The organism is Candidatus Roizmanbacteria bacterium (assembly GCA_016700135.1).
Classification (GTDB): domain Bacteria; phylum Patescibacteriota; class Microgenomatia; order UBA1406; family GWC2-37-13; genus UBA1450.
This window is the reverse complement of record CP065004.1, coordinates 514257-744942: the sequence shown is the minus strand read 5'-3', so window position 1 is coordinate 744942 and position 230686 is coordinate 514257. Positions and strand designations below refer to the sequence as shown.

The 230686-nt window shown below is 42.2% G+C and carries 198 protein-coding genes, 8 tRNA genes and 2 pseudogenes (2 of these 208 only partly in view); 104 read left to right on the top strand and 104 right to left on the bottom strand.

Translation table 11 applies throughout. The annotated features are described in order from the left end of the window. The 3 genes from IPM65_03920 to IPM65_03910 all read right to left on the bottom strand — a co-directional run. Nucleotides 1-659: the 5' portion of a hypothetical protein gene (locus IPM65_03920; GenBank protein ID QQS43283.1), read on the bottom strand. Its footprint begins 1102 nt before the window's first position; only the first 659 of its 1761 coding nucleotides appear in the window; its start codon is at nucleotides 657-659; the stop codon falls past the left edge of the window. Between the two features lie 30 nt (nucleotides 660-689). Beyond that, nucleotides 690-3089 carry a hypothetical protein gene (locus IPM65_03915; protein QQS43282.1) on the bottom strand — a complete coding sequence of 800 codons (2400 nt, stop codon included), beginning with the start codon at nucleotides 3087-3089 and terminating at the stop codon, nucleotides 690-692. Between the two features lie 232 nt (nucleotides 3090-3321). Then, nucleotides 3322-4404 (bottom strand): hypothetical protein, encoded by a 1083-nt coding sequence (locus IPM65_03910; protein ID QQS43281.1) that lies wholly within the window; start codon nucleotides 4402-4404, stop codon nucleotides 3322-3324. A gap of 90 nt (nucleotides 4405-4494) precedes the next feature. On the opposite strand from IPM65_03910, the gene IPM65_03905 reads away from it, so the two are divergent. Continuing rightward, on the top strand, nucleotides 4495-4719 hold the full coding sequence (locus IPM65_03905) for a helix-turn-helix domain-containing protein (protein QQS43280.1): 225 nt from the start codon (nucleotides 4495-4497) through the stop codon (nucleotides 4717-4719). Nucleotides 4720-4721: 2 nt separating this feature from the next. Here IPM65_03905 and IPM65_03900 read toward each other — a convergent pair whose 3' ends face one another. The 3 genes from IPM65_03900 to IPM65_03890 are packed head-to-tail and all read right to left on the bottom strand — an operon-like array spanning nucleotide 4722 to nucleotide 13410. Then, entirely contained in the window at nucleotides 4722-8597 is a 3876-nt protein-coding gene (locus IPM65_03900; GenBank protein ID QQS43279.1) for a hypothetical protein, read from the bottom strand. A 13-nt stretch (nucleotides 8598-8610) separates the two neighbouring features. Further along, on the bottom strand, nucleotides 8611-8961 hold the full coding sequence (locus IPM65_03895; GenBank protein ID QQS43278.1) for a hypothetical protein: 351 nt from the start codon (nucleotides 8959-8961) through the stop codon (nucleotides 8611-8613). 3 nt (nucleotides 8962-8964) lie between these two features. Continuing rightward, complete coding sequence (locus IPM65_03890) at nucleotides 8965-13410, bottom strand: hypothetical protein (GenBank protein ID QQS43277.1); 4446 nt, start codon at nucleotides 13408-13410, stop codon at nucleotides 8965-8967. Nucleotides 13411-13465: 55 nt separating this feature from the next. Between IPM65_03890 and IPM65_03885 the strand changes: the two genes are divergently transcribed. After that, nucleotides 13466-14824, top strand: coding sequence for a hypothetical protein (locus IPM65_03885; GenBank protein ID QQS43276.1), 1359 nt, complete (start codon nucleotides 13466-13468; stop codon nucleotides 14822-14824). Between the two features lie 39 nt (nucleotides 14825-14863). Beyond that, a complete protein-coding gene (locus IPM65_03880) occupies nucleotides 14864-15709 on the top strand; it encodes a hypothetical protein (GenBank protein ID QQS43275.1) in 846 nt (281 codons plus the stop codon). Nucleotides 15710-15713: 4 nt separating this feature from the next. Here IPM65_03880 and IPM65_03875 read toward each other — a convergent pair whose 3' ends face one another. Then, entirely contained in the window at nucleotides 15714-16691 is a 978-nt protein-coding gene (locus tag IPM65_03875) for a DUF4931 domain-containing protein (GenBank protein QQS43274.1), read from the bottom strand. 60 nt (nucleotides 16692-16751) lie between these two features. Between IPM65_03875 and IPM65_03870 the strand changes: the two genes are divergently transcribed. From IPM65_03870 to IPM65_03835, 8 genes are all read left to right on the top strand, one after another. Next, nucleotides 16752-17318 (top strand): aminoacyl-tRNA hydrolase, encoded by a 567-nt coding sequence (locus IPM65_03870; GenBank protein ID QQS43273.1) that lies wholly within the window; start codon nucleotides 16752-16754, stop codon nucleotides 17316-17318. A 116-nt stretch (nucleotides 17319-17434) separates the two neighbouring features. Then, nucleotides 17435-18634: a glycosyltransferase family 4 protein gene (locus IPM65_03865; protein ID QQS43272.1), complete on the top strand. Its 1200-nt coding sequence runs from the start codon at nucleotides 17435-17437 to the stop codon at nucleotides 18632-18634. Between the two features lie 12 nt (nucleotides 18635-18646). After that, entirely contained in the window at nucleotides 18647-19816 is a 1170-nt protein-coding gene (locus IPM65_03860) for a YdcF family protein (protein ID QQS43271.1), read from the top strand. 24 nt (nucleotides 19817-19840) lie between these two features. Further along, the gene (locus tag IPM65_03855) at nucleotides 19841-20935 is read left to right on the top strand and encodes a glycosyltransferase family 4 protein (GenBank protein ID QQS44701.1); all 1095 of its coding nucleotides are present in this window, start codon (nucleotides 19841-19843) and stop codon (nucleotides 20933-20935) included. Nucleotides 20936-20938: 3 nt separating this feature from the next. Then, a complete protein-coding gene (locus IPM65_03850; protein ID QQS44700.1) occupies nucleotides 20939-21247 on the top strand; it encodes a hypothetical protein in 309 nt (102 codons plus the stop codon). A gap of 37 nt (nucleotides 21248-21284) precedes the next feature. After that, entirely contained in the window at nucleotides 21285-21611 is a 327-nt protein-coding gene (locus IPM65_03845; GenBank protein ID QQS44699.1) for a hypothetical protein, read from the top strand. A 1-nt stretch (nucleotide 21612) separates the two neighbouring features. Next, nucleotides 21613-22074 (top strand): hypothetical protein, encoded by a 462-nt coding sequence (locus IPM65_03840; GenBank protein ID QQS44698.1) that lies wholly within the window; start codon nucleotides 21613-21615, stop codon nucleotides 22072-22074. Next, nucleotides 22071-23177 carry a hypothetical protein gene (locus IPM65_03835; protein QQS44697.1) on the top strand — a complete coding sequence of 369 codons (1107 nt, stop codon included), beginning with the start codon at nucleotides 22071-22073 and terminating at the stop codon, nucleotides 23175-23177. The genes IPM65_03840 and IPM65_03835 overlap by 4 nt, the downstream gene beginning before the upstream one ends. On the opposite strand, the gene IPM65_03830 is transcribed toward IPM65_03835, so the two are convergent. Then, nucleotides 23174-24241: a hypothetical protein gene (locus IPM65_03830; protein ID QQS44696.1), complete on the bottom strand. Its 1068-nt coding sequence runs from the start codon at nucleotides 24239-24241 to the stop codon at nucleotides 23174-23176. The genes IPM65_03835 and IPM65_03830 overlap by 4 nt on opposite strands. Nucleotides 24242-24320: 79 nt before the next feature. Here IPM65_03830 and IPM65_03825 point away from each other — a divergent pair, with 79 nt between their 5' ends. Next, the gene (locus IPM65_03825; protein ID QQS44695.1) at nucleotides 24321-25205 is read left to right on the top strand and encodes a transaldolase; all 885 of its coding nucleotides are present in this window, start codon (nucleotides 24321-24323) and stop codon (nucleotides 25203-25205) included. Nucleotides 25206-25207: 2 nt separating this feature from the next. Here the strand turns inward: IPM65_03825 and IPM65_03820 are convergent, their stop codons facing one another. Next, nucleotides 25208-25777 (bottom strand): hypothetical protein, encoded by a 570-nt coding sequence (locus tag IPM65_03820; protein QQS44694.1) that lies wholly within the window; start codon nucleotides 25775-25777, stop codon nucleotides 25208-25210. 3 nt (nucleotides 25778-25780) lie between these two features. Continuing rightward, a complete protein-coding gene (locus tag IPM65_03815; GenBank protein QQS44693.1) occupies nucleotides 25781-27247 on the bottom strand; it encodes a hypothetical protein in 1467 nt (488 codons plus the stop codon). Nucleotides 27248-27328: 81 nt separating this feature from the next. On the opposite strand from IPM65_03815, the gene IPM65_03810 reads away from it, so the two are divergent. The 3 genes from IPM65_03810 (at nucleotide 27329) to IPM65_03800 (ending at nucleotide 31485) form a co-directional block, all read left to right on the top strand. Further along, on the top strand, nucleotides 27329-29299 hold the full coding sequence (locus tag IPM65_03810) for a hypothetical protein (GenBank protein ID QQS44692.1): 1971 nt from the start codon (nucleotides 27329-27331) through the stop codon (nucleotides 29297-29299). An 82-nt stretch (nucleotides 29300-29381) separates the two neighbouring features. Then, nucleotides 29382-30158: a hypothetical protein gene (locus IPM65_03805; protein ID QQS44691.1), complete on the top strand. Its 777-nt coding sequence runs from the start codon at nucleotides 29382-29384 to the stop codon at nucleotides 30156-30158. A gap of 142 nt (nucleotides 30159-30300) precedes the next feature. Further along, nucleotides 30301-31485, top strand: a complete 1185-nt coding sequence (locus IPM65_03800; protein QQS44690.1) for an aminotransferase class I/II-fold pyridoxal phosphate-dependent enzyme — start codon at nucleotides 30301-30303, stop codon at nucleotides 31483-31485. Here the strand turns inward: IPM65_03800 and IPM65_03795 are convergent. From IPM65_03795 to IPM65_03770, 6 genes are all read right to left on the bottom strand, one after another. After that, nucleotides 31482-31985, bottom strand: a complete 504-nt coding sequence (locus tag IPM65_03795; protein QQS44689.1) for a hypothetical protein — start codon at nucleotides 31983-31985, stop codon at nucleotides 31482-31484. The two genes, IPM65_03800 and IPM65_03795, sit on opposite strands and share 4 nt — an antisense overlap. Nucleotides 31986-32045: 60 nt before the next feature. Further along, on the bottom strand, nucleotides 32046-32855 hold the full coding sequence (locus IPM65_03790; GenBank protein QQS44688.1) for a hypothetical protein: 810 nt from the start codon (nucleotides 32853-32855) through the stop codon (nucleotides 32046-32048). A gap of 54 nt (nucleotides 32856-32909) precedes the next feature. After that, nucleotides 32910-33914, bottom strand: a complete 1005-nt coding sequence (locus IPM65_03785) for a hypothetical protein (GenBank protein QQS44687.1) — start codon at nucleotides 33912-33914, stop codon at nucleotides 32910-32912. A 101-nt stretch (nucleotides 33915-34015) separates the two neighbouring features. After that, nucleotides 34016-34086, bottom strand: a tRNA-Trp gene (locus IPM65_03780). 72 nt (nucleotides 34087-34158) lie between these two features. After that, nucleotides 34159-34232: transfer RNA gene (locus IPM65_03775), tRNA-Arg, on the bottom strand. Continuing rightward, on the bottom strand, nucleotides 34223-35356 hold the full coding sequence (locus IPM65_03770; protein ID QQS44686.1) for a transposase: 1134 nt from the start codon (nucleotides 35354-35356) through the stop codon (nucleotides 34223-34225). The genes IPM65_03775 and IPM65_03770 overlap by 10 nt, the downstream gene beginning before the upstream one ends. Before the next feature lie 74 nt (nucleotides 35357-35430). Between IPM65_03770 and IPM65_03765 the strand changes: the two genes are divergently transcribed. Further along, on the top strand, nucleotides 35431-36360 hold the full coding sequence (locus IPM65_03765; GenBank protein ID QQS44685.1) for a CDP-alcohol phosphatidyltransferase family protein: 930 nt from the start codon (nucleotides 35431-35433) through the stop codon (nucleotides 36358-36360). Nucleotides 36361-36362: 2 nt separating this feature from the next. Here IPM65_03765 and IPM65_03760 read toward each other — a convergent pair whose 3' ends face one another. From IPM65_03760 to IPM65_03740, 5 genes are all read right to left on the bottom strand, one after another. Then, nucleotides 36363-37097 (bottom strand): hypothetical protein, encoded by a 735-nt coding sequence (locus IPM65_03760; protein ID QQS44684.1) that lies wholly within the window; start codon nucleotides 37095-37097, stop codon nucleotides 36363-36365. A gap of 11 nt (nucleotides 37098-37108) precedes the next feature. Beyond that, entirely contained in the window at nucleotides 37109-38848 is a 1740-nt protein-coding gene (locus IPM65_03755; GenBank protein QQS44683.1) for a DUF2207 domain-containing protein, read from the bottom strand. Between the two features lie 67 nt (nucleotides 38849-38915). Continuing rightward, on the bottom strand, nucleotides 38916-39683 hold the full coding sequence (locus tag IPM65_03750; GenBank protein QQS44682.1) for a hypothetical protein: 768 nt from the start codon (nucleotides 39681-39683) through the stop codon (nucleotides 38916-38918). A gap of 53 nt (nucleotides 39684-39736) precedes the next feature. Beyond that, nucleotides 39737-40420, bottom strand: coding sequence for a hypothetical protein (locus IPM65_03745; GenBank protein QQS44681.1), 684 nt, complete (start codon nucleotides 40418-40420; stop codon nucleotides 39737-39739). A 295-nt stretch (nucleotides 40421-40715) separates the two neighbouring features. Then, a complete protein-coding gene (locus IPM65_03740) occupies nucleotides 40716-40916 on the bottom strand; it encodes a hypothetical protein (protein QQS44680.1) in 201 nt (66 codons plus the stop codon). A gap of 376 nt (nucleotides 40917-41292) precedes the next feature. Between IPM65_03740 and IPM65_03735 the strand changes: the two genes are divergently transcribed. From IPM65_03735 to IPM65_03725, 3 genes are all read left to right on the top strand, one after another. Then, nucleotides 41293-41379, top strand: a tRNA-Leu gene (locus tag IPM65_03735). A gap of 73 nt (nucleotides 41380-41452) precedes the next feature. Then, nucleotides 41453-41542 (top strand) — tRNA-Ser (locus IPM65_03730). Between the two features lie 31 nt (nucleotides 41543-41573). After that, the gene (locus IPM65_03725) at nucleotides 41574-42191 is read left to right on the top strand and encodes a GNAT family N-acetyltransferase (GenBank protein ID QQS44679.1); all 618 of its coding nucleotides are present in this window, start codon (nucleotides 41574-41576) and stop codon (nucleotides 42189-42191) included. Here the strand turns inward: IPM65_03725 and IPM65_03720 are convergent. The 3 genes from IPM65_03720 to IPM65_03710 form a co-directional block, all read right to left on the bottom strand. Continuing rightward, nucleotides 42133-42960 carry a hypothetical protein gene (locus tag IPM65_03720; protein ID QQS44678.1) on the bottom strand — a complete coding sequence of 276 codons (828 nt, stop codon included), beginning with the start codon at nucleotides 42958-42960 and terminating at the stop codon, nucleotides 42133-42135. The genes IPM65_03725 and IPM65_03720 overlap by 59 nt on opposite strands. Before the next feature lie 9 nt (nucleotides 42961-42969). Then, the gene (locus IPM65_03715; protein QQS44677.1) at nucleotides 42970-43644 is read right to left on the bottom strand and encodes a WecB/TagA/CpsF family glycosyltransferase; all 675 of its coding nucleotides are present in this window, start codon (nucleotides 43642-43644) and stop codon (nucleotides 42970-42972) included. Nucleotides 43645-43953: 309 nt separating this feature from the next. Then, a complete protein-coding gene (locus tag IPM65_03710; protein QQS44676.1) occupies nucleotides 43954-44973 on the bottom strand; it encodes a rod shape-determining protein in 1020 nt (339 codons plus the stop codon). 139 nt (nucleotides 44974-45112) lie between these two features. On the opposite strand from IPM65_03710, the gene IPM65_03705 reads away from it, so the two are divergent. Then, nucleotides 45113-46480, top strand: a complete 1368-nt coding sequence (locus IPM65_03705; GenBank protein QQS44675.1) for a PEGA domain-containing protein — start codon at nucleotides 45113-45115, stop codon at nucleotides 46478-46480. Between the two features lies 1 nt (nucleotide 46481). Here IPM65_03705 and IPM65_03700 read toward each other — a convergent pair whose 3' ends face one another. The 5 genes from IPM65_03700 to IPM65_03680 form a co-directional block, all read right to left on the bottom strand. Further along, nucleotides 46482-47198 (bottom strand): class E sortase, encoded by a 717-nt coding sequence (locus IPM65_03700; GenBank protein ID QQS44674.1) that lies wholly within the window; start codon nucleotides 47196-47198, stop codon nucleotides 46482-46484. A gap of 75 nt (nucleotides 47199-47273) precedes the next feature. Continuing rightward, nucleotides 47274-47347, bottom strand: a tRNA-Arg gene (locus IPM65_03695). Between the two features lie 70 nt (nucleotides 47348-47417). Further along, nucleotides 47418-48119 carry a CPBP family intramembrane metalloprotease gene (locus tag IPM65_03690; GenBank protein ID QQS44673.1) on the bottom strand — a complete coding sequence of 234 codons (702 nt, stop codon included), beginning with the start codon at nucleotides 48117-48119 and terminating at the stop codon, nucleotides 47418-47420. 1 nt (nucleotide 48120) lies between these two features. Further along, nucleotides 48121-48699, bottom strand: coding sequence for a nucleoside-diphosphate kinase (locus tag IPM65_03685; protein ID QQS44672.1), 579 nt, complete (start codon nucleotides 48697-48699; stop codon nucleotides 48121-48123). A 65-nt stretch (nucleotides 48700-48764) separates the two neighbouring features. Next, the gene (locus IPM65_03680) at nucleotides 48765-52823 is read right to left on the bottom strand and encodes a tail fiber domain-containing protein (GenBank protein QQS44671.1); all 4059 of its coding nucleotides are present in this window, start codon (nucleotides 52821-52823) and stop codon (nucleotides 48765-48767) included. 160 nt (nucleotides 52824-52983) lie between these two features. Here IPM65_03680 and IPM65_03675 point away from each other — a divergent pair, with 160 nt between their 5' ends. Next, complete coding sequence (locus IPM65_03675) at nucleotides 52984-53781, top strand: hypothetical protein (GenBank protein ID QQS44670.1); 798 nt, start codon at nucleotides 52984-52986, stop codon at nucleotides 53779-53781. Between the two features lie 59 nt (nucleotides 53782-53840). On the opposite strand, the gene IPM65_03670 is transcribed toward IPM65_03675, so the two are convergent. The 3 genes from IPM65_03670 to IPM65_03660 all read right to left on the bottom strand — a co-directional run bounded on the left by IPM65_03670 (nucleotide 53841) and on the right by IPM65_03660 (nucleotide 61791). After that, nucleotides 53841-54635 (bottom strand): prepilin peptidase, encoded by a 795-nt coding sequence (locus IPM65_03670; GenBank protein ID QQS44669.1) that lies wholly within the window; start codon nucleotides 54633-54635, stop codon nucleotides 53841-53843. Nucleotides 54636-54640: 5 nt separating this feature from the next. Next, nucleotides 54641-55915 (bottom strand): insulinase family protein, encoded by a 1275-nt coding sequence (locus IPM65_03665; protein QQS44668.1) that lies wholly within the window; start codon nucleotides 55913-55915, stop codon nucleotides 54641-54643. Nucleotides 55916-55983: 68 nt separating this feature from the next. Beyond that, nucleotides 55984-61791 carry a hypothetical protein gene (locus tag IPM65_03660; protein QQS44667.1) on the bottom strand — a complete coding sequence of 1936 codons (5808 nt, stop codon included), beginning with the start codon at nucleotides 61789-61791 and terminating at the stop codon, nucleotides 55984-55986. Nucleotides 61792-62007: 216 nt separating this feature from the next. Here IPM65_03660 and IPM65_03655 point away from each other — a divergent pair, with 216 nt between their 5' ends. After that, nucleotides 62008-63117 (top strand): transposase, encoded by a 1110-nt coding sequence (locus tag IPM65_03655; GenBank protein QQS44666.1) that lies wholly within the window; start codon nucleotides 62008-62010, stop codon nucleotides 63115-63117. Nucleotides 63118-63122: 5 nt separating this feature from the next. Beyond that, nucleotides 63123-63824, top strand: coding sequence for a hypothetical protein (locus tag IPM65_03650; protein QQS44665.1), 702 nt, complete (start codon nucleotides 63123-63125; stop codon nucleotides 63822-63824). Here the strand turns inward: IPM65_03650 and IPM65_03645 are convergent. Further along, on the bottom strand, nucleotides 63779-66616 hold the full coding sequence (locus tag IPM65_03645; GenBank protein ID QQS44664.1) for a hypothetical protein: 2838 nt from the start codon (nucleotides 66614-66616) through the stop codon (nucleotides 63779-63781). The genes IPM65_03650 and IPM65_03645 overlap by 46 nt on opposite strands. Before the next feature lie 294 nt (nucleotides 66617-66910). Between IPM65_03645 and IPM65_03640 the strand changes: the two genes are divergently transcribed. Together IPM65_03640 and IPM65_03635 are read left to right on the top strand one after the other, a co-directional pair. Next, entirely contained in the window at nucleotides 66911-67978 is a 1068-nt protein-coding gene (locus tag IPM65_03640; protein ID QQS44663.1) for a hypothetical protein, read from the top strand. Between the two features lie 4 nt (nucleotides 67979-67982). Next, nucleotides 67983-68597: a hypothetical protein gene (locus tag IPM65_03635; protein QQS44662.1), complete on the top strand. Its 615-nt coding sequence runs from the start codon at nucleotides 67983-67985 to the stop codon at nucleotides 68595-68597. Here the strand turns inward: IPM65_03635 and IPM65_03630 are convergent. Next, nucleotides 68589-69263 (bottom strand): IS1595 family transposase, encoded by a 675-nt coding sequence (locus IPM65_03630; GenBank protein QQS44661.1) that lies wholly within the window; start codon nucleotides 69261-69263, stop codon nucleotides 68589-68591. The two genes, IPM65_03635 and IPM65_03630, sit on opposite strands and share 9 nt — an antisense overlap. A gap of 571 nt (nucleotides 69264-69834) precedes the next feature. Here IPM65_03630 and IPM65_03625 point away from each other — a divergent pair. The 4 genes from IPM65_03625 (at nucleotide 69835) to IPM65_03610 (ending at nucleotide 72437) form a co-directional block, all read left to right on the top strand. Beyond that, complete coding sequence (locus IPM65_03625) at nucleotides 69835-70881, top strand: hypothetical protein (protein QQS44660.1); 1047 nt, start codon at nucleotides 69835-69837, stop codon at nucleotides 70879-70881. A gap of 28 nt (nucleotides 70882-70909) precedes the next feature. Beyond that, a complete protein-coding gene (locus IPM65_03620; GenBank protein QQS44659.1) occupies nucleotides 70910-71827 on the top strand; it encodes a DUF916 domain-containing protein in 918 nt (305 codons plus the stop codon). 2 nt (nucleotides 71828-71829) lie between these two features. Beyond that, on the top strand, nucleotides 71830-72273 hold the full coding sequence (locus IPM65_03615; protein ID QQS44658.1) for a cupredoxin domain-containing protein: 444 nt from the start codon (nucleotides 71830-71832) through the stop codon (nucleotides 72271-72273). 89 nt (nucleotides 72274-72362) lie between these two features. Then, a tRNA-Lys gene (locus tag IPM65_03610) sits at nucleotides 72363-72437 on the top strand. Between the two features lie 29 nt (nucleotides 72438-72466). Here IPM65_03610 and IPM65_03605 read toward each other — a convergent pair. Then, the gene (locus tag IPM65_03605; protein QQS44657.1) at nucleotides 72467-75097 is read right to left on the bottom strand and encodes a leucine--tRNA ligase; all 2631 of its coding nucleotides are present in this window, start codon (nucleotides 75095-75097) and stop codon (nucleotides 72467-72469) included. Nucleotides 75098-75640: 543 nt separating this feature from the next. Here IPM65_03605 and IPM65_03600 point away from each other — a divergent pair. Continuing rightward, a complete protein-coding gene (locus tag IPM65_03600; GenBank protein QQS44656.1) occupies nucleotides 75641-76648 on the top strand; it encodes a pantetheine-phosphate adenylyltransferase in 1008 nt (335 codons plus the stop codon). Nucleotides 76649-76814: 166 nt separating this feature from the next. Continuing rightward, nucleotides 76815-77894 carry a tyrosine--tRNA ligase gene (locus IPM65_03595; protein ID QQS44655.1) on the top strand — a complete coding sequence of 360 codons (1080 nt, stop codon included), beginning with the start codon at nucleotides 76815-76817 and terminating at the stop codon, nucleotides 77892-77894. Here IPM65_03595 and IPM65_03590 read toward each other — a convergent pair. The 3 genes from IPM65_03590 to IPM65_03580 are packed head-to-tail and all read right to left on the bottom strand — an operon-like array spanning nucleotide 77848 to nucleotide 79696. Then, nucleotides 77848-78177 (bottom strand): hypothetical protein, encoded by a 330-nt coding sequence (locus tag IPM65_03590; protein ID QQS44654.1) that lies wholly within the window; start codon nucleotides 78175-78177, stop codon nucleotides 77848-77850. The genes IPM65_03595 and IPM65_03590 overlap by 47 nt on opposite strands. Before the next feature lie 8 nt (nucleotides 78178-78185). After that, nucleotides 78186-78617 (bottom strand): hypothetical protein, encoded by a 432-nt coding sequence (locus IPM65_03585; protein QQS44653.1) that lies wholly within the window; start codon nucleotides 78615-78617, stop codon nucleotides 78186-78188. Continuing rightward, complete coding sequence (locus tag IPM65_03580) at nucleotides 78614-79696, bottom strand: transposase (GenBank protein ID QQS44652.1); 1083 nt, start codon at nucleotides 79694-79696, stop codon at nucleotides 78614-78616. Before IPM65_03580 ends, IPM65_03585 begins: the two co-directional genes overlap by 4 nt. A 97-nt stretch (nucleotides 79697-79793) precedes the next feature. Here IPM65_03580 and IPM65_03575 point away from each other — a divergent pair, with 97 nt between their 5' ends. Beyond that, the gene (locus IPM65_03575) at nucleotides 79794-81644 is read left to right on the top strand and encodes a transketolase (protein ID QQS44651.1); all 1851 of its coding nucleotides are present in this window, start codon (nucleotides 79794-79796) and stop codon (nucleotides 81642-81644) included. On the opposite strand, the gene IPM65_03570 is transcribed toward IPM65_03575, so the two are convergent. Then, nucleotides 81641-86002: a tail fiber domain-containing protein gene (locus IPM65_03570; GenBank protein QQS44650.1), complete on the bottom strand. Its 4362-nt coding sequence runs from the start codon at nucleotides 86000-86002 to the stop codon at nucleotides 81641-81643. The genes IPM65_03575 and IPM65_03570 overlap by 4 nt on opposite strands. A 63-nt stretch (nucleotides 86003-86065) precedes the next feature. Here IPM65_03570 and IPM65_03565 point away from each other — a divergent pair, with 63 nt between their 5' ends. The 8 genes from IPM65_03565 (at nucleotide 86066) to IPM65_03530 (ending at nucleotide 93003) form a co-directional block, all read left to right on the top strand. Further along, nucleotides 86066-86740, top strand: coding sequence for an IS1595 family transposase (locus IPM65_03565; protein ID QQS44649.1), 675 nt, complete (start codon nucleotides 86066-86068; stop codon nucleotides 86738-86740). A 193-nt stretch (nucleotides 86741-86933) separates the two neighbouring features. Continuing rightward, a complete protein-coding gene (locus IPM65_03560) occupies nucleotides 86934-87743 on the top strand; it encodes a hypothetical protein (GenBank protein QQS44648.1) in 810 nt (269 codons plus the stop codon). Nucleotides 87744-87770: 27 nt separating this feature from the next. Then, on the top strand, nucleotides 87771-88478 hold the full coding sequence (locus IPM65_03555) for a hypothetical protein (protein QQS44647.1): 708 nt from the start codon (nucleotides 87771-87773) through the stop codon (nucleotides 88476-88478). Nucleotides 88479-88480: 2 nt separating this feature from the next. After that, nucleotides 88481-88957 carry a hypothetical protein gene (locus tag IPM65_03550; GenBank protein ID QQS44646.1) on the top strand — a complete coding sequence of 159 codons (477 nt, stop codon included), beginning with the start codon at nucleotides 88481-88483 and terminating at the stop codon, nucleotides 88955-88957. A 1-nt stretch (nucleotide 88958) separates the two neighbouring features. After that, nucleotides 88959-90434 (top strand): hypothetical protein, encoded by a 1476-nt coding sequence (locus IPM65_03545; protein ID QQS44645.1) that lies wholly within the window; start codon nucleotides 88959-88961, stop codon nucleotides 90432-90434. Next, nucleotides 90413-91270 (top strand): F0F1 ATP synthase subunit gamma, encoded by an 858-nt coding sequence (locus IPM65_03540; GenBank protein ID QQS44644.1) that lies wholly within the window; start codon nucleotides 90413-90415, stop codon nucleotides 91268-91270. The genes IPM65_03545 and IPM65_03540 overlap by 22 nt, the downstream gene beginning before the upstream one ends. Before the next feature lies 1 nt (nucleotide 91271). Beyond that, nucleotides 91272-92684: a F0F1 ATP synthase subunit beta gene (locus tag IPM65_03535; GenBank protein QQS44643.1), complete on the top strand. Its 1413-nt coding sequence runs from the start codon at nucleotides 91272-91274 to the stop codon at nucleotides 92682-92684. Further along, on the top strand, nucleotides 92650-93003 hold the full coding sequence (locus IPM65_03530) for a F0F1 ATP synthase subunit epsilon (GenBank protein ID QQS44642.1): 354 nt from the start codon (nucleotides 92650-92652) through the stop codon (nucleotides 93001-93003). The genes IPM65_03535 and IPM65_03530 overlap by 35 nt, the downstream gene beginning before the upstream one ends. A 234-nt stretch (nucleotides 93004-93237) precedes the next feature. Here IPM65_03530 and IPM65_03525 read toward each other — a convergent pair whose 3' ends face one another. The 5 genes and pseudogenes from IPM65_03525 to IPM65_03505 form a co-directional block, all read right to left on the bottom strand. Beyond that, nucleotides 93238-93723 carry a type II toxin-antitoxin system RnlA family toxin gene (locus IPM65_03525; GenBank protein ID QQS44641.1) on the bottom strand — a complete coding sequence of 162 codons (486 nt, stop codon included), beginning with the start codon at nucleotides 93721-93723 and terminating at the stop codon, nucleotides 93238-93240. Nucleotides 93724-93769: 46 nt separating this feature from the next. Then, nucleotides 93770-95065, bottom strand: coding sequence for a Y-family DNA polymerase (locus IPM65_03520; protein QQS44640.1), 1296 nt, complete (start codon nucleotides 95063-95065; stop codon nucleotides 93770-93772). Nucleotides 95066-95103: 38 nt separating this feature from the next. Continuing rightward, a complete protein-coding gene (locus IPM65_03515; GenBank protein ID QQS44715.1) occupies nucleotides 95104-96306 on the bottom strand; it encodes an aminopeptidase in 1203 nt (400 codons plus the stop codon). Between the two features lie 72 nt (nucleotides 96307-96378). Beyond that, nucleotides 96379-96807 carry a translesion error-prone DNA polymerase V autoproteolytic subunit gene (gene umuD / locus IPM65_03510; GenBank protein ID QQS44639.1) on the bottom strand — a complete coding sequence of 143 codons (429 nt, stop codon included), beginning with the start codon at nucleotides 96805-96807 and terminating at the stop codon, nucleotides 96379-96381. A gap of 679 nt (nucleotides 96808-97486) precedes the next feature. Beyond that, a pseudogene (locus IPM65_03505) lies at nucleotides 97487-97696 on the bottom strand (hypothetical protein). Between the two features lie 631 nt (nucleotides 97697-98327). Here IPM65_03505 and IPM65_03500 point away from each other — a divergent pair. The 4 genes from IPM65_03500 to nusG are packed head-to-tail and all read left to right on the top strand — an operon-like array spanning nucleotide 98328 to nucleotide 102226. Next, nucleotides 98328-99806, top strand: coding sequence for a glycosyltransferase family 2 protein (locus IPM65_03500; GenBank protein ID QQS44638.1), 1479 nt, complete (start codon nucleotides 98328-98330; stop codon nucleotides 99804-99806). Between the two features lie 4 nt (nucleotides 99807-99810). After that, complete coding sequence (locus tag IPM65_03495; protein ID QQS44637.1) at nucleotides 99811-101298, top strand: hypothetical protein; 1488 nt, start codon at nucleotides 99811-99813, stop codon at nucleotides 101296-101298. A gap of 44 nt (nucleotides 101299-101342) precedes the next feature. Next, the gene (gene secE / locus IPM65_03490) at nucleotides 101343-101540 is read left to right on the top strand and encodes a preprotein translocase subunit SecE (protein QQS44636.1); all 198 of its coding nucleotides are present in this window, start codon (nucleotides 101343-101345) and stop codon (nucleotides 101538-101540) included. A gap of 44 nt (nucleotides 101541-101584) precedes the next feature. Then, the gene (gene nusG / locus IPM65_03485; GenBank protein QQS44635.1) at nucleotides 101585-102226 is read left to right on the top strand and encodes a transcription termination/antitermination factor NusG; all 642 of its coding nucleotides are present in this window, start codon (nucleotides 101585-101587) and stop codon (nucleotides 102224-102226) included. On the opposite strand, the gene IPM65_03480 is transcribed toward nusG, so the two are convergent. Beyond that, a complete protein-coding gene (locus IPM65_03480) occupies nucleotides 102223-103416 on the bottom strand; it encodes a hypothetical protein (protein QQS44634.1) in 1194 nt (397 codons plus the stop codon). The genes nusG and IPM65_03480 overlap by 4 nt on opposite strands. A gap of 176 nt (nucleotides 103417-103592) precedes the next feature. Here IPM65_03480 and IPM65_03475 point away from each other — a divergent pair, with 176 nt between their 5' ends. From IPM65_03475 to IPM65_03445, 7 genes are all read left to right on the top strand, one after another. Next, nucleotides 103593-104702, top strand: a complete 1110-nt coding sequence (locus tag IPM65_03475; GenBank protein ID QQS44633.1) for a transposase — start codon at nucleotides 103593-103595, stop codon at nucleotides 104700-104702. Nucleotides 104703-104891: 189 nt separating this feature from the next. Beyond that, nucleotides 104892-105314, top strand: a complete 423-nt coding sequence (rplK, locus tag IPM65_03470) for a 50S ribosomal protein L11 (GenBank protein ID QQS44632.1) — start codon at nucleotides 104892-104894, stop codon at nucleotides 105312-105314. A gap of 22 nt (nucleotides 105315-105336) precedes the next feature. After that, nucleotides 105337-106113 carry a 50S ribosomal protein L1 gene (locus IPM65_03465; GenBank protein ID QQS44631.1) on the top strand — a complete coding sequence of 259 codons (777 nt, stop codon included), beginning with the start codon at nucleotides 105337-105339 and terminating at the stop codon, nucleotides 106111-106113. A gap of 79 nt (nucleotides 106114-106192) precedes the next feature. Continuing rightward, the gene (locus IPM65_03460) at nucleotides 106193-106915 is read left to right on the top strand and encodes a hypothetical protein (GenBank protein ID QQS44630.1); all 723 of its coding nucleotides are present in this window, start codon (nucleotides 106193-106195) and stop codon (nucleotides 106913-106915) included. 1 nt (nucleotide 106916) lies between these two features. Continuing rightward, complete coding sequence (locus IPM65_03455; GenBank protein ID QQS44629.1) at nucleotides 106917-107930, top strand: hypothetical protein; 1014 nt, start codon at nucleotides 106917-106919, stop codon at nucleotides 107928-107930. Between the two features lie 31 nt (nucleotides 107931-107961). Then, entirely contained in the window at nucleotides 107962-108666 is a 705-nt protein-coding gene (locus IPM65_03450) for a helix-hairpin-helix domain-containing protein (GenBank protein ID QQS44628.1), read from the top strand. Beyond that, on the top strand, nucleotides 108667-109482 hold the full coding sequence (locus IPM65_03445; GenBank protein QQS44627.1) for a ComEC/Rec2 family competence protein: 816 nt from the start codon (nucleotides 108667-108669) through the stop codon (nucleotides 109480-109482). Here IPM65_03445 and IPM65_03440 read toward each other — a convergent pair whose 3' ends face one another. The 13 genes from IPM65_03440 to IPM65_03380 form a co-directional block, all read right to left on the bottom strand. Beyond that, nucleotides 109483-114795: a hypothetical protein gene (locus IPM65_03440; GenBank protein ID QQS44626.1), complete on the bottom strand. Its 5313-nt coding sequence runs from the start codon at nucleotides 114793-114795 to the stop codon at nucleotides 109483-109485. Between the two features lie 43 nt (nucleotides 114796-114838). After that, the gene (locus IPM65_03435; GenBank protein ID QQS44625.1) at nucleotides 114839-119182 is read right to left on the bottom strand and encodes a LamG domain-containing protein; all 4344 of its coding nucleotides are present in this window, start codon (nucleotides 119180-119182) and stop codon (nucleotides 114839-114841) included. A 14-nt stretch (nucleotides 119183-119196) separates the two neighbouring features. Beyond that, nucleotides 119197-120423: a tail fiber domain-containing protein gene (locus IPM65_03430; protein QQS44624.1), complete on the bottom strand. Its 1227-nt coding sequence runs from the start codon at nucleotides 120421-120423 to the stop codon at nucleotides 119197-119199. A gap of 133 nt (nucleotides 120424-120556) precedes the next feature. Then, nucleotides 120557-120802, bottom strand: coding sequence for a hypothetical protein (locus IPM65_03425; GenBank protein QQS44623.1), 246 nt, complete (start codon nucleotides 120800-120802; stop codon nucleotides 120557-120559). Between the two features lie 512 nt (nucleotides 120803-121314). Continuing rightward, on the bottom strand, nucleotides 121315-121515 hold the full coding sequence (locus IPM65_03420) for a hypothetical protein (protein QQS44622.1): 201 nt from the start codon (nucleotides 121513-121515) through the stop codon (nucleotides 121315-121317). A gap of 173 nt (nucleotides 121516-121688) precedes the next feature. Then, on the bottom strand, nucleotides 121689-122057 hold the full coding sequence (locus tag IPM65_03415; protein QQS44621.1) for a hypothetical protein: 369 nt from the start codon (nucleotides 122055-122057) through the stop codon (nucleotides 121689-121691). A gap of 880 nt (nucleotides 122058-122937) precedes the next feature. Continuing rightward, the gene (locus IPM65_03410) at nucleotides 122938-123240 is read right to left on the bottom strand and encodes a hypothetical protein (protein ID QQS44620.1); all 303 of its coding nucleotides are present in this window, start codon (nucleotides 123238-123240) and stop codon (nucleotides 122938-122940) included. Between the two features lie 191 nt (nucleotides 123241-123431). Beyond that, the gene (locus IPM65_03405) at nucleotides 123432-123788 is read right to left on the bottom strand and encodes a hypothetical protein (GenBank protein ID QQS44619.1); all 357 of its coding nucleotides are present in this window, start codon (nucleotides 123786-123788) and stop codon (nucleotides 123432-123434) included. A gap of 47 nt (nucleotides 123789-123835) precedes the next feature. Beyond that, the gene (locus tag IPM65_03400; GenBank protein QQS44618.1) at nucleotides 123836-124003 is read right to left on the bottom strand and encodes a hypothetical protein; all 168 of its coding nucleotides are present in this window, start codon (nucleotides 124001-124003) and stop codon (nucleotides 123836-123838) included. Nucleotides 124004-124173: 170 nt separating this feature from the next. Beyond that, nucleotides 124174-129966: a MerR family DNA-binding transcriptional regulator gene (locus IPM65_03395; GenBank protein QQS44617.1), complete on the bottom strand. Its 5793-nt coding sequence runs from the start codon at nucleotides 129964-129966 to the stop codon at nucleotides 124174-124176. Nucleotides 129967-130442: 476 nt separating this feature from the next. Continuing rightward, nucleotides 130443-131123 carry a hypothetical protein gene (locus IPM65_03390; GenBank protein ID QQS44616.1) on the bottom strand — a complete coding sequence of 227 codons (681 nt, stop codon included), beginning with the start codon at nucleotides 131121-131123 and terminating at the stop codon, nucleotides 130443-130445. A 164-nt stretch (nucleotides 131124-131287) separates the two neighbouring features. Next, complete coding sequence (locus IPM65_03385) at nucleotides 131288-133357, bottom strand: hypothetical protein (protein ID QQS44615.1); 2070 nt, start codon at nucleotides 133355-133357, stop codon at nucleotides 131288-131290. A gap of 176 nt (nucleotides 133358-133533) precedes the next feature. Further along, nucleotides 133534-135129 carry a hypothetical protein gene (locus IPM65_03380; GenBank protein ID QQS44614.1) on the bottom strand — a complete coding sequence of 532 codons (1596 nt, stop codon included), beginning with the start codon at nucleotides 135127-135129 and terminating at the stop codon, nucleotides 133534-133536. A gap of 795 nt (nucleotides 135130-135924) precedes the next feature. Between IPM65_03380 and IPM65_03375 the strand changes: the two genes are divergently transcribed. After that, entirely contained in the window at nucleotides 135925-136677 is a 753-nt protein-coding gene (locus IPM65_03375) for a hypothetical protein (protein ID QQS44613.1), read from the top strand. Here the strand turns inward: IPM65_03375 and IPM65_03370 are convergent. From IPM65_03370 to rho, 6 genes and pseudogenes are all read right to left on the bottom strand, one after another. Next, entirely contained in the window at nucleotides 136669-137169 is a 501-nt protein-coding gene (locus tag IPM65_03370; GenBank protein QQS44612.1) for a hypothetical protein, read from the bottom strand. The genes IPM65_03375 and IPM65_03370 overlap by 9 nt on opposite strands. 83 nt (nucleotides 137170-137252) lie before the next feature. Further along, nucleotides 137253-138320, bottom strand: coding sequence for a peptidoglycan DD-metalloendopeptidase family protein (locus tag IPM65_03365; GenBank protein ID QQS44611.1), 1068 nt, complete (start codon nucleotides 138318-138320; stop codon nucleotides 137253-137255). 42 nt (nucleotides 138321-138362) lie between these two features. Beyond that, nucleotides 138363-139631, bottom strand: a complete 1269-nt coding sequence (locus tag IPM65_03360) for a Glu/Leu/Phe/Val dehydrogenase (GenBank protein QQS44610.1) — start codon at nucleotides 139629-139631, stop codon at nucleotides 138363-138365. 45 nt (nucleotides 139632-139676) lie between these two features. Next, nucleotides 139677-140651: a thioredoxin-disulfide reductase gene (gene trxB, locus IPM65_03355; GenBank protein QQS44609.1), complete on the bottom strand. Its 975-nt coding sequence runs from the start codon at nucleotides 140649-140651 to the stop codon at nucleotides 139677-139679. 133 nt (nucleotides 140652-140784) lie between these two features. Continuing rightward, complete coding sequence (locus tag IPM65_03350) at nucleotides 140785-141015, bottom strand: metal-sensitive transcriptional regulator (GenBank protein ID QQS44608.1); 231 nt, start codon at nucleotides 141013-141015, stop codon at nucleotides 140785-140787. A 170-nt stretch (nucleotides 141016-141185) separates the two neighbouring features. Next, a pseudogene (gene rho, locus IPM65_03345) lies at nucleotides 141186-142420 on the bottom strand (transcription termination factor Rho). Between the two features lie 597 nt (nucleotides 142421-143017). Here rho and IPM65_03340 point away from each other — a divergent pair. The 6 genes from IPM65_03340 (at nucleotide 143018) to IPM65_03315 (ending at nucleotide 148720) form a co-directional block, all read left to right on the top strand. Next, entirely contained in the window at nucleotides 143018-143512 is a 495-nt protein-coding gene (locus IPM65_03340) for a hypothetical protein (protein QQS44607.1), read from the top strand. 4 nt (nucleotides 143513-143516) lie between these two features. Further along, a complete protein-coding gene (locus IPM65_03335; protein ID QQS44606.1) occupies nucleotides 143517-144476 on the top strand; it encodes a methionyl-tRNA formyltransferase in 960 nt (319 codons plus the stop codon). Nucleotides 144477-145523: 1047 nt separating this feature from the next. Continuing rightward, nucleotides 145524-145955, top strand: coding sequence for a dUTP diphosphatase (gene dut, locus IPM65_03330; GenBank protein QQS44605.1), 432 nt, complete (start codon nucleotides 145524-145526; stop codon nucleotides 145953-145955). Nucleotides 145956-146021: 66 nt separating this feature from the next. Continuing rightward, a complete protein-coding gene (gene thyA, locus IPM65_03325) occupies nucleotides 146022-146933 on the top strand; it encodes a thymidylate synthase (GenBank protein ID QQS44604.1) in 912 nt (303 codons plus the stop codon). Between the two features lie 373 nt (nucleotides 146934-147306). Beyond that, nucleotides 147307-148506 (top strand): glycosyltransferase family 4 protein, encoded by a 1200-nt coding sequence (locus IPM65_03320; protein QQS44603.1) that lies wholly within the window; start codon nucleotides 147307-147309, stop codon nucleotides 148504-148506. A gap of 4 nt (nucleotides 148507-148510) precedes the next feature. Continuing rightward, complete coding sequence (locus IPM65_03315; GenBank protein QQS44602.1) at nucleotides 148511-148720, top strand: hypothetical protein; 210 nt, start codon at nucleotides 148511-148513, stop codon at nucleotides 148718-148720. A gap of 187 nt (nucleotides 148721-148907) precedes the next feature. Here IPM65_03315 and IPM65_03310 read toward each other — a convergent pair whose 3' ends face one another. Further along, nucleotides 148908-149732 carry a TatD family hydrolase gene (locus IPM65_03310; protein ID QQS44601.1) on the bottom strand — a complete coding sequence of 275 codons (825 nt, stop codon included), beginning with the start codon at nucleotides 149730-149732 and terminating at the stop codon, nucleotides 148908-148910. A 113-nt stretch (nucleotides 149733-149845) separates the two neighbouring features. Between IPM65_03310 and IPM65_03305 the strand changes: the two genes are divergently transcribed. Next, the gene (locus IPM65_03305; protein QQS44600.1) at nucleotides 149846-150292 is read left to right on the top strand and encodes an RpiB/LacA/LacB family sugar-phosphate isomerase; all 447 of its coding nucleotides are present in this window, start codon (nucleotides 149846-149848) and stop codon (nucleotides 150290-150292) included. 3 nt (nucleotides 150293-150295) lie between these two features. Here the strand turns inward: IPM65_03305 and dprA are convergent, their stop codons facing one another. Continuing rightward, nucleotides 150296-151378: a DNA-protecting protein DprA gene (gene dprA / locus IPM65_03300; protein QQS44599.1), complete on the bottom strand. Its 1083-nt coding sequence runs from the start codon at nucleotides 151376-151378 to the stop codon at nucleotides 150296-150298. A 218-nt stretch (nucleotides 151379-151596) separates the two neighbouring features. Here dprA and IPM65_03295 point away from each other — a divergent pair, with 218 nt between their 5' ends. Next, the gene (locus IPM65_03295) at nucleotides 151597-153837 is read left to right on the top strand and encodes a PBP1A family penicillin-binding protein (GenBank protein QQS44598.1); all 2241 of its coding nucleotides are present in this window, start codon (nucleotides 151597-151599) and stop codon (nucleotides 153835-153837) included. Between the two features lie 6 nt (nucleotides 153838-153843). Here the strand turns inward: IPM65_03295 and IPM65_03290 are convergent, their stop codons facing one another. After that, the gene (locus IPM65_03290) at nucleotides 153844-155520 is read right to left on the bottom strand and encodes a cation:proton antiporter (GenBank protein QQS44597.1); all 1677 of its coding nucleotides are present in this window, start codon (nucleotides 155518-155520) and stop codon (nucleotides 153844-153846) included. Nucleotides 155521-155568: 48 nt separating this feature from the next. Next, nucleotides 155569-156228, bottom strand: a complete 660-nt coding sequence (locus IPM65_03285) for a hypothetical protein (protein QQS44596.1) — start codon at nucleotides 156226-156228, stop codon at nucleotides 155569-155571. Nucleotides 156229-156494: 266 nt separating this feature from the next. On the opposite strand from IPM65_03285, the gene IPM65_03280 reads away from it, so the two are divergent. Further along, complete coding sequence (locus tag IPM65_03280; GenBank protein ID QQS44595.1) at nucleotides 156495-157169, top strand: IS1595 family transposase; 675 nt, start codon at nucleotides 156495-156497, stop codon at nucleotides 157167-157169. On the opposite strand, the gene IPM65_03275 is transcribed toward IPM65_03280, so the two are convergent. Both IPM65_03275 and IPM65_03270 read right to left on the bottom strand, forming a co-directional pair. Next, a complete protein-coding gene (locus IPM65_03275) occupies nucleotides 157161-157682 on the bottom strand; it encodes a hypothetical protein (GenBank protein ID QQS44594.1) in 522 nt (173 codons plus the stop codon). The two genes, IPM65_03280 and IPM65_03275, sit on opposite strands and share 9 nt — an antisense overlap. 44 nt (nucleotides 157683-157726) lie before the next feature. Continuing rightward, nucleotides 157727-159295 (bottom strand): histidine phosphatase family protein, encoded by a 1569-nt coding sequence (locus IPM65_03270; protein QQS44593.1) that lies wholly within the window; start codon nucleotides 159293-159295, stop codon nucleotides 157727-157729. A 58-nt stretch (nucleotides 159296-159353) separates the two neighbouring features. On the opposite strand from IPM65_03270, the gene eno reads away from it, so the two are divergent. The 5 genes from eno to IPM65_03245 all read left to right on the top strand — a co-directional run bounded on the left by eno (nucleotide 159354) and on the right by IPM65_03245 (nucleotide 163759). Continuing rightward, a complete protein-coding gene (gene eno, locus IPM65_03265) occupies nucleotides 159354-160610 on the top strand; it encodes a phosphopyruvate hydratase (protein QQS44714.1) in 1257 nt (418 codons plus the stop codon). Between the two features lie 97 nt (nucleotides 160611-160707). Then, nucleotides 160708-161316, top strand: coding sequence for a hypothetical protein (locus IPM65_03260; protein ID QQS44592.1), 609 nt, complete (start codon nucleotides 160708-160710; stop codon nucleotides 161314-161316). A 2-nt stretch (nucleotides 161317-161318) separates the two neighbouring features. Further along, complete coding sequence (locus IPM65_03255; protein ID QQS44591.1) at nucleotides 161319-162827, top strand: fibronectin type III domain-containing protein; 1509 nt, start codon at nucleotides 161319-161321, stop codon at nucleotides 162825-162827. A 41-nt stretch (nucleotides 162828-162868) separates the two neighbouring features. Next, nucleotides 162869-163501, top strand: a complete 633-nt coding sequence (locus IPM65_03250) for a 2,3-diphosphoglycerate-dependent phosphoglycerate mutase (GenBank protein ID QQS44590.1) — start codon at nucleotides 162869-162871, stop codon at nucleotides 163499-163501. Between the two features lie 3 nt (nucleotides 163502-163504). Beyond that, entirely contained in the window at nucleotides 163505-163759 is a 255-nt protein-coding gene (locus IPM65_03245) for a hypothetical protein (GenBank protein ID QQS44589.1), read from the top strand. Nucleotides 163760-163797: 38 nt separating this feature from the next. Here IPM65_03245 and IPM65_03240 read toward each other — a convergent pair whose 3' ends face one another. After that, nucleotides 163798-165135 carry a M20/M25/M40 family metallo-hydrolase gene (locus IPM65_03240; GenBank protein QQS44588.1) on the bottom strand — a complete coding sequence of 446 codons (1338 nt, stop codon included), beginning with the start codon at nucleotides 165133-165135 and terminating at the stop codon, nucleotides 163798-163800. 56 nt (nucleotides 165136-165191) lie between these two features. On the opposite strand from IPM65_03240, the gene IPM65_03235 reads away from it, so the two are divergent. Further along, entirely contained in the window at nucleotides 165192-165866 is a 675-nt protein-coding gene (locus tag IPM65_03235; GenBank protein QQS44587.1) for a hypothetical protein, read from the top strand. Between the two features lie 78 nt (nucleotides 165867-165944). Here the strand turns inward: IPM65_03235 and tgt are convergent, their stop codons facing one another. Beyond that, the gene (tgt, locus tag IPM65_03230) at nucleotides 165945-167120 is read right to left on the bottom strand and encodes a tRNA guanosine(34) transglycosylase Tgt (protein ID QQS44586.1); all 1176 of its coding nucleotides are present in this window, start codon (nucleotides 167118-167120) and stop codon (nucleotides 165945-165947) included. A gap of 269 nt (nucleotides 167121-167389) precedes the next feature. On the opposite strand from tgt, the gene IPM65_03225 reads away from it, so the two are divergent. Both IPM65_03225 and IPM65_03220 read left to right on the top strand, forming a co-directional pair. Continuing rightward, a complete protein-coding gene (locus IPM65_03225; protein QQS44585.1) occupies nucleotides 167390-168406 on the top strand; it encodes a hypothetical protein in 1017 nt (338 codons plus the stop codon). Nucleotides 168407-168408: 2 nt separating this feature from the next. Beyond that, nucleotides 168409-170232 carry a hypothetical protein gene (locus tag IPM65_03220; GenBank protein ID QQS44584.1) on the top strand — a complete coding sequence of 608 codons (1824 nt, stop codon included), beginning with the start codon at nucleotides 168409-168411 and terminating at the stop codon, nucleotides 170230-170232. Between the two features lie 4 nt (nucleotides 170233-170236). On the opposite strand, the gene IPM65_03215 is transcribed toward IPM65_03220, so the two are convergent. The 6 genes from IPM65_03215 to ppcA all read right to left on the bottom strand — a co-directional run bounded on the left by IPM65_03215 (nucleotide 170237) and on the right by ppcA (nucleotide 177975). Further along, nucleotides 170237-170497, bottom strand: a complete 261-nt coding sequence (locus IPM65_03215) for a hypothetical protein (GenBank protein QQS44583.1) — start codon at nucleotides 170495-170497, stop codon at nucleotides 170237-170239. Nucleotides 170498-170534: 37 nt separating this feature from the next. After that, a complete protein-coding gene (locus tag IPM65_03210) occupies nucleotides 170535-172322 on the bottom strand; it encodes a hypothetical protein (protein QQS44582.1) in 1788 nt (595 codons plus the stop codon). A gap of 2 nt (nucleotides 172323-172324) precedes the next feature. After that, entirely contained in the window at nucleotides 172325-173518 is a 1194-nt protein-coding gene (locus tag IPM65_03205; protein ID QQS44581.1) for a hypothetical protein, read from the bottom strand. Between the two features lie 445 nt (nucleotides 173519-173963). Next, nucleotides 173964-175655, bottom strand: coding sequence for a hypothetical protein (locus IPM65_03200; protein QQS44580.1), 1692 nt, complete (start codon nucleotides 175653-175655; stop codon nucleotides 173964-173966). 32 nt (nucleotides 175656-175687) lie between these two features. Continuing rightward, a complete protein-coding gene (locus IPM65_03195) occupies nucleotides 175688-176245 on the bottom strand; it encodes a dCTP deaminase (GenBank protein QQS44579.1) in 558 nt (185 codons plus the stop codon). A gap of 209 nt (nucleotides 176246-176454) precedes the next feature. After that, entirely contained in the window at nucleotides 176455-177975 is a 1521-nt protein-coding gene (ppcA, locus tag IPM65_03190; GenBank protein QQS44578.1) for a phosphoenolpyruvate carboxylase, read from the bottom strand. 100 nt (nucleotides 177976-178075) lie between these two features. Here ppcA and IPM65_03185 point away from each other — a divergent pair, with 100 nt between their 5' ends. Further along, a complete protein-coding gene (locus tag IPM65_03185) occupies nucleotides 178076-179275 on the top strand; it encodes a pyridoxal phosphate-dependent aminotransferase (protein ID QQS44577.1) in 1200 nt (399 codons plus the stop codon). Here the strand turns inward: IPM65_03185 and IPM65_03180 are convergent. The 3 genes from IPM65_03180 to IPM65_03170 form a co-directional block, all read right to left on the bottom strand. Next, a complete protein-coding gene (locus IPM65_03180) occupies nucleotides 179269-179910 on the bottom strand; it encodes a thiamine diphosphokinase (GenBank protein QQS44576.1) in 642 nt (213 codons plus the stop codon). The two genes, IPM65_03185 and IPM65_03180, sit on opposite strands and share 7 nt — an antisense overlap. Before the next feature lie 71 nt (nucleotides 179911-179981). Continuing rightward, a complete protein-coding gene (locus tag IPM65_03175; GenBank protein QQS44575.1) occupies nucleotides 179982-180488 on the bottom strand; it encodes a DUF1269 domain-containing protein in 507 nt (168 codons plus the stop codon). A 163-nt stretch (nucleotides 180489-180651) separates the two neighbouring features. Beyond that, on the bottom strand, nucleotides 180652-181491 hold the full coding sequence (locus IPM65_03170; protein QQS44574.1) for a hypothetical protein: 840 nt from the start codon (nucleotides 181489-181491) through the stop codon (nucleotides 180652-180654). A gap of 66 nt (nucleotides 181492-181557) precedes the next feature. Here IPM65_03170 and IPM65_03165 point away from each other — a divergent pair, with 66 nt between their 5' ends. From IPM65_03165 to IPM65_03155, 3 genes are read left to right on the top strand one after another with little or no spacing between them, the layout of a single operon-like run. After that, nucleotides 181558-182034 carry a GNAT family N-acetyltransferase gene (locus tag IPM65_03165; protein QQS44573.1) on the top strand — a complete coding sequence of 159 codons (477 nt, stop codon included), beginning with the start codon at nucleotides 181558-181560 and terminating at the stop codon, nucleotides 182032-182034. A gap of 6 nt (nucleotides 182035-182040) precedes the next feature. After that, nucleotides 182041-183132 carry a HAMP domain-containing histidine kinase gene (locus IPM65_03160; GenBank protein ID QQS44572.1) on the top strand — a complete coding sequence of 364 codons (1092 nt, stop codon included), beginning with the start codon at nucleotides 182041-182043 and terminating at the stop codon, nucleotides 183130-183132. A 21-nt stretch (nucleotides 183133-183153) separates the two neighbouring features. After that, nucleotides 183154-184665, top strand: coding sequence for a DUF4173 domain-containing protein (locus IPM65_03155; protein ID QQS44571.1), 1512 nt, complete (start codon nucleotides 183154-183156; stop codon nucleotides 184663-184665). Between the two features lie 19 nt (nucleotides 184666-184684). Here the strand turns inward: IPM65_03155 and IPM65_03150 are convergent, their stop codons facing one another. After that, a complete protein-coding gene (locus IPM65_03150) occupies nucleotides 184685-185299 on the bottom strand; it encodes a hypothetical protein (protein QQS44570.1) in 615 nt (204 codons plus the stop codon). A 195-nt stretch (nucleotides 185300-185494) separates the two neighbouring features. On the opposite strand from IPM65_03150, the gene IPM65_03145 reads away from it, so the two are divergent. Together IPM65_03145 and IPM65_03140 are read left to right on the top strand one after the other, a co-directional pair. After that, a complete protein-coding gene (locus tag IPM65_03145) occupies nucleotides 185495-185740 on the top strand; it encodes a hypothetical protein (protein ID QQS44569.1) in 246 nt (81 codons plus the stop codon). A gap of 94 nt (nucleotides 185741-185834) precedes the next feature. Further along, a complete protein-coding gene (locus tag IPM65_03140; protein ID QQS44568.1) occupies nucleotides 185835-186233 on the top strand; it encodes a hypothetical protein in 399 nt (132 codons plus the stop codon). On the opposite strand, the gene IPM65_03135 is transcribed toward IPM65_03140, so the two are convergent. Continuing rightward, nucleotides 186193-186483, bottom strand: coding sequence for a helix-turn-helix transcriptional regulator (locus IPM65_03135; GenBank protein ID QQS44567.1), 291 nt, complete (start codon nucleotides 186481-186483; stop codon nucleotides 186193-186195). The two genes, IPM65_03140 and IPM65_03135, sit on opposite strands and share 41 nt — an antisense overlap. Nucleotides 186484-186607: 124 nt before the next feature. Between IPM65_03135 and IPM65_03130 the strand changes: the two genes are divergently transcribed. The 3 genes from IPM65_03130 to IPM65_03120 all read left to right on the top strand — a co-directional run bounded on the left by IPM65_03130 (nucleotide 186608) and on the right by IPM65_03120 (nucleotide 189174). Beyond that, nucleotides 186608-187165: a DUF4352 domain-containing protein gene (locus tag IPM65_03130; GenBank protein QQS44566.1), complete on the top strand. Its 558-nt coding sequence runs from the start codon at nucleotides 186608-186610 to the stop codon at nucleotides 187163-187165. 102 nt (nucleotides 187166-187267) lie between these two features. Continuing rightward, nucleotides 187268-187837 carry a hypothetical protein gene (locus IPM65_03125; GenBank protein ID QQS44565.1) on the top strand — a complete coding sequence of 190 codons (570 nt, stop codon included), beginning with the start codon at nucleotides 187268-187270 and terminating at the stop codon, nucleotides 187835-187837. 95 nt (nucleotides 187838-187932) lie between these two features. Next, a complete protein-coding gene (locus tag IPM65_03120) occupies nucleotides 187933-189174 on the top strand; it encodes a recombinase family protein (GenBank protein QQS44564.1) in 1242 nt (413 codons plus the stop codon). Between the two features lie 27 nt (nucleotides 189175-189201). On the opposite strand, the gene IPM65_03115 is transcribed toward IPM65_03120, so the two are convergent. Beyond that, a complete protein-coding gene (locus IPM65_03115) occupies nucleotides 189202-189876 on the bottom strand; it encodes an IS1595 family transposase (protein QQS44563.1) in 675 nt (224 codons plus the stop codon). 78 nt (nucleotides 189877-189954) lie between these two features. Between IPM65_03115 and IPM65_03110 the strand changes: the two genes are divergently transcribed. Next, entirely contained in the window at nucleotides 189955-190332 is a 378-nt protein-coding gene (locus IPM65_03110) for a hypothetical protein (protein QQS44562.1), read from the top strand. On the opposite strand, the gene IPM65_03105 is transcribed toward IPM65_03110, so the two are convergent. Further along, nucleotides 190314-190387, bottom strand: a tRNA-Pro gene (locus tag IPM65_03105). The genes IPM65_03110 and IPM65_03105 overlap by 19 nt on opposite strands. Nucleotides 190388-190391: 4 nt before the next feature. Continuing rightward, nucleotides 190392-190634 carry a hypothetical protein gene (locus IPM65_03100; protein QQS44561.1) on the bottom strand — a complete coding sequence of 81 codons (243 nt, stop codon included), beginning with the start codon at nucleotides 190632-190634 and terminating at the stop codon, nucleotides 190392-190394. Between the two features lie 92 nt (nucleotides 190635-190726). Here IPM65_03100 and IPM65_03095 point away from each other — a divergent pair, with 92 nt between their 5' ends. From IPM65_03095 to IPM65_03080, 4 genes are all read left to right on the top strand, one after another. Next, nucleotides 190727-191389, top strand: coding sequence for a PIG-L family deacetylase (locus tag IPM65_03095; GenBank protein ID QQS44560.1), 663 nt, complete (start codon nucleotides 190727-190729; stop codon nucleotides 191387-191389). Nucleotides 191390-191644: 255 nt separating this feature from the next. After that, nucleotides 191645-192574 carry a hypothetical protein gene (locus tag IPM65_03090; GenBank protein QQS44559.1) on the top strand — a complete coding sequence of 310 codons (930 nt, stop codon included), beginning with the start codon at nucleotides 191645-191647 and terminating at the stop codon, nucleotides 192572-192574. A 35-nt stretch (nucleotides 192575-192609) separates the two neighbouring features. Then, nucleotides 192610-192683: transfer RNA gene (locus tag IPM65_03085), tRNA-Ala, on the top strand. A gap of 47 nt (nucleotides 192684-192730) precedes the next feature. Next, complete coding sequence (locus IPM65_03080; GenBank protein ID QQS44558.1) at nucleotides 192731-193435, top strand: hypothetical protein; 705 nt, start codon at nucleotides 192731-192733, stop codon at nucleotides 193433-193435. A 478-nt stretch (nucleotides 193436-193913) separates the two neighbouring features. On the opposite strand, the gene IPM65_03075 is transcribed toward IPM65_03080, so the two are convergent. After that, entirely contained in the window at nucleotides 193914-194381 is a 468-nt protein-coding gene (locus tag IPM65_03075) for a hypothetical protein (GenBank protein QQS44557.1), read from the bottom strand. Between the two features lie 62 nt (nucleotides 194382-194443). Here IPM65_03075 and IPM65_03070 point away from each other — a divergent pair, with 62 nt between their 5' ends. Continuing rightward, a complete protein-coding gene (locus IPM65_03070) occupies nucleotides 194444-194836 on the top strand; it encodes an Hpt domain-containing protein (GenBank protein QQS44556.1) in 393 nt (130 codons plus the stop codon). A gap of 11 nt (nucleotides 194837-194847) precedes the next feature. Here IPM65_03070 and IPM65_03065 read toward each other — a convergent pair whose 3' ends face one another. Continuing rightward, nucleotides 194848-195522 (bottom strand): IS1595 family transposase, encoded by a 675-nt coding sequence (locus tag IPM65_03065; GenBank protein QQS44555.1) that lies wholly within the window; start codon nucleotides 195520-195522, stop codon nucleotides 194848-194850. Between the two features lie 63 nt (nucleotides 195523-195585). Between IPM65_03065 and IPM65_03060 the strand changes: the two genes are divergently transcribed. The 13 genes from IPM65_03060 (at nucleotide 195586) to IPM65_03000 (ending at nucleotide 207512) form a co-directional block, all read left to right on the top strand. Beyond that, a complete protein-coding gene (locus tag IPM65_03060) occupies nucleotides 195586-195951 on the top strand; it encodes a response regulator (GenBank protein ID QQS44554.1) in 366 nt (121 codons plus the stop codon). A gap of 6 nt (nucleotides 195952-195957) precedes the next feature. Continuing rightward, entirely contained in the window at nucleotides 195958-197634 is a 1677-nt protein-coding gene (locus IPM65_03055; protein QQS44553.1) for a type II/IV secretion system protein, read from the top strand. 4 nt (nucleotides 197635-197638) lie between these two features. Continuing rightward, nucleotides 197639-198691, top strand: a complete 1053-nt coding sequence (locus tag IPM65_03050; GenBank protein ID QQS44552.1) for a type II secretion system F family protein — start codon at nucleotides 197639-197641, stop codon at nucleotides 198689-198691. A gap of 2 nt (nucleotides 198692-198693) precedes the next feature. Continuing rightward, the gene (locus tag IPM65_03045) at nucleotides 198694-199167 is read left to right on the top strand and encodes a type II secretion system protein (GenBank protein ID QQS44551.1); all 474 of its coding nucleotides are present in this window, start codon (nucleotides 198694-198696) and stop codon (nucleotides 199165-199167) included. A 1-nt stretch (nucleotide 199168) separates the two neighbouring features. Further along, nucleotides 199169-201067 carry a prepilin-type N-terminal cleavage/methylation domain-containing protein gene (locus tag IPM65_03040; GenBank protein ID QQS44550.1) on the top strand — a complete coding sequence of 633 codons (1899 nt, stop codon included), beginning with the start codon at nucleotides 199169-199171 and terminating at the stop codon, nucleotides 201065-201067. Between the two features lies 1 nt (nucleotide 201068). Then, nucleotides 201069-201575, top strand: a complete 507-nt coding sequence (locus tag IPM65_03035) for a prepilin-type N-terminal cleavage/methylation domain-containing protein (GenBank protein QQS44549.1) — start codon at nucleotides 201069-201071, stop codon at nucleotides 201573-201575. Between the two features lie 3 nt (nucleotides 201576-201578). Then, nucleotides 201579-201971, top strand: coding sequence for a hypothetical protein (locus IPM65_03030; protein QQS44548.1), 393 nt, complete (start codon nucleotides 201579-201581; stop codon nucleotides 201969-201971). 4 nt (nucleotides 201972-201975) lie between these two features. Next, the gene (locus IPM65_03025; protein ID QQS44547.1) at nucleotides 201976-203061 is read left to right on the top strand and encodes a LytR C-terminal domain-containing protein; all 1086 of its coding nucleotides are present in this window, start codon (nucleotides 201976-201978) and stop codon (nucleotides 203059-203061) included. 93 nt (nucleotides 203062-203154) lie between these two features. Next, the gene (locus IPM65_03020) at nucleotides 203155-203271 is read left to right on the top strand and encodes a type II secretion system protein (GenBank protein ID QQS44546.1); all 117 of its coding nucleotides are present in this window, start codon (nucleotides 203155-203157) and stop codon (nucleotides 203269-203271) included. A 154-nt stretch (nucleotides 203272-203425) separates the two neighbouring features. Continuing rightward, nucleotides 203426-203866, top strand: a complete 441-nt coding sequence (locus tag IPM65_03015) for a type II secretion system protein (protein ID QQS44545.1) — start codon at nucleotides 203426-203428, stop codon at nucleotides 203864-203866. A 62-nt stretch (nucleotides 203867-203928) separates the two neighbouring features. Then, nucleotides 203929-204297, top strand: coding sequence for a response regulator (locus tag IPM65_03010; protein QQS44544.1), 369 nt, complete (start codon nucleotides 203929-203931; stop codon nucleotides 204295-204297). Nucleotides 204298-204358: 61 nt separating this feature from the next. Continuing rightward, entirely contained in the window at nucleotides 204359-206716 is a 2358-nt protein-coding gene (locus IPM65_03005) for a type IV secretion system DNA-binding domain-containing protein (protein QQS44543.1), read from the top strand. Nucleotides 206717-206786: 70 nt separating this feature from the next. Next, entirely contained in the window at nucleotides 206787-207512 is a 726-nt protein-coding gene (locus IPM65_03000) for a hypothetical protein (protein QQS44542.1), read from the top strand. Nucleotides 207513-207515: 3 nt separating this feature from the next. On the opposite strand, the gene IPM65_02995 is transcribed toward IPM65_03000, so the two are convergent. From IPM65_02995 to IPM65_02985, 3 genes are read right to left on the bottom strand one after another with little or no spacing between them, the layout of a single operon-like run. Then, the gene (locus tag IPM65_02995; protein ID QQS44541.1) at nucleotides 207516-208361 is read right to left on the bottom strand and encodes a hypothetical protein; all 846 of its coding nucleotides are present in this window, start codon (nucleotides 208359-208361) and stop codon (nucleotides 207516-207518) included. Nucleotide 208362: 1 nt separating this feature from the next. Then, nucleotides 208363-208773 (bottom strand): response regulator, encoded by a 411-nt coding sequence (locus IPM65_02990; protein ID QQS44540.1) that lies wholly within the window; start codon nucleotides 208771-208773, stop codon nucleotides 208363-208365. A 2-nt stretch (nucleotides 208774-208775) separates the two neighbouring features. After that, on the bottom strand, nucleotides 208776-210368 hold the full coding sequence (locus IPM65_02985) for a GAF domain-containing protein (GenBank protein QQS44539.1): 1593 nt from the start codon (nucleotides 210366-210368) through the stop codon (nucleotides 208776-208778). Between the two features lie 219 nt (nucleotides 210369-210587). Between IPM65_02985 and IPM65_02980 the strand changes: the two genes are divergently transcribed. Then, nucleotides 210588-211262 (top strand): IS1595 family transposase, encoded by a 675-nt coding sequence (locus IPM65_02980; GenBank protein QQS44538.1) that lies wholly within the window; start codon nucleotides 210588-210590, stop codon nucleotides 211260-211262. Here IPM65_02980 and IPM65_02975 read toward each other — a convergent pair. The 6 genes from IPM65_02975 to IPM65_02950 form a co-directional block, all read right to left on the bottom strand. Then, nucleotides 211259-211681, bottom strand: a complete 423-nt coding sequence (locus IPM65_02975) for a hypothetical protein (protein QQS44537.1) — start codon at nucleotides 211679-211681, stop codon at nucleotides 211259-211261. The two genes, IPM65_02980 and IPM65_02975, sit on opposite strands and share 4 nt — an antisense overlap. Before the next feature lie 12 nt (nucleotides 211682-211693). Next, nucleotides 211694-212749, bottom strand: a complete 1056-nt coding sequence (locus tag IPM65_02970; protein ID QQS44536.1) for a ThiF family adenylyltransferase — start codon at nucleotides 212747-212749, stop codon at nucleotides 211694-211696. Next, entirely contained in the window at nucleotides 212749-214248 is a 1500-nt protein-coding gene (locus IPM65_02965; protein ID QQS44535.1) for a phenylacetate--CoA ligase family protein, read from the bottom strand. Before IPM65_02965 ends, IPM65_02970 begins: the two co-directional genes overlap by 1 nt. 16 nt (nucleotides 214249-214264) lie before the next feature. Further along, on the bottom strand, nucleotides 214265-215113 hold the full coding sequence (locus IPM65_02960) for a hypothetical protein (protein QQS44534.1): 849 nt from the start codon (nucleotides 215111-215113) through the stop codon (nucleotides 214265-214267). Continuing rightward, nucleotides 215110-215289, bottom strand: a complete 180-nt coding sequence (locus IPM65_02955) for a hypothetical protein (GenBank protein ID QQS44533.1) — start codon at nucleotides 215287-215289, stop codon at nucleotides 215110-215112. The genes IPM65_02960 and IPM65_02955 overlap by 4 nt, the downstream gene beginning before the upstream one ends. 69 nt (nucleotides 215290-215358) lie before the next feature. Continuing rightward, entirely contained in the window at nucleotides 215359-217494 is a 2136-nt protein-coding gene (locus IPM65_02950) for a tetratricopeptide repeat protein (protein QQS44532.1), read from the bottom strand. Between the two features lie 188 nt (nucleotides 217495-217682). Between IPM65_02950 and IPM65_02945 the strand changes: the two genes are divergently transcribed. Next, complete coding sequence (locus IPM65_02945) at nucleotides 217683-218090, top strand: hypothetical protein (protein ID QQS44531.1); 408 nt, start codon at nucleotides 217683-217685, stop codon at nucleotides 218088-218090. A gap of 82 nt (nucleotides 218091-218172) precedes the next feature. Then, on the top strand, nucleotides 218173-218766 hold the full coding sequence (locus tag IPM65_02940; GenBank protein ID QQS44530.1) for a hypothetical protein: 594 nt from the start codon (nucleotides 218173-218175) through the stop codon (nucleotides 218764-218766). A 1-nt stretch (nucleotide 218767) separates the two neighbouring features. Here IPM65_02940 and IPM65_02935 read toward each other — a convergent pair whose 3' ends face one another. Then, on the bottom strand, nucleotides 218768-221023 hold the full coding sequence (locus tag IPM65_02935) for a hypothetical protein (protein ID QQS44529.1): 2256 nt from the start codon (nucleotides 221021-221023) through the stop codon (nucleotides 218768-218770). 86 nt (nucleotides 221024-221109) lie between these two features. Here IPM65_02935 and IPM65_02930 point away from each other — a divergent pair, with 86 nt between their 5' ends. The 4 genes from IPM65_02930 to IPM65_02915 all read left to right on the top strand — a co-directional run bounded on the left by IPM65_02930 (nucleotide 221110) and on the right by IPM65_02915 (nucleotide 224311). After that, nucleotides 221110-221946, top strand: a complete 837-nt coding sequence (locus IPM65_02930) for a hypothetical protein (protein QQS44528.1) — start codon at nucleotides 221110-221112, stop codon at nucleotides 221944-221946. Beyond that, nucleotides 221943-222749 carry an aminoglycoside phosphotransferase family protein gene (locus tag IPM65_02925; GenBank protein QQS44527.1) on the top strand — a complete coding sequence of 269 codons (807 nt, stop codon included), beginning with the start codon at nucleotides 221943-221945 and terminating at the stop codon, nucleotides 222747-222749. Before IPM65_02930 ends, IPM65_02925 begins: the two co-directional genes overlap by 4 nt. Next, entirely contained in the window at nucleotides 222746-223330 is a 585-nt protein-coding gene (locus IPM65_02920; GenBank protein QQS44526.1) for a hypothetical protein, read from the top strand. The genes IPM65_02925 and IPM65_02920 overlap by 4 nt, the downstream gene beginning before the upstream one ends. Nucleotides 223331-223558: 228 nt before the next feature. Continuing rightward, complete coding sequence (locus IPM65_02915) at nucleotides 223559-224311, top strand: succinylglutamate desuccinylase/aspartoacylase family protein (protein QQS44525.1); 753 nt, start codon at nucleotides 223559-223561, stop codon at nucleotides 224309-224311. Here the strand turns inward: IPM65_02915 and IPM65_02910 are convergent, their stop codons facing one another. From IPM65_02910 to IPM65_02885, 6 genes are all read right to left on the bottom strand, one after another. Beyond that, nucleotides 224312-224893: a hypothetical protein gene (locus tag IPM65_02910; protein QQS44524.1), complete on the bottom strand. Its 582-nt coding sequence runs from the start codon at nucleotides 224891-224893 to the stop codon at nucleotides 224312-224314. Nucleotides 224894-224901: 8 nt separating this feature from the next. Further along, complete coding sequence (locus tag IPM65_02905; protein ID QQS44523.1) at nucleotides 224902-225939, bottom strand: transposase; 1038 nt, start codon at nucleotides 225937-225939, stop codon at nucleotides 224902-224904. A 39-nt stretch (nucleotides 225940-225978) separates the two neighbouring features. Next, entirely contained in the window at nucleotides 225979-226653 is a 675-nt protein-coding gene (locus tag IPM65_02900; GenBank protein ID QQS44522.1) for an IS1595 family transposase, read from the bottom strand. A gap of 115 nt (nucleotides 226654-226768) precedes the next feature. Further along, entirely contained in the window at nucleotides 226769-227932 is a 1164-nt protein-coding gene (locus IPM65_02895; protein QQS44521.1) for a hypothetical protein, read from the bottom strand. A gap of 175 nt (nucleotides 227933-228107) precedes the next feature. Then, entirely contained in the window at nucleotides 228108-229787 is a 1680-nt protein-coding gene (locus tag IPM65_02890; GenBank protein ID QQS44520.1) for a hypothetical protein, read from the bottom strand. 96 nt (nucleotides 229788-229883) lie between these two features. Next, nucleotides 229884-230686, bottom strand: partial view of an ATP-binding protein gene (locus IPM65_02885; GenBank protein ID QQS44519.1) — the 3' portion only. It continues 973 nt past the right edge of the window; the window shows 803 of its 1776 coding nt (coding positions 974-1776); the start codon falls outside the window, past its right edge; the stop codon is at nucleotides 229884-229886.

Genomic DNA, 230686 nt, shown 5'->3' with positions numbered 1-230686 from the left:
GTCGGAGTGAGATCAGAGCCGGTACCTCGATAAATCGTCACCGATGCAAGAACCGGTTCGGTAGGATTTCCGAATTGTGCAGCCTCCCCCTGATTATTGGCACCCACAAACTGTGACTGTGTATTCAGACGGATATTCTGAATTACATTGTCAATACGTTCGCTATCTGCAGGGTCAACGGCTATTGCTTTAAATTTGAAGTTCAGAAGGCGGGAATTATTCGGTGTGGCAGGAATTTCAGTCGTTGCAACCAGTACAAGCTTTACCTGCTTGGTATTTTCATCAAGTTCTGATACTTCCTCAATAAGCACATCATACTGAAAATTTTCAGGCTGTATAAATCCTCCTGTCGTATCATACTCTTTACCGTACTGCAGATACTTGGAATCATACGTAAGTATCAACTCCATACCCGATACATCCTGATTTGCCACTTGGAATGCAACATTGAACTCTTCATGAGATTTGCCGGATAAGTCAATTGTTTCTTTAGTCGGAGTCATGCTGACTGAAACTGGATCAGTTGATGCAAAAAATTTGTAGATATAGGTGTTCACGTACCAGAAAAGGAAGATTGCAACAGCAAGCCCGACAAAGATCATCAGTGTTTTTCTGATAAAAAAGTTGCCTCGTAATGATTGTATGAATTCAGATTTCATTTATAGTTTGATTGTAATATATTTATAGCGTTACTGTGTACTTTGACGCAATGCATTAATTCTCCATATTGCAAAATCCAACAAACCAACCCCGTCTGTGCTGCTGTCGAAATTAGCTAATCGCTTACAGTTGCCGACCGCGGTCGGAGTATTGCCCTGGAGTTTGCTCAGATACTGATTTTTCCAACAAATATAATCTTCATTATTAATCACACCTTCAGCATCACAAGTCGCATTTCCGAGAGGAAAATTCGGACAATCGTCAACCGTCGGCTGCGGGGTTGCTGTGTTTGTCGGAGGAATTGAGGTAGCAGTCGGAGGTTGGACAGATGGTGTTGGAGTGGCCGCTGCAATCGTGCTTGTAGGTGTAGGAGGAATCGCCGTCGGCGTTGCAGAAGGACCCACATAGCTTGCTGTCAGTGACACACTCGGGACTCCTCTCACACTAAAATATATCGGAGAGTTTGTCACAGACGAGGTACCGAATGTGACCTGCCAAGTATAGCCTGCGACCGGTTTCAGCCTTACCCAGTACTCACTTGATAATCCGGAATCTACCGTCACAGTACGTGTCGTTCCCCTGTCTGTCCACGATCTACTTCCCGTCGGTGAGGCATCGTCATTCGGGTTTTTAATAGCTGTTTCCCATCCCCATCCTGAGGGCATCGTACCGGTCGTGTTCATTGTGATTTGAGTCGTTGGACGTGGCGTATGAGTAGGAGTCGGAGGCTTTGGTGTGGGGGTCTTCGTTGGTGTGGGTGGCTTGGGCGTAGGGGTCTTTGTCGGGGTTGGGGTATTTGTGGGCACTGTTTTTATCAAAGAAACGGACTGTAGTATTGCCTGTGCATTTACCGTTCCGGTTCCCCATGTGCAGAATTTTAGGCTAAGGGGTAAATTACTGTTGTTCAGATAACCTGCCCAGTCAATACTTGATTTTCCGCCCGTATTAATGGGAGGATTCAACATATTTTGAGTACTAGAGGTTTCAAACTGGAAAAACGAATTACCAGACGGGAAATTACTGCTCAAATTAGCCCTCAATCGATAAAAGCTACCGTCTGCTCTGCCATTTTGTACCCATTGAATCCAACAGGATCCATACTCCTGATTCGTAGATTGTGTTGCTATTCGCAAATCACCGTTGGTTTGAATAGTGCTGGTTGAAGTCTGATTTCTCGACCATTTGCACCATTGCCCGTAATCACATTGTCCGTCCGTACGCTGATTGTTCGTAAGCAGGTTGCCTGCAACCGAAGTATCGACAACATCAATTCGCGGCATCGGTGTCGGTGTATTTGTCGGAGCATTCATTGCCGCAAATGCTACATAATCACTTGGACCACAGCTAATCCATGAGCTCCCGCAGTTCACACTTCCGCCGTTCATTGTACAAATCGGATTTCCTGAACAACCGGCTCCTCCTACAACCTGATTTATCGCAAAAACATAGGTGCCCGGAGTTAAGCCTGAGTTATACGCGTTGACTGTCCAGTCTTTCGTTGTTGCAGTATCAGTCATCTCATAACGACACCACCCACCGGAGATGGATTTTGAACTGCCGGATATAGAGAATGAAGAGGGACAGCTGAATGACGATTCTAATGTTCTACAGCTGGCATCTGTACATTTAGCCAAATTAACACTACGACTCGGCCTGTTATCACCCCAACTTGATCGGAAACTGATATCTCCGTTTGCCGACTGTGACAGTATTGCCACCGAGGCTGGATTAAAAACCTGGACGGTTTTCGTTGTGTTCGGTCCCACGCATTGTCTTTGCTCTGGCGGATTTACGACACCTGACCCATTGACTCTCGGAACACCGGCTGCACGACACTCTACACGAGAATCATTCCACGCGCGACAGTTCATCTGATATGACCCTGCTGACGTCGGTTTCCAATCATAGGTCGTCGTACCTGAATAACCGGGAAGCCTGTTATAACTTCCCATTGCTGAAAAATTATTTACAAAGAGCTGCCCGGTCAAATCTCCATCCAGAGACTCAACATTTGCGGAATAGTTTCCGGTTTGGTTCGTAAGCAATGCGTTAGGTCCCGATACATTTGAGCAATTCGGTGCGCATCGTATTTTGGTCGGTCCTGAGACAGCACCGCTCCAACCTGCGTTATTGACCGCGTGTAACCAATATCCATATGAAGCGTCGGGATCAACATTCATCGTAAAGGATGTCCCTGTAACATTATCATTACAGACTCCACCATAACCTGCAGCTTGCTGACCGTTACAGGCAGGAAGTGACTGTCCGTCTCTTTGTACCCGCACAGCGTATTTTGACGCACGGGATACAGCTCCCCATGATATTGTGACCTGATTTCCAGTGTACGTACAGTTATAATCGACGCCTGTCGGAACACTCGGAGCTGTCTGTGTGCTTCCTCCCCCGTTTGAACCGCAGCAGTTTTTCACTTCTGAATAGGTACTTCCGTCATCACATGCGTAGTTAAACTGTTGCTGACAATTAGATCTACAACTATCCTGACCGGACACCCAACACGTTTTGGCCCAAACGTTATTCTGTACCCCAGCAAAATGAAAAAGAAAAAGTATGCTTAATACAGTCAAAACTAATGTAATTTTTCTATTGAAAAGAGAGATTCTCTCCATATATTCAGTGTATCAAAAATTATCAGAACACATATTATGTTTCATTTATAAACGAGATATACCAAATTGCATAATCCAGCAAGTTGGTTCCTCCGAAATTATCAAAATCGGTATATTGACAACCTCGCTCTGTGTCCATCACGGTACTAATATAGAATCCTTTCCAGCATTCAAAATCGTTTTTTTCAATGCTGCCGTTACAGTCTGCGTCACCTTCTCCCCGTCTTGCACACTCATCAGCACCGGTCGGTTCCGGCGTCACCGTTGTTTCGGTAACAGTCGGCGTATTGGGGATAAGGGTCGGTGAAGGAGTGTAGGTTGCTGTCGGAATGGGTGTACTGCTGGGAGTCGGTGTAACTGTTGGGGTAGGTGTGTAGCTCGGCGATGGAGAAGGTGTAACTGTCGGCGTTGAACTGGGAATAAGGGTCGGATCAGGTACTTCTCCGCATGAAAATGCCATAGGATTAATCGATTCAGACCAGACGTCTCCTAATGCACTGTGTGCCCAGAAACGATATGGCACCCCCGATTCTATCTCAAACTCAGCTTCCTGTTCGGTAACCGTCTGACATACATCCCCGTCATTGTCACAGTTGTCATTCCATGACGGACTGTATGCATCGAGTCTTACTTCATAGCGCCCAGGATCTGTACCGTCACTCGTCTGCCATCCTATGCGGACCTTTGCATTATTATCGAGACATTCATAGTGAAATCCCCGCGGAACAGGCAGATTACAAGTAAAATCCGGACCGTCGAGCGCCGCACTATGCCCGTCGGTATTTGCTGCATGTACCCACCAATTATAGGGAACCCCGGGGGTAATAGGAACTGTCACTTCTGCATCTGATGAGGTTCGACATATATCACCGTCATTGGTACTCGAACAAGACTCAGTCCATGAACGAGGCTCGGCATCAAGCCTGAACCAATACTCGCTTGCATTATATGTATCGAACCATTTGATGGTTGCGGTACCGTTTGTCAGGTCACATGCGTAATGGGGTCCCCGTGGAGTGGCCGGTGCAGCAGCCTGCACATTAGTTGAGGAAAAAATAAATAGAGATATTGTAATAGATACTCCGGCAATGAAGTAAATGACTCTCAGCGTGTTCATGTACATTTATCATACCACTTTAGGGCTCTGAAAGTAAATCAACTTTGTATTTGACATTGAGATAATTCCTGCGTATAATCCTCACGTACTATGTCAGATAAAACCAAAAACAAACCTTCTGTAACACTTGATAACTTACCGGATCTTTTGACTATAAAAGAGGTCTCCGAACTCTTGCGTGTCTCCCCTCTCACAATCAAGCGATGGGGAAAGAAAGGGAAGCTTCCTGCAATCCGCATCAACTCACGCGGTGACCGCAGATACAAAAAAGAAGTGATTCTCCGACTTCTGGGAGAACAGGAAATGGAAGAGTAACATTATTGCGCTGACCTTATTTCCATTCCGAGTACTGCCTGTTTCAGGATATCCCGAACTTCAGGAATTCCAAGGACATTTGCAAGCTCTGTCGGATGAAGTTCCTTATTTCTGAAGAAAGCTGCGAGTAAACCTTTATAAAAGCTGCTGTCACGCTTCGTCACACTGAAGAGACTTAAAGCGTTGTCATTCACGGCCTTTTTGTATTTGTGCATGTAGTGCATTGCATGAAAATCATCGCGAATGAAGTCTTCAAGTTTTTCAGCTAAAAGTCTTCTGGCCGGACTGTTTCTTTGGCAGATTGCTTTTGCAAATTCAAGGTTGCGGCTAGCCGATTTGAGAAGTACGCTTGAATCAGATTCGTAAGCCGGCATATCAGACATACGATCAAGTGAATTCGTCATAATCCTGTCAAATTGAGCCATCTGTTCTTTTGAAAAAGATCGGAATATCCCGGGTTTTTCCATATGCTTTAGTGTCTCCGTATCCTGTAAAAACTCCCGATACCAAGGCTCTGCATTGTTTTGCTCTCCTGCCTGAAGAATCTGTTTCATATCTTCCGTCACTTCTTGTGCTTGCGGTTCCTGTTTCGGTTGACGATTTCCCTGCTCGGCCATAGCCGCCATCCCAAGCGCTGCTTCTGCCAGCGGATTTCCGCCAGCCTCAGGTGTTTCGACAGTCTCACGGATCTTCGGTGCTGTTTCTTTCAGATAGTCATCATAGGCTTGCTCTATATCGGTCCTATTGTTGGTCTTAACATACAGCACAAATCGCTGAAGTTCCGGTCCGCGGAGTTCAATATTATTTTGTGCGATAAATTTGGATACTGCCTGTCCATAATCTGTTACCGGTTCGGCCGGCTTTTCCGGATGTGTTTCCTGATCAGCATCGGTCTCGACCTCTGCAGCATCTGCATCGCCTTCTTCATCTGCGTGTTCATTTTCTGCATCGGTTTCTTCCGATTCAGGCAAGTTGGCAGGTATTTCTTGACCCTCTTCCTCACCATCTTCATGATCGATAGCAGCATCCGCCGCCTGAAGCTGGGGTTCCTGATAATTCTCCTGGGCAGCCTGGAATTCCTGCTGATACTCTGCCTGCGCTTCCCTCAATGAAGCTTGCTGTACTTCGGGAGAAGGCAATGGGAATTGGGGTACTTCCTCTAGTTCTGATTTTCCTTTTTTCCCGATACGAGTACTTAGCTTGCGAATGACATTAAGACCCTTCTCTATTCTTGCTTGTATTCCGGTCTTTTCCTCCTTATGTTCCGGAGCAACTTTATCGACTTTCTTTTGACTGATATTCCACCTCTCTTCTTCAACATAATCAGATAACTTCTTTTTAACATGATCTATATTGTCGATCACGATTTTTTGCTGCCCATCCTCTTCAACAAAATGGTAATCGACGTGACCGTCTTTGTTTTTTAGTACCAACTTACCCATATCATCCCAGTAATAGTCATCCTGGGTCAACTCAAATGTTGCTAAAGCTTTCACAAACTCATCAGATTCCTGACTGAGTCCTTTTTCGAAAATCAACCTATTAAGAAAAAATTCATGATTTCTTAGTCCGATGAAAGAGAGCGCTCTTTCGACACGTCCTCCCCAATTGTGATGTTTATACCACGGATGCTGTATGGTTTGATTTATCTCTGCTTCAAGAAAGTCCTTACTAATCTTTTCGGGATCAAAAGCCTCTCCTTGTAGTTCCGTCCAGTTTTTGTCATATATATCCATTTCTGCCCATGTATCCCAGTTATGAGCAAGAGTTACTCCTGTTTGTAAATTCTTCAGCTCACGACGGGGGTCAGTTTCCAGCCATGCCTTATGTAGATATGGGATAGTTGTAGCATCTCCGCCTCTGGCGTAGTAAATTTGTCCTCCCATTTCGCCGTCTGCTCCGTTGTCCATATACGGACAAGGACCTCCTATTGAAGCCAACGTTGATCCCCGCAGTATTGTATTTCTACCGTGAGTTGCATGGTTATATTCAGTGTTCTGGAGTTCAAGATACGAGTGAAATCTTTTTGACAACAAGAGCTCCGGAACTCTTCTATACCCTTCCGGTGCCAGATCGATTTTTCCGACAGCACCGTCAATTCTCTTAGCCTTCCCGTCTGCGGCTTCCTGATCATTCTGTCTGAAAAAATCAATCACGTCTCTTATATAATGAGGCGACATTCTGACCAGATCAATATCATTTGTAAGAATCAAAGGATCTGCCTGGGTCGGATTGTCTCTTTCTTCAGCACGTCTTAAAGCAATATCATATAAAGGTTTAATAATCTGTCCCCACAATACTCTTTCTTCAAATTCCTCTTTCATGACCCGTATCGGCAACTCGGGGTGTTGAATCATGAATTGCTGTATAACTTCTTCAGTATCATAGACCTCAGGATTGCCCTTCTTTACCCTTTTTTCACTCCCTTCCCTGTAGCTCTTCCCCAGTTTTTTTTCCAGTTCTTCCCTTTTTGTGGCGGGATGATTGAGAAACAAAATAATCTCAAATTTCTTCGGATCAATTGCATCCTTATTTTTTTTAGGATCAATTTGATATAAATATTGTTCCAGTGCATGCTGGATGACCTGCCCTTCGGCGAGCGTGTATACGGGGATACAAACCACAGCTTCACATTCATCATTCATGGGCGTCTGCATTCCTTCCTGCTTCATATACGAATCAAGCAGTTGCAGATATTCGGGGTTTTGCCGATCAAAATACCCCGATATTTCAGCTTCAGGATCAAGAACTGCATGAGGATCTTCTTGCATCGTAGGAGATATCTGCTGCTGTTCCCAGGCTCTTTTTTCTTCTTCCGTAAAAAGCTGTGCTTTGGTTCTGAATGTTTTGTAGATACCGGTTTCAACTCCGTTTGCATGAGAGGGGTCCTTAGATTCGTTAGGGTTTGGATAACTTGCTGATGCTGCAAATATTGGGGCTAATTTCTCCCGCATTTCCTGCCGTGCTTGAGCTCCTTTTTGCAGTACCTCTTGATACTCTTCCTCTCCAGGACGACTCGGAGCGGGTGTCTGTTCCCCCCTCATCTCCCGAACAGCATCTTCAATTGACATGATCCTTCCGCTTTTCTTTGCTTTATCAAGAATATCCTGGACCATTTTGATCTGATTATCTGTTCCGAGCATTCCTCTCCCTTTGAAAGCTTTTTGGATGGCATCAGTTATTGGATCAACAGGATCAGTTTGCTCTTGTTTCGGTTCTTGTTTGGGTTCAGGAGTGTCCCCATGACCTGTAGCTTCCGGTTTTGCTCCATCATCCAATTTTTCCTCAGGATCTGCGGATCCTTTTGCTTTTTTATCCGGTGATTCAGTATCTCCCCCTGATGAAAGACTGGGTTTTGGTACATCGCCCGTGTTCGGTTGAGGACGAAGGTTATCATCTATTTTTTTTAATCGGTCCTGTTCTCGAATCACGGCTTCAGACGGTTCTTCAGGCGGTTCTGTTTTTTGTTTCGCTTCCGCTTCTTTCTTTCTTCTCTTTTCGTCTGCTTTTTCTTTCCTCATAAATTTTCGTCTTGCGGCCATAAATTCATCGGTATATTCCTGACGAGCTTTACGAAGTTTCTGAGGCTGCTGAGCATCTTTTTTCGCCTGTTGTTCATTTCGATACTTCTCGACTAGTTCACCATCCCGAAACTCAATTTCCGCTTGCGGGTCGCGTCCGTAGGGCTTTTCACGTCCGACATGTTCGGCCATTTGATTCTGCTGTCTGACATAACCGGGAGCAAGGATTTCGGAGTCATTAAAACTCTGAAGGTCCTCAGGAGCGGTCAGAGCTTTTAATCTCATCTTAAGTCTGTCCAGAGCTGGAATTTTCTCATGCTCTGAACGTGCTAGTATCCGATCTGATAACTCTGGCATATGATATATACAATTACTGTGGACTGCTTTGCATTAACTGCTCAAGCTTCTCCCGAACGGCAGCAAGTTCGACAGAATCAGCCGATTGATGAAGTTCCTGCGTTTTTGATTCTTCTGTACCTTTGACAGCAGTATCATAAAAATCCCCATTGAGCGGTATCTCACCTTGCTTTGCTTTCTCAAAATTTTTCAGGATATTCTCATCAACTTTGAGATCTTCAAACTCATAGTACGCTTCCCAGACAAGATTCTCAATTTCATACCTGAGATCCTGATCCATCGTATCCCATTTGGATAAAATATCCTGCTTGAGTTTGTCATCAAGCGGCAGTGTCTGAATTATTGTTTTGGTATTGAGTTTCATAAATTAGGAAATTGCTCTTACATGTGAAATATAATTTTCTCTCATACTGCGTACAGCATGGAAAATATCTGATTGGCTGAGAGTTTTGTTATTGACCTGGCGCTGAATTTCAGTTAAAACCCGGTCTATCGTGATCGGACCACCGGCACCGAGACCGAAATCAAGATGTCTGTTCAATTCAAGTGCGATGGCAGTCGGTTGAAATTGCGATACGTTGATGAGTTTCTGAAATACAACATCACGTCCTTCGGCAGCATTGTCTTGATAGCCTGTCATCATCTGCAAAATATCAAAATATCCTTTCGGCAAAGGTCCCAACGCTACGCCGTTTGCGCTCGGATTGATCTCTTTATCTGTATAGTTTCTGTTTCCAGCACGAACAGGAACAGTGAACTGAGCATCTGCAGCCGCTCCTATCAAATCAGGGATACGGGTAAACAGTGCTTCCTGTTTTTGAACCATATCTTTGACCGCTCCGATGAATGCCTCGGAACTTTGATATCGTTCTTCAATTTTTTCAATTTCACCTGCAATTTTCTGCTGTCTTTTACTATTAGCATCAATACTTTCCTGTAATGCCGTTTTTTGAGCACCGATGATATCCTTAAGAACTTTACGTGCATCACGGACTTCAACAGCCGTCATCGCAGCGGGTGCTGCCACTCCTGCCGCAACACGCCATGCGAGCGACGCGGCTGCCAGATCTGCATCATTCATCGACAACGCCTCTTCTAGTGAAAGATTTCCCAGAATCTCGACGGCATTGGGAGACGTTCGCCTCAAGGCAGTTTCGGCACGGCTCAACCGAGCTCCTGCAATTGCTTCCGTTAATTTTTTCTGATTGCCCTCCAGCTTATTCTCTTCCTTCGGCCATCCGAGTGGCGGAGTAATGGCTGCCGCAACCGATCTGTCATAGGCAGTATTGATGCGGGTCATTAACTCATCATAGTCAGTATCAATAAGATCGGTCATGGATAAGCCCACTGCAACAGCACCTCCCCGTCTCAATTGCCTGTCAAAAGTCCGGAAATCTCTGTAAGCTTTCATTGCCGATTCCCGGATTTCTAATGCATTTTTCACTGTCGGCGATGATTTTTCAACTGCAGCTTCAGCGGTTTTCAAATCCGTCACTGCCTGTTCGATATCTTCTTTGCTGTGTTGTGCTCGGACTTCAATTTTTCTCTGAAGTTCCGCTGATGTCTGAGCCCCCGTTGCTTTGCTCGCAACTTCTGCCCGCTTCATATCGAGTTTTGTAGCGGCTTCAATATATTCTTTATATGTGTTTTGAGTAATGTTTTTCAGGTATTCAGTAAGGTTAGGAAACTCCTGCAATGCATCACGATCTGCGGTGCGGGCCGTTATACGGGCATCGAGATCGGCACTGCTCACAACAGGAGCAGCTGGCGTAGACAATCTGGCTTTACGCTGTTCCAAAGCCCTATATGCCTTCTGGAATTCCGGATCAAGCTGAAGGAACGTCACATCAGTATCCGCAAAGTCTCCTCCTCTTCCTTTTGCAGCGGTGATATTCTGACCAAGCATTTGTTTTCTGAGAGCATGTCGGCGTTTAGCCTGCTGAATCGCTTCAGCAAACTCTGCTTCTGTATGACCGGCTGCAACTCCTCGTCCTGTCAAGGTAAGATAATATGCCCGCACGTCTTTCATATCTATTATTGCCAAATCCTCTTCACGAACCCCATCAGCCAAAAGATCTGCCATTGCACCGGCATGAGCAGTCATATCAGTGGAGCGATTTCTTGCTTCTGATTCTGCTTTTGCGGCCACAATCCATCTGATATGTTCGGGGTCATTATTTTGAGCAGGAGGCCATCCGACACTCGGATCTATTGCATACATCGCATTTATATCAGCCATAATTGTGTCAACATCTTTCGTATGCAAATTTGCCGGGTCAAGGTCGGTGCGAGGAGGTACAAGTCCTGATAAATATCGATGATACGTCTCGAACTGCTGCCAGCCTTTGTGATAAGAAGGCGCTCTCCGATCCAATGTGGAATTCGCAATCTTCTGATCGTCCTTGAAAGCAGCAACATCTGCTTCTTCACGACGCATGGCATCACGTTCAGTCTCAAGTTTTTGAATTTCATTTTCGATATTTGTCCTTTCAGATCCGGAACGAGTATTCTGACGTGTCAGTGCATCACCGGCTTCAGACTCAATCTCTCGCCAGGCCTGATAGCGGACATCATACTTCCTTCTGACCTCATTTTTGACTTTCCGTACCCTCTCACGATCCGCAGGCAGATTCGGATTGAGAGTTCCCGGAAGAGCATTATTAACCTCAGCAATAATCTGATCTACGGTCATATTCATCAAAGCATGGTTTTCCATTCCTGCTCCCGGAATCGCTGCTGCACCGCCTACGGCCGCAGCTCCCGTCGTAAACAGCACAAGATCTGGAGATGAAACAGCAACCCCTGCATCGATCTGTCTTGCACGTGCTTCTGCTATTGCCTGATATATTTCCTTGAGATGCGCGGCATTTTGATCTTTTGGCCAGCCTTCGGCTGCCAGCCGGCTGTGTGCCGTATTTATTTTGTCAAAGATCTGCTCAACTGTTGCAGTTGCAAGGAAATTTGCATCAAGATTCACAGGAGCAAGAGCGGCACCTCCTGCGGGTACAGGCGCAGCTGCAAGTCTTGCATCAATTGTGGTTAATACAGTAAATTGTCCTTCCTGTGCAGTATGAAGCCGGTCAATATTTTTACTTGTAGCTTCAAGATTTTCAACCGCCTTCTCAGCCTGCTGTAGTTCATCCCGCAAGGCTTCCAGCCGATCGTCTGCCAATATATCGCGTTCTCTGACCAGATTTTGAAGTTCAGCAACGGTCGTTACGCCGTATTCATTTCTCACCCGTTCCCGTGTCTTATCAAGATTCTCCAAAGCTGTGACATATAAACCTGACTGGTCTCTTTCTGTAGCAAGAGTTGTATTAGCATCGGTGATCATAGAATCGGCAGTCGTAAGATCTTCCGTCTGTTTTTGGATAATTCTTCCCTTTGACTCACCGGTTTGTACTGCCTCGGCCTGTGTTGTCAGCATTGATACGGTTTTCTGTGAAGCCTCCTGTTTCAGAAGCCGTTTCTCCAGTCTTCTGGTGATGATTTCCCTCCGTGCATCAATATCAATCATCATTTGTTCTTCAGGATTGGGATCATGCGCTGTCCTATTGATAAACTCTGCAATTTTTCTGCTTCTTACCTGCTGCATTTCTTCTCCCCAGACGGTAAGCTCTCCTCTGAAATTGCTTCTGGTTTGTCCGAATGTCAGATTCTCTGAGATCATGTTGATCTTCTCCGGAGGAATACCAAGTCCTTCATTGTAAAATTTGAAGCGGGTCCACATCTGCGATACCAGACTTGCCTGGATTTGCTCCATTGCAATAGAGTTGGGATTTGTGTTCTCATGTTGGACTGTACGGGTACCAGGAGGCATCCCGAGTCTGGTCACTCTCAGATCACTGATATTCAATCCGATAATGTCTTGCAAATATTGTTCTTCCGCAGGATACCTTCCTGATTTCAATCTCTGAAGAAGATCGGCATTGCGCCGGATATTGATCCCGACGCCTTCTTTAAAAAGAGATCTATTCCCGACTGCTAAAGCTAGCGCCGAAATTCCCAACCCTGCGTACTGAGCTGCAAATGGCGCCAGAAGTGCCGGATTCTGGATCACAGCACCTGCTTTTTGTACCAATTGATCAATATGCGGAATTGCCGCAACTGCACCTGCATAAGCCTGTTTCATAAGAGCTATTCCCTGCGGAGTAGACAAAGCTCCCGCGCCGAGAACTGCCAAAGACGCCAACACGGGGTGATTTTTGGTAAGTTTGTTCAACCTGCCGCGGTCAATATCCAAATAAATTCTTTGGGGATCAACAGTCACATCAAAAGCACTTTTCGCCCCTAGTTTGTCAGGATCGATTTCCGCTACCAAGCCTAAACCCGCAAGAGTCATTGCCATATCTTCTTCCATAATCAGCGTTGTCGTAATCCACAGATCAGGATCGGTTTTCAGTGCTTCAGCAATATCAGCTTTTGAAATCTCATACTGATTCCCGTCCGTTTTCGTAGCAAGCGTCTCAAGCAGCAATTTTTGATGTCTGAATGCAGGAGACTGAAAGATCAATGCATTCGGATCCCGATTATAAAGATCTGCCAGTCTTGTCAGATGATTGTGCAGGTATGTGGAATATTGCGCCTGAAGTTCCGGATTGAACTGAGCTTTCTCATGATTCATAGTTCCGGTCTCGACAGTAAATTTGTTGCGGTCAAACTCAGTATTTGGGTTTGTTTCAGGCCTCGGAGTCTCTTTTTTCCTGAGTATTACCCTTTGAAACCAATTCGGCCGGCTTTCCCTGAGCGGAGTGGCACGGAGGGAGCCGGGCTGTACAAGCTCCTTCACTCGCCTCGACGGTTGTCTATCCATGCTCATAAAGTAAATATACTTGTTTTTATAGAGAGTTTCAAGTAAATTGATAAGTATGGTAGACGTTCCCCAACCCACCGAAGGCCGTGTTGTTGCTCCTGAAGCTTTAAGGCCTCAAGAAGACCCAAAGTTTGATGCTGAAAGAATTATCCGACACTCTTTCTTATATGATGCCCGACAGGTAGGCCTTGCAAATGACAGAAAAAACAAAGGGGCTCAGGAACGTACGGCCACAATCCAGGGTGAGCGGCGAACCGTATTGAACTGGATAGACGCTATAAACGGACTTCCCGAAGCTCCCATGTACTCCGAAGGTGTAGACATTCGTGCCAGCGCAGACGGATCAGTGTCCGACTCAGACACTTTTATCCGAATGTGGGATGAACCCGATCCTAAAGATTCATCAAAAAAAATCCGTCAGGCAGAACCGAGCATTCGGAATGCTGAAATGCCGGCAGGTTCTCAAAACTATCGGATAACTCATATCATCGGACGAACCGACGGCCAGTTCCATTGCAAGGTTGACGGAAGTGATCAGCTTATCAGTGTCCCCGAACATATTATTATGACTTCGTTTATCTGTGCACATAGCGAGGACCTCCTCTCAAGCATGGGACCGAAACAGAGGCAGATTTTTGAAATGTACCTCAAACAGATTAAAAAACCGGGCGAAAAGGTACAGTTCGAAGCAAAAGCCATTACTGAGGCTGCTTCTGAATCGGGACAAATCACAACAGATGCTCTTCTCAAATTTTTAGAGAGACGTTATCCGAAAAAAGACCTCCCTCCTGCACCGATGCAAGGAGCTTCCGAAGATGACCAGAGAAAATATAATGATGAAGTTGCGGCAATAACTGAATACAACCAGCGGATTGATGCAAAAGTCGGATCTTTCCGTGCCCAGATTGCAGATCATATCGTCGCATCCCATGGAGATATGGTCGAATTGATGCGTATTCACGGTCCGGATGTCATCGCCGAAACCAAACAGCAGCTGGAAATCCTTCAGCAAAACAAAGATATCAAAAGAGAGCAGTTCGCACGGCTTCAAGGGACAGCTCAAGAGAAGCAGCTTGAAGAAGAACTTGAGGCGCTTGATCAGCAGATTGAGCTTATGGAACAAGCTTTGGCCAAATATAAAGACCCCGAAGCAACTGCTCATGTACTCATGATGGTACAAACAGGTGAATTCTCTGCTGAAGCCGGACGGTCTATAAATTTCCTCATAAGTCAGGGTAAAATGAACGAAGCAATGGAAGCTGCAATCAATGAGCAAATTAAGAATCTCCCTGATGACAGCGAAGAAAAAGCCAAACTTGAACAACGTAAAAAAATAGCGATGATGCTCGGCGGCGGCGGTCTTCTTATCTTTTTCATGCTTATCACACAAGGCATGGCACAATCAAGACAATAATTTCTTCACACTCTTCTCCCGATAAGGTACAATGAGACTATGACAGAAGGAGTACCGGGCGGCAACGATATGCCGACACAGCTCGATGATATCCTGAAGCGTCTTGCCGATGCAAGTGAGGTTGAGACCAATGTATCGGATACAGACGATATATTTCACATCAATGCGGAACTGTTTCCTCATATGGCAGAAGCTGCCGAACGGATTTCTAAAGAGCTGCAAATTCTTGATGCACAGGCACGGATAGTTGAAGCAACAGCTGTCGCATCATCAGTGCTTTGGTCAAATGCCAATCACGATCAGGATGTCCGCCTGCTGGATTCGGGGATTGAACAATACCGCCGTGCCGTCGATCCCGAACTTTATCAAAAGAGTTTTCAGGAACTTGCGGATGCATTAAAGCAAGCACGAAAAAGCTACTTACAGACCTTCTGGACGGAAACAAGTGAGGGCTTGATAGTCCCCTCTTTAGAAGCTGCTGACGTGGGTTTTATGAAGGACTTTATTGCCGGTACGCTGGACGATCCGGGAAGATTTCACAACACTATGACCGAATCAGTCCTCCCTCTTTTTGCGTCAATGGCACTGAAGCAAACGCCTCAAATCGGAGAGACTTATCTGGCACTCAGACGTGCCGTGGAAGCAAATGCTGTCGGCTGGGTCATCGATCCTTTTACAGTCAAAGGCCATTCTCCGACAGAAGTAAAACAACTGATCGGCTGGGACAATACTTCAGCAAAACTTCTTTCTGCGGTTGATCCGTTTGACGGTTATAAGGATAAGACTCTCAGATCGTACCCATATGTCTCATTTATGCCCCGTTTGGTAGGAGGCCGCATGGGCGGAAGAGCGATCACCGAACTGGGAAGCAGAAAACGTCTGTAAAGTATTAATCTATGCCTAACGCGGCCAATTTTGCTTTCAAATCTTCAATTTGCTCCTCTTTAGTCTTGACCGGTGCTGATGAATTTTCTTCAGGAGTACCGTCTTTGGCCGTCTGCTCCGGTTTCTTCGCTTCGGTTACTATCGGTTCTTTGTCCCTGAGTTCTTTTGCGACATCTTCCGGATCAGTAATATTGACAGAGAGCCCCGTACCCAGTTCGAATCCGGCACGATAAATCATTCGGGGAATGATACGAAGATACCAGTTTTCTTTCGGATAAATGTAAAAATTGTAGCTGAAACCTTTGCCTGTTTTATTTTTTTTATCATAAATTTTTTCCAGCTTCTCCATAATATCCTGATAGATATCGACAAGATCTGTGATTTCTTCATCGGTGATACTCCCGAAAATGGTATCTTCCTTTTTCGGAGTGATCCAGACTTCATAAGGCCACTGCGAAAAATCAGGACAGTACACATCAAAGTACGTGTTTTCTTTGACAATATTTTTAAGCGGTTCTTTGCAGAGAGCTGAGAGATTGATCTGATTCGCTAAAACTACCAGCTGTGAATGAGGGTGTCCGATGGAAGCACCTGCGTGCTCACCCTGGTTGCAGAAAATGATGACCTGACCCTGCTTGCAATAATAATTGTACCGTTCACGATACGCATCAAATACCTTGGCAATATGTTCCTTCGGCAGTTTATGAAGATCCGTTTCCTGCGGTGAATGTATGATGACCTCATGAAAATCAGTTATGGGATACTTGTTTTCGATGACCCTTACATCCCATCCCTTTTCACCTGATTTGCCTTTTCCGATTCGAAAAACCTCTTTCGGTGTCATCATTTCATTTCCTTCACAAAAAGGACAACCGTCAGTATCGTTTGAAGGATCATCATCATAATTTTCCGGTTTGTTTATGCGGTTTGAAGAGATGATGACCCATCTTCTGGATGAGACATCGGGTACGTATTTTGACATAAGAACATTAAATGACAACTCTTCCTTTTATACTACTTGAGGATCGACTATAATTGCAATATGTTAATCCTTATGGGTCTGGGAAATCCGGGTGAAAAATATGTGCATAACCGCCACAATGTCGGCTTTATGTTTACTGACTGGCTGCTTGATAAAGTTACTGCTTCGCCTACCGTCTTTGCATTTGATAAATATTCCGATGCTGATATTGCAAAGGTCCAACAGGACAGCTCTTCCAATCTTCCCGCAATCCTTGCCAAACCCAGGACCTACATGAACCGGTCAGGATTTACCGCAAACAAACTGCTTACCAGCTACGATCTACAGCCTACATCGTTATTCGTCGCCCATGATGATCTGGATATCAAACTGGGTGAATTCAAGATCCAGCAGGGAAAAGGACCCAAAATTCATAACGGACTTTCCTCCATTGAAAGCTCTCTTCGTTTCAAAGACTTCTGGAGAATACGAATAGGCATTGATAATCGGGATCCTGAGCGCAGAACCCCCGGAGAACCATACGTTCTGCAGAATTTTACCTCTGAAGAAAAGAAAACAGTGACCGAAATTTTTCCCATAATCTTTCAAAAACTACAACAAGTATTTGAGGCTCAGGAACAATCTTAAGGTTCTGGCGGGAATTATATGAACTGCACCTTTTGGTTGAACAGGCAGGACTTCTTACTTCTCGGTTTGCTATGGGTTTTATTTGTCCTGAAAACCCGTTGTGATATAATAGTCGCATGCGTGTTTTATATACATACATGTTTCCGCTTTGGGGCAACGGTTCCGGAGCCTGGCTGCGGAGACTTACAAACCAGCTTGTTAAAATTCAGGGAAAGAATTTTGAAGCCGCGATTGTAGCTCCCGATAAACATGACCTTCCTCAGGCCAAAGTCTATCACCTCAAACCTCCTCAAATGGGAGTCTTCGTCGGAAATCCCGAACTACCCGGAGTCAAGAAATACGCAGACTTCACCCCGATGGAACTCATCGAGCTCCTGAATTATTATCTTCTGGAGACTGCAAAAGCGATTGAAGATTTTAAGCCTGATGTGATCCATGTTTTTCACACTGCATTCCTCCCTCACATTGCCCGAAACCTTGCAAACTTCTATAAGATTCCTTTTATCTTGACCACCCACGGAAGTGATTTGTACTACTTCAAGGAGGATACACGCTGGAAATCACTTATGCAGTCAGCTTCTCAAAAAGCAACATTCATTACGGCTAACAGTGACTTTACGAAAGAATGGTATCTCAAATTGTTCGGTCAGGAATTTGATCAGAAAACGAAAGTCATACCTTCGGGCATTGATAACAATGTAGATTTCGACCGGGATGTCTCCTGGATTGACAAGAAATATAAATTCAAGCGCAAACATATGGTGCTCTTCACCGGGAGATTGACTGAGCACAAAGGTGTCGAGTACCTGATCATGGCAGCCGAAAAAATAGATGCTGAGATAGTAATTGCCGGTGACGGCCCTGAGAGACCATATCTGGAAAAACTGGTAAAAGAACACAAGCTTGATAATGTACATATTGTCGGGTATCTTTCACCGAATAAAGGTGATAAGATCGAAGATTTTTATCTGCGAGCCGATGTCTACGTCGCACCTTCCGTCTGGAAAGAACCTCTTGGACTTGTTCTTCTTGAAGCAATGGTATACAAGACACCTGTGATCGTCACTCAAAGCGGCGGTGTAAAAACAATCGTGGAAGATGACGTAACCGGATATCTGGTCTATGCAAAAAGATCCGACATGATCGCAAAACGGGTCAACATGCTGCTGGAAGACGACGAAAAAAGAAAGCAAATGGGTGAAAATGCATACAAACGCGTATTGGAAAAATTTAATTGGGATAAAATTGCCGGAAAATTTTACAATCTGTACGAACGGACGATCACACTTACTCAACAGCCGCCTGCAAAATCCTGATATTATTGACGTATGTCCGATACAAATGCAGAGTTCCAACCGCCTGCCGTCATTTCTCCTGCAAAAGAGCTGTTATCCCCTTCTGTTGATAGTCTCAGTGAATATCTGAAAGATCCTGAAGTGAAAGCCTTACCGAGAAAACCGGGTATTCTCCTGTTGTTCGGTCAGGGTCCGGTCCTCAACAATGAGACCAGGGATAAAGCAAATACCGTGACAACCGGTGATACGACCGCCGATATCAACTATTGGTCAAAAGAAATTGCTGCAGCCACTAAAGCGCTTTATGCTGCCGGAGAAGGAACGAAAATTGTGGTTATGGGCGGTAAAACCGGTGGCAATGAATATCCTTCCGAAGCCGAATTCATCCGTGAATATATCACATCCGATCCCCGCTCTGAGATTCCTCAAACAGATGTTCTGGCTGAAGATCAATCCACAAATACTCTGGAAAATTTGATAAATGTCTGTAATCAATATCTTGATTCTCCTGATCATCCTGAACTGAAAGATCTTCCTGTTCATGTCGTAGGATCAGATTATCATATCGGGAGAATTCAGCTTCTGATGGAGCTTTTTGACATTCCGTTCAAACATGCATTTTCTGCTGAATCCGTGAGTCGATTTGTCGCTCAGAGATACGGAGACACAAAGAAATTGAATGAACTTGATAACAGACTGAATATTAACACCCGGATTGATGATCATATAGCAGAAGCACATGGCGGGAAAGACCAGAGTATATCGGTCAAAGAACCGCCTGATTATTTTGATAAACAAAAAGGGGATGACACCACAGAAAAGAAACCCACACTTACCCGGTTGCTCGAGGAAGATTTATGGACACGATTTTTACTGAGTGAACCTGCATACTGGGTTGGTACACTTGCCGGCATTTCCGCAGACGGGCGTCTTCAGAGAGTACTTGACAACATATCTGAAATTATGCCGGGATGGAGTGAAAAGGTTGGAGTTGATCTGACCGGAGATCTTCAAACGATAAAATCTCAATTAAAACAAGTTGACAGAACAAAAGTCCGCGGCCTAAAAAATCTGGATGAAAGACCTGATTTCTATCATGAGCATATCAGAAGCGGCTATCCTACAGAAATCGCAGATCGACTTGAAACCTTTTTACAGAAGAGAAGTCAAAAGAGACAACTTGAATCCGACTCCCAGTCCTAAGCTCATATTTGATATACTAATGGTATGAAAATTCTGATCGTATCTCTTCTCAAACGTCCGGTTACACCAACTATCCCCGCTTCCCGACCCCGAGTGATATACGATCTGGTGAGCGGTCTTATCAGAAAAGGACATGATGTTACGATTTTAGGAACGGGAGACAGTGATGTTCCGGGTGCCCGTATTATCCCTGTCGTTTCGAAAGCGTTGAGCGAACTTCCGCCTTTTGAAAACACCTTTTATGCTCATACTGCCATGCTTACCCTTCTTGCAGATAAGCTGCGGGAGATCGGCAATGACTTTGATATTATTCACAATCATACCTATCCGGAATTCCTCCCGCTTCTTATTGCAAAAGATGTCCAAAAGCCAATCGTCACGACCATCCACGGACAGGTATTTCCAGAGTTTGATCAGGCGTTCAGTCTTTTTGATAACCAGTCACATCTTATTTCCATTTCTGAAGCACATAAAAAATTGTTTAAGCACACCGTTATTTATGATGTAGTACACAACGGTATTGATACTGATCTGTATGCATATCAGGAGAAAAAGGATGACTATCTTTTGTGGTTAGGGAGACTTTCAGCCGCTAAAGATGCAGACGGAAGATATCAGGATCCTAAAGGCATACGTTGGGCTATTGAGCTTGCAGAAAAAACAAACAGCAGACTGCTGCTTTCAGGAAACGTTGAGGACATGAAGTTTTATAAGCAGGATGTCGAACCTCATCTTTCAGATAGAATCAAATGGATCGGGCCCGTCAGCAACGAACTCTCGCTTTCAAAGCCTGAGGTCGTCAAACTGATGCAGAATGCAAAAGCATTCCTGATGACCATCAACTGGTATGAGCCGTTCGGACTGGTAATGGCCGAATCAATGTCATGCGGCACTCCTGTCATCGGCTTTGACCGCGGGTCAGTATCCGAAGTGATCGAAAACGGCAAAACCGGATTTGTCGTCAACCCCGATGATGGCATTCAGGGCTTAGTAAAGGCTTACGAAAGACTTTCTGAAATCAGTCCTGCAGACTGCCGATCCCGTGTAGAAAAACATTTCTCGCTGCAATCCATGGTCGAAGGTTACGAACAGGTCTATAAAAAAATTCTTGCGAAATAACGTATGGCAGATATGAAATCAATCGGTGACGTTCTCAAACGATTTGACCCCGTTGAGGATAAATACATTTCACGTGAATTCCAGACGTTCGGCATTTACCTAACGGAAAAACTTCAGGATCCCCGCAGGAAGGCGCTCTATATCAAAATGTCCAAAGAACTTCCCCGACCCGTTCTCGAACAGGCACTCAGGTTTGTCGTCGACTCGAAAGCCCGCAGTAAAGGCGCCCTTTTTATGTGGAAACTCAAGGAAATGGGTGTATTCAAAAAATACGGCTTTACTACTCGGACATCCAAAAAGAAATTAGAGTAATTGACTAGCTATCCTCTTTCTGATAGCTTTAATGTATATGTCACTTTCTGATGAGTTTGTGAAAAAAATGGAGATAGAGTATCTCAAACTTCTAGCGGGATTATTGAAAGACGGGAAAATAAATCGCCAAATTGCCAAAGATTCTGCAAAAATGTATCTTTCTCTTCTTCCCTTTTCCTCGGACGAAGACCTTCAGACAAAAATAAAAACGTTTGTTGAAAAATATCCTATGTTAGACAAGTACCTCGTCATTATTATGGATGCTATCGAACAGATAAAGACTGCTCAGGTACTGGAAAAAATGCGGACTCATTTGAAAAATGATAATATTGAAGAAGCTATCAATTTAGTAGATAACAAGTAATATGGCAGACGGAGTATCAGCAGGAGCGGAAATAGTATCAAACCTTGCAGAAAATGTAGCCTCTCAAGCAGCACCGGCTGCAGCCGAGGCAGCCACCCAATTCACCCCGGATCTTGCCGCTGCGGAAAATTTGTCAGCAGCTGTAGGAGGAGGCGCTGAAGGAGCTTTTGCCGATGATATCATGGGAGATTTTCAACCGGAAGCAGTGTTGAAGAACATGGATGCCATTCTTCCTGATGTGCCCTCCACTCAACCTATTGCTCCGGAAATGCCGCCGGTTGGCCCATTATCTACACCGCTTGAAGGAGATCTTCCTGTTGATTCGACACCTGTTGAGGGCACTGTCCCGCCGGTCGACGGAAATCTTGTTGAGCCGCCTGCCCCGTCTAGTCCTGCAGCAGAAGCAGCTGCCGCTGCTGATGGCGCAGATGCTGGAGCTCCTGAAGAACCCCTGCCGATTTGACAGATGTCGAACCGACTGGCGCAAACGCCGAACCTGAATCAGTCAGAGACAAGCTTACATCCCGTATCAGCGACCTAGAAAAAAGAAAAGATCTTACCCCTCAAGAACAACGTGAACTTACAAAGTCAAAACTAGAAGTTGCAGAGCGCGACAGAAGGGATGAGTTGAATGCAGCTGAACCTGATTCACTTACACCGGAAGATGTGACTGACAAGGATAGATTGAACGAGAAATACGGAAAGCCGAACGCAGAAGCGGCGGCAGAAGATACATTGCCCGATGCCTCTCCTTCACCGGAAGCGTCGGAACCAGTTGATCCGGGTAAATTCGACGAGAAGGCAATCCGGGATCAGATTGAAGCAGATCGAAATCGCCGTGACTGGACACAGGATCAGAAAGACGCATATGTAAACGCGCAAAGAGCCGAGCACGACAAGAAAAAAGCTGAATATGATAAGGCCGTGGCTGAGAAAGATCAACAAAAGGAACAAACAACGGAACAAAGGAAACAAGAGCTTGACCAAGAACTTCAACAGGTACAGCAGGATCTCATCGACGGGAAAATTACGGCAAAGGAAGCCAGTGAGAGACTTACCGCCAACAGACATGCACGGGAACTTATTGTAAAGTCATTGGTGGAAAGATTCAAAAAGGGTGAGGAAATGACGCCGTTTGAGAAGGAAGTAGCTGAAAAAAGCATTCAGATGCAGCAGCTTATGAGAGAGATTCAAATGGCTCCGAAAGTAATGACGGCGATGGAGCAAACCATAAAGAAACTAAAAGCAGAATACAAGAAAGCTTCAGCCTACCAAATCAATGCAGAGAATGCAGATACTCCCGATACCCGTCAGAATGTCGCACTTCGTGCACAGCTCTCAAATCAGATTGCCGCTCAGGCAACTCACATGGCCCGCTACGCCGACATCACGGCAATAAATGTCAATGAGTTCAAGAGTGTCAACAGCAACCTGATGAGTTTGATCGGCGTGAGAGGAACGCTGAGAAATGTTATGGTACAGATAGGTACTGGTATCCGTAGAAAAGCAAAAAATTATGAAGTGGATATTAAAGCACGAAGGATAGCACAGGGCTGGAAAGTTTAAAAGTATCCCCACACCCAGTAACCGATACTTCCTATCCCCTGCTCTTCAAGATACTTCATTTTCACCTCAACTGAATCTTCACTCTCAAACCACAGGACATGATCATATCCTTCAGAGTCTGAGTATGTGACCTTGGTTTCAGAAGAAGTTTTATCCGTCGAGATAGTACAATCTCCGTTGCATCCCGGCAGGATGTCAGATTCAATTTCGTAAAGAGGTATTGCTTGAGCTGACTTTAACGGAAGTCCCTGTTCCCCAAGTGTCCAGTCATAGCCGTACATGCCGAATATTACCGTAATTTTTTCGTTATCAACATTTTTCGAAAAATCCTGCACCATTTGCTTAAAATCGTATTCTTCCTTGCGGTCAAACGGAAAATTCGGTCCCGGCTCTCCTCTGCTTTTATGGAAATCATATGCCATGATCAAAATACCGTCGACTTGCTCTCCCAGGAAGGATACATCATACGGACGGCCCCGATAGAAGGTATCTCCATAAAGAGTAATGAGGACTTCAAGGTTCTCCTGATGAAGTGATCCGGAAACTTTTTCAATAAAGTCGGAGATATCTTCCTTAGTATCGGAGAAAGGAATCACACTCATCTCAAGGTCAAGTACAATGCCGTCAAATCGGTATATTTGAGCAATTTCCGTAACTTCTCTGATCAGTTTTTCCTGTGCTTCCGGACTTTCAAGGATCTCAATATTCGTTTCCGTGTTCAGCATACGGACGGTGATATATTGTTTCCTGGCAGATGAAGATCGTTCTATAAATAGTTCGAGTTTTGACCGACCTTCATCCTCTTTGAGAGATCCGTCAGTGTCCGGAGCTACTCCGAAGTAAATAAGTGAATCATATTCTGAAGTTTCTTCACCTGAAGGAATATTCCAGTACGGAATAAACATCATCTCGTGCGCAATATCTGCGGGTACCGGCTTTTCCGGTGTGATAATGGTTGGAGAAACCGGTGTGTATGTACTCTGCTCCTGCTCACCGACTCCGGAAAAATACAGCCAACCCGAGACTACAAGAACAAGTACTGTGACAATAATAATACGTTTCATCAGTATATTATACCTTCTTCATGCATCTTACGGTTTTATTACTAGATTGCTGAGGCAAAATACGATATACTACTTGGATATGTCAATCAAATTACCCAAAATATTCCTCGATTCCGGGGATCCTGAAGAAACCAAAAAAGCAAAGTCACTTCTTGGTTTCCTGGACGGACAAACCACAAATCCGAGTCTCGTCGCCAAAAATCCTGAGGTACAGGCTTATCTTGCAAAAGGAAACAAACTGAAAGAAGATGAACTTCTCAATATGTATCGCCAGATCATTGAAAAAATTGACAAAGAAATAGCCGGACCGATATCGGTCGAGACATATGCGGATTGGGATACAAAAGCTGACCAGATGCTTGCGCAGGCCAAAGAAATGCATAAATGGGGACGGAATATATATATCAAATTCCCAACCATTCCAGAAGGTTTGAAAGCCGCAAATGAATTTGTGAAAGGCGGGGGCAAAGTAAATATGACTCTTGTTTTCGATCAGAATCAGGCAGCAGCTGTCTATGCAGCAACCCTACCGACTTTTCAACCTGCATTCGTATCGCCTTTTATCGGACGCTGGGATGACCGGGGTTATAGAGGTCTCGATCTTATCAAAAACATTATCAAAATGTACAAAGAGTTCGATTCCAAGCGCAATGAGCACAAACAGCATGTGGAAGTGCTTGCTGCATCAATTCGAAGTCTTGATCATTTTTATGCTTCCATCTTCCTCGGCGCCGACATCGTAACGATTCCCATGAGCATTATCCGCGATTGGATCGAACAGGAACGATGGGTACCGGATGAAAAGTACAGAATTGACACGGAAGGCCTTCATGCAATCCTTTACAAAGAGCTTGCATATCATGACGATTACACTCAGTATGAAGTCGTAAAAGAAGAAGGATCATTGCTTGATGAAGGACTGAATAAATTTGTCCAGGATTGGAATAATCTCCTTGATAAATAATCCTAGAACGAGCAATCCTTGTAGCACATCAGGATATTTTCGTCATCGGCACATATGCCGTCACCGCATGCTTCTCTTTTGGGCTCCGGCGTAGGCAGTGACAGACGCTGCAAGTCCAGAGAAAGCATCTCCGTACCTGACTCATCAGTAAAAACCAGCATAGTCGCAGTCTCATAAAACGGAATAAGCAGATCAAATGTCCCCCACCCTTTCTCTTCATATATCGCACGCTTATCATCACCGTCTATCTTCTCTTTCACAATAATCTGTGATTTCGGCATCTTTCCGGTAAATAATACTTTATCACGGTCCATAATCTTCATTAGGTAATAATTGTCCTGCATATCTGTCTGATAATCCGGCGCATAACCTGCAAGCGTATCGACGGAACCGACACTGAGTGTTTTATCTTCTGCCTGTGTGAGGGCGAGGCGGATTGCATACGGCTCTACGGGAATATCATTCTGTTTAGGCCGCCATACTAAAAGGATAAAGAAACTCAATAGAATTGCCGAAAATAATGCAATTCCGACTTTTACCCGATACGTTGTTTTTCTTCCGAAAATATTCATAGATTATCGATAGTTGCCGAATGTGTATCTAATAATACTGTACAATGAGACGCCGTTGAATTTATGGACATCAGGTCCTGCGCCGAAAACGAGACCGTCCATTACACTGATTTTGTTCGGACGATATCCCTGCTGTGAGCTGCAGCGAGGGAAACAACCCGCTCCCTCAAAAAGTCTTCTTTCAAGTTCAGTACACTCTTTCAAAGCACAATCCCATTTCGGACATGCTTTTTGATATCTGGCTTCGTCTGCCTGTGATGTACATCGGCCGTACGGACAGGGATCACCGACGGGACCTGCATCAGACGGTTCACGTGTGCAGTTGAAACCTGTCGTGGCATCTCCTCCTGATATCCATTGTCCGGCATCATACTCATCCATAAGAGCTGCCGCTGCATGTCCCCATTCATGCGCAAAGCCGTTTCCTTCTTCCATATACAGTCCTTTTGCCGGATAAATCATCCCGATATAAAAAGCCGCCTGACCGCCTATGATATTGCCGTTGTCATTCAGATACTCGACATTCCCGACGAGAATCACAAAACGGTCATGAGGACAAAGCGGTTGAACTGCCTGGAGAAACTCATTCATATTCTCATTGGTTATCTTCCTGTTGCGGTACTGTTCCGGAACGCTGCTGTGAGAGGGATTAAAGATGTACCAATTCTGTTTGTCCAGTACTTCTCTCCTATAACCGGATAGATTGGTACCTGCCAACCGGGAAACCGCAAGATGTGATTCTTCAAAAAATGTATCAAAGTCATTCGATTCATAATTAATCGGATAAAAGACCCAGTCCATTTTATCTGCCGGCGAACCGTTAACCTCAAGCGGAATACATAGCTTGTCACGATCAAGATCGGACGCATCGATCGGAGTCGGTGACGGAAACGTTTCCGGAGGTTCTGTGGGTGCTGCTGTGGCGGTACTTGGCTCTGCAGTGGGTTGACCTTCCGATGTTGTCGGCGTAGCCTGCGTTTCGTCAGGAGTAAACAGTGTACATATCTCCGTAAAACCCCGACCATCCGCATTAGTCTCGCCGGACTGATCGTCAATGGTAAACCGTAAAACCGCAAATCTAACAGGAGTGTCATAATCCCGATTCAGCGTCGGAGCAGAAAGAATGATTCTCTTTTCATCTCCATCCCCTTCCACAGTCCATGTGACATCTCCGACTGCACCGTCTGCCACCGTATCAAGCCGGAGTTTCCGGCTATCAAATTTTGCCCCAATCCGCAGACGTTCACCGGAACGGTACTGAGCCAAATCTATCCCGAATTCTAAAGTGCCGCCGTTGCGGATTTGATCACTTGGAGTAAGGACACGTAACGTATATGAAGGAACCGCCTGTACTTCGCGGTTTAACTTGGAATAGACACTGACGAGAAGCCCCAACGACACTAGTATTCCGAGAAAAACGGGGAGAAAATGAAGCGATTTTTTTCCGTTTTTTTTCTTCTTCTGGGGCATAAGATAAAGATAATACTTTTTTAAAAATGATGCAATCGAAATACTGTTGACATTCTTTTATCAGTATGCAACTATAAAATTATGAGCAAATATCGACTTGTATCCCTACTAACCTTCTTATTACTATTGATACCTTTCTCCAAGGTGAACGCACAGGAAACCTTGCCGGGATTGCAATACAGCTGTCTTCAAGCACAATGGTGCACCGACGATGATGCTGAATGTTCCACAAATCATGTGCACCGCGTCCAACTGACAACTGATCCTGAATTTACCGCAACCCCCAGCAGCCCTGAAGCATACGTCACAGAATGTATTGAAGTCGTAAACGCCGCGACCAACACTCCCGAAACGATTTGTACGACAGGCAGTACAGCCCTCGATCAGGAATTGTTCTGCGGAGCAGACAATCCCGATCCTTCTTCCTGTGATTTTTTTACCGAGCTGAAAAACAGCACAGGATACACTCTTTCTGCGGGAGAATCCTACGGGACATATTACTACAACAGTACATCACAGGAATTTGAGAAGAAAGATCCGATGAAAATCAGCACTGATGCTCAAGGCACAATCGTACCATCAAAAATCGAATGGCAAAGCAGAACGAACCAAACACTTACCAGACGTTTTCTCGTATGGACACGTGTAAATGAAGGAGTAGGTACCATCGGTTCTGTCGATGCAGGCCAAAAACAGGCAACTCTTTCATTCCCCGATCTTTCTGATACATGTCAGGGAGTAACGTGGGATCCTGAAGGGATCGTATTTGATGCTCAGACAGGTATACCTCTCGGTGATGTGAGTCTTGCCATTAATTACAGTGAAGCTGCTGCCGGACCTTTTACAAAGGCAACGAGCGGACTTGATGCAGTACTGCCTCCCGGAACCGACAATCCCCTCATGTCAACCGCCGCAGGGTTTTATCGATTCTATGGTGCTGAAGGTTACTACACGATTGTACCACAGCACGGTGTCTATCAGCACATGGCTGACAAGCAGGTGACTATCCCAGCCTCAGTAGCCAAGATTTATCCGACAGGAAAAAACTATTATTCCAATTCCAAGCCGATTTATGAAAAAGCGGGGACGCGTCAGGTAAAGAATATTCCGCTGGTAGTCAAACCCGGACAGCAAAGACCGCAATTCGTATTCCAGGTCTTGAGCAGCGTGATTAACACAACTCCGCGAGGGATTGTTGAAATCACCGGACGGGTCAATGCACCCGCAACGCTCGTTCTTGAGATTTGTTCCAATCTTTCAGGCATCCCGAACTGCCGTGACCGGAAAGAGTATGCACCGGGCGCAGGCGGTCCTTCACCTGACAACAACTTTTCGTACAATATCACAGCAAAACAGACTGATCTTCAGGCCGGAGAGAATTACAAAGTTTCCTTTGAACCTCTTACCGTCAATCCGGTACAAACGAAAATTTCACCGGTCATGAAACATATTCAGAAAATTTTGAGTGCTCTTGTTCCTGAGGTGTCAGCACAGGAGTCAGCTGTAAGTTTCACCGTTGAACCGATCCCGACTTATCTTGAAGGATTTGCATATGACTCAACGGGACATACTATCCCGAATGCTACGGTGAGTATTTACGTTTCATTCTCTCCCCGACCTCTTTACCAAGTCCAGGCAAATGAGAATGGCTTTTTCAGAATCACATCCAATCATCTGCCGAAAAATCCGTACACAGTGACATACACCACTGCAGACGGGAGTAAAGTCACCGTGACAACCTCACAGTTTTTGGCACAGAATAATGAGTTCATGCAGGTAGAAAAAGTCAATCCGTATCAATATGTGACCGAAGCGACAAATCCGAGAGCAACAGTTACGCCGTCTTTTCAGCCGCGCTCTGCAGATACGGGATCTACTGCTCCGACTGCACCGGCAAACACAGCGGTCTCACCGTCCCCGTCTGCTAATGGACAGCCGCAGTCAAATACCAGTCCGTATTTCCTGATATTCATGGGAATAATCGGCATTGCAGTAGTCGGAATTGTGATTACGGTGTACATGATGAAGCGCAAATCAAGCCCGACGATATAAGCTTGACAAAGTATCAGAGTTTCATCATAATGATTGAAAGGAGTATCGACAGAGATACAGTGTTATCAAATTCCATTATCATATGAAAATTACCGTTTATACAATCAATGACTGTAAGTTCTCACAGGCTGAGAAAGAGTACTTAAAAAAGAATAATGTGGAATTTGAGGAAAAAAACCTTGAAACCAACCGTGATTTTCTGACTGAAATGCTTGCTGTCTCAAATAACTTTGCAGGCACTCCAGTCACAAAAATTGAAAAGGATTCCGGAGAACCTATTGTACTGAAGGGTTTCACACAGGAAGAATTCGATAAGGCACTTGGACTGGCACCTGTATCAGCTCAGCCCGTACAGACAGCTGCGGTTGCAGCCTCATCGACAGCAGTGAATGCCGATGCCGCACCTCAACCCGAAGAAGCCAAACAGGAAAATACATCCCAGCCCGCTGATGCTCCAGCCCCGGTAGACTCCCAGCCTGCCGCTCAAGCCCCAGAACCCGCACCGATTGCCGTAGAATCGCTTTCACAGGATGACTCAACGGTCACACCGTCAGCAGATATGCCGGTAGCACAACCTGTTGAACCGATTACTCCGGCCGCACCCGCTTCAAATGATTCAATCGGACCTATTTCACTTTCTGGTGATCAGCAACCTTCAGCAGCTCCGGCCCCGCAGACTGAACAGACTCCCGTAGCTGAAGCATCCGCTGTACAATCACCGGATGCATCGGTTGTCCAGCCTTCTCAGCAACAGCCGGCGGCTCCGCAACCAGCAAGTGACGCCTTGAATTCGGTTTTGCAAAACCTGCAGAATCAGGTGAACAGTACACCTCCAGGTCAAGACGGTCAAAAACAGTAATACTTCCAGCTTCTTCATTACACAACGGTGTGTATGTGACTTTAAAGGAGTGAATAATTCTATACTTATTGAATGAGTTATTTCCTTTCTAAACGCTATTTCATATGTTATCATACTTATAAGTTATCGATTTATATTTATCATGAAGAACTGGCTGAAATTTTCTTCTCAAAACATTCACATTGGAGTACATAAGGCAGACCCCCACTTCGGTTCTGTTGTTCCTCCTATTTACCCTTCTTCCACTTATCAGTTTCCAACAGCAAAAGAAGGAGCGCTACGATTTTCAGGTAAGAAAAAAGGGCTTATCTATTCACGATTCACGAATCCTACCGTGTATGCTTTGGAAAAACGATTGGCTGCGCTGGAACATGCGGAACGTGCACTTGCGACATCATCGGGAATGGCTGCTATTTCACTGACATTGCTCCATTTTTTAAAGGCGGGAGACTCGATTATTGCTCATAAAGTGCTTTATGGCGGAACCTATGAATTTATCGCTCATATACTCCCCAGATACGGGATTAACGTACACATGGTTGACGCCAACAATGAAGATGAGATTCTTTCGAAGATTGATAAAACTACAAAAGTTATTTATTTCGAGACACCGACCAATCCTCTCCTTGAGGTGGTCGATATCGATAAAATAGTCAGGATTGCTAAAAAACATAATCTAATTTCGATCATCGACAACACCTTTGCTCCGCCGCCGTTCCAATATCCTCATGATATGGGCGTCGATATTGTCATTCACAGTCTGACCAAATATATCGGCGGACATTCTGACGTCATAGCCGGTGCAATTCTTGGGAAACTGAAGCATATGGATCCCCTTTTCGCTTCAAGCTATATATTTTACGGTCCCACTATGTCTCCGTTTACTGCCTACCTCATAATGAGAGGTATTTCTACTCTGGAGATCCGTCTCAGGAAACAGGAACAGAACGCTTTCAAGGTAGCAGAATATTTGGAGAGTCATCCCCTGGTTGAAAAAGTATATTATCCCGGATTAAAGTCCCATCCTCAGTATGAATTGGCCAAAAAGCAAATGAACGGATTCGGTTCAGTGATGTCGTTTGAAATCAAGGGCGGTTATAAAGCGGGTGAAAAACTGGTGAACTCTGTCCAGATGATCCTACTTGCCGTTTCTCTCGGCGCAGTCGAAAGTCTGATTGAACATCCTGCATCGATGACTCATTCCGAATTGTCTCCTGAAGAGCGCAAGGCATCAGGTATCGGCGAAGGACTTATTCGAATATCTGTCGGGATTGAAGATCCTGCCGATATCATTGCGGATCTTGATCAGGCCTTTAAAAAGATCTAACGGACTAAATCATAGCGGACACGAAAGTCGGGATACACTCGTATTGCTTCCTCTAGAATCTGTTCCGGCCTTAAAGGAAAGTGTATAACCGGCCGCGCAATAGGGACTGCTTCTCCGTTTTCAATATGATAGTATTTGTTCACCAATTCGGCAGTATATTGATTTCCCTTATCACGGGATAATGTCAGACCTTCCCATCTCTGCACACCTTTTCCTTCCTCAAATGGCCTTATCATACGGATAAAACCTGTCCGTGCCGATATCATCATTTCTCCGGGATTGTAGGTATCACCTATGCATCCGGCAAGGAGAGAATCAAACCGTTCAGTTGACGGATTATAGTATTCGGGATATGTTCTCATCCGACTGTATCCGTTTAATGAAGGATGATTAAAATACATGCGGATTACTGCATCAACTTTATCTGAAACGGTTTGCTCTGCCCGTAGAGAGAATACTTCTTTTGCTGCTAATGCCCTCAATATATCCGGATGTGCCATAGTGTGGGTATAAATTTTGCGTCTAGTATACCACAAGGCCCTATCTAAAAACCAAATTATTTATTCAAAACGCAGCTGTGAAAAGATTTGATCTCTTACTGCGGTAACATCGGTATTTGCGGAACCTCCGAATGAACGTATGGCGTAGATGTGGGATTCAGTAGCAAGTAAATAATACTGTTCGTTTCCGAATGTTCCTCCCTGAAATCGTACCATTTTGACCGGTACTCCCCACTTCTGATCATCCAGTATTTCTTTTACCCGAACAACGGAAAAATTTTCGTCGAGACTGGTCTCAAGTGTTACCATAAGTTCGTCGGTAGTATATCCATCCGTATTGTCATCGCAATAAACCTCAACGGCTGCTGAAACATAGCCGCTGCCGGCACGTTCAGGATTCTTGAAAATTGCCCGAGTCATATGTTTAAACATGAAGAGCTCAGCGTCCGATTCTTCGAATATCCAATAGTTGCCCTCTTCGTCAGTTGCTGACGGTTGGGTATTCGGATCCCGCGGTACAATATATGGCTCTTCGGCGGGAGGAATCACCAGAGAGATTCCGCACGTCTGTGATTTTTTCAAAGTCCAATCCATCGGAACGCCGGTTATGATTTCTGTCGGCGTCACTGTCGGTATCGGTGTGGCCGTCGGGGGAATTTCATCGCTTATCGTACCGATCGAACCTTTTTGGGCTAAATAATCCTGATATCTCATATAAACCACTATCCCGACGATAATAATGGCTAACGGGACAAGACTCATAAAAAATATCTGCTTCCACTTTCGGACTTTATGGACATGTTCAGGCAAAGGAGTATAGGTCTCTGTCTCTTCATTATCTTGGAGTGTTTCTTCTATCTGATCAGCCATATTTACAGTATCCTAGATCTGCTTATAAGTTTCAATAGGACAATCAGGCTCATTTCATCCTAAAACATCTTTTCTACGCCGAAGCAGATCCCGTTTTGGAATATTCATAAAAAAGGATACTCTATCATCCCATCCCGGGGTTTTAACGGTCTTCCTGTGACCCACATATACAAGATCCTCTGTTCCCATATCCAATGTCATCCCATGACCTATGCCGTAACCCTGAGGAAACCAGGGTTCTCTATCAAGAACCCATGATTGACTATTGAATGGATTATCGGAGTCTTTAAGCCACATGATGGCCTGTGTATAATCAGTAGACCAGCTTCCCGATACTGCAACCCACAAACCCAACAATTCATTATTGATCCTTAATGCCTGTGGACCTTCAAGTAATCCCTTTCCGCAAAGAATTTCATCACTACGACAACAATACGGATGTATCGGACTACCGATAATTACTGAATCTCCGGCAGGATGAAGGTTCTTGGTGGCCGGCATGGCAAAAATATGCTGCGGAAATCCGTCATTATCATTCTCCCAGCCTGAATAAATAAGCGCATCAATTTCAGGAACATAGGTCATATCGATCGCCCATGATGGAGTGGGATATTCTTCGCACCAGCGCCAGGAATGTATCAGTGAATCAGACGTATAGTGCTGCATCCGATGAGTTATATTGTTTCCGTTTGAAGCGGCAACGAGCATGTGGTATTCATTACCAGTTTGAAAAATCTCAGGAGCCCAGAATTCCAAAAGTTTGTCGCCATGATTTTCAAAACGCAAGTGAACATCTGAAGAGGACCCCACAGCAGGAATTGACGGAGCGAATCGATATGATAAACCTTCGGGTCGTGCAGGTGCCGCATCTACTTGAAAAATTCCGACATATGAATTTCCAAAAGGAAAGATATATGGATCGGCACTGTGACAGAAATCTTCAGCATTCCATTGTTCGGGAAGTTTCAATACCGAATCGTCCCGCTCTGGTAGTGCTGGAAACTTAGAAACAACTTCTTTCTGTCTAAGTGCCGGAAGCATAAGTTCAGCAGTAGACATGTATTACTATTATATATCAGAGACAAACTCAATGACTGACTTTAGGTTTATTGAGGATAACAGGCTATAGGAGGATCTTTTTATCTTACGAAATAGTACTGCAGGGGCGGAGAGAATCGAACTCCCATCAAAGGTTTTGGAGACCTCTATTCTACCATTAAACTACGCCCCCTATCAGTCATTGGACTATAGTCGTTGGTCAATGGTCCGTTGACTACTGTCTATTTCCAAACTTCGAATTCTGCGATCCCGAGTGGACTTGAACCACCAACCTTCAGATCCGCAATCTGATGCTCTATCCAATTAAGCTACGGGATCAGTGTCTGTACCTGATATTGTAACATGCCTGAGTGTTGAAGTGAAGCAAATGTATGAGTTCCATACATATGGCACTCTTTAGGTAAAATAGATAATAGGTAATCCATAGGTGAAATATTGTTCAGGCTTTTGTGAACTCGCTTTGTATTGTACCAGACGAGGTATTCAATAAGGTGACGATTGAATGATCCGATACCGGTCCACTTGGTATAGATGTAGGGGTTCATAAATTCTTCCTGGAGTGTTCTGTTTGCTCGCTCAATAAAGGCATTGATCTTGGGACATCTGGGGTAGATAAAGAGGTGTGGGATATTGTTTTCTTCCAGATAGTCATGGAAGTTTCCCAGATACTCGAGGCCGTTATCTGTTTGTATGGTTTTTATACCATCTTGTATTGGGTATACTAGTTCCAGTCTTCTCATAAAATCAGCACCGTTTCGGCTGTTGAGTTTTGAGTATCCGTAGGAGAACTGGAATTTGAGTTTGATGTCCACTGCATTGAAGACATACAGCTTGATTCCGTGTACAAACTTCGTGATGGTATCAATCTCAATGTATCCGGTATCTTCCACCTTGGGAGACCGCTTGACCTTCTGTCGGTACTTTACTTTCCGTTTTGCAAAGCCACTTGCTGGATTGTGATAGATCCGGTAGGTCTTGCGCTGCAGGTTGTGTCTTTTGATCACTTTTCCAATGGTTGACTCAGATATAGTTGAAATTCCTTCCTGTAGGCAATACTCATCAAGTAAGGGCTTGATCTTCTCCTTTCCCAAACAAAAGTATTGTTCTCGAATCTCTTTGATAAAGGATATGACCTTCGGGTGAGTCTCCATACGTCGGGGTGTCTTTGGCTTGGTTGTCTCTGGTATCAGGCTATCCAACTGCCCTTCTGAATCTCGCCGTCTCTTCCTCCATCGAAACAATGTCCTTCGTGATATCCCATATGCATCAACTGCAGCTTGTATCCCGTACTTCTCTGCAAATGTCAGAACATCGTTTCTGATTTGTGCTACATCTGACTGATTGTAGTCTGATAGAGATCGTATCTTTTTCATAAGATCTCTATTGTACTGCCAGTCATAACTCCTAATTACTCGAAGCTGATCTCCTCCCCATTTACTCATAGATGTTAGTTCCCTATGAGTGCCATATCTTTCGTAACTTATTCAGCAAAAAATGATAGTATAATACTTTCTTTATGAACCACGAATTACCGCCACAACAACCGGATAAGTCGCCCGATACCCGCTCATGGCTTAGGAAAATGACTGACCCTCCTCTCCAGTGGACAACGGAAAGGATACATGGGATGTTCCCTGAAATTACAGCTGATCAGGTGACGATAGCCGGCGGACTCGGTGTTGCTGCCGGATCATTGATGCAAATGTATCAGTTACGGGAGATTCCGTATGGGGAAAAACAAAGTATGACCCCACTCATCGTTCTCTCCGCCGGGCTGATAGCTGATGCCGTAGACGGAAAAATGGCAAAGCTCAACGGCACTTACGGCAAAGGAAACGGGGCTTTATATGATGCTGTCACTGATCGCACAAATAACGCTTTTCTTGCGATGACACGCATGCAGCAGGCACATGCAAAAGGTTCTCCTGCCGGAGAGATTCTGGCCTTAACTTCGGGAATGACCGGACTTCTTCCCAGCTGGTATCGTGCCCAAACTGAAGCCAAAGCCATTCCCGTAAATGAAGGCGGTAATGCATGGTGGGAGTTTTTCGGAACTCATGCCGGAAGATCAATTCTTCAGGCGGCCGCAATAAGCATACCGGCAATTCTTTCTCAACCTCAGGTAAGGAATTTCGTTGATAGGAGATTCCCTGTGTCATCAGAAACTCTGATGAAAGTCCCGTACCAGGAAATATGTGATGCTGTCACAACGGCAATCAGCGCTAAAGTATCCTATGACCGTTTCAAACAGTCTCAGCTTTCGCCTGAGTACGGCCCTTTTGATGAAGCACAACAGCTCAAACAGGATGCAGCTCAAAGGAAATTAGGTCCTTATATGACGCTTATGGGGATCAATCTTGCGGCTATGCTCGGCACCTACTACGGACTCCATCAGGATGAAATTCATAATTACTTGAGCAACGTGTACAGTGATTTTTCAGACTAACTTTACTCAATACAGCAAGCCAGCCTGGCAAACATCTCCTGCTTCATTCCGTCAGTATCTATTTGTGTACGATCGAGATCCAGGAAGTATAAAGTATTTTCTACGAACGTTAATTCATCAAAAGAATATATGTCTGCCGTCCGGCTTTTTTTCTTTCGGTCTATCAGAAGCGGGACATAGGAGATTCCGGTACTCATACACAGCTCTCCCATCTGTTCCAGGTTATCACTCAAATCATCGACGGCAAAAACACGCTCAATTCCCCCTTCACATGCATTTTCAAGCACAGGAAGAACTATGCGGGGGTCACACTTATTAAAACCTCCGACTATGTGCGGCAATCCCAACTGGGAAAGTCTCTGACCAAACGGTATAAGATGGCCATGCAGACCTGACCTTACAATCTTCAGTGCCTGAAAGGAAAGTTCCTGGTCTGATTGTAAAAATCCAAAATCCTTATCCTGGTCGAGATGACCCTGTGTCCACACAATCGGTAAAGAACCAGCTGCAGACATTCTCTCAAAAGCAGCCGGCACATCAGGAAAGAGTACAGGGTGCGGAGTTTGGAATACTTCAATGACTGTTTCAAGAGGAAGGTCTAATTCATGTGCTATGACCGGAGCATTATCATGTACGACAAATACATTCCTCGGTAGAAGGTTGAATGCAGCCCGTACCCGTGATAAAGCCTGATGAGCCCCCTGTTCGTCATATATCCTTTGTTCCAGACGTTCCATCCTGTATTCTGTCACCAACTACCGACACTTCCTCCCCCTCCTCCTCCGCCTACCGATCCTCCGCTGAAACCCGACGAAAAGCCGGAGCTTGAGGTTGTGGAAGTCGTTGCTGCCCTCATTGAAGAAGCAAATGAACTATGAAGAGAATTGCTGAATGATTGTGCGGTAAAAGCCCCTGTTGTCTGTCCCTGATACCATGCAGGCTGCGAAAGAGTCAAATCCTTAAACCTCTCTGCCCAAATCTTCTCCACTCCGAAAGAAATCGCATACGGTAATAATTTTTCAAACATCATCTGCCGGTCTGCCTGAAACTCCAGTTGTCGTTCCTGGGAAGTGAGAAAATTCTTTAAAGATTTTGCAATGTTCGCGGCATGCACTCCTTCAAGCGTTTTTCTAGGCATTATCCGTCCGAAAATGCCTGCGGAGATGACCAAAAGAATATTGAAGGTGAAAGTTGCCAGACCCGTGATAATAGCATAATACTTCCGGATATTATCGGGATCTTTGGGGAAGATTTTATCAGCAATTAACTGTTTATACATTTCTTTTTCAACAGAACTCACTGTTTTCGCAAGATCTGTATCTTTATCCTTGAGTCTCAGCTCAGATCCGTCGGAAAAAACCTCTGTTAAAAAAAGTTTCTCATATTTCAATAATGATTTATCTCCAACAAAGTCTTTCGTCTTGTGCAGCTCAAAATCATTCTTTTTCTTTTCGACGATCTTCAAGTACCCTTTTTGTGCGAGTTGGACTGCCAGAGCGGTAAATTCCTGAAGTTGTATTTTTTCATCAACTATTGCCCCTGCTTCTGCAGGTGTAAGTTCACGTCCGTTCGGTAATTTAGGAGCACTAAACCATGCTGATGTCTCCCCTATTCCCTGATGCTTGGGATCACGACCGTGCATCCACCACTTTATCGGCAACCACAGTGGATATACTATGTACCATAACAAGGCAGCTACAATAATACCGAATAGCGTAATTTTCCCGATTAAGGTATCCCAAAAACTAACCACCTCTTTCGGTTCAAGAACCGAAACGACTCCCATCGGGAATCTTGCTACAACAGTTAAACCTTCATACGGCACCAAATGCTCTGAAGAGTACATGAGCTGGTATCCTGATACGGCTACGGTGCATCTGTCTGTTGCGGTACTAGCGGCAGAACCGACAAAACAGGTATATTGTATTTGCTCCTCGCTGATCTCCTCAGGAAGTTTCACGACGGCTGTCGCCTGGGCAATCGGGACATTGGAATCACTGCCTATAGCTTCCCAATAGAGCTCATCCGATTCCGTAAAATATGTCAAAGCTCCGGCAACTGTATATCTGATGACGTACGTGTGTCTGCCTGTTATTGTCTTGTCGGGATCTCCGATTTTTAGTACCAACATATCACCCTCACGCAAAGTTTCAAAAGGATATGCAGTACCATTTTCATCGTCCACGGATATATCTTCAATATCCATGCGATATACTTTTCCCTCCTCATTTGTTTTATCAGTCGGGATTTTTCTGAATATTCCGTGTCTTTCGTCTGTTCCGAAATCATATAAAATCTCTTCATTTACACTGATTTGACCGTCTTTTTGTACCTGAATTGTTGATGTATATGAAGAGATATATTCCCCCGAATACTGCATCTCAACGGCTGGCGAAGTAGCATCTTCCCCAGTGGTTTGAGCCAACGTGTATAGGGGAAGTAACAACAAAAGGACAGCCAAAGTAAAGAATGTGTAGATATTCCGCATGGTTCTATTCTACTCTATTTCGTAACGAATGCCAAAAAACGGTTATATGTAGAAAAAGACATCAAACTTACTCCTTGGATTCGGATAGACTCAATGAGTGCCATATGACATTAAATTTTATTGCCTCAAAGCTTTGGATATCTTTATCATTGATAACCGTTGCATGCGGCTGCCCGTTTTTATAGGTAAGAAAAATGACTTTATCACCAAAAAGTAAACTGTCAATGTTTATGACATCGCTCTTTGGCAGTAAAATTACTTGATTCCGTATAGAACTCTTATCCTTTTGATACTGCAGATTTTCAACTGTCTCGGAAAGAATCTCTTTCGTATAGAGCATGCCTTTTCTTACCTCATCACGAAACGTGTTCATAGGGGTACCGAAGAATGAAGCAAATTCCTGAGACAAAACATACAAATAGATTTTTTCATGTTTTACAGCTTCTTTAAACAGCTTAATAATTTCATCTGTACCCTGATAATAGGCTATTTTCGGTTGAGTATGATAAAGTCTATAAAGAGCATGCAGTTGAGGAAGCTCCGTTCTTAACGAATGCAGTGTCTCCTGCATTTGTTCTTTTTTAATTTGCGCAAGATGAATAAGCCCTTCAGGCGAGGTGGGTATATACTGCTTCTTTTTCATATCCGAACTCAGTGAAAGGAGTTTTTTGTCAACCAGTGAATCAATTAAAAGATATACGGTTGTACGGGGAATACCGGTGTTTCGAGCAAGTTCCAAAGGCGTTGCTGATCCGTGTTCCAATGTAGACAAATAAATGGTTATTTCCTCTTCTGACAGTCCGAGATTAATAAGATTTTGTTTGAGATTATCCATACCAATCTCATTCTACACTGTTTTTTTCGGAAATGTCAAGATTTATGACAAATTTACCATGCTGCCGGTTTGTACTGAAGATATCTCATTTCTTCAGGATCTATACTGCCGATAATTGCGCGATAGAACGGGTGACCCAACTGACCTATCTTGTGCATAAGTCCGTAAGGACTCCCCGGATCCTGTATATCACCCATGTGTGCCTGGAATATCTGATCCCCTGAAACAACAGGCACTGCGAACTGTTCTACGCTGGTGTCTCCGTTGTACTGTATCTTACTGCCTGAAAAGTCAGGAAGACCTGCCCTGAACTGTTTGGCTTCATTGTTAAGTGAACGCATTGCACGATACTTACCAAGCAGTGCTCCGAATTCTGCTGACAGCCACAACACAGCAGGAAACGTTGCGCCTTGTCCCTGTAAAGTTTTAAATACTTCCCGTTTCAGTCCTCCTGGCAGTGCTTTCAATATTTCTGTTCCCTGTTGGGTAATACTCCGTACAATCTCATCGGGAGTCAATCCCGACCCGACATAATACCCTTCAAATCCCGTGAGGCGTGCATTTGTATCTCCCACCGGGTTCTGGCGAAGGGTCTGCCACCGCAAAATACTTGGATCATACACATGACTTTTCTCAACGAGACCTGTATAGAAAACTTCACGGACTTTGTCTGCCTGTTCGTCAGGATGCTTTTTCTCTACCGCCTTATATAAATTGCCGGCAACAAATGATTCCATTCCTCCCAGCATATCAATAGGTCGAACGGGAGGTCTATTACGTATATATATTTGAGAACCCTTCAATTCTCTGCTTTTTGTAACATCCGGCTTCAATATTTCAGACATATCTTATAGTAAATAATAATTACCTTTATTGTACTCTTCATAATAAAATCATTAAATACATCACAGATCTGTATAAAGTTCCAAATCAGATGCATCACCAATGCATATCAAAATCCATTATGAAGTAATTCATTTTACCTATAATATAGGGGTTGAGTTCCCGCAAGATTCTCAACCCCTATTGAAGTTATTGACCACCGTCGTTGATGTTCACATCTACCTTATCGGGGATCTGAACGTCCGTTCCTCCTGTATTTCCCGTTCCTCCCATTCCGAATCCTCCTCGAAAAATAAAAAACAGTATGAGAAGTAATACTACCAGCATTATTCCCATCATCATTCCCATGCTCATACCGGCTCCGCTGCCTTCGTTTGTGGTTTCTGCCATGTTGTATTCACCTCCTATCTTTCATGTAACTGCTAATAAACTACATCATTCCCATAAGACGCAAAACTAAAAATATCACCAATATAATAACAATGGCACCGCCTATTCCTCTTGGAACCGGGATAAAACTCAGTATCAAGTTCACTAAAAACAAAAAAATGAGTATTGCAACAATTAACTCAATAAGTCCCATGAGTTTTCACCTCCTTCCGATGACAACGAATAACATCCTCAAGAGTAGTATAAAGTATAAATTGTCCCAAAGGCCTAAATCTTACTTTTTCTTTATGATATTTATATAGTTTGTTTACACTAGAGCCAAAGCGAATTCTAACGGAGATTGGATTACAAGATGGTATAATAAACAAATTCGCAAGCCGGAGTGGCGAAATTGGCAGACGCGCACGGTTCAGAGCCGTGTGATAGCAATATCTTGGAGGTTCAAGTCCTCTCTCCGGCACCAAGATAGCCATTAGCCTTTAGCTTTCAGCCGATAGAATCTATAAGCTAATAACAGATAGCTAAAAGCTGAAGTAGGAGGTGTCGCCTAGAGGCCTATGGCAGAGGTTTGCTAAACCTCCGAGCATCTAAAAGTGCTCGCGCGGGTTCGAATCCCGCCACCTCCGCTCGAAAGTAACTGACATGGTATAATACAGTATGGTAGAACAAGCTTTACGCCATGATACTCTCCAATTTTCACCCTTGATCAAGCAACTCAAGTCAGAACCTGTGATTGACACAGTAACTGGAATATCACTTGTGCCGTTTGATGGCACAGAGGCTCCTGAACATGAAAAATGGTTTTCTGATCAAGATGTAACAAGATATTTACATCCCAATACACCCTTTACAACAGACCCCAATCAACGAGTATCTGCAAAAGAATTCGTAGACTATATGACAGCTTCACCGGAATTTGCTTTTTTTCGGATAATTCATCCAAGGCACGGATTTATCGGCCATGTGAGCATGAATGGTATCAATTTAGATGAAATGTCATTTGAAAGGGCTATTACTATCGGCGAGAAACAATATTGGGGTCAGGGTATTGGATCAGCTGTTGGATCTATCATCCTCAATCATGCAAAGGAGCTCGGATTTCGAGTTGCACGGGCCAGTACAAAAGTTGATAATACAGCCTCTCTGCGCAATCTCACAAGGCAGTACGGACCGGGCAAACCGAACGGAGATTACATAGATTTTGAATTGGATTTAGCTACGTATTCTTCCTTATTAGACCCCTCGGTATCTTCTGTTCAAAGTCGTCCTGAATAAACCATGCCTGAGAATCATATTCTATGGTTTTATATCCTTTGATATGGAGCCATTTCAATTGGAAATATCGTAAAAATTCATCAAAATATTTTAGGATTTTGCTTTTTCCTGAAGCTCTATAGTCAGATTTATTTTGATGATAATTTATTTGAACGTTCGGCAATATCTTGAGGATCCATGCATTGTGACTTTGGAGTTTTTGAGAAGTTAGATGTTTTTCATAAACAATTTTCAATTGTATCAACTCATGAGCGGTGTATTCATTTTGTTTTTTTGGCGGAAGTGTTAAGCACTCCTCTTCCATGAAAATGTTCCAACACAATTTCTGAGCAATGTAATTTCCGAGCAATGATAGAAATCGAGTTACAATCAACACATATAGTCTGGTGAGCCACAGTGTATCTTTTGCTGTCACGACAAACAAATCTATATCATCAGATTGATCTGCATCCAGCATGCTAAGAGAACCCGATATCCCGACAAGTTGTATTGTAGGAAATGACGTAAATACTTTATGTATCTTGGTAAAGTCAGCAGTCAATTTCTTAGAATAACGCATTTTTGACTGAAACAACACGATAATTTCACGTTTTTTAGCATACCTTTGTCCCTTGGTGAAAACCTGTCCGCGGTTTATGAGCTGCACTAATGCCGACTCTATCTCATCAAACGATGTCTTTATCTTAAGTGAGTAATATATCTCTTCTATGGTAGGAGGGTACTCAAAAAGCTCATAATAGGATAATACATGTAGAATTTCTGCTTTCATATGCGTTGATTAGTTGTCAGAAAAGCCGAATCTTGCTTTTATCAGGAGCAAAATATATCTGAACAGTCTCATCTGTCTTTTTGCTCTCCAAGGTTGTTTTAACAATCTAAACAACCATTCCATCCCAATGGTACGTACCCATGCCGGTGCTCTTGATATCTTCCCTAACGCAAAATCAAATCCGCCTCCGACTCCCATACATACTATGCCTTTAAACTTATCTTTATGAGCCCAAAACCACTTCTCTTGCCAGGGTGAGCCGAAAGCTGCAAATATGATTTGGGGCCTATAATCAGCCACTATACTAAAAATCCTGCGTTCTTCATCAGTTTTTGGTGCTTGTATATTTGAAATCCCCTCTATTCCCTTAAAGAAAATATTTGAATATTTTTTTTGATAGCACTTTGCCAGATCGTCTGCTACATTTGACTTTCCGCCCAAAAGCAGAACATGGAGACCCCCTTCTTTTGTGTTTTTCAGCATTATCTCCATCAAATCCACCCCCGTCACCCGTTCTCCCACCTCAATTCCCAAAATAGAGCCTCCCAGAGCTATACCCACTCCATCGACTATCTGAATATCGCCTTGTGACAATATATTTCTAAACTCTTCATCATGTTGTGCAATCATCACATTCTCCGGATTGAGGGATACAATATGACAAAATACATATGAATTACGCATGTACTTATTGATTCGCTCTAGGATATCTTTCCGTTTTAGAGGCTTAAGATCAATTTTTAAGAATTTCTGTGCTTTTGTAGTCATTGCCCTATTTATAAGTTAAAATGATTTTAAATTTTTTTCCTTTTGTTCAATTTTATTGAATTATTTAAGTATTAATTTGACAGTATATTTTTGATTTCCGTGCGTTATTTTAATAAATTATAAAAAATACTATATCAGCTGTACTTCTTTTCCGACTTTTTTCCTTTTTTTTGACAACTAAGCGCATCTTGCGCAAAATTAAGCATCTATAGGTCTATATTATAATTATTTTATCGCTTTCTTGTAGCTGTCTAAATTCTCTATTGCCATCCCGATGCCCCGAATCACGCAAAATAAAGGTTCTTCAACTACAAAGGCCGGAACGCCTGTATAATAAGTGACATATTTATCCAGATTTTTTAACATAGAAGAGCCTCCAGACAATACAATACCCTTTTCCACAATGTCAGCAGCAAGCTCCGGGGGACTTTGCGCTAACACTTCCTTTACCCCTTCAATTATCTGCTTTAGGGGTTTTTGTAAAGCCTCATTAATGCTGTCTTCCCCGATATCAAGTATTTTCGGTAATCCTGACTGAGTATCTCTTCCCTTAACTTCCAGCCTGCGTATCTTTTTCTTTTCGTCCTCGTTTAAATCGCTAAGATGAGCATTGCCGATTTTCATTTTGATATCCTCTGCTGTACGCTCGCCGATATGCAGACTGTGCTTTTTCCTCATGTGTGTCAGAATTGCTTCATCGAATTTTGTTCCTGCTGTACGAACTGTCTTGAATACAACGAGCTGGCCCAACGAAAGTATCCCGATTTCAGCGGTACCTCCGCCGATATTGACTATCATATGTCCTGACGGTTGGGAAATGGGTATACGTGCTCCTATTGCAGCCGCTAGCGGTTCTTCAATAAGGTACACATCAGAAGCACCAGCCTGTTTACAGGCAGCAACTACCGCACGTTTTTCAACCTGTGAAGAACCTCCGGGGATAGATATCATAACTTCCGGCCAAAACAATCTGCCTTTCAGTGCTTTTCGCAGATAATAAGTTATCATCGCTGAAGTGGTCGTAAAATCGGCTATTACACCTTCTTTCATAGGACGGGCGGCAATGATATTGTTCGGAGTACGCCCGAGCATTTCACGGGCATCTTCACCCACAGCCAGAACTCTTTTATCTTCCTGTGAGTAAGCAACAACAGTGGGCTCATTTAGAACAATGCCTTCTTTCACCACATACACGACGGTATTTGCCGTTCCTAAATCGATACCGACTTTCTTTCTGAAAAACATAGGATTCTGTAAAAATGTAAGCAATTGCCTTTAAGACGTTATTTGCGTGTTATTTATTGTATAATAAGCAGGGATAAAATACAGAAGAACCGTCAGAATAGATATATCACAATATATATTAAATGGATCCCAATATATCATGAAGATCGTCATTAATACAACCAAACATCTGTTGCAAAGACTTGTTATTTTTACGGTATTTGTCCTCGTCCTTATTGCTGTTATAGCATATGCCCGTGGATACCGATTTAATTTTCGCGAAGGAACAATTTCTTCTACCGGAATTATTTCCGTGAACTCAAGTCCGCGCCCGGCCAAGGTATATATAAACGGAGTTCTCCAGGGTGCAACCGATACAAATCTCACCCTCCCTTATGGCAAGTATACCGTTGAGGTCAAAAAGGAAGGTTATTCAAGCTGGAAAAAAGAAGTATCCCTTAAAGGTGAACTGGTAATGAGCTTGAACGCATTATTGTTTTCCAGGAATCCTTCTCTAACACCCCTTACCAATCTCGGTATCAGCAAAGCAGTTTCTGTCGGAAATACTGACAAAATTATTTTGCTTACTACAACAGGCGATACTGAAAAGGATGGTATTTATTTATTTGAACCCAGCAGTCAACCGCTTACTATTTTCCCGCCGCTCAAATTGCTTATGCTGCAGTCACTTCTTCCGGTTGAACTGGATATGAATACTGCTGAATTTGAGTTTGATCCGAACTACCGTCAGGCAATTGTCACATTTCAATACGCACAAACGGAAACTGATCTGGACGAAGATGTATTGCCCGATACTATTTCATATCTTGTAACTCTTGACAATCAGAATGTAGAGCTTTTTGATATAACCAACTCACGGGATACGATTCTAGCCCGATGGGAGACAGAAAAAAATAAAGAACTTCTGAAAATTGTTGAAACACTTCCGAAAAAACTACAAAAAACGGCTACTGAGTCTTTTTACATCGTATCACTCTCTCCCGATGAAAAAAAAGTAATGTATGTTGCTAAAGCTGATGATTCTTTACCGATTGTCCTTGACCCACCGCTTATCGGTGCAAATCAGACTCCTGAAGTCCGAAATATAAAAAAAGGTAATTTATATATATACGACAAAAAGGAAGATAAGAATTTTCATATTCCTCTGGCACATGAAATTGTCATTCCTACTCCTACACCGTCTGTTGCCGCTTCCGTCCGGACAAACGATACAGTAACCCCTTCGGTATCTCCGACTCCGGCACTTGCTCAGGTACTGAATGCACAACTCGTCCACAATATTCAGCAAACGGTATTATGGTATCCCACATCGGATTATATTGCTGTTAAAGAAGATAAACAGATCGTGATCATGCAATATGACGGAGAAAATAAGGAAGTTGTATATGCAGGCCCGTTCAACCCGGCATACTTCGGTATATCACCTGATTGGAATCTGATGGTAGTAATCAATCTTAATCCTCAAAATAATCAGTACGGAGACCTTTACTCCGTAGGAATCCGATAAATTATTCACTCACCCTTTCCGCAAAAACGAGCTGTCTTTTAAGAGTAGTTCCCGGCGGCCAACAGGTTTGAAGGGTCAAGAATTCACGATCCGTTTTTCGCGTCAGGTAGTCGACTTCAGTGGGATCAACTACTTCTCTTCCTGTCACTTTATATACATATCTCTGGCCTTTATAAAATATGTTGATTTCATCTCCGACTTCAAGTTTATACAGCAAGTAAAAGACCGCATTATAGGTACCGACATTCCAAATATAGTCAGTCGAATGCGCAAACATAAATATATGCCCTCCTTCACCCGGGAACGCTGTCCCTTCTGCATGTGCGACACCTGTTTGAAGTGCCTTGAGGTATGCGTCCTTATCCGTAACGCTGACGTTCGGAAGGACCATTGAGTTGGCTGCAATTTTGGGAATAACTACGCTAAAATCAGTGTCTATCGGTACCAGCACCTCAAGTTTTGAATCTTTCGCAGCTTGAGATAATGATCCTTTTGCCGTGTCAATGGAAAAATCTCTCTTAATCTTTTGTTCCTCCCCGGGAGCTGCTACAACATACGTTTTATTGATGCGCTGTTCATATAGATAACGGGCTTCTTCTTTTACAGGCTGATAGAATGTTTTCCCGATAAAGAATAGGGATGAAAGAATCATAAAATTACCGATCGTACGAAGTATAAGAGTCAATATAAAATCTCGTGTATATAAGCGGTGTTTCATATATAAAGTATTTATCACGTGCCGCTGGGAGGAATCGAACCCCCAACCTTTCCCTCCTGCCTGCCAAGTATACTGTGCTGTTGAGAGGACTCGAACCTCCAACCTATCCCTTAGGACGGGATTGCTCTATCCAATTGAGCTACAACAGCATACAGGCACGGTAGGACGGGACTGCTCTGTCCTTTTGAGCTACAGCGGCTTATGTCTTGCTATATTGTATCAAACCTTGGAGCTGATGAAGTCGATCAAGAACGGATGGAGATTTATGAGCATGTGAAGAATAATACTGTAACTGAGATTGTTCCACTTCTGGTAAACCAAAACAAGAAAAAGTCCTAAAATGAAACTACTGGGATACAGCCCCGGGTGAATATGAAATAACGTAAATACTACGGTCGAGTAAATAATACTTGTCCTTATATTGTAGTATCTTTTCAGGTAATTATAAATAACTCCCCGAAAAAAGAGTTCTTCATGAATCGGCCCCAGAACGCTAAAAGACAATATCGCAACTATATAACCTAATCCTGTAAGATCAGTAAATCCTTCCCATTGATACGACACTCCTTCATCAATAGTATTCATGAAAGTATCCCCAAACAGGACAACCATAACAACTACAAGAATCAACAACGGAACACGGACAAGAATTGAGAGCGGAATTAATGATAAGATCTTTTTCAAACTCAGCTTCTCATAAAAAAGTTCACGTATTTTCTCCGGCGTGTTGAGTCTAAAATAGTAAATTACCGTAATAAGAATCAGGGCATCAAGCAATAAGGCATTTATCTGCTCATTGAGCTCAGGAAGATTGAATATAATAAGAACAAGATAGTAAATGAGGTATAAAACACCAGGCACTAGCATGTATGCTAGTGCCTGCTTAAGAATGTTCCAAAATATACTCAGATGATACTTCATATTATTTCATTATCTCTTCTTCCACACGAGAGTATGACATGAGCTCACCCTTTTTAAACCAAAGATCAACCTCAAAAGCTGCTTCTTCAGTATTTCCTGATGCGTGAAGAAGGTTTTTGATCGGGCGTCTTCCGGTATTTGCCAGGTAGGAAGAATCATAAGAGTAATCTCCTCTGATTGTCCCCGGTGCTGACATAAGCGGCAGTGTGTGTCCGACCATCTTACGAACAAGTTCAACTGCATGAGGACCTTCAAGGACCATGACAATTACCGGTCCCGCAGTAATCATATCCACAAGCCATTCACGGATTTTCAATCCGATTTCATGGGCATCTGCAGATCCGAACTCTTTTTCAGGATCTATGCCGAGATCTTTATAATTTTCGAGTGTTTTACCACCCATCCCATTGATAAACTCTTCACGGGAGGCGGGATAGTGTTTATCTGCAAGCTCTCGTTCGACCATCATCATCTTCATCCCGACGATTTTGAGTCCAACCCTCTCGAAACGGGTTGTAATCTGACCGACTAGACCTCGCGCAACTGAGTCCGGCTTAAATATGACCAGTGTTTTCTCCATAGGTTATATTAACTGTTAATGAAGTATTATTCTAACATAACTTTCAATTCTTCTCTCTCCTTTCGTTAATTGACAACCAACCAGTCAAAGGGGATATCACTCTCAGCAGTATTTCCTATACGAACTTTAAATGATACGCCCGGATTTTTTTCTACTACAACAAGCGGTGTTGAAATTACACTTTTGCCTGTTACAAAGATCCTAGATTTATCTGTCACGCTCGTTGTATTTATAACTACCTCATTTTGCCCGGACGTTATAATACCCTCTCCAATACTTTTATTGGACTCTTCTGATTCATCAATGTTTAATTTATTCACTGTAATAGAGCCTCGAACCATAATATTGCCATCGGTATCGATAAGCACTTTTCCTCCCATTATCTCCAGATTCCCTGCTGATTGATCCTGAATTTTTAAAGGTCCGCTAATCGTTGATATTATCGCAGAAGGCGTCGCTAATTCATCATCAAATCCTTTGATGCTCAGTAAGCCGGCAGTAATATCCCCTGTCACGCCTAGATTATTAATGTTTGTGTCACCTGTTACAGTCAATGTCTCCAAATCAAGTTCATCGCTAATCCCCAGAACATTCCCGGTATTTTGAGTCAAAGTTGCAGCGTCTGTGGCCGTTTGAGTAGCAAATAGAGATTCTAGTTGAGAGACCCTATCCTGCAGCCCGGCAATAACAGCATCTGTATCATTCGTCATTTCCTCAATTGCCTCTACTCTGTCTATCACTGTTTGGAGTGTCGCTCCGGTTGAAGCGTTTTGCTGTGTCTGGATATTATTGACAAGATTGATTTGATTAAAGAGGTTGTTTTGTGACGAAACTAATTGCTGGTTTTGTGCCTGGATAACATCCAGGACTTCGCCTGTGTCATTAAGGCGAATATTTACGGATTCAATATTTGCTTTATTTTCTAATATAGTTTGTTGTTGTTCCTGTATTGCATTAACTACGACAGCTATTAAATTGTTCGAAGCTAATTGTTTATATCCTGTTTCACCATCTGTTATTACCAATTCAGGAAAAATTGACTCGACTTCCTGAGCTATAAAACCGAGTCTATTCGGTGACCCGGGTGAATCCGTTTTCCAATTATAGTTGACACCGCGCAACAGCATAAGCTTATCTAGAGCATTGCTGATTGTGCTAATATTCCTTTTGAGTCTTTGATCAGAGGAGCAGATCAAAGTAGTAAAAGTAGGATCAATATCACAAGTTCCACTTCCATTTACGAATCGTGCAACTGCAGGAACTCCCGGCGTAAGGAAATATCCTGCCCAGGCTGATGAAGTAATGGCTTCCCCATAGACTGCGTTTCCATAATAACTTCCCCCATGTACACCATTATCACCTCCTCCATAAACACCATCACCGAATGATGCAAAAGAATTAATACCGTCACCTCCGCCACTCTCTACATAAATACCGTCCCCATCATCCCAGTTCAGTACATATAACCCGAGTGCAGTATCTCCAGTATTTACAATAGACATCCCAGTACCCGTGCCCCCATTAAGAACAAGTTTTGCAGATGAAATACTGGTTGTCCCGATTCCAACATTTCCTGAAGCATTTATTGTCAATCGATCAGCTCCCGCAGTAGCAAAACTAAGAATGTCTGTACCTAACCGATAAATACCCATATTAGTATCCGCTGACCATCGGATTGCCGGGGTTGTACGACTACCATTTGAGCTTAAGGAAAAACTTCCGAATGTTGAAGTCCCTGAACCCGTCAAATTTGTCAGTCCTGTGTATGAGCCAGATATTCTCCCATCAGGAACAGTTCCTGAACCTAGGTTAGAAGCATTTAATGAGGTTAAGCCTGATCCATTTCCCGAAATTGTTCCCGATACGCTAAGTGATGTGCCCGTCGCTGCTCCGATATTCGGAGTCGTGAGTGTCGGTGATGTGCCGAATACCAAAGCACCTGATCCTGTCTCATTGGTTACAATAGCCGCTATCTCTGCTGACGTATCTATTTCGGTCGACTGAATCAGGGTTGAGTCAAGATACGTTGCACTGATATCAGTCCCCTGCCATGTTCCCGTAGCTATTGTCCCCAATCCCGTTATTCCCGTATACGACCCCGAGATACGGGCAGAGGCCACTGTTCCTGATGACAGGTTTGTAGCATTAAGATTTGTCAAAGCGGATCCGTTCCCGGAAAACGATGCGAACGTAGCAGTTCCAGATCCTGTCAAATTTGTCAGTCCTGTGTATGCACCCGTAATTCGGGCATCCGGTACAGTGCCTGAACTCAAATTACTGGCATTTAACCCGGTTAACCCTGAGCCTGTGCCGGTAACTACTCCACCGGATGTAATTGCGCCGGTTACATTTAATGATGTGCCTGTCGCCGCACCAATATTCGGTGTTGTTAGAGTGGGTGAGGTTCCAAACACAAGCGCTCCTGATCCTGTCTCATTGGTTACTATCGCTGCAATCTCTGCTGACGTATCTATTTCAGTCGACTGGATCAAGGTTGAGTCAAGGTATGTGGCGCTGATATCCGTCCCCTGCCATGTCCCCGTAGCTATTGTCCCGACACCTGTAATCCCTGTATACGATCCGGATATTTGTGCTGAAGCTACTGTACCAGATGTCAGATTTGAGGCATTAAGATTCGTGAGTGCAGACCCGTCTACACTGGCAAAATACGTTGTATTAATCGCTGCAATTTTACCTGTGGAGTTTATCAAATCTACGTTTCCGCTTCCGAATTGTGCAGCTCCCTGTACGTCTAACGTTGCACCGGGATTCGTAGTCCCAATTCCCATATTCCCTCTTATCAAGAGGTTACCATCACCGTTTGTACTGCCAAGCGCTCCGCCATCACCCGGTCTCATCGCCCATCCGATATACGAATTGTCTGCATTCAAAACAAAACGAGGTATGTCCGTCATACTGCTGTTACCTCCAATCCCAAAACCTATACCTGCATTTTCAGCAAAGTTTGTGGATGTAATGACGTTTCCCCAGGTAGATGAACCTAATGAATCAAAATTTAGCGTTGTTGTACTGCTATCCGTGAGTTTTAATGTACCGGTAAATGTCGGAGAATTTGCAAAAACCAGTCCTCCTGATCCTGTCTCGTCTCCGATAATACCGGCAAGCTCTGCTGATGTATCAATCAGTCCGTTGTGAGTAAGTGTCACGTCCGCTACAATTGTGTTTAGCTCTGTATATGTATCAATTTCCGTCGATAAAATGACATCGGTATCAAGGTATGCAGAATCAATAATACTCCCCTGCCATGTCCCGCTTGTAATGGTCCCTACTCCCGTGATTCCTGAATATGAACCGGAAATGTGTCCCGTCGGAAGGATTCCCGACACATCTGTGGTAAGGTCTATCTGATTGAGAGTAATTTCCTGCCCTGTAAGAGTCAGGTAATCAAGACTGCCTGCAAATGTCACCTCTCCATGACTTGATGTTCCTAATGAGGCTAATGTAGAATCGATACTGTCGATTATCTCCTGTACATTCGCTCCTGATATCTCTGATAAATTCCCTTGATATACTCCCACCAGACTCGAACCGCTGGTCGTTGCGGTTGTCCCTTCATCACTTAGGAGAATATCACCGATTTCAAGTTCAGTAAAAGATCCCGTACTCTCACCATCAAATACAAAAGCCTCCACTTCAGACTCAGACAGTTTTGTATCCGTATTAGTGTCAGTGCTTTTTATTGTCAGCACTCCGTTTTCCTTAACCAGAGTGATGTTTTCTCCCGCAGACAACGACACGTCTCCTGCTAGACCGTTTATCGTCAATACCCCGGTATTGGTGATCGAAGGCTTCTGTGAATCGCCGCTTAGAGATATACCGTCTCCTGCACTGAGTGAATAAAGTATATTCGGTGCTGTGATATCCTGCTGGAACTCTACGGGTTGCGCAAAAATAGTTTCATAATTGAACGTGATCAACAGATCTTCAATACTGTCCGTCTCCGCTAAAACATCTTCAAGTGCATTTCCGGGAATGTTCTCGTGTTGTTGAAGGGCAGAAACAAAGGACTGGTATCTGATAGTGTTTACTGTTCCCCATGAGACAAGAAGAAAGGAGAGTCCGAATACGAAAAAGGGGCGGATATATGATAAAAATGTACGCAAATAAGTCATTCTGTAAGATGTGAGACAAATACAGCCGCCTCGGCATCATATTTTAGTATGACAATTTTTAGAACATTATTCAACACTTAAGGTAATAAATAAGTAAAAGGGTCGATTAGGAATTGAATTGTCTATTGATTCTCTCTACAATGAGGGTTACATGCAGTATTACCGTTCCCTTATTCCAGGCATTTTTGCAGTATTAGTCGTAAGCTTTTCGCTTCCTTCAAATGTAATTGCACAGAAATCGAGTTTCACGGTTGCTACAAATTTTGAGATCGAAGGAACCGATATCCGGCGAGGGATGATTGTGACAAACAACGGCAATACCATTACCATCACCACACAGGAATACGACCCGAATATGTTCGGTGTCGTGACGGAGAAACCGGCTATCAGTCTCGGACAAAAAGATGTTGATTCACAAACGTACCCGGTTGCTACCTCAGGTAAGGTTCCCGTTCTCGTTACCGATACAAACGGACTTATTACAAAAGGTGACTATATCACTTCATCAACTGAGCGCGGCGTCGGTATGAAAGTAACCGAACCCGGACGTGTTCTTGGGATAGCACTTGAAAGCATGAATGAATCTGCTGACGGGCATGATCTTATTATGGTTTCAATAAACTATGAAACCGTTTCGGCCGATTCTTTGGGTAATGTCGGCGGAGGCGGATCACAGTACAACATTAACATAAACGGCCAGGACGACTCTGATGAATCCGTGTCCTTTTTAAAATATGTGAAGTATATCAGTGCCGGTCTTATTGCCGTTATATCCTTTACTGGCAGCATAATCTACTATATCCAGATTTCAAAGAAAGAAGTTGAGGCTCTGGGAAGGAATCCTCTTGCGTCGAAGATTATTCATAGGAACATGCTCTTTCATGGATTAGTCATGGCGGTAATGTGTGCTGGTGGTCTTGCTATGGCCTATGCAGTACTTCAGCTTTGAGCTTATGGGATAGGAAAAATACCTATTCACAAATAGTATACAACTTCCCCTATTTAGAGCTAAAATCCATATAATCTGCCTATCCAAAATATGACGTCATGTTCAAAAAAAAGCATTATATAAAATCCTAAAATTAAAAAAGGGCCAAATGCAATTTTTGATTTCGGTTTTCCTCGCCGCGATAAAATTAAATATACCCCCACAATTCCCCCTGTTATAAATCCTATGTACAGAGCCCCAAGACCTGACCACAACCCCAGAATGAAGCCGCTCGTAAATGAAAACTTCACATCTCCAAATCCCATTCCGCGTCCTTTCGTGATCAAATAAACAGTTAGCAATGGCGCCATAACAATGACTCCATGAAGAATCGCCCAACCCGCAAATTGAGTCCATCCGAGAATATTCATCTCCTGCTGGAGCATTCCCAAGAAGATAAGCCTTATTATGCCGAGCACTAGCAATATTACCTGCATAGAATCCGGAATAATCTGGTAACGCAGATCACTCAGCATCATCACAATCAATACAGAAGCAATCGCAATATGGATTAGATGCAGGATTTCTGAATGATACCACTGATTTGATAAAATCCACGTCAGCAAAAATATTACGCCAGTAAATAATTCGCTTAATGGGTATTGTATAGACAATGGGGCTTTACAATAACGACATTTTCCCTTTATTTCAATAAATGAAATAATTGGTATAAGATCTCTCCACGATAATTCATGCGAACATGAATCACATTTTGAACGTCCAAGCAATGTCCTTCCGTTCGGCAATCTGTCTGCAAGTACATTCAGAAATGAACCGAAAAAGAGCCCTAAAATAAATATATACGATTCTATCATTGGATTTAGATTGTAATATCTTTCTTGTGATACGGTCCGATCAATGCAATATTTAAACGATCTTCTCGAAACAGATCAGACGCCACTGCTGTAATCTCCTCTCCGGTCACTTTATCTATTAGTGCAATAATTTCTTCAGGTTCAATTGTATGATTTTCAAAGAGATATCTTGAACCTTGAAGTGATGCAACACGGTAGGAATCTTCTAGAGACAGTAACAATCGACCTTTTAAGAGCTCCTTCGCTTTTACCAGCTCTTCTTTGCTGACATCCCCTTTTGCAATCTTGTTATGCTCCTTGAGTATTACCTCGATTGCTTCATTGACCTGACTTATATTATTGGTTACTCCTGCCTGAGTGACCATATATCCCGTATCCTCATACAATTCACGACCTGTTGAGACGTAATAACACAATCCACGCCTCTCTCTCACCTCTATAAACAAGCGTGACGACATTCCCCCTCCCAAGATACCGCTCAAGACAGTAAGGGCATGTCTGCGGGGATCTGAGAAGGGAAAGGCACGATATCCTAAGCAGAAGTGTGCCTGTTCGGTTTTTTTGTAGCGGACAATAATAGAAGGTTTTTGCTGTTTCGAAACGAAGGGATTTTGTTTTGTTTTGCCGGTTTTGTCCCATGAACCGAATTTCTCCTCAATTATCCCAAGATATTTTTCAATCCCCACCGTTTTCGTATCAAGACCGCCCGCTACTATGACCACGGCATTGTTCGGATGATACAGCTCGTCAATATAATCGGTAAATGTCTTGCGGGTAAATGATCGTACCGTTTTTTCGCTTCCTGCTATATCGTAGGATAAGGGATGACCGGCAAAAATCATCTCATCAAAAACATCGGATACTTTTCGGGACGGCATATCTTCATACATGTTTATCTCCTCCACAATGACATTTTTTTCACGGTCGATTTCTCCCTGATCCAGCGTCGAGTGCAGAAGCATATCGGAAAGTACATCCGCCACTTCTGAGAAGTGAGACACGGGTGCTTTGACATAATACCCTGTATGGTCTTTTGCTGTAAATGCATTAAAAGCCCCTCCTAATCCCTCTATTTTTGAAGAGATATCAAAAGCCGTAGGATATTTTTTTGAACCTTTGAATGCCATATGTTCGAAAAAGTGAGCAATTCCGTTGTTTTCCGGCGTTTCAAAACGAGAACCTGCTCCCACAAGAATCATGGTCGTTACAGAGGGAAAAGCCTCCGTATCGACAAAGATAACAGGCAGTCCATTTTTTAGCTTTTTAACAGTTGTGATCATGTATTAATTGAATAAATCGTAACTAAGGCTTTTAGTATACCCTATCTGTTTCTTTTTGTCGTACACTCTTATTCCACAATAAGCCAGTCAAGAGTGGCATCAACCGGCGCCGGTCTGTCGAACAATATCTTGAATCCGTCTATTGTCTTGTCCTGGACGATAATATTGGTAAACCATGTCGGCAACACACTGATTGCATAGGTATCAGTATCATTCACGTCAGTAAATGTCACTGTTATCTCCGTAGCTCCTGCCGTGACAGGTACATCGATTCCGCGAATACTGGTGCTTCCCTTAATACTTCCTTTTCGAAGCACCAGATCACCGTTCTCTATCTCCACATCTCCTTCACGAACCAGGACATTACCGTTGACATCAATGGCTACTTTCCCTGCAATAAATTCAATTCCGTTCATACCGTCATGCTGCAGGCTGAGTACTCCTCCGAGTGTTGAAATCGTAGCAGACGGAGTCGCCATTTCATCATTGAATCCGTTGATGGTCAATAGCCCGCTTGAGATGGTTCCGGTCACACCAATATCTGATGTATTGAGCTTACCTAATATAGTCACATCATCTTCCGCGATGAGCTTCTTGTCGAAGATGACTTCAGTATCCGTGATTGACCGGGCAATACTTGCTGACACGGTAGCAGATGGACTCTCTGTAAAGAGCATTGCGGAATTTGTGGACATGTTGTTAGCAAACATCGTTTCCAGAGCTGCAATTCTATCTTGAAGGGACGTTATAACCGCTTCCGTATCATTCGTGGCCTGCTCAATCTGATCCAGCCTGGCGGTAACAGTACTTAATGAGGCTGACTGCGAAGCGACAGAGGTACTCAAGATGTTGCTCTCAAGATCAAGTTGTGCAATCTGAGTTTCTTGAGCTGTAAGTTGATCATCAAGGCTCGTAAAGACCTGTCCTGTCACAACAGAATCTTCAATATACTGATTCAGTGTTTTCCCTCCAACCTTGAAATTATTTACTTGAAGATTGGTAAATTCAGCTTTTCCGGCTACACTCAGATCAGTAGTCGTAATTTTCCCTGTTTTAAGATATGCAGCAATCATTTCTTTTGCGGCGTTGGAATTATCAAACGTTGTATTATCAGTACTATTCTTGACACTATACAATCCATTATCTGCATTAATCGACAGCTCTCCGGCTGAATTGAGTTTCGTTGACGGATCATACCAGGTCGGATTGACAAAAACGACAATCTTTCCGAACTGGTTGTTTCCACTACCTCCCGTGAAATCCTGAAGAGCAATACCGACTACTCGTCCTGCCCGGGTAGCTTTCATTCCCACACCGGGAGTAGATGATGAAGTGATGTAGTCACCCGTACGTATAGGCCCGTTCTCCAGTGAAACTTTAGTGGGTACCCGTCCTGCCAGAGAGACCGGTACAGGATTCTCAGACGGATCAAATACCCCGTCATCTCCGTATAATTGATTGGGATCTGTAGAGATGATACCGAGGATATTGTCATCGTATCTCATGTCTGTTTTCTTAATTGATGCTTTTGTTGTAATTTTCCCAGGTGTATTTGGCTCTGGGATGACTTTTGACTGACCATCACCAATAACTAAATCACCTGCTTCTATACTTGCATCTACTGTGCTGAAATTTTCTGCCAAATCAGTCGGGGCACTGCTACAGTCAACGATTTCTCTAAATGATCCGTTAACAACATGACAAACACCAATGTTGTTACTGGTTTGCATCTGCAATTTTAGACGTGCATATGAAGTGTCAGTATCTATCTCAAGACGTGCTACTCCATTTCTATCCTTGACAGTCACTGTCCCATCTTGGGCAAGTAATCCTCCCACGTCCAAGTCATTTGAGTTGATATCATAGTAGAGCCCTTGCTCGGCAGTTGATCCGACCTGGAGATAGGTTGTCGAGCGCAAATGAGCGGCGTTTACCAATCCCGCCGAACTGAAGTAATACGATGTCCCTCCGCCTACATACAAGTGACCTCCTGCCGTAATATTGCTTCCGGCATTAATAATTCCATTTGTATATAAGGTCCCGTTTCCTGCGATACTCGCGACATTGGTTGATCCCCGTCTGAAAATCCATCCTCGGGTTGTGGTATTGCTCATGGTAAGATAAGTCGCCCAGTCACTCCCGGAAACTCCTCCATGCCCTCCGAATGTTGCCGTTCCGGCAAACATCATGCCGTAAGTCGGAGCCCCGGCAGTTGCGCCTCCATAGAGAGAAAGACCGTATCCTGTAGTCGAAGTCGTGTTTGCGACACCCAATCCGACACCTGCAGTCAGATCTCCTGTTGCATTACCATCCCCGGTAATTGTAGCTCCTCCTGAGGTTGTAGTTACCCGGGCTGCTCCGTTATAGTACATAATTGAACCTGCATTATGGGTACCGTGGAATAGCCACTCATTTTCAACATCATTATAGATACCTGTTTCCGTCGTTCCGTTGTGCATAAATACCGCGCGCCCATCGATGCTATAACCTTCCCATGCCCCTTTTCCGCCTCCGTTTACCTGTATTGAACCGTAATCCCCCGTCGGTTGGGAAGTCAATGTATTACCGCTTGCGAAAGATAATGTTTGTAGTGCAGTAATGTTACCGGCAACATTTAGGTCACCAACTGCCAGATCAGCATAAGTACTACCTCCTGAAGCAGTACGCAGTCTTAGCCATGAGTCTCCTGTGTCACGGAAAACAAAGTTGGCACTGGCACCAAGTTCTCCATCTGCGGTTTGATTATAAATACCGTTAGAAAAGATTCCTACGCCGTTTCTATTAATGTAAAACTCATCTGTAGCACTCGAGCCTGAAGCCATTCCGATCACTGCGTCAGTGGAAGCAATGTTTACGGTAGTGGCTCCCGCCCCGGTCCATACGCTTCCGGCAGTCCAGTCTACAGGAGTCCAAGCTCCATTCCCATTGGTTGCAGGACTAGCATTTGCCTCATCATATATTTGATATCCTACACTTGCACTAGTGGTAACATCAATGTAGACTTCTACCGCTGCCCCCTCGTACGCGTCTCCTGCAACTGCTCGTATAGCCGTGATTGGAGTATCGGTACCGTTATAACAGTTGTTACTATTGAGAATAACAGTTGGAGAAGTAGCAGAACGACTATAATCATATCCTGCAGTGAACTCTGCCTGACAATGCCTATCCGACTCATATGACCATACTACAAACCTTCCGTAGGCTGTATGCCCACCTGTTCCTCCATCGCTCGTAGGCCCGTCACTTGCAATACGATACCAGCCATCTGTCACTGTTGCATTATGTGTTTTCAAACTTGCAGCTTCAGCTCCATTTATCATTAGCGTACCTGGGATGGTCACGGTTCCATTGTTAGCGATGCTTAAGAAATTGCTTGTTCCTCTACTTATTCCGAACGTGTCTGTACCCAAATCAGAATCGATACCGACATCCCAGGATGTTGGGGATGTATAATTGCTGGCAAAACGAATAATCGCCCCTGTAGTAGTGCCTGTATATCCACCTTGGCCATTCTGCATATATGGAACATGAATATTGTGGAACATGACCCGCTCATTCGAGCTGCTACTCCGGATGACAGGGTACTGAGTCGCGCCGCCGGTATCCCATGTGTTTCTACCCTCCAAGGATATTGTGTATGTTCCTGTATTGACATTAAGAGGTGTTGCAAATGTAGATGTTGACGACCCCAATGTAAGCCTTGTTGTACCTGCTCGCTGCAATGTAAAGTCACCATTGTAAGAAGTTATATCATTTGTGATGATATTCAATTTTTGATTAAAGTAAAATTGAGGACGATCAGTATAGATATGAGCACCTTCTGTATTATTTGGTCCAAAATCAATATATCCGTTATCGTTTTGAATCCGTGCTGACCATCCATCGGCAGCTGCATCAACATGGAGTCTACGGCTTGGAGAGCTTGTGCCGATCCCAAGATTGCCAGAGGAAGTTATTCTGACGCGTTCATTAGCCGCTGTGGTTCCTCCGGCAAAGATTGAAATGTTACCGTCGCTGTGCCCATTCAATATGCTCAACGAGTTCGCACCTCCGTAACCTGCATAGGTCGAGCCTGCGAATAACAATCCCGCATTGAATCCTGTATCGTTTTGCATGGAATAGTAAGAATAGCTACTCGCACTTGTGTTTTCTACCATCGTAGTAGTCGCCGTACCGGAGAGGTGAAGTTTATACCCAGGACTCGTCGTTCCAATACCGACATCTCCTGTGCTTTCCCATATACCGGACCCCGGAAACAGCACATTCCCTGCAAACGTCGGAGAATTTGCAAATACCAATGCTCCTGATCCCGTCTCATCTCCGACAATACCCGCTATCTCTGCTGAGGTATCGATCAGTCCATTGTGAGTAAGTGTCACGTCCGCTACAATTGTGTTTAGTTCTGTGTATGTATCAATTTCAGTTGAAAGTATCACTGCCGGATCAAGATACGTTGAGGAAATGACACTGCCTTGCCATGTTCCGCTAGTGATTGTTCCGACTCCTGTGATCCCTGAATAATTACCCGAGATCCGTGCGGAAGGGACTGTACCTGATGCAAGGTTACTTGCATTGAGTCCTGTCAATCCTGATCCTGTCCCCGTAATGATCCCACCCGACGTGATGTTCCCTGAAATGATTGCATTGCCGATAACATGGAGCTTTTCAGAAGGAGTACTTGTCCCAATACCCACATTTCCTGTCCCTTGGAAACCGAAATCAAACCCTGCCTGATTGATGATTGTCTTTGCATCAAGCGTCATATTGTCTGAAAATTTATCAAAGTCTAGAGAATCATCACCGATACTAGCTGCACCCAATGTCTGCCATGTAGCAAGACCGCTTGCATCGGAAGTGAGTACCTTATTTGCTCCCGGTGATCCTCCCGTGATCTTGACCTGACCTGCAACCTCAAGCTTGGCACTGGGGTTGGTCGTTCCAATACCGACATCTCCTGTGCTTTCCCATATACCGGACCCCGGAAACAGCACATTCCCTGCAAACGTCGGAGAATTTGCAAATACCAATGCTCCTGATCCCGTCTCATCTCCGACAATACCCGCTATCTCTGCTGAGGTATCGATCAGTCCATTGTGAGTAAGTGTCACGTCCGCTACAATTGTGTTTAGTTCTGTGTATGTATCAATTTCAGTTGAAAGTATCACTGCCGGATCAAGATATGTTGAACTGATGACGCTCCCCTGCCAGGTACCGCTTGTAATAGTTCCTACTCCTGTTATATCGCTATACTCACCTACAACAATTGCAGAAGGAATCGTCCCTGTGTAGGAAAGTTCATCCAGTGACAGTGTTCCCGAACTAAGCGTCCCGGTATTATCGGCATCAAAGATAAATGCCTCAATATCGGATTCCGTCAGTTTTTGAATGTCAGGGGCAGGTATGTCTGCGCTCAGGGTGATCGTATTCCCGGATGTGCTGATTCGGATATTATCACTCTGAAGCTCAATAGCTCCATTTACTCCCTCAAGTGAAATGACTCCCGTATTGGTAATTGTCGGAGATTGAGGATCTCCTGAAAGCTCAATTCCGTCACCCGCATCAAGGCTGTAGAGGATATTGGGTGCCGTGATATCTTCCAGAAATACCACGGGAGCTGAAAATAAAGCCGGTAAATTGATTTCAAGGGTGGCATCTGTCAATAAATCAGGTTCTGACAAAAACGTTGGATTCGGAAGATTCCTGGTCTCGATAACTCTCTCTGTAGCAGTCAACCCCTCCCGGGTCATTGGCAGCAGCTGTGAGATGAAGATAATCGGCGATTCCGCACGGGAGTAGTACGTGAAGGCAAAGAGGGATAACACAGTAAACACTGCAATAACTATGATTGCGATGATAAATTTCCGGAATTTTTTCATACCCTCTACAAATTCAGTATTACATAATTTTGTAGACGTTGCAATATATATATTAAGAAGGAAGTTATTTTGAACTATTTTATTGAACATATATATTCAATTATCAATTTATGAAGACATTTTTTATATTGCTCATTTAGAAATTTATATGTGGTATTTTGCAAGAAGACCTGAATAAGTTACGAAAGATATGGCACTCATAGGGAACTAACATCTATGAGTAAATGGGGAGGAGATCAGCTTCGAGTAATTAGGAGTTATGACTGGCAGTACAATAGAGATCTTATGAAAAAGATACGATCTCTATCAGACTACAATCAGTCAGATGTAGCACAAATCAGAAACGATGTTCTGACATTTGCAGAGAAGTACGGGATACAAGCTGCAGTTGATGCATATGGGATATCACGAAGGACATTGTTTCGATGGAGGAAGAGACGGCGAGATTCAGAAGGGCAGTTGGATAGCCTGATACCAGAGACAACCAAGCCAAAGACACCCCGACGTATGGAGACTCACCCGAAGGTCATATCCTTTATCAAAGAGATTCGAGAACAATACTTTTGTTTGGGAAAGGAGAAGATCAAGCCCTTACTTGATGAGTATTGCCTACAGGAAGGAATTTCAACTATATCTGAGTCAACCATTGGAAAAGTGATCAAAAGACACAACCTGCAGCGCAAGACCTACCGGATCTATCACAATCCAGCAAGTGGCTTTGCAAAACGGAAAGTAAAGTACCGACAGAAGGTCAAGCGGTCTCCCAAGGTGGAAGATACCGGATACATTGAGATTGATACCATCACGAAGTTTGTACACGGAATCAAGCTGTATGTCTTCAATGCAGTGGACATCAAACTCAAATTCCAGTTCTCCTACGGATACTCAAAACTCAACAGCCGAAACGGTGCTGATTTTATGAGAAGACTGGAACTAGTATACCCAATACAAGATGGTATAAAAACCATACAAACAGATAACGGCCTCGAGTATCTGGGAAACTTCCATGACTATCTGGAAGAAAACAATATCCCACACCTCTTTATCTACCCCAGATGTCCCAAGATCAATGCCTTTATTGAGCGAGCAAACAGAACACTCCAGGAAGAATTTATGAACCCCTACATCTATACCAAGTGGACCGGTATCGGATCATTCAATCGTCACCTTATTGAATACCTCGTCTGGTACAATACAAAGCGAGTTCACAAAAGCCTGAACAATATTTCACCTATGGATTACCTATTATCTATTTTACCTAAAGAGTGCCATATGTATGGAACTCATACAAGACCTATACTTCTTTTCGGATTTATACTAGAATGAAATTTATGTATCAAAATGGGCTAATTTTTAAAATAATACGTCCGTACATATTTTTGATAGGTATTCTTTTAGCTCTTTTCCATGTATTTTTTCCTGACGTAATAATTGTAAATGCGCAGAATACTTCTTTCGGATTCAGCACACGAGTACCTATCGACGGAGATTCAGTACTAGACGGATATATTATTGCCACAACCGATGAAGGGTACGTGGTGACAACCGAAGCATATCAGAAGAACATTATTGGTGTGGTGACGGAAAATCCTGCAATTGAGTTGAATACAGGAGATGCTGAAGGAACCTATCCCCTTGCAACAAGCGGTGAAGCATCTGTCTGGGTATCATTGGCAAACGGTCCCATCAAAAAAGGAGACTACATAACATCGTCTCCCTGGGAAGGAGTCGGCATGAAGGCAACGGGTGCAGGCCCGGTCCTCGGTACTGCTGCAGAGGACGTGGATGTGCAGGAAGCTGCTGATAATGAACAGGTCATCAGTAAAATTCGCGTGGTCGTCCGGCCTACAAACGACAATAATCCTTCCGCTGCAGGCACTCAATCAGGTGGGTCATCCAATACCGCAAATTTTTTTACGACCGCATCTCTCATTAGGTTTGCCACCGGTGCGGTCCTCATTCTTATAACGATCTTTATGAGTTTGAGTTATTTCGGACGACTGTCTCTATCGGGAGTTGAAGCATTGAGATGAGATAAACCTGATCCTGTACCGGTGATAATTCCTCCTGCCGTAATTGCTCCTGTGACATTTAAGGATGTTCCTGTTGCTGCTCCGATGTTCGGTGTCACAAGTGCCGGTGAATTTGCAAATACCAATGCTCCTGATCCTGTCTCATCTCCGATGATTCCGGCAAGTTCTGCAGATGTGTCAATTTCTGTAGATAAAATAACTGCCGGATCAAGATAAGTCGAACTGATCACACTTCCCTGCCATGTCCCGCTCGTAATGGTCCCTACTCCCGTGATTCCTGAATAATTGCCACTGATTCGTGCAGAAGGTACCGTACCTGATGCAAGATTTGAGGCATTCAATCCCGTGAGCCCTGATCCCGTACCGGTAATGATACCGCCCGACGTGATATTCCCCGAAATGATTGCATTACCGATGACATGCAATTTCTCCGAAGGAACTGACGTGCCTATACCTACACTGTCAGTCAATGTCTGAGGGAAAAGGTATCCGCTCCCCGCATTCCGTGACCAGACTCCTCCTGAACCTGAGATAACTCCCTCCACCGCATCATCAAGTGCCTGGATTGATGCCGTGAATGTCTGTCCGCTTGCCACATATGTCGGTGTAGTATATGATCGATTCCCCAGTGTGGCCGAACCGTAACTGTAGAGCTCACTGCCGCTTGCTATACGTACATCCCCATTTACATCAAGCTTGTATCCTGGATTGGTAGTACCGATTCCCACATCTCCTGTTGACTCCCAGATTCCGGATCCCGGAAAAAGCACATTCCCTGCAAACGTCGGTGAGTTTGCAAATACCAGTGCTCCTGAACCTGTCTCGTCTCCGATGATCCCTGCAAGCTCTGCTGATGTATCAATCTCAGTGGCAAGGATTACTGCAGTGTCCAAATATGTAGAAGAAATAACACTTCCCTGCCAGGTACCGCTTGTGATTGTCCCGACTCCTGTGATACCGAGGTAATTGCCAGAAATACGTGCAGACGGTACAGTGCCTGATGCAAGGTTGCTTGCATTGAGTCCTGTCAACCCTGATCCCGTACCGGTAATGATGCCTCCGGCCGTAATATTTCCCGCTCCGGTAATGTTCCCTGCCGTAATACTGAGCGTACCATCTGACAGTGTAGAGCCGACAATATTTCCTGTCGCCAAGATATTCCCTACCACATGTAATTTTTCTGAAGGTGTCGATGTCCCGATTCCCACGCTGTCTGTCAGCGTCTGAGGATAGAGATATCCGTTCCCTGAATCTCTCGACCATACCCCACCTGAGCCGGAAATGACCCCTTCCACTGCATCATCAAGCGCCTGTATCGAGGCAGTGAAAGTCTGACCTGATGTCACATAACTGGGTGTTGTATATGACCTGTCTCCCAGAGTGGCAGATCCATAACTATACAACTCACTCCCGTTTGCAATCCGGATATCTCCATTCACATCCAGTTTGTACCCCGGATTTGTCGTACCGATTCCCACGTCTCCTGATGCATTAATTCTCATTCGTTCTGAAGGTGACGTTGTACCCGTCGAAATTCGAACAATTCCCGCTCCCGGTTCAAAAGATAACTGAGCGGTAATGTTACCGCTCCCGGTATTTCGAGCGCCAAAGACAGTAGTTCCTCCTGAATTCCCCCATGCTGTAAATGTACTCTCACCGTTATAGTCTGCTGGTGATAATACAAAACCTCGATTCGTCAGCCCATTATTTGATGAATTGACAACTTGCATAGTACCAGCAGAATAAATATTTCCAGAAACTTGAAGTTTTCCAATACTCGGATTCGTAGTCCCCACTCCCACATTCCCACTGCTTTCATCCAAAAAGAGCATCTCAGTATTGGTTCCTCTGTAGAAGCGGATATCTCCTGACCCTGCTGTCAACTGCACACTGTTTCCTGCCTCTGCATACACTTCTGCAAGTGTCTGATCATCAGTTCCGACACCGGATGCATCGATCCACTCTACGCCAGTTGCTGTGGTCGAAAGTACTTGTCCCGGGGTACCGACAGAATCGTTGTAATCATACAGCTGTCCACGCATACGCACAGTTCCGTTTATATCAAGTTTGCGGGAGGGATTGGTTGTCCCGATTCCGATATTTCCGCTTGCATCAACCAAAATTGCTTCTACTCCGGCAGAAGATACATGGAAAGGCTTTACGGATGATCCCGATGCTGTTTGAATTGACAGAAGTTTGCCTGTCCCGGAATTGCTTGACGTATCGGCGAGCTTGAAGAGATCATTTGCTCCAGTACTGTTCCCGTAGGTAAACGCAGAAGTATATGACCCCATAGATACTGCGAGATTTGCAGCTGCATCTTGCAGGCCGCTCCACGGGACATTTTGTGCCTGGAATGCATAAGGTGTTGCGGTAAACCTGACACGAGGAGTCATTTCTGCGTCAGCCCCAACCTTAATTCCTAAATAGATGCTATCGCTATTAAAATCAACAGAAGACAAACTTGTACTGGTGCCAAGTTCTTCACGGAAAATACCATCACTGGTAGCAACTGATCGGGTCTCCTGCCACAGCTGCGAGCCGCCTGATGACGCGTCATACAGCGTAAATATAATGCTGTATGTACTGTCCGCAACATTTAATCCTTCATCGTCCACAAGTTTTCCTTGAAAGTTGATTGTCTGTCGGATACCCGGTGCAGCACTTACGGTTTGGATTGATAAGAAGATAAAACCAATAAAAAAGACTGCCAGTATTATGACTGTCAACAATCTGGATATTACCTTTCCAGATATGCAATTCTTTATTATTTGTTCAATTTTGTTTAACATACGAACAGAGTGCGTTAGTTCAGTATAGATACAAAAACAGGTGTGTTTCAAGTCTTATATATACAATAAGAAGGTAGTTCTGATCCTATTTCGAAATTATTACCTCAATAAACAAACAAATATGTTGATCGGGCAACATATTTTTTGAAATATATAGAAATGTAAGAAAACACTACAAGATTCATTGCTGTCAATTTAAACGTTCGTATTTTGTTTATATTATTTGAACAAAACAGAACCATCGAAAATTATGAGAATTTTCGAACTTTCATTTCTTTTCGTTATAATGAAGATATGGGAAAAAGAATTGCACTTCTTTTTATAGTTGTTTGCTTTTTGTTGGTCACGGCAGCAACATACGCTGCATCTCCCTCAAGTACCAATTTTCAGTTACGTGATTATTCATTCGGTTCAGGTGGGACAGAGCAATCAGATTCAACCAACTTTTCACTGTTCGGTATATTAGGTGAAGTTTCCCAAGGAGATCCTTCTTCAACGAATTTCCAAGTTCTTCCCGGATTACCCAACACGATTATGCCTGCGTTGCCTCCTGCTCCTACATTTAATAATCCCGGCTCACTCTACGATCGTCTCCGCATGATAATAAGCACGGCGGGCAATCCATCGGATACAACATATGCTGTCGCTATAACGGAAGCATCGGACACATCATGGACCTATATCCGGTATATACAGAGTGACGGATCAATCGGAACAACTCTGGGACTTGAAGATTTTCTGACATACACAGCCTGGGGAGGAGCTTCAGGAACTTACATCACTAATCTCCAACCGAATACCACATATAAAATTAAAGTTAAGGCACGACAGGGTGAATTTACAGAGACTGGATGGGGCCCTGAAGCTGTCGCCACGACATCCATTGCCTCTTTGTCATTCGGGGTAGATTCGGATGCAATCATCTTTGATGACCTGAACTCACTGAACAGCTTTACGGATGACACTAAATCCACAGTTATGACGACCACGACCAATGCCTATAACGGCTATATTGTATACGGTTTTGCCACTCAGCCGCTCACTGCCAACTCACAAACAATACCTCACTACGGCAGTCCAAACTCCTCACCAACCGTATGGAGCGGATACGGCTTCGGCTACTCAAGCGGAGATACTAGTCTTACCGGAGGAACTGCTGACAGATTCACGAACGGAGGTCCGAAATATGCCGGCTTTACAGGGACACCTCCTGGCGATCCTATCGTAGATACACCGGGACCGATTATTACCCCGATCATTGCACAACAGTTTGAAGTTGATTATCGGGTTTCGGCCAATCCCACCACTCCTGCAGGAGTATATCAGAGTATCATTGTTTATATTATTGTCCCCACCTATTAATAATATGAAACGCACTCTTATTTTAACCGTAATTTTAGCCATATTTACTATACTCCCCCATAGTATAACGGGCCTGTATAACAATATCTTCGCTCAATCATCGAAACGTGAGATTATCCGGGTTTCTCCGTTCATTTTTGATCTGACATTATCTCCAAACAAAACCACGACCTACGACATGACTGTTGAGAATTTGCTGGATATCCCTGTCCCTGTCCGGATTTCTACAGAAGATTTCCAGGTTTCCGAAGAATCTGGAGATTATATATTTGAAAAGAATAACACCAACTCAGTTATTTCATGGATCAGTATTGATCCTAAGGAAATGATTCTTGAACCGCGTGAGAAGCAGAATATTTCCATTACGGTTAAAACTCCTCAAAAAATTTCTTTCGGAGGCTACCATGGCATGATATTCATCGAACCCCTATTCCCGAATCAAAAACAGTTTAATTCCCTTCTTACAACAAAAATCGGTGCACTGATATTGACGAACATCGGCAGTCCGGCAAACGGCGTGCATCCTGCCCTTATCTCCGATTACAATACTCCTTTTATTCTCCTAGACCCAAATTCGCTGGACTATGAATTCAGAGTAAAAAGTAAGGCTCTAGACTAGCACATTAACAATTTGTAATAGTTCATTGTAAAGGATCGATGGGGATTTGCTCCATCTCCATTCACACTCTTTCAAGTGTAATGGAAAGTTTTTCTTTACACCATTGAACTTAACGAGACGTCTTTTACAAAAGGACCAGAATGACTCTATGCCATTGATATGGACCCCTTTTGTATTTGAGAACTCATTTTTCTTGTGATTGATTCTCAAATGTTTGTCATACCCGACATCAACAAGTCCGTTGTATCCGCTCCACGAATCTGAATATACAGTACTGTTCAAGTCAATCTTTCCCTTCATAACAGCATGTAGCGTTCTTCTTTTACAGTTTGGAATGATACGAGTAAATACACGTCCTTGACGCTCATATATCCCAAATACTACCTGCTTAAATGACGTCCCACGACCTCTTTTACTTGACTTGCCTCTCATCCTTCGAGGTCCAAAGTATGATTCATCAATTTCTATCTCACCACCAACATATCGTTGCATCTGGTGCACTTGGTGATGATATATGAGTTGACGAATATTATTGTAATATTTGTTGACTGTATTGCGGTTGAGACCCAAAATACCAGAGGTCTGTGTAGCACTCAGATCGTGTGCAAAACACCATAGTATCTTTTTTCTCTTGTATTTTGATATCGGCCTATTGTTACAAACCATACCTCTAGTTTAGCACTACTCTGCTAGTCTAGAGCCAAAGTAATTCACTTTACCACTTCACTGCACGGCCATTTCTTCATATTCGTTCTTTTTTTACTAATGAACAGAAAATTGCTTTGGAAGAAAAGCTTATATTTCCTGGCAAAACAAGAGCATGGGAAAGTACGGCATCCGTACCCGATCTCATGCCCGGGTTCTATACCGGACAATTACGGGTGTCCTTGGGCAACGGTATTCAGACAGTTGACACAAAGTATTTTTTCTACCTTCCGCCCCAGCTGATTATTGTATTGATACTGTTGATAGCACTACTCTTTTTTGCTAGAAAGGTTGCTCTGATGGATCGAATGAAAAATTTCGTGCAGCAATTAATTAAGAGAAAGTAATACTTATTGACAAGCACTCTGAACTGTGCCATTATGATTATATCTATACTTTTTCTAGCTAAATTTACAAGAAAAGGAAACACATGTTGAAATTTTATTACTTGAAACTAATATCCAGAATCGTATTAGTCTCTTTTATCATCACTCTTCTCCTTATTGTGCCTCCTTTGTCGAAATATCTTATCATGCAAAATGTATTGGCAGGTACCTTGACTACGGCGGCACTTACAATCAGCGATTCACGTGCTTCAAATACAGGAACAACACATTCTTTTACGTTTACAACTGCAACAACAGGAACTATTGCTTCGGTAAGATTTGAGTATTGTACTGCCTCAACCGGTACCTGTAGTGCTCCTACCGGCCTTACTATCGGAACGGCGGTCGGATCAGTGACAGGACTGGGTGCTGGAACCGGAGGAGTTGCATCAAATGTGGCGACATATACTGTTACTTCACCTGCATCAGTAAACAACGGTGTTGCAATCACTATTCCGTGGACAAACGTTACGAACCCTTCTACTGCTGATACATCATTTTTTGTAAACATCACAACCCGTGATGGTTCAAATGCAACGATTGATACTGCTCAGGTTGCGGCAGCTGTCCTGACTGATACTTCTATCACAGTTACGGCTTCAATCGGACCGACATTTACCTTTACCGTTGATCCTGTTGACGGTTCTAATGATACTTCAGGTATTGGACTGGTGAACGGCCAAGTAAACGGAGCTACGCTTGATGTCGTAACAACCGCAAATACTATACCGTTCGGAACTCTTGCTGATGAAGATCCGAATACTGCTGCCCATGACATTACGGTTGAGACCAACTCAGTGAATGGGTACCAGGTGACTGTAAAATATATTGATCCCGGATCAAGTGCTCCGCTTAATGACGGATCCAACAATATTGATAACTTCACCGGTACGAATGCTTCTCCCGCATCTTGGGCTACAGGAGCTCCAAACGGAGGAGTAGCCAATACTAACACCGGATTCTTCGGATATACAACTGAAGACTTTACCCTAGGTACGGGTACAACTAATCGCTTTAGTTCAAACAATTGGGCTGGTTTTTCAACAACTCCTGAGGAATTGATATATAATGCTGCTGCCCCGGCAGGCGGATCTGAATCGAAGCGTGTAGGTTGGAGAGCTGAGGTAAATGAACTGCAACCAGCAGGTAACTACACTGGTACAATTATCCTTGTCGCAACTCCAACATATTAATTCTATAAAATTGGAGTTATAATGCAGTATGTCTAAAAAGAAATATCTTCTATCGTTGCTTGTACTTATTATTCTAACCGCGGGAATATTAGCTTTTAACATCACTTCAAACTTTGCACAGAATATCACACCTGAGCAATCTATTGAGATATCTCCTCCATCCCAAGAGCTTGATGTAGATCCCGGTCAGACAATTACATTGAAGGCCAAAGCCAGAAATAAAGGAAATATCCCCTACACTCTTACAACAAGAATTGAAGACTTTACAGCTGAAGGAGAAGGCGGACAGGTGGCACTTGTCGAGCAAGGCCCATGGGCAATTTCCAGTTGGTCTACCATATCACCTGCTACCTTTACCCTTGAGCCGAAATCAGAACGCGAAGTACAAGTAACAATTAAAGTTCCGGACCAGAAGGTAGGAGGAGGAAGATACGGAGCAATGGTATTTTCGATAAACGGAGGAACCACTCCAAACAGTGCAGCGATTGCCCAAGAGATTGCTTCATTGTTTTTATTGCGCGTATCAGGTCCAGTCGATGAGAACATAAAAGTTCTTGAATTTTCCGCTCCGTCGTTTGTAGAATTCGGACCGGTACCACTCACTTTGAGGCTTCAGAATGGAGGAAATGTTCATGTGAAAGCAACCGGAATTGTCAGCATCATGAATGTATTAGGAAAAAAAGTTGAAGATATAGTTATTCCCCCGACTAATGTTTTCCCTGATGCTGCACGGGTCATTGACACCTCATTTAACCAAAAATTCTTAATCGGCCCCTATCAGGCTGTAGCAATCGTTTATTATGGGAGTGAAAATAAAAGCATTACTACATACACTCCGTTTTTTGCTTTCCCAGTCAAGATCGTGGCAGGAATTATCATCCTGATCGTCATAATACTTCTGATCAGGAAGTATCTCAGACGAAATAAAAGGACTGCCAATAAATAACCATGCAAAGTTATATTCGAGGCGTTGCCCTATTTGTTATTGCTTTCATTATCGGTTTTTATACTAATGCTATTCTGATGGTTCGCCCACCTGAGGCTATTATTAGTCTTATGAGGACGGGTGAAAAGACAACCGACATCACAAAACAGCGATTAAGTGATAATGATTCAAACGCGGTTAAGATTTCATTTGACGGTCATAAGTTTGATCCGCAATATATTTCTGTCCCGATTGGTAAGCGTATCGAAATAACCAATAAAAGCACATCAACGCTAATGAAGTTGAGGTCAAATGAAGAGAAACTCAGGACTGAACGCGGATACGGCGAATCCGAACGGTTTATTGTAGTACTCATGAATGAAGGTGTATATCATGTAGATACAGAGTCCGTGCCAGATGCCAAACTTGAGATTACCGTGACCAAACAAGCTCCCGTTGAAAATTAGAGGTTTAGTTGATACAATTTCATATCCATCTTGTTCGGTTCTAAAGCTACCAGTCAGAATCTTTCTGCTGTCTTTTGAATGGAATACATGGGCCCGTAGCTCAATGGTAGAGCAGTAGCCTTTTAAGCTATTGGTTCCGAGTTCGAGTCTCGGCGGGCTCACCAATAAATATTTTTTTGAGAAATATCCTTCATTACACAATAATATTTAAGATTTTGCCCGGTACAAATATTACTTTCTTATACTTACCTGCTGTCACGTACTTTTGTACTTTTTCATGTTTTAGGGCTTCTTGAAGGACTTTTTCACGTCCGTAATCATTAGGTACTTTGATTATCGTGCGGACCTTACCATTGACCTGTACTGGAATTTCTCCGTCAGAGCTTTTAATGAATTCTGTATCTGCAACTGGCCAGACTGCAAGATGTATTGATGTCTTTTCTCCACAGACTGTGTGCCAAATTTCTTCAGTCATGTAGGGAGCAAACGGTGCCAGTATCTTTAAGAATGCCTTAAAGTCTTCTTTTCCCAATGTTTCTCTGTTTACGTTAAACGTTTTTTCCCATTCATTCAAAAATTCCATCATTGCCGCCACTGCTGTGTTGAATTTTATGTCAGGAATATCACGTGAAACTTTGTCAATGGTCTGGTGCAGCTTTCGCTTAAGATCTTCGTTCTCGGGCATATTTTGGGCATCTCCGTTTGCATATAACTGGCTCATGGCCCAGACTCTTTTCAGAAACCGATATGTTCCCTGTAGAGTTCGGGTTGACCAAGCTATTTCCTGTGAAAAAGGCGCCATAAACATTTCATACAACCTCAAACTATCAGCCCCATATTCACTCACAACGTCATCGGGGTTGATGACATTCCCCCATGATTTACTCATTTTTCTATTATCCTCAGCTAAAATCATACCTACATTCCTTAAGCGCATAAACGGTTCACGTACATCAACAATCCCAAGATCATACATGGCATGCATCCAGAACCTGGAGTACAGAAGGTGCAATACAGCATGTTCCGCCCCACCCACATACCAATCAACCGGCAGCCAATGTCGGGAAGCATCTCCGATCAATTTTTGCCATTCTTCTGCATTGGGTTCTGTGTCTAAAGTACTTTTATTTAAAACTTCACTGCTTGCAAAGTACAGGAAATACCAGCATGAACCTGCCCAGTTGGGCATTGTGTCAGTTTCACGCTTTGCAACAGCTCCGCAGTTCGGGCAGGTTGTTTTTACAAAACTGTCGATTGCAGCAAGTGGCGACTCACCGCTTTCGAGAGGTTCATAACTGTCAACATCCGGCAAATCCAACGGAAGATCATTCGCACTAATGGGATACCAGCCGTACATTGAAGGCTCTACCTCGCTCTTCCATCCATTAATCTTATCTTCTACGTTTTTTTCACGAACGGATAAATTTTGATCTTCTGATGTAAGTCCGGATCGTTTATTCTTCGAACAAACCTCACAATAGACCATCGGGATAGGCTCTCCCCAGTATCTCTGTCGTGAAAAAATCCAATCGCGTAAATGATAAGAAACGACTTTTTCTCCCCACCCTTTTTCCTCAAGATAATCCATGATTTGAGCTTTGGCTTTATGGATATCCATTCCGTCAAGGAATTCAGAATTAACCATTTTCCCATCTTCTTCCTGAACTTGGGATGCTGTTTTTATTGGCGAAGTATCCCCATCGCTGCTAACAACTACTCTTAACACTGGGAGCTTGAACTCCTGCGCAAACTCGAAGTCCCGTAAATCATGCCCGGGAACTCCGACAACCGCCCCCGTGCCAAAATCCTTCAATACAAAGTCAGAAACCCACAAAGGAATCTTATTCCCGTTCAGATTATTGAGTGCATATAACCCGGTAAATGCACCCGTCTTTTTTCTTCCTTCAGAAATACGCTCAAGTTCAGTTTTAGCTTTTGCCTGAGCCACGTAGCGCTCTACCTCCGTGCGCACCTTTTCAGTGATTTCTCCTGATTGAATAGAACCGTCAATAATTTTTCCGGTCAACTCATGTTCAGGAGCAATTACGATAAAGGTTGCCCCAAAATTAGTTTCAGGCCTTGTTGTAAAACACGTGACCGACTCTTTTGTCCCTTCAATCTTGTAAGTGATGTTAATTCCCTCTTTACGCCCAATCCAGTTTCTTTGCATTTCAAGGATACCTTTTGGCCATTTCAGTCCATCAAGGCTATCAATAAGCTCATCTGCATATTTAGTGATTCGGAAAATCCATTGCGGCAGATCTTTCTTAGTAATCGGATTACCGCACCTTTCATGCGTACCGTCAGGCAGAACTTCTTCTTCTGCCAAACCCGTTTTGCAACTGGGACAATAATTTATCGGGGTATTTTTTTTATATAACAGTCCCATGCGGAAGAACTGAATAAACAGCCACTGTGTCCATTTGAAGTATACGGGATCAGTTGTCGCAAACTCACGATCCCAATCATATGAGAATCCCAGCATTTTCATTTGCCTTTTGAAGTTTGCAATATTTTGTGGTACTAGCTTTTTCGGATTAGTTTTTGCCTTTATAGCTGCATTTTCCGCCGGGAGTCCAAATGCATCCCACCCCATCGGATGAAGTACATCGAATCCCTGCATCCGATAATATCGTGAAAGAATATCCGTAGCAGTATATCCTCTGGGATGCCCTACATGAAGGCCTGCACCTGAGGGATACGGGAACATGTCCAGAATATATTTTTTATCCTTTTTGCTCGCAGTAGCTTTATATGTTTTTTCCTTCTCCCATTGCTCCTGCCAATGTTTTTCAAACGTTTGAGGTTGGTATTTTTTTGCCATATGAGTATGTCACGTAATTATACGGGAGAGAAAGAAGTATCTCAAGTATAATCCTACTCAGGAAGCTCTTTTTATATTATTCATATAGGTTTTGTGACTGCAGCAGAAAGTAAGTCTGCAGAGTTAATAATGAAAATTGAAGTTTATTCATGATTTCCTAAATCATTTATTTGTTCATCACTATAAGACTATAAATAATCGATTATCCCCCCTCTCTTTATTAGTAACAAATTAAAGCAGATTGTTGGAAATGGCTAAATTGATATTAAATCATTTATCATATTTTTGGCATTAAAAGGCACCTCTTTAAATAGGGCTCTATATGTATCTAGAGATGATTGGCACATATCCTGTTCTTTTGTTACAAAATACATATATATAAAGACAGTTCTCAATAAACCAATTTACTAATGATATTTATTCAAATTGCAGGTTTAAGTTTCTATATAAGTATAAAAGTTGATAAATTAATTTAGACTAAATACTGTATTCAGAGGAATTACTTCTCGACTAGAGACCCTAACTGATATAATTATTAATGATATGAGATATCACTATAGACATGTATGTTTGGGAGGAACATTTGACCATCTTCATGCCGGCCATAAACGTATACTGGACTTTGCTTTTCATACAGGGCTGAAAGTTTCAATTGGGATTTCAACTGATCAGTTTATTCAAAAAAAGATACTATCTCAATCTATTCAATCTTTTCACTTGAGAAAAGAATACTTAACCGACTATTTAATTCAAAATGGTTGGAAAGAAAGAGCTGTAATTTTCCCGCTAAACGATATATACGGAACTGCTGATACTGACAACACCCTTCAGGCAATAATTGTAACCAGAGAAACCTCTGAGAATGCACTAAAAATCAATAAAAGACGTAAAAAGAACAGCTTACTTCCTCTCGATATTGTATCTGTCCCGTTTTTAAAAGGAACGGACAATAAAATTGTCCGTGCTGAAAGAATTCGTAAGGGAGCAATAAACAGATTGGGGAACTCCTATCTGCAATTATTTACAAAAACACGGCAACTTAATCTTCCGCCGCGCTTAAGAGAACTTTTAAGGAAACCTTTAGGGACAATTATTGAAGGTGAAGAAAGGTTTGCTTCTTTTACAGCCGAAAAAGCTGTACGAGCCATACAAAAGCATCATCCCGTTGTGACCATACTTGTTGGTGATATTGTTTCAGACTCTCTTCTTGCTGCAGGCTTCAAACCTCAACTTATCATTCGGGATAACCGTTCACGAAGGAAAGATTTACCGATAATACAAAGGTCAAAGAACGCTATAACCAATCCCCCCGGCACAATAAAACAGACAACTGTTAAAGCAATACATCAGGCAATTTCCGATATAGAAGATAGCGGAATGAAGACAATAATAATAAAGGGTGAAGAAGATCTCCTAGCTCTCCCCGCCATTCTTCTCTCTCCATTGAACTCAGTAGTTGTTTACGGGCAAGCTGATATGGGAATAATCCTTATTGCCGTTACCGAAGAAAAGAAAGAACAAATTGCAGGAATAATCAAGCAATTTGAATAACCCTCAACCATCAGCTCACCTTCCGTGTGTAAATTTCAAAATGGATACGGGTAGGGGGTACCTGTATTTAGGTGTATGAAATGAACGTCATTTCATAATTGATGTCTACACAAAAGCCTATACAAGATACTGGCTACTCTTTAGCTTATGCTGTATACTATTTCACATGACGACCGATGAACGTATCCGGCTTATCAGTGAAGTCGGAGAAGAAATTATCACAAAAGAAGATCTTGCATCTCTTCTGGGATCAGAAGAAGAGTTAATTGCTTATGATGGATTCGAGCCATCAGGACAAATTCACATCGCTCAGGGAATTCTCCGTACAATCAATGTAAATAAGATGACAAAGGCAGGAGTAAAGTTTAAGATGTTGGTCGCAGATTGGCACGCGTATGCAAATAATAAAATGGGAGGAGATCTTGAACGAATTCAAACTGTCGGAAAATATTTTATTGAAGTATGGAAAGCATGCGGGATGGATCTTTCTCATGTTGAGTTTGTATGGGCATCAGACCTGGTAAAAGAACCCGATTACTGGAAGCTCGTACTTCAAATATCAAAAACTAATTCCCTCAAAAGATTTATCCGAACGGCAGAAATAATGGGTCGTGATGAATCTATGGATCTTACTGCTGCTCAGATCATATATCCCTGTATGCAAACTGCAGATATTTTTAAACTTGGGGCAAAAATCACCCAATTAGGCATGGATCAAAGAAAAGTGAATATGTTAGCCCGTGAAATTGGACCTCAGCTGGGTTTTTGGAAACCTGTTGTTGTAAGTCATCACATGCTGATGGGACTTGCTCAGCCGCCTGAGGCTTCCGGAGAGGATAAAACTTCACGCACCATTGCAATAAAAATGTCAAAATCTCATCCCGATTCAGCGGTTTATATGACAGATACAGCAGAAGATATCAAAAGAAAAATACTGAAAGCATGGGCACCTGAAGGCATTGTTGATGAAAACCCAATTCTGGAATACTGTAAATATATCTTATTTGAATCTTTTGGTGAACTGAAAATCGAACGTCCGGAAAAATTTGGCGGCACAGTAACCTACACATCATATAAAGATCTTGAACAGGATTACGCCAATAAAAGCCTCCATCCGCTTGATCTTAAAAATACCGTCATTAAACTTCTTGACGAATTGCTCGCTCCCGTAAGGAAGCATTTTGAAGAAAATGCAGAAGCTAAGGAGCTTCTACAGAAAGTGCAGAGCTATCAGGTGACACGATAACCTGACTATCTTCCGCCGGACAATCAACATGAAGCAATACTTCCTCCGTGAGAGGCGAATAAGCATCCGGATGGTTAACAATGAATTCTCTGTTGTCCAGAAAATACTTCTGATTGACAGGATCAAGCTGATCAAAACATGCCGGTTTCGGATAAGCTGCATCCGGGTCTACTGTCGGATGTGTCCACTTATAGGCTGCCAGTGTTGCTAACAGTAAGGCTATACCAGCTACATGCGTAATGACCCTGTTTCTATCAACTGAGTTTACTCTTAAAATTTCCATATTTACTTTTATGGTACATTTTTGTAGTCATTTAAGGTGACTGTCTCCCCTGCCATTATGTTGTTTACACTTCTATCCTGCATATAAAAAGATTCATATCCGTCATGGATTGAGAGGTTTGGACACGTATCTTGCGCACGGTCAATAACGTCTCCAAAAACATCACCTGCTTCTACTTGTACTTGAGCTGTACAGTCTACATCCCAGGCATACCCCTGACTCTCAGGAACCGAGGTTACAGCCGGAGCTGGAGTTGGACTTGTGCCATCTGGCCCACCTCCGCATGCCGTTAAAACTGCTAGACCAAAAAGTCCTGCAGCACTTCTGAGGAATGTTCTTCTATCGATTTTTTTATCAGTATTTGCTGGAAATAGTTCAGACATAATGATTATTTCAATAATAATGGATCTTATTATACCATATATTATAGGATATTTCATCTCTTTGTATGAGTTCCATACATATGGCACTCTTTAGGTAAAATAGATAATAGGTAATCCATAGGTGAAATATTGTTCAGGCTTTTGTGAACTCGCTTTGTATTGTACCAGACGAGGTATTCAATAAGGTGACGATTGAATGATCCGATACCGGTCCACTTGGTATAGATGTAGGGGTTCATAAATTCTTCCTGGAGTGTTCTGTTTGCTCGCTCAATAAAGGCATTGATCTTGGGACATCTGGGGTAGATAAAGAGGTGTGGGATATTGTTTTCTTCCAGATAGTCATGGAAGTTTCCCAGATACTCGAGGCCGTTATCTGTTTGTATGGTTTTTATACCATCTTGTATTGGGTATACTAGTTCCAGTCTTCTCATAAAATCAGCACCGTTTCGGCTGTTGAGTTTTGAGTATCCGTAGGAGAACTGGAATTTGAGTTTGATGTCCACTGCATTGAAGACATACAGCTTGATTCCGTGTACAAACTTCGTGATGGTATCAATCTCAATGTATCCGGTATCTTCCACCTTGGGAGACCGCTTGACCTTCTGTCGGTACTTTACTTTCCGTTTTGCAAAGCCACTTGCTGGATTGTGATAGATCCGGTAGGTCTTGCGCTGCAGGTTGTGTCTTTTGATCACTTTTCCAATGGTTGACTCAGATATAGTTGAAATTCCTTCCTGTAGGCAATACTCATCAAGTAAGGGCTTGATCTTCTCCTTTCCCAAACAAAAGTATTGTTCTCGAATCTCTTTGATAAAGGATATGACCTTCGGGTGAGTCTCCATACGTCGGGGTGTCTTTGGCTTGGTTGTCTCTGGTATCAGGCTATCCAACTGCCCTTCTGAATCTCGCCGTCTCTTCCTCCATCGAAACAATGTCCTTCGTGATATCCCATATGCATCAACTGCAGCTTGTATCCCGTACTTCTCTGCAAATGTCAGAACATCGTTTCTGATTTGTGCTACATCTGACTGATTGTAGTCTGATAGAGATCGTATCTTTTTCATAAGATCTCTATTGTACTGCCAGTCATAACTCCTAATTACTCGAAGCTGATCTCCTCCCCATTTACTCATAGATGTTAGTTCCCTATGAGTGCCATATCTTTCGTAACTTATTCACTCTTACGTTTTTTTGTTTTCTCTTATAGCGCCTATGCTATACTAAGCACATATGTCACAGAACAATCTCCCAGAACTAACCAAACTTATCCGCTCAAATATTATTACTTCTACAACTAAAGCAGGTTCCGGTCATCCTACTACATCCTTATCTGCCGTTGAAATTATGACGGTATTATGGTTTGGTGGGTATTTGCATTACGACTTCGATGATCCGAAATATATTTTTAACGATCGTATGATTTTTTCTAAGGGCCATGCTTCACCGCTCCTTTATAGCCTTTATCAGGCTGCAGGAAAAATTACGACGGAGGAACTTCTTTCACTCCGCAAGTTCACATCCCGCCTTGAAGGCCATCCCACGACCGAATTGCCCTGGGTGGATGTCGCTACCGGTTCACTAGGTCAAGGCTTATCCGTGGGACTGGGTATGGCTTTAGGAATAAAATACCAGATGAAGGCTCAAAAACTGAAACCTAAAAGGGAGCCGCACGTTTGGGTGCTAATGGGAGATTCCGAATTTGCTGAAGGGCAAATATATGAAGCCCTACAGCTTGCTTCGTATTACAAACTCAATAACCTTGTCGGTCTCCTTGATATCAACCGGTTGGGCCAGCGCGGTGCAACTATGCTCGAATGGGACCTGGAGACATATCAGAAACGCCTGGAATCGTTCGGATGGAATACTATCGTAATTGAAGACGGGAACAATCTTAAAGCTGTAACAGAAGCTTTTACCCATCTTAATACTGCCAAAGCTCCGATGATGATCCTAGCAAAAACAAAAAAAGGAGCCGGAGTCTCATCAGTTGAAGATAAGGACGGTTGGCACGGGAAAGCGCTTACACCGGAGATGAAAGATGAAGCACTTAAGGAAATCGGAAACTTTGAACATACTCTAACTGGAACAGTTGAAATACCTGAAAAAATTTCTGTGAAAAATTTGGCTAAAGATACTATTTCCATGCCTGAAAATCCCCCTGCTGCTCAAATGGCCACTCGTGAAGGATATGGTGAGGCAATGAAATACATTGCAGAAGATGAAAGTGTGGTAATCCTTGATGCGGAGACTTCCAACTCTACATACGCTGAAAAAATGAAGGAAGTCGCCCCGGACCGGTTTTTTGAGATGTATATTGCTGAACAAAACATGGTATCTGTGGCTCTCGGTATGTCAAAAATCGGGCTAAAGCCATTTGCATCCAGCTTTGCCGCATTCCTTTCACGAGCTTATGATCAGATCAGAATGGCTCAATACTCCGATCCGAATATTAAGATCGTGGGCTCACACGCGGGTGTTTCAATCGGTGAAGACGGATCATCCCAGATGGCTCTCGAAGACATTGCAATGATGCGGGCATTGTTGCAGAGCACAGTTCTTTATCCTTCCGATCCTGTTTCTACGATCAAGCTTGTTGATGAAATGAGGAAACATGAAGGGCTTTCATACCTCAGACTCACCCGTGCAAAGACTGATACTCTTTATAAACCAACCGATTCCTTCCCGATCGGAGGCTCAAAAGTACTACGTGAATCAGATAAAGATACAGCCGTCATAATTGCTGCCGGCATTACAGTTCATGAGGCACTTAAAGCTCAACAGGAACTGGAAAACAGAGGCATTTTTACGGCTGTCGTTGATGCATATAGCGTAAAGCCGCTGGATATTGATACGATCCGTTCATTCGCTGAAAAAACGGGGCATACTGTTGTTGTCGAAGACCATTACCCGAATGGCGGCCTCGGGGAAGCAGTACGTGTTGCAATTGATGGTATTGATGTCAAGTTTAGTCATCTTTGTGTTAAGAAAACACCCCGATCAGGCACACCGTCAGAGCTTCTTCGACTAGAAGAAATTGATACGGAAGCTATCATAAGCGCCATAACGAATAACGGAGATTAGTTCACAATCCACCAGGAGAATTGGCTTGCTTTGTCAACGATTTTATCCGTTTTGAGGATAAAGGACTCCCCTTTCTTACGGCTTTCTACCCAGTACCTTGTAGCGGGAGTATAATCCGATGTAAAGGTCACATAGATTAAAGATCCTTCCGTGACACTCTCTGTCTGTATTTCAATAATGTCCGTACCCGCAGGAATGATCGCCTCTCCTGCAGAAGCATTGAGTTGATCGTCCGTATTTACTACGAACTTCTGTGCACTTACTTCCCCTGCTATATGCACGTCTCCTTCTTTGGTAACACGCACCAGTCCCCCCATAAATTCTACGTCTGCCATTTTTTCTGATTGAAGTCTGAGAGGTTCACCGATCGTATTAATGCTGGCTTCAACACCATCCACTGTGACCAGGCCCGCTACAAGATCTCCTACCACACCTACATCATAGAGATTTGTTTTCCCCGTGACGGTAAGATCAGAAACGACGGTATCAATTCCTGACAGATTCGCTGAAATTGATGCCGTCAGGAAGTCAGTTTTAAGTCCGGTTACTTCATCGGCAAGACGCTGAAGTTCTTCTGAAAGAGAAGCTATATATGGAGCGTTCTCAACTTTATCAAATCCGTTTGTATCAACCTGTTCTTGAATATTTTCCATCTCTGTTTTCAGACTCTCAACGCTTCCTCTGATATCGGCAATTTCAGATGTCAGTTCATAATTAACCTTATGCTGCAAAGCCAGGAATTCTTCATTGCCTTCTTCATTTATATCGATATTTTCAAAGTCAGTCGTGGGAAGCTGATTGTCCTCAGTCAACGGCATTTCAACGGTACCTTCGGTATCCAGAGTCATTTGAGCCTGTTTTAGTGCATTGATCGACTTCTGCTGATCTTTCACAACCTCAAGCAGATACATAGCCATACGATCATACTTGATACCGTCAGGCTGACCGGCGGTATCATATACAACCAGGTCCTTCAACCCTGCTGCATCTACCTCTTCGGCAATGTATCCGATCGTGTGCATTCCTGTATCTTTGAAGTCATATGAAACCGGTTTTAGATCCAGTATTTTGCTGAAGTCTGTGTTCAGCGGCTGGATGTTGACCTTGTACTTGCGGGAAGAAGTATCTTTCCAGACGTTTCCGCTTGAGTCAATCACGAGAGGTGATCCTGTCCCGGTCCCCAAACTATCGATACTTAGCTTCGATCCCGGCGCAGTTGTACCTATACCTACTCTCCCATCTGCAGTTAATCTCATTTTCTCAGTAAGTGTCTGTGAAGTGGATCCGCTAGACCCTGCATTTGAAGTACTAAAAGCAATGTATCCTCCTGCTGCATTCCCCGTTCCTTTTCCTCCTGCAAGTATCAAGTTGGCCCCATCAATATCAGATCCCGAACCGCCTGTTGCATTTATGGTGATATCTGACGGAGTTGATGAGAATACCCCTTCACCAAAGAAAGCATTATTGATTGGGGCAGCTTCGTCACCAACTACCCATTGATTGGATGAGTACGCCCAGGCATTCGTTCCCAGAACAATAGAATTAGACATCCCATCACTTATGCCACTATTCGCTCCAATAAATACGTTGTTGTCACCACCGTCAAAATCGACTCCAGCATCCATTCCTAAAGCCGTATTTTGATCATCTCCCGTCCCCAAAGAGTACAACGCTGAGTCACCGATTGCAGTGTTCCAATAGTTTTGTGAGCTATTCCCATGTCCGGCAGCATTACCGATAAACGTGTTATATTCCCCGGTGTTGTCCCAACCTGCATAAGCTCCGATAAACGTATTTGAGTATCCATCTGTGAGATTGTATCCCGCCTGATACCCAATAAGGGTCGTATATTGAGGATTTGTTAAGGAGGCTCCCGCACCATGACCTAAAGCTAATGAGCTTGTATTATAGACATCAAGTATCTTTGCATTCTCCAATTTGTAAAATGTAGATGAATCTATCTCTCCGTTAACATCCAGTTCGTCTCCCGGAGCAGTAGTTCCGATGCCAACATTTCCAACAGAATCAATATATACACGGGTAGCACCATCAGTTTCTAATGCCAGGCCAAAGGTATCGTTGGTCCCGAGTACTGCATCAGCTGTAAAGCTATTACCGTCCTGTTTGAAGTAAGTCCCGTCAAAAATCGTACTTGCCGCAAGCCACCTCGTCCCCGTCTCAGTACTGGTCAAAATATTTCCCGTTGCTCCCTGCACATTGAAACTATCCCAAAAAGCTCCGGTTACCCGAAGATCTCCGCTAAAACGTCCCGTTCCTACTACATCGAGTGCATACTGTGGATTTGTTCTCCCGACCCCGAGATAATCATTAATGGTAACTTGGTCTGTTGAGAAGTCTCCGTAGATGAGGGCATCATTCATCGTAGCATTACTGTTTTCTATATAGAGCTTATTGTTATTGCTATCAAAATATCCTGCACGATAGCCGATCATTACATTTCCTGTCTTACTATGAACCGTGTTACCATATCCAGCCTGGTATCCTAAAATGACGTTGTTGGAACCACTCTGGTTATTGTAATTTGCACCTGCACCAACGACGACATTTCCTCCTCCCGAGGTCGTCTGGAATGAGGCATCAGTACCCAAAAGAGTATTATTAATCGCCGAATTAAGGGTAGCTCCTGCCGCGCGTCCGACCAATGTATTGTTTCCTCCTGTTGTAATCGCATATCCGGCGAGTTGGCCCAAGACCGTATTATGATAACCGGTACTATTAAATTTACCGACATCCATACCGACAAATAAATTATTACGTCCGTCAGACCCCGTGCTATATGTCAAAGAGCCACCTCCGTCTCCAATTACCAATGATCCGGTAAAAACCGACTGGTTTGGCAAATAGATCATTTGCGTATTATTGATACCGATTTTCCCGGCCACATCCAAATTATGAACGGGCGTGGACATTCCTACTCCTACTTTCCCTGTACTGTCAACAATAAAGGGTGAAGTATCCCCTGCCTGATCATCGACTCTAAATGATGCGCCACCGCTTGTATTTATGAGTGACATTGGTGTCGTCACACTGCTTGTAATACTCAACACATCATCAGCATTGACCGGTGAAAGTACTCCGCTGGTACGCGCCCAATAGTTTATTCCCAACGATGCCGGTGATATCCAGTCAAATGTTTCAGTAGTACTGTTGTAGATCAGCGAGTATCCGTTCTGTGCGGGCGTTCCGCCGGAATTAATATCCACGGGAAGGATCGTTCCGTCAGTAATCTCTGTTGTCTCAATTGACTGACCCAGGAGTGAAACGTTCGAAGACAATGCACCGTCATCCACCGACCCTAAAGCAGAGATGGTAAGTGCATCTGAGATATAGGCATCTTCAATCTCAGACCCTTGCCACGTGCCGCTTGTGATTGTCCCCACCGTTGTAATAGACACCTGCCCCGGATAAGTACTCGATATTCTCAATCCACTCCCTGATTTTGAAAGTGAATTTCCGTCAAGTTCAAGACGGAATTGATTTCCCACTAGCTCAATACCTTCACCGTCGGCAGTATAGGTGACTCCTCCGGCCGTCAAATCAACCCATCCCAAGCTCGTATAGATATAGAGGTTCTCATCAGATGAATCAAAGTAGGTGCTTCCGATCGCTGCTGTAGGCGTAGACATACCAACAAACAGCATATCGTTCACGGTTGTGGTGCCGGCAACCTCCAGGGACGTAAGAGTTCCTACTCCTGTTATATCGCTATACTCACCCACAACAATTGCAGAAGGTATCGTCCCTGTGTAGGAAAGTTCATCCAGTGCCAGTGTTCCCGAACTGAGCGTCCCGGTATTATCGGCATCAAAGATAAATGCCTCAATATCGGATTCCGTCAGTTTTTGAATGTCAGGGGCAGGTATGTCTGCGCTCAGGGTGATCGTATTCCCGGATGTGCTGATTCGGATATTATCACTCTGAAGCTCAATAGCTCCATTTACTCCCTCAAGTGAAATGACTCCCGTATTGGTAATTGTCGGAGATTGAGGATCTCCTGAAAGCTCAATTCCGTCACCCGCATCAAGGCTGTAGAGGATATTGGGTGCCGTGATATCTTCCAGAAATACCACGGGAGCTGAAAATAAAGCCGGTAAATTGATTTCAAGGGTGGCATCTGTCAATAAATCAGGTTCTGACAAAAACGTTGGATTCGGAAGATTCCTGGTCTCGATAACTCTCTCTGTAGCAGTCAACCCCTCCCGGGTCATTGGCAGCAGCTGTGAGATGAAGATAATCGGCGATTCCGCACGGGAGTAGTACGTGAAGGCAAAGAGGGATAACACAGTAAACACTGCAATAACTATGATTGCGATGATAAATTTCCGGAATTTTTTCATACCCTCTACAAATTCAGTATTACATAAGGCTCTAGACTAGCAGAGTAGTGCTAAACTAGAGGTATGGTTTGTAACAATAGGCCGATATCAAAATACAAGAGAAAAAAGATACTATGGTGTTTTGCACACGATCTGAGTGCTACACAGACCTCTGGTATTTTGGGTCTCAACCGCAATACAGTCAACAAATATTACAATAATATTCGTCAACTCATATATCATCACCAAGTGCACCAGATGCAACGATATGTTGGTGGTGAGATAGAAATTGATGAATCATACTTTGGACCTCGAAGGATGAGAGGCAAGTCAAGTAAAAGAGGTCGTGGGACGTCATTTAAGCAGGTAGTATTTGGGATATATGAGCGTCAAGGACGTGTATTTACTCGTATCATTCCAAACTGTAAAAGAAGAACGCTACATGCTGTTATGAAGGGAAAGATTGACTTGAACAGTACTGTATATTCAGATTCGTGGAGCGGATACAACGGACTTGTTGATGTCGGGTATGACAAACATTTGAGAATCAATCACAAGAAAAATGAGTTCTCAAATACAAAAGGGGTCCATATCAATGGCATAGAGTCATTCTGGTCCTTTTGTAAAAGACGTCTCGTTAAGTTCAATGGTGTAAAGAAAAACTTTCCATTACACTTGAAAGAGTGTGAATGGAGATGGAGCAAATCCCCATCGATCCTTTACAATGAACTATTACAAATTGTTAATGTGCTAGTCTAGAGCCTACATAATTTTGTAGACGTTGCAATATATATACATTAAGAAGAAAATTATTATGAACTATTTAATTGAACATATATAGCTAATTATCTTTTTATGAAGATAATTTATATATCGTTCTTTTTAAAATTTGCGTGTCGTATTTTGCAAGAAGACCTATACTTCTTTTCGGATTTATGCTAGAATGAAATTTATGGATCAAAATGGGCTTTTTTTAAAAATAATACGTCCGTATATGTTTTTAATAGGCATTCTTCTAGCTCTTTTTTATGTATTTCATCCTGACGTAATAATTGTAAATGCACAAAATACGTCTTTCGGATTCAGCACACGGGTGCCTATCGATGGAGATTCAGTACTTGACGGGTATATTATTGCAACAACCGATGAGGGGTACGTCGTAACAACTGAAGCATATCAGAAGAATATTATCGGTGTGGTGACAGAAAATCCTGCAATCGAGTTGAATACGGGAGAAGCCGAAGGAACCTATCCCCTTGCAACAAGCGGTGAAGCATCTGTCTGGGTATCATTGGCAAACGGTCCCATCAAGAAAGGAGACTACATAACATCGTCTCCCTGGGAGGGAGTCGGGATGAAGGCGACGGGTGCAGGCCCAGTGCTCGGTACTGCTGCTGAAGACGTAGATGTGCAGGAGGCTGCTGATAATGAACAGGTAATCAGTAAAATCCGTGTGGTAGTCCGACCTACAAACGATAATAATCCTTCTGCTGCAGGCACTCAATCAGGAGGATCATCCAATACCGCAAATTTCTTTACAACCGCATCTCTCATTAGGTTTGCCACCGGTGCGGTTCTTATTCTTATAACGATTTTTATGAGTCTGAGTTATTTTGGACGACTGTCCCTATCGGGAGTTGAAGCATTGGGAAGAAACCCTCTCGCCTTTAAGAAAATTCAATTCGGTATCACATTGAACGTAATTATCGGTTTTATTGTGGCTTTAGTTGGAATTATTGCAGCTTTGTATATAATGAAATAAGACCCATTTATTAGTTGTTGTCTTAGTATGAATATTACTGTTGATTCACTGTTACCCGTTCTATTTTGGCTTCCTGTTGTGAGCCTTATTCTTAACTTTGTTTTAGCGATATTTCTTATAGTCGTAATTCAAAAAGGGAAACTGAAACCGAAAGAGCAACAGGAAATTGAAGATCAAATGGTGCAAATCATTAAACAGGCAGAACTAAGATCAACAGAAATTATTGAAAAAGCAACGAAGAAAGCAAAAGACATCGTTTCTGATGCATCTGCAACAAAACAATTAGTGGAATCAAAACTCAATAAACTGGTTGAAGACACCACATACACCGCACAGAATCAACTTGACATTCAAAAAGGAGCAATTGTTGAGAAATTCAAAGAGACATACGGTCAGCTGGTCGAGCAATACCAGGGAGAGACTCAGACATTGTTCGCCAACCTGCAGCACGAAGCACGTGAACACCAAACTGCATTCCGGGACGGTCTTCATAAAGAAATAATTGCAATCCTTCAACAAATGAAGGACAACGCCGAAAAACAGATTGAGGATGTAAGCCGCGAAATCAATGACTACAGGAACAGAATGTTCGAAAAGATAGATGAACATGCTGAGTCAGTCATCAAGCAGTACATTTCTGATTACTTTAGTACCGGAATGACAAAAGAGAATCAGGAGAATATTCTATTCAAAGCCTTGGATAAATTCAAGAAAAATCATTCACGTTCGTCTTAATTATGAGTGACCAGAAATCATATGAAGGTCTATTTGACCTCATTTATACATCTGAGCAATGTAACGCTTGTATCAATGCACTGCAGCATGCGCTTGATGCAAGTTATGATAAAAATAAGGATATTATGTCGGTTCTTGATACCTACCTCCCCTACAACATTACCAATGCGATACTGGAGCTAGCTGAAGAGAATAACATAAAGCTTCGAGACGGAGAAAGCAGTAATCCTTTTTTAACAGATATTATAAATATGCTGAAGAAAGCCCCAAAGGTCGATATCACCCTTGCTTTTCACCCGACCTATGAACAGTTGAAAGGCATCCTTAAATGGTGGCGGAGTGAAATTGAGCCGCATATTATCCTAAATCTGCAGATTGATCCCTCACTCGTGGCAGGTGCCGTTATAGGCTATAACGGAGAGATCACTAATCTGAGTTTGCAGGAAGGTCTTAATACATTTCTAAAAAAACCGAACTAATATGGATCTTTATCAGGAGTATTTGAAAAAAACAGGCGTATACGGAAAAGTAAAAGAAATGCGTCATCCTCTGGTCACAATAGAAGGATTGCCGGAAGTACGTCCGAACGAAACCATTATTTTCGAACAAGGACAAAAAGGTCAGATTCTAGATATCGATGAGCAACAGGTACATGCACTTCTTTTTTCAAACTCACCGCTGCCCATTCATACGAAAGTTACCCGTACATCAGAACCGATCAGTATTCCGCTTGGCCCCAAACTACTCGGTTCTATGATTAATCCTCTCGGTATCCCTCTCGGCCTGAATGAAAATACATTTGAAGAACAGGAACGCAGACCTCTTTTTACGCCTGCCCCCGGAATTGACGGCCGAAACAAAATTGATCAGCCATTTCTCACGGGAGTTTTGAAAGTAGATCTTCTTTTACCTCTTGGCAAAGGCCAGCGAGAACTCATTCTGGGAGACGTGAAAACCGGAAAAACTTCTTTGGTTCTCTCCATTTTGGAAACACAAGTAAAACAACCAAATACCATTACGGTGTATGCAGCTATCGGAAAAAGAAACAGTGAAATCAATCAGCTTTCGACTTACCTAAAAACGAATAATATTTTACAGAACTCCGTCGTGGTGGCATCATCGGCATCAGACAGTCCGAGTATTATTTATCTGACCCCTTATGCAGCCATGACTATCGCAGAATACTATAAGGACCTGGGAAATGATGTAGTACTGATTCTTGATGATCTCTCGACACATGCCCAGAGTTATCGTGAAATTTCACTCCTGAGCCGTAGATTTCCCGGACGTGAATCTTATCCGGGTGACATCTTTTTTGCTCATGCCAGTTTGCTAGAAAGAGCCGGCAATTTCAAACATACTAAGAAAAAATCTGTGGCAATCACCTGTTTACCAATTGCCTCAACAGTCGAAGGAGATATCACCGGTTATATCTCAACCAATCTTATGGGTATGACTGACGGACATATCCTCTTTGACGTTGATATCTACAATAAAGGACAACGCCCGGCAATTAATATTCCTTTGTCTGTGACCCGTGTGGGACGCCAGACTCAGAGTGATTTTTTGCGATCGATAAATGTAGAAATCCTGTCAACGTTATCACAATACACAAAACTTCAGAATATTGCTCATCTTGGAAGTGAGCTTTCCGATGAATCAAAAAGGACACTGGAGAAAGGGAAGGCTTTAAATGTCATCCTTCAGCAGGAAAAGAGAATTATCCCCCGGGATATTCAAATTATTTTGTTCGGGCTTGTTTGGCTCGGTGTTGCTGACTTCTCATCAGAAACGGAATATGTAAATCTTCTTGCCGGTTTGCTGGACCTTTACTCGAAAGAAGGTAACAGAAAAAAAATTGAATCACTTACAGATGCACAATCCATCTCGAAATTTCTCATTACATTAAAAGATTCACCGGAGATTATGGCTCTATGCAAAGTAAAACTGACGTAGTCCAGGAACAAAATTTTCTCAATACACTCGGAACGATCGCCACTGCGTATCAGGAGATCTCTGTTATGAAGATGAAAGAAACGCGAAGCACGATCGAACAAGCGCGAGGTTTTGTGGCTCAGTTGAAAGAGGTTTTTGACTCCCTGCGTTTTTCATACCACATTCTCAAAAAACGTGAAGATCAACTGAAAACCAAAGACACGGCAAAGGTTCTTATCACGGCAAATTCTCGTTTTCACGGCGATATTTTACGCAGAATTTTTAATACCTTCCTCAAGGACAGTGATATAAAAGGTGATATATTTGTAGTAGGGAGAATCGGAAAAGATTTTATTCAGGAATATAACAGCGACCTGGAGTATCAATTTTTTGAAATTCCGGACAATAACATCAGAGTCAATGATCTCAAGCCGCTTCTCTATGAATTGATTCAGTACAAAACAATACACGTGTACTATGCTCAGTTCAAAACGGTTATTGAACAGGATATCATCGCGACCGAAATTCCGAGTATCTATAAACTTTTGGAAGATGAGGAGCAGGAAGAACAGAACACAAAAGAAAAAGGCACGGTGCCGATGTATTTGTTTGAGCCGTCCGGTGAGGAGATCGCTGAATTCCTGAATGACAACGTAACCGTTTCACTGATGAGACAGACTCTTTACGAAACTCAGCTTGCCCGATATGCTTCTCGTATTAAAGCAATGGACGCGCTGCTTAGTAATATTGAAGACGAAATGAAATTTCTGAAGAGAGAAAAATTGAAAATCCAACGGGATCTCAACAATAAAAAGCAGCAAGAGAGATTATCAGGTATTTATTTATGGGGAAAATAATATGAAACAAAAAGGAACAATTCTCAGTATTAGAGGACAAATAGTAGAAGTAGCATTTTTGGATGAACCACCCCAAAGGCATGATCTGTACGTAATGGAAGATGATGAAAATGCCGTCATTGAGGTTTACACTTCTGCGTCAGAGTCATCGGTGTACTGTCTCGCACTTATGCCGACGGAACATCTGTATAAAGGAGCAACGGTCATAAACACAAAACAGACACTTGCAATCCCTATCGGAACTCAGGTTCTCGGACGGGCAATGAATGTTTTCGGTGAACCTATTGACGGCAAGGAAGCTTTCAACTTTGAGAAAAATGCATCGATTTTTGCAAAAGAAACAGACGTGAGTGATGTTGCAGTCCCGAAGGAGATTCTGGAAACCGGAATCAAAATCGTTGACTTTTTTACTCCTCTGTTGCGGGGTGGTAAAATCGGATTGTTCGGCGGTGCCGGTGTAGGAAAGACTGTACTACTGACAGAGATTATTCATAATATCGGTTCGCGTGAAAAAGACTCACACGTTTCCGTATTTTCAGGTATCGGAGAGCGCAGCCGTGAAGGCCAGGAACTTCTTGAGTCATTGGAACAAACCGGGGTACTTCCGTCAGTCACACTCGTTTACGGAGAAATGAGCCGGAATCCTGCGATCAGATTCAGAACCGGATTTGCAGGTGCCGCGCTTGCTGAATATTTTAGAGATGATGAGAAAAAGAATGTCCTCTTTTTTGTAGACAACATGTATCGTTTCGCACAGGCAGGATATGAACTGGGTACGCTTATGAGCCAAATCCCGTCAGAAGGCGGATATCCGCCGACACTTGCTTCTGATATGGCAGACATGCACGAACGCCTCTACTCTACCTCGGAAAATGTCGTGACTACTTTTGAGACGGTATATGTACCGGCAGACGACATCACCGACCCCGGAGTACAGGCAGTACTTCCCTACCTTGATGCGCGTGTGGTACTGTCACGCTGGATTTATCAGGAAGGGCGCTTCCCTGCAATTGATACTCTTTCATCAAATTCAAGTGCATTGAACCCTGAGCTGATCGGTGAAAAACATTACCGTACGTATCTGGCCACACAGAGACTTCTTAAAGACGCAGTCAACCTTGAAAGAATCGACTCACTTATCGGTGAGTCCGAGCTTTCACAGGAAAACCAGACCATTTATAAACGTGCTCAAATTATCAAAAATTACATGACACAACGATTCGTAACTGCATCGGGCAAGAAAGATGAGACCAGCACATATGTTCCTCTTGCCGATACTATCAGCGACGTCGAGTCAATTCTCGCCGGCCGCTATGATCATGTGCCACCTGATGCGTTCAGGAATATTCAGACCTTAAAAGATATCGCTCATCTCCAAAATGGCAACGACACAACCAAAGAAAAACAATCTTGACGTAACTATCATCTCACCTGAAGAGGTACTCTTCGAAGGCAAAGCACAATCGGTCAGCTGTCATAACCCAAAGGGATCTTTTGATGTTCTTTATGAGCATACAAACTTTATGTCAATGATTGATAAACAGATTACGATCATTGATCCGAATGGGAATACCCGTGAATTCCCGATTGAGCAGGCACTTATACAGGTAAAAAATAATGAAGTTACCATCCTGGTAAATATTCAGATTTCCAAAAAAGACTCCTTCTTTACCAATCTTTTCAAACAGAAGGAAAAAAACCTTACAAAGTCTTCTTTTCAGGAAGAAAAATAACTATTTCTGTTCATAATCTTTTCTCTCTTCTGTCGCACCACAAAGCTATTATCTCTTTCCCTGTTCTAACGTAGAATTTCTCTGTTCTTTTTTTTTACACAAAATAGTAATTTCGGAGAGTTTTTTATGTTGAAAAATTCAGAACGTGACGAAAAGCTATTAATTCAAGTGGTAGAAGTTTGAGGCTCTGTAATAATATAATACTTAAAAATCTCTCCTTTCAGATTACTGTTCTTATGTCTGCCTGTTTTTTCGTAGTTTTTCGTACGCCTCCATCATGACCCGGATAAAATCCTCATTTAATTCATGAGCTTCATGCAATTCTATGCGTCTCAGGTTGTGAGGATAGTAATGAAAAACCTGATTTCTGCCTTTATTCCACATATCCCAAATCGCTTTGGCCATGTCTTCGGTCGAATGCTCTCGAATTTGAGCATAAATCGACCGCTCCTGAAGCCGGTGAATCAGGTGTGGGGAGAGATATTTACCGAGTCGAAAATGATCGGAAATATAATCTAAATGAGAGATATATTCGACGTCAAGAAAAAGTTGTTTCAAATATCCTTCATATGCTTTCGCATATGGGAAAACCAGAAAAGAATAATCTTTAAATCGTCTGTTTTCTAAAGCCCGGGCAAGAAAATTGCCTTCTTTAATGAGATCTTTCTGTGTTTCCGATAGATAACTCCAAACGGCATGACGAAGCATGATTTCAAACATATATCCGAAGTATAGCGGGAATTCAGGGAGTATTTCAATCGGAAACTCAGCTTACCCGAGGTAATTCCTTCCATTTAGTAGTATAACGCGGTGAAACTTTTTTACGCCTCTGATGCCATTTTTTATTTACCCCTTCCCTTGCGAAATGAAGCGTACCGCTTCCTAATTCAGTATTCAATTCATCGACCACCCGCATCAGCTGTTTCTTTTTCATCGGGCCTGTCTCACAATCCCAGGGAAGAGTATTGGAAAAGAAACCCTGCTGAACAGCGTTTTCATCATACAATCCGAAGAGAAAAACCGTCGCTTTTTTATACCTGTAGCCTTCTTTAAATATACTGTCAAGGATACTGACAGCGGCCGATATCAAATCAGGAGTATGTGAAGTTGGTTGCAGTAAACGTATGGAGCGCGATTCATAGTATTGCTTATCATGTTTGTTATGATAATTGGTTGTGATAGCTACCCCGAGATGGGTGGCGACCTCTTTTTCTTCCCTCAGTTTTTCGGCAGCTCTGGTCGTGAAATTTGCGACTGCTTCATTTACTTCCTGACGTGAAGTTACAGGCCGTCCAAAAGATTTCGAACTGATGATCGATTTTTTTGCAGGATACACCTCTTCAAAGGCAATGGATTCAATCCCGCGAAGTTCACGCACCGTTTTCAATCCTGAAATGGTAAGGTATTTCTTGACCCATTTGTCTTCACATTCGGCAAGTTGATCGGCAGTAAAGATACCGTGACTATTAAGAAAGATACTTAGCTTTCTGCCGATCCCCCAGATATCTCCTACCGGAATTCCCCTCAATTCATGATGATCTTTGCTTGGTTCAATGGCATACACTCCATCCTTATTTATACCCGTACGGCTGTTGTGCTTTGCAGTTTCGTTTGCTACTTTTGCCAGTGTTTTTGTCGGAGCAATCCCGATGGAGACCGGTACTCCGACATTTTGGAGTATTTTTTTTCGTAATATGCGAGCCGATTTCAGCGCCTGATCTGTAGACATACCGTCATAGGTGATAAAAGCTTCATCAATAGAATAAATTTCCATCTGTTGTGCTCCTGTTGCAATCGTTTTCATCACCCGCTGTGAAATATCTCCATAGAGAGAAAAGTTAGCAGAGAAAACACACACATTGTGTTTCTTAAAAATGTCCTCGTACTTAAACGCTGGTGCACCCATGGGAATTCCCAGCTTTTTTGCTTCATCCGAACGGGAAATGGCACAACCGTCATTATTGGATAGGACAACAACTGGTTGACCTTCAAGATCCGGACGGAATACCCGTTCGCAGGATACGAAGAAATTATTGCAATCGATAACAGCATAGAGACTCATAACCGTATCTTAATTAAAACTCTCAACAGGCTCAGGCCTCACAAGGTAAACATACCGTCACGATATATAATTTTCTTTTCTCCGGACGGTAACCGTGCAGTAACAGTACGATCAGTGGTGGAAATGATATCGGTATGGACGGCACTGTCATTGAAACCCATTTCTTCCCACTGTTCCTCAGTAAGTGTACTGGGGTCTCCGACATAACTGTCTTTGTATCCCATGCCCAATGCCAGATGAGTATTTCCGTAAGGACCTCCCATATTTTCATCAAAAAGCGTTTCTGCCATGAAGTGAGAGATTCTGCTGAGACGTTTATCAGTCAGACTGTATTCTCCGATTTTATTCGCACCTTCGACCGCAATCATATCAGTCAGCAACTTTTCATTAGTATCAGCCTTTGCTGAAACGACCAACCCGTCTTTAAATTCAAGCTCTATACCGGTGATCAAATTGCCGTATCGATAGAGAGGCTGGTTAAATGAAATGCGTCCGTTTGTCCCCCGCCAATCAGGAGTAATAAAAGCCTCAAATGACGGGATATTTCTGCCGCTGCCTCCGAGCCATTTACGGTTTTTTCCCAGCTTTACCTGCAAATCGATATCCTGCCCTTCAATATGAAGTGATTCTATTTCCATAGCATTGAGCCAATTCTGCGTTTGCTCAATGCTGGCAAAAACCTCTTTCCACTGTGCAATCGGATCAGGCATATCCAGGAAACAGGCCTGTATAATTTCTTTCCAATATTCTTCTACCGAAAGCTTTGCCTCATTCGCCATAGCCTGAGTCCCGTAAAGAGCAAGCGTCCATGTCAGTTTCCCTGCATTTTCTTTCTCGTGTCGGGCATCCATATAAAACTTAACTGATTTATTTGCTGCCATAATCTTTTGGCTGTCGATCCCTTTTAACTCAAATTTATCATCTGTTGAGATAAGACTGACAAAGTGAGTCACTGTTTTTACCCGTTCCAGAAGATACTCCTTCGGCTGCCAGAGAATCTGATCTTCCGAAGCTTGTTCAAAGTATGATCGTGAAACCCCTTCCGGAATATAATGAATCATGGGATATGCTCCCGTTTCAAGAACGGCAGTTTGTAAGGGAATGAGCATCGGTTTGGCACTCTCAGGAACCTGAAGCATCACAACATCTCCTTTTTGGACTCCTTTACCATCCCGTAACGCAAACTTAATTAATACGTCCGCATATTTTTTAAGTATCTCATCTGAAGGTTTATACATAATTCTGTTATAAAGTTATAAATTCCGAACGTTTAAAAGTTTCTAAAAAATGCTGAATATTCCTCCCCGAAACGGTCAAGAGGGTTTATGAATAACAGCAGTCACCACTCCCCAAACAGAAAAATCAGCTTCTTCAGTCACAACAATCGGTTCGTACCGTTCATTCTCAGGAGAAAGAATTATAGTGTCTCCCCTTTTTTTCAGACGCTTCACCGTCAGCTCTCCGTCAAGCGCAGCAATAATGATCATACCCTGACGGGCTTCCAGACTCCGGTCCACAATCAGTATGTCATTGTCATAAATACCCGCCCCTGTCATTGAATCACCGCTCACCCTTACAAAAAATGTTGCGGCCGGATGTTTCACAAGATATTCATTCAGATCAAGTTTTGTATCAACAAAGTCGTCTGCAGGTGAAGGAAACCCGGCCTGAATACCGGTCGTGAAATACGGCAATTGAACAGATAAACTCTGATCCGGAGTATAGATGTGTCTGATGTGCATACCAGGAATATCAGTGTAACATAAAAGAGTGAGAATATTACCGCCACTCTGCACACGTCAGAGTGCCGTTCCAGAACATTCCTACATCGGGCGGAATGGTTTGAATATTACCTGCGTAGTTTCCTTTTTTACATGTATATCCGTCATAAGTCGCTGAGCGGATAAATAGATTTTTGTCTAGAGTACCGTCAAAATAATCATCTTCAAAAATTACCTCAACATGCATACGTGACAACGGCAGATGACTTGGTAACGTGAATGTATACGTACGGAATTCCCCTGCATTGGGAACCCGATTTACGGGACCGGTCACAAGAAATTCCTGTGTATATCTGAATTCCGTCAAGTTATCTGAAACGCGGATTTTCATATGAGGACACGATGTGAGTCCTGTGGACGCAGGAGGCTGAGGGCTCGTGCATTGTGCGCCTGCCACGATATCTATTCTTGAAGGAGGAGGTGTAGGAGTAAAAGTGGGTGTGGGAGTGGCAATAATATTACACGGCACCGGATACACAGTATCAAAAAAGAATACCCTGTCAGGATAGGTTACGCAAGTATAACCGGGTTGCGGACAGGCAAATCCGGGAGAGCAGCCGGCACCAGTACAATTACCGCAATATGCGAAATAGGTAGATGAACCCTTTGTGCAGTGTTGTACGCCCATACACATTTGTGTTGTCGGTGTGGGAGTGAGAGTCGGAGTTGGTGTGCGGGTCGGAGTCGGCGTCCTTGTGGGACTCGGAGTGAATGTCGGGGTGGGAGGCCGGGGTGTGGGAGTGTTTGTCGGGGTCGGTGTATTTGAGGGAGTAGGCGTATTGGTCGGTGTAGGTGTATTCGTCGGAGTGGGCGTGGGTGTGGGAGTATTTGTGGGTGTAGGTGTCGGGGTACCTTCGAGAAATTGAGGTACCCGCAGTACAGTGTACCCCAACGTATTGACGACAAAGACTGAACTCAGCGTAAATGTCAATCCGACGGCTGCACCATACAACAGTCTTTTCCCCTTTTGACACTGACTCGGGTCATTCTGACATGTCATCATAAGGTAAGCAGCATATACTATTGTCACAAAAGAAAGAGTTCCTACCGTGGGATAAATGAGATTATTCAGAAAAAAATTGAGAACTCCTCCTCCCGCTGAAGGATCGGTAAAAGATGCCACTCCGGTATCTATGCATCCCAGTTGAGAAAAATATTTCCCTCTTGCTGGTTGCGGCGGCTTGTTGAAGTTGTCGGAAGAACGTTCAGTTTCGATCAGAAGAGTTTTATTGTCTGAGGCTTGCGGATGAGTTGCGGCAATCGTAGGATATAAGCATTCGATACATGAGTTCCAGTTCTCCGGTACTTCTCTTCCCTGACAGTACCCACATGAATCACACTCAGCATACCGATCATCGGACAACACCTTCGTCGGTATTAATAAGACAACTACGATAAGAAAAAAACTAATCAACCCCCTCATATTGTAAGTATAGCCGAAAAGCATTCCTAAATCGTCCGCAGACAGGTATAATATAGTCATGACAAATCGCATTGTCACATCAAAACAATTCAGACGTCTCGGAGAGATGATTGTTCCCTTTTTCTCGTGGATGATTATTCTGCTGCCGATTTGGCTTTCACCCTTTCACCCGGCTATTGTGGCCTATTTTATTATTGCTTTTGATTTATATTTTTTAGTCAAATCCCTCACGACCGCCTATTATGCATCTCTCTCCTATGCTCTTATCAATTCCTTTCAGGACTTTGCTTTTGACAAAACTCTCCAGACGCTGCCGGAAACCAAAGAAATTCAGCATTTTGTCATTATCCCCAATTACAAAGAACCTCTCTATAAAATAAATGAAACTATTAAAGCTTTAAGTAAAAGTGACTATCCGTATAAAAATATCCATTTGGTTCTCGCCTTCGAAAAAAGAGAAAAGGAAGCCGCTGAGAAATCTCAGAAAATTACGTACCAATGGCAGGAAACTTTCGAAGATATCATCTCCGTTTACCACGTACTCACGGAAAATGAAGTTCCCGGAAAAGCCAGTAATCAGACATTTGCAGCCCGTGAAGTTGAGAAATATTGTGTGCAAAAGGGATATGATCTGAAAAAAACAATAATAACGATCTGCGATGCGGACAGCTTGCTCCCGAAAAATTATTTATCTTACATGACGTACGAATTTCTGCAGGATCCGGGGCGGGACTATCATTTCTATTGGGCTCCCGTGCTTCTTTATAACAATTTTTGGCAGCTTCCGTTTTTTGTCCGCATGCAGGCAACATTATCCTCCATTCTCCGTCTTGCATTTTTATCTCAAAAGAAAAACCTCATTCACATTTCAACTTACTCAACCAATTTATGGATGTTGAAACAAGTGGGATACTGGGATGTCGACATTATCCCCGAAGACTGGCATATTTATTACCAGGCTTTCTTTAAGTTCGGTAAAAAAGTCGAAACAAAACCGATATACACCATCATCAACGGTGATGCCGTATACTCCGGCAATACCATGAAAACTTTTCTCAGCAGATATGAGCAGGAAAAACGATGGGCATGGGGCGTTACTGACATTTCATATTTCTGGAACAATATGTTCACTGCAGATCATATTAAATGGTCCGTAAAAGCAAAAAAATTCTTTTACCTTTTTGAAACACACCTTCTTTGGCCGACATCTTTTTTTATTCTGACAATCAGCGGTTGGATTCCTCCGATAGTGAATCCTACATTTAACCGGACGGTTCTGGGATTTATTTTGCCGCAACTGACCGGATTTATCCTTACACTTGCGACTGCCATGCTGATTCTCTATATTTACCTTGACTTCAAACTTCGTCACAAACTCAATCAGAAAACTAAACTCAGACATCTTCCGCTGTTTTTCGTACAGTGGTATCTTTTACCGATCGTATCATTTATTCTTTCATCACTTCCTGCTCTGGACGCACACACACGATTACTATTTGGAAAGAAGATAAAATATAAAGTAACCGAAAAGGTTTAATCATATGTTGCAATACCTTTTTACGAAAACCCCCCTCGCCTTTTTCGTGATGGATCTCTGGAGAGATGAGGCTTTCTCGTTTGTGATGGCACAGCAAAATGTTATTGATATCATCAAAACAACGGCAATTGATTTCAACCCTCCGCTCTATTACATCATTCTGCACTACTGGATGCTGCTTTTTGGGACATCCGAGATTGCAATGAGAAGTCTTTCGTTAATCTTTTTCGGAGGGACATTGTTTCTCCTATTTGAGATTATGCATAAGACCTTCAACATTCCTTTCAAACGTGCGATTTTGTACTTTGCTTTTATTGCCGTAAATCCTTTCCTGCTCTTTTATGCTTTTGAGGCACGGATGTATTCTATGGTGGTATTTTTAGTAACTCTTTCCTACTATGCATTCTGGACGAAAAAACGCAGCCTCTACATTATTGCAATTACTCTGGCACTTTACACTCATTATTTCTCCGTTTTTATCCTTTGTCTTCAGGCACTCGAGTACGGAATTCAGAACTTTAAAATCATTTTTGACTGGCGGAACCTTTTTGCCTTTAAAAATAACCTTCGCTTATTCGATCGGACATTTTTTAAAGAGGTTTCCGTGTTTGTGTTCCCCGTCCTGATATTTATTCCCTGGATACTGTTTATGCTGAGTGTTCACAATTTCCGATCGGAAGACTTTTGGATCATCAAACCTCCTCTACATGATTTATTGTTTTTGCCATTTGTACTGTTTACCGGATACGAACGTGTATTCGGAATGTACTACCATGAAGATGCCGGATATACAGACTTCCACCGATTCATAAATGCACTATTGATTTTTGTTGTAGTACTTCCTTTGGTTTCCTATTTATTTAGCTTATTTCAGGTAAAAAATAAACTTTCACTGCAACAAATTGTCCCTCAGAAATTATTGGTATCACTTTATCTGTGGGCATTTGCGTCTCCCGTTGCTATCTTTGTGCTCTCACTGTTTGCAACGCCTTTATATCATCCGCGCTATTTTATCTTTGCAGTACCGGGATTACTTCTCATTATTACCCTCGGATTTGAGTTTATGCTGTATTTAGTACGTTCAGTTCTGGTTTCAAAAGAAAACACACGTTCGTCACAATACCTACACCCCGCTTTATTTATTACGGCCTTCCTGCTTGTCAGCTTTGCTTATTCAGTCACTCAGAAATTCAACACTCTCAATCTCAAATACCACTATAAACGGGATGTTTCCGGCTTATATCAGGATATTATGACTATAAAAAAGAAAGATGAACCGATTTACCTGACGAGCGAGCTGGATTATCATCTTGCACTTTATTACACCCGCAGTAATGATGTGTATATTTTCAATAAAAGATATGATGAAATCCCCGACTATGTAGGGAAAATCCTTATCCCGGAAGAAAAAATTACCTCAAAAAAGCCTTTGTACCCTCATCGCGCTTTTATTGTCTATTATGATTCATTCGATATTTACTCGGAGATCTGATTTTTCCCTCTTATAGAAATCTGAATTTTTTGTTACAATACTCTATGGCAAAAACAGGAAAATCAATGACTCTTTTTAGTGACTTATTCAGCGAGCTCAAAAAAGTGAGCTGGCCGACACGGGCAGAGACTGTCCGACTTACCATTGTCGTAGTTGCGATCTCCTTGATTATTGGCCTCTATATAGGTATAATTGATTCCCTGTTAGCATACGGCCTCGAGTTTTTGACTACTCTCAGATAATTTGAAGGTCCGTTTTTGAAGATAATTACTTATTTTTTATACTCATGGCAGATACTAAAGATTTACAGGAAAATGAAGTGAAAGAAGAAGATGTTGCTGAAGCAACTGAAGTTCAGGCTGAAGAAAAGAAAACCGAAGAAAAAGCATCGGAAAAAACCCGGGACCAGGGAAAATGGTATGTGCTTCATTCTCAGACAGGTCATGAAAACCGTGTAAAAAATAATCTTGAACAGCGTATTCAAAGTCTCGGAGTCGAAGATAAAATCTTTGAAATCATTGTCCCTACCCGAGAAGTTGTAGTTATCAAAAAAGGTAAAAAAACAAAACAGAAAGAAAAAGTATTCCCGGGTTATATTTTCGTCCGTATGGACCTGAATGATCAATCCTGGCTCGTCGTCCGCACTACGGAAGGCGTCACCGGATTTATCGGTGCAGGCACCAAACCCACCCCCATCTCAGATAAAGAAGTTTCCGCTATCATGCGGTTTGTCGAGCAGGAACAGCCGAAATTCAAGGCAAAATTCTCAATCGGCGAAGCTGTCAAAATCACTGAAGGCCCGTTTGCGGATTTCTTGGGATCAGTTGAAGAAATTGATGAAGAAAAAGGGAAAATCAGAGTGCTTGTTTCAATCTTTGATCGGGAAACACCCGTCGAACTTGACTTCCTCCAGGTCAAAAAGCTTTAATGACCTAGGGTACGCGGTGCCGTAATCTTCTTTCTTGCATCCTGCAGATCCCTCACATCAATGGCAAAGATCGGCTGAAGATAGCCGTTTTCTTCATTATATTTTTCAGGTTCGTCAAAATATATTGCATCACCGCTTTCTGAACCAGCCTGTGTGAGATATATTCCCTGCTTACGATGATCCGGATTTTTCCGATCAAGCATCGATCTGGGCGTCAACAAACCGATATGTCCGCTCATCCAGTTTGCTTTAGGAGTCTTTCGCTCTTTTTTTATTGAAAGAAAAACAGGAAAACCCATATCCGCTATTTGTTGAGCTTCTTCTTTAGAGATGAGCGCAACTCCCGGTTCCTGATCTTTTCGGCTCGCTTCAGAAATAATCCGTTCATTCATTGTGTTTGCCACAATAGGAGTCCCGTTTTCATCGAACCGTGAAAATACGTGATGTACCTGAAACATGTCAGCCATATCGCTGGCTGCCACATTGCAAAAGGTTGTAACACTGCCGTCTGTATTGTCTACCTTGGCATATCTTCCGTTGTCAGGATGGCCGAGATTAAGGTAATGAGTCGCCTCACGGAAGCTGGCAATGGATCGCTGCCCAGGGAGGTTGTAAACCATATCTTTCGGATCAATCGGCTTGAGCTGCCAGTCAAGCGGCCACAATTTGCTGCCGTCAAAGAGTGTTTCTTTAGCCTCAACATATCCGATCTGCTGACCTTTCAGAAAATCAGGGCTCGGATTTGAAGGAGTATATTCCGCGGAAGTGACAAGATGTACGCTCCCTTCAGGAGGTTGTCTTTCCGGGTTTATGACTTTACCGGGTCCATCCTTCGGTGTCGGAGCAGCTTGAGCTTCCCCACGACCGAAAGCTATCCCCAATGTAAGTCCTCCTAACCCTGCCAAAAATCCCCGTCCTGTCATTCCCCCTTTTTCCTCCTGCTTTTGTTGCGGTTTCGGGGCTACCGCTTGATGTTGTTCTGTTTTAGGTTCTATCTCTTTTGCTTTACGACTTCCGTGAATGACTCTCCTCCATGCATCAAGGGCACGATGCTTCGCATGATCAGCTGATTCAAGTAACTTTCTAGGAAGCGGCGTGAAGTTTGAGGTAGCTTCGGTTTCAGGCTGTGAAGCTACTGGCAGTTGTCTTTCCGTGACCGGGTTCATACCGGGAACTTGTTCTCCGTCCATATTATTACTATACATGAATTAACGCCGATTTGAATGAATGCCGTGCATTTAAGTACCGATAATATATTTAATTCACTGTAATAATCGCACCGCAATAACATATCTGATGTGTATAAATATATCTTATAGTATGAATAAGTTACGAAAGATATGGCACTCATAGGGAACTAACATCTATGAGTAAATGGGGAGGAGATCAGCTTCGAGTAATTAGGAGTTATGACTGGCAGTACAATAGAGATCTTATGAAAAAGATACGATCTCTATCAGACTACAATCAGTCAGATGTAGCACAAATCAGAAACGATGTTCTGACATTTGCAGAGAAGTACGGGATACAAGCTGCAGTTGATGCATATGGGATATCACGAAGGACATTGTTTCGATGGAGGAAGAGACGGCGAGATTCAGAAGGGCAGTTGGATAGCCTGATACCAGAGACAACCAAGCCAAAGACACCCCGACGTATGGAGACTCACCCGAAGGTCATATCCTTTATCAAAGAGATTCGAGAACAATACTTTTGTTTGGGAAAGGAGAAGATCAAGCCCTTACTTGATGAGTATTGCCTACAGGAAGGAATTTCAACTATATCTGAGTCAACCATTGGAAAAGTGATCAAAAGACACAACCTGCAGCGCAAGACCTACCGGATCTATCACAATCCAGCAAGTGGCTTTGCAAAACGGAAAGTAAAGTACCGACAGAAGGTCAAGCGGTCTCCCAAGGTGGAAGATACCGGATACATTGAGATTGATACCATCACGAAGTTTGTACACGGAATCAAGCTGTATGTCTTCAATGCAGTGGACATCAAACTCAAATTCCAGTTCTCCTACGGATACTCAAAACTCAACAGCCGAAACGGTGCTGATTTTATGAGAAGACTGGAACTAGTATACCCAATACAAGATGGTATAAAAACCATACAAACAGATAACGGCCTCGAGTATCTGGGAAACTTCCATGACTATCTGGAAGAAAACAATATCCCACACCTCTTTATCTACCCCAGATGTCCCAAGATCAATGCCTTTATTGAGCGAGCAAACAGAACACTCCAGGAAGAATTTATGAACCCCTACATCTATACCAAGTGGACCGGTATCGGATCATTCAATCGTCACCTTATTGAATACCTCGTCTGGTACAATACAAAGCGAGTTCACAAAAGCCTGAACAATATTTCACCTATGGATTACCTATTATCTATTTTACCTAAAGAGTGCCATATGTATGGAACTCATACACCCCCTTTACTTTTTCTCTATTCCTTGTTACAATAACCATTACCTGTAAAGTCTTTGAACTTCATAGGGAGGCTTATCGCCGAAATACTTCAAACGCGAGTACTTCGTGTGAACCTCAATTTATTTCTTGTCATCCACTCCCATACGGAGATCCATGTATTTATCTGTGGATTCCCAATCAAGTTGGGAATGACAATGGAATGTATTATTAATTCATTTTCATTCATGGCTAAAAAAGTAAAGACACAACTTAAGCTGAATTTAGCGGCAGGAGAAGCAACCCCGGCACCGCCGGTCGGACCGGCTTTGGGACAACACGGTATTCCGATCATGGAATTCATCAAGGAATACAATGCCCGAACGGCAGATCAGCGCGGGAATATTATTCCTGTCATTATTACTGTCTACGAAGACAGAAGTTTTGATTTCATCACCAAACTTCCGCCTGTCGCAGACATGATCAAAAAATCTTTGAAAATCGACAAAGGATCAGGAGAACCGAACACAAAAAAAGTCGGGAAACTCTCCAACGCTCAGGTCACGGAGATCGCTGAGAAGAAAATGGAAGATCTCAATGCTGATGATATCGAAGCAGCAAAACAAATTGTGCGCGGTACTGCCCGAAGCATGGGTATCGACACCGAGTAATTATTAATTAGTTCACAACACAATGGGAAAAGTACGTACACGATTTCTCGGAATAGACGAAATCGAAGAACAACAAAAAAAAGAACAGAAGGAACGGGCAGAACGAAAGAAACTGGAACACGCTGACGAACCTGAAGAAGAATCGGAAGAAGCAGAAAAAGAAACCAAGAAAAAACAGAAAAAAACCGCACCCGCTGTTTCTGCAAGAAAACACGGTAAGAAATTTGCCGAAGCCAGAAAAAAAGTTGATCCGAAACAGTCATATAAACTGACGGATGCAATTGAGTTACTCAAAAAAGTTTCGTTCGCAAAATTTGATGAATCAGTCGAGCTTCATATCAATGTCCTGAAAGACGGACTTCGGGGTGAAGTCAGTCTTCCGCATGCTACCGGCCGAACGGTGCGTGTGGCTGTCCTTGACGATGCCATTTTGAAAGATATTGAGAACGGGACCATTGATTTTGATGTGCTGATCGCCCATCCTTCTCAGATGCCGAAGATTGCAAAATTTGCACGGGTTCTTGGACCGAAAGGCCTTATGCCGAATCCGAAAGCAGGAACCGTAAGTACGGAACCTGAAAAGACAGCCGAGAAATTCAAGAAAGGATCTCTTCGATGGAAAGCAGAAGCTAAGGCGCCGATTATCCACCAAATGGTCGCTAAGCTTTCATTTGAGACTTCTCAGATTGAAGATAATGCAAAAGCTTTTATGGAATCCGTCGGATATAAAAACATCAAAGAGGCATACATTGCCGCAACGATGACCCCAAGTGTCAAACTTGTGATTCAATCCGAATAACCGATAAACCCAAAAACGTGGAATGATTCCTTTCAAGGAACGTTCCACGTTTTTTTTGATAGTATCGTAAAATGATACTATGCACCGATTTTTACTCTGTATCTCCGTCATAGGCCTGGCGTCGTATTGTTTGTTTTCAGCACCCGGTGTTCACGCTCAAATTGACCTTGATTTGCTCCTCAATTCCCCTACTCCGACACCTCTTCCCCCGGGACAGGAATATATCCTTGAGCTTGAGCAGCTTGACTTGTCAACAGCCTCAGATTCCGGAAAGTTCGGTTCATTCAGTACTGCCGAAAGGAAACGCTTCGAAGAACAGGGATATACGGTACGGAGTAAGGATCAACCCATTTCTTTTTCGATCGATCGTACACAAATTGCATTCAGTTCTTTTGAGACCGCACCGGTCCAGGAGGAACAGTCTTCCGTTCATATAAGTGCCGAAAGCTCCGGATTTCAGGTTTTAATGGAAGCAAAAGCCGCATTCTCCTCTGAAAACGATACCACTATTCCTCCGACACGCTGCGATAGCCGCCGTACCTGCAGCGCGTTGCGTGCCCAATCCTGGAAAAATGAACAGATACCCGGGTGGGGTTATTCAGTTTCCGGGAATAATGCTCCTTCTGATTTTCAGGATAAAACGTTTTATCGCCCACCCTCTTTTGACGGCATCATAGCACTTCTGAAGCAGGGAGAACCGGCAAAAAGAAGCAGTATTACACTGAACTGGAAAATTGTGACAGAGGCACTGAATGATGAGACATACTCATCGGTTGTAACATTATTTGCCCTTCCCTATTAATATGAAAATTATCCCCTACATCATTCGAAATACTACTCATATTATCGGGGTATTCGTTGTTCTTTCTCTGTTTGTTTCACAGATATCCATAGTACAGGCACAGCAATTTTCATTCTCCCTGAAGCCCGCTCAAAATCATGTGATCGCAAAACCGGGAGCCTCAATCGTTCTTCCGTATACACTGGTAAATACCGGTGATCCGACCGTTGTGAAATTACAACCGTATCTGTTGTCCGTGAAGGATTCAGGAGGTTCATATGACTTAGTTCCGTATTACTCTGACGTACCGGATTTTCCTGTGTTTACTACATCCGATGCTGCGTTGCGCATAGGTGAACCGTTTCTTATCTCCGCACAGGAAGCTATTGAGTTTGATCTAATTGTGGTCACCAATGAAAATCTTAAGGAAGAAGATTATTATTTCACGTTCGTCGTAGAATCTGAACCTACTGAAGGTTTTGAAGATACAAGTCATATCAGCCTTCAAAGCGGGATCGGCAGCAATATATATCTGTCTATCAGTAAAGACGGTAACCTTTCAAGCTCAGGTGAAATAACTCAGTTTAGTGTACAGCCGCAATTTACCTTTTCGTTAGGCAATCGCCAACTGGCATTGTTTGACAGCTTTCAGCCCGTTCCTATTCTCGTGACTGTAGCAAATAAGGGAAAACGGATACTGCAAACATCAGGAACCCTGTCCGTGCAATCAAACCTTTCGACCGGAGCAACTGTCATCCCGATTCCCGAGCAGTATATACTTGCCGATTCTCAACGTCTCCTTTCAGGAACAAGTACGGAAAACAATTTGATTTCGAACACAAATACAGCAATAGTATCCGGCAGTTTTATCGGTTCATATACAGTGAGAGCAGATCTTCAGATAGGTAATGACGCCGAACAACAAAATGTTTCTGTCCGGTATTATGTCTTCCCCTTCCGATATTCGGCTTACGTTCTGATACTTTTTGTGATGCTACTGGCAACCCCGCGAATTCTCCGTCTCTTAAGAAAGTGATTTGAAAGCAAAGATATGGTACAATGTTCTCATGAATTATATTATACCATTGTATAACAATATTATCTCTTCAGCTACTTCTCTCCGCAGGTATATCATTGAAATTTGTCTTATTGCAATTGCCGCAGTCATCACAGTTGTCTCCCTGGTGCAGCAACGCGAATTCGACTTTCATCCGTCGGAAGCTGCAGTTCCAACGGAATCAAAACGTCTGTCTCCGACACCAATCCCCCGGCAAACCGTATCGGTTGATGTCTCGGGAGCGGTTTATAATCCGGGAGTATATGAAGCTTCCGCAGGAGCGCGTATCGGAGATCTTGTTGAGATGGCCGGCGGTATTTCACATGAAGCCGACCGTTATTTCGTAGCACGAAACTTCAATATGGCACGATTTGTCGGCGACCAGGATAAGATATACATTCCATTCATGTTTGATATAGCGCTCGGAACATTTACCGAACGCAAACGAATACTGGAGTATCTGCAACCGTTGGGCGAGATCAATGAAATGTCTTCGGAAATCTTTCCTGTCGATCCAAAACAAACAGAAACAGGCCTGACAGTCTCCATCAATGAAGCTTCTGCGGAAGAACTGGATACATTGCCGGGTGTAGGCTCTGTGACAGTACAGAAAATTATTGAAAATCGACCTTATATCGTAATTGAAGATTTGTTGAACAAAAAGGTAATGAATCAGTCAACATACGCGAAAATCAAAGACAATATTTCACTTTAGATGGAAACGATAACAGATCTTTTCAATTCATACTTACCCGAACCTCATGCTTCGCTTATGAACGGAATACTGCTCGGAAGACCCCTCTTCGTGACAGACACATTCTACAACCAACTGAAAGCAGTTGGACTCATTCATATTGTTGTTTTGTCCGGCATGAATATCACACTCCTATCTTCGATAATCTTACGCATCATGGTCCCTTTTATCGGACGCAAGTTAGCTATGATGCTGACAATCGGGATTATTGTGGGCTTTATATTTTTCGTCGGCCCGGAAGCACCTGTAGTACGCGCCGGCATTATGGGGATCTTATCTCTTGTTGGCCTTTTATTCGGCAGAAAGGCTCTCACTATTTACTCATTATTTCTATCTGCTTTGGCTATGATCTTGATAAATCCAAGCTGGTTAACCAGCATTTCCTTTCAGCTTTCATTTGCGGCGACTCTGGGTATTATATTATTCGGATCACCTGTCAGAAATGGTGACAAAACGCAAGATGAATTAGTCAAGGCCAATTCAGTGGTTTCGTACTTGCTTGAAGAATTACGAATATCTTTATCCGCGCAAGTCTTTACGGTGCCGATTATCTTTTATTATTTTCGGCAGGTTTCACTTGTCGCACCGATTGCTAATATACTTATAGCATGGCTCATTGCGCCAATCATGATACTTGGACTCATCATCATCCCGATTGGTCTTATCAGTTGGCAATTCGGTTTTGTCGCATCATGGAGTGTGTATCCTCTACTTTCAATTATTGTTTTTGTAACGGAAGGTCTGTCAAAAATTCCCTATGCTTCTTTTACACTCTGATTACTCGAAGGATACGGCACCGTTGTTGTAGATTTGCTTTGCCTGTTCAGCAGTGAGTGCATAGTTAAAGATACGTACATCATCGATCTGTCCGTCGAAGTCTGAACTTCCATTCCCTTGCGTTCCGAATCGAAGTCCAACGGAATTTGCAAGACTATCAACGCTCGCAATATTTCCGGTTGTACTATCTTTCTGAGCTTTTCCGTTTATGTAAATTGTCGATGCGCTTGCATCCCCGTCTACATACACAGCGGTAATATGAACCCATGTACCTGTTGAAATCAGATTTGCCTTAGAACTCACAATAAACTGATCTGTCCCATCCGCAACACGAAAATCAATAATATCTGATGGATCATTAAAGAAAATCATATATCCAGCATCAGACGCGGCCTGCGAAGTTTTTTTACTCAACATGGTGTAATCATTTGCTACGGCATCAAGTTTCACCCAGAGTGAAATACTCAAATTCCGTCCGTCAACAAAATCAAGAGCATCATTATCTGCCACTTCTACATAATCATCAGTACCATCAAAATCAACAGCAGAATTTATTTTGCCGGTGGCTCCACTCCCCCAAGCAGTTGATGAAGTACTGCAGTTCCCGACGGTATCTTCCCCGCTACCTCCTATTGAAAGCGTACCGTTGTTCCCAGCGGCTTTCCCGTCAGCATTCAGAGCAGAGTTGTAAACAGTTGTCCCCTGGCATTCATCCATTTTGTACCATGCAATCGGAGCTCCACGATTGTAATCCCATGCAATCTGTGCCTGAGTACGAGTATAGTCATATATTTTAACCTGATCTATTACTCCGTTAAAATACGAGGGGGTCCCATCAGCACCGATCCAAAGATCTTGATTCGTCTCGGCTGGTGTTCCACTACCGTCACCTGAAGACCAACTTCCAATCAGCAACTGTCCATTTTTGTATAGTTTTATACTGCTTCCTGTTCCAAAGGTAAACGTCATGGCAATATGTTGCCATTTACCCACATCAAGAACTGTACCGGAAGGTTCATAACAATGATATGCAAATCCTGAAGTGCTATAACAGAAGTCAAAAATGCCGCTTCCTCCCACATTTCCTATCTCAAGCAAATAATTCAGTTGTCCGTCTGAGATCCCCCCTTTTGTTAAAAAAGTGCGATAGGTACCTAAGGAAGGCAGTGCAGTAGGTTTGATCCATGCTTCAAGAGTAATAGGATCACCATTTGAAAAATCAAGAATACTGCCGGTCCCGGGATCTGTTACCTGTATATAATCATCTGTTCCGTCAAGAGTACATCCTTTCCCTATTTTTCCGGGGGTCGTACAATTCATTCCCGTTCCGTTTGAACTTTGTGTTGTTCCGCTATTTCCGTTTCCTGAGGTATCTGCTATCGTCTGACTTGCACCAACCACACCATCATCCATACTCCACTCTGCAATCGGTGCATTGCACGTACTGGCATCTCCCGGGATACAATATTCACGACCGGCAGAATTTGAAGGAGCTGATCCGCCTACTCCAGTTGACTTGGCCCCGAGTACAAGAGTTTTACCACCATTGTTTAAAACTTTTACCTGATCAGCTGTCAATGCAAATGGATACAGGAGCACTTCATCAATAGTTCCCTGAAAAGTACGATCTTCATTAAGACGATTCCCTATCGTGAGGTTATATGTAGAATCGCTGTCTGGAGATCCGGTTCCTTCAATCTGTTCGGAATACGATGCCTCGTGTCCGTTAATGAATATTCTCATGCGCGGAGTGGCATTTTCATCATAGGTACCCACGACGTGATACCATTGGTTCAATTGGATCGAGCCGTCACTGGCCGTAACCTGTGTCGCATTTGCCCCGCTGTTTCGTTCTTTAAAGAAACGGATACTTTGTTGTGATGTGTTATTCACAAGTGTTAATCCCCAGTTCGTACCCGAGGTGTCACTTTTATTCACAATCCGACCGTAACTTCCCTCTCCGTAGCCTGTAGGATATATCCAGGCACTCACGCTCATTGTTGTCAAGTCATCCAACGAACTATCAGACCCTGCATTTACATACCCTGATGTACCGTTAAAAGATAAAGCCTTGCCATATTTTCCGTCATTAGTCCATGTTGCACTTGATATACTGCCGTCATTCCCTTGCGTACTGGAATCATTTGCGGTCGTGCCATATCCTTCATCAAATTTTAGATGAAGTGATGAAGAACCGACCGGTGTCCCGATCAAGGGATGTCCGGCATTCATGTCCTGAAGTATCTGATCACGAGTCCGCGCATAGTTGTAGATCTTGAGCTCGTCCATTACAAGATTGGAATAATCTGCCAGTGATGCGTTACATCCGGAGTTGGCATCTACTCCGATAAGCAACTCACAGGTACTGAAATCAAAGGCGGTTCCGTCAGTTGCCGTATTTTCTAGTTCACCGTTTAGATAAACGCTAATAGTCGAACCACTTCTACTCACAGTAACATAATTCCATGTATTTGTAGTTACATTGGTGGGGGTATATGTTCTCCAAGACCCGTTAGTATGGATATTAAAACTCCCGTCTGTAATAATAATTGTGAATTCGTTTCCGCCGGTATCAAGCACAGCCTCATTTCCGCCTACCGCAATATCTTTAAAATTTGCCCAGAATGAATAGGTAAAGTCTGCTGTCGGTAACGAAGGTGATGTCACTCCGACATAGGTACTTGATCCGTCAAACAGTAGTCCTTTTCCGTACTTTCCGTCTTTCCAAGCACTATTTGAGAAGTTTTGCATGGTACCTGATCTCCCGTTACCGGATCTGTCATTTACCGCTGTCGTCCCTGTTCCCTGATCAAAATCATAATAAATAACCGGCCCCGGTGCCCATTGATAGAGGGTCTTTATTTCAGATGAAGAAAGCGCACGATTATAAATTCGAACTTCATCTACTTCCCCTGAATAATTATAACTAGTTGTATCCACAGGGCCTCCGATACCAAGGTTTGTTGTACTTTGTGAGAGATCTTTATCTCCTATCTGTACAGAATTACTTAGTTCTCCATTTAAATAAATTCTCATGTAATCTCCGTCATATGTTGCTGTTACATGTTCCCATGTCGAAGTGGTAATTCCGGACCCTGCAGACAGTGCATAGATTGAGTAAGATGTGTCACGCAATACAAAACGCCATGTTCCAAAATATGGTCCTACTATATATGTTTCTTGTGAGGAAGTAGCTCCTTTTGTAATGGTTTTCTGATCATTACTAGCCAATGAAGATGTGTTTGCCCAAAATGATATTGTTAATCTATTAGGACGGAGTGAAGTATTATCTCCAATGGCTATTTCATCTCCAGTTCCATCAAAGTTTCCGCCATTTCCGTACTTTCCCACTCCGGGACCGGCATCACCTACCCCGGTCCCGTTATTCCCGTTCCCGGACGAATCAACAGCTGTCCAACTAGGACCGGTTGTCCCTGTAGTCTCATCCATCTTCCAATATCCCACCAACCCTTCAGATAAAAAAGATCGATCCTGTGTCCCCAGTACCGCAGCTGCTCCTTTTGCACCGGAAAATAAATAGTCCTGTTTTATCTCATCTGCAGATCTGACATATGGATATATCTTGACCTCATCCATAAACCCGTCATAAAATTCCAAATCAGCGGCAGAAGAGCCGAGATAAAACGGCTGATTATCAGCGGAAAGCACTAGATTATGACTGAAACCATCATCTGATTTCAAAATCCCGTTAACATAAAAATCAATATCATCAGAGGCATCTGAATAAGTCACGACTACATGAGACCATTGGTTCGTCTGGATATCAGCATTCGTTGTATTTGTTCCTCTCCATCCTGATTGGTATGTACCGAAGTTAAGTTCATCCCCATACAATTGAAAGTAATAATTAACCTCATTAGTTGAGTTTCCTTTATAAACTAACGTGTAATATGTGGAGCTCTGGAGTGAAATCGGCTTGACCCAGAGTGATATTGTGAGCTCATTCTCAATATCAAGGGTGCTGCTATCAGCCCATTGGATATAATCGTCTGTGCCGTCAAACTGCAGACAACTTCCATTCTGGCAATATTCTTCGGATCTCCATGTCGGGGCAGACGATCCCGTGCCCAAGGTTCCTGTCTGTGAATTCCCCGACGTATCATTCACGCCCGTCCCATATCCCTCGTCAAATCTCCAGTATGCTGCCGGACCCGGGGCAATTTCCTCTGAGCCGAATGCTGGTGTTCCACCTGATGAATATGTGATTGAAAGTTTTGCTGCTTTTGAAGTACTGCCGTCATAGGAATAGAACTCCTGCCATTCTCCGTAATCACTCCCGTTATCGGCGAGTATAATAGATATTGCATTCCCGGTGGACCACCCTCCTCTACTTACTATTTCCTGAATTATACTAGTCACGTCTTTGCTATATTCGGACTCTGCCACCACACTTGGCAGAGACCAAGTAGCGTTAGCTGTAGTAGGAGTCAGATTATTCATATTATCTAATGTTAATGCAGTTGCTGTATCAGCATCTTCACCAAATAGTATGTAATCCATACTGCAACCCCCGCAATCCCACGTATTTAATCCTGTCAGGGTAAACGTAGCAGATGTTATTGTTGTACCTTGGGGAATAGAAGCGCCTAAGAATCGCACAACAGCCATATGGGTATTCCCATTGTAAACACCCATGGGAATAAATGCTCTTGTCAGCGAGTTATCAAGATCTCCGGCAATCTGAGTATCTCCGTCATTCCCACTCGCGTTAACCTGCAAATTTATCGTTGCAGCATTGTTCGATGCACTGGTGCTGAATCCTGTCAAGCTAAAGCCATTTTCAACCAATGGGTTCCCGTAATATGCATGCAAAACCAAACTTCCCGCACCATATGTCGTCATATTTACGTCAATTTTTGTATCAGAAGTGTTGCAGCCTGAAGATATATAGTACTCGAGCAATTTCCCTGTATTATCGGTAAATCGAAAATCTCCACAATCTGACTGCAGTTTACCGGCACTGATAAGAGTCGCGGTATCAATAGGTATCGTTATAAACACATTACTTTCCTCAGCGGTATGATTCGGAAGCGCAACCGATTTCCGATACTTCCAATTGTCGTTATACCAGTTTGCCGAAGCACCTCTTCCTTTCAGGAGAAATACCGACACCAGAGATATACCGATTATTAAACCGAGTATACCGATGAGTGCTGTCCGTAAACGGAGCAATTTTTTATATTCGCTTTTATTGTGCAGGTGAGGGATACGTTTGAGCGACAAAATGAACGAACGAAAGAATTTAGAAAGTTTTAACCTTACTACTTTTAGTACAGAAAGTCGTCCCAGCATACTTCATTCTACCTGTTTTTGATCGAAGGAACAAGAAGAAATATCACTTGAAAACAACCGCTCCGCCTTTATATAGTTCCTTTATCTGAGTTGTGGTTAAGGGATAGTTATAAATACGAACATCATCGAGTTTACCGTCATAAAAACAAGTCACATTAAGATCATTTCTTGCACCGATATAGATACTGCCTGAAGGATTGATTCCATTATTTCCGTTTGTATACGAAATCTGCTGGACTCCGTCAATATATGCCTTTGTTCCTGAAGAGGTAACAGTCACCACAAGATGATGCCACGTGCTGTCAGATAATCCGATTTGTGTCTCTACATCCTGAGAAAGGAGCGGGATACCATCATTGCTATCCATAATGCTCACAAGGATGGTGCCGGGAGTATTGATGGCATTACTATCTTCATTAAAGTAAATATTGAGTGAATTTGCGGTCTGAATCGTCCCATGACTGTACATATATTGATATCCCGTGCCGGTATTGTCAACTGAGTTGAACCAAAATGAAACCGTAAACTCCTGTCCGAGATCCATATCAGGAATGACCAGCCTATCGTCTACCTCATCAAAATCAAGGCTTGCCTCCCATTGACCTGATGCTCCGTTTGCCCACATTTCCGTGCCGCTTCCGGACGTACACGTCCCGACACTAGTGTTGCCGGAGGATCCGGCAGTTATTGTCCCGTTGTTCCCCGCTGTACCCGTGGGTGTGAATGCAGAGTTATTGGCTGTTGTCCCCTGACATTCATCCAGACGATAATGTGCAATTGGTGCCCCTTTACTGTATTCCCAGGCTATTTGAGCGGGAGTTCTGGCGTAGTCGTAAATCCTTACATTGTCGATTTTCCCGTTAAAATTTGAGGATGTAAAAGATGAGTTACATCCGACGCACAAGAATCCGGAATTGTCTACAATTTCTTCCGTGCTCGATGTATCCTCGTCAATAAGTGCCCCGTTAATATACAGCCTGCTGGTATTTGTATTTGTATTAAAAGTTGCAGAAACAAAAACCCATTGATTTGTAGGGAAATCAGTAGTAGTCTCAACTATTGGATTTTCACTCGTACCTGACCCTGTTTTAAATCGGCCAATTATTTTTTGAGGACTTTCGGCTCCGTTAATTTGTAAATAAAAATCACCGTGGTAAGGTGATCCCGTATTGGCTTTACTCAAAATCCTTTCGTAATTACTGCTCCCGTTCCAATAAACCCACATACTAACTGAGATACTTCCGTTCTGAAAATCAAGTGATGCAGAGTCGGCAACACGAACATAATCATCAGTGCCATCCAGCTCTACGGCACTTCCGGCCATATGGTCAGGTCCGAGTCCCCATGTTGGATCCGAACTGTCAACTCCGCTGGCTGAGCCTAATTGACCGTTGTTCCCGTTCGTACTTGTATCATATGCCGTCTGTCCCGTTGCTTCTTCAAAATCAAGTTCAAGTACGGGAGCACTGCAGGTAGAGGTATCGCCGGGTATACAATATGAACGGTCGGATGAATTTGATGGAGATGTCCCCCCTACTCCGGTGCTCTGTGCACCAAGAACCAGTGACTTGCCTCCCTGAAGATCCATTTTAATTTGCTCTGCCGTAAGAGCAAAAGGGTAGATCTTGACTTCATCAATGATACCCTGAAATGTCCTGTCTCCACCCAGGCGATTCCCAACCGTCAGACTGTAACTGGCATCTGTGTCAGGCGTACCCGTTCCTTCTATCTGTTCGGCATATGAGGCTTCAACTCCGTCTATGAATAGTTTCATGCGCGGAGTGGCACTTTCATCATATACTCCGACGACATGATACCAACGATTCAGCTGTATAGAACCGTTTGCAGCAGTAACCTGAGTTGCATTTGATGCCGTATCACGCTCTTTAAAGAATCGTATGCTTTGCTGTGAAGAATCATTCACAAGGGTAAGTGCCCAATTGGTATTGCTGGTATTGCTCTTATTTACAATTCTGCCGAACCCGCCTTCCCCATAACCTGTAGGATAGATCCAGGCGCTGACAGTCACTGTCGACAAATCATCGAGAGATTCATTCGAACCTGCATTTACATACCCTGATGTACCGTTGAAAGACATTCCTTTTCCGGATTTTCCGTCATTTGTCCAAGTAGAACCGCTGATTGTTGAGTCATTGCCCTGAGGACTACTGTCATGGGCAATCGTTCCGTATCCTTCATCCATCCTCAAGTGCAGAACCGTTGAGCCGACAGGTGTGCCGATGGTGGGATGACCGGCATTCATATCCTCAAGAATTTGTTCCTGTGTCCTGACGTAGTTGTAGATTTTAAAATCATCAATCAAACCGGGATAATCGGTATATCCGTTTCCGCCGATGAGAATTTGTTTACCGGTATCAACTTCTCGTGTACCGGTAGGAGATGTAGTGGATTCAAAAGAAATTAAGTTCCCGTTTTTATAAAATTTCACACCGGTACAACTCGTTGTACCATCCCACGTCCAGGCGATATGCTGCCATTCTCCGACTGTCATGTTTACAGCTGGCACAGTGCACATCAAATCATCACCGGTATAATAAATTGTGAGTGCATATTTATTACCATTCGATCCGATTTTCCATCCGTTGTTTGTGTCAGCGGCTTTATCAAATATTTCATAACTCCCCGCTGTGGGATTGAGCCAAGCTGACCAAGTATATTTCGGTTGATAATCGAGTGTTGTCGAACTCGGAATCGTGATCCGATCTCCGCTTCCGTCGTGCGATGTTGCAGAACCGTATTTCCCCTGGACCCATTTGGTATTCCCGGACCAAGCACTGGAGTTATTCCCGTTGCCGCTGCTGTCATAAACAGTAGTGCCTGAACCTTCATCCAGTTTCCAATAACCGACAGGTCCGGGAGACCAATTATAGAGTGACTGTATCTCCTGCGCAGTAAGTGCCCTTTGATACGTTCTGATTTCATCCATTGCGCCGAGCCAATGGTAACTGGTCGTATTGAATGCTCCCAAATATTCTGTTGCTCCTGAGGGGTTGAGAACTCCCGATGCATTACCTGTCGCGACTGCTACCCCATCCCAATAGATAATGGCTTGGGACCCGTTATAAGTCGCTGCTATATGATGCCATGTATTTTGGGTCCAGGTGAGTCCTGAAGTATTCAGGTTGAGACTTCCTCCCGTCGGATTCATAGATAAAGTAAAGTCATCTTGATTGGTATTGAACATCAAACTGAAATTCGACACTGCCCAAATATATCTATTACTCGCCTCCGTTGTTGTAAAGTCGGGTTTGATCCATACACTTACCGTCATCTCCGACGTTCCGTCAAAGTAATTAAATCTATTCAGATTTACATAATCATCCACTCCGTCAAACTGACATCCCGTACCGTAAACACCTTCTGCAGTACAATCCATTCCTGTCCCGTTGTCTCCTGTCGAATTATCTCCATAGAGTGTAATATTATGAGAAGTACCTGAGGAGTTGGAAAGAGTCTCTCCTTCAGCATCAACTCCTGCCTCGTCCATTTTCCAATAAGTGATCAGCCCCTGACTCAAAAAACTGTAATCAGCATCTCCTATCCGAATACTTGAGCCATGAGATCCTCCTCCCTGAAAGTCCATTTTTATCTGATCGGGAGTACGTACATATGAATATATCCTTACTTCGTCCAGAAATCCTTCATAGAATTCCAGCTCTGCAGCAGATGAACCCAGGTAAAACGGTTGATTGTTTGCTGATAATACCATGTCATGGTCCTGTCCGTTATCCGTCTTCAATATACCGTTGACATAAAAATCGATATCATCTAAGGCATCTGAATAAGTCATAGCCACATGAGTCCATTGATTTGTCGGAATATTTGCATCAGTCGTAGCCGTGCCCTTCCATCCGGCTTGGTAGTTTCCGAAATTAAGTTCATCTCCATAGATTTGAAGATAATAGTTAGCTTCATTCGTTGAGTTCCCTTTATACACCAACGTATAGTACGTACCGCCATTGAGGGTAGTAGGTTTAATCCACAACGAAATACTAAGTTCGCTTTCAATATCAAGGGCTGCATTATCTGCCCGCTGTACATAATCTTCTGACCCATCAAATTTCAAACACTTTTCACTTATACAATACTCTTTAGCCTGCCATGTAGGAGCAGACGAACCTGTCCCCAGAGTTCCGGTCATTCCGTTTCCTGACGAATCATTCACGGCCGTACCGTATCCCTCATCAAATTTCCAGTATGCGACAGGATCCAAAGAACTTGCCTTAAATAAACCTATTTGTTTATCAATAAATCCAATAATTATGAAAGCAAGAATCAAACCTCCACCTGCCAACATGACAGTTCTTTTCCGTTTTCGGAGAAAATCAATCAGTAGTTTCTTTATTTGCTTAATCCTTACTTTCATAATAACGGTAGATTTTATTCAATAATCATCCAGTCGATTTTTCCGTTCAAAGGTGCAGGTACTGAGAACTGGAGACGGAAACCATCCGTCCGTTTCTCTATGACTGCTACATTTGTAAGCCAAGTCGGAGTAATGTTTACAGCATACTCGTCCGTATCTTTCATGCTCTCAAAATCGATATCAAGGTAAGTTGAGCTAAATACTGCCGGCACGTCAATTCCTCTGAATTGATCATTTCCTTTGATCACCCCTGTTTCTATTACCAAATCTCCTTCTAACATGATAAAGTCTCCGTCCGTATCAATTTTTGACTTACCTGCCATAAATTCGATTTCTCCAAGTCCGAGATGTTGAATCTTGAGAGATCCTCCCAGCGTAGAGATAGTAGCAGCTGGTGTCGCGAGTGAGTCATCAAATCCGTTGATAATCAAAAGTCCGCTGCTGATCTCCCCTGTTACGGCAAGATTGTTTACATTCGTATCTCCGCTCACTGTCAATGCAGAGAGAGTTGCTTCATCTGACTGAAGACCGAGAATTTGACCATCGATGAGCTCGGCCAGATACGTACTCAAATCAGCAGAACCGGATGCCTGAATACCAGTAAATAATTGTTCAAGGAATCCTACACGATCATTCAAATTATCGAGCGAGGCTGATGCAGATGCCTGTTCAAGCGCATTGAGTCTTTCTTCAATGGTAATAAGCCGTGTCTCAATCTGACTGTCTTTTTCCGCCAGTGCTTCAACCTCTCCTTCAACCGCAGCCGTCCGATCAGCGATATTCTCTGTTTCCTCAGTAAGAGTATCAATAAGACTGCTTGTTACTACACCCGTATCTTCATTTACTACAAGTGCAAGCTCCTCCGTCAGTTTTGTGAGACTGCTTTGCTGACCTTCAATCTGAAGTTGCTGCTCCTGCACGGCAGAAATCAGAATCGGGGTAAATGATCCGTAGGATACAGATTTCAATCCGTTTTCATCCGTCTGTACAAATTCGGGGAACAATGTTTCAACTTCCTGGGCAATAAGTCCGAAGCGCTTATCATCATCATTTTGAGTTTTCCACTTGAATGAAACAGGTCTCAGCTGATTGAGTTTTTCAAGATTATAGATGCTTGAAAGTGTCTCAACATCTTCCTTTAATGTAGCATCAGAGGTACACGTCCAGGTAGTCGTTGTAGGATTGATCTCACAGTACCCGTCTGAATCTTGGAATCTGACCGGCGGTGCCGTCGAACCCACGATTACATGCAATGTCCGTGCAGGAGCAGTTGTCCCGATACCGACTGCAGATCCGTCTGCCCATATATTTCCGCTGTTTGCTTTCAGAACAATATTTCCTGTCCCATAGGTCTCGATGGTCAGATCATTGTTCTCAAGGCTTCACTGGACACGATACTGAAGGCCCGTCCGATTTTATGTATGATGCTGTCTGATTCGTGAAGTACAAATCATATGCGACAGACACATCACCGGCTGCATTAAATGATGTCGGAACATCAATGTTGACAGCAGATGTTGAGAATCGCGCAATATTCGTAAGTGATCCGCCTGCACTTACTCCTGCCAATGTCAATGTCCCATCACTCCCGATCGTGGGTACCGTAATTAATTGCATCATATGACAAATTGTAATCCTGCCGTACTTCCGAACAATTCCAATGACGTATTCGGTGCCGTAGTCCCGATACCCAATCTATTTTGATGTATCATTCCAGAAGAAATTTGCTGCATCCTGCGTGAAATTTGCACCGTTCCCAAACACAATTCCTCCGTTCATGACTGTTGAGTTGTCCAGATAATTCAGTTCTGCTGTTGAAATGGTAGCCCTGAAAGAATATTCAGCTCTGTTGCTGTCGCTGAGATTTGGGTTCCTCCGACACACAGACTTGTAAAGTTACCGCTGCCGTTGACATCGAGGTTGCATCCGAGGCTGTAGTGCGATTCCGAGTCTTCCTTCATCAGTCAATCTCATTTTTCAGTAAGTGACTGCAACGTGGTCCCTGACGAGCCCGACATCGGAAGTCTTAAAAATAATATCTCCGCCGTCTGCATTCCCGTTGCTTTACCGCCTGCGGGAATCATATTTGCTCCGGTAATATCACTGCACTGATCCTCCGGTGGCATTCAGTGTTATGTCATTCGGCGTAGCACTACTACTCCCCGACCGAAATACGTATCATTAATATATCCGTTTGCATTATTTCCACCCACGAGAAATTGGTTTGATGCAGTAGCTACGGCAGAGTAACCCAGCATGATAGACGAACTATATGCTGAAGCTGCGTTTTGAACAGCCCAGTACTGTATTGTAATTACCTCCTGACGTGACATCAGCATGCACCCACCATCGTATTGCTGTTTCCTGTTTGTATTACTTCCTCCTGCAGAATAACCCAGAGCTACGTTATATGCTGCCGTGAACCAATACCAGCCCAAGATCCTCCGATAAAGTTGTTGTATCCTGTAGTCAGTGTTGCGCCGGAATCATTTCTATCGGGACATTATTATTTTCCACTGGTAACACTTTGTCCGCCCATGCTCCTACAAGTATTTTGATCGGCGTTAGTACTATTTAGATTAATGCTGCCATGACCAATGTTAATTGTGTAGCTCTGATGTGGTGCTGTACTACCTGCATCCAATCCCATAATGCAGTTTTCACCTGATGAACTGTGAGATAGTACCGTAGTTCCTCCAATTCTGTATACGGAAGATACATTAATATCTCCTGAAACATCCAGTTTGTGCCCCGGTGCTGTTGTACCAATTCCGATTCTACTGTTTGTTGTATCAATATTGAAAAGACCACTTTCAAAATTCAAGGCTGTGGTAGAAGTGACAAGATCCCAGTTTTGAGCCTGATTGGGTGCCACTCCCCTGCGCATCAAACACTATTCTTCCGCTGTTGTATGTTTTCAATTTCAGGTTATTGCTTTCATAACTTTCTCCGGCTTCGATGGTAAGAGGTCCGAGAGTCTTGATATAGCTGCCGACTGATTGGTAAACTGAAGATCATTTGCGATACTGACGATCTCCCGTCGCATTGAATGATGTCAGGACATCGATATTACTCCTGTTGTCGAGAAACGGGCAATATTAGTGATGAGCCACCGGCACTTTGACTCCGCCAGGTAAGTGTGCCGTCATTCCGATCGTGAATTTACCGTAATTACTGGCGTCATATGACATCTGAAATGCTGCTGTTGTACCAAATAGATCAAGTAGCGCGGTGCAGTTGTACCGATACCCAGATAATTGCTGCTATCATTCCAGAAAGAAGTAGCGGCATCTTGTGTGAAAGTGGCACCGTTGCCAAACACAATTCATCCGTTCGTGACCATTGAGTTATCAAGATAATTCCGGTTCTGCTGTTGAGACTGTTGCCCTGAGAAATATTGAGTTCAGTTGCCGTCGCTGCAATTGCCGTACCACCTATAGATGCTGTTAAAATTTGCTCCCTGCAACGCATTCAGAGCGTATGTACCTACCTCAGTTGTTCCGATACCGACATTTCCGTAAAGTCTGCATTCCCGACCACAGAAAGCGGGTTATTTGGTTCGTTGTTCGATCCCATTCTCCCCCGTATCGGTAATGGCCAGACTGGTAAAGTTAATTGGATTGATATAGGTAGTCTGATCCTGCCACATTCCTGCTTCCTATTAGCAAGATCTTTACCTGTTGATCTAGGGCATCAATACTAGCCGTGAATGTCTGTCCGTCAGTTATGTAGTTATCTTCAGAATATGTATGATTCTAGCGTTGCGCTTCCGTAACTATAAAGTTCCTACCGCTTACTATCCGGATATCACCGTTGACATCGAGAGCGTATGCAGGAGTAGTCGTTCCGATACTAACATACCCATCCTTTGTAATCTCCAAACTATCACCATTATTTGTAGTAAACCTAAATCCTCCTACTGTGCCATCTGTTGACGAAAGCTGATTCTTCGCGGAAGTGTTATATGCACATGTTTCCTGTTGCAGAGGTATTTCTGATATTGCCGTATTTTGATTAAGGTCGAGATACGTATTTGATCCTGTCCCCATATAATTCATTCTTTCAGTGCTGCCTTCTGTAGGCTAATTCCGTGTACGGAAGTCTGCCTCTTGAATGAGTTGAAGCTTTGCTGTGGGGTTTGTCGTACCGATTCCGATATTTCCGCCCGCTGGTAGAAAGCACTATTTGCCAGGTTCAGTCGTCATAATACGGAAGATATCCTGACGTAAGCGATGTGATAAGTGCATCATTACTGCTGTTTTGATCCAGGCTGAAAGTTGTGCCGATACATTGTTTGTATCAGAAGTGTCCCTGATCTTCCTGAAAGCAGATTCAGTTCAGTGGCAGTAGCACTAACTTGAGATCCCGCCAAATACAATGAGGTGGTATTTAACGATCCGTTAATATTTAAAGCGTATGTGCTCGTCGAAGTGGTTCCGATTCCGACATTATTTGCAATAAATACATCTCCTTCGTCAAAATATCCTGCCCATGCCTTACCACCTCCGGTATCGATTTGCGCAGCATAAATACCGTAAGCTTCCATGTTCGGAGTTTCTGCCATGAACATTCCGCCATGTCGCATTTGAGGATGCGCCGGCTCCATAAACGTTTGATATACTCCGATAGAATATCCCGTTGGAAGAAGTTGTATTAGTATAGAAGCCGTAAGCATTGCACCTGCCTCCACATTGGCGTGATAACCAGTGGAATATCTTCCAGCTGAGGATTAGTAACGACCATCTGGCCGACTGAGTCACCGGAAGCATTTGTAATTTCAGTATACCCTCCATAGGTGTATGCAGCCGTATCTGTATCCATCACAACATTAAATCCTCTCGTTAAAGTTGAATTAGCGATATCAAGCTTGTGACGGATTTGTTGTCCCTATGCCAAGATTGCCTCTGTCAAATATATGGTACTATTGGCCAGATTTGATCCGTCATAGTACGGAAGATATCCTGACGTAAGCGATGTGATAAATTGCATCATTACTGCTGTTTGATGCAGGCTGAAAGTTGTGTTGCGACATTGTTTGTGTCAAGTAATGTCCCTGATCTGCCGTCCAGTAAATTAAATTCTGAAGCAGTAAGTGTGAGATTTACTCCGTCAAGCAAATTCAATTCAGAAGCTGTTGATGTCACTTGAGTATCGCCAAGATAAAGAGACGATGCATTCAAAGACCCGCCGACATTTAACTTATATGTGCCTGTCGATGTTGTCCCTATACCAAGATTCCCTGTACTGTTGTTGATATAAAGATACTCATATGATCCGTCATAGAGACGTGTCGGCTGTGATATTGCTCCTCCCAGACTGAAAGTAGTACTTGCGAGACTGAGGCCGCTTCCTGCGGAATAGGTTGTATCGTTATCCGTTCCGGTAATTGTCAGTGTATCTCCAGATATCGAAGTTGTAATACTTCCTGAACCGTTTATTGTCAGTGTGTCCCCTGCAGTATTAGCAGTTGTACTCCCGCTGTCTGCAGTAAAGGTGGTAAAAACATCTATTGTTACTCCGGCAATTTCATTATCAACATATGATTTGATGGCAAGTTGTGTGGCAAGTGCAGTATCAGCTGCACCTGACCAGTCTGTCCCCGTTCCAGATACGATACTTGTGATTGAAGGTGTCGTTCCTCCGATCTGCAGTCCTGCAAACTGTACCGTATCAGATGTTCGTACATTTTGATCCATTGCATACAGCTCATTCGCTCCCTGTCCCGTGTTGATCGTCGTAAATGTTACTGCATCAGTCGTTGCTACACTCTGGTTCATCGCGCCCAGATATCCCCATTGTGACGTACTGATCGTTGCAGCTCCAATATTCTCCAACTGATCCACCTCTCCTGATGTCAATGCTGAAAGTCCGATCGTTGTATACAATGTATCCAAGCTTGACCCATCTGCTGAAATATCACGTCCGTCTACTGTTCCGCTCACCGCTATATCTCCGGTTACATCCAACTCCTCAGTAGGAGCCGTATTACCAATACCCACCCTGTCCGTCACGACCGCAGGATATACGTACCCGCTCCCTGAATTCCTCCCCCAATAATTCGTACCCAAACTTGTCGCGTCAACCCAGTTAAACTTACTGTTCGAATTATTGTATGTCAGTACCTGTCCGTCCCCAGGTGTCTGACCGTTGTCATCTACATCCGCAGGAAGTACTGACCCATCTGTGATCTCTCCCGTCTCAATGGTCTGACCGAGGAATGAAGTATTGGCATTGTAACCCTGCACTGTTGATCCGATATCGGTTGTTATCAGATCATTTGAACTATCCTGATCCCATGCTGATAGTTGTGTAGCTACATTGCTTGTATCCAGTAATGTCCCTGATCTTCCCGACAGCAAATTGATCTCTGTAGCCGTTGCATTAACTTGTGTACCTGCCAGATAAAGGGTTGTAGTGTTTAAAGATCCGCTTACATTTACTTTATAGGTACCGGTTACAGTAGTTCCTATTCCAATATTCCCTCCGGATTCATAGAGAATAGAGTTTTCAACATTATATTGATCCGTAAATTTTGCTAAGTAGCCTGTCCCTCCCGTACTGTCTACCCCTCCGCCTGCTCCCCCTGCACAAGAATCTCCGGTCGTACATATTCTGTAACTCCCCCAATAAAGACTTGCACTCGGAGCCGTTCCAGCTGAAATCGTATTCAATGTATCAGATATTCCCCCACTTGCACCAAGCCTGATTGCTCCCTGGACATCAAGAGCCGCGACAGGAGCAGTGGTTCCGATTCCGACATAAGAGCTGAGCAACGAAATTCTATCTATGGTGTCATTGAAAAACTCTATTCGGGCAGCTGATGAGGCGGTGTTTCCGAGACCGAGAACACCGGATGAAGTGAAGTACAATTCGGAACCGGGGGTTCCGCTTGTGAATGCATCACCTGATGTAATATTACCGACTGCTGAAATTGATGAATTTCCTACTCCGCCGATAGCACTATCCAAATCTTCAAGAACTGATTGCAAATCCGAAGCGCTGCTACTTGAAATACTTGAACTGTCAACTCCGATAAGACCCGCACCCGAGATAGAACTTAAAGCCGTTGTTCCGATATACAAATCACTCCCGCTTGCAATTCGAATATCTCCTGACACATCCAGTTTGTATCCCGGAGCTGTGTTCCCTATCCCTACATATCCTGTTGCTTCATCAAGGAATAATAGTTCATTAGAACCGTCGTTAGAAATTCTGATATTCCCCTGTCCGGCATTCATGAGAATTGAGTTGCCTGCTTCATAAGCTTCCTGAAGCGTGGTTGAGGCTCCGCTAATATCCGTCCAGGAAGAACCGTTAAATATTTTTACTTTATTAACGTCCGTATCATATGCTAAATACCCTTCACCCACTGATGGATTATTTGAAGCAAGATTGGCTGAAGTCGCATTCGGTAATCTCAATCCCTGAGGAGCAGTTGAACCATAGTCAATAGAGGACAAGTCCAGGAATGCTCCGGATGCAAACGTCAAAGTACTGGCAAAATCACTAGTGGTAATTGTTCCGTCCGTAATCTCACTGCTTTCAATAGTCTGACCGAGGAATGAAGTATTTGCGTTATAACCTTGTACGGTTACTCCTATATCCGTTGTTATCAGATCATTTGAACTGTCCTGATCCCAGGCTGATAGTTGTGTAGCTACATTATTGGTGTCAAGCAATGTCCCGGACCTGCCGTCCAATAAATTAAATTCACCTGCTGTTAATGTAAGACTTACTCCATCAAGCAAATTTAATTCTGAAGCATTTGAAGTTACTTGACTGCCAGTCAAGTAAAGACTTGATGCATTCAAAGATCCACTAACGTTTAATTTGTAAGTACTTGTCGTTGTTGTACCGATTCCGACATTCCCTGTGCTTGTATTCATATACAGATATTCGTATGACCCATCGTATAATCGTGTACTTTGATTTAAAGCACCGCCAAGAGTGACAGTATTTCCTGATTCAGAAATTCCGTTTTCAAAAGTATATGCTGCCCCTCCGATTTGTGCATCGACGTATGATTTGATAGAAAGCTGCGTAGCAAGTGCGGTATCAACGGCCCCTGACCAATCTGTTCCCGTTCCTGAAACGATACTGGTGATATTCGGCGTTGCTCCCCCAATCTGAAGTCCTGCAAACTGCACAGTGTCAGATGTCCTCACATTCTGGTCCATCGCATACAACTCATAGGCTCCCTGTCCCGTATTGATCGTTGTGAAAGTAACGGCATCTGTAGTACTTACACTCTGATTAAGAGACCCAAGATATCCCCACTGGGTACTGCTGATTGTTGTAGCTCCGATGTTCTCGAGTTGATCGACCTCTCCACTCGTCAAAGCCGAAAGTCCGATCGTCGTGTAGAGAGTGTCAAGATTTGATCCGTCAGCTGAAACATCACGTCCGTCTACGGTACCTGATACTGCTATGTTTCCCTGAACATCTAACATCTGGGTGGGTGTCGAAGTCCCGATTCCGACTCTATCTGTCACGACCGAAGGATATACATACCCGCTCCCTGAATTCCTCCCCCAGTAATTCGTCCCAAGGGTTGCAGGATCAACAAATTCAAGTCCCGTACCTCCTGCATTCACCCGTACGACTCTCGCTGCCTGGCCCGAATAACTTGAAGGAGTATCGCTCAGTCCTGTAAAAGCCGTTACATCATCTGAAGCATTCTGATCCCAGGCTGATAACTGTGTAGCTACATTATTGGTGTCAAGCAATGTCCCGGTACGGCCAGTCAGTAGATTTATCTCATTTGCAGAAGCAGTTACCTGGGTACCTGAGAGATACAAAGTACTTGTATTTGTTGCACCATTTACAGTGAGAGCATATGAACCTGAGGGAGCTGTACCTATACCGATATTGCTTGCAAGGTCTACATCAATCACCCCAGAGCTATTTTCAGAAAGGTTAAAATTATTTACGAAATTGATCGTATCAAACTGAGAGTCAGCAGAACCTGCAGGGATAGAGCCGTCCTGTTGTACGTCCACAACGCCAGATACACCGGAGGAATCGGGGCTACAGGTCCACCGTGAAGTTGTCGAATTCCATTTTAAAACCTCACCGTTTGAACAGCCTCGGATAAGACCTATTTGATTACTTAAGATCTCAAAACCTGAGACGGAACTTGTTGTCGGTGAAGTTCCGGATGTAATAAGCGGCAGCGCATTCGGATTCAGCATACCGTTTGCTAAAGTGATTTGCTGTGTTCCTGAACCCGCATAAATCACACCGTCGACAACAACATCACCACCTGAAAAAACAAACCTATCAGAATCCGAGTAAGATAAAGTTCCCCAATTTGAGCCATCCGATGCCTTGAAATAGAGAGATGGCGTATTGGCATCATTTGCTCCGTCCCCCAAGTACAGAATATTCTGATCAATATCTATACCGAACGGAGAACTTGCTGGAGTTGTACCTCCCAATGAGAAATCTGCTGTTGAATAGTTATTCGGATAAATCACATCAGAAGCAATGGTCCATTTGGAAGAGCCTGATCCCATTGCAGCAGACATATTTTCAAGAACTGTCTGTAGATCTCCTGAAGCTGACTGTGAAATATTAGTGCCGTCTACGCCAATTAAAGATGCTCCTGAAGAAGATCCAATACTTCCCAACTGCACATTGCCGATATAAAAATCGGACCCGGCAGCAATACGGATATTTCCGCTTGCGTCTACCGAGAAGTTATCAAAAGTTATTGTTGCATTGGTACCAGTAAGATAACCGCCTGCGGTTAAGTCTATTCCCGTTACGGTATCAATAACATCCTGGAGATTAAATGTTAATTCATTTGCAGCCGACCGCGTAACGGTAATGTCATCTCCGCTTACAAAATTAACCGACGATCCATCTTCTATATTGTCGTAACTTACTCCGTCTACTTCTGTCGTCCAGTATGAATATCCTGATTGTGAACTTGCAATGGTTACTTTTTTACCGTCTACAGTCAGAGTAATCCCGCTTCCCTGCTCGAATGTTAACGTGTCAGTATTGCTTGATGCAGTAATTGTATTTGAACCAACCTTGATATTCTTAAAAATTTCCTGTGCCGAGCCTGGATCGATATTGGTTATCAAAGGGCTTTGTGTCGTGCCTGCAATACTGATACCCTTGCCTGCTTCGACCCCATACAGGACATTTGATGCCGTAATTCTACCTGTCCCCAAATCTAGATTCTGCCCTCGTGCATCAATATCATCTAAAAATACCGAGGGCCCGTTCACCTGTAGATCTTCTATTTTTACTGTAGAGCGAAAATCCCACCCGATATTACTAATGATGGAACGGGCTAAACGGCTTGATTCAGCTGCAAGTACATTCATGTCATCCGTTTCAGAAATGTTGCCCTCTTTTTCACCTAACGTCTTTTCTGACTTGGCCTGATACCTGTCCGACATAATAGATTTCACAGCAGGATAAGTAGCGACAGCCGCAGCAGTAACTATCATAAGTAAAACAGCCAGTGACAATACAGCAGCACGTTTAAAAATAAAGTCCACTACCGGGTAATTATGTTTCTGAATAGCTTGCTTTGATGTAATGCTGTAAATATGCTCCTGACTTTTTTGTTTTTTTATTGCATTGACTTGATTTTTGTATTCTTTCGCTTTAGGAACATCGCTCAACGCAAATTTTCGATATCCTGACGGAGTACGAACTGAAGTAAAAACTTTTTCCTCTTCCCATCGTCGAACTGTAGATGAAGATACACCTACCAGGTGTGCAAATTCTTTTGGAGACAGGTTGTAATCCTTTTGTTCAGTCGACATAAAAAGTTTGGTATATGTTTTCATTAAAACACAAAACAAACTATGATGTCCAGTGCGAATAAGGCTTTTTTAGGCCTGATTGTTAATATTATTAATTAGATCTCAGTATTTTCGAGACTTTGTTCAACTATTTTGAAAGTTATTAAATCCTTTCTTTATGCCCTAAATTATATTTCGCACTCTTATTAATACGTTGCTTCACTCCTATGATACGTACGCAAAATTATGAAGTAAAATCTATTAATTTAGGGCTCTATAAATTATAAAGAAGAATTTATCAATACTGTCTATCAACCTATTCTCACTCCTTTAAAAATACTTAATTTTCTCAAATATTTATACATATACAATGTGTAATTTGTGCAAAAATACACATCTCTTCTTCAATGATTGTCAGACAATAACGATGATATACGCAAGCACCACCGCCAATGCAACAAGAAGTACGGTGAAAAATGAGTTCATAATAATGCCTATCAAAATTGTTTTTTTGGCAAGAGGATTTCTCCCAATGCTTCTACACCCCGAAGCGCTATTCGACCGAAAAGGAGAAACCCGCTGATAAATGCTATTGCAACAACGACCGTTGCAAGTGTATACCTGAAAATGGGTGAAGTCCCTGCCAATCCTCCGGAACCAAGCCCGAAAATTTCGGAGACTGACCGTTTCAGAGTACTGACCATGCCCTGATCTGACAAACCGATACTATCTGCAGAAAAGGTGTCTCCTAATGTAGTAAAACGAATATCTATCAATCCTCTGATCAGCGCGCTCTCCTGAGGATTCAATGGTTTAAATGATTCTGTAGCGACTGCAACAATGATTCCATCTTTATCCGCCTTCATGGCTTGACCCGGGGTACTTGATGCAGTCAAAAGGTCTCCCACCTCAATGGGTCCGGTTTCACCGTTAACTAATATCTTTGTTTCTCCTTTATTGATCATCAAGGTGTCGGCCAACGCTGAATTTTCCTCTTCAACAATAATGTCCGCTTGTTCTACGACAACTCCTACCATTTTAGAGTCATATGGCTTATCACTTAGGCGGTATTTATTGTCTTCAAAAGAGACTATGGATCCGACAGGAGGCTTTTGTGTAAGGACAATATTGGTGGCCGCTGTAAAAGGTACATACGAATATACTTGCCGAGGATGCATGCTTGTACCAAGGATGAGAATACTTGCGGATAAAAAAATGGAATAAGTATATTTTGATATTGACATCTACATTCATTAAATCACGAAAGCCTATTCTCCGTCAAATTATGATAAAAAAAAGGTACCCTACTGTGTGCAACAGCAGGGTACCCTTAGGTTCAAGTTTACGGTTCAACGTTTGCTTCCGGTGAAGCCTCTTCGGGTAACTCTATCTTTTCTTCAAGATTTGTTGCCGGCGGTGAGGGTAAAACTAATTCTGCAGGTGACGGTGTCGGACTCGGAGCTACAGTTTCTTCTCCTTCTTCTCCAGCTTGCTGCGTTGCCTGCTGTTCCAGAGCCTCCTGATATTTCGCCTTGAAATCTTCAAGAGTGCTTTGAGCAGCTTTATAATCTTCCTGCTGTGTCGCAGGATCTATCAGCCCTACTACAATCTGCATTTGGTCAACTGCAGGTCCGTAAAGGCCTTTTTGATAATATGTCCATGCAAGGTTGTAGTGAGCGTTCGCCCAATCCGGTTTCAATGATACAGCCTGTTCAAACATCTTCTGGGATTCATCATAGTTCTGGAAAAGATAATATATTCCCCCCAGATCGAGTCTCAAGACAGGGTTACGGGGATCCAGAACAATTGCCTGCTGATAAGCAGACACTGCCCATACAGGAGCGTTTTCAGCGACATTCACAATCTGTCGATAAACACCTGCAAGTGTTTGCCAGTTCGTCACTTTCAAAGGATTCAGTGAAACTGCTGTTTTTGCCTCAACGATTGATGCCTGTATTGCCTGAGCAATGGTTTGTCTATCCTGATCAGTCAATGAGTCCTGTTCTTTTGCAGCTATATTATTGGCTACTAACAGATTAGTTTGAGCAAATTGTCTATGGAATTCTTCACTCGCACTATTGTATTGCAGTGCTTTGACCTGATTCTCATAGAGCTGCTGGAGACTATTTGAGGCTACTCCGTCAAGAGATTTCTTGAAGTAATATTCAGCCATAAAGTGTCGTCCCAGGAAATAAACTGTACTACCGAGTACCAGTAGACAGAGAACAATCATTCCGATAAATATTGGCATAAGCCCGGTCAAGTCAATAATATATTCTTCCTGTGATGATTTCTTGTGCAGGTCAGCGGCCATCAGTGCCAAACTGAGGAAGAACATAAAGAAGGAAATGATCGAAGGAGGAAGGATCAGCATGATTATCAGCGAGATCACAAACAGAGCTGCGGTCTCGATTTTTACATCTTTTATTCTCTTGAAAAAAAGTGAAACAAGCAGTGTAAACCCGACTAACCCTAAGATCCCATTTTCTGTCAATATGTGCAATAATACCGAACGTGAGGTATTGAATGAATTCACCTGCCACAGATCAGTCAGGTTGTAATTTATAGAACGAACCTGAGTAAAGAGTGTTGCAAAATTGTCGACACCTACTCCGAATAATGCTGTCATCGGGTTCTTCAAGACTTCAACAGCAGCATACCAAGACAAACCAAAGGGAGGAATCACAATTTGAGCACCTTCATTCATGATTTGCTGTGTTATCACAAAAATATGGAAGATGCCTGCAAGTAGTGTAAAAAGCGCAATCACTCCTAAAATTATCATCATGACTTTATTTTGATCATCATTATGTCTTTGTGATTTGTACATTCTCCACATGTAAAATCCGAGCCCGGCAAGTACAAATATCAAATATGCCAGAAAGTGAATAGATGATCCGATAGGATTGAATGTTGTATTTGTCAGGAATGACCAGTATGCCGGTAACGTTGCATTCTGGAACGGGTCAACCATAATAATCAAGGAAAAGACAGATACCAAGGCACCGGAAATCGCAAGGAGTAAAATCGGAGAAATACTTGCCTTAGAAAATACATGCGATGCATAAAAATAAAAGATTATGAACGCACTGATCATAACCAGCCCATATTGAGGGTTATAAATTGCCTGTAACTTATTCGGTGACATGAGTACGATAGAAAGGATATATGAGAGCAGTATCAAAATCATCGATTGTGTTGCCGGATTATGAATCCAAGTAAATTTTCTGCCGACAAGAAATTTGCCGAATGAAAGAAACAAAAGACCAAACACAGCAAAAACAAGAAAGTAAAATTTGCTGTATATCAAAAAGTCCCGTGTTATAGGCACAAAAAAGAGCGGGAACAAGAATACGATCCCGTATATAACAAATTGAAGGATCTTGTTAATAGATTTGGACTGTGTACTCATATTACCTGATTGTAGAGAGTTTTTATTAGGATGTCAATGCCTTTCTCAAAAAGCTTACAAAAAGTTTTGTGACAATCCTTTTCTGGTCACAATCTCCTCCCTATTTGACCGTTTTTTGACAAAATTTTCTGAAGACTAAAGAGGTCTTACCTCTTATATGTATAATTAAAGTGGAACTAATTCGGGCGCAAAAGAATTTTAACCTTGCCGCATTTTATTGGATTACCAGAGGTATCTTTTACACTACGAAACTCCTGAGGACATAATTCAGATTGCATTGCTTTCGGGTTTTCAAGTGCATATCCTACGATGTGAGTAGCTCGGACAGATATCCCGTATCCGGGTACAGTGCCTATTCCAATACTGGCTCCTCGTTCGATCGGACCATTCTCATTTGTGACTAGAACATCAATTTGCCCTACTAAACCGATAAGCTGCGAGTTATTGGTATTCTCTTTTGCATTTCCGATAAAGCCGGCCGTACCTGAAATTGCTCCCACAAGGACCTCCTCTTTTTTTGCAGCAGAAATGCCTGTCTCAGAAATTGCCATTATAGTTCCTAACGGATATTCTGTCAGAGAACTTATTTCAAAATACTCAGCAAAATCTGCTCCTTTTGTTTCATAAGATACCCCATTGTTATTGAGTCTTATTGACCCCACCTCAACTCCGGCTTCTTCTTTTGTAACATCAGCTCGAAAAGAAATAAATTTTGCATTGTCACTTGTACTTGGAGTTGCAAGTCCTAATGACATAACTTGTGTGTTCTCAGAATCTTCAATACTGATATTCTTAATGCTTGCTATTGGGTTGTATGGTTCGAGGCCTGCTATTTCAAGTTTTGAAGTCGGTTCAAAAATTCCTATCCCCACATTCCCTGAAGGTATGAGTGTATATCCTCCTGCATCGGGCTGTAATGTTATGTTCCCCTCTCCCCCACTAATTGTTTTGAGGCTTAATGAAGCTCCTTCTATAGTAAATTCTCCTGACGTTGCTTTTAGCGCTGGATCAGAGGCTTCAATGAGTATTAATCCATTTTCATTAAGATATGGAATGTCATTGGTACCTGTTCCTACCGATTTACCGGATACCTGAGCTGAATTTTGTGAATAGGTAGAGCTTAATATCCGATAGCGGGGCATAATCTCTTCTCCTGTTGAAATAGCAACTCCCAAAAAAATGACTTCATTTGTAAGGACTGCTTCAGGAATAGGATCCATACTACAATCGGATCCTAATATAACCGTAAATTCACCGCGATAATCCGGTTCTATTCCTTCTGTTCCAATGCATCTGCCTTCATATAATGGAGATCCTGTATTAGGCTGAGCGTACAAACGAAATATGACATCAGTTTTCGTATCAATAGGATTTCCTTCCGCGTTTTTCAGCGTTCCTCTAAAGGGCAAGGTTCCGTCAGATGATCGCTCAACTTCAACGTTTGCAGGCTTATATATTAAATACAAACTCAAAATTACTAGTAATAACGCAAAGAGAATCAGAAGTAATGAAAATACTTTTTTCCTACTCGTGTTAAAATTACTTACTTGATTCAGCGGATTTTCAAATTGAGAACTTCTTTCCTCCACCTTCTCTTCAACTAAACTACTAAGGTACTGATATTCTGATTTAGTAACCTTATCACTCTCTTTAAGCCAATTAATCCATTCCTTCAATTCATTTTTCAGATCTATGAGTTCTTTAATATCTCTCGTTGAAAAAAGTCTGCGATGGATTGTGTGTTGTAGATTATCAATCGTTTTTTTAGCCATATCTACTAACAATGATAACATGTAGGTTATAAAAGAATCCTTACAATCTTAACATTATCATATATGGTTACGACGATAAGAATTAAAAGAAGTACTAACGTAAATTTTAAAATTCCAGCGGTAACTATTCTAATTTATAGGGCTCAATATAATATTATTACGTACGAACATATTTTAAATTAATCACAATTGAATTATAAAGTCTTTAGGCTTTTGTAAGCCCCATATATCAATTATTGTTGCCTTATATTTACATATTTAAGCTGAGTTCTATATCTCCCACAACTATTAATTTACTATAAGTTTAAATCATTAATATAGATTGCTCTTTCATTCTATATTTGATTTTATCATTGAATATTTAGTTTGGACCCATGTTATCTAATAACTTATATTAATATATAATCAATGTTAATTTATATCCCTTATATTTATATATGGCTTTGTTAAAATACCTTATTCCTGATTTCCTTTGTCCAAGAAGTAGATAAGACTTGACCCTATAGTACTTATATAAACAATTATAAAGATATAGTCTCAATTTTTGATAATAATCACTATTATTCCTAACGTCAGAACGTAATTGTACTGCTATTGTAGGCATTTTCGAGATACTGTTAGGACAACCTTTTCAATATTTGATTTTTTCTAGCCTTTTATTAAAGTCTAAAATACTTGTATCAACCTTTAGCAGATTTATATAAAATCTGATAATTAATCTTTGTCATAGCGCTTTATAGAGCTTAGATATTTTATACTATTGACAGGCGTAAGTTTTTCTGTTAATTTTTAAACATGGGAATCAAAGATCGACGAACGAAAATTTTGCTCGCATTGGTTTTAATGTCAAATGATACTTTTACCTCTTTGACTTTTACTTCTGATATATGTGACGTTTTTGATTTAACGCTTAATCGAAAAACGAGAGCTACATTTACAGACCTTGTTAAAGACGGACTGATTACGGATCAAAGTGACGGTGAAATTTTGAAGTTTACCCTGACGGAAGAGGGTCATAAGGACATCGCTTTAAACTTTCCTGTATTTAGATTTTCTCGTGAAAAGTGGGATGGATTATTTCGAATTTTGTCTTATGAAATTCCGGAAAAGAAAAGAGAATTACGGGATAAATTAAGGAGAGAAGTTGCCAGCTGGGGTTTAGGTCCATGGCATCGTTCGTTTTGGTTGACTCCTCATCCCATAGTTACTTCTTTGCGAAAGTTGGTTTCAGAAAAAGAAGAAGAACAGTACGTACAGGCTTTTGAGTCAACGCATGTATTTGGAGATAGAGAGCTTCTTATAGAGAAGGTATGGGGTAAAAAGAAGCTTGAGTCTCAGTATAGATCCCTATTTAAGAAATGGCATCAAATACTTTCTAAAGACCAGGATAAGGTTACCAAAATGAAACATGTTGTGACTGAGTATGTAGATATTCTCAAGGAAGACCCGGGACTGCCTAAACAACTAATCGGAGACAACTGGATCGGTTATGAAGCTGTTTCTCTATTTAGAGAAATCAGGGATATACTTCTTACTGCTTCAAAGTAGCTGTACTGCCACTTTTTCGCCGAAATTCAACGTATGAAATTGCCCACCCTTAGCTTCTACTGATTTTCGTCCTAACTCGTCAATTATAGGTGAATTTTCAGGCATATATACTGTAATTAACTTATTCCCAGATACATACCTTTCAACCGTAAAAGGTGAAATGTGTTGCTTCGCTCCAACTATCACTAATTGATCTTCTAAGTCAATAAAAAACATGTTGTCATAAAAAGATATTTTGATATTTTCTTTGTAATCATTCTCGTAAAGAATACGATATCTGTCCTCTAATACTTCCCTGCTTGATCTTCGGGAAGAAATGAAGTTACCGATATTTCTGGAATAATAGGGAGTACTTTTACCGACACATGAGAGTATGTCTTTTGGACTCCCTTCTGAAGCAACAACCGGCCTTTTACCGAGTGCTTTCAATACCACAGTGGTCCCGGATTTTTCATTACAAATTACGATCGTATCTTTTTCTGAAAAAGACATGAACGTGTAAAAAATATTTAGAATAGCTATAATAAGCCCCAAAATACTTACTATACGGACCGATACGTATGTATGCTCCATGATTATTGTAGGAACCCTAATGGATTTACCTGCGCTCCTCCTGACCGTATTTCGAAATGCAAATGAGTACCGGTAGATCTTCCTGTCGATCCCATCACTCCGATTCTCTGCCCTTTTGAAACTACTTGTCCAGCTGATATTTCTATCGCAGACAAATGTGCATATAGCGTCTGATAACCGTTCCCATGATCCACTATGATATGACAGCCATATCCGTATGCCAAACAGCCAGTATAAGTGACTGTTCCTGTATCCGATGCAATAATTGCCGGAGCTGCTGAATTTGCGATATCCAATGCCATGTGATACCACACAGGATATGTGGTAATTGATCCGGATGTAGGCCAAATAAATGAGGATGTTCCCTGTACACCTGCCTGTGCTTTGGCAACATATCGGAATTGTGCCTGTTGAGGTGTAGGTTTATCCTCTATGGTGCCATCTGGGACATATAGTGCTTGTCCCGGTGTAAGCTGAAATGTATCTGGGTCAGCAAAATCGTTGAACGGGAAATTTACAATATTCTGTGCGTCAACATTATATTTTTTAGCGACTGCATAAATATTGTCTCCTGCAACCACCTTATGGACGATTCCAGTTACCGGCGGTATATCTAATTCTTGTCCTGGCTTGATAATATCAGATTTTAGATCGTTCGCCCATTTTATGGTATCAATTGACACATTATAGCGTGCTGCTAATGAAGCTAGGGTTTCGCCTTCTGATACTGTATGTTGATAAACTTTGTCCCTCGGTTTTGCAGAAACAACAGTAGTAACGGGATTATCAAAAGGATCAAAACTAATCGAAGCACTTTGGAAATAAGTCTGTTGTCCCGGGATATCATCCTCAAAAGGGTTATTTTCCGCAATAGCCGGGCCAGCTACTAAAACTGTAATAATGAGGAGAAAAAAAGATGTATTTAAAAATGAACTAGAGTATTTCCCTCGTTTCACAACCAACAGAGCAACAACGACATCCTTGAATTTTTCAATTTGATTGCCGTAATAGAGTGCCCTTGAAGTAAAATACCGCTTGAGAAACAGAATAAATTCTCTGATATCTTTCATAGAGATAAACCTCATTTTACTACACAGGTAAATGATTTGCTGTTAGAGATATACCGCAAGACGCTGTAAGGCAACCTCAAAAGCTGAAGACTTTAGATCGATTTGCTCTTCCTGTGACCGAGTCCAAACATCGGAAAAAGCAGCCTGCATAAGAATTTCAAGCTTTGACAAAACTTCCTCTTTAGTCCACCAATATCCTTGCTTTCCTTGTACCCATTCCAGATAAGATACAATAACACCGCCAGCGTTGGCTAGAACGTCTGGAAGGATCACAATTTTTTTATGTGTAAGATATTCTCTTGCTTCTTCGGTTACAGGACCGTTCGCCATTTCAACAATAATTTTCGCACGGATATTTTCCATATTTTTAGCGCTAATAACACCCTCAAGAGCTGCTGGGACAAGGATATCAACAGGTAGCGTCAATAACTCGTCATTGGTGACCTTTTTCCCTTTGCGACTATCACACACTCCCTCTGAACAGTAACATTCAGCAATACTGCCCTGCTTTTTTTTGCATTCCAGTACCATCTGCACGTCAAGAGGTTCCCCCTGTTGAGCATAGATTCCACCTTTGGAATCTGAAACAGCAACGACATGATGGTTTTGTTTGGATGCGGCTTCAGAAAAGAAATACCCGACATTACCAAATCCTTGGATAGCAATCGTAAGCGGTGTCTGCTTATTGAGATGCAAGCGCGATAATAACTCTTGTAAAGCGATAACCCCACCATAGCCAGTAGCTTCTTCACGTCCAAGACTTCCGCCGTGTACTACTGATTTTCCGGTAAATGCTGCAGGCTCTTTTTTCCCTTTTCTAGCTTCATATTCATCCAGCATCCATTTCATGATTTTAGAGTTGGTATTGACGTCAGGCGCCGGTATATCAACATCTTCACCCATAAAAGGGGTAAGTTTGGCAGCATATTGCTGACTTAAACGCTTTTGCTCACTTTCGGATAATAACTTTGGATCAACTGCAATTCCTCCTTTACCTCCCCCCATAGGTATATTAGCGACCGCTGTTTTTATTGTCATCAACAAAGAAAGAGCTTCCACTTCTTCATGAGTCACGTTCGGATGAAATCTGATACCTCCTTTATATGGCCCTCTGAGGCTGCTATGCTGTGACCTATACCCTTTATATATCTCGATAGTCCCGTCATCTTTCACCAATGGTAAGGCGAATTCAAGAATCCTTTCGGGTATAGTAACTCTATCAATAAACTGTTGGTTGAAACCGACTCTTCTCGCAGCTACGCTAACAAGTTGTTGAGCAGACTCAAGCATTACTTTACCGGAACTTGACATATTAGAAATTAAATAATAATACCCGTCCGTGACTTTTCAACCAACTCAATTTTCCTCAATCCATCTCTCTGCATCAAGTGCTGCCGCAACTCCCATACCTGCTGCAGTACTTGCCTGCCGATACACGTGATCTACACAGTCACCGCCGGCGAAAACTCCCTGAACTGATGTCATTGTCTGAAATTTCGGATTATATATACTTTTTGCTGTCCCGCCAGCCAGTACAGAAAGTGCATGGGTAGCGGTTGTAATAACATATCCTTTTTCATCAAGCTCAATTGAATCTTTGAACAGTGTAGTATCCGGCTTATGTCCGATAGCTACAAATACTCCATTAACCGGTAAAACAGTATTATTCTTGTGAGGACTTTTCAGTGTAATACCTTCAACTTTCGATTCGCCGTTAATAGTAACTATTTCATTATTCAGAACGAGTTCAATTTTCGGATTATTCATAACTCTCTCCTGCATAATTTTTGAGGCTCTGAACAGTTCTCTTCTATGTATAAGATATACCTTTTTAGCAAACCGCGTCAGAGTCTGCGCTTCTTCCATCGCTGTATCTCCGCCCCCTACAATAGCCACTTCCTTATCACGGAAAAAAAAGCCATCACATGTGGCACATGCTGAAACCCCTTTTCCACGAAGCTTTTGTTCTGATTCTAAACCAAGCCAGAGAGCTTGTGCTCCAGTAGCGATAATGACCGATTTAGAGCGGTATTCTGCTTTTGTGGTCTTAACAGTATGCGGATTTTGCTTAAAATCAACAAACGTTATATTTTCATCTTTTATCATGGTCCCGAAGTGTTCGGCCTGTTTACGTAATGTCTGAATAAGATCGGGGCCCATAATTTCCTGATAACCGGGAAAGTTTTCTACTTCAGAGGTAAGCATTAGTTGCCCTCCAGGTGGTGATCCGGCAAAAACAAGAGGTTGAAGTCCGGCGCGAGCAATATAAATGGCCGCGCTTAATCCTGACGGGCCTCCGCCGATAATTATCACATTGTGTAGATCATTCATAATTAAAAGACAAATAGTAATAGTAGAGTTAACTATATCACAGCTTGTACCACAATCCTACCATTTTCATTGTCTTTTAATATGATAGTATCACATTATTTTTATTGCAAGTAAAATATTCCGTCTGAAGGTTCTAAAGGTTTATTGTACGGTCAATTAGCTTTTTGACTTCCTCTTTTTTATCAGGAGGAATGATGCCGTTGAAATACTGAATGACAATTTCCTCTGTAAGGCCGTCAATTGCCTTTTTGACTGCTGATATTTGCTGAAGTACTTCAATACAATCTCTTTCTTCCTTTACCATTTTTTGAATCCCTTTCATCTGTCCTAAAATTCTGCTGACACGTCTGTCAAGTCCTTCCATAATCAAAAGCAACTGATAACTCTCTAATTGTATCAGTTTTTAAGCGACAACAGTGGAATTACAAATGATTACAGATAATTCACGTCGGAGATATAAAAGAATCTTAGGGCTTTATATAAACCTAAAGATAATTAAATCACGGGAGTAGAATTATCATTTAATCTCTGGTTTTACCCCTTATGAAGAGATTCTAAGAATTCTTTATTACTCTTTGTTTTAGGTAATTTATCGATTAGAGCCATCAATCCCTCTTCTGAAGTTCGAAGAGACATCATTCTTCTCAATGTTGTAATTCTTTTCAGCGTTTCAGGATCAAGCAGCAATTCCTCATGACGTGTTCCTGATTTTGTAATATCGACTGCCGGATAAATACGTTTTTCAGCAAATTTTCGGTCCAGATGGATTTCAAGATTGCCTGTTCCCTTCAGTTCTTCATAAATCAGGTCGTCCATTCTGGATTCGGTACCCACAAGTGCTGTCCCAATAATGGTTAAACTTCCACCTTCCTCACAGTTTCTAGCTGCACCGAGGAACTTTTTAGCAGGATATAAAGCCTGGGGATCAAAACCTCCAGATAATGTACGTCCGGAATTATTGATACTAAGATTGAAAGCACGGGCGAGTCTTGTGATGGAATCCAGAAGTATAACAACATCTTCTCCCATTTCTACCAATCTTTTTGCTCGTTCAAGTGCCAAATTTGCTACTTTTGTTTGCTGACGTGGAGTTTCATCAAAATGTGATGCTGCAACTTCCCCTTTAATAGATCTTTTAATTTCTGTTACTTCTTCCGGACGTTCCCCAATCAAAATAGCTATAAGGTGCACTTTGGGATGATTAGCGGTTATCGCTTTAGCGATGTCGCGAAGAAAAGTTGTTTTTCCTGCTTTCGGCTGAGAAACAATGAGTGCTCTCTGTCCGAAGCCGATTGGCGCTACAAGATCAATGATTCTTGTAGAAAGTATATCCTGTTCTGTTTCAAGCTGGATTTGCTTTTGAGGATGAAGGAAGTCAATGCATCAAACTTGTTACGCTTTCTGCTTTCTTCTTCAGTCATCTCACGTCCGTTTACTTCTTTAATTAATAGCAGACTGTGAAAGCGTTCACCGTCTTTTGGAGGTCTGGCAAGACCTCTGACATGATCTCCTTTCCTAAGCCAAAATCTTCTGATTTGGGAGGTTGAAACATAAATATCCTCATCTGGATTCACTGTATAATCTTTTCTCAAAAAACCGTATCCTCCGTATGTTACATCTAAAATACCATCAGCTTCATAGCTGGATTTGAGGTCTTCTTTTAATTTATCGCTAATCTCATCTTTACTAACCATTTCGGACTCCGAGGCAGATGCAGGTTTTGTAGATTCAACTTTTTCAATAGGTTTTTCCTCGTATTTTTCTAACATAGAAGATACATCGAGCGATTCAGACAGCTCGTCTTGAGGGTTTGATTTATTTGAAGATGGCATAAATTTATTCAAATTTGTAATTAGTAAAGAATTTCAGCTTGTTGCGGGCCGTCTATGGACGGAAACACACTGAAGAGGTCATGTGAAAGATGTGATGTTGATATTATAGCGTAATTATTAGAAATTGCAAAATATATTGTTGTACGTGAACGTACAGGTACATAATAATTCTCTAGCTGCAAAAGTGTTCCGCCATATTTTGAAGTAAAGGATCAAAACACTAAGTAGTTTCTTCTAATTAAATAATCCTCCGTATGAAATTCTGTGCTGAATCTTTTTTTCTAGTTTAACGGGTGGGTGAGCTTGCTAACCCTTGTTATTCAAGACGTCACTTTCTCGTCGGCGATCCTCATCACCGATTTACCCTAGAAAATTGCTTGTTCAAAAAAGATTTCAATTTGATATTTCATTTGGAGGATTAAGCTTACTATACACAATCCTTATATTATTTGTCAAGAGCGAGAATACCTTCTTACAGTGCTATAACAATAGGAAATCTCCGTGAGACTCTTTTTATCTGTTATACTCATGGGTATGAAAAAAGGGCCATTGATTTTGCTGGGCGTTCTTATAACAATTCTCTTTTTCATTTTGGGCATGCAATTCGGCAAGCGTGTTCAAACAGCTGATGAAGCTTTGCAACTGTTACTTACCATTGCTCCCTCACCATCCATTTTGCCTGTGACTCAAAAACCAATCCCCTCTTTCCGACTATTTGACAGTACCACATGCGGATTCTCAATGTTGTACCCTGAAAGCTTAAGCACGAAAAAAATCAGCAGTAACTCGGGAGCGTTTATTGACGAAACCAGCAATTCAGTAATGAGTTTTACTTGTAATGAAGAAATGCCTGTCGTATCAGAAGCAACGAGTTCCGTTACTCTTGATGACGTTGATGGTATAGAATATCTAAGCAACGATACCAATACTATACGGATTGAACATCCGACTAGAGAGACTACCCTGTCTATAACGTTCGAAATTGCCTATCGAACTCTAGTCGAAAGGACTTTTATATTTACGGAATAGAAATATGAATATTGCTTACTTTGGTTCTCCGCAATTATCTGAATTACTTTTAGATAGGCTTTTAGAAAAAAACTTACCGATAAGCCTCGTTATAACCCAGCCAGACAAACCAGCCGGAAAAAGGTTGGAAATAACAGCTACTGCAGTAAAAAACAATGCAGTAGTTCACAACATCGAATTCTTTGATAAACCGCTAAAAAAATACGAGGATGAATTACTCTCTATTATCCGTGAAAAAAAAATTACTTTGGGAATTTTGTTCGCATATGGTGAGATCCTTTCAACAAGCCTGTTGAAAAGCATCCCTTTCGGAATATGGAATGTTCATCCTTCTTTATTACCCAAATATCGCGGACCTTCTCCGATTGTATATCCACTAATACTTGGCGAAGCTGAAACCGGAACTACGCTCATGCAAATGAATCAAGGATTAGACCAAGGTGACATACTTATGCAAACATCCGTATCCATAAAAGCGAGAGATAAGCGTGAGCAGATCGAGCAAAAGCTTGTGGCACTTGCGGAACAACAGATCTTTTACGCTCTGTCATTGCTTAAAACGAATTCCCTCCAAAGTAAGCAGCAGGAAGAACATCTTGCTACTTATACGAGACTTTTAAAGAAAAAAGACGGCTTTATTACTCAGACTTTTATTTCTCAAGCGCTAAATAATAAAAATGTCACGTTTGAGCAATTACCTGAAATCCTGCAACGGTATCACGTAAAAAATAATATCCCTCCAAAAAAAAACTATGACGCCGGCCCTGTGCTCTACCATCTATATCAGGGCCTTCATCCCTGGCCGGGTGTCTGGACGACCATCAAGGTCGGTCCTAATGAAAAGCGGCTCAAACTCCTAGATATGACATTTGAAGATAACACTCCCCAACTCCGCCAAGTACAACTCGAAGGGAAAAGGGCTGTAGAATTTTCAGTATTTAATAAAGCCTATAACTGTTTCTAGAATCAGTTAGATAGGGCATATAAATGCCCTATAAATATGTATATTGTTATAGTAATACTTATTTTTTTGAGCCTATATATTTTACTTTGCTTTTTAGAACTTTTATTGGCTCCTCCAAGCTCTATTCGTTGTTAAACAAGCTACTATATTGGTTATTTTTATGATAACCTCTACTTACTTCCTGCTTTTAGTGGCATTAAAAAATATATGGATTTTCTTTTCATCGGTATGCAATAGCTTTTTCCGTTTTTATAATAATTAAGATCGCAACTAAATGGCTCCTACGGAATCTTAAAGAACAATCAACAATAATGGCAGTTGTGAGAGATGTTTGCTAAAACAGAATGAGTTTTATAAATATTTTCTTACAAAAAGTATTCTATCACCTACTATTGAGCCTAAATCCTCAAAATCGCCCGAATTACCTACCTCTCACTTAAAAAAGGGCACTGATATCTCATTTATTTACAATATTCACCGCATTCCAATGTTTCTTATGTGGTTTTTATTTATTTTCCATCTCCATATTTAGTATTAATTCTTCATGAGCACGTTCCGTTAAGTTGTCAAAATGACCAAAAATAATGTTGTCAATTATATTTCTGAAACGTCGCTTTTTATTTTGATAATTGTATCTATGATCCATACTATACTCCCCCATGGTATATGGGGATATTTCTCTACTCTAAATAATTCCCGCAATAGCGTTAATAATTTATACACAAATTATCCACAACCAATATACTTTGCGAACTTTTAAGTTTTGAACCTTTATTTTTTGAAAGTTAAGGGAAATGATTATAATAGTGTCTACCTGCTTGGGTTCTCGCTCTTAATAGAGTAATGTTTATTTGATGTCCGTCGTTGATAAACTCTTTAATAGTAGGTTCTTTATTCTGTAATAACTAAACGGCTTCTGTTTTTACGCATGAGTTAAACACACCTGTATAAGATGTATATTATTTAATAATAAATGATATATTATGATCTATTTAAAATTCGGGACATTATTACCCTTAAAATGAATTTCTGTGCTAGAATGTGTCTATGAATATTCGCATAAAACGAATTGATTCTTCTCTCCCATTACCTGAATATCAGACAGAAGGCTCCGTTGCATTTGATTTGTATGCTCGTGAAAAAACAACCGTTCAGCCCTGGTCTCCTACCATTATTCCTGCAAATATAATCGTGGAAGTACCTGAAGGTTATTTTTTAATGCTTGCCAGTCGCAGCTCTACACCTATAAAAAAAAACCTGATAATTGCAAATAGTATTGGAGTCATAGATCAAGATTATCACGGAGATAAAGATGAAATCGGCATACAGGTTTTGAATTTTTCTAAGGAAAATGTCACTGTCGAAAAAGGAGAAAGGATTGCCCAGGCACTACTAGTCCAAATTGCTAAAGTCGAGACATTCGTTGAAGTCAAAAGTATTAAAGAGACATCACGCGGAGGATTCGGAAGCACCGGATAATAAGCCAATCATAATGCATATAAAGACATCTATATATATCAAAATTGATGATTCAATTTTTGCATCATGCAGACCTCAGAACAACAATATCTAAACCTTTTGAAAGACATCCTCGAAAACGGTATTTACAAGGACGATCGGACAGGAACCGGTACTTATAGTCTGTTTGGTAGACAAATTCGATTTAACTTACAGGAAGGGTTTCCTCTACTTACTACAAAAAAAGTCTTCTTAAAAGGCATTATTCATGAGCTGCTTTGGTTTTTACAGGGAGAATCAAATATAAAATATTTGGTTGATAATAACGTACATATCTGGGATGACTGGCCATATCGATTTTACAAAGAGTCAGTCGAGAAAGAAAACAAACAGCCTTTAACTCAAACGGAATTTATTGAAGAAATAAAAAAATCTGATATATTCGCTAAAAAGTGGGGCGAGCTCGGACCTGTATATGGCGTGCAATGGCGCCATTGGAAAACACCCGAAGGCGGAGAGATTGATCAAATTTCCAAATTGATTGACGAAATTAAGAAAAATCCGAACTCGCGTCGGCTTATAGTCAGTGCCTGGAATGCAGCCGATATTGAGGAGATGGCAAAAGCTGGACTTCCTCCCTGCCACACTATGTTTCAGTTCTATGTTGTTGACGGAAAGCTTTCCTGTCAGCTGTATCAAAGAAGCGCCGATGTATTTCTGGGAGTACCTTTCAATATCGCGTCCTATGCTTTACTTTTGATGATGGTAGCACAAGTAACCGGTTTAGAGCCCGGGGACTTCGTGCACACATTCGGAGATGTCCATATATACAAAAATCATCTTGATCAAGTCAAAGAACAACTCAAAAGAGATATTCGTCCCTTCCCTACTATAAAACTAAATTCTCATGTCAAATCGATTTTTGATTTTACCTTTGAAGATTTTACTCTTGAAAACTACAATCCACATCCACCGATAAAAGCAAAAGTAGCGGTATAGAACCTACAAATACTATATATCATATAGTAACTAAATAACTCTTAATATATCTTTCTATGCCTTATTTCCGATCAAATATATTCGACACTTTACTTTGTCCAGAGAGGTATCTGACTCAATTTTGCTACTGAAAAGATTTGGTAGAAATCCGGCCTTTGCCTTACTTGTCAGAACAGGATTTCATACTTATACATATAACTGCTAAAAACCGACCAATTTCATCTTATATTGTTCTTAAATATCTACACTGATTTATGTATTTTATGCTTTCATAGTAGCATGTCATAATTTATGACAGAAAATTTTTAGCACTTCTGTTTAGCAAAAATCTCTCTCCATAACAGCCTGCAAGGTATTCTGCTACAATAATCCTATGAAAACTATTGCAGTATATGACCCTACGGCTACAGATCAGCAAAGCAGAGTACGGGGTATAGGTCGCTATTTTCAGACGCTTAAAGAAACCTTTAACTCAATTTCTACTCCACATCCCGTTGGAAATGTTAACCCTTCACTGTATCAAGAACAGCCAGCAAACCCTTCTGACAATCTCTATTTCAACTACTTATCGGAACTAAAATCTCTTCGTCCTGAGATGATTTTTCTAAATCCCTTTTTTAATCCGGTACAAAAGCCTTTATTTTCGGGAAAGAAAACCCATAAACAGTTAGCAGTTATTCATGATCTCATACCGCTAAAATACAAAAAAAATTATCCAACTGGATTACGCGGATGGTGGTACAACTTTTTAAACAAACGGGCAATAAAAAAATATGATCTCATTATCACCGACTCTGAGGTTAGTAAAAAAGACATCGTAACATTGTATAAAGTCCCTGCGGAAAAAGTTCGGGTAATATACCCAACTGTAAGCCGCCTGTTTTTGCCTCATTTAGATACTTCCGAAGAATCACCCGCACATCACCATCCTTTTCACAAAGAAAACAATCAAATAATCCCTGAATTCAGCAGACTTCCGCTTGATCAGATCACCAAGAATGAATTATTAAAAAATCTTAAAGACTTTGCAATCTATGTCGGAGACGCTACCTGGAATAAAAATCTCCCGAACTTAGCACGGGCTTTAAAAATGACGAACATTACCTGTGTATTTGTCGGGAATGTATTTAGCGAAGCAAACGTAAAACAACTATCGGTGAAACCGCATCCCTGGCAAAAATCACTTTATGAATTTCTGCAGCTGGCACAAAATGATAAACGGTTTATTTTCCCCGGTTTCATCTCGGATTTGGAACTACTGTTACTTTATTCGAATGCCCGCATGAATCTGTTGATGTCTTATGATGAGGGATTCGGTTATTCATTTGCGGAAGCAGGATATATGAGTACTCCGAGTGTCCTTGCCGATATCCCGATCTTCCGTGAAATTGCCGGCGAGGCAGCCGTATTTGCTAATCCCCAGGACCCGAAGGATATAGCGCAGAAAATGAGCGAACTTTTTTATGATAAAGTACGGCATGAGAAACTGAGCATCCGGGCATTTGATCGGGCACAGAGCTATAATCCTTCCCGCTTTCAAAAAGAATGGCTGGGATTGTTACAAATAATCTGATCCTATGGATCTTTTTTACTATATTTTTCTTTCTATAGTTTACCTCCTCACAATGCATCTAGCTCTTTCTACAACCCGTGAGTTTCATTTCTTTCAGGCCATATCACTTTTTTCGCTGGGTGGCTTTATTGGATCTTCTTTGGATTCCTACATCACGGGCTTCGTGTTTGCAGTCGTTATGCACCTTATGTTCTGGAATAAAGGAGCAGATTAAGAGAATTAGGGCTTCTTATCGGGAAATATTCTTTCATCCATGAATGTGAACAATTATTTCATTATGGATTGATATAGAGACATATTTCCTTATGACACACCGTGCACCAGAACTTTTTAGCGCTCCCAAAACAGACCGGCGAAAGTAGACTATTTATATCTCAGACGTATTTCTTATTAAAGAAGAATTATAGAGCAAATAATCTTTTGCCGTTTTTTGTTGTTTCGTGAATGAGATTTTCCGCCGAGATTCCTTTTAAGGAAGCTACTTTTTCAGCAGTGTACACAATATTTTTCGGCTCATTCGGATATTTTTTTTCCGTAAGGAGAGGTTCAGGAAGTATATACGGACTGTCAGTCTCGATAACGAGCATCTCAAGCGGAACCTTCTGAATAAAACGCTGCTTATCAGTATCATAAGTTACATCTCCGTCTACACCGATAAAGATGTTGTGATCACGCGCAAACTGAAGCAAGTCAAGGTCCGGCTCACAACAGTGAAAAACAGCTCTACCTTCCAATTGAGGAGTCCATTTCTCTTCAAGCAACGGCAACAAATCTTCTTTTGCCTCCCTATTATGAAGAATCAGTGATTTTTTGTGCTTAACAGCAAGATCAATCTGCAACCCGAGTAACCGTTTTTGGACAGATATAAATTCCGGAGATATATTGTATTCCCTGTATATTGTCTCCTCATAAACATGCCTGTCCATTCCTACTTCACCGATAGCTACCACTTTGTGTGATTGTAGCAGCAATTCTATCTCTGACAACTCACTCTCAACGGTAATATCTTCCCGTTTCAGTAAGTTGTATACATGGTGAGGGTGTATGCCGACAGCAGCAAATAGCCAGTCATATGCTTCGGCGATTTCTATTGCCTTTTTTGATGTTTTAACGTCCGTTCCCGGTATGGTTATTAATGAAACTCCACTATCGTGAGCGTTTTTAATAACATCAGACAGTGTCTTTTTGTAGCGTTTAAAATTCAGATGACAGTGTGTATCAAACATGCTGATTAGTATAACGTATTGAATATTTAGTATAAAGCTGTGAGCAAGCATACGCGACAACATTTCCTCTGTTTCCCCTTTATACTCTATACAGAATACTATATACTATATATATGACTATCTTCATCGGCGCAGACCACCGTGGATATCACCTCAAAAATGAATTGATTGAGTATCTTCAAAATAAAAACATACGTGTGGAAGACCTGGGGAATTATGAGCACAACCCGGAAGACGATTTCCCCGATTTCTCCCATAAAGTTGCCGAGGCTGTGCTGCAAAATCCGGAAGAATTTCTCGGAATAGTGATTTGCGGTTCAGGTGTGGGAGTAAGTATATCTGCCAATCGTTATAAAGGTATTTACTGCGGTCTGGCATTTAACAAAGATCAGGTCAAAAGTGCCCGTGAACACGACCATATTAATGTCTTGGCGCTACCTTCGGATTCGGTATCGCCCCCACAGGCACAGGAACTGGTTGATATCTTTATTGAGACAGAACCTTTGAAGAAAGAAAAGTATCTCCGCAGGCTTCATAAAATCGATCAGTCAGGACAATAAATACTAGATCACAACCTGATACTTGCCCGTTGCATTTTTTTCAATAATTCCTGACAATTCCAGACTTGAAAGTAGCTGCAAAACGTGAAATACGGGAATATTCAGAGCACGCGAGAGATCATCTGTGGTAAATGCTTCTTTTGAAAGGACATCATACACCTGCTTTTCAAGACCGTCCAGAACCGGTTGTTTTGCAGATGTCAGCTTGTGCATATGAAACTCCTCAAGAATGTCCTCTACATCCGTCACAAGCTTCGCTCCTTCTTTCAGAAGTAAGTTCGGAGCCTTTGAGAATGCTGAGTTGATAGGAGATGGCGGAGCAAAAACCTCTTTCCCCTGCGCCAATGCATAGCGTGCCGTGATCAGTGAACCGGAATCTATCAAACCTTCAGCCACAAGCACTCCCTGGGATATGCCGGAAATAAGACGGTTTCGTGTTATAAAATGACCTTTTATTGTCCCGTTGTCCGGAGGGAACTCAGAAATAATCAGACCGTTGTTTCGTAAAATTTCCTTGTATAAATGACTGTTCACGGCAGGATAAACAATATTTACTCCGCAGCCGAGGAACGCAATCGTTCTGGAACCGGCATGAATAGCGGCCCAATGAGCTAAAGCATCCACTCCCATAGCCATGCCTGAGACGATTACGGCATTATTTTCTGCAAGTTCTTTGCTGAATTTTGTGGTAATCATCTTCCCGTACTCAGTCGGATTTCGGGTACCTACTACAGCAAATAAAAAATCTGTATCCCAGTCATAGCTGGAGATGTCGCCTTTTACATAAAGGCAGATTGGAGGATCACTTATTTCGCGTAAACACTTCGGAAACAGTACATTTTCGCGGTCAATAACCATAATTCCCTGATTAGCCAGCCGCCGTATTTCAAGGTCAGGATCTAAAGTTTGACGTACGGTTACAAATGCTGATGCAAAATGCGGACCGATCACTTGTACCAATTCGTCGCGTGACGCCTGATATGCTTTCTGTACAGTACCGAATACCTGAAGTAAGGCATCAAATCTGGTAGGTCCGACACCGGAGGTATATGAAAAGCTGAGGCTATATTTAGTTGTTCTGCTCATTTTTAGATATGTTATTACATAATTTTTACATTAATTTTGTATAAATTACAAGCTTCTATGACTGTTATAATTACCGTATGACGTATAAGTCATGGAAAGGCCGCTTACAACACTATTACCGTGATGCTGAAAAGAAAGTTCACCAATTCATGGAAGTATTACGCCCATTTATAATACATATGAGAAACAGCCTCTCCTCAAGCTACTCTCGATTCCGGATGTGGATCACACATCTCAGTCTCCCTATGATAATCGGGATATTTTCATTGGTCATGATTCTCTTTATCATTTCAGGCGTGGCAACATACATTTATTTTGTCTCTGACCTTGCCACCCCCGAACGATTGATGAACCGGAATAATACAGGACTTATTCTTATGGACCGAAAGGAAGAGCCTTTTTTTCGTACTGCTGAAGCACGTGAACTTGAAATCTATCCCATTGAAAACATGCCTGAGTATGTCCCGAAAGCATTTATTGCAATTGAAGATGATGAATTTTATGAGCATCCGGGATTCTCTCTTCGTGGAATTCTGAGGTCGGTTGTCGCGAACGTGAGACAGACATCATATGCGCAGGGAGGTTCTACAATAACCCAGCAGCTTGTCAAAAATGCACTACTATCACCCGAAAAAACAATCCGCCGGAAATATCAGGAACTGATTCTTTCCATGGAAGTAGAGCGTCGATACAGCAAAGATGAAATACTTGAGATGTACCTCAACTCAATCTACTTTGGAGCGGGAGCATATGGAATTGAGGCGGCAGCTCAAACGTATTTTGATAAGGAAGTATCAGCTCTTACCGTCGAAGAGGCAGCTGTTTTGGCTGCTCTTCCGAAAGCTCCTTCAGCGCTCACTCCTTTCGGAGGAAATCGAGAACGACTGTTTGCACGTCAAAAACTCATTCTAGAACAGATGGGCATAGACCCTGAGACCGTGTCCGAAGTAAGGTTTGCAGAACAAGAAGAAGAAACCCAAAGCGATATTGCTCCACATTTTGCCGTCTGGCTCAGAGAGTATTTATACCAGAAATACGGAGAGGAAAATGTGAATCGATTGGGGTTCCGTGTCGTCACAACACTTGATCGTGATATGCAGCTGACGGGACAAACGCTCGTCAAACAGCATATTGCCAATCTCGGAAGACGGGATGCCAGTAACGCCGGCCTGGTTGCGATTAACCCCAAAACAGGCGAAATTCTAACAATGGTTGGCAGCGTTGACTGGAGTAACGAAGAATTCGGGAAATACAATATTGCATTTGCAAAACGTCAGCCCGGATCGACATTCAAGCCGATTGTATACGCTGAAGCCTTTGTAAAAGGAAAGCACCCCAGTGACATTATTAAAGACGAGCCGATCAATATCAACGGATATCAGCCTAAAAATTCGGACGGGCAGTTCCGCGGAGATGTCACAATCAGATACGCGCTGGGCAATTCACTAAATATTCCTGCAGTTAAATTACTCGAATTTACGGGCGTGAAAGATGCGGTTGACTTGGCACGTACAATGGGCGTCCTTTCCCTCGACCCGGATCAAGACTACGGTCTTTCTCTCGTACTGGGCGGCGGTGAAGTTGAGCTATTCGAGATAACACGTGCATACGGTGTTTTTGCTACAAACGGCAAACTGGTCCCGTCACATCCGATCCTTTCGATCACCGACAAATTCGGCAATGAAATATACCGATACCACCCGAACACCGTCACTGAAGATGAACAGTTTTCCGTTTCTTCCTTATTCAGCTCATTCCTAAAGCCCAACGAACCGTTTGAAGACCGGCTGATCGGCGGTACTAAAACCGAAAATGTCCTGGATAGTGCGGCGGCATATATGATTACTTCCATTCTCTCAGACAATAATGCAAGAAAAGATGTCTTCGGTGAGCAAAACTGGCTCACTCTCGGACGTCCTGCAGCTGCTAAAACCGGTACGACAAACGATTACAAGGACGCATGGACTATCGGATACACGCCTGATCTCGTCGCCGGTGTTTGGGTAGGTAATAATGACGGGACACCCATGAACGGACTCTACGGATCACAATCCGCAGCTCCAATCTGGCATGGGTTTATGCAAAAAGCACTTGCCGGCACCGAAGTAAAACAGTTCGAAAGACCGGCATCGCTTATTGAAGTAAAGATCTGTAAAGCAACGAATTCGTATTGTAGTCTCTGCAGCGATGAAGATTCCTACAGTGAATACTATTCTAAAAGATACATGCCTGTTGAAAATTGTACGGCGATCACGGCAACTCCGACCCCCAGTCCTTCCCAGGAACCGACGGGACAACCTACTGATGAGCCTCCCACAAACACACCCTCACCGTCTCCTTCTCCTTCGAAAGCGCCAAGCCCCTCACCTACTCAAATAGTCATCCCGATTCTTTCAAATACCCCAACGCCCGCAACAGGAACTACCCCCTCACCTACGATGGGTATCCAGCTGCCTTAACGATCATCAGATAATTCTGTTCTCAAGATACTGAAGATGTTTCTCTCGTGAACGCTGATACTCTCCTTTTTCAAGTCCGTGTTTATTGATCATGCGCACGGCATACTCGGCTCCGAGATAGTGAGGCATGATCACATATGAAGTGCCTTCTGCATATAAGGAGAGGGCCTCATCACGATTGTGAGAGATTGCAATAATAATCGCCCGCTTATTTACCGAGCGGATTCTCTTAACCAGGTGCAGATTTGTCTCAAACTCGGGAATGGTAGTGACAACGTATTTTAATTTTCTGATGTTGAGTTCTTCGATGAACTCCGGATCTTTCGCATCCCCGTACTTACAGGGAATCTCCATATCTTCAGCGAGTTTAATAGAATCCGGATTGAAATCAATAATCATAAACCGCAGCCCGAGCTTTTCAAATGATTTTACAAAATCCTGCCCGACTCTCTGGAAACCGAAAAGCAATGAGTCATAATCATGGTCACTTGATTTTTCACGTTTGTTCTTTTTCAGTTCCAGAAATGACAAAAGCTTTTCTACTTTTGGATAAATATTGTCCGCATATAAAATCAGATACGTTGAGCCTGCTATTGTTACCAGTCCGACAATAGTGATAAGAGATAAGACCTCTTTTGACAATGATCCTATCTGAAAACCCAGTGTTGCCAAAATCAATGAGAACTCACTAATCTGTGCTACTGTCAGTCCTGCCTGGAAGCCGGTTCTCTTACTGTATCCCAGCAGATTCATTATGATGACGACGATAATGGGGTTCCCTATCAAAACAAATACGGACAAAATCGCCGCCGGAAATAACAATGATCCTATCCCGTCCAAAACCATCTCCGAACCCAAAAGAATGAAGAAAAGCAAAATGAAGAAATCCCGCAACGGACGCAATCGCGATGCAGCTTCAAATGCATACGGAGTCATAGACATCGTAACCCCCGCAACAAGAGCACCGATCTCAACGGAAAATCCCAAGATGCTAAAAAGAGTTGCCATTCCAAGGCCCCAACTGATCGAAAACAAAAACAAAAGCTCCTGAGAAGAGGCTATAAACTTACTCAGTTTTGGAAGAATATAATTACTGACAGCAATAAGTGCTGTTATTAGTAACGCTCCTTTCCCGAGAGTTACGACCGCCTCAACAGCGACATTACCACCGGAACCGGCTGCAAATGATGTTGTAACCAATAAAATAATCGTTGCAACAATATCCTGAACCAGCAAAAAGCCAATTGCGATCTTTCCGTATAGCTTATTCAAATCTCCCTTATCCGAAAGGAGTTTAAGAATTATGATCGTACTGCTAAAAGTCAGGGCAATCGCAACAAATATGGCTGCCACTGTGTCTATACCCAGTGCACGGGATATCACAAATCCTATTATGGACGTAAAGAGCACTTGTCCCAGACCCGTAAAAAGAGATACCTTGCCTACTTCTTTGATGACATTCGGACTCAAATTCAGACCTACTATAAACAGAAGAATAGTTATCCCGATTTTTGAGAAAAGCTCCAGGACTTCACCGCTATGCAGGAGGTTCAGGACATACGGACCGATGAGTATCCCGGTAAGGATATAACCGACAATCAGCGGTTGCTTCAAAAGACGCATCACGATCGAAACGATCATGGCCACAAAGATGATAATACTGATTTCAATAAATATTTCCATACTATATAGCCTAGCAAATCCCGTTAAAAAATGCAGAAGAATTCGTTCTTATTTTGCGTCGGAAGTTTCGGGGACAACACTATCAGTGGTCCCGTAGATGTATGGCATGGGACGGGGATATGAGCTGTTCATTCTGAGCATTACAAGAAAGCCGAACACAACAAAGAGATATATTAACAGCCAGGCAATTGTCATTGCAAAGGTACCTATGCCCCACCAAAGACCTTTCTTGACCCCCATTACAATAGCCGGAACAAAAAGGCAGAGCGGATAAACCGCAAGAGACAAAATCATTACAAAAAGCGAAACGAGCAAATTGTACTCATAACCGATATAAAAAGATCCGCTTACAAAATTCATGAGAATAAACAGAAAAACCGTGTACCCGGCAGTCAGAATGGAAGATCCGAAGCTGCTGCCGACCATCCATAAAACCGTATGCAGTCCGGAATGAGGGCCGGGGGCTACAGTTGTCGACTTTCTTCGGAGATGCTTAAACAATCTGAATAAACCATATCCGATACCGGCAAGTACGACAAGCACTATCACGACAACAATAACTAATGTTTTTGCGTGAAGCTGCCAGAGTGATTTTGCATAAGAACCTTCTACTGTAAAAGTATCAAGAGGCTGCAGGGAACTAGCATGTTCAACAATCATCCCCTGACCTATCTGCTGGTAATATCGGTCAAACGCCTGGTTTGACATACCTGCCGAACCCAAAGTCGGAGCAGCTTTAAGCTCTGTTAATGACGAATCGGCGTAATTGACATCAGACGACGCGTCTTTCAGCCGCAGATCAATATCTGTTGAAATTCCGACCTGAAGTGTCCGGATCGGTGATTCCGTTTTGAGAGTTTCAAAGATATATGAATAGGATCCGGCAAAATCCTTTTGAGTATATGCTTTGGAACGATAATAGAGTATGTAACTGGCATGGCTCTAGACTAGCAGAGTAGTGCTAAACTAGAGGTATGGTTTGTAACAATAGGCCGATATCAAAATACAAGAGAAAAAAGATACTATGGTGTTTTGCACACGATCTGAGTGCTACACAGACCTCTGGTATTTTGGGTCTCAACCGCAATACAGTCAACAAATATTACAATAATATTCGTCAACTCATATATCATCACCAAGTGCACCAGATGCAACGATATGTTGGTGGTGAGATAGAAATTGATGAATCATACTTTGGACCTCGAAGGATGAGAGGCAAGTCAAGTAAAAGAGGTCGTGGGACGTCATTTAAGCAGGTAGTATTTGGGATATATGAGCGTCAAGGACGTGTATTTACTCGTATCATTCCAAACTGTAAAAGAAGAACGCTACATGCTGTTATGAAGGGAAAGATTGACTTGAACAGTACTGTATATTCAGATTCGTGGAGCGGATACAACGGACTTGTTGATGTCGGGTATGACAAACATTTGAGAATCAATCACAAGAAAAATGAGTTCTCAAATACAAAAGGGGTCCATATCAATGGCATAGAGTCATTCTGGTCCTTTTGTAAAAGACGTCTCGTTAAGTTCAATGGTGTAAAGAAAAACTTTCCATTACACTTGAAAGAGTGTGAATGGAGATGGAGCAAATCCCCATCGATCCTTTACAATGAACTATTACAAATTGTTAATGTGCTAGTCTAGAGCCCTGGCATTTGATTCGGGAGAAACACCTTCAGGAAGGGTAAGAGTTATCACATCCCCCTCTGTTTTCACTATTGCCTTCTTATACTTAGTATTGCCGGAATAATAATATCCATAAAAGTCCGGGTTCTCATACTGTATGCATTTGGGGGGATCATAACGATCTTCAACAACACCGGGAGTTGGCATTATCCTGACTGTTTCGTACCGAAGACATCTGCGGTCTCTGATAATCTGATACGCCACGATGTCTTCTAACGGACCTTTGGGAGCTCGCAGCGTTACTGCAGATACCGTTGCCTCTTCCGTATTTGTAAAGATAGCCTTCAGATTTACGACAGTATCGCCGTTACCGCGAAAAATAACTGAATAATAATGATCCTCACCGAATATTCCTGAAGGATCCGAATCAGGAGGCATAATTGCCATACCTTGAGTTGAGGCTTTTACACCAATGCCCATGAAGAGAATAAGCAAGAAGAGGAAAAAATGAAGAATTAGTTTCTGTTTCACAATTTCATTATTGCAGTAGGTGTTTATTCTGTCAATATCCTTAATTAAGAAAGCATTTCCAGTATCTCCATCGACTTTCTGCCGCGACGAAGCCGTATAGGATGATCTTTGTAATCCATCATATCACGCACAGTCCATGCATGAAAAAGGATCCGATACCAATCAAGTTGTACCATCTGGTCAGGGAAATATTTCCGCAAAATCCTTTCCCACTTTTCAGAGACTTCTTCATTGTTCCTCTCCAGCCATCCCCAGAAATAAGCAAAATCCCATAAACCGTCTCCAATACGTGCCCACTCAAAATCAATCAGGCGGACAAATCTGCATGATGTATTGTGGTGTACGATAATATTGTCGGAGCCCACATCCCCATGTATCGGCTCCAGTGCGTATCTCTCCTCTCGTACATAATCTTTGAGGCAGGAAAGTGCCTCTTCAATTTTTTTATAAGTAGCATCTGTAACGCTTTTCTCCTGAACAATATGCAGAGTCATATTGATGTTGAGAAGCATATAATTTTTCCACTGGACAAACTGCTCCTCAAGCGGAGGCTTCCAAAACGGTCGTACTTCATCCACCGGGAGACTGTGTATCTGCACGAGAGCCTCATACACTTTTTCAAGAAGCAAGTCCACTTTTTGGGGGTGGTCAATAAAACATTTCTTTATAACATCCCCGGCAACGTAATCCTGGACAAGTACATCATACCCAAAAAAGACCTGACTCGAATCTACCCGTTCAACTACCGGAGACGAGATCTTTTTACTATTCAGATATTGATATAGATCTATCTGCCTCTGAAATGCTTCATGGTCCTTGTCATGTACCACTTTTATAATTTTTGGCGCTGACATTTGGAGTTTATACACGGAATTACCCGATGCGGTTTCCATTCTCTCGGTTTCAGGCTCTTTACGGAGTTGCAACAGTTCCTTCGAATAAAATGCAATATTGTTTTTATTCGGCTTGAGAGGTGGGAAATCTGAGACCTCCTTTGTTGAAATCAATGTATTGTTCTTGAGTGTAAGTTGGGCAAAACATCCGTTATCGAGTTTAACCTCATGCAGATACTTCAGGAAATCCTGCTGAGATTGTTGCGTATCGAGTGTTGAAGCGTCGCCATGCTCAAGGCAGTATCGTATAGTCGTGATGACTACCTGATGACTGACTACAATATACGATCCGCTTTCGTCTAACGTAGTGAGCCACTTTTTCAAACCATCGGAGATACGTTTGATGAGAAGCTCCATACTTTCCCCCTTTGGATAGGGCGTTCGGAAATCCTCTCTTCTCGCACGCCAGGAAGGCGGAATTTTATGAATTACTTCCCACCAATAGTACCCTTCAAATATTCCGTGATGAAGCTCGGTAAGCCAATCTGCCGTTTTCACTGATGAACCGAGATAACTTTTTAGGATTGCCGCTGTCTCCTGAGCACGGGCGACAGGGCTTGAATATATTTGATCGTATTGATCATTTTTCAACTCCCATGCCGTACGGATAATCTGAATTCGTCCTTTGGGAGATAAACCGTCAGGATCAGTTTGACCCGATATAAAGCCTTGTTTTGTGTTTCCGATACTCTCGCCGTGACGGACTAAAAACAGTTTCATAGATCATCCATTATAACATCAGTCTTACATTTCCTTGAGCTTGTGATATTATGATAGCATTATGAAAATCAAGGAAATCAAAGCCCTCGAGATACTCGATTCTCGCGGTAAACCAACCATTCGCGCATTTGTAACTTTGGATGACGGTTCTGTTCACAAAGCATCAGTTCCTTCTGGAGCTTCGACAGGGACACATGAAGCCCTTGAGCTCCGCGATGGTGATACTTCAAAATTCCTTGGTCAGGGAGTGCAAAAAGCAGTACAAAATGTAAATTCCCAAATTGCAAAAACGCTCGTCGGTCAGGAGATTGCTGATCCGAGAAAACTGGATGAAATAATGCTCAAAATGGATGGGTCTGAAAACAAATCAAAATTGGGAGCAAATGCAATTTTATCCGTTTCTCTCGCTCTTCATCGGGCTGCAGCATATGCTGCAGATATGCCGCTTTGGAAGTTTATCAATACTTACTACTTTATAGGTGATCACACGATTGAACCTTCTTTCCCGAGACTCATGGTGAATGTTGTCAACGGAGGCAAACACGCCGGATGGAACTTCGATATTCAGGAATTTATGGTGATGCCTATTTCCAATAAACCGACTGCATCCGTACGACTTGCAGCTGAAATCTTCGCGGAGCTCGGAAATGTACTTAAAAAGCGAAAACTGTCAACACTTGTCGGTGATGAAGGCGGGTATTCTCCTGCATTATCATCCAACGAAGAAGTTTTTGAAACCATCGAAGAAGCGGCTAAAAACCTCGGATACTCCCGCAACAAAGATTTCGAGTTTGCTGTTGATTGTGCCGCAACGGAATTTTATGAAAACGGCTCATATGTCTTAAAAAAGAATAATCAAACCAAATCATCAGAAGAAATGGTCGTTTATTATCAGGAGATCGGCCAGAAATACAATATTCAGTCATTTGAAGACCCGTTTGCCGAAGATGATTGGAGCGCCTTTACAAAATTTACGGAATTGGCTGAAAAGTTCCAATTTCAGGTGGTCGGAGACGATCTCTTCGTCACAAATCCTAAACGGATTCAAAAAGGTATAGACGAAGGGGCTTCAAATGCAGTCCTTATCAAACTCAACCAAATTGGCTCGGTCTCTGAAACTATAGATGCCATTCAGATGACTCAAGCGGCAGGATGGAACGTCGCTGTTTCACATCGATCAGGAGAAACGGAAGATACGTTTATTGCGGATCTTGCTTACGGAGCAGGAGCTGAGTTTATAAAAACCGGTTCAATGTCACGAAGTGAAAGACTGGCAAAGTACAACCGACTGGTTGAGATTGAGAATGGGTTCTGAACTAAAGGATTGAAGAAATGGGGATTGGAGGCTTCATGATAAGATTCATGAAAAGTATCCCTTGCATCCTTCCCACGTATCCGAGTAAAATAATAATATGTCACAATCAGCAATTGCCTCCTTTTCTTTTGAACCGGTAAACATTTCGGCTTCTGCAGGCGATATAATCCCCGTGGATGTGATGATTTACAGTGGAGCGGACCCGGTAATTTCAACTGATATTTATATCTCATATGATCCCTCTATCCTGAGTATTGCATCTCCGCAGAACCCTGAACTGAAAAAGGGTGAATTATTCCAAAGTGTGGATGCAAAAGTTATTCAACCGGGAAGTTTATATATATATGCAATCAATCCGTCTGCTGATCTGAAACAGGTTACAAACGGGAAAATCGCGACCATATACTTTCAGGCTCAAAAGGAAGGCTCTACTGAACTGCGTTTTGACTGCGTTCCTTTTATGTCTCAAACATCACAAATTATCCGTAATGATGAAGAGCTTTCAAATATTATCAACTGTACCAGTACCCGTTCACATTCCACTTCCGTAGTAATTAATGATCGTCAGGAAGTCTTGGGAGTCTCAGTGGGCAACGGAGTGCAGCCGACTTGGGGATACGTTATCGTATCACTGTTGATGATTATTCTGACAGCAGTATTGTTTATGAGATACCGCAAACTGATGACTAAGCTTAAAACAAAATAATTATGCCAGTTGCAACCGTACTAAAAAATAAACTATCTCAACGAAAGATCATGCTTATCGCCGCTTCCGTCGGGATTCCTCTCTTATTGGCAATTATTATTATGACCTTTTTTCTGATTCAGGGCACGGCAACAGAAGCAAATGAAGAAGCTCCTTCAAACGTAAGCGCTTCACCGGTAGACAGTCAGAGTGCGCAAGTCACTTTTCAAACAGGCAAGGAAACAATCGCTGTTGTAGAGTACGGGACTTCTCCGGATGCTATGACAGAAGTCTCCTTCGGTGATCTGGAAGCAACCGAACATACAATACAAATCGGCGGACTTCAACCCAATACAACGTATTACTTCCGTATCCGAAGCGGAGAAAATGTATATGATGACGGCGGTTCACCGTGGACCTTTACCACTCCGGCAGGAGAAGGAACGGAAGTAGATCCCGACGTTCCCCTTCCGTCTATTGAAGTCGGAACAGGTTCTGCAACATTGTCTCCGACAAAGACGGCCACCTCGTCTCCCTCAATTGTACCGACACCAACTATGACCGCTTCACCTTCAGGATCAGTGACTTATTATCCGACTCCTGAAGCAACACCGTCAGGAAGTATCACAACCTATCCTCCGACAACTGGCTCAAGCTGTCAGGCAACGACGGATTGTACTTCTATTTTGAAATCATTGGGCACCCAGTGCACAACTCAGGATTATGTCAAATGTCTGATCGGTGCAAATACTTCTCCGACGGCGGCTCCCTCCACTTCACCCACAGCAACACCGGTAAGTGCAGCGACAAAAAATGCCTGTTCATTGAGCTACCTTCAGCCGAACAGCTGTTCCTCATGGATCTGGAATGATGTTTTGACACAAAGCCAGACATGCGAAGACACTTATACTAAGTATTTTGTTCAGTGTAAAAGTACCAGCTGGGGATCAAGTGATCCTGCAACCTGGTACTGTAATGAGACCATGACAACCAATCAACTATCACTTCCCTGTGCGACAGCTCCGTCACCGGCACCCGGTCAATCTGTATTCTGTCGAGTACGCGCTGAGACTGAAGACGGAGGTTCAGAGAATGCAACAGACTGGATATATAGCAGTTCCTCTTGCCCCAGAATCACCGGAGATGACCCTGATTGTAATATCGATTATGTCCAGGGTAATAGCTGTACTTCATGGATATGGGACTTTGACTACCAGAAAGATCCAAGATGTAGCAATAAATTTGATCATTATTTCCTCCAGTGTACTGATGATGGAGCTTTCAACAGCACCTCATTCTGGTACTGTAATACCACCACAACCGACCATTATCAGAATCTTCCCTGTTACAATGCGGCAATGCCGGGAGACGGAATGCCTATTACCTGTCGGGTCCGTGCTGAAGACGGCTACGGCGAAACGAACCATGTGTCATCCTGGTCAACAGGCTCAGCAGTATGTCCGACTTCCACACCGACTCCGACATACACGCCGACTCCGACCAACACCCCGACGAATACTCCGACTCCGTAAATATCTTTATACTCTTTTTCCGATGATGTATACTTAAGGATATGTCATACTTAGTGCTCGTTCGTCACGGTATTTCGGAATGGAACAAATTAGGCCTTTGGACCGGATGGAAAGATCCTGAACTTTCCCCGGAAGGGTATGAAGAAGCGAAAAAAGCGGCCGAATCTATACAGGACATCCCCCTTGATAAAGCCTATACTGCAGACCTTCAAAGAACCAAAGAGACAACAAAAACAATTTTGAAAGCGTTGGGAAAGTCCGAAATGGAGACGGTGATCACTCCTGCAGTACGCGAACGCAACTATGGAGATCTTGCCGGAAAGAATAAGTGGGTGGTCAAAGAAGAATATGGTGAAGAACAGTTTACAAAATGGCGTCGGGGTTGGGATGAACCTATCCCGAACGGTGAATCACTCAAAGATGTATATGAACGCCTGCTCCCTTATTACAAAGAACATATCGAACCCGAACTGAAGTCCGGCAAAAACATCCTTGTCTCAGCAAGCGGGAACAGTTTGAGAGCGCTCGTGAAATATCTTGAAGACATACCTGACAATGAAATTGCCGGACTGGAAATCGGTACCGGTGAAGTCTATGTGTATCAAATGGATGATCAGGCAAAAATCACAGAAAAACAAATCCGATCATCCAATCCGAAAAAAGGAAAGGTTTAACCTATGAAACATATACACCACAGCATAAAAAAGTATGATCGCATAAAATATATTCTGGGCATTCTCTTCCTTCTTATTATCATAATTATCGTTCTCTTTTTTCGAAGTAAAACGGTAGTCGCCCCTCAGGAAGAAGTTAGCAACAAAGATGTCATGCAGCAGGCAATGGATAATGACTGGCGCTGCCCGGCCAATGCATGGGTCAACTGCGAACCGAACAATGAGTCGAAAGAATGTAACGAAGAATACCTGAAATGAGCTTTATCACAGTGTGAAGGTTTTCAGGGAGCTGCATATTAAACAATACTTCCGTATATTTTTTTTAAGGCTTCTATCCCTTCGAAAAACATTTCTTCATCAAAATTTTCATCAGGTGCATGGAGATTGCTGTCCGGCAACACAAAACCGGTAAGGATAACCGGTGTTTTAAAAAGCCTCTGCATCATTTCAGCGGCAGGAACTGAGCCTCCTTCTCTCATCAAAACAGTATCATGACCGAAATGGACAGTGAGAATTTCTGCTGTTTTCTTGATATAGGGATCGTCAACTGAAGTGTAAAAAGGATCATCGTACGAAAAAGTCTGCAATGCATACTGGACGCCTGCAGGAAGATTCGTTTCGATAAATTGACGGATCTGCTTTTCAGTGTTCTTAACGTTCTGGAACTCTACCAGACGGCAGGAAAATTTCACCCTGGCTCGATGAGGAATCACTGTTTTGGGACCTTCCCCGGTAAATCCTGACTGTATACCGTGCACATCGAGAGAAGGAAATATTTTTGGTGCCAGGAATGAAGGAACATTTCTCATCGACGTAACAGTGAATGTCCCCGCTTCTTTCCTGAATGTTTTATCATCGACCGTTCCTTTCATCAGAAGCCTCATTTCAGCCGAATTTAGCGCACGGACATCATCATAGAAGCCGGGAATATGAACTTCTCCTGTCTTAGTATCTTTCATTTTTGCCAACAGCTCAGCAAGCACTTGTACCGGATTCAAAACTGCATTCCCGTATACCCCGGAGTGAAGATCCCGCTTCCCTATCCGTATCTCGAGTTCAAAATATACCAGTCCGCGCAAAGCATAAATAATCTGAGGTACCGATTTAGCATGCATCCCGACATCCGTTATGAAAAAAACATCCAGAGAGCTGAGCTCCCGTTCCTTTTCCTGTATATATGAATAAAAACTTTCACTGCCGCACTCTTCTTCACCTTCAATGAAGAAAATAATATTTGATTTAAGGCTTTCCGAACTGATAAGATAATCAACGGCTGCAAGATTTTGAATAATGTGGCCTTTATTGTCTGCCACACCTCTTCCGAACAACTTTCCGCTTTGTCTGCTGAGCGCAAACGGCCTGACAGTCCATTCCTCGACCGGGTCTTCCGGCTGGACATCATAATGTCCGTATATACCGACTGTTTTTTTTGCATTTGGTATAGAGTATTTAGCAAAAATTGCAGACGGGGCCCCTTGTCTTTTTAAGATTTCCACAGAAAAACCCATTTTTTTTAGTTTTCTTACTAAAAAAGTGATTGCTTTGCGCATTTCAGGTCGCTTAGTCCTGTCTGCTGAAACGGACCTTATACTGATGAACTCCGACAATTCATTCAGGGTATTTTGTTTAGTCATACGGTATTATACCTGCCATTCTCCGAAGTTGTACGAGCTTGCTATAATAAATACATATGAAAACCGTTCCCACACTTCTCACCACAACCATTGAAGAATTCATTTCACAGATGAACACTTTTCAGAGATACTATGACCGGATTCAGCTTGATATTGCAGACGGACAATTAGTCCCCAATACGACAGTCCAGATTAATGAAATGCTGGACGTATTTTCATCAAATCAGGTAACTATTTTTCCGAATATTACCTTTGATTTTCATCTTATGGTTTCAGATTATGAAGCGGAATTGGAAAAGATTGTAAAAATTCAGGAAGAAAATATTCAGGTGAATACCGTTCTCATCAATGCCTCACATGAAGTAAACATTGGGGAGATGAACAGCTCTTACTCTTTTTCTATAGGCTTGGATGTATTCCCCGATGTCAGCATTGATAATTTGGCACGCAATTATGATCTGGACTACGTTCCCAGCATTCAAATTATGACTGTGAATCCCGGCTTTCAAGGGTCACCTTTTTTGCCCCAAATGCTCCAAAAAATAGAACAGCTTAGAGCACAGGGCTATAATGGCGAAATTCTGATCGATGGCGGTGTCAATAGTAATTCCCTACCGACCGTTTCCTCACAATCATATCAACCGGATATTATATGTATCGGAAGTTATTTGACAAAGGCAGGTGCTGATTTGGAACGACGGATCAATGAATTAAAGAAATTTGATCAATAAACTATACTTTCTTACCTATCCTTTACTTGGACCAAATACAGAAGAAGAAATAAGAAGACTTTATAAGATTACTTTGTTCTAATAATACTTATAAACTTCTTCTTTGAGATCTATAAAAGTCTTATTCCCGATTGCATTCCGTATCTTTTGGGTCAACTGAGCATAGAACCAGACATTATGGATCGTCGCATACATAGCTGCCCTTGGATCCCGCGCAAGGAAAAGTTCCCACAGTTTCGGATAGGTAATTTTGTCATTTTTGCATGCATAGCAGGAACAGTTTTTATCCGGGACTTCATCAATATTCCGCATCTTTCTGATACTAACTCTTCCGTGTTCGGTATACAGCATACGATGTCTCGCTTCTCTTGTCGGGATGACACAATCAAAAAGATCAACCCCTCGCTCAACACTTTCAAAAATGTCACGTATCTGTCCGATACCCAAAAAGTGACGCGGTTTCTCGTCGGGCAGGATAGGAATAATCCAGTCGAGAATCGCATGTACGTCTTCTTTGAATTTTCCCAGACTTCCTCCCAAACCGAATCCGGGGACATCCATCGATCCCACAACCCGTGCGGATTCTTCACGAAGCGATCGATACTCTCCTCCCTGTACAATCCCGAATAATGCCTGCTTTTCTTCATGCTCACGATGGGCACTGATACATCTTTTCAGCCACCGATGCGTTCGCTCCATAGATTGACGGGTATATTCTTCACTATTAAGAGGCGACGTACACTCATCAAATGCAAACATGATGTCGGCTCCTAATTGGTGTTGTATATCCATAGAGGATTCGGGGGTCAACCGTACTTCTTTACCGTCGAAAGTAAATGATACCCCTTCTTCGGTAATTGTAAGCGGACTCTCATCATCGTCAGCAAAAGCAGTATCTTGCGCAAAATCCCGAGCCAACTTACCGATATTGTGCTTTTGACCAAAACCAAGCGAGAATACTTGAAATCCTCCGCTATCTGTCGCGAATGCGCGATCTCCAAGCCCCATATAGCCGTGCACTCCGCCTTGTGCTTGAATTGTGTCGACAAGCTTTTTTGTATGCGTATGGTATGTGTTAACGATAAAATACTGGTTCGGAAGATCCTTCCACAGCTCCCTCGGGACCGAACGAATTTCTCCTTCAGTTGCCACAATAGCAAGTTCAGGTGTCTGAATCTCTCTGTGAGGAGTATGGAATATGCCTGATCGGGCTTTAGTACCTTCTAATCTGGCAGTTATATCAAAGGTGAACATATTGGAATAAGTATTATAACAGTATCTTGCTGTTTACAGAAAGACTTGCTATAGTAAAAGCATACATGCAAAGGCATTATTTATTTCTCATACTCGGATTTTTTTTCATAACATTACTCCTTCTGACCCATGCAGAGATGCCCGCACCTGTTAAAGCTCAATCATCAGCCTCACCAATTCCCACTTCCGTCCCTCCCAATCGGACTTGCGGCCAAATTTGTAATCCCCAATACGGAGACACTGCCTGTTCAGGTGGATTAAATTGTTCTATGTCCAGTATTTTGATTGATAATCTTATTCCTGATCCTGTGCACGCTTTAGGAATCTGTGCAACAGAAAACCTGGTATATCAACGCGCTTGTATGGATGATATCTACGATGGAAACGCGACTGTTCCGAGCTGCTGTCAGGTTATTAGAGATCCGCCAACTGCACCAGCCTACTACACACGCGTAAGTCTGAATGAAGTCGATGAATTGCCAACGACATATAACGCACCGAAAATTGCTGCATACCGGGCTAACACAAATACAAAAGTCACGGATTGTGTACCTGACTCTGAAATTACATCGAGGAAAGCTTATAAGTGTAGCGGGCTTACGGAAGGAACAAACTACACATATAAAGCAATCGCTACACCCAAAAACGCATCTCTTCCGACCATTACATCTCAGATAAACGGCAAAGCATATACATCAGTATTATATGATCTTTGGGTAACATATCAAAACAAAGCTTCTTTATCCCCATCTACATTAAATGAAGGACAGTCAGGAACGTTGACAGTTTCCGGTAAAAAATTAAGAAGCCCTGTTGCTAAGTTAACTCTGACAGGTGCCAATGATGAATTAGGATCAATAAATCAAGAGTTTGAACTGGCATCCGGTACGAATACTTTTTCCCAGACGCTAACCCTTCCTCCTCTCCCTGCAGGAATTTATAAGGTTAGGGTATCGGTTGCCGAAGGCTACCAGGCTACAATTCCAGCATCTATCCTCACCTACGATTCCTTTACATTCACTGTTGGAGGGAAAAACACTACTATTACACCGGGAACAACAACTACAACCTCACCAACCGAAACTGTTGACGAATGTCCGAAAAAAAATCTTGGAGATGCGAACTGTGATAGTCATATAAACAATGATGACTTTGATATATGGAAAAGTGAATTTACCCGAACAAGAAACACAAAAGATGCCGATTTTAGTAATGATCAAAAAGTGACACTCCAGGATTTTGAAATTTGGAGAACAAATCAAGAAGTACGTCAGCGTGACGAATAACTATGGAAACACAACACTCATCATTCTTGCCGAAAATGAAAAAAGTCTTACTCCTTGTTGTGGGGATTGCTATTGCTGTCGGAATTCTGGGGTTTTTCTATGATTATAGTGAACGCTCGCGGGCAGCTATTGAAAACAATGTTGAGTTTTATTTCACGCCTTCCATAATAACTACAAGTCAGGTACAACAAGTCACCGTAGATGTTCATGCTACAAGCATACAACCCCTTTCTGCAGCAACAGTTCTCATTCGGTATCCGCGAAATCTCTTGGTTTTCGATAAATCTACAACAAAATCTGAGATCGTAGAATCGTGCAACGGTCTTGAAGAAACCGTTGACGTGCGGGATGTATCCGGACAGGATAATGTCAATACTATTATATTGACACGTGTATCCAAAAAAACGGATGAAAATCTTCCAAAAAATGCATTCTGTGTAGCACGACTTTTCTTTGCAACAAAGGATGCAGGTAAAGGAAAGATTACATTTGAGTCAGACACCGTAGAGGGTTGGAATTTTGATATTGCCGGCCCTGCGGGAAATTATTTCCCTCTACTTGATGGTCCCAAACCTAAAAAAGTAGATATCACGGTTGAAAAAGGGCAAGGGACCCCTTACACCTACAAAGGATTTGCTACATCAGATTCATATACTGCAAGTTCTCTAGGTGGCTTGGAAGGGGCTGATGCAATCTGTATGAAGCATGCTGCCGATGCCGGTCTTGACGGCGACTGGTTTGCATTTTTGAGTACAACAAACTCCGAAGAAACATATTCCCGCAATGCATTTGACAGATTTAACCATACTGATGTTCCAATTTATACAATTAACGGTGAATTACTCGCAGAAAATGTTGAACGGTTAAGATCATGTAATGGAAATGATACAAATTGCATCCAATCTGCTATCGGCGTGGATGAAACAGGTAAAAACCTGTTTGCTATTTCAGACACTAACTCCAGCGATACAAAAGTAACACCTGCTTCAGGTGTTACTGATCTTAATGCATGGACCGGTACTCTCATTCATATGACAACAAACCCTTATCCTGATACAAAAAACAGCTGTAATAATTGGACTTCAAACGAAGGAAAAGCAATTATTGGCGCATTATATGCAACAGATAAATCATGGGTATCATACGATGGTGTAAGCTGTACTGAAGAGCACAGATTATACTGTTTTTCCTATAATAACTCCCCATTCCCGTCCGAGACCACGCCGGCTCCTGATGAGGTATCACTCCCACCGGACAAAAATCCTACGGAAACCCCGGATGACAGCGCAAATAAAGTAGGCGTGAATTTCCGAGTAAAATTACAGGGAATTACATCTCAGCCTAAAAACTCTTCACCGGTTTCTATTCAGATTAAGCTTGTCGAGGGAAATAAGGTTGTAAATACAAAACAAGTTGAGTTCTCACCTCAAGCTGACGGTGCATATGTAGCTAATACAAACTACGAGAAAATTTATCTAAATAAAAAATATTCGTTCCTGATAAAGGGACCGAAACATATACAGAAGCGTGTTTGTGTCAATTCACCCAGTGAAAACATCAGCGGAACATATCTTTGTAAAGACTCAAACATAACCTTTAAAAAAGGTGATAATACACTGGACTTTACCAATATTATTTTGCTTTCAGGTGACCTACCGCTTCAAAACGGAATCGTTGATGCGGTGGATATCGCGTATGTGAGAAATTTTGTCGGTAGAAATGATCCTGATATTGTCGCACGCGGAGATATCAATTTTGACGGTGTCGTCGACTCACAGGATTATACCCTCATTATTAATGCCCTTGCATTTAAATACGACGAATAATTCTTTATCCCAGTGTCGTTGATGTATGAATTCTTTTGGCTCCTGTTTTCTCACACGGTGGAGGCGAAGACGATAGATAACCCTCTTTAATAAGTTGGTCGACAGTCATTTCTCCGAACATAACAGCCGAATAAATTTCAGCTGGGACATGAATAAATACTGACCCACAAGTCCCGTCATAACAATAATTACACCTCGGAAGATCTTCGGGATATTCCTTTGGAGGCGCTCCCCAACAGTCTGATAATACTTCAAGTCTTGTCATAGTTTTTCAGTAATACTGGAATTATAATCTCAGAGAGTTACTTTGTCAACCCGACTTCATTTGGTGACAATCTAAACAATCCTTCATCTCTTCGCTTTTGATCCAGGTAATGTGCGGTAAATCCAACGGCACGTGACAGTACAAAAAAAGCATTAAAGAACTCAGCATCTATCAATTCCTGTAACTCCCGCACCGTGAGGCCTTCCTTTTCTGATAACAAATCAAGCAGCACTGCCGCAATCGCGCCATCTACATTCAAAATAAGATTCCCTTTTTTTGCGGTAGTTATTTTTTCTACCCCTTTTGCAAAATCTGTATAGGATGTCTGTTTTATCTGTTTGGTAAACTCGAGTATCAAGGACGCGCGCGGATCCGGCGCATCTACACGATACTTTTTATGCCCTATGCCGGAAATAATGCCTCTTTTTTTTGCTATTGATTCGACATAATCGTAAGGTGACACCTGCGTATCGACACCTTCAAGCCAGTGTTTCGCTGCCTGGTTGATTGCACCTCCAAAACGCGGTCCTATTGTCAACAGACCGGATACGACAGAAGATACCAGATCTTTGCCTGCACGGGCTGAAATCATCGTGTTAACGGCCCCTGAGACATACGGGCCATGGTCAACCAGCAGCTTCATCACCAGATCAATAAACTCGGCCGTATTTTTGGATTTAAGCTGTCTTCCCAACAGCATTGATCCAACAACATATCCATACGAGTGTTCTGTGGCCAGAGATAGTAAATCTTTTCCGACAATTTCAACGGAACCGTCTTTATCGTGTGATATTCCGTTAATAAAGTAAGATGCTTTCCTCTGTGACATTCCTTTTGCCATTTTTTCACGTGCATTATTAGAATTCATCTTCGTATCAGGTAAAGACTGGACAAGTTTGATAAACTCCGTAAAGGAACTTGTTGCATGTACTCCGACAGCTTTTAACGCAGCTGTTTTTGCCTGCGCTGTTTCCTCTCCCCTTGCGGCCATCGCCTTGGCATGTCCAAACTGGGGAGGCGTCTCAAACATTTCACTGATCGTCCCGCCGATATATGTTATGATTTTTTTTGTAATCTTCTTTGCCTTGATAAGTTCAACCAAATCATACTCATCATAGCCTCCGAGCTCTCCGAAGTAAACTATCGCCTCAGTGTTTTTATCCTTTTCTGCAGCCCTAAAGGCATCTATCGGAGTGAGCAGCGGAAACCTATCACCACCGAATGACAGACTGAATGAAATCCCTTTACCGGCTCCGGTGACCAGATTTATAAGTTCATTGGTCATGCCTCCGGATGATGAAAACACAGCAACCTTGCCTTGTTCGAAAAGGTTTGCCCCCAGTAGTTGTTTTGCCTGAGTCCCGCCTATTGCGCCGAGTTTAAGATGTCCCGGGATCAGCAGTCCGACAGATGCCGGACCGACAACAAACTGATTTTTCTTTATATGATTATAAATACCGAGAGTATTTTTTTCCGGAATATTTTCTGCAAAGAGAGTGCCGCCCATGAGATTGGGTAGTGCCGTAAGAATCTCAAGAGTAGAGGACATTGATCTTCTTCCAGATGTTAAATTCAGGAACAGAGAAGTATCGTTTCTGATATTTTCAGGGACATCTTCTAGCGTTCCGTACACCGGTATCATTTCTTCCTGACTGCCCCAAAACAGTCGTAAATACTTTTTACCCGATGCAACAATTGCCTTTAAGTCGGGCACGCGTTTTCCTGACAGATAATCAAAATCCATCATTGACTGTAAGATCCCGGGATGTGAACCGAGAGCAATGATTGAATGATCAGTATTTCTGAGTTTGGTGAGGTCAAGCATACTTATTTCTTTTTTGGTAATGTTTTAACGGCAAGACGTACAATTTCATGAAGGGGAAGTTCCGGACCTGAAACATGTCCATACAAATTATTTTCCCGTGACCACTTTTCAATCATTGCGAGTCCTTCCTCCTGATGAGGACCTCCGCGGCGAACATACAACTTTACATTGCGCTTTTTTAGCAGGGTTCTATATTCCTCAAGAGCCTGAAGGACTCCTTTAAAGGTAGTTCGGATATCGGTAAAATTTGCAACTCCGCCGCCGATAATCAATACTAACTTCTTATTGTTACTTTTCAGCATGGACTGCAGAACATATGTAGTATACAGATAGGTTTCCTCCTGATTCGGATTACCGGAGTACTCCCCGTAATTCCCGAGCTCTTGTCCATAGCCAAGATTGTAAATCTCATCAGCAAGAGTAATACTGGCACCGCCTCCCGATAATAGACACCAAATCGATCCGTCCTGATTCAACAGAGTAAACGATAAAGCAGCCTGACTTTTACTATTCAGCTCTTTTACTTTTTGTTCTTCTTCAGATTTGGTTTGTTCAGCAACAACATCCTGACCTGTCCACCCGTTTTTAACAAAAAACTCAGCGGTACTATCCACTTCAACAGCTAAATCAAGAGCATGCATCCCTGACTCAGTGATGACCAACGGATTTATTTCCATGAAAGAAATATAATTTTTCTCGAATAATTCCCGCATTACCTCAAACTCTTCTGCCTTCAATCCAAGATCTTTCAGTACAGGTAGAGGAGCATTATGAGTTATCACAACAGTCCGAACCTTATCTTTATTACTTTCAATATCAATTCCGCCCTGAGCAGCAAACCGCACCAGAATTCCGTCACGGGTTCTTTCAAGTGAGATATACTTTTCCTGAGCTGACTCGTGAGGCAGCATTTCTTCCACAAGGTATCGGGTAAAGCCTTTCTGAGCAAAAAGGTTACATATATTCTGCAGATCCGATTTCTTAACGTTTAGTGCCACCAGCCCTTTTTTCATACGGCCCTTGATTCCTTGATCTACTTTTACCGCGTACTCTTTTTTAGGAGAGAGTTGGGACAGAGAAGAGGAGAATCGGTAAGACTTACCTTCTTTCGTCACTGCAATTCCTTTATAATTTTTGCCTAACTCTTGAAAAAGGAGTTGTTTTGCTTTAAATTCAGTAAGCTTGACACGTGACATAATAGATTTCGAATCAATAATAATACTCACCCTTACGGGTTACTATTTTAGTCGATATGCCAGAGAATATCATTCGCATTTTGGCTTAATAATAAGCTAAATTAGAAGGCAGGCTGATAGAGTAGTCCTTTCCATCTTCGTCCCCCTTTCCTCAGACCCTCTCTTCAAATCCATAAAATTCTAAAACCTCTCCCCCGTCAAGAAAAAATTAATTTATCTTGAATAAAAACAATAATATTTTTATAAAAAATACAAATTTAGAAGAAAAATTAATATTTCCGGCCAAGGTCAAAATTTCAAAAAAACACTCTAATATTACATTAAACGACGCGTTTTTAGGTACTTTTTTGCTTCCCTTTTATAACCTTGTAAAGGATTTATATTGTCATGACAATCTTTTAAACCTCTCCTCTCTTCCCTCTTTTTCCCGGGGGAGAGTGACTTATCAGGGTGCCCAGAGTCCGAGAAGCTTCAGGTTTTTGAATAATGCAGGAATATCTTTGAACCTAAAAGCACCGTCTCCATCAAAATCAAGCGGAAGCATCCTCTCAAATTCGATTTCATTACTCCCCTTCTTGAAAACGATATGTTCCTGTCGAGGAAGATAATTTTTTTTCAGCAATACAACCCTGTATGTATCACCTAAGGCAATGTTCTCAACTTTCGGGATATATCCTACCCCGTCAGTCACCTTGATATTTTTCTGCTTAAAAACTATCTGTTCATATTGGTCAAAAACCTGTATTTCGAAATCACCGTCAGTGGTTTTAAGTTTTGGAAAAACCGATACGTCAATACTAAGTGACGGTAACGGCACTACTTCATAATCCCAGTTGCCGCTCTCAATAACAGGTTGGTCATCTCTATTCAGAACGAATTTCGTCCGTGATTCTCCGATTGCTTCCTCGGTTGAGAAATACACATCAATAAGGCGGGTATCATCCGGTTTGATTTCACCGAGTGATGACACAAGATACTGTGTTTTCGGGATACCGTGTAAAATGAATGAATACCCGTTTTCTTCACTCCAGATTGCCTGTCCGGTATTTTTTAGCTCAACACGGAAATGATACGTTGATTTTTCGACAATTTCCCGGGGAAGTTCGAACTCAATACTGCCTTTTTCGTCGATTTCAGGCCTGCCTCGTTGTTTTTCCATATCTTGTACCGTCTCAAACTCGGGATATACCCCAACATTATTCAGCTGTACCCATGAAAATTTGAGAAAAGGCTCTCCCTGATAATTCAGGACAAACGGCGTCACCGCAACAACCCGGTCATCACGCAGCCAGATCTGCTGATATGCATAGCGAAAATTTTCAGCTATTTGGTCTCTTGGTATCACATCACCATTCCAGCCTGTCTCCGTAATAAAAACGGGAAGCTCCTTCACACCCATACCTCTCAGTAAAGACAGTTCCCATTCGTATCCCCGTATAGTAGTTCGGCCCGTTGCAAGTGGTGAACCGATGAACCCGGGGTTCGGATATGAGTGGGATGCCAAACCGTCAAAGTAGGTATTATAATCTTCAACCCCGATTGCCTCAACAGTTTCCCGCATAAATACCGCAGCATCTTCATAATTCGGCTTTGCTGACGGCGCCGCAAGGTCTACTCCGCCAAGCATCACAAAAAAATCACTATTTGATTCTTTTAGTTTCCTTGCAAACTCCTCAGTAACCTCGGCAAAATTCTGTGCATCCACTTTGCCCCCCCATTCTGTTGCATGATTCGGTTCATTGAACAAAATAATGTAACGATTCTTCACCACCCAGTTTAGGTTGTTCAAAAAATCTGCCCATTCTTCCGCATCATCACTATAAGGTCTTTCCCAATTACCCCCGTCTGGCTTTGTTGCAAGTCTTATTATTGGTATGAGGCTCCGTTCTCTCAATTTATCAAAAATTGGCTGCCATTTATCGATGCTTCTGTCATCTTCATGTATCACGAGAGTAACATATCCCCAGGTGCCATTTTGTGAGTTCACAAGTTGCTGAGCACGATCAATATCCTCGTCAGAAGGCTGCGCAAGGTGTATACCGAATTTATTATTTGGCGCGGATTCCGCCCATACAGGAGACAGCACCAGAAGAAAAATACCGAAAAAAAGGGTAAATAACGAAAACGATCGTTTCATAACTATATTATATAAAACTGGGAATATGAAGATCAGACTTTAGGAAGAACGATGCTTTTTTGATGAGAATACGCTCCCGAAAGCTCCTGATATGATTTCTCCGGACTCTCGTCTGCCTCAAAAAAGAGTATTTCAGCAATCCCCTCGCCTGCATAAATTTTTGCCGGCAATGGTGTGGTATTTGATATTTCGATAATAAGAGAACCTTCCCATTCCGGTTGAAGAGGCGTAACATTCACAATAATACCGCATCTTGCATAGGTAGATTTACCGATACAAAGACCTAAAACGTTCTTCGGTATTTTCAAATATTCAAGACTTCTGGTAAGCGCAAAAGAATTAGGAGGAATAAGGACATACCCTTGATCACGGACATCTACAAAAGACTTCTCATCAAATTTCTTCGGATCCACAACTGCTGAATGAACATTCGTAAAAATCTTAAACTCATCAGCAACCCGTAAATCATACCCGAATGAAGATAATCCATATGATACTTTTCCGTTCCTGACAAGACGATCTTCAAAAGGATCAATCATTTTGTGTTCATGAGCCATTTTCCTTATCCAATGATCCGGTTTTATCGACATGGAGACAGTATACAGGATCACACTCTCTACTGAAAGAAGAAATATTGATTATGCAGAAGCAGGTCGTATCGCCAAATACATTGCCATAATCATAAAAAAAGTAAGTACGAAAGGGTTAGTAAGCAAGGATTGCATTTTCGTCATAAGGCTATGATATGCCCCGGAAGACAAAATCATATAAGAACACGATTAAAAGTAAGTAAGATAAATTAGCCTAGACTTCTTCTTAACAAAGCTGCCTTTTCAATAAGCTTTTCCACGTCCTTCCCCCGGTTTATACGTTCGAATATCTCTGAAGTTATTCTTTTATGTTCCATTTGTTCATCCGTAAGTACCGGCTCTTCACCTAAAAATGTTTGCACGCCATGAAGATCTTCAAGGATCATATCGAATCCTATAGTTTGTTTTGCCAGTTCCTGAATAACGTCAATATTGGTATAAGCAAGCACGTTCAATAAATCTGAACGAATATTAAGATAATGCTTTTCAAGTACTTCTTCATGTTTCTGCATTTTATTACATTTTAAGTTCATTAGTCCACGACCTGTTCCTATAAGTTCAGGAGGCACGCCGACTGAATATAGTGATGCTGTAAATGTTATCGCTCTCGGAAGTTTTACTTCTCCCACTCCTCGTGAGTATCCGAAGAGTCCGACATGCTGGACCCGCTCTCTTCTTTTCGGAATGTGTTTAGAAATTTGGTTGATAAGAGGCGCTATCTTTACCACCGTCTCCTGATAGTATCGAGTAAAAATTGACATAATCTCCCGGATTATTATTTCTTCTTCACGAGAAATTTTTCTGGTTTCAGTTTTCGGAAAACCTGATTCTATCTTTTGCAGAGCCTCAATCACGTCATTTTTTGGGAAGTCGTACCGGAATGCACTCTGAATAGTTGTTGTTCTCACACCTGCATACTCGTTCATGAAGGCATCGACTGTCCAGGGAGATATCCCTCCCCTGAACGGCAAAGCAGCAGCTCCGATCATTGGATAAAGCGGAATTTCATATTTTTTGGAAAAATCATCATACTTAGAAAGAGCAATTTTTATTGCAAGGACCGTCGGGACAATCCCCGCATTCAGAGCAGGATCAGATCTTGCAACGTAAGGTCTGAGATATTCAGGTTTAGAATCAAATCCCTGTATGTGCATTTGCATATACTCCTCCAATATTTTGTCGGAATTTGAGATAGTATTAATGTCCTCGAACAACGGGATCAGTTCAATGTGTTCGATATCCTCATCTCTCCTTTTGAGTAGCGGGTGACGTATAGCTGCCATTTCACGGAAAGCTGACTGGACATCATACATTTCTTTTGCCGATTCCGTCATCGGCAAAATAACTTCAAACAAAGGATTGCCTGAGAGCCCTATGCTATTTGCCAGTCCTGATGCTGCAATGATTCCCATAAACGCTCTTCCCAAACGATATTCCGTCTCAACTTTTGGATTAGGAAGCCGAAAGGTAATAAACTTATCCTTCCCGATCTGGGTATCTTTGAAGTAGTCATAATACTCTCCCATGATCCTCTCAACGATCGCTTCATCGACAAGCTTCCCTTCCCAATCCCATTTGTATTCAGTAGCACCAAGTTCCTTAAACGAAAGATATAGTTCATACGGCTCTTCCTGTGTACTTATGAAAGGACGATAATGCCAATAGGGAGTATGTGCATGATCAGGATGCTGTGTCACCATGGTAGCCGGAATCTTGCGTTTTGTAGACATACGGGATATTATACACCTCTTATATGTCAGTAAAGCATAATTGGTTTTTGCGTGAAGCAATCCGAACTTATCTCTGGATATCATGGTACAATAATTTCAAATGAAATCTCTTTCCAAACGCATAAACAATCTGCCGGTATCTTCTATCCGAAAACTCATCCCGCTTGCCGACAGGGCAAAAAAAGAAGGGGTTTCGATTTATCACTTAAATATGGGACAGCCTGACGTTAAAAGTCCTGACGTCATGATATCGGCACTTCAGAACTGGAATCAAAACCCGATAGCATACGCCCCGTCCGGAGGTACCCCTGAATACTTACAGGCGCTCGTACACTATTATTATCAACTAGGTTTTTCGTTTATCAAAAGCGAACATATAATCGGAACAATAGCAGGCTCCGAAGCCATAAATATGGCTATGTTTGCAGTGTGTGATCCGGGGGATGAGATCCTGATTTTTGAACCGTACTACAGCAGTTATCAGACATCAGCACAGTTGTGGGGAATCACTCTCGTCCCGATACCCACCAAAATTGAAGCAGGATTTCATCTTCCAGACACGGAAGAAATTGAGTCAAGGATTACGGAAAAGACAAAGGCAATCCTATACTCTTCACCCTCCAATCCCACCGGTACGGTATATCAAAAAGAAGAAATTAAGTTGCTGATCGATTTAATAAAGAAACATAACTTATTTTTGATTGCTGATGAAGTCTATCGCGAGTATATCTTTATTGACCGTCCTCATGTATCAATTCTTGATTATATACAGGACATTCCTGATCAAGGTATTCTAATAGACAGCTTATCGAAAAGATACAATCTTTGCGGAGCACGTTTGGGATCACTCATTACTCTGAATGAAGGAATATTAAAAGGTGCGCTGAAGTTTGCCATGAGCAGACTTTCTGGAGGTCTTATTGATCAGTATGTCGGATCTCAACTGACTAGAGTTCCGGATGGGTATATCAAGGAGATTCAGACTGAATACAGGAAAAGAAGGGATACAATGTATGCTGGACTGTCCGCGATTCCGGACGTCAAAGTTACACTCCCGGAGGGGGCATTTTATATCATGGCAGAGTTGCCGGTTGATAACGCTGAAGCGTTTTGTATCTGGCTTTTGGAAGAGTTCCGTGACAACAATGAAACCGTCATGATGGCTCCGGGATACGGTTTCTACAAAAATCCTGAAGACGGAAAAAAGATGGTTAGAATAGCATACGTTCTTGAGATCCCCAGTCTTGAACGATCAATTGAGCTTTTGAAGAAAGCTCTGAGAGAGTATAACCGTCAATAACGCATTCTGCGATGAACAACCATCAATACCCCCTGCGTAACGGTGACTTTTGCTTTGTGAGAAAGCATTACATTGCTTATCCCTCTTGTACTTCCTAACGGTAGAGCCGCATCAGACAAAGGATAATACAATCCTTCCGTTGTAATACCCTGGCAATCACTTTTGATCGGGACGAGAGATATCTCATCTCCCTTTTTTCCGGTTATTTCAATAACCCTATCGACAAATCTGATCTCCTGATCTCTTTCAATGATACGGATATCCTTCTCTGCTGACAACTCAGCCAAAAAAAACATATTTGCCGTCATGTGGTCAACCCTATCTCCCAAAAGTCCGGTAATAATAATCTCATCTGCCCCCCGATCTACTGCATATCGGACGGCAAGTTCAGCATCGGTATAATCCTTTTCCCTTGGGTATGAAATACATGTCACTTTTTTTTCTTCTAATAGGGCTCTGTCTGATTGAGAAATCGAGTCGAAATCACCGATTACTACATCCGGAACTAGGCCGATTTTACGGGCATGTTCAGCCCCACCGTCTGCACATAATATTAATGAATCTTCGGATAGAAAGTTGCGGATAGATGAAGTGTCAGAGAGATTGCCGTGAAGGAAAATAATCGCATTCTTCATAAAGGAATTATAGCATCTCAAACCGAACAAGAGATGGCCCGCAGTCTCGAGCCATCTCCATTCAGAAATAGTTAGGCATGCACGATAAAGCTTTCTGTTGCTCCGTGTGTATTAAGCGTTTCCTGAACATCTTCTTCAGCTTCGTGGTTTGTTTGGACTGCTACTAAGACTTCTCCAGCTCTGATGCGTTCCTCGTACACTTTTGCGGTCTCCTCAGGAACTCCCAAATCTACCAGTGCACCGACTAATCCTCCGGTTAATGCCCCAAGCACTCCTCCCGTAATCCCCCAAGTCGCAAGCAGAGGGCCGCCTACGAGAAGTACACCCGCACCGGGAATGGCAACGGAAGTCAGCCCGGCAATAATTCCGGCTAATATACCGGTAACGCCTCCGACAGCGGCACCGGCAACTGTACCGTCAGTCACATCCTGCTTGATTTGATGGGTATCTGCATCGTCTTCGTTGGGACGCTGAGCGACGAGCGATATGTCTTCGGTAAAATCCATATTTTTCAGTTCAGCTACTGCTTCTCCTGCAGCTTTGCTGTCATGAAATAATGCAAATACGGTATGTTTCATTTTTTTCACCTCCAATCTGTAACATAATTTGTAATCCATGTATAAACAAGAAAGCTGATAGTTCAGTGCCGTTTTAACGGATGACACTATCAGCTTCAGGTACTTTAACTATAGTGATAGGTAATGAATCGCAGGGCAAAAATGAGTAAAAAGAAGGTAAGTATTAGCGAGCAGAATCTGTTGCTTCATCGTTGACGTATTCCGGGAGCCCCAAAAGATCAATATCTTCTTCCTGCAACCGGATCTGTTCGAACTCTTTTACGTAGTCAGGAGTCTTTCTGGACTGCTGTGTGCGCTGGAGAAAGTTTTCAACAAAAATATTTTCACCTGCTTTTGCTACTTTTACATCATGTTCCGGTTTTTCTATCTTCGGCTCCCGATTCAGGATACTCAGTTCCTGATGAAGCGAATCGGTTTGAACCTGAACTTTTTTCAGAGTTGAGTCTTTTTCTGATATATAAAAATATACTTTTTTTACATCGTTTTCCCGTAATGATAATGCATACTTCCTGCAACTGTCTGCTCCGCATATATCCTCCTGGATAAAATAGATATTGTTGTCCTCGTTTTCAAAATATGATTTGAGATTTCCGATAAATACTGAAGGTTCAAACGGCAGCTTTGTTTCATACTCTTCCAGAGTTTCAATGGATTGTTCCCACCAGCGGCCGTCTGTGTAATCTTTCAAATATACCTTTTCATCAACCATAATCACATGCATTTGTTCTGAGACATCATCTTTATAAAGCATTTCCTGCTCGTCTCCTGAGAGTTTCCAGTCAGCATGATATACCTGAATATTTTGATGCGATTCAACGTATTCTCCCTGTAATTTTTTGAGAGATCCTCCAGTGATATGGGAAAAAAATCCGCATATATACGGATCTTTATATTTGCAAAACATTGAATTCGTTTTTGCAACTTGAAAGGTAATGAATACCCCGCTCACAAGGACAAAACCGATAAAGGCTGATAGAGTAAGACGATTGCTGATCCCGAACATACATTAACTATATATATCCCCCGACCTGTTGTCAATTTCCCGCCTCAAATCCTGTATACTTTTTTTATGGCACATATCATACGAGAATACACAAACCACGATGTTGACGGCATTAAGCAATGTCTTATTGAGCTTCAGGATTTTGAACGGATGATGGACCCTCACAGACTGGAAGGAATAAAAATTGCCCACGAATATCTCGAGCACTTGCTTGAAGTCTGTGAAGCTGGCCGGGGAAAAATATTCGTCGTAGAAATTGACGGAAATATAGTTGGGATGGTTTCCGTTTATATCGAAGAAGACAAAAAACATTTCAGAAAAGCAAGGAAGTTTGCACTCATTTCCGATCTGATCGTCATGCAGGAATACAAAGATCAGGGTATTATCAAAGAACTGCTGGGAAAAACTGAAGAGTACGCAAAGTCAAAACAGGTCACATCTCTCCATGCACCGATCCTGAAAGGTCATGATGAGAGTGTAAACGGATATTTGCGTAACGGATTTAAAGAGTTTGAAATTGTGGTCAGAAAACAGATAGAATAATCATATATGGTTGACAACGGTCAGCAGGAATCATTATATCCATCATCATCACCTGCGGTAATCCCCGAAGAGCCGCTTTTCCCGGGCGGTGAACGGGATCGAAAAGCTGAGTTCCCCGAATCACTTCAAGCTACTATACAGGATTATTACAGAATGGTAATTGACCAGCTTCCCCCTGCACTTGATCCTGACGGACACCCTCTTGACAGCTTATATGATCTTGATCCAACAGACATTGATCAACAATATTATCCTTATGATTTTTCAAAACTAACTAATGCAGCAAAAGGATTAAATTTTTGGAATACTAAATCATTTCCAAGACTTCTAACTCATTGTCAGAAACCAGCAGATATGACGAAACTGTCCGAAGACGAACAACATGAAGCAACACTTCAAACAGACTTACGGCATGATTTGGCGGGAGATATTATAACCAATCTCGTCGGAGGTATTACAGATGATGACATTATGTATGAAGAAGTGGGATATATCGGCAATCCTTATATGGTCCAATGGCCGCTTCATATTATGGACCGTATTTACAAGCAATTTACGAAAACACCTGATGTAAAGCCTATACATGGCCAGAATGCGATTCAGTTCATAGCCGGTGTTTTCCAGTCAAGGACAGTACTTGATCGAGAAAAATATACTTACGATATTGATTATAAAACACCATTCGAGCTAGAAGGTGACTTTGATTACTTACTTGGAGTTCTTGCCAATCCTCTCAATAATACAAAGCAAATTGGAGAACAAAAAGCACTTAAAGATATCCGTTCAATGATACGAGTTCTCCCTGATCCGGATAAGAAAGGTCACGTCATCATCCAAATCCGTGATAATATTGGCGGAATGCCCGATGATCTTCTTGAGTTTCCTGAAGGGTCAGATACCCATAAAGCATTGGCGCGCGGTGAAACGCGTCGAAAAGGCGGAACTGGTGCAGGACTGGCTATTGTAAATGAAATCGTGAGAGACCATTTTCACGGGAGTATTTCACTTAAAAACGAGCCCTATCCCGAAACCGATCAACAAGGACTCGTGATGAATATATCGCTTCCCGGAAAACTGACCGGGCCCCAGTCAGAATAATGAAAATGGTATACTATACATATGAACACTCGTTTCTCGCTTAAACGGCTCGTATATTTTCTCCCGCTTATTATCAGCGTTCTCGCTCCCGTTTTTGTCATTCTGAAATCCGGCTTTTCATATCTGGGAATTGCCGTATCTCTCTCAACTCTCGCAACAATGATATATGTTGTCAGAAAAGACAAAACGAAATATGACACGGCATTGTACCTTTCTCTTTTAATCCTCAGTCTTTTTATTGTATTAAGAACAAATCCTCTTCTGATATTTCTCAATATCGTAGCGTCCTTCTTTTTGGGAAGCATCCTTGCTGCCCGGTCAAAAGACTTTGCTTTCCTGAACAGTATGCTTCTCCCGCTTAGGCTTCTTCTTGAAACCATAAAACAAAAACCGAATTATGAACAGTATTCAGGTAAGAAGATTAGTTCAGGGGTTACAAAACTTTTTTCGTCATTTGAGTACCTGCTTTCGCTTGCCATAACAATCGTCCTTCTTCTTATCATTATTCCCATTCTTGCATCAGCAAATCCGTTCTTCGACTCATTGGTACAGAACGTGATCTCCTCCCTTCGCATCGGCAATATTCTTGAGTATCTGTTCGGTGACAATATCCCGCTTCACATCGCCCGATTTATATTCTTTCTCATTCTTTTTGCCCTTTTGCCTCGACTCTATTCATTTTTAAAAGAAGGCAACTTTATCCCGTCTCTATCATTCCCCCTTACTAAGCTCCGTCTGTTTTTGCCGAAAGTAACTGTTGCATTTGTCATTATTGTTTTCTTTGTAACTCAAATCCAGCTGTATACGGCCGGTGCGGAATTGCTGCAGGAAATGGGATATACCAATTCTCAGCAAACCCGTGAGGTATTCGGACAACTTGCTGTCGTATCCGTCATCATATTTTTCCTGATTTACAATGATAAAGCCGGGAAAAAACGTGACCGGGTGCTCAGTTCTATCCTGCTTACTGAGGGACTTTTTCTCACCGGTATGGCATTCAAAAGCGTATTTGACTACAGTAGCTTGTTCGGATTTACTCAGAAACGGCTGTACGGCTTTTCTGCGGTTCTGTGGCTCTCAGTTGTTTATATTAGTTTTGCTTATGTGTACCTCAAAAATCTGAACCCCCCCCTTTTTGTCCGGGGAGTAATTCTCTGGACGGCTGCTCTTCTCATCGGGATAAATGTCGCTAATTTCGATTATCTTATTGCTCATGTCCGGCCGGCACATGTAGGAGACGGTCCGGATTATTTATACATCGCATATAATACATCGTCAGATGCTCAGGCATATGAGATGCTCGTTGACAATTTCTACAAAGAAAATAATGTACAGGAACATAATTACATGATGTTTATCACCTACCGGATACGACAGCTTCAGGATAAATATGCAAACGGAGTTGATATCCGATCCTTTAATCTGTCGGAGTATCAGGAGTATCTGAAAGTGAAAGATGTTAATACGCACGAAATAGAGGCAGAACTTCAGAAGCAGCTGCCATTACAGCCTATTCCGGCAAGACCGCGCTGAGCAGATCCGTACTGAGATTTTATTCCAGCTTGCAAAAGATTCCCAACCGTTCAAGCTGATTTATTGTTTGATCTCCTAAATTTCGCTTTGCCTGTTCTCCCATCTGATGAACAATGCCTTGAACGTATGGAATTACATCTTCAGTAAATACTGAGGCGGATAGATCGGGTGTAATTTTCAGCACCGTAAACATTAATGCAGTTTGGGGAATTGTCAGCCGCCATGCGTTTTCAAAAAATTCAGTTTTTCTTTGTTCTGCTTCTTGAATCTTCTCCGGAGAACCGGAAGGAATACGGAAATGAGAGCGGATCAAATCTGCGTACAGTGATCCTACCTGTTTTGGTTCAACTTGCGGTTTTACATCTCCGTTATTCTGGCTACCGAATGCAGGCTGACTGATGAGTTCTAGTACCGCATACTGTTCAGCGGGTGATTGTGATTGCAGATAATTCCAAAAATTCTGTTGATTGCCTTCTATCATTCGGCGATAGTCATCTCCGACACGGCTCCATCCTTCCCTCTGTTTAGGATCATACCGAAATCCCCATCTTCCTTTGCTAAATACTGACCCTTCTTCACCGTCATTGTCTCTCGAATTGATGAACGGAATAATTGCATGAAGTGCTTCAATCATCGTTGATAATCGTCAAGCATATTGTAATGTCGGGACGGAGTGACAGTTTTTGAACTAATCACACCTATGCTAGATTTTATCAAACAAAACAGGAAGTTACAGACACTAGAAGCAGACTTTCGTGATTACGACACATTGACTAAAAATACAGTAGAAGCTCGGATGGATTTTATTCTATAATCTGGTTATCTGATTATGGCAAAAGACAGCAAACCAACCACACCAAAACCAGTTACTCAACCGCCCCACTTACCTTTTGGTCAAGGAATGGTGAATATAACCAACATAATCGGCACACGACCCGATTTTCAGTTACTCACCAAACCAACCCAAGCACCAAATGGACAGCGACAATTCAAAGACTCAAAAGGCGTATTTTTCGAGACAAACAACACTCTGCCAAAAGGTAAAGTTATCATTGCTGAACAACGGTCAAAGTAATTTGAACTAGAAGTATACTTACCAGAGTAAATAATAGGGAGTGAATAAAAGACGCACGTCCCCATTTACAAAAGGAGAAGCCACTTCCCAATTTATGAGTACCAAACGCAAACCCACCAGCAAGCAAGCTCTATACAGCTCAATTAGTAGCTATGCTGATGAAGTGATACAGCGATTAGTTGAGCTGTCAAAAAGTAAGAACGAAAATGTGGCTCTGGGAGCGTGTAAAACATTACTCAATAAAACTTTACCAGATGTAAAAAGCGTGGAAGTTACTCAAAGCAACGTGTTAGACAGCCTCATTTCAGAGGAACTTGACCGCTTCAAACCTGTCAAAACAGGCTCAGATACTGTACTAACTATGAATGAGGATGAAAAACAAGCGTATGCTCTAGAATTGATTGAACTTGGTCAGGGCTTACTTGGGCAAGGAAGATACGGAAAAAGAAAAATTAGGCTTGCTCAGAATCTCGGGACTCAAAACCTGTCATAAAATTTTCAAGGTCTAATCCCAATGCTTGAGCTAATCTCCAAATGACAAACATTGTGGGACTATACACACCTCTTTCAAGGTGGCTGTAATAAGCGGTATTTACACCAGCTTTGAAAGCTAAATCTTCTTGAGTCAATCCTTTTTCCTCTCGAACTTTCCTCAAGTGTAACGCTAGTTTTCGAGTGAATTGCTTCCTGAGTTTATCTTGCTCTGACTTAGATAGTGATGGCTTATATTTGGGTGATGACACGTTTTTATTCTTGTGCCATTCGTATGTTTACACCACGTTGTAGACATTGGATTGAATATGTTGTAAACATTGGAAATTATGTATAATCCCTGCTAGGTTAGTAAAAAACATAAGGAACAAGTCTATGAAAAAAGTTCTCAAATGGGGTGGTATCGCCCTTGTAGTTATTATCATTATCGGAGCTATAGCTGGCTCTGGTGGTGATAGTTCATCAACAGGTTCAAGCTCGACCACGCAAGAACAAAGACAAGCTGAACAGGCTAAGGTGTATGCAGTCAATGAGACAGTAGCCAGTAAGAATATGGAATTGACTGTTACCTCAGTAGCAGAAAAAGCATCTGTTGGTGGTCAATATCTAAATGAAAAACCATCAGAGGGTGGCACGTTGGTCGCTGTGAACTGGCAATACAAAAATACATCTAGTGAGCCAATCGGGACGTTCTCACAACCCAGCATCAAGTTAGTTGATGGCAATGGTGTTGAGTACAGCTCTGATACAGGAAAATCGGCTAGTTATGCCACTGAAATAAAACTTGACCGCAAGATACTAAGCGACCTCAATCCAGGCATTACAGTCAAAGATGCGAGTGTGTTTGAAGTAAGCAAGGAGAGTTATGCACAAGGCACTTGGTACGTTGTTATCAAGGCGGATGGTAAAGAATATAAAGTGGCTACCAAGTAATTTTTACTAACCTAACCTGCAAAGAGCTGAGTTAGTCCACTCGGCTCTTTTGGTTATTTGCAATGATATAATGTGTTGTAGTTACCAAATAAATGGAGAGATATGTCAAAAGAACACACACAAGATACTTTACAAGCTAAAACATTACAGGTAAAAGAATTACTTCAAGCTTATGGTGTTCCAGTGGAACAGTTTGGAACTGGAAAAGCTAAAACACTTGAACATTTAGCACAAGAGATTCTTGAGGGAGAAACTGTTTTAGTTGATATAGATGGAAAAATTGTTCGTAGAGTTGAATTAGTTCATATTGATGTCAGATTTACAAAAGATGGTGTTGAGCTTCAATTAGTTGAAGACAGACAGGTTTTCACTGATGGTCGTGAACGCAGACGAGGATTGACTGGAATTAGCGAAAAGATGAAGCCAGGTGAAAATCCTTCATTATCTGCTAAACGAGCATTAGCAGAGGAAATTGGAGTTGTTGTAATGACTGATGTTCAAAGTATTGGAACAGAAGAAGAAACAAGGACTTCTCCAAGTTATCCAGGACTAAGTACAGAATACCTACGACACGAGATGGCAACAACGATTTCAGAGGCAGATTTTCGTGAAGATGGATATGTAGAAGTTCAGCCCGATAAAACAACATATTTTGTTTGGAGAAGTATCTAAACCTAATTATTGTATCGAGCTAAGAGCCGACTCACCCTCGGCTCTTTTCGTATCTAAAGCTATAATACTGGTAGATAAATCGAGAGATAAAGCCAATGCCAGAAGAAGATAAACATCTCAAGCTAGTGCTTGAACACGCCCAAAATAAGGTCAATAGCTACCTAAAGACACACGGTAAGTATGTGGATGAAAAAGAGGCAGTCTACGTTATTTACGCCAGAAGAAGCACTAAGGATAACGAACGCCAAGAACGCTCAATTCCAGACCAAATCGAGGATTGTCAAGCCATTTTGGAAGACCTAGAGGGCAGACCAAAGCCAGTCAAGATTTTCAAGGAAAAAGAGAGTGCAAAAATATCTGGTAAACGACCCAAGTTTGATGAAATGATTCAAGGTATCAAGGAAGGTAAATGGAACTCGATTGTATCTTGGCATCCAAATCGCCTTGCGAGGAATATGCTTGAGGGTGGGATGATTATTGACCTAATTGATAAAGGTTTACTTCGTGAACTCAAGTTTCACGAATACCGCTTTATTCCAGATTCTAGTGGCAAAATGACGCTAGGTTTTCACTTCATAATGGCAAAGCAGTACAGTGATAACTTATCTGAGGCATCAACTAGAGGCACAAACAAGATTGCGAAAGAGGGTAAATCGCCAACCAATAAAGCCAAGTATGGCTACAAATTAGAAGGTAGGTACTACCGTCCAGATGGTAACAATTTTGCGATTCTCAAGGAAGGGTTACAACTGGTTGCTGATGGCATTTCACTGATAAAAGCCAGCAAGCATATCAATGAAAAAGGCTTTCAGTATCAAGGAAAACCTTGCAAAATGACTAAACAAAAGCTGTCACGTATCTGTAATGATACCTTTTATGCTGGGGTCTATGTTTTTGGTGAACAGATAATAAAAATGGGAGAAACAGACCACTTGTTTACTCCAATGCTAACACCTCTTGAATACAACACTATTCAATTGGCACTTGGTAAGGGTGTGGGATTCAAAAACCCACAAGCCAAAACTGTTTTATTCCGTAAAATGGTCAAGTGTTATCACTGTGGCAACTTTATGTCCCCTGGAAAGCCTAAAAGCGGTGGAAAGAGTGGCTATCGCTACTATGAACTACGATGTACCAGTGTTGACTGTCCCACTGCAAACAAAGGAAACGACTTCCCCAGAGTTATCAAGGGTAGAACCCTGCATCAGTTTGTTTATGAGTTGCTTGGCGATGGTTTAGAGGTCAAGCCAGAGGCCTATGAAGAATATGTCAAGTCTGCTAAACCAGCTCTGGAAATTATCCGTAAAGACATAAAACAACAATTAGCTAGGCTCTAGACTAGCACATTAACAATTTGTAAGGCTCTAGACTAGCACATTAACAATTTGTAATAGTTCATTGTAAAGGATCGATGGGGATTTGCTCCATCTCCATTCACACTCTTTCAAGTGTAATGGAAAGTTTTTCTTTACACCATTGAACTTAACGAGACGTCTTTTACAAAAGGACCAGAATGACTCTATGCCATTGATATGGACCCCTTTTGTATTTGAGAACTCATTTTTCTTGTGATTGATTCTCAAATGTTTGTCATACCCGACATCAACAAGTCCGTTGTATCCGCTCCACGAATCTGAATATACAGTACTGTTCAAGTCAATCTTTCCCTTCATAACAGCATGTAGCGTTCTTCTTTTACAGTTTGGAATGATACGAGTAAATACACGTCCTTGACGCTCATATATCCCAAATACTACCTGCTTAAATGACGTCCCACGACCTCTTTTACTTGACTTGCCTCTCATCCTTCGAGGTCCAAAGTATGATTCATCAATTTCTATCTCACCACCAACATATCGTTGCATCTGGTGCACTTGGTGATGATATATGAGTTGACGAATATTATTGTAATATTTGTTGACTGTATTGCGGTTGAGACCCAAAATACCAGAGGTCTGTGTAGCACTCAGATCGTGTGCAAAACACCATAGTATCTTTTTTCTCTTGTATTTTGATATCGGCCTATTGTTACAAACCATACCTCTAGTTTAGCACTACTCTGCTAGTCTAGAGCCTTAGCTAATGCCAAGCGACAAGTAACCGAAAATGAACAACTGATGGCGTTCAAGCGTACTGCTCTGGGTAACGCCAAAGGTAAAACGATTGATGAACTCAATGCAGAACTCGACACGCTAAGAGACGAACGTGCCAAATTAGATACAAAAGTTATAGAGATTCAAGGACAACTAACCCAAATTGAGCATAATATCGAATCTAGATTGATGTCTTACGAAAACTTTTTGAACTTGTTCAAAAGGATTGGTCTTATCGCCAAAAACAGTGATAACCAGCTACTCATAGACAATATCATCAGAACTATCTTTTTGAACTTCACTGCAAAGGACAAAAAAGTACTGAATTATCAACTAAATCCTGACTTTGAAAAGCTGGTTATTTTACCTTCCGTCTCTGATTGTCGGGGTGACAGGACTTGAACCTGCGACCTCCCGGCCCCCAGCCGGACGTTCTAGCCATCTGAACTACACCCCGAAGATCACTCCATAAAAGATAATACTACCGGAAATATAAAAAGCAACAAAATAACGACAACGACGAATCCTACCAGGAGATTTCTGACTTTTTTCAGATATCCCGAATACTGTTCCCGTGATTTCCCCAAATACGCATCATATTTTTCTTCCGTCTTTTTCAGGAACTCAGCATGTGCATTCACTTGCTGTGATTGCAAATCACGAATCTCTGACAGTATAGATATAATTTTTTCGTCCGATGTCATGATTATTGATATTTATTTCCAATACACACTATTATATCAAGTAATAAGCCCATAGCGTTAATATTTTCAGATGATTGCAGTATAATTCACATATGAATAAACCTTCGCTCGTTGCAATTTTCGCTCATCCCGACGATGAAGCATTCGGTCCGGCCGGGACGCTTGCAATATATACCAAAACACATGACGTATATATCATCTGCGCGACCCGCGGTGATGCCGGCGAAAATCACTCAGGTGATGACCATGTAAATATCGGAGATTTGAGAGAGCAGGAACTCAGGCGTTCTGCAGATACCCTTGGGGTCGAGGAAGTCTACTTTCTGGATTACAAAGACGGCACATTGTCCAACAACAAATACCATGCCATCGCACAGGATATCCGGGATATTATTGATACCATCAAACCTGAGATACTGCTCACCTATGAAAACCGCGGAGTATCAGGGCACCTGGATCATGTCGCAATGTCTCTGATCACTCACTATGTTTTTCATAAAGTCGATTACACAAAGAAACTCCTCTCCTACACAATACTGAAAGATCAAACTGATCAGCTGCGGGATTACTTTATCTATGTCCCGCACGGATACAACCGTGATGACATTGACCTGATTGTTGATATCTCACCCGTCTGGGAACTGAAACGGAAGGCATTGTATGAACACAAGTCACAGATGAAAGATATAAGCCGTATGATTGGTACAATGGAAGAAGGACCGAAGGAAGAATACTTTCTGGTAGAGGAAAAATAATAAACGTTCTGCCGTTATGAAACGAACACACCTTTTTTTATCGCTTTCGTATTCGTCATCAGCCATCTTTTTATCAGTTTTCTTGCACCTCGTTTTCTTCCGCAATCATCATTTCCCTATCTTGATGACCTGCAAAAATCCGGCCTGCCTCATTTTCTTTTTTCATTTGCCAACTTTGACGGGACAATTTATCTCAAAATTGCAAAGTCCGGGTATCTGCCGCTGACACATGCTTTTTTCCCTTTGTACCCGATTATGATAGCTGTCGGAAGTATTGCCTTTCAGCCAGTTCTTGCCGGCATACTGATATCTCTTTGCTCATTCGTAGGGATACTAATTATTCTAAATAAATACCTGGCTGCTTTGGATGTCAAAAACAACAATTGGTATAAAATTTATGCTGCATTTTTATTGTTCCCTACTTCTTTTTACCTGCTCGGCGTCTATACCGAAAGTCTTTTTCTGCTGCTTCTTGTTAGTTCCCTCTACACGATGCACAAAAAAAAGTACTTTCTGACTTTTATCTTGTCCGTGCTTGCCGCACTTACCCGTTTTGTAGGAATATTTCTGGTAATCCCTCTGTTTTTTGAGGCATTTACCGTTTACGGATTATCAGGTCAATCTCCGAAATTCATCATTCAAAAAATAATAAAAAACATGAAACCGGCACTTACGCTTTTGGGTGCCCCAATAGGATTTATTATCTACAGCATATTTCTTTGGAAAACAACCGGTGATCCGATACGATTCTTTAATAACTTGCCTGATTTCCAAACCGGGCGGCAGACGGATCTGATACTGTTCCCTCAAGTCATGTTTCGATATATCAAAATCTTTTTGACGGCCCAGATGAATTTCCAGTATTTTATTGCAGCGGTTGAATTTGCAGTGTTTTTGCTCGTTTTTATCGTTTTAAGCTATGATCTTTTGAAAATTTATCGGAAAGAATATAAGCATCTCCTGGTCCGGCTTGGACTGAATTTATTTTCGTTTGTAAATCTTCTTCTTCCAACGTTTACCGGAACATTTACCTCACTTCCGCGCTATGTTCTCACTTCCCTTTCCTTTTTTATCGTGCTAGGTGAGATAAAGCATAAACAGATACAAATCATTTTATTTATTCTCTTTATAGTACTCCATATAATACTTTTCACTTATTTTATTCAGGGATATTTTGTGAGTTAGTGCGGAGGCTTTTGTGTTACAATATCTTCACTCACGGGCTCGTAGTTCAGTTGGCTAGAACGTCGCGCTGGCAGCGCGAAGGTCAGGGGTTCAAGTCCCCTCGAGTCCACAAAGCACTCCTTTACTTTCCACATTCTCTCTTACTATAATGAAATCATGTCACAACAACTGCATGATTATGTCACGTCCCAACTCCGGAAAGGTTTCAGTCGGGAACAGATTAAACAGGCACTTTTAGCAAGCGGATGGCCTGCACAGGAAATTGACAATTATTTTCTTACGATCCCTACCGTTTCACCGTCTCCTGCTTTTTCTTTACAGAAATACGCAAAATTTATTCTTCCTGCCGTTCTTGTCCTCGTGATTATCGCGGGAAGTACTTTCTATCTGTTACGGCAAAACGCTTCTGTTCAGGACCAAATACCAGAGACTGTAAACGAGACTCAAACAGAGTCATCAACACCTTCAAGTGCTAGTTCGCCCTCGGATCAACCGTCTTCAGCATCCACCGGAGCCACTTTTGAAGAGCACCTAAGCACCTGTTCTCAATATAAAGATACGTTCGAACATCCGTTGACGGGAGAGGCAATGGAACGGGAAATTGTCGGTGAAACGGACGATAAATGCCTTTATGTGGAACAGATGCCAAACGGCGGAAAGATGGAATGCCGCTACACGGAATACGAACGGCGTGCTGTTGCACAGTTTCATCTTGACGAAGCTGCTGCTGAACTGTCAGAGACAAGTATCCATATGGATGGTACTAAAGTAACTGCAGAATATACTCTGGATGGAAAAGTAGTTGAGAATCCTCTGGCTGAAGCACTTGAGAACGGCACTTGCGTAATAAGCGGTTATTAATCCTCCTCTCTCCTCCCTTCTCTATTATTAAGGCTTTTCGAAGCCTCAGATTTTACCAACATATCAATGTCCTTGAATTTAAAGATATGTAATTGTATAACTATTATTGGGATCGATACTAGTTCCGGTCTCGTAATCTCGCCCTGCTATATGCGAGGGAGCCGGGGTCTATGGAACAAACAGCTTTTACAGCTAATTTACATATTATTTACCGCGTATTGCCGTAAGAAACGTATAGTAACGATATGTCACTTACTGTAGAACAAAAACAGCTATTGCTGTTCGGTTCGCTCGGATTATTTCTCATTTTTAATTACCTGGCAAGTACAGTGAATGTACTTGCAGGATAACATCGTATGTTTTATCCGGATATACTGCTTTGGGTGAGCTTAGTCTTTTCTGTAATTGGCGTCGTTCTGTATTCGTTTCATATCCGGCAAAAGTACGGAAAGACAGAAGAAAAATTAAAGGAACATAATTACGGAGTTTCCTGACCGACGGAGGGATCTATCTGACGGGCTAGTTCCAGATAATGTGAGGCTTCATTCATTTGCCCTTCACTTTTATACAAAAGATGCAACGCATACAAGACATCCCGTGATTCCGGATTTCGTGCGAGCGTTTCCTTGAGAAGTTCTATTTGCGCTTTTCTCAAGTGAGTATCGGCAAAAATATCAGCTTCTTTCGCGGCTATTGTATTCTTGTTTTCAGGAAGAAGTGACTCAAAAAAAGAGGTTTCTTTGCCCCGCTTTATAATCGACACAAATGCATCGTCTTTGCCTTGAAGCAGTTGAAAATACTCGTCGGGCATAATCTGCGAGTAAAGTATATTTGCAACAAGAAACATAAATAGAAGCCCATAGGTAATAGCCAGTGTAATATGCGTAAACCAACTCATCAGAGAATCATTTGAATATTGCTTTTTCTTATTTTTTTTGCCGGACATATTGATTATTATACCTTTTTATCTCACTTGTCACGTATCTTCTTCTGACTTATACTGAAACTATGGCGATAGATTTACATGAATATAAAAAACTGTATCTGCAAACCTCACAGGAACTGCTCTCAACTATTAAAAACGGACTGATAGCAATGAATACGAATCCCGGTGATAAAAATGTCTTGGCGGAAGTCCACAGGGCAGCACATTCTTTCAAAAGCCAGAGTCTCGTAATGGGCTATGCACAATTAGGGCTTTGCGGGCGTGTTCTTGAGGCTCTTTTTCTCGGCATGAAAGAAGGTTCCATTGATCCTAACGCAGAACTTAGTGGAATAGTGAATGAAACACTGGAAGCAATGGATACCTCCCTTGCCAACGTGCGGAACGGTCAGGGGGAACTGGATTTATCATCACACATCTCAAAAATTGAAAATCAGGCCGGAATTACAGTGCACTAATTAATATGGCTCTAGACTAGCACATTAACAATTTGTAATAGTTCATTGTAAAGGATCGATGGGGATTTGCTCCATCTCCATTCACACTCTTTCAAGTGTAATGGAAAGTTTTTCTTTACACCATTGAACTTAACGAGACGTCTTTTACAAAAGGACCAGAATGACTCTATGCCATTGATATGGACCCCTTTTGTATTTGAGAACTCATTTTTCTTGTGATTGATTCTCAAATGTTTGTCATACCCGACATCAACAAGTCCGTTGTATCCGCTCCACGAATCTGAATATACAGTACTGTTCAAGTCAATCTTTCCCTTCATAACAGCATGTAGCGTTCTTCTTTTACAGTTTGGAATGATACGAGTAAATACACGTCCTTGACGCTCATATATCCCAAATACTACCTGCTTAAATGACGTCCCACGACCTCTTTTACTTGACTTGCCTCTCATCCTTCGAGGTCCAAAGTATGATTCATCAATTTCTATCTCACCACCAACATATCGTTGCATCTGGTGCACTTGGTGATGATATATGAGTTGACGAATATTATTGTAATATTTGTTGACTGTATTGCGGTTGAGACCCAAAATACCAGAGGTCTGTGTAGCACTCAGATCGTGTGCAAAACACCATAGTATCTTTTTTCTCTTGTATTTTGATATCGGCCTATTGTTACAAACCATACCTCTAGTTTAGCACTACTCTGCTAGTCTAGAGCCTTAATATTACTAATTTTGAAATAACGGATGTATATACTGCTCGCAGACGACGACACTTTTTTCCAGAAATTTTATCAGTCACAGCTAACGGCAAAAGGTTATGAAGTGAGTGTTGCGGTAGACGGAACTGATGCGATGGCCAAGCTGCACGAAAAAAAACCGGATATCCTAATCCTTGATCTCATCATGCCTCAGAAAGACGGGTTTGAAGTTTTGACAGAAATGTCACAGGAACCGTCTTTGAAGAATATTCCTGTTTTGATTTTCTCGACACTGGGACAGGAAAAAGATGTACAACATGCCATGGAACTCGGTGCAAAAGGATATGTAAATAAAAGTTTTTTTGACTTTGATGCTTTGGTCGCCAAGATCGAACAAGTATCAAAGCTATAATCACCTATGCTTCTCAAAGAAGAAGAGCTGAAAGAGCTTCTCAAATCAATAAATATTCTTGACGATGCCAAAATAAAATTGGTTGAGCAATATACCAAGGATGCTCATACGGATTTTACGGATGCACTTCTTCAGATGAATATCATTTCAGATGAAAAGCTCGGAATCACAATTGCCAATCATCTGAAGATCCCGTTTGTCTCACTTGCCAAGATTTCTATTGCTGAGGATGTTTTCCATATCGTTCCGGAAAAAATCGCCCGAAAGAAAAAAGTTATCGCTTTTGCACGCGATCAATCAGGGATCAAACTCGCAATGGCAGATCCGCGGGACAAAGAAATCATAGACATGGTTTCTCACAAAACTCAGGCAAAAATTATTCCTCACCTTGCGACGGAACGGGATATTCTGAATACCTTTTATATTTTTAAAAAGGATCTCCAGAAAGCATTTGATAAACTCCTCGGTGATGCGAAAGAAAAAAAATCAAGCCATGATGTTTCCGTTTCAAAAATCGTTGATCTTATTCTTGAAACCGCTTTTTATGACAAAGTCTCAGATATTCATATCGAACCTCAGGAAGAGAATGCTCTTGTCAGATACCGTATTGACGGAATTTTACATGACGTGGTGACGTATCCGAAATATCTGCATGAACGAATCATTACCCGCATAAAGGTCCTGTCACAGCTTCGTACAGACGAGCACATGAGCCCGCAGGACGGAAAGATGAGATTCGAGATTGAAGACAGTTATCTTGATCTTCGCGTCTCAATCATCCCGATCGTAAACGGTGAGAAATCAGTACTCCGCTTGCTTTCCACCCAAAACAGGTCGATTACCCTGACTGATCTTGGCATGAGCGATGAAGATCTGGAGAAAGTCAGCCGGGCATATACAAAATCTTACGGCATGATTTTGGCAACCGGTCCGACGGGATCAGGAAAATCTACATCCATTTATGCCATTTTAAAAGTCTTAAATACTCGATCAAAAAACATTACAACGATTGAAGATCCTGTTGAGTACCGCATCGAAGGCGTCAATCAGATTCAGGTAAATAAGAAAGCAAATCTTACCTTTGCAAGCGGACTGAGATCTATTTTGCGGCAGGATCCGAACATCATCCTCGTCGGAGAAATCCGGGATTCGGAAACCGCAAGTATTGCCGTTAATGCAGCTCTGACAGGTCACTTGGTGGTATCTACACTTCACACCAATGATGCGGCAACGGCACTGCCCCGCCTGATGGATATGAAAATTGAGCCTTTTTTGGTAGCTTCAACTGTCAATGTCATCATCGCTCAGCGTCTGGTCAGAAAAATCTGCGAAATGTGCAAGACAAAAGTAGATGTCTCTTATGATGATTTCAGTAAAAACATACCGCCCGAGCTCATCAAACAACATTTCGGAACGAAAAAAGATATTCATATCTACAAAGGTGCCGGTTGTGATATCTGTCATTCGACAGGATACATGGGACGACTGGCCGTGTTTGAAGTGCTGGAAGTTACAAAGCCGGTACGTGAACTGATTTTGAAGAAGGCTGATTCCGATGTCATTATGCAGCAGGCTAAAAAAGACGGAATGCTCACCATGCTTGATGACGGACTTGCCAAAGTCGCTGAAGGACGGACGACTATAGAAGAAGTACTTCGCGTCACCAAAATCGAAGCTATGTAATATTATGGATACTAAAAAATTATCACTCCAGACAAAAGATAAAATCGCGCTTTTTGATAATTTATCAACGATGCTGGCTGCCGGAATCTCAATCCTGGAGGCGGTTGATTCACTTTTGGAGGATTCCAAGGGGAATCAAAAGAAATTGTTATCTGAACTGCGTCAGGATTTAACTCAGGGGAAACAGGTGTATGCCTCTTTTGCCCGTTTCCCGAATACCTTCGACAAAGTAACGGTCAATATCATCCGTGCTTCAGAGGAAGCCGGGACTCTTGACGTTGCATTAAAGGATATCAAAAAGCATGTCCAGAACGAGATGGAATTTTTGGATAAAATCAGGTCGGCAATGATTTATCCGATTGTAATCATGGTAGTATTTTTTCTCGTGATGCTTCTTATTCTGATTTTTGTTATGCCGAAACTGGCATCCGTATTCGGACGTATGGATGTGGAACTTCCTCTTCCGACAAAGATACTCATGTTCATGTCGGACCTGATCATTCACAACACACTTGCCCTGATTGTGGGAGTGGTATTACTCATTCTCGGATTTATCGTACTTTATATCAAGAAACGGGCATTTGTATTGCGGATATTTTTCTCATTTCCCCTTATCTCAGGCCTGATCAAGCAGATTGATATTGCACGTTTTACCAGAAGTATGGCATTGCTGCTTTCTTCGGGACTTACCATAACTAATGCATTGGAACTGTGTGAAGAAATAGTCTGGAGACGGGATATGCAGAAACTGGTAGCGCATACCCAAAAATCCGTACTTTCAGGAAAAAGATTCGCAGAAGGTATCCGGGACGGCAAAGGATTAGTCCCGATGATTGTTATCAAATTGGTCGAAGCAGGAGAAAAAACGGGATCACTCGACAAGGCAATGCAGGATGTTTCGGAACATATGGATTATGAAGTGCAGAGATCTTTAAATACGCTTACTACTCTTCTTGAGCCTGTCATGCTGCTTTTTATCGGGGTAGTCGTCGGAGGAATGATGCTCTCTATCATAGCCCCTATCTACAGCCTGATCGGACAAGTAGGGGCACGATAATTATGAATAATCACCTGAAACAACAAGGCTTCACCCTGATAGAACTGGGCATCGTTTTGGCAATCATGGCAATCATGTTGACTCTGGCAATTGTCAGTCTATCAGGTGTACAGCAGCAGGCATATTCAAGCAAATCACTCGAAATTCTGCTTTCAGATATCAAACTCCAACAGACAAAAGCGATGAACGGTGCATCGGATGACGGAAACACCTATCGATACGGAATCCATTTTGAAACAAATACTTATACTTTATTTCAGGGTGACACCTACACGCCTTCAGACAGCAGAAATTTTACGGTAACACTCGACGGACAACTTGCTTTCAACAATATTACGTTCCCGGACTCCCAAATTGTTTTTGAAAAAGGGAGCGGTGAAATTGTGGGATTCACCGCGGGAAACAACAGCTTCGGCTTATCAGACGGGACAATAATCGGTTTAAACGCTTTGGGAGTTTTCACACAATTACCCTAACATGCAAAAAGGACAATCACTCATAGAAATACTTATTGTTATGGCTCTCATGGCCATGCTTCTCCCTGTATTGATCGGCTCTCTCATAACTTCCCGTGAAGGCAGACCGCAGCAGCAAAAAAGGGCAATTGCGGCACAAAAACTGCAGGAAACAAAAGAGGCGCTAAGGAGTATCCGCGAATCAGGTTGGAGCAATATTCAGGACAACGGGACATATCACACCGTATCAGACGGCACCAGTTGGTCTTTAGCTCCGGATCCGATTACTGAAAACAGCATAACGACACAAGTTGAAATTTCTTCCGTGCTTCGCGATTCTTCAAATACAATTGTGAGCTCAGGAGGGACTATTGATCCTTCCACGAAACGGGTAGTCATTTCCATTTCCTGGAATGAACCGATCCCGACTTCTATTGACACGACTATGTACATGACCCGCTACCTTGATAATGCGACATATATTCAGACGACGGAAGCTGATTTTAATACAGGAGAGCACAACGGAACAGTCGTCACCAACACAAGCGGAGGAGAAGTAATCCTCGGACTCGGCGGTCGGGGCGACTGGTGCCAGCCAAGCACATCAATTGTCAACGAACTTGATCTCCCCGGAAGCGGCAATGCAAAAGACGTAAAAGCCTATGAAGGAAAGGCATTTACCGGAACCCATCAGGGAAGCGGCGGATCATTTGTAGAAGTTGCAATTGATAACAATTATCCGCCGAATGCTTCGATTGAATCGATACTCACCGGCTATGAGACAAACGATGTTTTTATAGACGGTAACTATGCGTATGCGGCAACCGGGGATGTGAGCCGGGATGTCATTATCATTGATCTGACAACGATGCAGGAAGTCGGGTACTTCAATGACACATCTTGGTTCGGGACTGCACAGGGAGTATATGTAAGAGACAATGTCGGGTACGTCACAATTGGATTTAATCTGCATACTTTTGATCTATCAAGCAAGACCGGATCACGTCCTGAGCTTGACCGTGTGATGCTGGCTTTCTTTGCAACCGGATACCGGCTGGCTGTCGTGAACGGATACGCGTATGTTGCTCTCGATTATGGCTCTTCAGAACTCCGTGTCGTTGATGTCCGGAATCCGAGTAATATCCGGAATGTGGCATATGCAAACGTAAACGGACAACGCGGACAGGAAGTATGGGTAAACGAAACGGGAACCCGGGCATATCTTGCGACAAGCAGCTCCGGAAGTCAGGATGAACTTTTTATCATAAATACCAGTAATAAAAGCGGGTCTATGCCGGTCATCAGCTCATATAATGCAAGCGGCATGAGTCCGACAGGAGTTGCTATGGGAACAGGCAATAAAATTATTCTGGTCGGGACAGGAGGAGAAGAGTATCAGGTTATTGACGTAACGAATGAAAACAGTCCTACAAAGTGCGGCGGCGCTCAAGTCGACAGCGGGATTTACGGAGTATCCACGGTACTTGAAAGTGACGGGGATGCGTATTCGTATATCGTAACCCGTGATCCTGCCGCGGAATTTAAAACTATTGTCGGCGGTCCCGGATTCAGTTATGCATCATCAGGAATATACGAATCCGCAACCTTCGACGTCGGATATTCGACGGCATTTAATCGGTTTATCCCGCAGGATGTTTTGCCTCCGAATACCAACATTCAATATCAGGTGGCGATTACTGACGGTGTAAGCGGAAGCTGCAGCGGTGCGGTATTTGATTTCGTGGGACCGGACGGGACACCAAGCACTTTCTATACTTCAGACGATCTGATACCTTTTGACGATGATAGTGCGGGATTTGAGAACCCGGGCAGGTGCTTCAGGTACCGTTCGTATCTTGAAACATCAGACTCATCATCCACACCCGTTTTTGAAGAAGCCGTAGTTAACTATTCACCATAATATGAAATCATTTTTTTATCAAACACACAAAAAGGGAGGGTTTACACTCGTTGAGCTTTTGATTTTTATGGCATTATTTTCCGTAGTCCTTGTAGTTTTATCTTCCTTATTTGCCGCAACAGTGCAGCAACAGCTTGAGAATCAGGGAATTTCAGCTACAGAAACAGACTCAACCTTTATTATTTCCCGAATGCAATACGATTTTGACCGTGCCGCCGCTGTTATTGAGCCGGCAAATCCCGGAGACACATCCGATACCCTTATCCTGGAAATCGCCGGACAGGAGCACGTATATGAGTTGTCAGGTGAAATTCTGACATTGACCACTCCGGCTGACACCTATCAGATGATCAGTCCGCGCTCAAGAGTTACAAGTCTTTCGTTCACACAGATCGGAAACATTGACGGTAATCCTACCGTTCAGGTACAAATGGCTGTGACAAGTGTCGCAGAAAATGCAACCGGAGCGGAAACAGCAACTATTGATACCATTTTCGGCATCAGATAATATATGAAACTTCAGCAAATTTTAAAAAATCAGGAAGGCCAGACATTGGTAACGTTGCTGGTATTTTCCGTGATGGCAATATCTGTCGCGGCGGCTTCCGTTGCTATCATGATAAACACCTCCCGCGCGACACATATTACCGAATCACGATCCGCAGTCATGGGAGCTGCAGAAAGCGGAGTTGAAAACGCAATTCTCAGACTTATCAGAAATCCAAGCTACTCCGGGGAGACTCTCATCCTTGATGACAATACCATAACTATCACTGTCACGGGAACTGATACCAAAACCATCCATGCAACAGCGGCTAACGGTTTGTTCCGACATACCATTCAGGCCACTGCTTCCTATATTGATAACCGGTTGACAGTTACCTCCTGGAACACGGTATACTGATAGTATGCGCGCTATTGTTTTTGTCGACCGAAAAGGTTTGTATTACTTTGGTGGGGATGCAAAAAATGCTTTATCCCTCACCTTCCCTCCGACATCCGTGCAGGACATGGAAGTCATAAGCGGTGAAGAGCTTTCCAAAGTAATCAGTGATTTTGTGAAAGCCAACAAACTCAAGCCCGCTGACGTTCTTTTATGTTTCTCTTCTCAGTGTTATTTTGAAAAGGTAATACCTGAAAAAACATCTCCGGAAGAAATTGAAACGCTTCGCATGGATTTTACCGACAATGTTCCTTTTAATAAAGTTTTGAGCAAACCCTATACGCAAGGAAACACCACCGTAATCGTCGCACTGAATAAAGAATTTGCATACGCCATAAAGAACGTTTTTGAATCGGCTGGATTTACGACACAGGCGATAGTCCCGACTTTTGCTCTGTACGGACAGCAGTCAGTCACGTTCAGCGGGCAGGTCGGAGGTCAGCTTATGAAGCACTTCAACTCACTCCAGCAGGTCTCTTTTCCGGTCAAGGATGAAGAGCCGAAAAATGTTGACCGTGATGAAAAAGAATTCTCGACACCGAAAAAACAAAGCAATAACAGACTTTATTTGCTGTTGGGAGTTTTTGCTGTCCTGATTGTAATTCTTGTAGCTTTTTATTTTTATATGCAGAAAAAACGGGCACCGAAACAAATTTCAAGACAACCGATTGATATCACCGCACCGGCCACGGTACCGATACTCCCTTCCGCCACACCGACAACGGCGTCTCCTACCGCAACTCTTAAGCCGGATATCCCGAAAGAAGATATCGAGATCAGGGTACTGAACGGTTCAGGCATTGCAGGAGAAGCGGATCGGGTACAGGATCGCCTGGCTGAGGCTGATTTTACCAATGTCACGACAGGAAATGCTCCAACTCTTGATTCAGAAAAAACGTCAATCGTCTTCAAGCCGTCGGTTCCGAGATCCTATAAAGACGAAATTACAACCATGATAAAATCCCTCGGCTATGAAGTTACTACCCGTGAAAATGATGAACTCACGAGTGACGTCCTCATCACAACTTACAGGCAGGATGAAGAAGAGTGATGTATTGCTTCTGCATTGATAACACAGCAAATACTCTTGACATGCCCTTAAAATTTCACTATTCTGAAAATATATTATTAATTTCTATGTACTATGTTAAAACTTAGAAACAATAAAGGATTCACGCTTATTGAACTGTTGGTCGTAATCGGTATCCTTGCAGTCCTTTTGGCTATGATAAAATCCCTCGGCTATGAAGTCTACCCGTGAAAATGATGAACTCACGAGTGACGTCCTCATCACAACTTACAGGCAGGATGAAGAAGAGTGATGTATTGCTTCTGCATTGATAACACAGCAAATACTCTTGACATGCCCTTAAAATTTCACTATTCTGAAAATATATTATTAATTTCTATGTACTATGTTAAAACTTAGAAACAATAAAGGATTCACGCTTATTGAACTGTTGGTCGTAATCGGTATCCTTGCAGTCCTTTTGGCTATTACTCTTATTGCTGTCAATCCAGGTCAACAGCTTCAGCAGGCAGATGACACAAAACGAAGAAGTGATATCAATGCCATTTTGAATGCTGTTAATCAATATATGGTCGCCAACAACGGACAAGTCCCGGGTACTATGGCTGCAACACCTGCGGCAATCAGTAACACAGGAGTTGATCTGTGCACACTTCTTGTCCCGACATATATCGCTGCACTTCCGCAGGATCCTGCCAGTAACCAGGGAGCAGACATCACTGACTGTACAGCTTATGACACAGGATACGAAGCATCAGCTGAAAACAATCGTGTAACCATCTATGCACCGGATGCAAATGGCGGCACAATCCAAGTCACTCGCTAAGTAAAAACCTTAAAACCCTCCGATTTCTTCGGAGGGTTTTTTTGTGATATACTGGTGGGCATATGGCTCAAAAAAAGATACTTCTTGTTGAGGATGATCAGTTTCTGCATCAGCTCTATTCCGATCTATTGAAAAACGAACACTATGATGTCACGGGGACCGTTGACGGCAAGAAGGCTTTTGATATGATTAAAAAAAATACCTGGGATCTCGTACTCCTTGATGTAATGCTGCCCGGTATGGATGGGTTTGAGATTATGGATGCTTTAACCGAAGAGCAGATAAAGCTAAAATGCCCGGTAATTTTTTTGACCAATCTTGATGCCAGTGATAATGATAAAAAGAGACTGGCAAAAGCGGCTGACCACTGGATAAAAAGCGATATGTCGCCGCCTCAATTTGTAGAGAAAGTAAACGCTCTTTTGAAGTGATTTTTACCCTCCTCTTACAGCTTAAATATCCCGATACGTGGATTTCCTGTATAATTATTTTATGGATCAAGCATTATTTGACGGTGTCATCAGCCGGCTCATTTTCTTCGGCTTTGTAGTCATCGGCGCAATCATTGCGTCGCTTCTTACTATTGGTTTCACATATCTCCTGGTGATCTATATCCGATTGAAAAAACGGGAACAAATGGCATATGAAATGATCACCCTTCAGGTGATAGTCCCGAAAGACAATGAGATCAAGGTTGATGCGGCTGAACAGATGTTTGCATCCTTCTCTTCTCTTAAAAAGAGCAGCGGCTGGCTGAGTTTTTTGGATGTTAGTGATGCCATGGCATTTGAGATTGTGGGGACAAAATCAGATATCCGGTTCTATGTGTCTGCTCCAAGCAAGATTGTTGATTTGGTTGAAAAAACTATCTACGGATACTATCCGTCCGCGGATATCAAAAAAGTGGATGAACCGAATATTTTTACCGAGCACGGTAAAGTTGCTTTTCAGGCAATGAAAGCAAGCAAGGAGACATACATGCCATTGAAAACATACCGCGATATCCCGAACGACACGATGGCGGCAATTACCTCTGCCCTTTCAAAGATGGATGATGATGAAGGGGCAATCATCCAGATCCTGATTCGCGGAGCGGATTCAAGCTGGAAATCAGAAGGAAGATCATTTATCTCCAGTACCAAAAAGAAAGAGGCCGACCCGAATGAAGCGACATTTGAGACTTCACAGAAAACTCTGGAAAAAATTGATGAAAAAACGTCTAAACCTGCCTTTGAGACTATGATACGCATTGTTGTATCGGCCAAAAACAGTGACACTGCCGACGCTCATCTACGAAATATCACCAACGCTTTTACCCAATTTGATTCCGATCACAATGAACTGACGAGTCCTAAAATATGGTTTAAGTCAGGATTTATGATGAACTTTATCTACAAGTTCTTTCCCGCATTTGAGATGCCCGGGACAAAACTTACTTCGATTATGACCGTGGATGAACTGGCATCAATGTTTCATTTCCCGAACAAGACTGTGGAAACACCTAATATCCAATGGCTGAAAGCAAAATCAGCTTCCGTAGCGGCTGAAGTCCCTATGACCGGAGGGACACATATCGGCTACGGCTACTATCGAGGTGTCAGACGGCCCGTCAATATTCACCTTAAAGACCGAATGCGCCACATGTATATCATCGGAAAAACCGGTGTAGGAAAATCAGAACTTTTGAAAGAGATGATAAAACAGGATATCAATGACGGAAAAGGTGTCTGCGTCATCGATCCTCATGGAGATTTGATAGATGATACTCTAAGATATATCCCGCCGGAACGCGCCGAAGATGTTATTCTGTTTGATCCTTCAGAAACCGAACGTCCGATGGGTCTCAATCTCCTGGAAGCACAAACTGAGGAGCAGAAGCACTTCATCACGGGAGCCATCATCAACCTGATGTACAAACTGTACGATCCCCAAAGGACTGGTATTATCGGTCCGAGATTCGAACATGCTGTCCGTAATGCCATGCTGACCATTATGTCCGAAGAAGGCTCAACCTTTATCGAAATCGTACGTATTATGACCGATCAGAAATTTGTTCAGGAGCTTTTGCCGAAAGTGAAAGACCCGATTGTCCGAAGATACTGGACTGATCAGATCGCCCAGACTTCAGATTTTCATAAATCCGAAGTTCTGGATTATATCGTTTCGAAGTTCGGACGTTTCGTTACGAACAAAATGATGAGAAATATTATCGGACAATCAAAATCATCATTTGATTTCAGGAATGTGATGGACGACGGGAAAATTCTTTTGATCAATTTATCCAAAGGAAAACTGGGAGAAGAGAACTCGACGTTCCTGGGACTTCTTATCATTCCGAAGATCCTGGCTGCGGCTATGAGCCGGGTGGATACTCCGGAAGAAGACCGTCGTGATTTTTTCCTGTATGTAGATGAGTTCCAGAACTTCGCAACACCTGACTTTGCCGTCATTCTTTCAGAGGCACGAAAATATCATCTCAGTCTGACCGTGGCAAACCAGTTTATCGGACAGATGGATGAGGAAGTGAAAAATGCAGTATTCGGTAACGTTGGTACTCTCATGTCATTCCGTGTCGGAGTAACGGATGCATCCTACTTAGCTCGTGAGTTCCAGCCCCGTTTCAATGAAAGTGACTTGATCAATATCGAACGCTTCCATGGGTACATGAAAACGATTGTAAACAATGAACCTGTCGAACCTTTCTCGGTCGATATGACAAAAGATATGGACGAACTGAAGAAAGCCCGCAATGAGAAGATTGCCCAGGCTATCATACAGCTTTCAAAACTCAAGTACGGGAAACCTGTCGAGCTTGTTGAAGCGGCAATCTCTCAGCGTGCCCGCCTTTAATTTTAGGAATAATTCAGGTCGGCTATGGTATCATGTACTATTCAGTTATCAGTAGCCCACCATATCAAACATGCTTATCACCTATCAGGCAACTTTACTTGAAAAAACAGAAATCGCTCCCGAAATTTATCTTTTGAAGTTTTCGTATCCTGATCAGGCTGACTGGACATACAAAGCCGGTCAATACATGATTTTTCATATTCCTAAGGAGGAAAAGGGACATCCAGCACGAAGACTTTACTCAATCGCATCTTCTCCGCTTGAGAAAGATCATATCGATTTTGTTATCGAAATTATTCCGAACGGTTTGGGAAGTATGTTTGTAAAAGAGCTTCCCGTCGGGCAAAAAGCGACATTACAGGGACCCGCAGGATTATTTACCTACAAAGAATCAGATAAAGACAGCATTTTCCTGGCAACTGGTACGGGTATAGCACCGATTTACAGTATGGTTAAAACACTGCTTGAAACCGATTCTGTAAGCGGAAAACAACTGAAACTCTTTTGGGGAATGAAATACAAAAAAGATCTGTATCTCATGAAGGAACTACAAGAATTGGCAGAGAAGTATGAAAACTTCTCTCTAAAGATTTGTCTTTCCCGGGAGGAACAGTCCGATAATCCTCATTGTATGATCGGACGGGTGACCCACGGTCTGGAAGCCATGGAAGGAGAAACTCTGAATAATTACGACTATTATATCTGCGGCGGTCCGAACGTAGTGGAGTCTTTGAAAGAATATCTTGCTTCAAAAAATATTCCCCGAGATCAAGTACATTTCGAAAAATTCACCTGATTTTTAGAATGTCGTCACGAAAAATTCTGCCGGAATTTGGGGAAGAGACTGAAAGATGGTAACAATTTTTGACGGTCCGGATGTAGTGTATGCTTCTGATCTAATAAGCTTGCCCTGAGGTTCAAGATTGGTCCCGGTAAATCCGAAACGGGCCGATCCGAATATCGGGCGGATGATAATGACTCTCATATCTGCCATTCCGGACGTTGCGGGATTGATTACAGTTCGGTGTTCAAAGTTAGTTGCTGCAACTACATACAATCCGGGATTTGCCGCAGTAAACGAATTTCCCGATATTGCTTGAGGACCCGTACAAGGCTCAACAAGCATACGGCGGACCAGATTGGCTGTCGGGCCATAAATATAAGTCAATTCATACGCAGGCTGAGTCCGCGGAGCACCGCATGAGTTACCCGACTCCGAACGGAAATTGATCGCAATATTTGAAGCATAATTGGGAGCTGCCGGATCATTATAATCTTTGACATAAAATGTAAACTGGCCGTCTTTTGGTATAACTGGAGATACAAAATCACTGCTGGTATCTGTAATAAGGACTCTGCTTCTTGTTGAGTCGACACCGGCAAGGCTCAAACTCAAATCCGCAAAAGTATACGTTTGCGCCGGTAAATTATTCGCGCGCTGCAACCCCACTTCAATTCCGGCATCGGCTGCAGCCAGCGCACGTACGGAATCTTCCTGCGCTTTGGTCGTTTGCGTTTCTGTGGTCAGTCGATATGAAGTTGCACTGACAATAGCAAGGATAATTGAGATCATAAGCACAAGAACAATAAGAGCTTGTCCTCTTTGCCCGGCTTTAGATGTATTGTGCATAAATGAATGTTCCATATTATAGTTCTGATTTCGGTCCGTCGTCTGTCAGATAACCGCCGACTTCTTTCACCAGTTCTTCAGGTGTATAGTCACTCTTAACCATATATCCTCTCACTCCTAAGTCGATTGCCTTTGCAGCAACGAGCTCCTGTCCGAGATTGGACAGCAGGACGACATTTTTGTTGACGGAATGTCCCTCATTTTTCAGCTTATCTACTACCTGAAGACCGTCCATTTTCGGAAGTATGACATCCAGAATCACAAGGTCATAATCTTTTTGAGACATTTTCTGGTAGGCTTCTTCACCGTTTACGGCGACTTCAACATTGTATCCTTCCTGCTTCAGTATCTGGACATACAGATCACGTAAGTACTCTTCATCTTCGACGACTAAAATGGTTTTAGACCTATCTGTGTCTGTTGACATAGTTACTTTTCATTTTCACCGCCTTTCCCTTTATAAAGAGGTAATAATACGGTAAAGGTGCTTCCCACACCTACTTCTGATTGTACTTTAATATCGCCGTTGTGTAAAGAAACAATCTGTTTGGAGATATATAAACCGAGACCCGTCCCGGGCTGGCTGCTGTGTTTAGAGTAAGAATACTCAATTTTACTGAATTTTTTGAAGAGATTCGGCAGTTCTTCTTTGGGGATTCCTGATGCCGTATCGGTGACAGAAAGATGGACAAGATTCCCCTTTTCTTCTGCTCTTATGGTGATCGTACCTTTATCAGGTGTAAATTTCAGTGCGTTACCGACAATATTCTGAATGACTTCCCGCAGCTTATCTTTATCTCCGTCTACAATCAGTTTCTTTTTGGGATGTTCAAAAACAAAAGAGATACTTTTTTCATCCGCAGTTATTTTCAGCTCATTATGTACAAGCTCCGCAACCTCAATAATATCAATTGGCGCCTTCTTAAGCTCGATTTTGTTTCTTTCTATCCGCGACACCGTCAGCATATCATTTACGAGCCGAATCAGACGTTCTGTGGAGTTGTAAGAAATATCAAGATAGTTCTTAAGAGGATTCTTGATGCTCTGCTGCGGCTGATGTATCGCCATCCACAGATAGCTTTTTATGGCCGTCATGGGGGTTCTGAGCTCATGAGAAGCGATTGATACGAATTCATCTTTCAAGTGGTCTAATTCCTTCAATCTGTGGTTTGCAGCACGGAGTCGTTTTGTAGCACGGTCAACCTCATTTTCAAGAGTAATATTGAATTTTTTAATTTCTTCATAAGAGAGGGCGTTCCTGACAGCTACGGCGATTTCCGGAGCCAGGATTTTCAAAACCTCGACATCTTCGGATGAATATATTTCTCCGGAGGATTTTTGACCCAACATCAAGCCGCCGATCAGTTCATGTCTGACCGTAAGAGGAATAATCACTGTGAGGTCCTGTTTCCTCAAAAGCTTTTTAATTTTCCCTTCAGGAAGTTCCTCAAAAATAAAGATATGCTCGTTGTGTTTTGTGGTGTGATAGGAATCATAAACGAGGGTGTACGCCCCGGCATTGTCAAACGGATGCTTCGAGACTTCTCCTGCGCTTTCAACCCAAAAAATGGATTTATTTTTTACCAGAACTACAGCACCGTAATTAATTTTCATTTGTTCAAGGAGTTTATCCAGTATTTGTTTGACTAAATCTGACAACAAAAGTGTCGATGCCATAATACGGCTCAGACTCCAAAGCAAATCATTTGCATCATAATGGTCTCTATAGAATACTTTGTCGGTGAGTTTTTCAGTTATTTTTTTAATCCACGAAAAAGATAGTGCAATAAAAAGACAAAGTAAGCTAAAGAGTATAAGATATCTCGCCGGAATAGACTCATGAAAAAATAACGTAACAACACCATATGTCGTTAACGTATAAAAAGAAGCAATTAATATTAATAAAATTGTATAAGTTACAGCTTTTGCAACCAGTCCGCGTACCTCAAGAAGGCGATGCTTTACAATCGCATATGCTGTGAAAGTTAAGAAAAGTAATGCATACATTGGTGCAAATGCCACAAAAAAGATGCTGCCATAAACAATTAGTGGAAAGATTATCGTTCCAATAATTAATCCCAGCATCAATTCTAAGCCTAACAAGACATATCCTAATTGATTTTTTGTATTTCCCTTCGACCGAATAAATCTTCTAACTAAAATCGTAATCGCAAGAATAGAGATTATTGTAACAGTAATTGCAAAGGCTCTAGACTAGCAGAGTAGTGCTAAACTAGAGGTATGGTTTGTAACAATAGGCCGATATCAAAATACAAGAGAAAAAAGATACTATGGTGTTTTGCACACGATCTGAGTGCTACACAGACCTCTGGTATTTTGGGTCTCAACCGCAATACAGTCAACAAATATTACAATAATATTCGTCAACTCATATATCATCACCAAGTGCACCAGATGCAACGATATGTTGGTGGTGAGATAGAAATTGATGAATCATACTTTGGACCTCGAAGGATGAGAGGCAAGTCAAGTAAAAGAGGTCGTGGGACGTCATTTAAGCAGGTAGTATTTGGGATATATGAGCGTCAAGGACGTGTATTTACTCGTATCATTCCAAACTGTAAAAGAAGAACGCTACATGCTGTTATGAAGGGAAAGATTGACTTGAACAGTACTGTATATTCAGATTCGTGGAGCGGATACAACGGACTTGTTGATGTCGGGTATGACAAACATTTGAGAATCAATCACAAGAAAAATGAGTTCTCAAATACAAAAGGGGTCCATATCAATGGCATAGAGTCATTCTGGTCCTTTTGTAAAAGACGTCTCGTTAAGTTCAATGGTGTAAAGAAAAACTTTCCATTACACTTGAAAGAGTGTGAATGGAGATGGAGCAAATCCCCATCGATCCTTTACAATGAACTATTACAAATTGTTAATGTGCTAGTCTAGAGCCTTGCAAATATCGGCATTGCCATTCCTATAACTGGAGTATAGCCTGTTGGAGTTAGGACTACATTACTAAATACCCACGGAGACAATGTTAAAAGCATGGTACACGATGATATAGATAAGAGAAGGAATAGTTGAGTTTTACTGACAAGACGTTTATCAAACGGTAAATTCTGTACTAATAGGTATACTAAAACAGCTTGTGGAACAGCAAAAAAAGTTGTAAGTCTCATCCATAATAATGCTGTTGCTTCGTTGGTAGCCTGTAATGATAGATTATTAATAATTGCCCAAACGAAAATTGTAGCGTTAAGAATAACAAATAAACGATTGGTAAAGCTATTAGGATTACTATGAATAACGAAAAGACTTAGTACAATGCTTATTATTAAGACAATAAATAGAACGAATAGCTCCATAGAAAAAGTATACTATTCTTTATAGAAGATATCATCAAGCCTTAACACCTTCCGCCCTTGTATCTGATCATTTCCTAATAAAATTTCTCGTATCATATAAGTGGCTATCCCACTTGACACTGAAATTGTACTAATAAGTTGTGGCCTTCCTACAAGTGTTTTTCCAATTTCTTTAACAGACTTTAGGGCTTTATCGGGAATAAGCTCTTTACCGACCATAGCGACTGCAAGAATATTAGGATCAGTATTTGGCTCTCTAATAATCTGTTCTGGAAGATTTCCTAGCAACCCATTAAAGAAGGATAGATTCGAAGAAAGATCATATCTCTCAACATCGATAATAATGTTATCAGCTACATTGGAGAGCATGATAACGGGTATTCTATACTTTCGTGCAAGACATCTCAAATGTACTTTCATTTTAAAGTCATCAATGACTTCCACTATCACATTTGGCCTAGGTGAATTCCCCAAAAACATAGGGAGATTTTCCTCTGTAAGCTTGCCAAACGAAACCACCTTGTTATAAGGATTTAATTCATGGATTTTTTCTTGTACACTTACAGTTTTGTCTTTGCTGACATCAATTAAACTACCTCTAATTCTATTCAAATTTGTTGTATCGATAGAATCATCGTCTGCAATTTTGATCGTTTTACTAATCCCTTGTTGACATAGATTTACGGCGATATGACTGCCGATCGATAACCCTAAAACGCCTACTGTACTTCTATATATTCTCTTCTGCTCCTGAGTGGAAACCAGCAGTTGGTTACGATTTGTTCTTAGCTCAAAGTAGTCATCCCTATTAAGTGTGTGGATCAAATGTCCATTCCATGGGAAATATACCCAATTTCCACGGATATCAGCATTTGGACTGAGCTTATCATTAAAAAATTTTTTTTTATTTGTAGAATTTTGAAGCTTCCTTGCAGGATAATTAACTTCATAAAGCTCTGCTAATTGAGCACAATATAAGTCTTTCCTTTCTGTGATAGGATGTTCTTTAGACAATTTTTGAATGTCTTCTAAAGAATATTTAAACTCATCTAAAATTATTGGTTCCATTATTTTTCACTAAGCACCCATTTTTGCTTTACTCCAGGTGTAAAATATTTTGAACTTTCATACTCCCATAAAACTATATGTGGCCTTTGCCTAAGGGGACTTTCTTTATAGTTTGAACGGAATTCTGAATTTTCTTTTAACAATCTCTTTGTTATCTCATCAGTTAACAGCTTTATAAGTACTTTAGTTTGTTTTACTCCTTTTTTCATTTCAATATTTATGACCAAATATTGATTGTGATCGTCATCATAATTTATTTCCGCAGTAAACTTTCCAGTTAGTTGTTTTGCAAAATAAGAATTTAATACTTTCCGAATAGTCTCAGGATAAATATTTGCCCCATATAATTTCACAATAAAGTCACTGCGCTCATAAACATAAACAAACGGTAATCTCCAAATTGATTTCCCTAATTCTAGACCTTTAATTTTTTCCATTAGAGATATGCCATCTGACTGATAAAGCGCAAGCATCTCATCAAACCCATAAACACCACCATGGTCTTTTAAATCATACCTAACTAAAGGTATCCCACTATAAGCAGAGCAATACAGCCTCTCGTCTACCTCTTCAAAGTAAAACTGTAAAGGATTGTATTGAGCTAAAGTAGGTAAACGATAGAAATCATTAAAAATATTGATATATCTTCTGGGAGAAGAAATTAGATCCTTACGAATAAAAATACTTAATGGCGTTTCATGTGCCATTGTTCCTAGATCTACCGAACCGTAGTGATTAATCGTCGAAGTATAGTAGTTTGCTAGTTGTGCTTTCCGAATAATATAGGATCTAAATTCTTCAGAAAATCCTTCTGCTGAAAAAACAAATCCCACATTATAGTTAGACCAGTCTATCCCTGATTGTATAGCATCGTCGATCATATCCTTAATCATCGGGGGATAACCGCCAATAATGATCTGGTCGAACTTACTTCCTAGATTATTAATAGCTTTAATTATTTCCGGCTTAAAGATTCCTGGTGAAATTATACTTAAGGGGTATTTCCCTGTTTGAGCAATATCTGTGATCGCTTGATATGTAAAAACTCCACCTATCCATGCCCCCATAGCAAACCCGTTAATATACAACGTAGTATTTCTTTCAATACTAAAGTTATTCCTTAAATATAACTCTGCTGTTAAAGCGTACTCTCTATCCTGAGCGTTAGTACGAGGGAAGTAAAAAGGTTCTCCAGTTGATCCTGAAGTTGTTGATATTATCCATTGTTCTTTATTAAAGGAACCGTCCCAACATAGTTCTTCAAGAGAATATCTTCTTAGGTAATTCTCCTTGTCTATGGGTGGAATCTGCTTAAAGTCAGCAATTGTTTTAACTGACTGATGTTTTATTGCTAGATTTTGTAGATATTTTCTATAGGCAGGAACCCTTTGTGCCATACTATGAAATAGTTCTAGTACTTTAATTTCTCCTTTTTTTTGCCAATAACTCGAACTATTATTCCTTAATAGAGATTCATACTTCGTTATATAATTATTCATCACGCATAATTGTAAATTATATTAATTTTTCGTCGACGGAATGTCTCGGGGGGAATTTAGAGACAATATTAGAGTAGCCAAAAGTAAAAGAAAATTGTGGTCTCCAAGACGTATTCAATAACTCTTGAACTTCTAGATAGTAATTATCTATATCGACTGCAGCGACTGTTATGTATGTGCTCAAGTCTTTGCTAGTTAATATTAGCAATGCTCTTTGAGATATTCGTCCTATTTCTAACCAATCGCGTTTTGTGTCAGTGGCTGAGGTTACAATACACACAGCAGACATCGTCTTCAGACTTTTCTTGTTAATTCGTGCTACTAATTCACTCAAGTTTATATTCCTTAATAGGAATGGGAATAACAGTGATACAATAAATGGCATATTTAATGAGTATCCAGGAATACCTTCTTTTCGATCTGATAGGTTATTATTAATCCACTGCGATAATTCCTTCCGAAAAGCTCTATCACTATACCCAGATTGAATAGCTTTTATTGTTATATCTGTAAATTGATTTAACTTCTCACTGGTGGTTAGTACATTAACCTTAATATGCTCATGAACTGAAAGTTTTTCTAATGCATTAATTATACTTTTGGGGACTTGCCTTTTATGATAAAATGCTCGCTTTGTAACTCTTTTTAGAATAGCTTTTACCAACAACTTGTGTCGTAGATTTGGTTTCGCAATTAAACCAGTAAGATTATTAAAGTATACTTCACATACGGAATCATCTTTAATGTTTTTATGATATTTAACATGACTGTAAACACCAAAAAATTTCGAAGCTATAACCAAATTTTCTAAACATGCTCCAATACTAATATATAGATTTCGTCCACTTTTATCAGAGGCTGTCATTTTTTTTTAGAATCTACATGAATTTCACAAGATCCGCTTTTTATTTTGAAAAGCCAGGGTTGACTGTTATGAGTCGATGGTGCAAGCATTGCAAGTTGCAACAAAAATTTGATTTTATCTTGTGGAGACTTTTCATCAAAAAAAGTTTGAAGATCAAGGTCTCTTATAGAATTCATATCAATTGTGAGAATAATACTTTTGATTTCCGCTCAATTTATTATACAGCAACATATTTAGAGAGATAATTAGGATGAATGCATACCCAAGGCAGAATAAAGCTCCTGTGCTTTAGTAAGATACTTTTTTTGAAGATACATTTTGTTTTTTTTCTGGCACAATTCGCTTAAACCTTCATATGCTAGAGCGCAGCAAATAAGAACATTTCTTTTAACAGAGTACTTCAATCCTTTTCTTAAATAGAATTCGGCATCTAGTAATTGATTAATCTTTAAATATGAATTGCCTAAGTAAACATATATATATCCAATCACTGGTATATCTTCAATGTGCTGGATATCTCTAAGTGCTTTTCCCATATATTTTATCGCAAGAGAATCCTTTCCTTGTTTTGCGTAAACCATTCCTAAATATGCATAAGTCTTTGCCAGTTGTCCAATTAGCTTGGTAATTTGCAATTGCTCTATTGCTTTAGATAGATGCTCCTCAGCTAAATCGAGTTTGTTAATAGAGCTATACAAAGCTCCATATTTTTGCGAAATCAAACCTAACAGAGAATTGTCCTGAAGAGATCGTGCGATTTTAGATGATTCTTGTAGCAGTTTTCTAGCATTAATAGTATCTTTTTGGAAAAAGTATACTCTGCCCAGATCTTCTATCCAATAAATAACTAGTCCATATTTATCATTTATTTTTCGATAGGAGTCCTCGATAATTGATGAAAATTGTAGTATTTTTCCCCAATCCCCACTGATGAAAATGTACGTGCTTACAAATTGCCAAATTTGTGTGACCAATTTATATTGGCCAAACTTATATCCTTGGTTAATGATGCCAATAATGCTTTCATATTCTTTATTGAAATATGCAAGGTATTTATCACTTCCAATGCTAACTTTCTTTAAATTATTAACATAAAGTTTCATGAGATTTATTATGGTTGTAGATTCAACTCTAGTTCGCAAATACGCATGTATGGCAGGATGCAATCTATATCTATTTGTAACTGACAAATCAAGTAGAGAAATTTCTATTAACTTATTAAAGAAACTCTGAATGCTCTTCTTGCTAATATTCGTTATTACTGACACATGCTCTATATCAAAGTCTTGACCTTCAAAGACAGCACATGCTACTAATACTTTTTTTTCATCTAATTGTAACCTTCGAAACACTAGATCAATAGTTACAGATAAACTCTTATGGTCATAAATTAGTGTGTCTAGCTTTAAGTTGGAATTATCAAATTTTGAAGTTATACTTTTAATTTCAGTAGGATATAAATAGACCTGTTTAATTGTAAGTAGTGAAGAAATAGGTAAATATCCAATTTTCTTCCCGATATCTTCAATATCAAGCTTATTAGTTAAAAGGTATGGTTTCCCCAATATTTTTTCACTTAACTTCATAAACTCTTCTACAGAAAAAGGGTGAACTTTATATGTAGAAAATTCCAATGATAATTTCCTCACAGAAGTAGCTAATATCGGGATACGTAGTGCTTTAATATCAAATCTTTTTGTAAACAGATCATTATCAATATTATCTAGAATAATTAAAATATCTCTATTCTTAAGAGCTGAATTTAGCTTCTCCAATTTCACTTCTTCGCTTGACCCTAGCGAAACATTTAAGCCAAAACTACTCAATAACTCATCCACAATATCATCATAACTCTTGATATCAGCACGGAACCAAAAAATACCATCGGAAAAGAAATTTTTCAACTGGTGTGCTAAATATATTGCAATATATGTCTTACCCACTCCTGGCATCCCGTATAGCAATACTTTCTTTTTATTAATCAGCTCCCAAGATAAATCCTTTAACAATTCATCCCGGCCGACAAAAAGGTATGGTTTTACCGGTAATGTTTTAGTATTTGAGGTTTGAATAAATTCAGAGAGAGCTGAAGATTCTTCATGTGTTAAATCTTTCTGATTGACAGATTGGACGACAGAATTCGCCTCCTCTATACTCACAATTCCGCCTCTTTTGGCGAATACTCGCAGTATTGCAAGAAGCACCCGTCTTTCTTTTGGCTCGCGGTCTCCTTTTTGCCAACGGGTGAAAAGACTTGTTTCATACACAAACCCTTCCTCTGCAAGAAGATCGCCGAATTCTGCGAGGGTTTCAATTTCCGAAAGAAGCCGGTATTTTTTGAATAGTTGGGCAAAGCTTGTCCCCGTTGAGAGCTTTGTCATGATGTAATTATATTACATTTCCAGTCAGTTTTCCTGACAAAGCAGTCATTCATAAATATATAAGTCCTTCATAGAATAATATCGTTCTAAGTACCTGTGAACTTTTTCACAAAAGCTGTGAGAAAGTTATGATGGTATCTTAGTACAACTCAACAATCTGTGACGCATCAAGTGAAAGGAGCTCGAACATGCGTCGGCAACTCACGTTTGTAGTAGTGGTGCTTGCATTGGTTGTGAGCATGGTCAGTATCATACCATCTCACGAAGTCATGGCTGGAAGTAATGGGCAGCAACTTTTGTTCCAGAAGGCATCCGATTCAGGGGCACAAGGTATCGCCTGGATCCGCGTCTATGGGACAAATCACAATGGGCAGTCGGTTTCTTGGTACAGGGAGTTTAATCCCCTTGTCAATGAGTATCGCCTCTCAAATTGGTGGTGGAAAGGAAGTTTGTATGTGGACTACGGAGTCCGCTACCCCGATGGCCGTCGTGTTTACAATGGCTGTTCTTTAAGCATCCCGACAAGTATGTCTGGTGACTGGGTTCGAATTCTCATCGATGTCCGATCATCATGGCCTGGCTGCACGAAGGGATAGTCAACCGTCTGTTGAGTAGTTTCTTACCTCCCAATCAATCGATAGGAAGGTAAATCCATTTCCCTTATTGCATAATTGAAATATGAAAAAGCAAACAGTATTTACCATTATACTTTTCTTACTAGTTTCCATAGCTGCCTTTTTCTTTGGAACTCGCTGGCCTACTATACTATACGACATCAGTTCTATCCCTCGAGATAGGCTTACTTGTTTTAGTCAGAGTAACTTTTGGGAAGATTATCAAACAAACTGTTTTCTTCCGGATAGGGTAAATACATTTACCTTTAGAGAAAAACTCAAATGTACTGCATATACAAATCAACAATTGAATGACGGCCTTTATAGCTTAAAAGACGGAAACAGGACAACAGCCATGATGATAAAAAGTGAATCAATACGCTTTAGTCTCACATTTCAAAATGACAAGATCATTCGATCTCGTGATACAGGATCTATGGATCCTTTGGAAGACTACACCATAATTAAAGATGAAAACAATATTATCCAAGCGGTACGACCTGTGAAGAAAGAGAATTATAATCGTGTTTATAACTATGAATTTCTTACCTTTTCAAAAAAATCAGGGAGAGGTATGGAGGTTTGGCAAAATATTCCGAAAGATAATGAAAAGTGGACAAATGATAGTATCGGATCTTATTTCTTTCAATGTGAATAATTCAAGTATTTAGAGTCACTTCTCTCTCCTCTTTACCCATTAATGACCCGCAGATCGGGCTTTCAACAATCTCGTTTTTCAGGATAGAAAAAAGAGTATCATGATGAAAAAGAGACTTATCAATCCCAAGAAATTCTATCTGTTCACGGGCACGGTGATAACTTTCTTTAGCAGGTCCTATCTGTCCAAAGTATTCGAAACACAAGGCGAGCCCAATATATCCCATGACTGAAATCTCCGAGTATTCGTTAATTTTTTTACAATATTCCAAACCGCCAACAAAACTTCTCTGTGCTTCATCCCAATCTTTCTTCAACAACTTCAATCCTCCGATATAGAATAGAACTTCTGCCAGACATATGTTTTTCATGGATATATCCTGGATACTCCGGCTGTATTGATAAGCTTCATAAAAATGCGTAAGAGCAGTATCAAAATGCCCTTTCCTCAGTTCCGTTTCTCCGATATTTGTGATGGTTATCGCAAGTTGGATTTGGTCGTGGACGCTTAAGAAATATGTCTTTGCCTCCTCAAGCAAATGCTCAGATTCTTCAAACTTACTCGTATTCATTAGGACTCGTCCCAGCCGCTGCTTTCCCAGCATCACCAGATACCGGTCATTTATCTTTGATGCCAAACTCAGCCCTTCCCTGATATACCGTTCAGAACGTTTCAGTTGATTTTTCCAGTAATACACCAGGCTGAGGGAGAGTAAACACACACGGATTTTAGCAGCATAATCTTTGTGTTTACCGCTCAGCCTGTAGATATGCTTGCTGTATCTTTTGAGATCGTCCCAGCGCCCTGCATTCCACAGGTAATCAGACAGATATTCCCAAATCTCCGAAACGGAACTCCATACTTCTGAGGAAAGCGTTTTATCAAGAAGCGGCAGTATGTTATCAAGTTCCCGACGGACAAAAAGGAAGTATGTTTTCCGCTTCATTTTGATCGTTTTCAAGTAGCACCGAACTGCCCTGACATACACGTCCTGTTTCACGTGAGAGAGAGCGAATATGCGGATAAAGGGGTGCATGCGATATCTGTTGTGATTTGATTGATCAATCAATGAAAAACCGTACAAGGACTCAAGCTGTCTCTGTGCATCCGCAACAGTCATCCGATTAATATATGCCACAGCCTGTACGGAAAAATCCCGACCTGAAAATACAGCCAGAGAAGAAAATACTTCCTTCTGCCTAGGCTTCAGTTTCTCAAAACAGATCTGCAGAACAGATGAAATACTCTTATTTTCATATGCATAATCCGCTAAATTCGTCCTGGTGTTTTCTATATGAGAAATCAACTCCTGCAGTGACTTTTTGAAATGCAGTACCTGTTTGGCCGCAACATGCAGCGCAAGTGGAAGTCCCTCAACAAGAGCGTAGAGCTTCAATATATCACGTGTATGGAGTTGCGTATATGTTTCGCCCAGTATCTCATGAAACAGATACAGTGCCTCATTCTTCGTAAACGGCTGTACCTGTATCCTTTCGTCAATACCTCTAGCATGTATACACGGATGGATCGAAGTGAAAAGCACTCCACACGAACGGGTATTCGGGAGAAGAAAATCAATATCATCTTCATGTTCCAGATTGTCAAAGACAAAAAGAGCTTTCGTGTTGACTAACAAAGATCTCACAACCGATGCCCGGATTGTTAAATCCTCGATATTGCGGACGTTGTGCCCGAATATTTCTGCGATCGAAGCCAGAATATCCATTACTGTTGATGATTGGAGCTGATACCAATACACTCCGTCCGGAAAATGATGAGCCACATCGTGTCCTATTCCTCCTGCGATAACCGTTTTCCCGATCCCGGGCTGCCCGTACAGCAGTACCGTTTTCCCTTCAGTCAGAGCATTTGTGGCCTTTGTGATATACAGTTGCCTTCCGATATAGTATGCGATTTTCCTTGGTGCCTGGAAAGAAAATTGTCGGTGAAGTGCAGGGATATCTGAGATCTCACTCTCCGTCATGTATCCCTGTCCGGCCGCTTCAAGAAGTGCGTTTGCTTCACGAATCAGCCGTATTCCGCCCCGCTTATTGCATATTCGGATTATCGTAAGAAGTAAGCGGCGGTCCCTGGGGGTCCTGTATCCGCTTTGCCATTTAGTAAATAAACTGGTTTCGTAGACCATCCCCTCTTCAGCAAGGATATCTCCGAACTCTGATAGTGTCTCTATCTCCGAACGAAGTCTGTATTTTTTGAAAAGCGATGCAAAGCCTGTCCCCGCTGAGAGCTTTGTCATACACATATTATACTCAATGAACTGTCAGCTTTCTGGACAGTTTTGTCATGTGTTTCATCATCAGGTCTCCATATACTGCTCAGCGTATGAAACCTGAATACTTCAACGCCCTGAATTATCAGTTTGCTATTGAAGATATGAATATCCAACACATGAGACAAGCTCTTGCGAATATCCCGATGTCAAAACGGGGTGAGCTGCGGACCAAACTTGTTCCTTGGATTTATACAAATGATTTGGGATTTGCCGATTCCCTTGATACGATCGGCCAAAACATATCAAGGCAGAAACGCAACGGGAAACCCCGTGTCGGAATCATCTCCGGAGTAGGAGCACTTCTCACCGTCACTCCCTATCTTGATGTTGATTGTCTTGTGAGTATTGACCGAAACAGTTTTGTCCTCGATCAGGTGTTCAAAATGGTAGATACCATCAGGAACGCCGAGACGAAAGAGGACTATCTGGAACTGGCACAGCTTGACGAGCTTTTCGGCTTGATGAAGCTTGAACAGGTCGATGCAGAATCGTACTACCATGTTGAGCGGGAATCTTTCGGAGACAAACACTTTCTTGCAAGCGATGCTGCATATCAGCAATCCAGAAAAGCATTAAGTGATACACAAGTACTCTTTTCCCAGGGGAATTTTACCCATAGACCTTATGTCCGGTCACTCGGAGAAGCCCTTTCTGACGGCGAAATCGTTTATGCCAATTTCACCGATCTCGGGGAGTGGTATCCGGAATTTTTCTCGGTTATTGCCGATTTCCCTCTCACTCCTGATGCCGTCATCAACTGGTCAACCAATAAAACCCGAGAAGGGACACCGCAATCAATGGTTTCCATAGGACTCGATGAGTATTTGGAACAGGCTCAACAGGCTATGACACAAATTGATGTCAGTTATTTTAAGCAACACGTATGAAAGAACTGGAAGGAGGTACAGTTAACTCGTTATTCCGGACAAACGGCACCATAACAAAACATTTTAATACAGGAAACGGGATCGGTACTCCGCCTGACCAAAGAAGAAGGGCCGAATACATATCTATGAAAAAAATAGATGTAGCCCCTGAATTTCGGGGATTTACGACTGGCGGAATTGCAATGTCATATGTTGAGGGCGAAAAATATCTGGACGGTGAAATTGACAGCTATCCTGAAGCAGTCAGAATGCAAATTTACAGACAAGCCGGAGAAACGCTTGCACACATCCATCAACAGATCAGATACCCGGTCGTTCCCGGATTTCACGATGCACATATGCAGAGGATTTTTAAACTCGTCCACGGAGCTGATCCGTATTTGAGGAATCTGAAAATCGAACCGTTTGCACTTCTTGAAGGATTGACAGAAACATACAAACAGGATGAAATTGAAAAAAGGGGCCTATCCTGGATACACGGCGATTACTGGCTTTCTAACTATATCGGAAGACGGGTGAATGAACACTTCGAACTTTCTTCGGTTATTGATTGGGAAACTGCAAATGTTGCATCTCCTTATGAAGATTTTGCGGTCGTCCTTATGTCCGTCGAACACGCTCATCCTGAATCGTCATCTCCTTTTTGGTCCGGTTATGGGATTCCTCCTGAGACATCAGTTCAAAAGCATTTCGCCGTACTCAAAACGCTGGAATGGATGCCTTCCGATGAAGAAGGACAGGAAACCCGATTTACAACTCCGTTTTATCAGCCTAAAATTGAAATGATACGCTCTATCTTATGAACAATGAACTATACATGCTGAGAGTAGAAGGAGAACACGCTCATGCCAAATCGCGATATGAAGTAACTCAGGTGGAAGATTACATAAACCTTGTCAGAGATTTTCTGTTGACACAGCAGGGACGACTTCTTTCTCTGAATGTCCATCTGCCTTTTGAGATCCAGCACCCTGAGATTTATCCCGATTTAGATCGCGGTTTGCACTTTATCCGGTACGGAGAAGGTCTGAAAAAGATATTCGGAGTTCCCCTGTACTGGGAAAATTCACCGGAGATTGTGTACGGATCATGGGAACTCAAGCACGGTCAAACCGACTGGACACATGTCCCTCGTGATATTGAGCTGACACTTGATACGGGACACGCCATGTTGGGTGCCAAGGACAAAGATGATGCTCAGGCGCGCATACGGGCAATCCTTCAGGAGTGGGGTCCGCAAATCAAACACCTGCACCTTCATGAAAATGATCTTCGCGGAGACGAGCATTGGCCCGTCGGAGAAATCCTTACTCCTGATTTCATCGCCGAAATATCATCCGGACGGACCTTTATTTTTGAGCAGGGAGAAGTCACTTCAAGCTAAACTTCATAGTCAGTTTTCCTGACAATACTGTCATTCCGTTCCATTTCTTCAGTCGATACACTTTTGTCATATCAATTAATAAGTAAATGAATAAATTTCAAAACATATTGCTTATCGGCTGGATTATCGGAGTAGTAGTGTTCCTTATGTTTTATATTCCGATCGGGATTGTAGCAAAACTTATCAAAAGTAAATCAATCTAGTCTATTACCATTTTAGATTTTTGTCATGAAAAAAATTTTATTTGTTGTTTGTACCCATGGAGATGAGTTAGCAGGTCACAAACTTTTCCAGGATTATCCGTACGGAGAAACAGATCGGGTCAGTTGGAAAGTCATTATCGGCAATCCTGAAGCTGTACCTCTGAATATCAGATACATTGAAACGGATCTGAACAGATCTTTTAATATCTCAAATCCGCAAACCTACGAAGAAAAAAGAGCTCATATCCTGAAACAATATTTCCGGAATTTCGATGAAATATACGATATCCATACGACCCGTTCCATTCACCCGTCTTCATGGGATGACTGTATTTTTGTAAATAGTACCCGACCAGAAATACTGAACGCCTGTTCATATGTGACGGCTCCTCATATCATTTGGGATCGGGATGAAGAATATTCAAAACAATATCTTACCTATCACCATCCTCTGGCTCTCACTCTTGAATACCAAAAAACGTATGATGTTTACAGTGATTATGAACGTATCCTTGTTGATTTCGAGAATATTATCCATCAGGAAAAGCCCAGACAAGAACAGAAAATTCTTTATGAAGCCTCCCGGGGAATAACTCAAGAGGAACAGGAACGAGCGCAGCTGGAGCTTGAGGATTTTAAACCGTTGAAAACGGTGGAGAAAAAACAGTTGGGATTGCCGTCAGATGAGATATATGTCCCCGTGTTTGTAAATTCCAAGGAAGTGGATCCGAATTATTATTGTTTTCTCAACAAAAGGATAAAAACGATCGGGAAATGATTATTCTTCTACATCATTTACCTTGTTTTCACGCATGTGGTTCACAATCATGTCGCGAAGAAGTTTGGATTTTGTGATACCTCTTTCTTTACTTGCATCTTCAATGTAATTGAGGAGTTTCGGGCTGAGGAAGAAATTAAATCTCTTGTCTCTTTTTTCTCTTGCATTCTCCAGTGCATCTTTGAGGACTTTTTTATAGTTATCTTCCGTGTAACTTGCCTTGATCAGCTTCTCGTCTTCCGTTCCTGACAGGAAATAGACAAGATTATCTTTGTAGTACAGAACGATTGTCGGTTTCGAATAATCAAGAGATCTTTGTATCAGGAATCCGATGGCAAGACTCGGAGAACTTGCTTCAAATATGCAGATGTCAGCAGCCTGAATATCCCGGATCATCTCATTGTAAAAAGCAATGTGCTTATCTCTTCCTTCCTTCATCTGATCCTGGAAGTCCTTGGTGGCTTTAAGAGTAAAATCGCTGAGATGTGAATATCCCAGATTTTTGATTTCATTGTACAGAAACTCATAGTTCTTTAAGAGTTTTTCTTCACTGCGATTTGTACCGACAAAAAAGACTTTCATACCCGTAATTATACCTGATCAGTAGTCTGTTGACAACATTCTGTATGAGTTCCATACATATGGCACTCTTTAGGTAAAATAGATAATAGGTAATCCATAGGTGAAATATTGTTCAGGCTTTTGTGAACTCGCTTTGTATTGTACCAGACGAGGTATTCAATAAGGTGACGATTGAATGATCCGATACCGGTCCACTTGGTATAGATGTAGGGGTTCATAAATTCTTCCTGGAGTGTTCTGTTTGCTCGCTCAATAAAGGCATTGATCTTGGGACATCTGGGGTAGATAAAGAGGTGTGGGATATTGTTTTCTTCCAGATAGTCATGGAAGTTTCCCAGATACTCGAGGCCGTTATCTGTTTGTATGGTTTTTATACCATCTTGTATTGGGTATACTAGTTCCAGTCTTCTCATAAAATCAGCACCGTTTCGGCTGTTGAGTTTTGAGTATCCGTAGGAGAACTGGAATTTGAGTTTGATGTCCACTGCATTGAAGACATACAGCTTGATTCCGTGTACAAACTTCGTGATGGTATCAATCTCAATGTATCCGGTATCTTCCACCTTGGGAGACCGCTTGACCTTCTGTCGGTACTTTACTTTCCGTTTTGCAAAGCCACTTGCTGGATTGTGATAGATCCGGTAGGTCTTGCGCTGCAGGTTGTGTCTTTTGATCACTTTTCCAATGGTTGACTCAGATATAGTTGAAATTCCTTCCTGTAGGCAATACTCATCAAGTAAGGGCTTGATCTTCTCCTTTCCCAAACAAAAGTATTGTTCTCGAATCTCTTTGATAAAGGATATGACCTTCGGGTGAGTCTCCATACGTCGGGGTGTCTTTGGCTTGGTTGTCTCTGGTATCAGGCTATCCAACTGCCCTTCTGAATCTCGCCGTCTCTTCCTCCATCGAAACAATGTCCTTCGTGATATCCCATATGCATCAACTGCAGCTTGTATCCCGTACTTCTCTGCAAATGTCAGAACATCGTTTCTGATTTGTGCTACATCTGACTGATTGTAGTCTGATAGAGATCGTATCTTTTTCATAAGATCTCTATTGTACTGCCAGTCATAACTCCTAAGGCTCTAGACTAGCACATTAACAATTTGTAATAGTTCATTGTAAAGGATCGATGGGGATTTGCTCCATCTCCATTCACACTCTTTCAAGTGTAATGGAAAGTTTTTCTTTACACCATTGAACTTAACGAGACGTCTTTTACAAAAGGACCAGAATGACTCTATGCCATTGATATGGACCCCTTTTGTATTTGAGAACTCATTTTTCTTGTGATTGATTCTCAAATGTTTGTCATACCCGACATCAACAAGTCCGTTGTATCCGCTCCACGAATCTGAATATACAGTACTGTTCAAGTCAATCTTTCCCTTCATAACAGCATGTAGCGTTCTTCTTTTACAGTTTGGAATGATACGAGTAAATACACGTCCTTGACGCTCATATATCCCAAATACTACCTGCTTAAATGACGTCCCACGACCTCTTTTACTTGACTTGCCTCTCATCCTTCGAGGTCCAAAGTATGATTCATCAATTTCTATCTCACCACCAACATATCGTTGCATCTGGTGCACTTGGTGATGATATATGAGTTGACGAATATTATTGTAATATTTGTTGACTGTATTGCGGTTGAGACCCAAAATACCAGAGGTCTGTGTAGCACTCAGATCGTGTGCAAAACACCATAGTATCTTTTTTCTCTTGTATTTTGATATCGGCCTATTGTTACAAACCATACCTCTAGTTTAGCACTACTCTGCTAGTCTAGAGCCCTCCTAATTACTCGAAGCTGATCTCCTCCCCATTTACTCATAGATGTTAGTTCCCTATGAGTGCCATATCTTTCGTAACTTATTCACATTCAAGTTGAGGCGGGAATAATTGAAGATATTCTTCCCAGTCAGGACCGGGAGTATATACTTCACAAGTGCTATCGGCCATCCGTATCGGATTGATCCATCTTCCTCCGGTCCGTTGTCCGTTCAGAGCAAGTCCGTATGATCCCTTACTCCGATCTTTCGTAAACACAAGTTCACCGTTTTGGACGACAATCCTATCCGCCACTCCTACCAACCCTGTAGGACTGCTTGTTGCCTCGAAAGCATACTTTAAAGCTAAGGCACGCTGTTCTTTCGTAAGTTCATATAGCGTGGATGAGAAGTTGATATAATCAAGCGCACCTCTTTTGAAATGCGGCTGAGTCATATCTCCTTGGAAAAAATGCACATTCCGCGCCTTCCGATACAATTCCATACGTGCCCTTTTTGCAGCAAGATACGGTTCATTCATATTTTTTATGTAGTCATTTACTAAAAACCAATTCTCCTGTTCAGGTGAGCTATGCATGTTCGAAATATCAAAGCCGACACCCCAAAAATCGACCCGTTCATTTGCGTAATATCGGATAAGGCCGTTTACTCCCTGAGCAGCAGTTGTGTCGCTTTGAAAAAGATAAGGAGTATCTGCTCGGTACCCGTTATATGCCAATTTACCCAATATGCCGTTTCCAGAAGCCCCTACATCACAGATTTTTACCCGCTGCCCCGGAAACGCGGTATGAAATAAAAACGGTAAATGTGCTCCGCGGTTCGGAATGTTTGTATTTGCGTGCTTCTCAACAAGCAGACGCAAGTATTCGTCCGCATAAGGCCCTTGTACACGTGAATATACTTTATCTTTCCACGCGACTGCGTCTGTTAACCCCAATGCAGAAGGATAATTTTGTATTCCCTCACCGAATGTCATGATGTAATTTACAGCATGAACCGTTGCCAAATTCGCCATTTCAGTACTTGAAGAAGGACCTTTTAATCTCTGAGCCTCAGAAAACAGCTCAAGAAATGAAGGATCCTCTTCCAAAGCCAATAAAAGACCACTGCAGGAGTCGCTTGCAAATTTGTCGCCTCCCAGTGGGTGGCGAATACCTTGTTCAAGCTTACGTTTAAACTTCTCTTTGAAAATTGCCGGATCATAAGAGAGGTTCGGTTCCAATTCACGTTCTTCAAGACTAAGCATAATTGCATGCCAAAATTCTATGGAATTTTGAAATTATTCAAAAGAATATTATACCACAAAATATCTTATAGTGTTTTAAAGACTCACTTGTTTGACGGTGTGTTTCTTAGAAAAGAATAAGACAGATGTAGACGAAAGTTTTATTTTACACGACAAAACAATAAAAACAAGAAGATTATTCCACACGCTCAAAATATGCCTCTAATATTTCTTTTGCTACCGGAGATGCTTCATCGGATCCTTGTCCGCCTTCTTCAATGAGTACCGTCACTACTATTTCAGGATTCTCATAGGGAGCAAAAATCGTAAACCAGGCATGCGGTTTCCCCGATTCAGCGTGAGATTCTGCCGTTCCGGTCTTGCAGCCTACTTCTATCCGGGTACCTTCCATTGCTAGCTTTGTCTCGTCTGTTGACACCTTAGCGCTCTCTGAAGCAGTTTTTTTGCCGACTCTGAAATCGAAAAACGGATACGCTGTCCCTCCTGTTTCACAAACAGCTTTCATTCCAGCCCTGACAACATCGTAAGTACTTTCTGAAATCGACACTTTTCGACAGTCACTTTCCTTCTCAGACGACGATTTTAGAAGGCGCGGTTTACATAAATATCCGTCATTGGCAAATACGGCAGTGGCAGCGGCAACCTGGAGGGGAGTAGAGGTCACATACCCCTGGCCGATAGAAAGATTATAAGTGTCGCCGAGGTACCAGCGCTCACCCAATACTTCCTCCTTCCAGAAGGAGGAAGGGATTATGCCAGCAATTTCATATAAACCAATTCCCGTTTTGTTTTGAAAACCGAATTCTTCCGCCCATTTTTTAATTTTTTCCGGTCCCAATCTCCCTCCCAAGGTATAGTAGTAAATGTCATTGGAACGCTGCAAAGACTTGATCATGTCTACCGGCCCTTCGGTACGGCCGTACTCAAGATAATACCAGTTGTGGAACTTCAACGGCCCGGCTTCGAGCACTCCGTTGTCCTCAATTGTTTCCTCAGGAGTGATCACATCCTCCTCTAGTCCGGCAGAAGCAACGAACATCTTGAATGTTGATCCGGGAGGATAATTACCTTCAAGTGCACGGTTAAAAAGAGGTTTATCAGGGTCAGTAATGAGTTCCTGAGTCCTTGTAGTGTCGCCGTCTTCAAAAAGCTGCGGATCAAATCCTGGTGCCGACTCTAAAATAAGTACTTCTCCTGTTTTCGGTTTAAGAGCTACGACTGAACCTTTCTGATCTTTTAGCAGTTCATGAGCTTTTTCCTGCAAATAGGAGTCAAGCGCAAGCTGAATATCTTTCCCTGCGGTAGGAGCTAAAATACTCAATGTTTTGATCTGATCACCCATAGCATCAACCTCTACCAGTTTTTTCCCCCGCTGTCCCCGCAGATCGCATTCATACAATTGTTCTATACCTTTTTTCCCGACCTTATCTCCGATCTTCAACTTATTGAGGCATGCATCTTTTGCAAGATCATTTTTATCCGCAATCTGCCTATATCCTAAAATATGAGAAAAGGCCTCGGCGTTGTAATAAACACGCTTCGATTCGACTCTATCCTGTTCCTCAGTGATATCCGGACCAGTGCTGCCCGCAAGCATGATACCCTTCCGGTCATAAACTTTCCCGCGCGGAGCTTCAATAATAATCTCATGGATACGATTGTCTTCGGCAAGCTGGGCATAATAATTTCCTTTTACGATCGTAAGCTGAAAGAGCCGGACGATAACCGTCAAAAAAAAAGCACTTACTCCGACTACGTAGAGCATAAAGAAGAAGCTGGAAGAGTTTCCTCCGCTACCGTGGAAAGACAGCGATCCGGTGCTTCCTTTTTCAAGAAACGGCAAATTTCTGTTCATGACTATAGTGTAGAGTATATAACAAGGAGATAATAACTATACCAGATTTAATAGCTTCTTTTGTATGATATGCTCGCTTCAATGAAGTAATCAAGATCACTCAATAAGGCGTTTTTCTTCATCGGATGCAATGACCTGAAATCCCACATGGGACTGACCGGCGAAAAATAATCCTTCACCAACACCGGCGGAAAGCAAGAAGTGTTTCTCTCCACCCGTCAGATAAAACGTCTTAGTGATTTTATCAACAGCTGCGGTAGACTGTTTGAGAATGATTTGTAGACTTGAGTTTGTTATGATTGCCTTTCCTTCTTCCGTTGCCAAGAAGTCCTCTACGTCCTGAGTAATCGTCGTCATACCGAGTTTATATTTTCTGGCGCGCTTGGCAAAATTGTGAAGATACGCACCTGAATCCTTATTCTTGATCAGATACCACGCCTCATCGACGATGAGTATTCGCCGCTTCGGCTCACCGCGGCGTACCGTATGCCAGATATAATCAAGGACAATATACATCGCAACCGGTCTGAGGTTCTCTTCAAGATCCCGAATACCGAAAACTGTAAAGTTGTTTTTGATATCAAAGTTTGAAAGACTATTAAAAATACCGGTTGCCGATCCTTTGACGAATTTCTCTAAACGGTCGGCCAGTTCTCTTGCCTCTACGGCTTCCATACCGATCAGAATTTTATATAAATCTTCAAGAAGTGGAGGTTCATTTTTAAACGTCTCAGGATCCTGCGTGATTCCTTTTTCCCGGTAAGTCAATACAAGAGCCCGATCCAACAGAGCATCCTGAGAAGGTGTGAGCTCTCCCATGATGACCTTCATCAACGAATGCAGATCAAGGATTTTGTTGGAAAGTTCGTCAGGTTCCGGCTGCTCGGCATTCAAATCAA

Bases quoted from the DNA above. Each gene is read 5' to 3' on its own strand.
- IPM65_03810 (QQS44692.1), top strand. From the start codon at position 27,329: ATGAGCAAATATCGACTTGTATCCCTACTAACCTTCTTATTACTATTG.
- IPM65_03475 (QQS44633.1), top strand. From the start codon at position 103,593: ATGAGTAAATGGGGAGGAGATCAGCTTCGAGTAATTAGGAGTTATGAC.
- IPM65_03710 (QQS44676.1), bottom strand. From the start codon at position 44,973: ATGTTTTTCAGAAAGAAAGTCGGTATCGATTTAGGAACGGCAAATACC.
- IPM65_03280 (QQS44595.1), top strand. From the start codon at position 156,495: ATGGTTTGTAACAATAGGCCGATATCAAAATACAAGAGAAAAAAGATA.
- IPM65_03745 (QQS44681.1), bottom strand. From the start codon at position 40,420: ATGGAATCATTTGTTGCCGGCAATTTATATAAGGCGGTAGAGAAAAAG.
- IPM65_03250 (QQS44590.1), top strand. From the start codon at position 162,869: ATGTCATACTTAGTGCTCGTTCGTCACGGTATTTCGGAATGGAACAAA.
- IPM65_03320 (QQS44603.1), top strand. From the start codon at position 147,307: ATGAAAACTATTGCAGTATATGACCCTACGGCTACAGATCAGCAAAGC.
- IPM65_02910 (QQS44524.1), bottom strand. From the start codon at position 224,893: ATGAAAGTCTTTTTTGTCGGTACAAATCGCAGTGAAGAAAAACTCTTA.
- IPM65_03385 (QQS44615.1), bottom strand. From the start codon at position 133,357: ATGAGTACACAGTCCAAATCTATTAACAAGATCCTTCAATTTGTTATA.
- IPM65_03310 (QQS44601.1), bottom strand. From the start codon at position 149,732: ATGTTTGATACACACTGTCATCTGAATTTTAAACGCTACAAAAAGACA.
- IPM65_03090 (QQS44559.1), top strand. From the start codon at position 191,645: ATGATAGCTGTCGGAAGTATTGCCTTTCAGCCAGTTCTTGCCGGCATA.
- IPM65_03350 (QQS44608.1), bottom strand. From the start codon at position 141,015: ATGGAAGGACTTGACAGACGTGTCAGCAGAATTTTAGGACAGATGAAA.
- IPM65_02890 (QQS44520.1), bottom strand. From the start codon at position 229,787: ATGAACAGAAATTTGCCGTTTCTTGAAAAAGGAAGCACCGGATCGCTG.
- IPM65_03830 (QQS44696.1), bottom strand. From the start codon at position 24,241: ATGAAACGTATTATTATTGTCACAGTACTTGTTCTTGTAGTCTCGGGT.
- IPM65_03455 (QQS44629.1), top strand. From the start codon at position 106,917: ATGAAAATTATCCCCTACATCATTCGAAATACTACTCATATTATCGGG.
- IPM65_03065 (QQS44555.1), bottom strand. From the start codon at position 195,522: ATGGTTTGTAACAATAGGCCGATATCAAAATACAAGAGAAAAAAGATA.
- IPM65_03910 (QQS43281.1), bottom strand. From the start codon at position 4,404: ATGAACACGCTGAGAGTCATTTACTTCATTGCCGGAGTATCTATTACA.
- IPM65_03080 (QQS44558.1), top strand. From the start codon at position 192,731: ATGTCACAACAACTGCATGATTATGTCACGTCCCAACTCCGGAAAGGT.
- IPM65_03095 (QQS44560.1), top strand. From the start codon at position 190,727: ATGAATAAACCTTCGCTCGTTGCAATTTTCGCTCATCCCGACGATGAA.
- IPM65_02930 (QQS44528.1), top strand. From the start codon at position 221,110: ATGAAACCTGAATACTTCAACGCCCTGAATTATCAGTTTGCTATTGAA.
- IPM65_03700 (QQS44674.1), bottom strand. From the start codon at position 47,198: ATGAAACACCGCTTATATACACGAGATTTTATATTGACTCTTATACTT.
- IPM65_03635 (QQS44662.1), top strand. From the start codon at position 67,983: ATGAAACGCACTCTTATTTTAACCGTAATTTTAGCCATATTTACTATA.
- IPM65_03175 (QQS44575.1), bottom strand. From the start codon at position 180,488: ATGAAACATACCGTATTTGCATTATTTCATGACAGCAAAGCTGCAGGA.
- IPM65_03070 (QQS44556.1), top strand. From the start codon at position 194,444: ATGGCGATAGATTTACATGAATATAAAAAACTGTATCTGCAAACCTCA.
- IPM65_03225 (QQS44585.1), top strand. From the start codon at position 167,390: ATGTCCAGTATTTTGATTGATAATCTTATTCCTGATCCTGTGCACGCT.
- IPM65_03660 (QQS44667.1), bottom strand. From the start codon at position 61,791: ATGAAAAAATTCCGGAAATTTATCATCGCAATCATAGTTATTGCAGTG.
- IPM65_03840 (QQS44698.1), top strand. From the start codon at position 21,613: ATGGCAGACGGAGTATCAGCAGGAGCGGAAATAGTATCAAACCTTGCA.
- IPM65_03035 (QQS44549.1), top strand. From the start codon at position 201,069: ATGAAATCATTTTTTTATCAAACACACAAAAAGGGAGGGTTTACACTC.
- IPM65_03370 (QQS44612.1), bottom strand. From the start codon at position 137,169: ATGTCTTTTTCAGAAAAAGATACGATCGTAATTTGTAATGAAAAATCC.
- IPM65_03785 (QQS44687.1), bottom strand. From the start codon at position 33,914: ATGTCTACTGCTGAACTTATGCTTCCGGCACTTAGACAGAAAGAAGTT.
- IPM65_03560 (QQS44648.1), top strand. From the start codon at position 86,934: ATGGATCAAAATGGGCTTTTTTTAAAAATAATACGTCCGTATATGTTT.
- IPM65_02925 (QQS44527.1), top strand. From the start codon at position 221,943: ATGAAAGAACTGGAAGGAGGTACAGTTAACTCGTTATTCCGGACAAAC.
- IPM65_03790 (QQS44688.1), bottom strand. From the start codon at position 32,855: ATGGCTGATCAGATAGAAGAAACACTCCAAGATAATGAAGAGACAGAG.
- IPM65_03010 (QQS44544.1), top strand. From the start codon at position 203,929: ATGGCTCAAAAAAAGATACTTCTTGTTGAGGATGATCAGTTTCTGCAT.
- IPM65_03405 (QQS44619.1), bottom strand. From the start codon at position 123,788: ATGGAGCCGGCGCATCCTCAAATGCGACATGGCGGAATGTTCATGGCA.
- IPM65_03675 (QQS44670.1), top strand. From the start codon at position 52,984: ATGCAGTATTACCGTTCCCTTATTCCAGGCATTTTTGCAGTATTAGTC.
- IPM65_03890 (QQS43277.1), bottom strand. From the start codon at position 13,410: ATGGATAGACAACCGTCGAGGCGAGTGAAGGAGCTTGTACAGCCCGGC.
- IPM65_03590 (QQS44654.1), bottom strand. From the start codon at position 78,177: ATGGAAATTTTAAGAGTAAACTCAGTTGATAGAAACAGGGTCATTACG.
- IPM65_03825 (QQS44695.1), top strand. From the start codon at position 24,321: ATGTCAATCAAATTACCCAAAATATTCCTCGATTCCGGGGATCCTGAA.
- IPM65_03060 (QQS44554.1), top strand. From the start codon at position 195,586: ATGTATATACTGCTCGCAGACGACGACACTTTTTTCCAGAAATTTTAT.
- IPM65_03605 (QQS44657.1), bottom strand. From the start codon at position 75,097: ATGGCAAAAAAATACCAACCTCAAACGTTTGAAAAACATTGGCAGGAG.
- IPM65_03205 (QQS44581.1), bottom strand. From the start codon at position 173,518: ATGTCACGTGTCAAGCTTACTGAATTTAAAGCAAAACAACTCCTTTTT.
- IPM65_03585 (QQS44653.1), bottom strand. From the start codon at position 78,617: ATGAAATATCCTATAATATATGGTATAATAAGATCCATTATTATTGAA.
- IPM65_03245 (QQS44589.1), top strand. From the start codon at position 163,505: ATGAAACATATACACCACAGCATAAAAAAGTATGATCGCATAAAATAT.
- thyA (QQS44604.1), top strand. From the start codon at position 146,022: ATGCAGACCTCAGAACAACAATATCTAAACCTTTTGAAAGACATCCTC.
- IPM65_03805 (QQS44691.1), top strand. From the start codon at position 29,382: ATGAAAATTACCGTTTATACAATCAATGACTGTAAGTTCTCACAGGCT.
- IPM65_03530 (QQS44642.1), top strand. From the start codon at position 92,650: ATGGCAACGACACAACCAAAGAAAAACAATCTTGACGTAACTATCATC.
- IPM65_03170 (QQS44574.1), bottom strand. From the start codon at position 181,491: ATGTTCGGGATCAGCAATCGTCTTACTCTATCAGCCTTTATCGGTTTT.
- IPM65_03130 (QQS44566.1), top strand. From the start codon at position 186,608: ATGAAAAAAGTTCTCAAATGGGGTGGTATCGCCCTTGTAGTTATTATC.
- IPM65_03215 (QQS44583.1), bottom strand. From the start codon at position 170,497: ATGACAAGACTTGAAGTATTATCAGACTGTTGGGGAGCGCCTCCAAAG.
- IPM65_03750 (QQS44682.1), bottom strand. From the start codon at position 39,683: ATGGATAATCTCAAACAAAATCTTATTAATCTCGGACTGTCAGAAGAG.
- IPM65_03260 (QQS44592.1), top strand. From the start codon at position 160,708: ATGTCACAATCAGCAATTGCCTCCTTTTCTTTTGAACCGGTAAACATT.
- IPM65_03075 (QQS44557.1), bottom strand. From the start codon at position 194,381: ATGTCCGGCAAAAAAAATAAGAAAAAGCAATATTCAAATGATTCTCTG.
- IPM65_03690 (QQS44673.1), bottom strand. From the start codon at position 48,119: ATGAAGTATCATCTGAGTATATTTTGGAACATTCTTAAGCAGGCACTA.
- nusG (QQS44635.1), top strand. From the start codon at position 101,585: ATGGCAGATACTAAAGATTTACAGGAAAATGAAGTGAAAGAAGAAGAT.
- IPM65_03465 (QQS44631.1), top strand. From the start codon at position 105,337: ATGGGAAAAGTACGTACACGATTTCTCGGAATAGACGAAATCGAAGAA.
- IPM65_03740 (QQS44680.1), bottom strand. From the start codon at position 40,916: ATGGCAGAAACCACAAACGAAGGCAGCGGAGCCGGTATGAGCATGGGA.
- IPM65_03365 (QQS44611.1), bottom strand. From the start codon at position 138,320: ATGAAAGATATCAGAGAATTTATTCTGTTTCTCAAGCGGTATTTTACT.
- IPM65_03640 (QQS44663.1), top strand. From the start codon at position 66,911: ATGGGAAAAAGAATTGCACTTCTTTTTATAGTTGTTTGCTTTTTGTTG.
- IPM65_03255 (QQS44591.1), top strand. From the start codon at position 161,319: ATGCCAGTTGCAACCGTACTAAAAAATAAACTATCTCAACGAAAGATC.
- IPM65_02955 (QQS44533.1), bottom strand. From the start codon at position 215,289: ATGAATTCTATAAGAGACCTTGATCTTCAAACTTTTTTTGATGAAAAG.
- IPM65_02940 (QQS44530.1), top strand. From the start codon at position 218,173: ATGAAAAAGCAAACAGTATTTACCATTATACTTTTCTTACTAGTTTCC.
- IPM65_03875 (QQS43274.1), bottom strand. From the start codon at position 16,691: ATGTCAAAATACGTACCCGATGTCTCATCCAGAAGATGGGTCATCATC.
- trxB (QQS44609.1), bottom strand. From the start codon at position 140,651: ATGAATGATCTACACAATGTGATAATTATCGGCGGAGGCCCGTCAGGA.
- IPM65_03340 (QQS44607.1), top strand. From the start codon at position 143,018: ATGAAAAAAGGGCCATTGATTTTGCTGGGCGTTCTTATAACAATTCTC.
- IPM65_03290 (QQS44597.1), bottom strand. From the start codon at position 155,520: ATGGAAATATTTATTGAAATCAGTATTATCATCTTTGTGGCCATGATC.
- IPM65_03030 (QQS44548.1), top strand. From the start codon at position 201,579: ATGAAACTTCAGCAAATTTTAAAAAATCAGGAAGGCCAGACATTGGTA.
- IPM65_03185 (QQS44577.1), top strand. From the start codon at position 178,076: ATGAAATCTCTTTCCAAACGCATAAACAATCTGCCGGTATCTTCTATC.
- IPM65_03705 (QQS44675.1), top strand. From the start codon at position 45,113: ATGAAGATCGTCATTAATACAACCAAACATCTGTTGCAAAGACTTGTT.
- IPM65_03140 (QQS44568.1), top strand. From the start codon at position 185,835: ATGAGTACCAAACGCAAACCCACCAGCAAGCAAGCTCTATACAGCTCA.
- IPM65_02945 (QQS44531.1), top strand. From the start codon at position 217,683: ATGCGTCGGCAACTCACGTTTGTAGTAGTGGTGCTTGCATTGGTTGTG.
- IPM65_02960 (QQS44534.1), bottom strand. From the start codon at position 215,113: ATGACAGCCTCTGATAAAAGTGGACGAAATCTATATATTAGTATTGGA.
- IPM65_03375 (QQS44613.1), top strand. From the start codon at position 135,925: ATGGGAATCAAAGATCGACGAACGAAAATTTTGCTCGCATTGGTTTTA.
- ppcA (QQS44578.1), bottom strand. From the start codon at position 177,975: ATGTCTACAAAACGCAAGATTCCGGCTACCATGGTGACACAGCATCCT.
- IPM65_03905 (QQS43280.1), top strand. From the start codon at position 4,495: ATGTCAGATAAAACCAAAAACAAACCTTCTGTAACACTTGATAACTTA.
- IPM65_03650 (QQS44665.1), top strand. From the start codon at position 63,123: ATGTATCAAAATGGGCTAATTTTTAAAATAATACGTCCGTACATATTT.
- IPM65_03540 (QQS44644.1), top strand. From the start codon at position 90,413: ATGCAAAGTAAAACTGACGTAGTCCAGGAACAAAATTTTCTCAATACA.
- IPM65_03270 (QQS44593.1), bottom strand. From the start codon at position 159,295: ATGAAACTGTTTTTAGTCCGTCACGGCGAGAGTATCGGAAACACAAAA.
- IPM65_03150 (QQS44570.1), bottom strand. From the start codon at position 185,299: ATGATTGAAGCACTTCATGCAATTATTCCGTTCATCAATTCGAGAGAC.
- IPM65_03770 (QQS44686.1), bottom strand. From the start codon at position 35,356: ATGAGTAAATGGGGAGGAGATCAGCTTCGAGTAATTAGGAGTTATGAC.
- IPM65_03845 (QQS44699.1), top strand. From the start codon at position 21,285: ATGTCACTTTCTGATGAGTTTGTGAAAAAAATGGAGATAGAGTATCTC.
- IPM65_03895 (QQS43278.1), bottom strand. From the start codon at position 8,961: ATGAAACTCAATACCAAAACAATAATTCAGACACTGCCGCTTGATGAC.
- IPM65_03040 (QQS44550.1), top strand. From the start codon at position 199,169: ATGCAAAAAGGACAATCACTCATAGAAATACTTATTGTTATGGCTCTC.
- IPM65_02990 (QQS44540.1), bottom strand. From the start codon at position 208,773: ATGTCAACAGACACAGATAGGTCTAAAACCATTTTAGTCGTCGAAGAT.
- IPM65_02920 (QQS44526.1), top strand. From the start codon at position 222,746: ATGAACAATGAACTATACATGCTGAGAGTAGAAGGAGAACACGCTCAT.
- IPM65_03210 (QQS44582.1), bottom strand. From the start codon at position 172,322: ATGCTTGACCTCACCAAACTCAGAAATACTGATCATTCAATCATTGCT.
- IPM65_03580 (QQS44652.1), bottom strand. From the start codon at position 79,696: ATGAGTAAATGGGGAGGAGATCAGCTTCGAGTAATTAGGAGTTATGAC.
- IPM65_03850 (QQS44700.1), top strand. From the start codon at position 20,939: ATGGCAGATATGAAATCAATCGGTGACGTTCTCAAACGATTTGACCCC.
- IPM65_03005 (QQS44543.1), top strand. From the start codon at position 204,359: ATGGATCAAGCATTATTTGACGGTGTCATCAGCCGGCTCATTTTCTTC.
- IPM65_03545 (QQS44645.1), top strand. From the start codon at position 88,959: ATGGATCTTTATCAGGAGTATTTGAAAAAAACAGGCGTATACGGAAAA.
- tgt (QQS44586.1), bottom strand. From the start codon at position 167,120: ATGTTCACCTTTGATATAACTGCCAGATTAGAAGGTACTAAAGCCCGA.
- IPM65_03115 (QQS44563.1), bottom strand. From the start codon at position 189,876: ATGGTTTGTAACAATAGGCCGATATCAAAATACAAGAGAAAAAAGATA.
- IPM65_03855 (QQS44701.1), top strand. From the start codon at position 19,841: ATGAAAATTCTGATCGTATCTCTTCTCAAACGTCCGGTTACACCAACT.
- IPM65_03900 (QQS43279.1), bottom strand. From the start codon at position 8,597: ATGCCAGAGTTATCAGATCGGATACTAGCACGTTCAGAGCATGAGAAA.
- IPM65_02950 (QQS44532.1), bottom strand. From the start codon at position 217,494: ATGACAAAGCTCTCAACGGGGACAAGCTTTGCCCAACTATTCAAAAAA.
- IPM65_03450 (QQS44628.1), top strand. From the start codon at position 107,962: ATGAATTATATTATACCATTGTATAACAATATTATCTCTTCAGCTACT.
- IPM65_03880 (QQS43275.1), top strand. From the start codon at position 14,864: ATGACAGAAGGAGTACCGGGCGGCAACGATATGCCGACACAGCTCGAT.
- IPM65_03685 (QQS44672.1), bottom strand. From the start codon at position 48,699: ATGGAGAAAACACTGGTCATATTTAAGCCGGACTCAGTTGCGCGAGGT.
- IPM65_02970 (QQS44536.1), bottom strand. From the start codon at position 212,749: ATGGAACCAATAATTTTAGATGAGTTTAAATATTCTTTAGAAGACATT.
- dut (QQS44605.1), top strand. From the start codon at position 145,524: ATGAATATTCGCATAAAACGAATTGATTCTTCTCTCCCATTACCTGAA.
- IPM65_03220 (QQS44584.1), top strand. From the start codon at position 168,409: ATGGAAACACAACACTCATCATTCTTGCCGAAAATGAAAAAAGTCTTA.
- IPM65_03240 (QQS44588.1), bottom strand. From the start codon at position 165,135: ATGACTAAACAAAATACCCTGAATGAATTGTCGGAGTTCATCAGTATA.
- IPM65_03550 (QQS44646.1), top strand. From the start codon at position 88,481: ATGAGTGACCAGAAATCATATGAAGGTCTATTTGACCTCATTTATACA.
- IPM65_03165 (QQS44573.1), top strand. From the start codon at position 181,558: ATGGCACATATCATACGAGAATACACAAACCACGATGTTGACGGCATT.
- IPM65_03795 (QQS44689.1), bottom strand. From the start codon at position 31,985: ATGGCACATCCGGATATATTGAGGGCATTAGCAGCAAAAGAAGTATTC.
- IPM65_03720 (QQS44678.1), bottom strand. From the start codon at position 42,960: ATGAAAGCAGAAATTCTACATGTATTATCCTATTATGAGCTTTTTGAG.
- IPM65_03285 (QQS44596.1), bottom strand. From the start codon at position 156,228: ATGTCAAACCAGGCGTTTGACCGATATTACCAGCAGATAGGTCAGGGG.
- IPM65_03860 (QQS43271.1), top strand. From the start codon at position 18,647: ATGTCCGATACAAATGCAGAGTTCCAACCGCCTGCCGTCATTTCTCCT.
- IPM65_03715 (QQS44677.1), bottom strand. From the start codon at position 43,644: ATGCGTAATTCATATGTATTTTGTCATATTGTATCCCTCAATCCGGAG.
- IPM65_03435 (QQS44625.1), bottom strand. From the start codon at position 119,182: ATGAAAGTAAGGATTAAGCAAATAAAGAAACTACTGATTGATTTTCTC.
- IPM65_03460 (QQS44630.1), top strand. From the start codon at position 106,193: ATGCACCGATTTTTACTCTGTATCTCCGTCATAGGCCTGGCGTCGTAT.
- IPM65_02905 (QQS44523.1), bottom strand. From the start codon at position 225,939: ATGAAAAAGATACGATCTCTATCAGACTACAATCAGTCAGATGTAGCA.
- IPM65_03055 (QQS44553.1), top strand. From the start codon at position 195,958: ATGCTTCTCAAAGAAGAAGAGCTGAAAGAGCTTCTCAAATCAATAAAT.
- IPM65_03125 (QQS44565.1), top strand. From the start codon at position 187,268: ATGTCAAAAGAACACACACAAGATACTTTACAAGCTAAAACATTACAG.
- IPM65_03440 (QQS44626.1), bottom strand. From the start codon at position 114,795: ATGCTGGGACGACTTTCTGTACTAAAAGTAGTAAGGTTAAAACTTTCT.
- IPM65_03160 (QQS44572.1), top strand. From the start codon at position 182,041: ATGGTTGACAACGGTCAGCAGGAATCATTATATCCATCATCATCACCT.
- IPM65_03025 (QQS44547.1), top strand. From the start codon at position 201,976: ATGCGCGCTATTGTTTTTGTCGACCGAAAAGGTTTGTATTACTTTGGT.
- IPM65_03400 (QQS44618.1), bottom strand. From the start codon at position 124,003: ATGGATACAGATACGGCTGCATACACCTATGGAGGGTATACTGAAATT.
- IPM65_03120 (QQS44564.1), top strand. From the start codon at position 187,933: ATGCCAGAAGAAGATAAACATCTCAAGCTAGTGCTTGAACACGCCCAA.
- IPM65_03525 (QQS44641.1), bottom strand. From the start codon at position 93,723: ATGTTTGAAATCATGCTTCGTCATGCCGTTTGGAGTTATCTATCGGAA.
- IPM65_03645 (QQS44664.1), bottom strand. From the start codon at position 66,616: ATGTTAAACAAAATTGAACAAATAATAAAGAATTGCATATCTGGAAAG.
- IPM65_03815 (QQS44693.1), bottom strand. From the start codon at position 27,247: ATGCCCCAGAAGAAGAAAAAAAACGGAAAAAAATCGCTTCATTTTCTC.
- IPM65_03425 (QQS44623.1), bottom strand. From the start codon at position 120,802: ATGATGCAATTAATTACGGTACCCACGATCGGGAGTGATGGGACATTG.
- dprA (QQS44599.1), bottom strand. From the start codon at position 151,378: ATGAGCAGAACAACTAAATATAGCCTCAGCTTTTCATATACCTCCGGT.
- IPM65_02915 (QQS44525.1), top strand. From the start codon at position 223,559: ATGAAAAAAATTTTATTTGTTGTTTGTACCCATGGAGATGAGTTAGCA.
- IPM65_03820 (QQS44694.1), bottom strand. From the start codon at position 25,777: ATGAATATTTTCGGAAGAAAAACAACGTATCGGGTAAAAGTCGGAATT.
- IPM65_03180 (QQS44576.1), bottom strand. From the start codon at position 179,910: ATGAAGAATGCGATTATTTTCCTTCACGGCAATCTCTCTGACACTTCA.
- IPM65_02965 (QQS44535.1), bottom strand. From the start codon at position 214,248: ATGAATAATTATATAACGAAGTATGAATCTCTATTAAGGAATAATAGT.
- IPM65_03625 (QQS44660.1), top strand. From the start codon at position 69,835: ATGCAAAATGTATTGGCAGGTACCTTGACTACGGCGGCACTTACAATC.
- IPM65_03725 (QQS44679.1), top strand. From the start codon at position 41,574: ATGGTAGAACAAGCTTTACGCCATGATACTCTCCAATTTTCACCCTTG.
- IPM65_03380 (QQS44614.1), bottom strand. From the start codon at position 135,129: ATGGCTAAAAAAACGATTGATAATCTACAACACACAATCCATCGCAGA.
- IPM65_02975 (QQS44537.1), bottom strand. From the start codon at position 211,681: ATGGAGCTATTCGTTCTATTTATTGTCTTAATAATAAGCATTGTACTA.
- IPM65_03050 (QQS44552.1), top strand. From the start codon at position 197,639: ATGGATACTAAAAAATTATCACTCCAGACAAAAGATAAAATCGCGCTT.
- IPM65_03390 (QQS44616.1), bottom strand. From the start codon at position 131,123: ATGCATCCTCGGCAAGTATATTCGTATGTACCTTTTACAGCGGCCACC.
- IPM65_03315 (QQS44602.1), top strand. From the start codon at position 148,511: ATGGATCTTTTTTACTATATTTTTCTTTCTATAGTTTACCTCCTCACA.
- IPM65_03305 (QQS44600.1), top strand. From the start codon at position 149,846: ATGACTATCTTCATCGGCGCAGACCACCGTGGATATCACCTCAAAAAT.
- IPM65_03565 (QQS44649.1), top strand. From the start codon at position 86,066: ATGGTTTGTAACAATAGGCCGATATCAAAATACAAGAGAAAAAAGATA.
- IPM65_03520 (QQS44640.1), bottom strand. From the start codon at position 95,065: ATGAGTCTCTATGCTGTTATCGATTGCAATAATTTCTTCGTATCCTGC.
- IPM65_02980 (QQS44538.1), top strand. From the start codon at position 210,588: ATGGTTTGTAACAATAGGCCGATATCAAAATACAAGAGAAAAAAGATA.
- IPM65_03670 (QQS44669.1), bottom strand. From the start codon at position 54,635: ATGATAGAATCGTATATATTTATTTTAGGGCTCTTTTTCGGTTCATTT.
- IPM65_03870 (QQS43273.1), top strand. From the start codon at position 16,752: ATGTTAATCCTTATGGGTCTGGGAAATCCGGGTGAAAAATATGTGCAT.
- IPM65_03045 (QQS44551.1), top strand. From the start codon at position 198,694: ATGAATAATCACCTGAAACAACAAGGCTTCACCCTGATAGAACTGGGC.
- IPM65_03015 (QQS44545.1), top strand. From the start codon at position 203,426: ATGTTAAAACTTAGAAACAATAAAGGATTCACGCTTATTGAACTGTTG.
- IPM65_03495 (QQS44637.1), top strand. From the start codon at position 99,811: ATGTTGCAATACCTTTTTACGAAAACCCCCCTCGCCTTTTTCGTGATG.
- rplK (QQS44632.1), top strand. From the start codon at position 104,892: ATGGCTAAAAAAGTAAAGACACAACTTAAGCTGAATTTAGCGGCAGGA.
- IPM65_03575 (QQS44651.1), top strand. From the start codon at position 79,794: ATGTCACAGAACAATCTCCCAGAACTAACCAAACTTATCCGCTCAAAT.
- IPM65_03600 (QQS44656.1), top strand. From the start codon at position 75,641: ATGAGATATCACTATAGACATGTATGTTTGGGAGGAACATTTGACCAT.
- IPM65_03865 (QQS43272.1), top strand. From the start codon at position 17,435: ATGCGTGTTTTATATACATACATGTTTCCGCTTTGGGGCAACGGTTCC.
- IPM65_02995 (QQS44541.1), bottom strand. From the start codon at position 208,361: ATGGAACATTCATTTATGCACAATACATCTAAAGCCGGGCAAAGAGGA.
- IPM65_03020 (QQS44546.1), top strand. From the start codon at position 203,155: ATGTTAAAACTTAGAAACAATAAAGGATTCACGCTTATTGAACTGTTG.
- IPM65_03630 (QQS44661.1), bottom strand. From the start codon at position 69,263: ATGGTTTGTAACAATAGGCCGATATCAAAATACAAGAGAAAAAAGATA.
- IPM65_03755 (QQS44683.1), bottom strand. From the start codon at position 38,848: ATGCGGAATATCTACACATTCTTTACTTTGGCTGTCCTTTTGTTGTTA.
- secE (QQS44636.1), top strand. From the start codon at position 101,343: ATGGCAAAAACAGGAAAATCAATGACTCTTTTTAGTGACTTATTCAGC.
- IPM65_03335 (QQS44606.1), top strand. From the start codon at position 143,517: ATGAATATTGCTTACTTTGGTTCTCCGCAATTATCTGAATTACTTTTA.
- IPM65_03570 (QQS44650.1), bottom strand. From the start codon at position 86,002: ATGAAAAAATTCCGGAAATTTATCATCGCAATCATAGTTATTGCAGTG.
- umuD (QQS44639.1), bottom strand. From the start codon at position 96,807: ATGCACATCAGACACATCTATACTCCGGATCAGAGTTTATCTGTTCAA.
- IPM65_03420 (QQS44622.1), bottom strand. From the start codon at position 121,515: ATGTCACGTCAGGAGGTAATTACAATACAGTACTGGGCTGTTCAAAAC.
- IPM65_03445 (QQS44627.1), top strand. From the start codon at position 108,667: ATGGAAACGATAACAGATCTTTTCAATTCATACTTACCCGAACCTCAT.
- IPM65_03620 (QQS44659.1), top strand. From the start codon at position 70,910: ATGTCTAAAAAGAAATATCTTCTATCGTTGCTTGTACTTATTATTCTA.
- IPM65_03100 (QQS44561.1), bottom strand. From the start codon at position 190,634: ATGACATCGGACGAAAAAATTATATCTATACTGTCAGAGATTCGTGAT.
- IPM65_03295 (QQS44598.1), top strand. From the start codon at position 151,597: ATGTGGATCACACATCTCAGTCTCCCTATGATAATCGGGATATTTTCA.
- IPM65_03800 (QQS44690.1), top strand. From the start codon at position 30,301: ATGAAGAACTGGCTGAAATTTTCTTCTCAAAACATTCACATTGGAGTA.
- IPM65_03110 (QQS44562.1), top strand. From the start codon at position 189,955: ATGGCGTTCAAGCGTACTGCTCTGGGTAACGCCAAAGGTAAAACGATT.
- IPM65_02895 (QQS44521.1), bottom strand. From the start codon at position 227,932: ATGCTTAGTCTTGAAGAACGTGAATTGGAACCGAACCTCTCTTATGAT.
- IPM65_03360 (QQS44610.1), bottom strand. From the start codon at position 139,631: ATGTCAAGTTCCGGTAAAGTAATGCTTGAGTCTGCTCAACAACTTGTT.
- IPM65_03410 (QQS44620.1), bottom strand. From the start codon at position 123,240: ATGAATTATATGGGGACAGGATCAAATACGTATCTCGACCTTAATCAA.
- IPM65_03535 (QQS44643.1), top strand. From the start codon at position 91,272: ATGAAACAAAAAGGAACAATTCTCAGTATTAGAGGACAAATAGTAGAA.
- IPM65_03655 (QQS44666.1), top strand. From the start codon at position 62,008: ATGAGTAAATGGGGAGGAGATCAGCTTCGAGTAATTAGGAGTTATGAC.
- IPM65_03000 (QQS44542.1), top strand. From the start codon at position 206,787: ATGCTTATCACCTATCAGGCAACTTTACTTGAAAAAACAGAAATCGCT.
- IPM65_03195 (QQS44579.1), bottom strand. From the start codon at position 176,245: ATGTCGATAAAACCGGATCATTGGATAAGGAAAATGGCTCATGAACAC.
- IPM65_03480 (QQS44634.1), bottom strand. From the start codon at position 103,416: ATGGACGGAGAACAAGTTCCCGGTATGAACCCGGTCACGGAAAGACAA.
- IPM65_03665 (QQS44668.1), bottom strand. From the start codon at position 55,915: ATGATCACAACTGTTAAAAAGCTAAAAAATGGACTGCCTGTTATCTTT.
- IPM65_02900 (QQS44522.1), bottom strand. From the start codon at position 226,653: ATGGTTTGTAACAATAGGCCGATATCAAAATACAAGAGAAAAAAGATA.
- IPM65_03885 (QQS43276.1), top strand. From the start codon at position 13,466: ATGGTAGACGTTCCCCAACCCACCGAAGGCCGTGTTGTTGCTCCTGAA.
- IPM65_03155 (QQS44571.1), top strand. From the start codon at position 183,154: ATGAACACTCGTTTCTCGCTTAAACGGCTCGTATATTTTCTCCCGCTT.
- IPM65_03765 (QQS44685.1), top strand. From the start codon at position 35,431: ATGAACCACGAATTACCGCCACAACAACCGGATAAGTCGCCCGATACC.
- IPM65_03760 (QQS44684.1), bottom strand. From the start codon at position 37,097: ATGGAACGTCTGGAACAAAGGATATATGACGAACAGGGGGCTCATCAG.
- IPM65_03235 (QQS44587.1), top strand. From the start codon at position 165,192: ATGAAAACCGTTCCCACACTTCTCACCACAACCATTGAAGAATTCATT.
- IPM65_03145 (QQS44569.1), top strand. From the start codon at position 185,495: ATGGCAAAAGACAGCAAACCAACCACACCAAAACCAGTTACTCAACCG.
- IPM65_03615 (QQS44658.1), top strand. From the start codon at position 71,830: ATGCAAAGTTATATTCGAGGCGTTGCCCTATTTGTTATTGCTTTCATT.
- IPM65_03555 (QQS44647.1), top strand. From the start codon at position 87,771: ATGAATATTACTGTTGATTCACTGTTACCCGTTCTATTTTGGCTTCCT.
- IPM65_02935 (QQS44529.1), bottom strand. From the start codon at position 221,023: ATGACAAAGCTCTCAGCGGGGACAGGCTTTGCATCGCTTTTCAAAAAA.
- IPM65_03500 (QQS44638.1), top strand. From the start codon at position 98,328: ATGACAAATCGCATTGTCACATCAAAACAATTCAGACGTCTCGGAGAG.
- IPM65_03595 (QQS44655.1), top strand. From the start codon at position 76,815: ATGACGACCGATGAACGTATCCGGCTTATCAGTGAAGTCGGAGAAGAA.
- IPM65_03395 (QQS44617.1), bottom strand. From the start codon at position 129,966: ATGTCGACTGAACAAAAGGATTACAACCTGTCTCCAAAAGAATTTGCA.
- IPM65_03200 (QQS44580.1), bottom strand. From the start codon at position 175,655: ATGAAACGATCGTTTTCGTTATTTACCCTTTTTTTCGGTATTTTTCTT.